This is a genomic window from Stenotrophomonas maltophilia (assembly GCF_047782825.1).
In the GTDB taxonomy this organism is placed as follows: Bacteria; Pseudomonadota; Gammaproteobacteria; order Xanthomonadales; family Xanthomonadaceae; genus Stenotrophomonas.
The window spans coordinates 395484-619908 of record NZ_CP180589.1; the positions used below are offsets into that span (position 1 = coordinate 395484).

General features: G+C 67.1%; 202 protein-coding genes, 7 tRNA genes and 5 pseudogenes (2 of these 214 only partly in view). 118 read left to right on the forward strand and 96 right to left on the reverse strand.

Translation table 11 applies throughout. The features are described from left to right. On the reverse strand, positions 1-345 hold the 5' portion of the coding sequence (locus tag ACM2ZB_RS01810; RefSeq protein ID WP_416057195.1) for a helix-turn-helix domain-containing protein. The gene continues 15 nt to the left of window position 1, outside the view; the window shows 345 of its 360 coding nt (coding positions 1-345); its start codon is at positions 343-345; the stop codon falls past the left edge of the window. A 184-nt stretch (positions 346-529) separates the two neighbouring features. On the opposite strand from ACM2ZB_RS01810, the gene ACM2ZB_RS01815 reads away from it, so the two are divergent. From ACM2ZB_RS01815 to ACM2ZB_RS01825, 3 genes are all read left to right on the forward strand, one after another. Beyond that, positions 530-745 (forward strand): hypothetical protein, encoded by a 216-nt coding sequence (locus ACM2ZB_RS01815; RefSeq protein WP_416057196.1) that lies wholly within the window; start codon positions 530-532, stop codon positions 743-745. 74 nt (positions 746-819) lie between these two features. Next, a complete protein-coding gene (locus ACM2ZB_RS01820) occupies positions 820-1686 on the forward strand; it encodes a hypothetical protein (RefSeq protein ID WP_416057197.1) in 867 nt (288 codons plus the stop codon). A gap of 79 nt (positions 1687-1765) precedes the next feature. Continuing rightward, entirely contained in the window at positions 1766-2221 is a 456-nt protein-coding gene (locus tag ACM2ZB_RS01825; protein ID WP_416057198.1) for a hypothetical protein, read from the forward strand. Between the two features lie 97 nt (positions 2222-2318). Here the strand turns inward: ACM2ZB_RS01825 and ACM2ZB_RS01830 are convergent, their stop codons facing one another. The 8 genes from ACM2ZB_RS01830 to ACM2ZB_RS01865 all read right to left on the reverse strand — a co-directional run bounded on the left by ACM2ZB_RS01830 (position 2319) and on the right by ACM2ZB_RS01865 (position 10143). Beyond that, complete coding sequence (locus ACM2ZB_RS01830) at positions 2319-2696, reverse strand: EF-hand domain-containing protein (RefSeq protein ID WP_416057199.1); 378 nt, start codon at positions 2694-2696, stop codon at positions 2319-2321. Between the two features lie 29 nt (positions 2697-2725). Then, entirely contained in the window at positions 2726-3124 is a 399-nt protein-coding gene (locus ACM2ZB_RS01835) for a hypothetical protein (RefSeq protein WP_416057200.1), read from the reverse strand. 91 nt (positions 3125-3215) lie between these two features. Beyond that, positions 3216-5174, reverse strand: coding sequence for a MacB family efflux pump subunit (locus ACM2ZB_RS01840; protein WP_416058602.1), 1959 nt, complete (start codon positions 5172-5174; stop codon positions 3216-3218). Between the two features lie 11 nt (positions 5175-5185). After that, the gene (locus ACM2ZB_RS01845; RefSeq protein ID WP_416057201.1) at positions 5186-6376 is read right to left on the reverse strand and encodes an efflux RND transporter periplasmic adaptor subunit; all 1191 of its coding nucleotides are present in this window, start codon (positions 6374-6376) and stop codon (positions 5186-5188) included. Positions 6377-6507: 131 nt separating this feature from the next. Then, the gene (locus tag ACM2ZB_RS01850; protein WP_416057202.1) at positions 6508-7272 is read right to left on the reverse strand and encodes a hypothetical protein; all 765 of its coding nucleotides are present in this window, start codon (positions 7270-7272) and stop codon (positions 6508-6510) included. A 119-nt stretch (positions 7273-7391) separates the two neighbouring features. After that, on the reverse strand, positions 7392-8732 hold the full coding sequence (locus tag ACM2ZB_RS01855; RefSeq protein ID WP_416057203.1) for a sensor histidine kinase: 1341 nt from the start codon (positions 8730-8732) through the stop codon (positions 7392-7394). Next, positions 8732-9406, reverse strand: a complete 675-nt coding sequence (locus tag ACM2ZB_RS01860) for a response regulator transcription factor (RefSeq protein WP_313437268.1) — start codon at positions 9404-9406, stop codon at positions 8732-8734. Before ACM2ZB_RS01860 ends, ACM2ZB_RS01855 begins: the two co-directional genes overlap by 1 nt. A gap of 50 nt (positions 9407-9456) precedes the next feature. Continuing rightward, a complete protein-coding gene (locus ACM2ZB_RS01865; protein ID WP_416057204.1) occupies positions 9457-10143 on the reverse strand; it encodes a TetR/AcrR family transcriptional regulator in 687 nt (228 codons plus the stop codon). Positions 10144-10225: 82 nt separating this feature from the next. On the opposite strand from ACM2ZB_RS01865, the gene ACM2ZB_RS01870 reads away from it, so the two are divergent. After that, positions 10226-11752, forward strand: a complete 1527-nt coding sequence (locus tag ACM2ZB_RS01870; RefSeq protein WP_416057205.1) for an FAD-dependent monooxygenase — start codon at positions 10226-10228, stop codon at positions 11750-11752. A 20-nt stretch (positions 11753-11772) separates the two neighbouring features. Here the strand turns inward: ACM2ZB_RS01870 and ACM2ZB_RS01875 are convergent, their stop codons facing one another. Both ACM2ZB_RS01875 and ACM2ZB_RS01880 read right to left on the reverse strand, forming a co-directional pair. Beyond that, a complete protein-coding gene (locus ACM2ZB_RS01875) occupies positions 11773-13476 on the reverse strand; it encodes an ATP-binding protein (RefSeq protein WP_416057206.1) in 1704 nt (567 codons plus the stop codon). Positions 13477-13547: 71 nt separating this feature from the next. Then, positions 13548-14684 carry an ATP-binding protein gene (locus ACM2ZB_RS01880; RefSeq protein ID WP_416057207.1) on the reverse strand — a complete coding sequence of 379 codons (1137 nt, stop codon included), beginning with the start codon at positions 14682-14684 and terminating at the stop codon, positions 13548-13550. A gap of 177 nt (positions 14685-14861) precedes the next feature. Here ACM2ZB_RS01880 and ACM2ZB_RS01885 point away from each other — a divergent pair, with 177 nt between their 5' ends. After that, entirely contained in the window at positions 14862-15278 is a 417-nt protein-coding gene (locus tag ACM2ZB_RS01885; RefSeq protein WP_416057208.1) for a hypothetical protein, read from the forward strand. A 47-nt stretch (positions 15279-15325) separates the two neighbouring features. On the opposite strand, the gene ACM2ZB_RS01890 is transcribed toward ACM2ZB_RS01885, so the two are convergent. The 8 genes from ACM2ZB_RS01890 to ACM2ZB_RS01925 form a co-directional block, all read right to left on the reverse strand. Next, positions 15326-17074: an EAL domain-containing protein gene (locus ACM2ZB_RS01890; protein ID WP_416057209.1), complete on the reverse strand. Its 1749-nt coding sequence runs from the start codon at positions 17072-17074 to the stop codon at positions 15326-15328. A gap of 209 nt (positions 17075-17283) precedes the next feature. Then, the gene (locus ACM2ZB_RS01895; RefSeq protein WP_416057210.1) at positions 17284-19407 is read right to left on the reverse strand and encodes a methyl-accepting chemotaxis protein; all 2124 of its coding nucleotides are present in this window, start codon (positions 19405-19407) and stop codon (positions 17284-17286) included. Positions 19408-19554: 147 nt separating this feature from the next. Then, on the reverse strand, positions 19555-19824 hold the full coding sequence (locus ACM2ZB_RS01900; protein ID WP_313437247.1) for a hypothetical protein: 270 nt from the start codon (positions 19822-19824) through the stop codon (positions 19555-19557). 118 nt (positions 19825-19942) lie between these two features. Further along, positions 19943-20686 (reverse strand): SOS response-associated peptidase, encoded by a 744-nt coding sequence (locus ACM2ZB_RS01905; protein WP_416057211.1) that lies wholly within the window; start codon positions 20684-20686, stop codon positions 19943-19945. A gap of 18 nt (positions 20687-20704) precedes the next feature. Further along, positions 20705-20893, reverse strand: a complete 189-nt coding sequence (locus tag ACM2ZB_RS01910) for a hypothetical protein (RefSeq protein WP_313437241.1) — start codon at positions 20891-20893, stop codon at positions 20705-20707. After that, complete coding sequence (locus ACM2ZB_RS01915) at positions 20890-21138, reverse strand: hypothetical protein (protein WP_416057212.1); 249 nt, start codon at positions 21136-21138, stop codon at positions 20890-20892. Before ACM2ZB_RS01915 ends, ACM2ZB_RS01910 begins: the two co-directional genes overlap by 4 nt. 141 nt (positions 21139-21279) lie before the next feature. Further along, positions 21280-22476, reverse strand: coding sequence for an MFS transporter (locus ACM2ZB_RS01920; protein WP_416057213.1), 1197 nt, complete (start codon positions 22474-22476; stop codon positions 21280-21282). A 78-nt stretch (positions 22477-22554) separates the two neighbouring features. After that, the gene (locus ACM2ZB_RS01925) at positions 22555-23007 is read right to left on the reverse strand and encodes a phosphohydrolase (RefSeq protein WP_416057214.1); all 453 of its coding nucleotides are present in this window, start codon (positions 23005-23007) and stop codon (positions 22555-22557) included. A 123-nt stretch (positions 23008-23130) separates the two neighbouring features. On the opposite strand from ACM2ZB_RS01925, the gene ACM2ZB_RS01930 reads away from it, so the two are divergent. The 20 genes and pseudogenes from ACM2ZB_RS01930 to ACM2ZB_RS02025 all read left to right on the forward strand — a co-directional run bounded on the left by ACM2ZB_RS01930 (position 23131) and on the right by ACM2ZB_RS02025 (position 43065). Beyond that, entirely contained in the window at positions 23131-23388 is a 258-nt protein-coding gene (locus tag ACM2ZB_RS01930; protein WP_416057215.1) for a hypothetical protein, read from the forward strand. 36 nt (positions 23389-23424) lie between these two features. Further along, positions 23425-25104: a type IV secretory system conjugative DNA transfer family protein gene (locus ACM2ZB_RS01935; RefSeq protein WP_416057216.1), complete on the forward strand. Its 1680-nt coding sequence runs from the start codon at positions 23425-23427 to the stop codon at positions 25102-25104. 413 nt (positions 25105-25517) lie between these two features. Further along, a complete protein-coding gene (locus tag ACM2ZB_RS01940) occupies positions 25518-25964 on the forward strand; it encodes a hypothetical protein (RefSeq protein ID WP_416057217.1) in 447 nt (148 codons plus the stop codon). A gap of 89 nt (positions 25965-26053) precedes the next feature. After that, positions 26054-27144: pseudogene (locus tag ACM2ZB_RS01945) on the forward strand (virB8 family protein). Then, positions 27141-27920 carry a TrbG/VirB9 family P-type conjugative transfer protein gene (locus ACM2ZB_RS01950; protein WP_416057218.1) on the forward strand — a complete coding sequence of 260 codons (780 nt, stop codon included), beginning with the start codon at positions 27141-27143 and terminating at the stop codon, positions 27918-27920. Before ACM2ZB_RS01945 ends, ACM2ZB_RS01950 begins: the two are co-directional and overlap by 4 nt. Then, the gene (locus ACM2ZB_RS01955) at positions 27917-29194 is read left to right on the forward strand and encodes a TrbI/VirB10 family protein (protein ID WP_416057219.1); all 1278 of its coding nucleotides are present in this window, start codon (positions 27917-27919) and stop codon (positions 29192-29194) included. Before ACM2ZB_RS01950 ends, ACM2ZB_RS01955 begins: the two co-directional genes overlap by 4 nt. A gap of 13 nt (positions 29195-29207) precedes the next feature. After that, the gene (gene virB11 / locus ACM2ZB_RS01960) at positions 29208-30251 is read left to right on the forward strand and encodes a P-type DNA transfer ATPase VirB11 (protein ID WP_416057220.1); all 1044 of its coding nucleotides are present in this window, start codon (positions 29208-29210) and stop codon (positions 30249-30251) included. A 3-nt stretch (positions 30252-30254) separates the two neighbouring features. Continuing rightward, positions 30255-31226: a transglycosylase SLT domain-containing protein gene (locus ACM2ZB_RS01965; protein ID WP_416057221.1), complete on the forward strand. Its 972-nt coding sequence runs from the start codon at positions 30255-30257 to the stop codon at positions 31224-31226. Positions 31227-31299: 73 nt separating this feature from the next. Further along, positions 31300-31704: a TrbC/VirB2 family protein gene (locus tag ACM2ZB_RS01970; protein WP_416057222.1), complete on the forward strand. Its 405-nt coding sequence runs from the start codon at positions 31300-31302 to the stop codon at positions 31702-31704. Continuing rightward, entirely contained in the window at positions 31697-32005 is a 309-nt protein-coding gene (locus tag ACM2ZB_RS01975; RefSeq protein ID WP_416057223.1) for a type IV secretion system protein VirB3, read from the forward strand. The genes ACM2ZB_RS01970 and ACM2ZB_RS01975 overlap by 8 nt, the downstream gene beginning before the upstream one ends. Before the next feature lie 86 nt (positions 32006-32091). Beyond that, positions 32092-34539: a VirB4 family type IV secretion/conjugal transfer ATPase gene (locus ACM2ZB_RS01980; RefSeq protein WP_416057224.1), complete on the forward strand. Its 2448-nt coding sequence runs from the start codon at positions 32092-32094 to the stop codon at positions 34537-34539. Positions 34540-34564: 25 nt separating this feature from the next. Next, entirely contained in the window at positions 34565-35392 is an 828-nt protein-coding gene (locus ACM2ZB_RS01985) for a hypothetical protein (protein ID WP_416057225.1), read from the forward strand. A 75-nt stretch (positions 35393-35467) separates the two neighbouring features. Continuing rightward, on the forward strand, positions 35468-36607 hold the full coding sequence (locus tag ACM2ZB_RS01990; protein WP_416057226.1) for a type IV secretion system protein: 1140 nt from the start codon (positions 35468-35470) through the stop codon (positions 36605-36607). Between the two features lie 117 nt (positions 36608-36724). Beyond that, positions 36725-37177 carry a DUF4189 domain-containing protein gene (locus tag ACM2ZB_RS01995; RefSeq protein WP_416058603.1) on the forward strand — a complete coding sequence of 151 codons (453 nt, stop codon included), beginning with the start codon at positions 36725-36727 and terminating at the stop codon, positions 37175-37177. Positions 37178-37908: 731 nt separating this feature from the next. Further along, positions 37909-38130 (forward strand): annotated as a pseudogene (locus tag ACM2ZB_RS02000) (DUF4189 domain-containing protein); the annotation flags it as partial. A gap of 446 nt (positions 38131-38576) precedes the next feature. Then, positions 38577-38939 carry a hypothetical protein gene (locus tag ACM2ZB_RS02005; RefSeq protein WP_416057227.1) on the forward strand — a complete coding sequence of 121 codons (363 nt, stop codon included), beginning with the start codon at positions 38577-38579 and terminating at the stop codon, positions 38937-38939. Positions 38940-38965: 26 nt separating this feature from the next. Further along, the gene (locus ACM2ZB_RS02010) at positions 38966-39493 is read left to right on the forward strand and encodes a DUF4189 domain-containing protein (protein WP_416057228.1); all 528 of its coding nucleotides are present in this window, start codon (positions 38966-38968) and stop codon (positions 39491-39493) included. A 659-nt stretch (positions 39494-40152) separates the two neighbouring features. Then, positions 40153-40689, forward strand: a complete 537-nt coding sequence (locus ACM2ZB_RS02015) for a hypothetical protein (RefSeq protein ID WP_313443404.1) — start codon at positions 40153-40155, stop codon at positions 40687-40689. 57 nt (positions 40690-40746) lie between these two features. After that, entirely contained in the window at positions 40747-41760 is a 1014-nt protein-coding gene (locus ACM2ZB_RS02020; RefSeq protein ID WP_416057229.1) for an XVIPCD domain-containing protein, read from the forward strand. A gap of 63 nt (positions 41761-41823) precedes the next feature. After that, positions 41824-43065 carry a hypothetical protein gene (locus tag ACM2ZB_RS02025; RefSeq protein WP_416057230.1) on the forward strand — a complete coding sequence of 414 codons (1242 nt, stop codon included), beginning with the start codon at positions 41824-41826 and terminating at the stop codon, positions 43063-43065. A gap of 67 nt (positions 43066-43132) precedes the next feature. Here ACM2ZB_RS02025 and ACM2ZB_RS02030 read toward each other — a convergent pair whose 3' ends face one another. Together ACM2ZB_RS02030 and ACM2ZB_RS02035 are read right to left on the reverse strand one after the other, a co-directional pair. Next, positions 43133-44446: an XVIPCD domain-containing protein gene (locus ACM2ZB_RS02030; RefSeq protein ID WP_416057231.1), complete on the reverse strand. Its 1314-nt coding sequence runs from the start codon at positions 44444-44446 to the stop codon at positions 43133-43135. Further along, entirely contained in the window at positions 44443-45138 is a 696-nt protein-coding gene (locus ACM2ZB_RS02035) for a hypothetical protein (protein WP_416057232.1), read from the reverse strand. Before ACM2ZB_RS02035 ends, ACM2ZB_RS02030 begins: the two co-directional genes overlap by 4 nt. A gap of 315 nt (positions 45139-45453) precedes the next feature. On the opposite strand from ACM2ZB_RS02035, the gene ACM2ZB_RS02040 reads away from it, so the two are divergent. Next, a complete protein-coding gene (locus ACM2ZB_RS02040) occupies positions 45454-45966 on the forward strand; it encodes a GNAT family N-acetyltransferase (protein WP_416057233.1) in 513 nt (170 codons plus the stop codon). Between the two features lie 23 nt (positions 45967-45989). On the opposite strand, the gene ACM2ZB_RS02045 is transcribed toward ACM2ZB_RS02040, so the two are convergent. Continuing rightward, positions 45990-46427, reverse strand: a complete 438-nt coding sequence (locus ACM2ZB_RS02045) for an acetyltransferase (protein WP_416057234.1) — start codon at positions 46425-46427, stop codon at positions 45990-45992. A gap of 105 nt (positions 46428-46532) precedes the next feature. Next, on the reverse strand, positions 46533-47258 hold the full coding sequence (locus ACM2ZB_RS02050; protein WP_416057235.1) for an OB-fold protein: 726 nt from the start codon (positions 47256-47258) through the stop codon (positions 46533-46535). A gap of 225 nt (positions 47259-47483) precedes the next feature. Between ACM2ZB_RS02050 and tadA the strand changes: the two genes are divergently transcribed. The 4 genes from tadA (at position 47484) to ACM2ZB_RS02070 (ending at position 50944) form a co-directional block, all read left to right on the forward strand. Further along, positions 47484-48008, forward strand: coding sequence for a tRNA adenosine(34) deaminase TadA (gene tadA / locus ACM2ZB_RS02055; RefSeq protein WP_313443365.1), 525 nt, complete (start codon positions 47484-47486; stop codon positions 48006-48008). 75 nt (positions 48009-48083) lie between these two features. Next, complete coding sequence (gene orn, locus ACM2ZB_RS02060) at positions 48084-48656, forward strand: oligoribonuclease (protein ID WP_313443367.1); 573 nt, start codon at positions 48084-48086, stop codon at positions 48654-48656. 114 nt (positions 48657-48770) lie between these two features. Further along, entirely contained in the window at positions 48771-49643 is an 873-nt protein-coding gene (locus ACM2ZB_RS02065; RefSeq protein ID WP_313443369.1) for an EcsC family protein, read from the forward strand. A gap of 185 nt (positions 49644-49828) precedes the next feature. Continuing rightward, the gene (locus ACM2ZB_RS02070; protein ID WP_416057236.1) at positions 49829-50944 is read left to right on the forward strand and encodes an alkene reductase; all 1116 of its coding nucleotides are present in this window, start codon (positions 49829-49831) and stop codon (positions 50942-50944) included. A gap of 124 nt (positions 50945-51068) precedes the next feature. Here the strand turns inward: ACM2ZB_RS02070 and ACM2ZB_RS02075 are convergent, their stop codons facing one another. From ACM2ZB_RS02075 to ppsA, 3 genes are all read right to left on the reverse strand, one after another. Continuing rightward, on the reverse strand, positions 51069-51965 hold the full coding sequence (locus tag ACM2ZB_RS02075) for a mechanosensitive ion channel family protein (protein WP_416057237.1): 897 nt from the start codon (positions 51963-51965) through the stop codon (positions 51069-51071). 115 nt (positions 51966-52080) lie between these two features. Further along, positions 52081-52854 carry a hypothetical protein gene (locus tag ACM2ZB_RS02080; protein ID WP_416057238.1) on the reverse strand — a complete coding sequence of 258 codons (774 nt, stop codon included), beginning with the start codon at positions 52852-52854 and terminating at the stop codon, positions 52081-52083. A gap of 159 nt (positions 52855-53013) precedes the next feature. Further along, the gene (gene ppsA, locus ACM2ZB_RS02085) at positions 53014-55392 is read right to left on the reverse strand and encodes a phosphoenolpyruvate synthase (protein WP_416057239.1); all 2379 of its coding nucleotides are present in this window, start codon (positions 55390-55392) and stop codon (positions 53014-53016) included. A gap of 143 nt (positions 55393-55535) precedes the next feature. Here ppsA and ACM2ZB_RS02090 point away from each other — a divergent pair, with 143 nt between their 5' ends. The 5 genes from ACM2ZB_RS02090 (at position 55536) to ACM2ZB_RS02110 (ending at position 59900) form a co-directional block, all read left to right on the forward strand. Then, complete coding sequence (locus tag ACM2ZB_RS02090) at positions 55536-56357, forward strand: pyruvate, water dikinase regulatory protein (RefSeq protein ID WP_313443377.1); 822 nt, start codon at positions 55536-55538, stop codon at positions 56355-56357. A 200-nt stretch (positions 56358-56557) separates the two neighbouring features. Then, on the forward strand, positions 56558-57070 hold the full coding sequence (locus ACM2ZB_RS02095; RefSeq protein WP_079222302.1) for a DUF1249 domain-containing protein: 513 nt from the start codon (positions 56558-56560) through the stop codon (positions 57068-57070). 40 nt (positions 57071-57110) lie between these two features. Continuing rightward, the gene (locus ACM2ZB_RS02100) at positions 57111-57599 is read left to right on the forward strand and encodes an NUDIX hydrolase (protein ID WP_416057240.1); all 489 of its coding nucleotides are present in this window, start codon (positions 57111-57113) and stop codon (positions 57597-57599) included. Between the two features lie 185 nt (positions 57600-57784). Further along, positions 57785-58414, forward strand: coding sequence for a DUF2239 family protein (locus ACM2ZB_RS02105; RefSeq protein WP_416057241.1), 630 nt, complete (start codon positions 57785-57787; stop codon positions 58412-58414). 118 nt (positions 58415-58532) lie between these two features. Next, positions 58533-59900 carry an MATE family efflux transporter gene (locus ACM2ZB_RS02110; RefSeq protein ID WP_416057242.1) on the forward strand — a complete coding sequence of 456 codons (1368 nt, stop codon included), beginning with the start codon at positions 58533-58535 and terminating at the stop codon, positions 59898-59900. A gap of 62 nt (positions 59901-59962) precedes the next feature. Here ACM2ZB_RS02110 and ACM2ZB_RS02115 read toward each other — a convergent pair whose 3' ends face one another. Further along, complete coding sequence (locus ACM2ZB_RS02115) at positions 59963-60613, reverse strand: class I SAM-dependent methyltransferase (protein WP_416057243.1); 651 nt, start codon at positions 60611-60613, stop codon at positions 59963-59965. Positions 60614-60958: 345 nt separating this feature from the next. Between ACM2ZB_RS02115 and ACM2ZB_RS02120 the strand changes: the two genes are divergently transcribed. The 16 genes from ACM2ZB_RS02120 (at position 60959) to ACM2ZB_RS02195 (ending at position 80058) form a co-directional block, all read left to right on the forward strand. Continuing rightward, positions 60959-61573, forward strand: a complete 615-nt coding sequence (locus tag ACM2ZB_RS02120) for a phosphatidylcholine/phosphatidylserine synthase (protein ID WP_313443387.1) — start codon at positions 60959-60961, stop codon at positions 61571-61573. Positions 61574-61595: 22 nt separating this feature from the next. Then, the gene (phaE, locus tag ACM2ZB_RS02125) at positions 61596-62681 is read left to right on the forward strand and encodes a class III poly(R)-hydroxyalkanoic acid synthase subunit PhaE (protein WP_416057244.1); all 1086 of its coding nucleotides are present in this window, start codon (positions 61596-61598) and stop codon (positions 62679-62681) included. Between the two features lie 6 nt (positions 62682-62687). Next, positions 62688-63755 carry a class III poly(R)-hydroxyalkanoic acid synthase subunit PhaC gene (locus tag ACM2ZB_RS02130; RefSeq protein WP_416057245.1) on the forward strand — a complete coding sequence of 356 codons (1068 nt, stop codon included), beginning with the start codon at positions 62688-62690 and terminating at the stop codon, positions 63753-63755. A 33-nt stretch (positions 63756-63788) separates the two neighbouring features. Continuing rightward, entirely contained in the window at positions 63789-64157 is a 369-nt protein-coding gene (locus ACM2ZB_RS02135) for a YfeK family protein (RefSeq protein WP_416057246.1), read from the forward strand. A gap of 66 nt (positions 64158-64223) precedes the next feature. Then, positions 64224-64427, forward strand: coding sequence for a PspC domain-containing protein (locus ACM2ZB_RS02140; protein WP_313443394.1), 204 nt, complete (start codon positions 64224-64226; stop codon positions 64425-64427). Continuing rightward, complete coding sequence (locus ACM2ZB_RS02145; protein WP_313443396.1) at positions 64424-64876, forward strand: hypothetical protein; 453 nt, start codon at positions 64424-64426, stop codon at positions 64874-64876. The genes ACM2ZB_RS02140 and ACM2ZB_RS02145 overlap by 4 nt, the downstream gene beginning before the upstream one ends. A 686-nt stretch (positions 64877-65562) precedes the next feature. Then, positions 65563-65778 (forward strand): hypothetical protein, encoded by a 216-nt coding sequence (locus ACM2ZB_RS02150; RefSeq protein WP_005417149.1) that lies wholly within the window; start codon positions 65563-65565, stop codon positions 65776-65778. A gap of 188 nt (positions 65779-65966) precedes the next feature. Further along, positions 65967-68354, forward strand: a complete 2388-nt coding sequence (locus tag ACM2ZB_RS02155; RefSeq protein WP_416057247.1) for a Tex family protein — start codon at positions 65967-65969, stop codon at positions 68352-68354. Positions 68355-68560: 206 nt separating this feature from the next. Beyond that, on the forward strand, positions 68561-70744 hold the full coding sequence (locus ACM2ZB_RS02160) for a PAS domain S-box protein (protein WP_416058604.1): 2184 nt from the start codon (positions 68561-68563) through the stop codon (positions 70742-70744). A gap of 95 nt (positions 70745-70839) precedes the next feature. Further along, positions 70840-71523, forward strand: a complete 684-nt coding sequence (locus ACM2ZB_RS02165) for a response regulator transcription factor (protein WP_313443408.1) — start codon at positions 70840-70842, stop codon at positions 71521-71523. Continuing rightward, positions 71501-72880, forward strand: coding sequence for a sensor histidine kinase (locus tag ACM2ZB_RS02170; RefSeq protein ID WP_416057248.1), 1380 nt, complete (start codon positions 71501-71503; stop codon positions 72878-72880). Before ACM2ZB_RS02165 ends, ACM2ZB_RS02170 begins: the two co-directional genes overlap by 23 nt. Before the next feature lie 685 nt (positions 72881-73565). Then, complete coding sequence (locus tag ACM2ZB_RS02175; protein WP_416057249.1) at positions 73566-76784, forward strand: efflux RND transporter permease subunit; 3219 nt, start codon at positions 73566-73568, stop codon at positions 76782-76784. Then, a complete protein-coding gene (locus ACM2ZB_RS02180) occupies positions 76777-77940 on the forward strand; it encodes an efflux RND transporter periplasmic adaptor subunit (protein ID WP_416057250.1) in 1164 nt (387 codons plus the stop codon). Before ACM2ZB_RS02175 ends, ACM2ZB_RS02180 begins: the two co-directional genes overlap by 8 nt. Then, the gene (locus ACM2ZB_RS02185; protein WP_416057251.1) at positions 77927-79321 is read left to right on the forward strand and encodes an efflux transporter outer membrane subunit; all 1395 of its coding nucleotides are present in this window, start codon (positions 77927-77929) and stop codon (positions 79319-79321) included. The genes ACM2ZB_RS02180 and ACM2ZB_RS02185 overlap by 14 nt, the downstream gene beginning before the upstream one ends. A 76-nt stretch (positions 79322-79397) precedes the next feature. Continuing rightward, on the forward strand, positions 79398-79619 hold the full coding sequence (locus ACM2ZB_RS02190; RefSeq protein ID WP_416057252.1) for a hypothetical protein: 222 nt from the start codon (positions 79398-79400) through the stop codon (positions 79617-79619). Positions 79620-79686: 67 nt separating this feature from the next. Next, entirely contained in the window at positions 79687-80058 is a 372-nt protein-coding gene (locus ACM2ZB_RS02195; RefSeq protein ID WP_416057253.1) for a hypothetical protein, read from the forward strand. Positions 80059-80173: 115 nt separating this feature from the next. Here ACM2ZB_RS02195 and ACM2ZB_RS02200 read toward each other — a convergent pair whose 3' ends face one another. Continuing rightward, positions 80174-81262 carry a DUF5694 domain-containing protein gene (locus ACM2ZB_RS02200; protein ID WP_416057254.1) on the reverse strand — a complete coding sequence of 363 codons (1089 nt, stop codon included), beginning with the start codon at positions 81260-81262 and terminating at the stop codon, positions 80174-80176. A gap of 165 nt (positions 81263-81427) precedes the next feature. On the opposite strand from ACM2ZB_RS02200, the gene ACM2ZB_RS02205 reads away from it, so the two are divergent. The 3 genes from ACM2ZB_RS02205 to ACM2ZB_RS02215 all read left to right on the forward strand — a co-directional run bounded on the left by ACM2ZB_RS02205 (position 81428) and on the right by ACM2ZB_RS02215 (position 84241). Beyond that, entirely contained in the window at positions 81428-81703 is a 276-nt protein-coding gene (locus ACM2ZB_RS02205; protein ID WP_416057255.1) for a hypothetical protein, read from the forward strand. 16 nt (positions 81704-81719) lie between these two features. Continuing rightward, positions 81720-82130: a GNAT family N-acetyltransferase gene (locus tag ACM2ZB_RS02210; RefSeq protein WP_416057256.1), complete on the forward strand. Its 411-nt coding sequence runs from the start codon at positions 81720-81722 to the stop codon at positions 82128-82130. A 281-nt stretch (positions 82131-82411) separates the two neighbouring features. Next, the gene (locus ACM2ZB_RS02215; RefSeq protein WP_416057257.1) at positions 82412-84241 is read left to right on the forward strand and encodes a methyl-accepting chemotaxis protein; all 1830 of its coding nucleotides are present in this window, start codon (positions 82412-82414) and stop codon (positions 84239-84241) included. 53 nt (positions 84242-84294) lie between these two features. Here ACM2ZB_RS02215 and ACM2ZB_RS02220 read toward each other — a convergent pair. After that, positions 84295-84380: transfer RNA gene (locus ACM2ZB_RS02220), tRNA-Leu, on the reverse strand. 138 nt (positions 84381-84518) lie between these two features. Between ACM2ZB_RS02220 and ACM2ZB_RS02225 the strand changes: the two genes are divergently transcribed. Continuing rightward, complete coding sequence (locus ACM2ZB_RS02225; RefSeq protein WP_313443468.1) at positions 84519-84899, forward strand: response regulator; 381 nt, start codon at positions 84519-84521, stop codon at positions 84897-84899. Positions 84900-84914: 15 nt separating this feature from the next. Here ACM2ZB_RS02225 and ACM2ZB_RS02230 read toward each other — a convergent pair whose 3' ends face one another. Then, a complete protein-coding gene (locus tag ACM2ZB_RS02230; RefSeq protein ID WP_416057258.1) occupies positions 84915-85871 on the reverse strand; it encodes an SOS response-associated peptidase family protein in 957 nt (318 codons plus the stop codon). 76 nt (positions 85872-85947) lie between these two features. Here ACM2ZB_RS02230 and ACM2ZB_RS02235 point away from each other — a divergent pair, with 76 nt between their 5' ends. Continuing rightward, complete coding sequence (locus ACM2ZB_RS02235) at positions 85948-86364, forward strand: GNAT family N-acetyltransferase (RefSeq protein WP_313443464.1); 417 nt, start codon at positions 85948-85950, stop codon at positions 86362-86364. A 94-nt stretch (positions 86365-86458) separates the two neighbouring features. Here ACM2ZB_RS02235 and ACM2ZB_RS02240 read toward each other — a convergent pair. The 8 genes from ACM2ZB_RS02240 to ACM2ZB_RS02275 all read right to left on the reverse strand — a co-directional run bounded on the left by ACM2ZB_RS02240 (position 86459) and on the right by ACM2ZB_RS02275 (position 90358). Beyond that, positions 86459-86534 (reverse strand) — tRNA-Glu (locus ACM2ZB_RS02240). A gap of 48 nt (positions 86535-86582) precedes the next feature. Then, positions 86583-86658: transfer RNA gene (locus tag ACM2ZB_RS02245), tRNA-Ala, on the reverse strand. Positions 86659-86704: 46 nt separating this feature from the next. Further along, positions 86705-86780: transfer RNA gene (locus tag ACM2ZB_RS02250), tRNA-Glu, on the reverse strand. 49 nt (positions 86781-86829) lie between these two features. Next, positions 86830-86905 (reverse strand) — tRNA-Ala (locus ACM2ZB_RS02255). Between the two features lie 183 nt (positions 86906-87088). After that, positions 87089-87164: transfer RNA gene (locus ACM2ZB_RS02260), tRNA-Glu, on the reverse strand. Positions 87165-87218: 54 nt separating this feature from the next. Next, a tRNA-Ala gene (locus ACM2ZB_RS02265) sits at positions 87219-87294 on the reverse strand. Positions 87295-87383: 89 nt separating this feature from the next. Then, positions 87384-89963 (reverse strand): heavy metal translocating P-type ATPase, encoded by a 2580-nt coding sequence (locus ACM2ZB_RS02270; RefSeq protein ID WP_416057259.1) that lies wholly within the window; start codon positions 89961-89963, stop codon positions 87384-87386. Beyond that, positions 89960-90358 (reverse strand): heavy metal-responsive transcriptional regulator, encoded by a 399-nt coding sequence (locus tag ACM2ZB_RS02275; protein ID WP_313442884.1) that lies wholly within the window; start codon positions 90356-90358, stop codon positions 89960-89962. Before ACM2ZB_RS02275 ends, ACM2ZB_RS02270 begins: the two co-directional genes overlap by 4 nt. 183 nt (positions 90359-90541) lie before the next feature. On the opposite strand from ACM2ZB_RS02275, the gene ACM2ZB_RS02280 reads away from it, so the two are divergent. The 8 genes and pseudogenes from ACM2ZB_RS02280 (at position 90542) to ACM2ZB_RS02315 (ending at position 99624) form a co-directional block, all read left to right on the forward strand. Continuing rightward, complete coding sequence (locus ACM2ZB_RS02280; RefSeq protein ID WP_313442882.1) at positions 90542-91606, forward strand: GlxA family transcriptional regulator; 1065 nt, start codon at positions 90542-90544, stop codon at positions 91604-91606. Between the two features lie 84 nt (positions 91607-91690). After that, complete coding sequence (locus ACM2ZB_RS02285) at positions 91691-92494, forward strand: TlpA family protein disulfide reductase (protein WP_416057260.1); 804 nt, start codon at positions 91691-91693, stop codon at positions 92492-92494. Between the two features lie 30 nt (positions 92495-92524). Further along, the gene (gene dsbG, locus ACM2ZB_RS02290) at positions 92525-93367 is read left to right on the forward strand and encodes a thiol:disulfide interchange protein DsbG (protein WP_416057261.1); all 843 of its coding nucleotides are present in this window, start codon (positions 92525-92527) and stop codon (positions 93365-93367) included. 515 nt (positions 93368-93882) lie between these two features. Continuing rightward, positions 93883-95338: pseudogene (locus tag ACM2ZB_RS02295) on the forward strand (DcaP family trimeric outer membrane transporter). A gap of 78 nt (positions 95339-95416) precedes the next feature. Beyond that, positions 95417-96769 (forward strand): arginine/agmatine antiporter, encoded by a 1353-nt coding sequence (adiC, locus tag ACM2ZB_RS02300; protein WP_313442874.1) that lies wholly within the window; start codon positions 95417-95419, stop codon positions 96767-96769. A gap of 140 nt (positions 96770-96909) precedes the next feature. Then, positions 96910-98505: pseudogene (locus ACM2ZB_RS02305) on the forward strand (Orn/Lys/Arg decarboxylase N-terminal domain-containing protein); the annotation flags it as partial. Positions 98506-98700: 195 nt separating this feature from the next. Next, positions 98701-99078, forward strand: a pseudogene (locus tag ACM2ZB_RS02310) (lysine decarboxylase); the annotation flags it as partial. A gap of 111 nt (positions 99079-99189) precedes the next feature. Next, on the forward strand, positions 99190-99624 hold the full coding sequence (locus ACM2ZB_RS02315; RefSeq protein ID WP_313442869.1) for a RidA family protein: 435 nt from the start codon (positions 99190-99192) through the stop codon (positions 99622-99624). Here the strand turns inward: ACM2ZB_RS02315 and ACM2ZB_RS02320 are convergent. The 4 genes from ACM2ZB_RS02320 to ACM2ZB_RS02335 all read right to left on the reverse strand — a co-directional run bounded on the left by ACM2ZB_RS02320 (position 99612) and on the right by ACM2ZB_RS02335 (position 102297). Further along, entirely contained in the window at positions 99612-100334 is a 723-nt protein-coding gene (locus ACM2ZB_RS02320) for an energy transducer TonB family protein (protein ID WP_416057262.1), read from the reverse strand. The two genes, ACM2ZB_RS02315 and ACM2ZB_RS02320, sit on opposite strands and share 13 nt — an antisense overlap. A gap of 255 nt (positions 100335-100589) precedes the next feature. Beyond that, positions 100590-100814, reverse strand: a complete 225-nt coding sequence (locus tag ACM2ZB_RS02325) for a hypothetical protein (protein ID WP_313442855.1) — start codon at positions 100812-100814, stop codon at positions 100590-100592. Further along, positions 100814-101527: a glutamine amidotransferase gene (locus ACM2ZB_RS02330; RefSeq protein WP_416057263.1), complete on the reverse strand. Its 714-nt coding sequence runs from the start codon at positions 101525-101527 to the stop codon at positions 100814-100816. Before ACM2ZB_RS02330 ends, ACM2ZB_RS02325 begins: the two co-directional genes overlap by 1 nt. Next, positions 101524-102297, reverse strand: coding sequence for a YggS family pyridoxal phosphate-dependent enzyme (locus ACM2ZB_RS02335; RefSeq protein ID WP_313442851.1), 774 nt, complete (start codon positions 102295-102297; stop codon positions 101524-101526). Before ACM2ZB_RS02335 ends, ACM2ZB_RS02330 begins: the two co-directional genes overlap by 4 nt. Before the next feature lie 75 nt (positions 102298-102372). Here ACM2ZB_RS02335 and ptsJ point away from each other — a divergent pair, with 75 nt between their 5' ends. Then, positions 102373-103659, forward strand: a complete 1287-nt coding sequence (ptsJ, locus tag ACM2ZB_RS02340) for a transcriptional regulator PtsJ (RefSeq protein ID WP_416057264.1) — start codon at positions 102373-102375, stop codon at positions 103657-103659. Positions 103660-103803: 144 nt separating this feature from the next. Here the strand turns inward: ptsJ and ACM2ZB_RS02345 are convergent, their stop codons facing one another. The 7 genes from ACM2ZB_RS02345 to ACM2ZB_RS02375 all read right to left on the reverse strand — a co-directional run bounded on the left by ACM2ZB_RS02345 (position 103804) and on the right by ACM2ZB_RS02375 (position 112547). Next, the gene (locus tag ACM2ZB_RS02345) at positions 103804-104310 is read right to left on the reverse strand and encodes a hypothetical protein (protein ID WP_313442847.1); all 507 of its coding nucleotides are present in this window, start codon (positions 104308-104310) and stop codon (positions 103804-103806) included. 81 nt (positions 104311-104391) lie between these two features. Continuing rightward, positions 104392-107502, reverse strand: a complete 3111-nt coding sequence (locus ACM2ZB_RS02350) for an error-prone DNA polymerase (RefSeq protein ID WP_416057265.1) — start codon at positions 107500-107502, stop codon at positions 104392-104394. 4 nt (positions 107503-107506) lie between these two features. Then, on the reverse strand, positions 107507-108916 hold the full coding sequence (locus ACM2ZB_RS02355; protein WP_416057266.1) for a Y-family DNA polymerase: 1410 nt from the start codon (positions 108914-108916) through the stop codon (positions 107507-107509). A 9-nt stretch (positions 108917-108925) separates the two neighbouring features. After that, on the reverse strand, positions 108926-109546 hold the full coding sequence (gene imuA, locus ACM2ZB_RS02360) for a translesion DNA synthesis-associated protein ImuA (protein WP_416057267.1): 621 nt from the start codon (positions 109544-109546) through the stop codon (positions 108926-108928). A 308-nt stretch (positions 109547-109854) separates the two neighbouring features. Further along, the gene (locus ACM2ZB_RS02365) at positions 109855-110862 is read right to left on the reverse strand and encodes a cyclase family protein (protein WP_416057268.1); all 1008 of its coding nucleotides are present in this window, start codon (positions 110860-110862) and stop codon (positions 109855-109857) included. A gap of 36 nt (positions 110863-110898) precedes the next feature. Beyond that, complete coding sequence (locus ACM2ZB_RS02370) at positions 110899-111549, reverse strand: DsbA family oxidoreductase (RefSeq protein WP_416057269.1); 651 nt, start codon at positions 111547-111549, stop codon at positions 110899-110901. Between the two features lie 92 nt (positions 111550-111641). Beyond that, positions 111642-112547 (reverse strand): LysR family transcriptional regulator, encoded by a 906-nt coding sequence (locus ACM2ZB_RS02375; RefSeq protein ID WP_416058605.1) that lies wholly within the window; start codon positions 112545-112547, stop codon positions 111642-111644. A 200-nt stretch (positions 112548-112747) separates the two neighbouring features. Here ACM2ZB_RS02375 and ACM2ZB_RS02380 point away from each other — a divergent pair, with 200 nt between their 5' ends. After that, positions 112748-113638, forward strand: coding sequence for a sterol desaturase family protein (locus ACM2ZB_RS02380; protein WP_416057270.1), 891 nt, complete (start codon positions 112748-112750; stop codon positions 113636-113638). Positions 113639-113647: 9 nt separating this feature from the next. Here the strand turns inward: ACM2ZB_RS02380 and ACM2ZB_RS02385 are convergent, their stop codons facing one another. After that, a complete protein-coding gene (locus tag ACM2ZB_RS02385; RefSeq protein WP_416057271.1) occupies positions 113648-114352 on the reverse strand; it encodes a helix-turn-helix domain-containing protein in 705 nt (234 codons plus the stop codon). Between the two features lie 282 nt (positions 114353-114634). Continuing rightward, positions 114635-115069, reverse strand: coding sequence for a VOC family protein (locus ACM2ZB_RS02390; RefSeq protein ID WP_416057272.1), 435 nt, complete (start codon positions 115067-115069; stop codon positions 114635-114637). Between the two features lie 334 nt (positions 115070-115403). On the opposite strand from ACM2ZB_RS02390, the gene ACM2ZB_RS02395 reads away from it, so the two are divergent. Both ACM2ZB_RS02395 and ACM2ZB_RS02400 read left to right on the forward strand, forming a co-directional pair. Further along, on the forward strand, positions 115404-118199 hold the full coding sequence (locus ACM2ZB_RS02395) for a beta-glucosidase family protein (RefSeq protein ID WP_416057273.1): 2796 nt from the start codon (positions 115404-115406) through the stop codon (positions 118197-118199). Between the two features lie 189 nt (positions 118200-118388). Next, the gene (locus tag ACM2ZB_RS02400; RefSeq protein ID WP_416057274.1) at positions 118389-118778 is read left to right on the forward strand and encodes a hypothetical protein; all 390 of its coding nucleotides are present in this window, start codon (positions 118389-118391) and stop codon (positions 118776-118778) included. A 25-nt stretch (positions 118779-118803) separates the two neighbouring features. Here the strand turns inward: ACM2ZB_RS02400 and ACM2ZB_RS02405 are convergent, their stop codons facing one another. Next, entirely contained in the window at positions 118804-119697 is an 894-nt protein-coding gene (locus ACM2ZB_RS02405; protein WP_416057275.1) for a LysR family transcriptional regulator, read from the reverse strand. Between the two features lie 105 nt (positions 119698-119802). Here ACM2ZB_RS02405 and ACM2ZB_RS02410 point away from each other — a divergent pair, with 105 nt between their 5' ends. The 3 genes from ACM2ZB_RS02410 to ACM2ZB_RS02420 all read left to right on the forward strand — a co-directional run bounded on the left by ACM2ZB_RS02410 (position 119803) and on the right by ACM2ZB_RS02420 (position 123656). Continuing rightward, the gene (locus ACM2ZB_RS02410; protein ID WP_416057276.1) at positions 119803-121161 is read left to right on the forward strand and encodes an MFS transporter; all 1359 of its coding nucleotides are present in this window, start codon (positions 119803-119805) and stop codon (positions 121159-121161) included. Next, on the forward strand, positions 121161-121547 hold the full coding sequence (locus tag ACM2ZB_RS02415; protein WP_416057277.1) for a DUF4440 domain-containing protein: 387 nt from the start codon (positions 121161-121163) through the stop codon (positions 121545-121547). The genes ACM2ZB_RS02410 and ACM2ZB_RS02415 overlap by 1 nt, the downstream gene beginning before the upstream one ends. A 198-nt stretch (positions 121548-121745) precedes the next feature. Further along, complete coding sequence (locus tag ACM2ZB_RS02420) at positions 121746-123656, forward strand: CocE/NonD family hydrolase (protein WP_416057278.1); 1911 nt, start codon at positions 121746-121748, stop codon at positions 123654-123656. Between the two features lie 158 nt (positions 123657-123814). On the opposite strand, the gene ACM2ZB_RS02425 is transcribed toward ACM2ZB_RS02420, so the two are convergent. From ACM2ZB_RS02425 to ACM2ZB_RS02435, 3 genes are all read right to left on the reverse strand, one after another. After that, complete coding sequence (locus tag ACM2ZB_RS02425; RefSeq protein ID WP_416057279.1) at positions 123815-124279, reverse strand: SMI1/KNR4 family protein; 465 nt, start codon at positions 124277-124279, stop codon at positions 123815-123817. 256 nt (positions 124280-124535) lie between these two features. Next, complete coding sequence (locus ACM2ZB_RS02430; RefSeq protein ID WP_416057280.1) at positions 124536-125489, reverse strand: helix-turn-helix transcriptional regulator; 954 nt, start codon at positions 125487-125489, stop codon at positions 124536-124538. Between the two features lie 90 nt (positions 125490-125579). Beyond that, positions 125580-125933, reverse strand: coding sequence for a hypothetical protein (locus ACM2ZB_RS02435; protein WP_416057281.1), 354 nt, complete (start codon positions 125931-125933; stop codon positions 125580-125582). A 105-nt stretch (positions 125934-126038) separates the two neighbouring features. On the opposite strand from ACM2ZB_RS02435, the gene ACM2ZB_RS02440 reads away from it, so the two are divergent. From ACM2ZB_RS02440 to ACM2ZB_RS02470, 7 genes are all read left to right on the forward strand, one after another. Next, the gene (locus ACM2ZB_RS02440) at positions 126039-126797 is read left to right on the forward strand and encodes an SDR family NAD(P)-dependent oxidoreductase (protein WP_416057282.1); all 759 of its coding nucleotides are present in this window, start codon (positions 126039-126041) and stop codon (positions 126795-126797) included. Positions 126798-126920: 123 nt separating this feature from the next. After that, positions 126921-127370, forward strand: coding sequence for an MgtC/SapB family protein (locus tag ACM2ZB_RS02445; protein WP_108765423.1), 450 nt, complete (start codon positions 126921-126923; stop codon positions 127368-127370). A 235-nt stretch (positions 127371-127605) separates the two neighbouring features. Continuing rightward, positions 127606-129264 carry an L-lactate permease gene (lldP, locus tag ACM2ZB_RS02450; RefSeq protein ID WP_416057283.1) on the forward strand — a complete coding sequence of 553 codons (1659 nt, stop codon included), beginning with the start codon at positions 127606-127608 and terminating at the stop codon, positions 129262-129264. A gap of 53 nt (positions 129265-129317) precedes the next feature. Then, complete coding sequence (gene lldR / locus ACM2ZB_RS02455; RefSeq protein WP_416057284.1) at positions 129318-130082, forward strand: transcriptional regulator LldR; 765 nt, start codon at positions 129318-129320, stop codon at positions 130080-130082. Positions 130083-130100: 18 nt separating this feature from the next. Then, positions 130101-131240, forward strand: a complete 1140-nt coding sequence (lldD, locus tag ACM2ZB_RS02460; RefSeq protein WP_416057285.1) for an FMN-dependent L-lactate dehydrogenase LldD — start codon at positions 130101-130103, stop codon at positions 131238-131240. Next, positions 131237-132937: a D-lactate dehydrogenase gene (gene dld, locus ACM2ZB_RS02465; RefSeq protein ID WP_416057286.1), complete on the forward strand. Its 1701-nt coding sequence runs from the start codon at positions 131237-131239 to the stop codon at positions 132935-132937. The genes lldD and dld overlap by 4 nt, the downstream gene beginning before the upstream one ends. A 52-nt stretch (positions 132938-132989) precedes the next feature. Then, positions 132990-133874, forward strand: a complete 885-nt coding sequence (locus ACM2ZB_RS02470) for a hypothetical protein (protein WP_416058606.1) — start codon at positions 132990-132992, stop codon at positions 133872-133874. A gap of 10 nt (positions 133875-133884) precedes the next feature. Here ACM2ZB_RS02470 and ACM2ZB_RS02475 read toward each other — a convergent pair whose 3' ends face one another. Beyond that, complete coding sequence (locus ACM2ZB_RS02475; RefSeq protein ID WP_416057287.1) at positions 133885-134556, reverse strand: M949_RS01915 family surface polysaccharide biosynthesis protein; 672 nt, start codon at positions 134554-134556, stop codon at positions 133885-133887. Positions 134557-134561: 5 nt separating this feature from the next. Beyond that, positions 134562-134858, reverse strand: coding sequence for an I78 family peptidase inhibitor (locus ACM2ZB_RS02480; protein WP_416057288.1), 297 nt, complete (start codon positions 134856-134858; stop codon positions 134562-134564). A gap of 167 nt (positions 134859-135025) precedes the next feature. On the opposite strand from ACM2ZB_RS02480, the gene ACM2ZB_RS02485 reads away from it, so the two are divergent. Both ACM2ZB_RS02485 and ACM2ZB_RS02490 read left to right on the forward strand, forming a co-directional pair. Beyond that, the gene (locus ACM2ZB_RS02485; RefSeq protein ID WP_416057289.1) at positions 135026-135712 is read left to right on the forward strand and encodes a decarboxylase; all 687 of its coding nucleotides are present in this window, start codon (positions 135026-135028) and stop codon (positions 135710-135712) included. 79 nt (positions 135713-135791) lie between these two features. Further along, positions 135792-136571, forward strand: coding sequence for a CDP-diacylglycerol diphosphatase (locus tag ACM2ZB_RS02490; RefSeq protein ID WP_313442796.1), 780 nt, complete (start codon positions 135792-135794; stop codon positions 136569-136571). On the opposite strand, the gene ACM2ZB_RS02495 is transcribed toward ACM2ZB_RS02490, so the two are convergent. Beyond that, positions 136568-137179, reverse strand: coding sequence for a GNAT family N-acetyltransferase (locus tag ACM2ZB_RS02495; protein WP_416057290.1), 612 nt, complete (start codon positions 137177-137179; stop codon positions 136568-136570). The genes ACM2ZB_RS02490 and ACM2ZB_RS02495 overlap by 4 nt on opposite strands. A 215-nt stretch (positions 137180-137394) precedes the next feature. Here ACM2ZB_RS02495 and ACM2ZB_RS02500 point away from each other — a divergent pair, with 215 nt between their 5' ends. Both ACM2ZB_RS02500 and ACM2ZB_RS02505 read left to right on the forward strand, forming a co-directional pair. After that, positions 137395-140121, forward strand: a complete 2727-nt coding sequence (locus ACM2ZB_RS02500) for a TonB-dependent receptor plug domain-containing protein (protein WP_416057291.1) — start codon at positions 137395-137397, stop codon at positions 140119-140121. Positions 140122-140235: 114 nt separating this feature from the next. Beyond that, complete coding sequence (locus ACM2ZB_RS02505) at positions 140236-140907, forward strand: hypothetical protein (protein ID WP_416057292.1); 672 nt, start codon at positions 140236-140238, stop codon at positions 140905-140907. Between the two features lie 28 nt (positions 140908-140935). Here ACM2ZB_RS02505 and ACM2ZB_RS02510 read toward each other — a convergent pair whose 3' ends face one another. After that, complete coding sequence (locus ACM2ZB_RS02510; protein ID WP_313442787.1) at positions 140936-141577, reverse strand: hypothetical protein; 642 nt, start codon at positions 141575-141577, stop codon at positions 140936-140938. Positions 141578-141749: 172 nt separating this feature from the next. Here ACM2ZB_RS02510 and ACM2ZB_RS02515 point away from each other — a divergent pair, with 172 nt between their 5' ends. Beyond that, entirely contained in the window at positions 141750-142910 is a 1161-nt protein-coding gene (locus ACM2ZB_RS02515; protein ID WP_416057293.1) for an amidohydrolase family protein, read from the forward strand. A gap of 766 nt (positions 142911-143676) precedes the next feature. Here the strand turns inward: ACM2ZB_RS02515 and ACM2ZB_RS02520 are convergent. Further along, positions 143677-144558: a LysR substrate-binding domain-containing protein gene (locus ACM2ZB_RS02520; protein ID WP_416057294.1), complete on the reverse strand. Its 882-nt coding sequence runs from the start codon at positions 144556-144558 to the stop codon at positions 143677-143679. Positions 144559-144677: 119 nt separating this feature from the next. Here ACM2ZB_RS02520 and ACM2ZB_RS02525 point away from each other — a divergent pair, with 119 nt between their 5' ends. Both ACM2ZB_RS02525 and ACM2ZB_RS02530 read left to right on the forward strand, forming a co-directional pair. Next, on the forward strand, positions 144678-145379 hold the full coding sequence (locus tag ACM2ZB_RS02525; RefSeq protein WP_416057295.1) for an ankyrin repeat domain-containing protein: 702 nt from the start codon (positions 144678-144680) through the stop codon (positions 145377-145379). Positions 145380-145431: 52 nt separating this feature from the next. Then, positions 145432-146889: an amidohydrolase family protein gene (locus tag ACM2ZB_RS02530; protein WP_416057296.1), complete on the forward strand. Its 1458-nt coding sequence runs from the start codon at positions 145432-145434 to the stop codon at positions 146887-146889. A 56-nt stretch (positions 146890-146945) separates the two neighbouring features. Here the strand turns inward: ACM2ZB_RS02530 and ACM2ZB_RS02535 are convergent, their stop codons facing one another. Beyond that, positions 146946-147875, reverse strand: coding sequence for a LysR family transcriptional regulator (locus ACM2ZB_RS02535; protein ID WP_416057297.1), 930 nt, complete (start codon positions 147873-147875; stop codon positions 146946-146948). 93 nt (positions 147876-147968) lie between these two features. Between ACM2ZB_RS02535 and ACM2ZB_RS02540 the strand changes: the two genes are divergently transcribed. Next, positions 147969-149162: an MFS transporter gene (locus ACM2ZB_RS02540; protein WP_416057298.1), complete on the forward strand. Its 1194-nt coding sequence runs from the start codon at positions 147969-147971 to the stop codon at positions 149160-149162. 714 nt (positions 149163-149876) lie between these two features. On the opposite strand, the gene ACM2ZB_RS02545 is transcribed toward ACM2ZB_RS02540, so the two are convergent. Beyond that, positions 149877-150530 (reverse strand): response regulator transcription factor, encoded by a 654-nt coding sequence (locus ACM2ZB_RS02545; protein ID WP_313435640.1) that lies wholly within the window; start codon positions 150528-150530, stop codon positions 149877-149879. After that, the gene (locus ACM2ZB_RS02550; protein ID WP_416057299.1) at positions 150523-153549 is read right to left on the reverse strand and encodes a triple tyrosine motif-containing protein; all 3027 of its coding nucleotides are present in this window, start codon (positions 153547-153549) and stop codon (positions 150523-150525) included. Before ACM2ZB_RS02550 ends, ACM2ZB_RS02545 begins: the two co-directional genes overlap by 8 nt. Before the next feature lie 99 nt (positions 153550-153648). Between ACM2ZB_RS02550 and ACM2ZB_RS02555 the strand changes: the two genes are divergently transcribed. The 5 genes from ACM2ZB_RS02555 (at position 153649) to ACM2ZB_RS02575 (ending at position 157530) form a co-directional block, all read left to right on the forward strand. Further along, complete coding sequence (locus ACM2ZB_RS02555) at positions 153649-153981, forward strand: hypothetical protein (RefSeq protein WP_416057300.1); 333 nt, start codon at positions 153649-153651, stop codon at positions 153979-153981. 78 nt (positions 153982-154059) lie between these two features. Beyond that, positions 154060-154476: a helix-turn-helix transcriptional regulator gene (locus ACM2ZB_RS02560; protein WP_416057301.1), complete on the forward strand. Its 417-nt coding sequence runs from the start codon at positions 154060-154062 to the stop codon at positions 154474-154476. Continuing rightward, complete coding sequence (locus tag ACM2ZB_RS02565) at positions 154473-155135, forward strand: hydrolase (RefSeq protein WP_416057302.1); 663 nt, start codon at positions 154473-154475, stop codon at positions 155133-155135. Before ACM2ZB_RS02560 ends, ACM2ZB_RS02565 begins: the two co-directional genes overlap by 4 nt. 2 nt (positions 155136-155137) lie before the next feature. Next, complete coding sequence (locus tag ACM2ZB_RS02570; RefSeq protein ID WP_416057303.1) at positions 155138-155563, forward strand: DoxX family protein; 426 nt, start codon at positions 155138-155140, stop codon at positions 155561-155563. 119 nt (positions 155564-155682) lie between these two features. Beyond that, positions 155683-157530, forward strand: a complete 1848-nt coding sequence (locus tag ACM2ZB_RS02575; protein WP_416058607.1) for an amidohydrolase — start codon at positions 155683-155685, stop codon at positions 157528-157530. Between the two features lie 125 nt (positions 157531-157655). Here the strand turns inward: ACM2ZB_RS02575 and ACM2ZB_RS02580 are convergent, their stop codons facing one another. Further along, the gene (locus ACM2ZB_RS02580) at positions 157656-158480 is read right to left on the reverse strand and encodes an alpha/beta fold hydrolase (protein WP_416057304.1); all 825 of its coding nucleotides are present in this window, start codon (positions 158478-158480) and stop codon (positions 157656-157658) included. 189 nt (positions 158481-158669) lie between these two features. Between ACM2ZB_RS02580 and ACM2ZB_RS02585 the strand changes: the two genes are divergently transcribed. Then, complete coding sequence (locus ACM2ZB_RS02585) at positions 158670-159071, forward strand: hypothetical protein (RefSeq protein WP_416057305.1); 402 nt, start codon at positions 158670-158672, stop codon at positions 159069-159071. A gap of 66 nt (positions 159072-159137) precedes the next feature. Here the strand turns inward: ACM2ZB_RS02585 and ACM2ZB_RS02590 are convergent, their stop codons facing one another. The 13 genes from ACM2ZB_RS02590 to ACM2ZB_RS02650 form a co-directional block, all read right to left on the reverse strand. Then, positions 159138-159845, reverse strand: coding sequence for a DUF2968 domain-containing protein (locus ACM2ZB_RS02590; protein WP_313435656.1), 708 nt, complete (start codon positions 159843-159845; stop codon positions 159138-159140). 100 nt (positions 159846-159945) lie between these two features. After that, positions 159946-162093 carry a TadG family pilus assembly protein gene (locus ACM2ZB_RS02595; RefSeq protein ID WP_416057306.1) on the reverse strand — a complete coding sequence of 716 codons (2148 nt, stop codon included), beginning with the start codon at positions 162091-162093 and terminating at the stop codon, positions 159946-159948. A gap of 8 nt (positions 162094-162101) precedes the next feature. Continuing rightward, entirely contained in the window at positions 162102-162581 is a 480-nt protein-coding gene (locus ACM2ZB_RS02600) for a DUF3613 domain-containing protein (protein WP_416057307.1), read from the reverse strand. Beyond that, a complete protein-coding gene (locus tag ACM2ZB_RS02605; RefSeq protein ID WP_416057308.1) occupies positions 162578-163450 on the reverse strand; it encodes a Flp pilus assembly protein TadD in 873 nt (290 codons plus the stop codon). The genes ACM2ZB_RS02600 and ACM2ZB_RS02605 overlap by 4 nt, the downstream gene beginning before the upstream one ends. Before the next feature lie 5 nt (positions 163451-163455). Beyond that, positions 163456-164385, reverse strand: coding sequence for a type II secretion system F family protein (locus ACM2ZB_RS02610; RefSeq protein ID WP_416057309.1), 930 nt, complete (start codon positions 164383-164385; stop codon positions 163456-163458). Between the two features lie 28 nt (positions 164386-164413). After that, positions 164414-165370, reverse strand: a complete 957-nt coding sequence (locus tag ACM2ZB_RS02615; protein ID WP_416057310.1) for a type II secretion system F family protein — start codon at positions 165368-165370, stop codon at positions 164414-164416. A gap of 2 nt (positions 165371-165372) precedes the next feature. Further along, positions 165373-166722, reverse strand: a complete 1350-nt coding sequence (locus ACM2ZB_RS02620; protein ID WP_313435667.1) for a CpaF family protein — start codon at positions 166720-166722, stop codon at positions 165373-165375. After that, positions 166707-167963, reverse strand: a complete 1257-nt coding sequence (locus ACM2ZB_RS02625; RefSeq protein ID WP_313435669.1) for a fimbrial protein — start codon at positions 167961-167963, stop codon at positions 166707-166709. Before ACM2ZB_RS02625 ends, ACM2ZB_RS02620 begins: the two co-directional genes overlap by 16 nt. A 23-nt stretch (positions 167964-167986) precedes the next feature. Then, positions 167987-169345 carry a type II and III secretion system protein family protein gene (locus ACM2ZB_RS02630; RefSeq protein WP_416057311.1) on the reverse strand — a complete coding sequence of 453 codons (1359 nt, stop codon included), beginning with the start codon at positions 169343-169345 and terminating at the stop codon, positions 167987-167989. Between the two features lie 18 nt (positions 169346-169363). Further along, positions 169364-170410: a Flp pilus assembly protein CpaB gene (gene cpaB, locus ACM2ZB_RS02635; RefSeq protein ID WP_416057312.1), complete on the reverse strand. Its 1047-nt coding sequence runs from the start codon at positions 170408-170410 to the stop codon at positions 169364-169366. Positions 170411-170433: 23 nt separating this feature from the next. Further along, on the reverse strand, positions 170434-170907 hold the full coding sequence (locus ACM2ZB_RS02640; RefSeq protein ID WP_313435672.1) for a TadE/TadG family type IV pilus assembly protein: 474 nt from the start codon (positions 170905-170907) through the stop codon (positions 170434-170436). Further along, complete coding sequence (locus ACM2ZB_RS02645) at positions 170904-171449, reverse strand: A24 family peptidase (RefSeq protein WP_416057313.1); 546 nt, start codon at positions 171447-171449, stop codon at positions 170904-170906. The genes ACM2ZB_RS02640 and ACM2ZB_RS02645 overlap by 4 nt, the downstream gene beginning before the upstream one ends. Positions 171450-171551: 102 nt before the next feature. Next, positions 171552-171731 carry a Flp family type IVb pilin gene (locus ACM2ZB_RS02650; protein ID WP_313435676.1) on the reverse strand — a complete coding sequence of 60 codons (180 nt, stop codon included), beginning with the start codon at positions 171729-171731 and terminating at the stop codon, positions 171552-171554. A 684-nt stretch (positions 171732-172415) separates the two neighbouring features. Here ACM2ZB_RS02650 and ACM2ZB_RS02655 point away from each other — a divergent pair. Next, entirely contained in the window at positions 172416-173396 is a 981-nt protein-coding gene (locus ACM2ZB_RS02655; RefSeq protein WP_416057314.1) for a helix-turn-helix domain-containing protein, read from the forward strand. A gap of 168 nt (positions 173397-173564) precedes the next feature. On the opposite strand, the gene ACM2ZB_RS02660 is transcribed toward ACM2ZB_RS02655, so the two are convergent. Then, positions 173565-174916 (reverse strand): IS3 family transposase gene (locus tag ACM2ZB_RS02660; RefSeq protein WP_416056775.1). Its coding sequence is split into 2 segments (ribosomal slippage): positions 173565-174469 and positions 174469-174916, totalling 1353 coding nucleotides; the frame shifts between segments, so codons are not numbered across the junction. Positions 174917-175609: 693 nt separating this feature from the next. Here ACM2ZB_RS02660 and ACM2ZB_RS02665 point away from each other — a divergent pair. The 3 genes from ACM2ZB_RS02665 (at position 175610) to ACM2ZB_RS02675 (ending at position 181509) form a co-directional block, all read left to right on the forward strand. Further along, positions 175610-180187 (forward strand): YadA-like family protein, encoded by a 4578-nt coding sequence (locus ACM2ZB_RS02665; RefSeq protein WP_416057315.1) that lies wholly within the window; start codon positions 175610-175612, stop codon positions 180185-180187. A gap of 73 nt (positions 180188-180260) precedes the next feature. Then, positions 180261-181097, forward strand: a complete 837-nt coding sequence (locus tag ACM2ZB_RS02670; RefSeq protein ID WP_416057316.1) for an OmpA family protein — start codon at positions 180261-180263, stop codon at positions 181095-181097. A gap of 121 nt (positions 181098-181218) precedes the next feature. Next, a complete protein-coding gene (locus tag ACM2ZB_RS02675) occupies positions 181219-181509 on the forward strand; it encodes a DUF6959 family protein (protein ID WP_416057317.1) in 291 nt (96 codons plus the stop codon). A gap of 17 nt (positions 181510-181526) precedes the next feature. Here the strand turns inward: ACM2ZB_RS02675 and ACM2ZB_RS02680 are convergent, their stop codons facing one another. The 3 genes from ACM2ZB_RS02680 to ACM2ZB_RS02690 form a co-directional block, all read right to left on the reverse strand. Continuing rightward, positions 181527-182243, reverse strand: a complete 717-nt coding sequence (locus ACM2ZB_RS02680) for an MgtC/SapB family protein (RefSeq protein WP_416057318.1) — start codon at positions 182241-182243, stop codon at positions 181527-181529. A gap of 56 nt (positions 182244-182299) precedes the next feature. Further along, on the reverse strand, positions 182300-184072 hold the full coding sequence (locus ACM2ZB_RS02685) for a chloride channel protein (protein WP_313435688.1): 1773 nt from the start codon (positions 184070-184072) through the stop codon (positions 182300-182302). A gap of 61 nt (positions 184073-184133) precedes the next feature. Continuing rightward, positions 184134-186209: a TonB-dependent receptor family protein gene (locus ACM2ZB_RS02690; protein WP_416057319.1), complete on the reverse strand. Its 2076-nt coding sequence runs from the start codon at positions 186207-186209 to the stop codon at positions 184134-184136. Positions 186210-186352: 143 nt separating this feature from the next. Here ACM2ZB_RS02690 and ACM2ZB_RS02695 point away from each other — a divergent pair, with 143 nt between their 5' ends. After that, the gene (locus ACM2ZB_RS02695) at positions 186353-187273 is read left to right on the forward strand and encodes a M14 family metallocarboxypeptidase (RefSeq protein ID WP_416057320.1); all 921 of its coding nucleotides are present in this window, start codon (positions 186353-186355) and stop codon (positions 187271-187273) included. A gap of 74 nt (positions 187274-187347) precedes the next feature. Here the strand turns inward: ACM2ZB_RS02695 and ACM2ZB_RS02700 are convergent, their stop codons facing one another. Continuing rightward, complete coding sequence (locus tag ACM2ZB_RS02700) at positions 187348-188199, reverse strand: LysR family transcriptional regulator (protein ID WP_416057321.1); 852 nt, start codon at positions 188197-188199, stop codon at positions 187348-187350. 155 nt (positions 188200-188354) lie between these two features. On the opposite strand from ACM2ZB_RS02700, the gene ACM2ZB_RS02705 reads away from it, so the two are divergent. The 4 genes from ACM2ZB_RS02705 (at position 188355) to betT (ending at position 191592) form a co-directional block, all read left to right on the forward strand. Next, entirely contained in the window at positions 188355-188708 is a 354-nt protein-coding gene (locus ACM2ZB_RS02705; RefSeq protein ID WP_313435696.1) for an SMR family transporter, read from the forward strand. Beyond that, on the forward strand, positions 188708-189028 hold the full coding sequence (locus tag ACM2ZB_RS02710) for a multidrug efflux SMR transporter (protein WP_313435698.1): 321 nt from the start codon (positions 188708-188710) through the stop codon (positions 189026-189028). Before ACM2ZB_RS02705 ends, ACM2ZB_RS02710 begins: the two co-directional genes overlap by 1 nt. 67 nt (positions 189029-189095) lie before the next feature. Then, positions 189096-189476: a VOC family protein gene (locus ACM2ZB_RS02715; protein ID WP_416057322.1), complete on the forward strand. Its 381-nt coding sequence runs from the start codon at positions 189096-189098 to the stop codon at positions 189474-189476. 136 nt (positions 189477-189612) lie between these two features. Continuing rightward, complete coding sequence (betT, locus tag ACM2ZB_RS02720) at positions 189613-191592, forward strand: choline BCCT transporter BetT (protein ID WP_416057323.1); 1980 nt, start codon at positions 189613-189615, stop codon at positions 191590-191592. A gap of 84 nt (positions 191593-191676) precedes the next feature. On the opposite strand, the gene ACM2ZB_RS02725 is transcribed toward betT, so the two are convergent. Both ACM2ZB_RS02725 and ACM2ZB_RS02730 read right to left on the reverse strand, forming a co-directional pair. Continuing rightward, positions 191677-192654 (reverse strand): zinc-binding dehydrogenase, encoded by a 978-nt coding sequence (locus ACM2ZB_RS02725; RefSeq protein WP_416057324.1) that lies wholly within the window; start codon positions 192652-192654, stop codon positions 191677-191679. A gap of 172 nt (positions 192655-192826) precedes the next feature. Next, entirely contained in the window at positions 192827-193084 is a 258-nt protein-coding gene (locus ACM2ZB_RS02730) for a hypothetical protein (RefSeq protein WP_416057325.1), read from the reverse strand. Here ACM2ZB_RS02730 and ACM2ZB_RS02735 point away from each other — a divergent pair. The 4 genes from ACM2ZB_RS02735 to ACM2ZB_RS02750 all read left to right on the forward strand — a co-directional run bounded on the left by ACM2ZB_RS02735 (position 193083) and on the right by ACM2ZB_RS02750 (position 197401). Beyond that, entirely contained in the window at positions 193083-195461 is a 2379-nt protein-coding gene (locus ACM2ZB_RS02735; RefSeq protein WP_416057326.1) for a ribonucleoside-diphosphate reductase subunit alpha, read from the forward strand. The two genes, ACM2ZB_RS02730 and ACM2ZB_RS02735, sit on opposite strands and share 2 nt — an antisense overlap. A 108-nt stretch (positions 195462-195569) precedes the next feature. Next, entirely contained in the window at positions 195570-196610 is a 1041-nt protein-coding gene (locus tag ACM2ZB_RS02740) for a ribonucleotide-diphosphate reductase subunit beta (RefSeq protein WP_313435708.1), read from the forward strand. A gap of 13 nt (positions 196611-196623) precedes the next feature. Continuing rightward, positions 196624-197103 carry a flavodoxin gene (locus ACM2ZB_RS02745; protein WP_313436350.1) on the forward strand — a complete coding sequence of 160 codons (480 nt, stop codon included), beginning with the start codon at positions 196624-196626 and terminating at the stop codon, positions 197101-197103. Then, positions 197075-197401 carry a thioredoxin family protein gene (locus tag ACM2ZB_RS02750; protein WP_416057327.1) on the forward strand — a complete coding sequence of 109 codons (327 nt, stop codon included), beginning with the start codon at positions 197075-197077 and terminating at the stop codon, positions 197399-197401. Before ACM2ZB_RS02745 ends, ACM2ZB_RS02750 begins: the two co-directional genes overlap by 29 nt. A 161-nt stretch (positions 197402-197562) precedes the next feature. Here the strand turns inward: ACM2ZB_RS02750 and ACM2ZB_RS02755 are convergent, their stop codons facing one another. Further along, positions 197563-198894, reverse strand: a complete 1332-nt coding sequence (locus ACM2ZB_RS02755; protein WP_416057328.1) for an Nramp family divalent metal transporter — start codon at positions 198892-198894, stop codon at positions 197563-197565. A 116-nt stretch (positions 198895-199010) separates the two neighbouring features. Between ACM2ZB_RS02755 and mntR the strand changes: the two genes are divergently transcribed. After that, positions 199011-199472 (forward strand): manganese-binding transcriptional regulator MntR, encoded by a 462-nt coding sequence (gene mntR / locus ACM2ZB_RS02760; RefSeq protein WP_313435714.1) that lies wholly within the window; start codon positions 199011-199013, stop codon positions 199470-199472. Between the two features lie 365 nt (positions 199473-199837). Here the strand turns inward: mntR and fabR are convergent, their stop codons facing one another. Then, the gene (gene fabR / locus ACM2ZB_RS02765) at positions 199838-200497 is read right to left on the reverse strand and encodes an HTH-type transcriptional repressor FabR (RefSeq protein ID WP_313435716.1); all 660 of its coding nucleotides are present in this window, start codon (positions 200495-200497) and stop codon (positions 199838-199840) included. Positions 200498-200589: 92 nt separating this feature from the next. On the opposite strand from fabR, the gene ACM2ZB_RS02770 reads away from it, so the two are divergent. Beyond that, complete coding sequence (locus ACM2ZB_RS02770; RefSeq protein WP_416057329.1) at positions 200590-201660, forward strand: ferredoxin reductase; 1071 nt, start codon at positions 200590-200592, stop codon at positions 201658-201660. 12 nt (positions 201661-201672) lie between these two features. Further along, positions 201673-202821 (forward strand): fatty acid desaturase family protein, encoded by a 1149-nt coding sequence (locus tag ACM2ZB_RS02775; RefSeq protein WP_416057330.1) that lies wholly within the window; start codon positions 201673-201675, stop codon positions 202819-202821. Positions 202822-202826: 5 nt separating this feature from the next. Here ACM2ZB_RS02775 and ACM2ZB_RS02780 read toward each other — a convergent pair whose 3' ends face one another. The 5 genes from ACM2ZB_RS02780 to ACM2ZB_RS02800 all read right to left on the reverse strand — a co-directional run bounded on the left by ACM2ZB_RS02780 (position 202827) and on the right by ACM2ZB_RS02800 (position 207199). Next, the gene (locus ACM2ZB_RS02780) at positions 202827-203180 is read right to left on the reverse strand and encodes a tetratricopeptide repeat protein (RefSeq protein WP_416057331.1); all 354 of its coding nucleotides are present in this window, start codon (positions 203178-203180) and stop codon (positions 202827-202829) included. Further along, the gene (locus ACM2ZB_RS02785; RefSeq protein WP_416057332.1) at positions 203177-203755 is read right to left on the reverse strand and encodes a flavin reductase family protein; all 579 of its coding nucleotides are present in this window, start codon (positions 203753-203755) and stop codon (positions 203177-203179) included. Before ACM2ZB_RS02785 ends, ACM2ZB_RS02780 begins: the two co-directional genes overlap by 4 nt. Further along, on the reverse strand, positions 203752-204381 hold the full coding sequence (locus ACM2ZB_RS02790) for a superoxide dismutase (RefSeq protein ID WP_416057333.1): 630 nt from the start codon (positions 204379-204381) through the stop codon (positions 203752-203754). Before ACM2ZB_RS02790 ends, ACM2ZB_RS02785 begins: the two co-directional genes overlap by 4 nt. A gap of 281 nt (positions 204382-204662) precedes the next feature. Beyond that, positions 204663-206186, reverse strand: coding sequence for a thioredoxin family protein (locus ACM2ZB_RS02795; RefSeq protein ID WP_416057334.1), 1524 nt, complete (start codon positions 206184-206186; stop codon positions 204663-204665). A gap of 104 nt (positions 206187-206290) precedes the next feature. Continuing rightward, entirely contained in the window at positions 206291-207199 is a 909-nt protein-coding gene (locus tag ACM2ZB_RS02800; RefSeq protein WP_416057335.1) for a LysR family transcriptional regulator, read from the reverse strand. Positions 207200-207303: 104 nt separating this feature from the next. Here ACM2ZB_RS02800 and ACM2ZB_RS02805 point away from each other — a divergent pair, with 104 nt between their 5' ends. Further along, positions 207304-208065, forward strand: coding sequence for an SDR family NAD(P)-dependent oxidoreductase (locus tag ACM2ZB_RS02805; RefSeq protein WP_416057336.1), 762 nt, complete (start codon positions 207304-207306; stop codon positions 208063-208065). A gap of 15 nt (positions 208066-208080) precedes the next feature. Here ACM2ZB_RS02805 and ACM2ZB_RS02810 read toward each other — a convergent pair whose 3' ends face one another. After that, positions 208081-208533 (reverse strand): GNAT family N-acetyltransferase, encoded by a 453-nt coding sequence (locus ACM2ZB_RS02810; protein ID WP_416057337.1) that lies wholly within the window; start codon positions 208531-208533, stop codon positions 208081-208083. A gap of 55 nt (positions 208534-208588) precedes the next feature. Here ACM2ZB_RS02810 and ACM2ZB_RS02815 point away from each other — a divergent pair, with 55 nt between their 5' ends. The 9 genes from ACM2ZB_RS02815 (at position 208589) to ACM2ZB_RS02855 (ending at position 219661) form a co-directional block, all read left to right on the forward strand. Further along, positions 208589-209530 carry a TIGR03571 family LLM class oxidoreductase gene (locus tag ACM2ZB_RS02815; protein WP_416057338.1) on the forward strand — a complete coding sequence of 314 codons (942 nt, stop codon included), beginning with the start codon at positions 208589-208591 and terminating at the stop codon, positions 209528-209530. Between the two features lie 114 nt (positions 209531-209644). Further along, a complete protein-coding gene (locus ACM2ZB_RS02820; protein ID WP_416058608.1) occupies positions 209645-209956 on the forward strand; it encodes a DUF3817 domain-containing protein in 312 nt (103 codons plus the stop codon). Positions 209957-210079: 123 nt separating this feature from the next. Continuing rightward, entirely contained in the window at positions 210080-211276 is a 1197-nt protein-coding gene (locus ACM2ZB_RS02825; protein WP_416057339.1) for an MFS transporter, read from the forward strand. Then, a complete protein-coding gene (locus ACM2ZB_RS02830; protein ID WP_416057340.1) occupies positions 211273-212478 on the forward strand; it encodes an isochorismate synthase in 1206 nt (401 codons plus the stop codon). The genes ACM2ZB_RS02825 and ACM2ZB_RS02830 overlap by 4 nt, the downstream gene beginning before the upstream one ends. Beyond that, entirely contained in the window at positions 212475-214124 is a 1650-nt protein-coding gene (locus ACM2ZB_RS02835) for a (2,3-dihydroxybenzoyl)adenylate synthase (RefSeq protein ID WP_416057341.1), read from the forward strand. The genes ACM2ZB_RS02830 and ACM2ZB_RS02835 overlap by 4 nt, the downstream gene beginning before the upstream one ends. Then, complete coding sequence (locus tag ACM2ZB_RS02840) at positions 214124-214756, forward strand: isochorismatase family protein (RefSeq protein ID WP_416057342.1); 633 nt, start codon at positions 214124-214126, stop codon at positions 214754-214756. Before ACM2ZB_RS02835 ends, ACM2ZB_RS02840 begins: the two co-directional genes overlap by 1 nt. Further along, on the forward strand, positions 214756-215010 hold the full coding sequence (locus tag ACM2ZB_RS02845; protein ID WP_313435746.1) for a phosphopantetheine-binding protein: 255 nt from the start codon (positions 214756-214758) through the stop codon (positions 215008-215010). Before ACM2ZB_RS02840 ends, ACM2ZB_RS02845 begins: the two co-directional genes overlap by 1 nt. Beyond that, positions 215007-218912, forward strand: coding sequence for an amino acid adenylation domain-containing protein (locus ACM2ZB_RS02850; RefSeq protein ID WP_416057343.1), 3906 nt, complete (start codon positions 215007-215009; stop codon positions 218910-218912). The genes ACM2ZB_RS02845 and ACM2ZB_RS02850 overlap by 4 nt, the downstream gene beginning before the upstream one ends. After that, positions 218903-219661 carry a 2,3-dihydro-2,3-dihydroxybenzoate dehydrogenase gene (locus ACM2ZB_RS02855; protein WP_416057344.1) on the forward strand — a complete coding sequence of 253 codons (759 nt, stop codon included), beginning with the start codon at positions 218903-218905 and terminating at the stop codon, positions 219659-219661. The genes ACM2ZB_RS02850 and ACM2ZB_RS02855 overlap by 10 nt, the downstream gene beginning before the upstream one ends. A 127-nt stretch (positions 219662-219788) precedes the next feature. Here the strand turns inward: ACM2ZB_RS02855 and ACM2ZB_RS02860 are convergent, their stop codons facing one another. The 4 genes from ACM2ZB_RS02860 to ACM2ZB_RS02875 form a co-directional block, all read right to left on the reverse strand. Next, the gene (locus ACM2ZB_RS02860; protein ID WP_416057345.1) at positions 219789-221240 is read right to left on the reverse strand and encodes an esterase-like activity of phytase family protein; all 1452 of its coding nucleotides are present in this window, start codon (positions 221238-221240) and stop codon (positions 219789-219791) included. A gap of 35 nt (positions 221241-221275) precedes the next feature. Beyond that, positions 221276-223594, reverse strand: coding sequence for a TonB-dependent receptor (locus ACM2ZB_RS02865; protein WP_416057346.1), 2319 nt, complete (start codon positions 223592-223594; stop codon positions 221276-221278). 245 nt (positions 223595-223839) lie between these two features. Beyond that, complete coding sequence (locus ACM2ZB_RS02870; protein ID WP_416057347.1) at positions 223840-224220, reverse strand: DUF2894 domain-containing protein; 381 nt, start codon at positions 224218-224220, stop codon at positions 223840-223842. Next, positions 224210-224425: the final stretch of an OmpA family protein gene (locus ACM2ZB_RS02875; protein WP_108769056.1), read on the reverse strand. The gene runs 423 nt beyond the window's last position; 216 of the gene's 639 nt are visible here — the last part of the coding sequence; its start codon lies beyond the right edge, outside the window; its stop codon occupies positions 224210-224212. The genes ACM2ZB_RS02870 and ACM2ZB_RS02875 overlap by 11 nt, the downstream gene beginning before the upstream one ends.

Below are 224425 nucleotides of genomic sequence, written 5' to 3' on the forward strand. Positions count from 1 at the left end.
ATCATCCCGAGCGCTACGGGTATCCGGCGTGGCGCGTTCCTTCAGCTCGGCCGCAAGGCGTCGTTGTTCGGCGCCGGAAAGACGTGACGCGGCCAGGATCACGGTGGCAAGCGTGTCGCTATCGGCCAACAAATACGCCAGCGGAACCCCAAGTTCGGAAGCGAGCTTACCGGCCGTAGTGAAGTCAGGTTCGGACGTGCCCAGTTCGTAACGGGCCACCCGGCTGGACACCACTTCTTCGGAAAGGCCGATGCGTCGGCCCAGTTCGCGCTGCGAAATGCCCACGGCCTCTCTCGCCTCGCGAAGGCGCTGGGTGAACTGCTGGCGGAGAGGAGTGGACGACATTCCTGATCGTGCGCGACCTGCAATGGGCTACAGGATGGCGCTCAGTCCAGAAAGCGTCTGCTACATTATATGTATCACTCTATCGCGAGGCGGATTCGTGAAGCAGCCTTTGCAACGCAAGCGAGCCATTCTTCCTGGCAGGGCGCCGCAGTTGTCCTGCCCAGGGTGCGAATACCGCGGCCCCATGGCCGAAACCAAACGGCCGGTGCCCTGGTACATGACCTGGTGCGCGTTCCTGCTTCTTGTTCTGGTCGTAGCGGGCACCGGCTACGCGCTCTGGGGGGTGTTGGGTGCACTGGCGCTGATAGTCCCGATGGCCGTCGCACGCGTCGTCGCCGAGCCGCCCGCTTGTGGCTATCGCCGCTGCCCGCAATGTGGCGTGGATGTGCAATGGTGGTAGGCGGCGGCGCTGCGCCTGTCGCGTCGCCACGCGTTTGCCTAAAGTGTCGGGGAAAACCCTGCAATGGAATGGCCATGCACGTGATGTCTCCCGGCCGCTGCCTGGCGCTGGCACTTTCTGTCGCACTGAGTGCCAGTGCATGTGCGCAGCCATCGTCTGCCGGACAGGAAAGCAATCCCGCCATGACGGGCGCAGCCCGGACCGGCCGTACCCTCAATGGGCACACCTACACCGACGCGCCGGTGGATGTGAAGCTGGGCCCGACCACCTTCCGTTTTCCGGCCAACTATCTGGACAGCCAGATAGCACCATGGCCGGGTGAAGGCGTAACGCTGGTGATCGAATGGCCGGATATGAAACCGACCGCACCCGGGGCGCGCGCCAACCCCAGAACCAATGATTTCCGCAAGGAGATCTCGGTCAGGGTCAACTACGTTGACAAGGCCCCTATCGAGAGCTTGCTGGAGCGCTATGCGTCCAACGAATCGATAACCGAGGCCGGTTCAGTGGAACGGCAGGACCCGCGGGAACGGCTCGAACTGCGGAAGGCGCTGCCCGAGGTGCTGGGGCTGACGCCCTATGCCATCGACGAGTCGAGAATGGTTGAGTACAGCACGCTCTACCAGGCACGCAGTGGAAGCGAACTTGTTCGCAATCCGGCGTTCGAAGGCGAATGGTATGTCGCGCGGCAGGCAGATGGTCGAATCGCCACGTTCATCAAGTGTGATGCAACGGCGCACTTCGATGACGGCGTTCGCGTGGTGGGCGATAGTGTGATCCATGAGCCGGGCGTACGATCTGCGAACTGCGTGCATTACTTTGTCGATCTGGACAACAAGCTGTCAGTCAGATTGGACTACAAACGGGTGTTTCTGAAGGACTGGAAGCGCATGGAACACGCTGTCAGCAGCGCTCTTGCAAGCGCGCCATCCATTCCGTAACCACAGCCTCACGCCGCCTTTGCAAATCCGCGTGCGGTCATTGCTAAGTTCGCTGGGTATCCACGACAGGAAACCTGCAATGACCCGGATGTCCAGAATTGCTCTGCTTGGCCTCTGCCTTTCCCCAACGCTGGCCTTCGCCCAATCCGACCGCCAGGTGGCAGAGGACATGGTCACCCGCGCGGCCAATGTCTGCCCGGGCCACAGTACCGAACGCACATCGCCTACGGTGAAGAAGGTGCCGGTAGGTGCGCTGCGCGTGATGCTGGACCGCGGTCTGGTGATGTGCCCGGACCGCCGGTTGGATGCGTCTGCGCCGGCGGTGTTCTATGGGCGCGTGGGCGTGTTCGGGTGGAACCCGGAAGTGCCGGCCGCTGCGACGGTGGTGGTGGCGAAGATCGACCAGATGACCCGTAAGGATGAGTATCCGGTGGAAACGCTGGTGTGGGATGCCAAGGGCGCGGCGTTGAGCCAGCAGACCGTACCGGCGTTTGAACCGCGGCCGGGTGCGGCGGTGTTGTACAAGGTGCGCTGAGCGTCGCGCCTCGTTGGTAGATGCCCGCCTTGGCGGGCGTTTTGTTCGTCTGCGTGATGATGGAGCGGTGCCCACCAAGGTGGGCACCTGCCGGGCATTACTTCGCGGGGGCGTCTGCCGTCTGCGCCGCCACCATGGCCTGCTGCATTTCCTTCAGCGACAGATAGCCATCGCCATCGGTGTCCAGGCCCGCGAAGTACTTCGCAATCTCCGGCACCACGGCCGCTTCTTCCTTGCTGATCCTGCCGTCCTTGTTCGCATCCATTTCCTTGAATGCAACGTCGATCGAATCGGCCTGCTTGCTGAAGCGCCCCTGCTGGTACTTGGCATATTCGGCTTTGTCGATGCGGCCGTCACCATTGCTGTCCATGGCGGCGAAGGTGGAATCGATATACGTCTGCTTGGGGTCGCTGCCGGCGGCATTGGCCAGCAGCGGGGCGGCGCAGAGGGCAATCAGTAGGGCGGTCTTTTTCATGCGGTGGTTTCCTTGAAGAGGCGGGCAGGTCAGCGGCAGGGGTAGGTGTAGCCGTCCGAGCCGCGGTAGGTGTCGTTGCGGCGGTCGTAGTTGCCGTAGCGGTTCATGCAGTAGTCGGCGCGTTCGCGGTTCTCACGTTCGCGCTTGGCCGCGGCGGCAATCACGCCGGCCACGACGGCCGCGCCCACCACGCCCACCACTACGCCCTTGGCCTTGGCGTCGTCACGGCGGTCGCGCTCACGTTCGCGCTGCCGTTCGCGTTCGCGCCGTTCCCAGTCATCGCGCTGGCGGTCCTGGTAGCCCTGGTCCCAGCCGGAACGGTAGCCATCACGGTGCTGTGCCTGCGCGTTGCCGGCGTAGGGCATCAGCACCAGCAGTTGTACGGCTGCCGCCAGCAGCAATGCTGTGCGTCCTGTCTTCTGAAACATCGTTCCGCTCCTGTGCGGCTGTGTCGGTAGCGGCAGTACAGCGTGCGGACATTGCGCGAACCTGCAGTGGTGCGCGCAGGCTGGGTTGCGTTCAGCGAACCAGCGCCTCCACCGGATCCAGCTGCGCTGCACGCCGCGCAGGCAGGAAGCCAAAGCCAATGCCGATCAGGCTGCTGCAGGCGAACGCGGCCAGGATCGAGGCGGCCGAGAACACCAGGCTGAACCCCACATCGGCCAGGGCCAGCACCGCGCCCAGCGCCAACGCCACGGCAATGCCCAGGATGCCCCCCAGCAGGCAGACCAGTACCGATTCAATCAGGAACTGCTGCAGGATGTCGCTGCGCCGCGCGCCCACCGCCATGCGCACGCCGATTTCGCGGGTACGCTCGGTTACCGACACCAGCATGATGTTCATCACGCCGATGCCACCCACCACCAACGCGATGGCGGCGATGGAGCTGATCATCATGGTCAGGATGCGGGTGGTCTGCTCGATGGACTGCCGGATCTGCGCGTTGTTGCTCATGTAGAAGTCCTGCCGCCCGTGGCGGCGTTCCAGCAGGCGGCGGATGGATGCCTCGGCCGCCTGCATGCCCACCGAATCGGACACGCGCACGGTGATGCTCGAGACATGACTCTGCCCCAGCATGCGTGCCATGGCCGTGGTGTAGGGCGTCCACACGCGCAGCAGTGACGCGTCGCCCGCTGCGCCGGCATCCTTCTTCACTACGCCCACCACGCGCACCGGCACATTGCCCAGCAGCAGGGTCTGCCCGATGGGGTCTTCGTGCGGGGCGAAGAAACGTGCCTGCGTGTTGGCGTCGATTACCGCCACCTGCTGGTGGCCGGTCACGGCGGGCTGGGCGAAGAAGTGACCTTGCCCCAGCTTCAAGCCGTGCACCCGGAAGTACTGCTCGCTTACGCCCTGGATCTGTACGTTGGCCGAGCGGTTGCCGCGCTGTGCGGTGCCGCTGCTGGCCACGCTGGGCGTGGCGCTGTCCACGAAGGGCTGGCCCGCCAGGGCCACGCTGTCACCGGGGGTCAGGGTTTCCACCTGCGCGGCATGCACATCGCCAAAGCCGGAACCCGGGTAGATCTCGATGGTGTTGGTGCCCAGCGAGGCGATGTTGGACAGGATGGCCTGGCGCGCACCAGTGCCCAGCGCCACCACGGAAACCACCGAGGCGATGCCGATGATGATGCCGAGCATGGTCAGGAAGGTGCGCATGCGGTGCGCGTTCATCGCGCGCAGGGCCATGCGGAACGCTTCGGTGAAACGGTCACGCAGTGCCTGCCAACCGCTGCCTTCGCTGTGGGCCCGCAGCCCGGCCGCTGCGGTGGCTGCTGTCTGTGCAGCCGCGGCGGCCGTGGGGCGGTCATCGACAATGCGGCCATCGCGGATTTCGATGATGCGCTGTGCGTGCTCGGCCACGGCCATGTCATGGGTAACCAGCACCACGGTGTGGCCCTCGGCATGCAGCTCGCCCAGGATCTTCATTACTTCCTTGCCGGAATGGGTATCCAGCGCGCCCGTGGGTTCGTCGGCGAAGATCACCGCGCCGCCGTTCATCAGGGCGCGGGCAATCGATACGCGCTGCTGCTGGCCGCCGGACAGCTCACCGGGCAGGTGCTCCATGCGTTCGCCCAGGCCCAGGCGCTGCAGCAGGGCCTGGGCACGCGCATGCCGCTCGGCCGCCGGTTGCCCGGCATAGATGGCCGGCACTTCCACGTTGCCCAGTGCGCTCAGGTCGGTCAGCAGGTGGTAGCGCTGGAAGATGAAGCCGAAGTGCTCCCGGCGCAGCTCGGCCAGTTCGTCCGGTGACATGCGTGCGGTTTCGCGCCCGGCGATCTGGTAGGTGCCGGCCGAAGGCCGGTCCAGGCAACCGAGGATGTTCATCAGGGTGGATTTGCCCGAACCGGACTGGCCGACGATGGCCACCAGTTCGCCGGCATGGATATCCAGGTCGATGCCATCGAGCACCACCAGGGTCTGCTCGCCAGCGGCGAATTCGCGGCGGATGCCACGTACGCGCAGCAGCGGTTCGTCCATTGCGGCAGCGGTCATGGCTGCGCGGCGGCGCCGCTGGCGGTCGCGTCCCCGGTCTGCGCCAGTACCACCTGTTCGCCTTCCTTCAGGCCGCTGCGCACTTCCACGTTGATCTGGTCGTCCAGCCCGGTGGTGATGCGCCGTGCGACCGGCAGGCCCTGGGCACCGCGCACCTGCACGCTGTAGCTGCCATCGGCGCTGCGTGCGCCCAGTGCGGCCGAGGGAATGGTCAGCACGCCCTTGGCCCGGCCCAGCACGATGCGCACCTGTGCGGTCATGTAGCTGCGCAGGCGGCCATCGGCGTTGTCCACGTCGAACTGGCCGTTGTAGTACATGGCCGTGCGGCTGCCGCCTGCCGATGCGCGCGGGGCGGGGAAGGCGGAGGTGTCTTCATTGGTGATGGATTCCGGCGCCGGCGCGATGTCACGCAGGGTGCTGCTATAGCGGCGGCCGCTGTCGCCCAGGATGGTGAAGAAGGCTTCCTGGCCCAGCGCGGTGTGGACCACGTCGGCCTCGGAAATTTCGGCATAGACGGTCATCACGTCCTGGTTGCCCAGCATCACGATGGTAGGGGCGCTCTGCACGGCGTTGACGGTCTGGCCCTGGCGGGCGACCACGGCCAGCACGGTGCCGTTGGTGGGCGCGGTGATGCGGGTGTAGCCCAGGTTGGTCTGCGCCACGTCCACATCGGTCTGCCGCTGCACCACTTCGCCATCCAGCGCGGCGATCTGTTCGGTGGTGGCATCCACCTTGGCCTTGGCGGCATCGTAGTCGGCGCGGGCGACCAGCTGGCGGGCCACCAGCGCCTGCTGGCGCTGCAGGGTCAGGCGGTACTGGCGCAGGTCGGTGGCCAGGGCATCGCGGTTTGCGCGGGCACTGCGCTGGGCGGCCTGCGCGCTCTGCAGTGCATTGCGCTGGGTGCGCGAATCGATCTCGGCAATCAGGTCGCCGGCCTTCACCTTGTCGCCCAGCTTCACGTGCAGGGTTTCGATGCGGCCCGATACCTGCGCGCCCACGCTTACCAGCTGCGAGGGTTTCAAGGTGCCGGTGGCTTCCACCACCTGTTCAATGTCGCCGCGCTGCACGGGCGCCAGATCCAGTTCGGGCGGTGCGGCGGGCATCAGCCAGAGGGCGGCCAGGGCCAGGGCACACAGCGCGGCGGCGGCGAGCCAAAGACGGCGGCGGTTGCGGGGGGCGGCGCTCACGGGCGCGGCGTCCGTGCGGTACGGAACATCGGGAATTCCTTGCGGGAAAGACGGGGGCGCCTGCGTACGCAGACCGGCAGGCTCCGTCGAGTCTCGATGCGCTGGATTGCGCCAACCTTGCGTGGCGGCGGTCAGCGACCCGCGCTGGCCAGCGCCGCCACGGCCACGGTGGCGCACAGGCTGGCAACCACCAGCAGGGTATGGCGCAGAATGTTGCCGTCGTCCGTGCCGCCACGCATCTGCACTGCCGTGCTGCCCGCCAGGCACAGCGCGGCAAGCAGCACGCTGGCCAGTACCGGCCATGGCAGCGGCAGTGCGTGCAGGACCAGCACCATCAACAGCAGAGCAGCCGCTGCCACCTGCAGCGGCCGGCGCCAGCGGCGCTGGGTCGGCCGCAGGGTGGTGATGATGGCCGCCAGCACCGCCACGGCTGCGGCGCACAGCAGGGTGTTGGCCAGCACACTGGCGCGCAGGGCCAGCGGCAACAGCGCGCTGCAGGCCAGCAGGCCGGGGGCGTGATCATCCAGCGTGTGCCGCCAGCCAGGCGCTGTGTCCGGGCGTGCCAGCAACCACGCCGACTGCGCGTGCAGCAGGCCGTGCACGCTTGCCAGCAGCAGCGCAGCAGAGGCCACGGCGATGCCATCGTGGCTGGCGGCGAACAGCACCAGCGCCAGGCCGGGCAGGGCCATGAACAGCGCGCCGAACAGGCGCGTCAGCACCGCGGGGCGCGCGGGCTCGGGCAGCGTGCGCAGCCAATGCGGCCAGTGCGCCAGGCCACGCAGACCGCGCGATGCGGGGCGTCGGTTCCAGGCCGCAGCGGTGAGCGTGGATGCTGCGGGGGCGGCGTCGGAATGCGGGGTGGCGCTGGGCCGCGGCGGCGGGGCTGCCTGGTGCATGGGGGTCCTGTCAGTACGGAACAACGGCGCGCGCACGCGCCCTGCGCCCGACACTGGCGGACCAACATTGCCGCAACCTTGTCACCGCACGCGGCGGTGCAGGTGCAGACAGGTGGGAGTCACTCTGCCGGCACGTTGGCGCCGGGGTGCATCGGGAATTCAACGCGGATCAATGCGCCGCCGCCGGCCGCATCCAGAATGGTGACGCGGCCGCCGTGGCGGTCCATCACCTGGCGCACCAGGTTCAGGCCCAGGCCGGCACCGGTCTGCCGTGGGCGCAGCCGCTGGAAGGGCTCGAACACGCGTTCGCGCTCTTCCACGGGAATGCCCGGGCCGTCGTCCTCCACTTCCAGGCAGCTGCCCTGCACGCGCACCACCACGTTGCGGCCCCCATGTTCGGCGGCATTCAACACCAGGTTGGAAATCACCCGTTCAATCGCGCCGGCTTCGCCCAACACCGGGTAATGCGTTTCCACCGCCACCGATACCGTGCGCTGGGACTGGATCATCAGCGGCGCCAGGTCGGCCACCACGCGCTTGGCCACGCGTGCCAGGTGCAGGGTTTCCCTGGGGCCGTCATCATCCATGCGGTGCAGGTCCAGCAGCTGCTCGGCCAGGGTGGCCAGGCGCGCCACTTCCAGCCCCAGGCTGTGCGAGGTGGCATCGTCGGCGGCATCCAGCTTCACCCGCAGGATGGCGATGGGCGTGCGCAGTTCGTGCGCGGCGGCGGCGATGAAGCGACGCTGGCGCTCGTGCCCTTCGTCCAGCCGTTCCAGCGCATCGTTCACGGCATTGACCAGCGGCGCGATCTCCACCGGCACGGCGGTGGCGGTCAGGCGGATGCCGCGGCGGCTGGCGGAAATGTTCTTTGCCTCGGCGGCAATGCGCTCCACGCCGGCCAAGGCCCGGCGCACGATGATCGGCGTGAGCACGATGGTCACCAGTGCCAGCAGCAGGAAGATCGGCACGGTGATGATGTGTGCGGCCAAGGCCATCTGCCAGGTGAGCGTATCCACTTCGCCGTGGGCCATTACGGTCAGCTTGCCTGCCGGCCCGGTGTGCTGGCGCACCACCACGGCCAGGCCGTCGCCACGCTCGCGGCCGCGCAGGTCGCCATAGGGAATGCCGTCCAGCAGCCCCACCAGCGATGCGTAGGCCGGCGGAACATGGCCGAAGGTCACATGGCGGCCGTGGTCGTCCTCGGCGATGAACCAGGCACCCGGCGAGGTCTGCAGCGCTTCGGTCAGGTCCGGCGTCTGCTGCACGAACAGGTTGCCGTCGGCATCGCGGTGCACCGCATCGGCAGCCACTTCGGCAAAGGTCTGGATGGTGTAATAGCCGCCGCTGTCGGCGCGCACCAGCACCATCAGCAGGGTGAAAAAGGCCACCAGCAAGGCCAGCAGATGGAAGATGAGCGGCTTGACGATCAGCGGCCATTTCAACGATGTACGCCGCGCCACTATCGGGTCTCCCGCATCAGGTAGCCCACGCCGCGGATGGCATGGATTTCCACGCCGGCATCGGCCTCGGCCAGCTTGCGGCGCAGGCGCGAAACATGCGAATCGAGGGTGTTGGAATGAACGCCGTCGTCGAAGCCGTACACCGCCATTTCGATGGATTCACGCAGCACCGTGCGGCCGGCCCGGCGGGCCAGCGCGGCCAGTACGCGGATCTCGCGACGCGGCAGGTCCAGGCGCGCACCGCCCACGCGGGTTTCACCCGATACCGGGTCGAAGCTCAGGCGGCCGATGGTCACCGTTTCGGCGTTCAGGCCGCTGGGGCGTCGGCCGACTGCGCGGATGCGCGCGAACAGTTCTTCCAGGGCAAAGGGCTTGGCCAGGTAATCGTCGGCGCCTTCATCCAGGCCGGCAACGCGGTCGGGCAGCTGGCCCAGCGCGCTCAGCACGATCACCGGCACGCCGGGGTTGTGTTGGCGCAGCAGGGCGATCAGGGTCAGGCCGTCACCGTCGGGCAGGGTGCGGTCCAGCAGCACCAGGTCGTGCAGCCCGCACAGCGCGGCCTCGCGCGCCATGGCCACGGTGCCGGCCAGGTCCACCACATGCAGTTCGCGCTGCAGCGCCCCCTTCAGGGTGGCAGCCAGTTCGGCTTCGTCTTCGATCAGCAGGATATGCATCGGGTTGCTGCAGGGCGCGGGGCGGATGGCAAAGGCGGTGCCGCACCGTATTACAGGAACATTGCGTGAACATGGCGTGGCCCGCAGCCCTGGCGCGGCAGCGCGGCCGGGTCGGTGTAGGGCGTACCGGCCAGCGCCACCAGCACGGCCGTGCAGCCGCGCACCAGGGTCTGCACCATCGCCTCGCGCGGGTCGCTGCCCTGGTGGTGGCTGCGCAGGCCCTGCTGGTAGGCGGACACCATCATCGCCATCAGCAGCGCGGCCCCCAGCTGGGCGTCGGCATCGTCTGCGGGGCGCCCTGCAGCGGCGGCCATGAGTTCGGCCAGATCGCCGGTCAGCTGGGCCTGCAGGCGCCGTGCATGGGCGACCAGCACCGGGCTGTCGCCCACCGTGGACCAGAACGCGGCGGCACCGGCATGGATGCGCAGCAGCGGGTGGCCGGCCGCCAGCAGTTCGTGCACCAGGGCGTGGAAGGCGGCCAGCGGGGTCAGGCCGGGGCGGGCAGCCATGCCTTCACGCAGCAGCTGGCGGGCTTCCTCGTCGCGGTCGAAGACCAGGTCTTCCTTGCTGGCGAAGTAGTTGAAGACCGTCTTGCGCGACACGCCGGCCGCTTCGGCGATCTCGGACATGGACACAGCCTCGAAACCGCGCTGGATGATCAACCCGGTCGCGACATCGGAAATGGCCTGGCGGGTCTCGGCCTTGCGCTGCTCGCGGCGGCCTGGGGAGGGGCTCATCGGCGGTTCACATCTGGAAACGTACACCGAGTGTAACATTGTGCACTTCAGAGCGCCGGCCCGGTGCTCACCGGGAAATCCAATGCTGTACGACGTCGTCATTGCCGGGGCCGGCCCGGTGGGCCTGTTCCTGGCCGCCGAACTGGCCCAAGGCGAGGCGCAGGTGCTGGTGCTTGAGCAGGCCGCCAACCCCGATTCGCCCTTCAAGTGCCTGCCGTTCGGCCTGCGCGGTTTGAACGCGCCCTCGCTGGCGGCGCTGGACCGTCGCGGCCTGCTGCAGGCGTTTGAGGCCAGGCAGGTGCGCAAGCCCGGAAAGGGCGAGCCACCGCCGCCGGGTACCGCCCACTGGCTGGCGCAGCCACGGGCCCTGGGGGGCCATTTCGCGGGCATTCCCTTCGCGCTGGACCGTGTGGACAGCGATCGCTGGCCGTACCGGCTGCCGACACCGGCAGGCATGCAGATGGCCGTGGACATGCAGGCGCTGGAAACCGTGCTGGCCGACCGCGCGCAGGCGCTGGGGGTACAGATCCTGCGCGGCGTGGCGGTGGAAGCCATCGATCCCGCGCCGGACAAGGTGACCGTGGTGGCCGCAGGCCAGCCGTTCGCCGGCCGTTGGCTGGTGGGCTGCGATGGCGGCCGCAGCGTGGTGCGCAAGCGTGGTGGCTTCACCTTTGCCGGCACCGATGCGGAATTCACCGGGCATTCGCTGCTGGTCAGCCTGCAGGACCCCAACGTGCTCACGCCTGGGCGGCAGTACACCGGGCAGGGCATGTGCAACTTCAACCCGCCGGGCACGGTGGCCCTGGCGGATTTCGATGGCGGTGCCGGCCATCGCCACGCGCTCGACCGCGAGGGCGCGCAGGCGCTGTTGCAACGCGTGTCCGGCCGCGATGCGGTCATCAACGAACTGCATCTGGCCACCACCTGGACCGATGCCGCGCGCCAGGCCACCGCTTACCGCAACGGCCGTGTGCTGCTGGCCGGTGATGCCGCACATGTGCACTCGCCGCTGGGCGGGCAGGGGCTGAACCTGGGGCTGGGCGATGCGATGAACCTGGGCTGGAAGCTGGCGGCGGTGCTGCGCGGCGAAGCAGGCGACGCGCTGCTGGACAGCTACCACGCCGAACGCCACCCGATCGGCGCGAAGGTACTGGAGTGGTCGCGCGCGCAGGTGGCCTTGATGCGCCCCGGCACAGGCGCGCGCGCCTTGGCGGCGGTGATGGCCGATCTGGCCGACACCCCCGATGGGGCCACCTATCTGGCCGAACGGGTCTGGGGACTGTGGCAGCAGCTGGACCTGGGCGGGACCCACCCGCTGGTTGGCCGCAGCGTGCCCGATTTCGTGTCGGCGCAGGGCGAGCGCATGGGCGAACACCTGCGCGAAGGGCGCGGCGTATTCCAGGTATTCACGGCAGCCCCGGGCCTGGCAGACGCGCTGCAGGCCTGGCGGCCGCGCATCCGCTGCATCCAGCAACCGGTGGTGGACGCGCTGGGCCTGGCGGCCGTGCTGGTACGCCCCGACGGGGTGGTGGCGTGGGCGAGTGATCGTGCGGACGATACGGACGGGTTGGCGGCTGCCGCCACGCGCTGGTTCGGGCCGGCGGGGTAACCAGGCGAAATGGACTGTGCTCAGGCGTGTGCGGACGCACTCCAGTCACCCTGGCCTGCTTCGTTGATCACCTGTGCAAGCTGCTTGAGCGAATAGGGTTTGCGGAGCAGGGTAAAGCCGTGGCCCGGATCGCGGGCCAGCAGATCGCTGTAGCCACTGGTCAGGATGATCGGAAGCCAAGGGAAGCGTTGCCGTACGGTCTGTGCCAGTTCCAGCCCGTTGATACCGGGCATCACGACGTCGGTAAACACCACCTGGAATCGTCGCGCGTCCTGCTCAAGCTCCGCCAGCGCCTCGTTGGCATCGCGCGCCAGCACCACGCCGTAGTCCAGCTCGCGCAGCGCGCCCACTGCGAACTGGGCGACATCGATGTTGTCCTCGACCACAAGCACACACAGGCCGCGCCCCTTCACCAGCCCTTCGTGCTGGGGCGGACGCGTTGCGCATTCTCGCGACTGGCTCAGTGGCAGGTACAGAGTAAAGCAGGTGCCTGCACCTGGGCGGCTGTCCACGTCCACCTCACCTTCGGATTGCTTGACGAAGCCGAAAACCTGGCTGAGCCCCAATCCGGTTCCCGCGCCCACGGCCTTGGTGGTGAAAAAGGGTTCAAAGATGCGATCCAGCACCGCTGCGTCAATGCCGGCGCCATTGTCGGTAACGCTGATGGCGGCGAAGTCGCCTTTCAGCGGTGCGGCAAAGCGCACGGAGGGAACCGATGTCACCCGCTGTACCGCGATGGCTACCGTGCCGTGGCCTGCGATGGCATCGCGTGCGTTCACCACGATGTTGATGAGCGCGGTGTCGAGCTGGCTGCGGTCAAGCAGCACCTGCAGAGGTGTGTCGGGCAGCGTGACCGATACCAGGATGCGGGCACCGAGCACCGTGGTGATGATGTCCGACAGCGCACGCATGCTTTCGCACAGATCGAAAACTTCCGGCGACAGGCTCTGCCGGCGCGAGAAGGCAAGCAGCTGCGCCGTCAGCCGCGTGGCCCGTTCGGCGGCTGCACCAATGGACTGCACGTACTTGCGGCCGGGATCGTCGGCGGGAGAAGTATGCAGCAGCATGTCTGCCGAGCCGGTAATGACCTGCAGCAGGTTGTTGAAATCGTGCGCGACGCCTCCGGTCAACTGGCCGATGGCTTCCAGCTTCTGTGCCTGGCGCAGCTGTTCGCGGGCCCGCACCAGCTCCAGGTGGGCTTCCCGTGCCTCCTGGGTGATGGCCGCGACCTGGCGGCTGTGCAGGTTGCGTTCGATCACCCGCTCGGTCTGCTCGCTGACAACGCAGAGCAGGCCGGCCACTGTGCCATTGGCCATTCGCAGGGGGGAATACGAAAATGTCCAGAACGTCTCCTTCATGGCGCCGTCGCGATCCATCATCAGCGGCAGGTTCTTGAAGCTTCGGCTGCTGCCGGCAAAGGCATCGGCAATGGCATGCCGCACGTCTTCCCAGACATCCGACCAGACCGTATCCAGCCGGCTGCCCATTGCCCCGTGCAGCTTGGCCCCCAGCATGGGCAGATAGGCATCGTTGAAGAAGAACGTCATCTCCTCCACGCCCCACGCGATCCACAGTGGCTCCGGCGAATCGAGGATCATCGACAGAACGGTGCGCAATTCGACAGGCGCGCTGGCGGCGGCGGTCGAGCGCGCCCAGTCACAGTCCTGCAGAAGGCGGTAGGCCAGCTGCTCTGGCGAGGAAACCGGAAGGGGAAAGGCGTGCATGGCCACTCAGGGCTGGAAAGTGCAGCAGGGTAGCTGATCGGGCGTGTAGTGGTTCTGCACGCCAGCGCGGTTCAGATCCGCAGGGTGAGCACCGTCCCCTGGCGATCGGAACTGGTGACCGCCAGCGTTCCGCCGTGCGCCTTGGCGATCTGCGAGGCGATGTAGAGACCCAGGCCGAGGCCAGAATCGAGCCGGCGCTCCTGAGGGCGCGAGAATGGCTCGAAAAGCCGATCCAGCTGGGCTGCAGGGATGACCCCCTGGTTGGCGACGCTGATCTGGATGCCATCTCCCTGGCTGCGGCCTTGCACCTGGATCGGTTGACCCGGGGCGCCATGGATGGCGGCGTTGATCACCAGATTGGCCAGCAGCTGGCACAACCGTGCGGCGTCGCATCGGAACGTCCGCGGCAGTTGCAGGTCCACCTCGCAGCTGCGCTGCGGATAGGGGCGCATCGCTTCGCGGCAGGCCATGGCCAGAATCCCAGACAGGTCCGACCAGGATTCCAGCTTCAGGGCAATACCGGTGCCGAGCCGCCCACGTGCGAAATCCAGGGTGACATCAATCAGTTCGGCGATGCGGTCGGAGCTGTCGTTGATATGGCCCAGTACCCTCTGCTGCGACGCGGTAAGTTCACCCATCGACAGCAGATCAACACCGGCGCGTATTGCCTGCACGGGGTTGCGCAGGTCGTGCGCCAGCACCCCGATGAATTCCTCGCGCTGCTTGGCGACCTGCAGCAACTCGGTATTGGAGTGTTCGTACTCGGCCAAGCGCCGGCCGACCGAATCGCCCTGCTGCTTCAACCCATCGATGGTGCGGCTGTCGGCGTCGTGGCTGAGAATGCCGTCGATCTGTGCTGCGACCAGTGCCGAGAGGGCGTTCATGGACTTCACCTGCTGTTCGTCCACGGCCTTTGGCTCGGGATCCAGCGTGCACAGGGTGCCGAAGATGGAGCCGTCGTTGAGCACCAGCGGAACCGAAACATAGCTGCGGAAGCCATACATGTCCGGCACCGGGCTGTGCCGGAACAGCGGGTGGATACGCGCATCGCCAAACCATACCGGGGCACGCGATGCGCGGACGTCCTTGCAGAAAGTACGGTTGATATCCAGGATCATGCCGCTGGAAATCCCAAGGCCTGCACTGTCGATACTCTGGATCGAGCGCCACGAGGTGTCGGTCACCTCGCCCACCAGCGCCACGCGCATGCCGGTCAGTGCACATGCCAGGTCCAGCGATGGCCGGAAATCGATTCGTGTGGGCATGGCAGCTGTTCCAGGCAGCGCGGTGGGCGACAGGAGTATAGCGGCCACAATCGCTGTTTCATCCACCCTTCGCGGCCGCGTGCCGACAATGCACGCCCTTCCTGACCCGCAAGGCTTGCCGTGATCCGCAGTACGCTTCTCCAGACCTTCTTCGCATCCTGCCACGCGGACGCACGCCTGCTGCGGACCCGGTTCGGTGCCAAGGAGATTTTCGTGGGCTGCTGCGCGGCGGGTGTCGAGCAGGGGCGCCCTGTATTCGACAGCGCGGGTGAACAGATGCTGGATGCGCTGCTCGAACGCGCCGAGCAGGTGAAAGTGGTGGTGCTGGGCACTGCACTCGAATGCCCGATACGTTTCCACCAGGAACTGCAGCGGGTGCCCTTCGGCACCGCGTTGTGCTTTGTATTTGCCGATCCCGCGTTGCTGGAACAGGTCCTGCCGCTGCTGCGCCCGGAATACACCGGCGGCGTGCTGGAGCGTTGCGGATCCCTCGAAGGCGTCGGCGTGGCCGAACTGCTGGCCGCCCGCGCCGCGTAGCGCCAGTGCCGCCGGCGCTACGCCGCCGGGGCAGGGCGGCAGACGGGTCAGCTTGGCTGTCGCCGCAGCCGATCAGGCCCGTAGCGTTCACTGAATGCTTCAGCCGTCAGTGGCCGGGCCAGTGCGAACCCTTGGATTTCATCACAGCCCAGCGCCTGCAGAAGGGCGATCTGCTCTGTGGTCTCGGCCCCTTCGGCCACTGCGCTGTACCCCAGGCGCTGGGCCAAGGCGATGATGGATTCCACCTTCAACGCCGCGCGCGGGTCCTGGCACAGCCGGTCGATCACGGTCTTGTCCAGCTTGAGGGTGCTGATGGGCAATTCGGTCAAGTAGCCGAAGTTGCTGTAGCCACTGCCGAAATCATCCACGGCGATACGCAGGCCAGCGGCGGCCATCTGTCGCACCTGCTCCCCGGCAGGTGAGTCCACGCGCAGCCACTGGCTTTCGGTGATCTCCACCTCGACATCCGCACAGGACAGTCCCCTGCGCTCGATGGCGCGTACCAGGCGGAGCGCTGCATCTTCCTGTGCCATGTCCGGGGCTGAGTAGTTGATCGACAGCAACAGGTCGATTCCTGCATGGCGCCAGGCGACCAGCTGGTCCAATGCGTTTTCGACCACCCAGCGGGTAATGCCGGGCATCACCGCCGTGCGCTCGAATACCGGAATGAACTCCGCCGGGCTCACCATTCCCAGTTGCGGATGGTTCCAGCGGATGAGGACCTCGGCGGCGACCGGTTGCAGATCCGTGGCCCGGAACCGCGGCTGGTACACCAGATGGAACTGCTGCTCCTGCAGCGCCTTGTTTGCATCGGCAGCCAACCGGTAACCGCGCTGCGTGCGCGCATCCCGCGTTTCCGAGTACCAGCGGAATGGCGACCGGCTGTTGATGGCCGCATTCAGTCCCACCAGCATGCGACGGATGATCTCGTCGGCATTGTGCTGGCCCAGGGTGACACCGCAGATGCCGGCATGGAAGGAGGGCGCCATCGGCACCTGCGCGGCCATCATGGGGCGGGTCAGTCTTGCCTGCAGTTCGCCAGCCAGATCTTCCACGGCCTTGGACGAGGACAGCTCAACCAGGAAGGCAAACCGTGCCACCCCTACGTGATAGACCTGGGCCATGCCGTCCAGCGCCACCCGCAGGCGCACACCGATACGGCGGATCAGGGTTTCCAGCGGCGCCATGCCCAATACCTGGCCGGCCTCGGTGGACGTGGTCGCGTCGAAGACGTCAATCAGCATTGCATGCAGAAAAGTGTCGGGCGCATGCTCGGCCTGGGCAGCAATATCGAGGGCGAACTGGTGGCGGTCCGGCATTCCACTGACGGGATCGCGGCGCCCGGTGAGGCAACGCAGCTCCAGTTCATTCATTGCAGCATTGGCCAGTGTCTGCAGCTGGCGGCGCTGCGCTTCGGAAAACTGCCTGGGCACGTCATCCATGATGCAGAACGCACCGATGGCCACGCCGTTGCGGGTTACCAGAGGAGTGCCTGCATAGAAGCGCAGCTGGGCCTCCCCCGTTACCAAGGGGTTGCTGGCGTGGCGCGGATGGGCACGCAGGTCGTCGATGACCATCGTTTCGGCAGAACCGATCGCGGATGCGCAGATGGAATCGCGCATTGGCGTCTGTGTGGTCTGCAGGCCCCTTCGCGCAACCAGTCGCTGGCGATCCACCTCAAGCAGGGAAATGAAGGCCACTGGCACGTTGAAGGCGTGCGTGGCCAGTTCGGTGAGGCTGTCCAGGGCCGCACCGGAGACCTCGCCCAAGGCATTGAGCCCGGCCAGGGCGGACATCCGTTCTTGTTCTGGGGAAGGCATCGGTACCAAATCAACGCGTGGGGAGCGGCAAGGCAGAGTGACCTCTGCAGCGCGACTACAATGTCGCGCTGCAGGTGTCGAAGGGAAGGGCAGCTTCAGTGGTCGGCTGAACGCTTCAGGGCCCAAGCATCATGGTAGGGCGGGCCGGATGCGCGCTACGTGATCGCCCCGGCACGTCACGCGTGTCAGGCAGCACGCTTGAGCGCGCGGCCCGCCGTCTGCCCGATGACCCGGAACACGGCCGTTGCCTGGTCCAGATCCTTGGCCTGGTCGGCCATTGCACGTGCAGCGGCGCTGGCTTCTTCCACCAGCGCGGCGTTCTGCTGGGTGGCCTCGTCCATCTGCGCGATGGTCTGGTTCACCTGCTCGATGCCTGCCGCCTGCTCGACGCTGGCCTGGGCGATCTGCTGCACCAGGTGCCCGGTCTGCCCGGCGGCTTCGGTCAGCTGCCCAAGCGCGGCCTCGGTCTGGCGGGCAATGCTGATGCCTGCCTCGACCCGGCCGGTGGATTCGTCGATCAATGTCTTGATCTCCTTGGCCGATGCCGCCGCACGCTGGGCAAGGGTGCGCACCTCGCTGGCGACCACGGCGAAGCCGCGGCCCTGTTCGCCCGCGCGGGCCGCCTCGACCGCTGCATTGAGGGCCAGGATGTTGGTCTGGAATGCGATGCCGTCGATCAGGCTGACCATCTCGCCAATGCGCAGCGAAGAGGCGTTGATCTGTCCCATCACGCGCACCACGTCCTGCACCGCGTGGGCGGTCTGCTGCAGGGCCTGGCCGGCGCTGCGCGAGGCCGTATCGGCGTGCTGCGCAAACTCGGCATTCTGGCGGACGGTGGAGGTCAGTTCTTCCATCGACGCAGCGGTTTCTTCCAGGTTGGCGGCCTGGCTTTCGGTGCGCCGCGAGAGGTCGGCATTGCCTGCGGCAATCTCATCGGACGCGCTGGCGATCGAACCGGAAGCCTGCTGGATGCGGCGGATGATGCCTGCGAGGTTGTCTGCCGTGCGGTTGGTGTCGCGCTGCATGGATGCAAACACGCCCTGGAAGTCGCCGTCGATGCGGCGGGTCAGGTCGCCCTCGGCCATCGCACCCAGCACCTTGGACAACGCGCTGAGGCTGCCGTCAGCCGTGGCCATCAGGCGGTTTAGGTCTTCAATCATGCAGCGGAAATCGTGGCGATAGGCTGCGGCATCACCCCGCGCGCTGAAATCACCGGCCGCGGCGGCCGATGCCAGGCGCTGGATGTCCTGGTTGATGGCGTGCAGGCTCGCCTTGGCGGCGTCCATCGATTCATGCAGGATCGCGCGGCTGCCCGGCAGACGCCGTGCGTCGCGGCTCAGGTCGCCCTGCGCATACTGGTTCAATACTTCGATGGCGTCGACAATGGCGTCCAGGTGTTCAAACACCATGGTGTTCATGCCCTGCGCCAGTTCGCCGTAGACACCGGGGAAATCCACCGGCATGCGGTGGCTGATGTCCTCGGCGGCATGCTTTCCGATCATCAACTGGGTCTGCTGGGAGAAGCGCTGCAGCAGGCCGACCATGCCGTCGGTGGCGCGCAGCATCTGGCCCACTTCGTCAGGACTGTCGTCCTGGTGGCGGATGCTGAGGTCGCCACGGGTGACCGCATTGATCGATGCCTGCACCTGGGCCAACGGCCGGGTCAGGCTGCGCGAGATCATCCATGCCGCCACGATTCCCAGGCCAAGGCTGATGACGCCGAACAGGCTGAGCAGTGCGGTAGTCCTCGCCGCCAACGCCTGCATGTCCCGCGCCGCCTCATCCACCAGTTTCTGCTGCAGGTCGGCGAACTCGGCCAGTGCCGCATTCCACTCCGCAGCGGCGGGGCCGGCGCGGGTCAGCAGCTGGGTGCTGGCGCCATCGAAATCGCCGGCCAGCATGGCAGCATCCAGAACGCGGTTCAGGGCAACGGTCGCCTGCTGCTTTTCCGCAACCTTGCGCCGCATGGTTTCGGCCAAAGGACTGGTTGCAGGGCGTTCGGTGAAATGCGTCCAGATCTGGTCGTAGCGGGACGACATCGCATCCACTTTGGCCATGTCTTCGGCCAGGCCTTGGCCACGCTTGATCAGCATGTCACGGCGCAGAAGCAGCAGTTCCTTGTTGATGATCAGCATGTCGTACAGCTCGCCCATGCGGGTCACGCGCACATTCACCGCGTTGTCGAACTGTTGGCGCTGCTGGTAGTTGCTGTGCAGGGCGATCGCAAGAATGGTGGCGATCAACAGGAGCAGGATGGAAAACCCCGCAGTGAGGCGGGTGCCCACCTTGAAACGGCGCAGCGTGTTCATTTTGTGAAATCCGGTAGTCGTTGTAGGCCCGACTGCCGGGCGTGTCTGCACAGGAGAGAGTCCCGGCAAGCAGTAAAACGATAGCGGCGGCGCAGGCTGAAGCTTTAGCGCCGGCGACAGGATTTTTTTATCGAGGGCGCCTGCAGGTCAGGCGATGCAGAGCAGGAACACGGCTGACAGTGCGAGCATCAGCACGAACACCCGCCGGCTGAGGGCCAGGCAGGCAAGGCCCGCGGCCAACGCCCAGGCGCCCAGCAGGACACAGGCCAGCAACCACAGCCCCATGCCCATCAGCGAGCCGGATACCAGGCCGGACAGCGCCAGTGCCTTGAACAGGCCCACGCCCAGCACGCTGCCCAGCATTCCGGCCTGCAGGGCAACGGCATCATGGCGGGCAGGGGCAGGGCGGTGATGCATGGGCTGCACTGTGCAGCAAGCCACATCCACGCCATGTGTTTTTTACGGTTCAGCGGGAGGGCGACGAAGGGGGCAGAGCCCTTGCCTTTGGCAAAGGATCCGACCCCACACCCGTCGCTCATGCATCGTCGTCCAGCGCATCCCCATCCCAATCAGGCGGCGCGTCGTCAACGTGCAGCACATCGGGGTCGGCCGGTTCGAGCAGGGTGTAGTCATCGCGTCGGGCATCGCGGATTCCCAACCCCACGTAATACGCTTCCAGTGGCGGGGTGCTGGCACGCCGTTTCAGCTGCGCCGGCGTAGCCAGGGCGCCACTGAGCCACGCCGCGGCGGCCGCAGGCTCGAGGAACACCGGGCCATCGGGCGACAGCGGTGCGGGAATGGACGGGTTGGCATCGGTCAGCACCGAGAACGTGTCCCGCTGCTGCCCGTCCTCATGCTGCCAGTGTTCCCACAGACCGGCCGCCAGCAGGGCCAGGCCGTCCTGGCGTTGCACGAACATGGGCCACGGCGGGCGGCGCTGGCGGTCCCATTTAAAGTAACCGGTCATCGGCACCACGCAGCGGCGCTTCTTCCACGCATCGGCGAAGATGCGGCTGCCTGCGGCGCGCTCCAGCCGGGCGGTGACCGTGGTGTAGGGCGTGGTGGGCTGCTTGGACCAGCGTGGCAGCAGGCCCCATTGCATTTCCGCCACCACCGAGCCGTTCGGCGTCTCGTCCGCCCCGGACGCCCAGACCCATGCAGGGCCGTCCTTGCCGATGTTGTAGCGGGCCTCGCCACCAAGCAGCGCTGCCGATACCTCGGCCGGCAGTGCGTCAGGAAAGCTGTCGGTGCTGGCGAAGGCCTGGACGAAACGACGCATGCCTGCGTTCCTGCTGCGTCAGCGCGGCGCGTGCGCCTGCAGTACCTCGCGCCCGCGCGGGGTCAGGTCGATGTCGGCATCCTCGGCCTGCACGGCCAAGCCGGCGTTGACGGCCCAGGTCGCGTCGTCGGCCTTCACCGGCTGTGCATCGGCAATGGCGCGCAGGATCCGGAGCTGCCCGTCGCTGAGGGGCGCGTACGTGCTCATACGCCCAGCACGCCAGGCAGCTGCCACTCGGCCACGCGCGCATTGCTTACCGCCTGGTGGCAGCCGCAGTCATCGCAGCGGAACAGGGTGCCACCGGGAAGATGCAGCAGGTTGCCCTCGGTGGACGATGTCGTGGCATCGCAGTGCTTGCAGGTCACCGTCAGCGAGGTAATGCGTTCGACGCCGCCGGCCATGTTGAAGATGGCCTCGAAAGCACGGATGGCGAAGTGACCGGTGTCCGACATGGGAAAGGGGCTGCCAGGAAGAAGGTGCATTCATCGTCACACTTTCCCCTGTGACGGCACCGTCAGCCCGATGCGGCGGCCAGGTCAAATCCATCAGCGGGCCAGACCCCTTGCCAGCGGCAAGGGGGCCAACCCCGGGGCTCAGGCAGTCTTGCGCCGGCGGTCCACCCACACTGACACGCCCCACAGCAGCAGGCCGCCGATGGCGGTGGCCGCACCGACATAGCCGGTAGTGGCCGGGCTGAAGCCGGCGCTGATGGCCATGCCGCCCAGCCACGGGCCCAGTGCGTTGGCGGTATTGAAGGCGGCGTGGTTGGATGCGGCCGCCAGGGTCTGCGCTTCGCCGGCCACGTCCATCAGGCGGGTCTGCAGCACGGCCGCCAGGGCACCCATGGTGCCCACGGTGATGATCATCGGGCCGATGGTCCACACCGACTGCGCGGCAAGCGGGTACAGCAGCAACATCACGATGGACCACACCAGCACCACGGCAGCGGCCTTGAAGTGGAACTTGTCCACCAGCCAGCCACCGGCAATGTTGCCGATGATGGCGCCGATGCCGAACACGCCCACCGCCAGCGGCATCCACGATTCGGCCACGCCGGTCACCTGCACCAGGGTGGGTGCCAGGTAGGTGAACACACAGAACATGCCGGCGAAGCCGACCGCGCCGATGGCCAGCGCCAGCCACACCTGGGTGGTGTTGAAGGCGCGCAGTTCGCGCATGGGCGAGGTGCGCACCTCGTCCGGGTCGGGCAGCAGGAAGCGGGCGATCATCGCCACCGTGGCGATGGCCAGCACGCTGACCAGGGCGAAGGCGGTACGCCAGCTCAGCTGCTGGCCCAGCCAGGTGGTGAGCGGGTTGCCGATCAGGATCGCAATGGACAGGCCCAGCAGCACGCGCGACATCGCCTGGCCGCGCTGGCCGGCCGGGCTGATTGCCGCGGCCACCAGCATGGCGACACCGAAGTAGGCGCCATGCGGCAGGCCGGCCACGAAGCGGGCGATCAGCATGGTGCCGTAGTTGGGCGCCAGGGCGCTGGCCAGGTTGCCCACGGCATAGAAGCCCATCAGGGCCAGCAGCAGCTTGCGGCGCGGGAACGATGCGCCGACGAAGGCCAGGATCGGGGCGCCGACCACCACGCCGATGGCGTAGGCGCTGATCAGGTGGCCGACCTGGGTTTCGCTGATCGACAGGCCGCGGCTGATCTCCAGCATCAGGCCCATGCTGGCGAATTCACTGGTGCCGATGGCGAAGCCACCCAGCGACAGGGCAAGGATGATCAACGTGCGCTGGCGGGGCGTCAGCCGCGCGGCCAGGGAGGAATTGGGGCTCATGCGGGGGGCGGGCAGGGGCGGGGAAGCCGCCCATTGTACTGCTGCAGCGCAGCAGGCCGCAGCCGTCGCCAGGGTAAATCAGTGTTCGATGGATGGGACCGCTGCGGCCGGCGCCTGGCCCAGCAGGGCCAGTGCGTGCTGGTATTTGGACCGCAGCCGCGCTGCGGTTGCCGCGTCCAGCGCCGCCAGACGGGCCTCATTGGCGTTGTCGGCAATATCGGCCAGCTTCACCTTCAGTGCCAGCGGGTTGGCCGCGATGCGCGCGTAATAGGTGTCTGCATCGGGCGCGGTGTTGCGGCTCAGCAGCAGCACGGCCTCGCGTAGCGGCGCGGGGAAGTCCTCCACCCGGGCGGCGAACCCGGCGCAGTCCTCCACCACGTCATGCAGCCAGGCCACCACTTCGGCATCGGCATCGCCGCTGACGCGCGCGGCCACGCGACCAACATGGCCAATGTAGGGATGCCCAGCCTTGTCGAACTGCCCGGTGTGGGCGTCAGTTGCCAGGGCGCGTGCGCGTGCGATCCAGTCCATTGCCGTCTCCGTGGCGTCAGCGTGTATTGTCCTATGGGTCGCGTGCATGCCGCCACCACGGCAGGGCAGGCATCCTCACCTGTCGCGGGAATGACATGTGAACACCATCACGGAGAATGAGTCATGCAGGAGTACATGCATCAACTGGAGCTGCGCGGTCGCTATCGACTGGTAGCGGTGACCCACGAGCCGGTGTACGCTCCCGGCGATGTGGTCGGTCATGCGGTCATCGCCGATGACGGGGAACGCCTGACCGACCTGATGTCGCTGGCCGAAGCGCGACGGTACCTGGAGGTGCTGGAGCGGGAAGAGGGCATCGAGCCCGGGCTGGAGAATGAAACCAACCTGCGGAAGAGGGCGTCGCAACGGCGCCGCCGCTAGGCAGTCGCGCCCGCGGGCGCATCATGGAGGATTCGGGTGTTGCCCAGTAAGAAGTACCTGCTCATCGCCATCCTGACCGTGGCGGCCCTGCTGCTCGGGTTCGTGCTTTCCGGTTATTTCACGTTGATGCTGCTTGGCCTGGATACCAAGCTGTTCACCTGGAACACCTATTACCAGTACTACAACGCCCTGGGCCAGCCACAGGTCGCCCCGTTCGTGGGCAAGATCAAGTGGGCCGGCTACCTGGGCTTCGGCCTGCCGTTGCTGGCGCTGCTGGTGGTGGGCCTGGTCGTGCTGCTGAAGAAGGACAAGCAGTCGCTGCACGGCGACGCACGCTTTGCCACCAGCGCGGACCTGGCCAAGCACGGCATGTACAAGAAGACCGGCCAGAGCATCGTGGTCGGCAGCCATGGCGGCAAGCTGGTGCGCCTGGACGGCCAGCAGTTCGTGATCCTGGCCGCGCCGACCCGTTCGGGCAAGGGCGTGGGCGTGGTCATCCCGAACCTGCTGGAGTACGGCGAATCACTGGTGGTGCTGGACATCAAGCAGGAAAACTTCGACCTGACCAGCGGCTGGCGTGCCAGCCAGGGCCAGGAGATCTACCTGTTCAATCCCTTCGCCGAAGACCGCCGCACCCACCGCTGGAACCCGCTCAGCTACGTGTCCGACGACCCGGCCTTCCGTGTCTCGGACCTGATGAGCATCGCCGCCATGCTGTACCCCGATGGCGCCGAGGACCAGAAGTTCTGGGTCAGCCAGGCACGCAACGCCTTCATCGCCTTCACCCTGTACCTGTTCGAGAACTGGGATGACGAGCGCGCCAGCGGCTTCCCCGGTGGCCTGGGCACGCCCACGCTGGGTGCGGTGTACCGCCTGTCCTCGGGCGATGGCAGCGACCTGAAGAAGTTCCTCAAGAGCCTGTCCGAACGGCCGTTCCTGAGCAGCAATGCGCGCTCGGCCTTCGCCAACATGCTGTCCCAGGCCGACGAGACCTTTGCGTCGATCCTGGGCACGTTCAAGGAACCGCTGAACCCCTGGATCAACCCGGTGCTGGACAAGGCCACCAGCACCAACGACTTCCTGCTCACCGACGTGCGCAAGAAGAAGATGACGATCTATATCGGCATCCAGCCCAACAAGCTGGCCGAGAGCCGGTTGATCATCAACCTGTTCTTCAGCCAGCTGATCAACCTCAACACCAAGGAACTGCCCAAGTCCAACCCGGACCTGAAGTACCAGTGCCTGCTGCTGATGGACGAGTTCACCTCCATCGGCAAGGTCGACATCATCGCCTCGGCCGTGTCCTACATGGCCGGCTACAACGTGCGCCTGCTGCCGATCATCCAGAGCATGTCCCAGCTGGATGCCACCTATGGCCGCGAGATCTCGCGCACCATCATCACCAACCACGCGCTGCAGATCCTCTACGCGCCGCGTGAGCAGCAGGACGCGAACGACTATTCGGACATGCTGGGTTACACCACCATCCGCAAGAAGAACGTCACCCACGCCCGCGAGAAGACCCACAGCTTCACCGAGGAACGCCGCGCGCTGATGCTGCCGCAGGAGCTGAAGGCGATGGGTCCGGACAAGGAGGTTTTCCTGTACGAAGGCATTCCGCATCCGGTGAAGTGCGACAAGATTCGCTACTACAAAGACAAGTATTTCACGTCGCGTCTACTGCCAAAAGTTGACGCGCCGATGCTGGACGTCTAAGTTTCAAAGCAGAAAGTGTGATGAAAGTCCTGATTCATTAATGTGAAACAGTGCGCTTCGTCAAAAAAACGCCATACGTTGATGCAATTCAGACTTGTCTGACATCGAATTGACGTGTGGTTGTGCGACTCTATGCACGGCTTGGGAATCCTCGTGATTCAGCTTGCTTTCAGAGTGGCCAGGAGTTTCAGCCATTGGAACAGGGATGGTTCCGAACGTTGGTGAGGGTGTGTGAGGGCGGTGGCGTCATGCCGTTTTCCGCAACCTGGTTGGCAGCTTTCGGGCTGCAGGGGAACCGTCGTGGGCGCACTGCTAAGTGTGCTTAACAACGATTCCGGCGTGCGTCATGCAGCGCCGGACGGCCAGGGGACCAACTTCGGGACTGCTTTTTCGTACGTCAAAGTGAAGCCCGTATGAATCAGGCGTTTATCGCAAAAATGTCCATCGCCGCAGTGGCGGCGTTGATGGTGGCCGGTTGTGCCACCAAGCCCGCTCCCGACTTTGGAGGGCGCTGGAAGCCGGTCAACCGTTTCGATACGGCCCCGACCGAGATTCCGCTCTATTCCAGCTACGTGTACCAGGCGTCGCCGATGGATCACACGCTGAAGGCCATGCTCGAGCGCTGGGCCAAGGATTCCGGCCGCACGCTGGATTATCGCCTCAGCTCGGATTTCACCCTGTATGGCGCGGTGTCGGACATCGATACCACCAACGCACAGCAGGCCGTGATCGATGTCACGGCGGCCTATGCGGCACAAGGTGTTTCCGTTTCCATCGTCGGCAATCAGATCGTCGTGCAGAGCGCAGGATCGACGCCGACCGCGTCGGCCCAGGGCCCTGAAGCCAACAGCGGCAGCTGAGCCAACACCGAAATCATCGAACGTGCCGCACCCCGCGCCTGACGCAGGGGCGCCACGCCCATTGATGTTTCAGCAGTACGGAAGAATCCATGTTCCGCAAGAAGGATGCAGGCAACAGCCCGAAGGTCGAGCAGTCGGTCGCCAAGGCGGTCAGCTACGAGATCACCGTGGCCGACATGGCACGCCGCAGCGAGCGCCGCGCCTGGTGGGTCGCCACCGGTTCGTTGCTGATGTCGCTGGCGCTGGCCGGTGGCTACTACTACATGCTGCCGCTGAAGGAGAAGGTGCCGTTCCTGGTGATGGCCGATGCCTATACCGGCAACGCGACGGTCGCCCGGGTGAGCAACAACTTCCGCGGCGAGAACATCACGGCCAACGAGGCGATCAACCGCAGCAACGTCGCCCAGTACGTCATGGCGCGTGAGTCCTACGATTCGGCGGTAATGGGCCTGCGCGACTGGGAACTGGTGTTCGTGATGTCCAGCGATCCGGTCGGCCTGACGATGAAGCAGCGTTATGCGGGCAACAACCCGCAGAACCCCTTCGTGATGTACGGCCGTGACAAGGCCATCCGCGTGAAGATCCTCAGCATCACCCCGCTGGGCCAGGAAGCCAACGGAAGCTTCCGCGGCGCCTCGGTGCGTATCCAGCGCTCGCTTCTGGACAAGCGTTCGGGTGTGTCGAACTACCTCGACAACCAGCTGGTCACGCTTCGCTTCGATTACAACAAGAACCTGGCGCTGACCGAGCAGGATCGCGTGCTGAACCCGCTGGCCTTCCAGGTCACCGAATACCGCGTGGACAATGATTATTCCCGCGGCGTGCCGGTTCCGGATGACAGCGCGATGCAGCAGCAGGCACAGCAGGCGGCGCAGCAGGCGCAGGGTATCTACGGCCCGAACAATCCTGCGGCGGCGACGATGATCGACCCGGCAACCGGCCAGCCGATGGCAGCGCCGGCAAATGGCCAGCCGATGCAGGGCCAGCCGCAGCCGATGCAGGGCCAGCCGATGCAAGGCCAGCCGATGCAAGGCCAGCCTATGCAGGGCCAGCCGATGCAGGCGCAGCCGCAGGCCATGCAGCCACAGACCCAGCCGCAGGCCCAGCCGATGCAGGGTGGGCGATGAACCGAGCACAGAACCAATCCACCGGAAATGCTGATGGAGCAAGCAACCGATGAGTAGTCGAAAAGTCAGGGGGAGCGCATTGGCGCTGCTGTCGTTGCTGTCGCTGGTGTTTTCCACCGCGGCGATGGCGCAGGCAGTGGACCATTACGAGTATGAAAAGGATCGCATCTATCCGGTTCGCACCGGCCTGGGCCTTACCACCCAGATCGAACTGAGCCCGAACGAAAAGATCCTCGACTACAGCACCGGTTTCAGCAATGGCTGGGAGCTGACCCGTCGCGAAAACGTGTTCTACATCAAGCCGAAGAACGTCGACGTTGACACCAACATGATGGTGCGCACCGAGACCCATTCGTACATCTTCGAACTGAAGGTGGTGGCCACCGATTGGCGCCAGCTTGAACAGGCCCGTCGTGCAGGCGTGCAGTACAAGATCGCCTTCACCTACCCGAGCGACACCGAATTCGGCGTGGCCCAGGCTGCGGTGGAAGAAGAGGCGCAGCCGCTGCTGAGCGCCGAGCTGGCCAAGGATCGCCAGTACAACTTCAACTACTCCTATTCGACCAGCCGCGCGAAGAAGATGGGTTGGTTGATTCCGGTCAATGCCTACGACGATGGTCGTTTCACCTACCTGAAGCTGCCGAACTCGCCCGAGTACAAGACCGGCATCTTCCCCGCCGTGTTCGGCCGGGACAAGGAGTACGGTGAGGACTTCGTGGTGAACACCACGGTCGAAGGCAATACGCTGATCGTGCACGGGACCTACCCGTACCTGGTCATCCGCCACGGCGATTACGTCGTCGGTCTGCGAAGGAACGTGAAGAAATGAGCCAGCAGAACACCCCTGGAAACGATCCGAACAGCGGGCAGGGCAACCCCAGCCCGTACGGCGGCGCCCCCGGTGCCGCGCCGGACACTTCGTCCAATCCCTATTTTGGTGCTGGCCCGGGCGAAGCTGCCCCCGACCTGGATGCCGCCGCGCCGCAGCTGCGTTCGGCCGAAGAGCAGCGCCTGAACCGCAAGGCCCTGCTGTTCCTGGGCGGCATCGTGGTGCTGCTGGTCTGCATGGGCATGCTGCTGCTGCGCAAGGGCAGCGAAAGCAAGGATGACGCGCCCAAGCAGCGCGAGATCGCCCGCGCCACCACGCCGCAGCTGCCCAATGCCGTGGCGCCGCCGACACCGACGCCCGACGTGGCACAGCAGGCCCAGCCGATCGACATGCTGCCTGCACTGCCGCCGCCGCCGGCTTCCGGTCAGCGTACGGCGAGCTTCATGCCGGAACGTGAGGAGCGTGAAGCTCCGCGCGGTCCCACCTTGCTGGACCGCCGCATCGGTTCGTCCGGTGGCACCAGTGCAGGTGACATGCAGGGCCAGGGTGCACCCGCAGGTGGCATGAGCGAGTACCAGCGGGCGATGATCTCCAGCCTGCAGGCCCAGAACGGCCAGACCACGCCGGCGCGTGTCCGCCGCGGTCCGGATGTCGATGACATCTCCAGCGCGACGTACATCCACAGCCCGGACGCATTGCTGGTCCGCGGTACCTACCTGCGCTGCGTGCTGGAAACCCGGATCATCACCGATCTGGCCGGCTACACCTCCTGCCTGCTCACCGAGCCGGTCTACTCGATCAACGGCCGCAGCCTGCTGCTGCCGAAGGGCTCGAAGATCTACGGTGCGTACGGCGGCGGCCCGGCGGGCAAGCGCGTGGAAGTCATCTGGGACCGCATCACCACGCCCAATGGCATCGACGTGGCCATGTCCAGCCCGGGTGTCGATGGTCTGGGTGGCGCTGGTCATCCCGGCCAGTACAGCGCGCACTGGGGCAGCCGCATCGCTTCGGCGCTGATGATCAGCCTGATCGCGGACGCCTTCAAGTACGCCGCGGCTGAGCATGGCCCGGAAACCACGACCGTTGCCAACAACGGCATGACCGTGCAGTCGCCGTACGAAAGCTCCACCGCCCGCACCATGGAGCGGCTGGCCAACGATGCGCTCAGCAGCAACCGTCGTCCGCCGACCGTGACCATCAACCAGGGCACCATCGTGAACGTCTACGTTGCCAAGGACGTCGACTTCACCAATGTGCTGAACCCGCGCCGGTAACCGAAGAACGATCATGGACGCCGAAGTGTCACCCATCGCCCTTGTCTCCAGCGATTTCCTGCGCTATCAGTACGAAGTGCTGGGCATCGCCGAGTACATGTCCTCGCCCGAAGTGACGGAAATCTGCATCAACCGTCCGGGCGAGCTGTACCTGGAGACGCGGGCAGGGTGGCAGCGCGTGGATGTGCCGAGCCTGACCTTCGAGCGGGCCCGGCAGTTCTGCACCGCGGTGGTGAACGAGAGCAACACCGGCCAGCGCATCACCGATGCCGATCCGGTCGTGTCGCTCACGTTCCCCACCGGCCAGCGTGCCCAGTTCGTGATTCCGCCAGCATGTGACGCAGGCAAGGTGTCCATCACCATCCGCCTGCCGTCCAAGCACACCAAGTCGCTCACGCAGTACCACGAGGATGGGTTCTTCAACCAGATCCTCGAGCAGGATGGCAGCCTCAGCGAGCAGGACCGCGAGCTGCTGGAACTGCGGCATACCCGCGAATACGCCGAGTTCTTCCGGCGCGCGGTGATGTACCGCAAGAACATCGTCGTGTCCGGCGCGACCGGCAGCGGTAAGACCACCTTCATGAAGGCGCTGGTCAACCACATTCCGGACAACGAGCGCCTGGTCACCATCGAGGATGCCCGCGAGCTGTTCCTGAGCCAGCCCAACGTGGTTCACCTGCTGTATTCCAAGGGCGGCCAGAGCGCGAGCAACGTCACCGCCAAGAGCTGCATGGAAGCCTGCCTGCGCATGAAGCCCGAGCGCATCATCCTGGCCGAGCTTCGCGGCGATGAAGCGTTCTACTTCATCCGCAACTGCGCCTCCGGCCATCCCGGTTCGATCACCAGCTGCCACGCCGGCAGCCCGGAACAGACCTGGGACCAGCTGGCACTGATGGTGAAAGCATCGGCCGAAGGCTCGGGTCTGGAATTCAACGTCATCAAGCGTCTGCTGATGATGACCATCGACATCGTTGTGCATATCAAGGCACATGCCGGTGCGCGCTACATCACCGGCATCGACTTCAACCCTGGGCGCGCCCAGGGGCAGGAGGGCTGAACCATGCTGCCAGGACTGGAAATGATGGCGTGCCCGGAGATGGCCGTCTCCATGGACGTGATGCAGCACGTCATCAACGTCGAATCCTCACGCAACCCCTACGCCATCGGCGTGGTGGGCGGCGCGCTGGTGCGCCAGCCGAAGGCGCTGGATGAAGCGCTGGCCACCGTGCGCATGCTGGAAGAGAAGGGCTACAACTTCTCCATCGGGCTGGCGCAGGTGAACCGCTACAACCTGGGCAAGTACGGCCTGGACTCCTATGAAAAGGCGTTCCAGCAGTGCCCGAACCTGCAGGCTGGTTCGCGCATCCTGGCGGAATGCTACAAGCGCTCGGGCAAGGACTGGGGCAAGTCGTTCAGCTGCTACTACTCGGGCAACTTCGAAACCGGCTTCCGCCATGGGTACGTGCAGAAGATCTACGATTCGATGCGTCGCGGCCAGCAGGTTGCCAGCAATGGTGTGGCACCGATCGATGTCATCAGCCGCGGCGAACGTCGCGTGGTGAAGGTCGAGCACCATCCGCAGACCGTGTCCCCGGCGCAGTCGCGCATCGTGGCCCAGGCTGACGCCCCGGTTTACGTGCCGTCTAACGATCCCGCCCGCGCCTATACCGTCTATCCGTCAACCGGTGCCATGGCCCGCAGCAGCCTGCTCAACCTGGCTGACCAGGCCGTATCGCGCGTGGTGCTGGGTTCGGTGGACCGCATGATGCAGCCCCCGGCGCAGCAGCAGGCGCCCATGCAGAACATGCAGGCCTACCCGCAGCAGATGCCGCAGGCAATGGCGGGGCAGGGGGGGCAGGCCATGCCGCAGCAGCTTCCCGGTGCGCCTTCTGGTGGTGAACAGCCAGTGATGCTGCGCCCTTGGGGCGAACGCAATGCGCCTGCCGCAGCACAGGAAAACATGTACAACGCACCGGCGGCACAGATGCCGGTTCAACAGATTCCCGCAGGGGATGCGGCCTTCGTGTTCTGACGAAGTCGTGGTACGGCCAGTCCCCCGGCTGGTCGATTCAGTTGTGTTAGTCCATCAACAAGGAAAACAATCCATGAAGCGTTCCAATATTGACCTCAACCAGGCCCAGCGCACGCTGAAGACCATGCTGATGGCCGTTGTATTCGTGGGTGCGGTGTTCGCCCCGCAGGTGTTCGCAACCGATTTCGGCGGTACCGACAAGAAGATCTGCGGCTTCTTCGACAACATCAACGGCCTGCTGAACATGGCGTCCATTGCCGTGGTCACCATCGCCGTGGTCTTTGCCGGCTACCAGATCGCCTTCGCCCACAAGCGCATCAGCGACGTGGCCCCGATCCTGATCGGTGGCGTGCTGATCGGCGCCGCTGGCCAGATCGCCCGCATGCTGCTGGGTGAAGGCAGCGACGGCAACTGCTCCAGCAGCGGCACCGGCACCACCTACCTGATCCAGAACGCCATCCAGTACTACAGTGCATAAGAACGTACTGTTTCGTGGCTGCACCCGCCCAGCGATGTTCCTGGGCGTGCCCTACCTGCCGTTCTTCATGGTTGCAGGTGGGTTGCTGCTGCTCAGCGTGTACACGAACTTCTGGTTCCTGCTGACCATTCCTGTCGCGATTTTCATCATGCGACAGATGGCCAAGCGGGACGAGATGATCTTCCGGCTGTTGGGCCTGCGCCTGCTGTTCAAGCTCAGGGTCCGCAACGTGCCGGAACACGATGGCATGTGGGTGTTCAACCCGAACCACTACCGCAGCAAGCCAGCCCCCAGGGATTGAGGGCTGGACTGGCGCTGGCGGGCCCCAATGGCCCGCCGGCGCTGTACCGAACGATCCGTCAGCAGGACCCCTCTGGAAGCCGTCGCATGTTCAACCCTGACACCTCCATCAGCGAATTCATCCCTTTGTCGTCGCATGTGGCACCCAACGTGGTGAAGACCACCGGTGGTGACTTCCTGCTGACCTGGCACCTGGAAGGGCTGCCGTTCGTCGGCCGCGAGGAATGGGAGCTGGAACATCGGCACAACACCTTCAATCGGTTGCTGCAGACCCTGCGCGCGCCGGACTTCGTCAATGTGGCCTTCTGGGTGCATGACATCCGCCGTCGACGCACGCTGAAGGGCAAGAGCCACTACAAGCAGCGCTTCAACCAGGACGTGTCCGACCAGTACATGGGGATGCTGTCCTCGCAGCGCATCATGCAGAACGAGCTCTACCTGACGATGATCTATCGTCCGGTGGTGGCGGGTAAGCGCTTCGTCGAAAAGTCGGCCAACATCGACAAGCTGCGTGCCGAACAGGAACAGGCAGTGGAAAAGCTGCTCGAGCTGGCCGGCAACGTCGAGGCGGTGATCCGCGACTACGCGCCGTACCGCCTGGGCATGTACGAAGCCAAGAACGGGGTGGTGTTCTCCGAAACGCTGGAGCTGTTCGGTTACCTCATCAACCGCATCGACGAGCCGGTCCCGGTGCTGTCGGCGCCGGTGAAGGACTACCTGCCGGTCAGCCGGCACATGTTCTCGGCCAAGACCGGCGATTTCGTCATCAATACCCCCAATGGTGCCAACCACTTCGGCGCCATCCTGAACATCAAGGAGTATGCCGAGGGCACCTACCCGGGCATCCTCAACGGTCTGAAGTACCTGGACTACGAATACGTCATCACCCATTCCTTCAGCCCGATGGGCCGCCAGGACGCGCTGAAGGTGCTGGACCGCACCAAGGGCATGATGATCTCCTCCGGCGACAAGGCCGTCAGCCAGATCGCCGAACTCGACTACGCGATGGACCAGCTGTCTTCGGGCAACTTCGTGCTGGGTGAGTATCACTTCATCATGGCCGTGTACGGTGACAGCCAGGCCAAGCTTTCGCAGAACGTGGCCACCACCCGCGCTGAACTGTCCAACGCCGGTTTCGTGACCACCAAGGAAGATCTTGCCGTCACGTCCTCGTTCTACTCGCAGATGCCTGGCAACTGGCGCTTCCGTACGCGCCTGGCCAACGTCAGCTCGCTGAACTTCCTGGGCCTGTCGCCGCTGCACAACTTTGCCACCGGCAAGCAGCACAACAATCCCTGGGGCGACTGCGTCACCACCCTGCAGACCACCAACGGCCAGCCGTACTACTTCAACTTCCACGCCACCCACCCGTCCGAGAATTCGCTGGGTGAGAAGGCGATCGCCAACACCATGGTGATTGGTAAGTCCGGTACCGGTAAGACCGCGCTGATCAACTTCCTGCTCAGCCAGGTGCAGAAGTACGAGCCGTCGCCGACCATCTTCTTCTTTGACAAGGACCGCGGCGCGGAGATCTTCGTGCGCGCCTGCGGCGGCAACTACCTGGCTCTGGAAAACGGTGCGCCGACCGGGTTCAATCCGTTCCAGTGCGACAACAGCGAATCCAACGTGCAGTTCCTGGCCGATCTGGTCAAGGTGCTGGCCGGCAAGCGCGAGTACAGCGCCCGCGAGGAAGAGGACATCTACCGCGCGGTGGAAAGCATGCTCGATACGCCGATGCACCTGCGCAGCATGACCAACTTCCAGAAGAGCCTGCCCAACATGGGCGACGACGGCCTGTACGCGCGCATGCGCCGGTGGACGTCAGGCAATTCGCTGGGCTGGGTATTCGACAACCCGGTCGATACCGTCGACCTGACCAAGGCCAACATCATCGGCTTTGACTACACCGACATCATCGACAACCCCGAAGTGCGCGTGCCGGTCATCAACTACCTGCTGCACCGCCTGGAGTCGCTGATCGACGGTCGTCCGCTGATCTACGTGATGGACGAATTCTGGAAGATCCTGGACGGCGAGGGTGGCCTGAAGGAATTCGCCAAGAACAAGCAGAAGACCATCCGTAAGCAGAACGGCCTGGGCATCTTCGCCACGCAGAGCCCGGAAGATGCGCTGAAGAGCGATATCTCCGCGGCACTGATCGAGCAGACCGCCACGCTCATCCTGCTGCCGAACCCGAACGCCAGCAAGAGCGACTACATGGAAGGCCTGAAGCTGACCGAGGCCGAGTTCAAGGTGGTCACTGCGCTGGACGAGCGTTCGCGTTGCTTCCTGGTCAAGCAGGGCCATGCGTCCAGCGTCTGCCAGCTCAACCTGCGTGGCATGGACGACATCCTGTCGGTGATCTCTGCGTCCACCGACAACATCGACATCATGCACCGCGTGCTCCAGAGCGCGGCGGTTCGTGCACGGATCACCGTGGACGAGCTGACGCCGGAGCAGTGGCTGGAAGATTTCTACAAGAATCGAAAGGGTTCGGGCAAGGCCAGGGCGGCCGCCGAAACCGATGCGGCCTGACGGCCATAGAACAAGGACGACGACGATGACTTCCATTTCCGTGGAGAACAACATGAACAAGGCGATCAATACACGCAAGACTGGTCGCGGCCCGCGCCGCTCGCGCTTGGCCGCCCTCGTGCTGGGCTGTGCAGCAGTGCTGTCGACCAATCCGGTTTCTGCCAGCGGCTGGCCGGTCTTCGACTTTGCAGGTTTGATGCAGGCCGTCGAAGAATGGGGCCTGATCGACAAGCAGTCGGGTCAGGATCTGGCCGAGTACGCAGAGCAGGCCAAGCGCTGGAATGACACGATGAAGCAGTATCAGCAGGCACTGGTGCGCATCCAGGCGCAGTTGCGTGCAATCGGTTTGCCTGAGGGGCAGCCGCTGGTCAAGGTTGATCCAAAGTACATGGTGGCTGAAACCTGTGGCGGCCAGGGCATGGATTTCTCGCTGTCGGGCCTGCTGAGCACCATCGGCCTGAGCGGCGACCAGGATCTGAAGAAGCGCCAGCAGCAGATCTGCGTGAACATCCGCATGATGGAAAACCGCAAGTACAACGAGTCGATTGATTTCCTGAACGAGACCGTGCCGACCATGGAGCAGGCACTGGCGGACATCTTCAAGGAACGTAACAAGAACAACGACCAGGGCACGGTGCAGGGCGCTGACAGCGAATCGCTGCGCACCGCCAACGACCTGGCGGTTGCCACCCAGAAGTGGGAAGGCCAGATGCGTTCGTACGACGCCTATATCGAGGTTCTGAAGGTCAACCAGAAGCTGATCGGCAAGACCGCCTTGAAGGGTGACCCGGCCACGCGCTTCGTTCGCGACGTTGCCAAGACGGCCATCCTGGCCGGTGCACTGGACCAGTAAGGAAATGTGCTGCTCCGGCTTCCGCCGGGGCAGTCATCGGGTAGGAGCGGGCTGTATGCCCAAGGAATGTGGACAATGATGAGATCGGTCGCCAACTTTGAGTTTTCCGGTGGTCTGCACGAGCTGCTTGGAATCGCCACCCGCGTCGATTCCCTCGGCGACTTCGTGTTTTTCCGTCTGATCCTCAATTTCCTGCGGAAGCGGATCAGCGAGTTCGGCCTGGAGTTGATGGGAAACATGATGGAGTGGGTGCTTGGCATCTCACTCATCCTGATGACGCTGTGGGTGCTGATCCAGGGTTTCCGCATCGTGACCGGCCGAAGCCGCGACTCGATGATGATTCTGGTCACCAACATGGCACGTGCCGCACTGATCGTCAGCGTGGCGTCGACCATGGGCATGTTCGGGACGAACCTGCATTCGTTCCTGACCAAGAACGTGCGTGACGAGATCACGTTCGTGGTGACCGGTTCCCATGACTCGCCGGAAGACCAGATTGACGAGAACCTGGCCTATCTGCAGGTGGCATTGGCCAGTATTGACGCGATCGACGTCATGGCCGATCCCGAGATGATCGAAGAGAAGTCGCGGGCCATGTGGTATGTCGGTCTTGGCACGGCCGGCCCGGCCATTACTGCGGGCTCGATGCTGCTGCTGTATGAGGTTGCCATCGCGCTCTTCATTGGTCTGGGTCCTCTGTTCATCCTTTGCCTGCTGTTCGACCAGACCAAGTCCCTGTTCCAGCGCTGGCTGCTCTATGGCATTGGCACACTGTTCTCGATGGCAGTGCTGGCGGCCATGACCGGCATCGCATTGGATATGGTGCTGCGCGTGTCAAAGGCATTCTGGCTGGAATCCATCGGCGCCAAGCTGATTCTGGGCCCGGCGTTCGAGAACGGCTTGTCCAGCCAGGCGATGCAGCAGGGCGGCATGGGCCTGATCCTGACGACTTTGATCCTGACTGCGCCCCCAATGGCAGCAGTGTTCTTCCAGGGCACGCTGGGTACCTTCATGGCATATTCGCAGATAGGCGGTGGCGCGGCGTCAACGCCGAGCAGTGATGGGCGGCCGCCGGGGAGCCATTCAGCAGCTGCGCCCGCGATGACAGGGAGCAGTAGCCAAGATGCTTCGACCAGAGTAGCAGGGACTAGCATTCCCTCTGCCCCCCCCTCCAATAACGGTCTGACCATTGGTAAGTATGGATCCGCGAGTTGAAGCTCAGCTTTCATGTTGGCCGCCATGTTGACCTTGAGGTAAAGAATGTCCAAGCTTTCTCTGCGGTGCTCAGTTCTTTATGCAGTATTGGGGATGGTGGCTTTGTCGTGCCCAGCAATGGTAAAGGCAGAAGGCGGTTGCCCCCAGGGGCAGTACCCGATAGGCGGTCAAGGTGTTCAGGGCTGCGCGCCAATTCCAAGTAGCAGTGGGGTGGCCGCTCCGGCTCGCCCCAGCGGCAAATGGATAAGAACTTGGGGGGCCATCTCTCTTTCTCCTGATGGCGCTTCTGGTGCAGCCACAGGGAGGTTGAGCAAGTCCGAAGCGGTACGGGACGCTATAGCGGTTTGCGCAAACAGTGGCGGCCGAGCTTGTGCAGCCTCCTTTACCTATAAGCACCAATGCGCGGCAGCGGCTGTACCAGGTGCCGGCGAAGGTGGGACGAGCTTCGCAGGTTCTCCGACAATCGAGCAGTCGAAGAAGATGGTGTTGGAACGGTGTGAAGCTAAAGGTGGGCTCAACTGTCGGGTGGTTTATTCCGAATGCAGCGAACCCATTTATCAGTCTTATTAAGAGTGGGTCAATGACGTATTGCATTTTTGCGAGGTTGGCCGTTGCCGTGTAGGCGGTGGTTTCGTGTTGCCCTGTCGGTGGGAATAGGCTTGCCATAGGAGTGTCTTCGTCAAAGAAGTCGACTTTCTTGTCACAATCAGTGTGCGGCGCTGGCTGGGCCTTCTCTTGAAAATGGCCCTGTGGAAAACGCGGTCACGATGGCATATGGGGCTCCAACCGAAGCTGAGGCTAAAGTAAATGCAGTCAGTAACTGTGTGCCCTGCAATTCCGGAAGGAGTTGTACTGTGCTCTACTCTGCATGCGGCATGTCTGAATTCAAGCCATTTCGCTGATTTTTATCCTGATCTGAGTTCTGCGCCGGCTAGTGGCGATCCTTCATTGGGGGGGGTATCGCCGGGAAAGTGGAAACTTTTGAAGCGAAAAGAATTTTCTGCGTGATCCTCTTCTTGTTCGTATCGACTGAGGCATTTGCCGAAGGGGGATGCCCTCCGGGACAGTATCCTGTAGGCGGTCAGGGCGTGCAGGGGTGTGCCACGATTCCTCAGAGTTGCTCTGCAATTCCCGCTTCGCGGCCTACGGGAAAGTGGGAGGCGCGTTGGGGGGCGATCGCTCGCGACTTCAGCCCGACCCCGGGCGCGCGTTTGGCGATCGGTGTCGCAGAATCACAGTGAACCAAGAGGGACGCGAGTGCGGTCGCGCTTGCCCAGTGCGCTGAAGGCGGCGGCAATGATTGTCGCGTTCTCTTGGCGTACAACAATCAATGCGCGGCCCTCTCTGGTCCTGTTGTGAGTGACTTGGCCGCAAAAGGTGGGATTACGTACACAGCCGGCGCACCGGGAGTCGAAGAGGCAAAGGCGAATTCAATGCGCAGTTGTCAAAGCGCGGCGGGCGGTCAGCGTTGCACGGTTGTTTACTCCGCCTACGGCATGGCTGAGCTCAAGTCCTTCAGGTGATCGTTCCCATCTAATTTCTGCTCGGTTGCTAGTTGCTCTTTGATTTGTTCGTCGTCTTGATGGGGTCTTCCCACTTTTCGGACGGCTGGATGCTGATTTTGAGTGCGCCTGCTCGGACATTGAAGAGAGACAATGCGACGAAGAGAGACAATGCGACTTTCTAGGTCACCAGCAGGATGCTGGTGTAACGCTGCGGTCCGAGTCATTACTGCTGTGACAAGTCCCCGGAATGCCAGATCGACGAGAACCCGGCCTATCTAAGGGTAGCGCTCGCAAGTATTGACGCGAGCGACGTCATCGCCGGCCCCGATGATAGAAGTGAAGTCGCGGGCCATCCTGTATGTCGGTTTGGGCACGGCCGGGCCCGCAGTTACCGCCGGCTCGATGCTGCATCTGTACGAGGTGGCCATTGCCCTCTTCATTGGCCTAGGGCCACCGTTCATCCTTTGCTTGTTGTCGAGCAGACCAAATCCCTGTTCCAATGGTGGCTGTTCTACGGCAGCGGAACGCTATTCTCGATGGCGGTACTGGCGGCCATGACCGGCATCGCATTGGATATGGTGCTGCGCGTGTCAAAGGCATTCTGGCTGGAATCCATTGGCGCCAAGCAGATTCTGGGCCCAGCGTTCGAGAACGACTTGTCCAGCCAGGCGATGCAACAGGGCGGCATGGGTCTGATCTTTACAACCTTGGTCCTGACTGCGCTTGGCGCAAGTGGCAACGCTTCGAATTACACTGTCATGGGAAGGCAAAATCAGGATGCGCCCAGCCAGAGCGCGGGTAGGTATGGGAATGCGAATGTTGGTTAGTATTTTGTAATGCGGAGTTGATTGTCATGAAGTTTTTAACTCTTCTGTTGCTGCTTTCTTGCGCTATTCCTGCCTTCGCTGAAGGCGGCTGTCCGCCGGGGCAATACCCCGTCGGTGGGCAGGGGGTTCAGGGGTGTGCGCCTATTCCGTCGTCGGGGCCTGCTATTCCCACGTCCAGGCCCACGGGGAAATGGGAGACGCGCTGGGGTGCCATTGCGCAGGATGCCGACCCTTTGCCTGGGGGGAGCATGCCTGTCGGTGTCGCAGAATCAGAAAAGTCAAAGCGACACGCCGTCTCGGTCAGTCTCGAGCAGTGTCAGCGGGCTGGGGGGCGGAAGTGCAAGGTGCTATTGGACTACTACAATCAATGCGCCGCACTCGTGGGGACGGTCTACAGCCAGTCACGCCGTGGCATCACCTACACCTTCAGTGCGCCAACCATTGAGCAGGCAAGATCGAAAGCGTTGGAGGGCTGTGAGGCGCGGAGTTCCGGTAGCAGTTGTACGGTGATCTACTCTGCGTGCAGCATGTCTGAGTTCAGGCCGTTCCGTTAACTCGTGGGATCGATGGGGTTGTGCAAGCTAGGGCTTACTTGCATCGCGGCGCACGCATCCAGGGTCTGAACGTGTACGGGCACGTGATCAGCGACGTGAACAATCGTTGTGATATCACCGTGTTCACCGTGGACGGGCACATCCGCGACTACGCCACGCAAGGTGCTGCCTGCACCCAGCACGTTCGCTGATCTGAGCCGTGCCCAAGACAGTGCCCCGTGGGAAAGCGGAATCGCCATGAAGCGAATGTGCGCGTCCAAGACGAGCTGGAAGAGGCTGCCGCAGGACCAGTGTCGGATCGCCAGGGCCGCATGCACGGACGATGCCTTCATCAGGTAGGCCTGCGTTCACGATAGCCGCGCTTTTTTTGTGATCAAGCGCGCTTTTCATATCGTCCCCCCTTCGACGCGGCAAACGTCCTCGCGGTAAGCTCCCTGCGCGTCAGAAATATGACGCGCCGCTGCTACCGACTGCAGGAGCTTTTCCGTCCATGAGGACTCTGTCCGCCCGTTCGACGGGTGACGCTTGCCACTGTCGCCGCCGCGGCACGCCCAGCGCTATGATCCGCCACGGCGGTCGGTGCGGCGTGGCCCGGCCATTCGGCTGTGTCCGCCTGTTGCGTGGATACCGGCAAGACGACATTGAAGGAGTGGGAGGGGATGGAGAACGGGAGTGGCGCGCACATGGACGATGCTCTTGCATTCGTTCCGTCGGGCGCGAACCTGCTGGAAGCCGTCAGGGGCGAGCTCAACGGCGATGGGGTCGAGTACCAGCTGCTGGTGATCGACCAGCCGTTGCCGGAAGGGCTGGTGCCCGGCCAGCACGGGCCGAACCGGGTGCTGCTGTTGCTGCGCGGTGACGGCCGCGGCCGCTGGCAGCTGGCCGCCCGCAACGACAAGCTGGTGCCGTGTTCCACCCGCGGTGGCCTGGCCGGCGACCCTTTTGCGTATGCAATGGTTGAGGAAGACACATTCAGCGTGATCACCAATGGCGGCAGCCGCCAGCGCTGGAGCAGCACCTACACGTTCCGCCATGCCCCTGCGGATCGCGGGTGCTGGGTGGATGCCGTGCGCCGCAAGGTCGTGGACATCGAGACCGAGGCGACCAACATCCGCAACTTCTCGGCTGCGGAACTGGGGCGCGTGCGGTTCGAGGATTTCGACCCGGCCACTGTCGCCGAGGTGTCGCTTCCATGAGCCATGCTTCAACCGGCGGAAAGGAATCCGCGCTGATGACGATCCAGGAGTTGCACCGTGTCGACGGATAGAGAGTCGCAACTGCTGCGGCAGGCGACCGATGCCGGCATTGCGTCCCCCCGTGAACTGGCCAATTTCATGGCGCAGGCGGGGCATGAGTCGCGTGGCCTCAGCCGCCTCAACGAGAGCTTCAACTACACCCGGGCCACGTCGCAGATTCCGGTGGAAGCGGCGTGGCGCAACGGCAATGATGCGCTGGAATCGGCCCGCCAGGAGGCGCTGCGTGGGCGCCCGGATGATCTGGCCGAACTGATGTATGGCGGCCGCCTGGGCAATGATGCGCCCGGCGACGCGCTGAAGTACCACGGGCGTGGCTACCTGCCGCTGACCGGCAAGGAAAACTATGAACGCGCAGGGCAGGCGCTGGACCTGGACCTGGTGAACCATCCGGAACTGGCGGCCCGGCCCGAACACGCCGCCCGTATTGCGGTCTGGCAATGGCAGAACCATGTGCCCGAGCAGGCGCGCGAGAGCGTGCGCGAGGCGACCATTGCCATCAACGGCGCGTTGAACGGCGTGGAAGACCGCCTGCGGCGCTTCGATGCCTGGCAGCAGAAGCTGACCCCGGACGTGATGGATCGGCTGTCACGCGGTGAAGTGGGCGAGCGCGCGATGAACGCGCCCGAGGCGCCGCGCGATCTGTCCGATCCAGCCCATGCAGGCAACCGCCTGTTCACCGATGCGCGCGGGCAACTGCAGCAGCTGGGGCCACGCAGTGGCCTGAACAGCGCGCAGGAAGTGGACAATGCGGCCGGTGCCTTGGCGGTAAGCGCGCAGAAGGCAGGCCTGCAGCAGATCGACCATGTTGTGGCCGGCACCGATGGGCGCATGCTGTTCGCGGTGCAGGGCACGATGGGCGACCCGGCCATGCTGCGTGCATCGGTGGACCGTGCGCAGGCGGCCCAGCAGCCGCTGGAACAGAGCAGCCAGCAGCTGGCCGCTGCACAGGACCGCCAGCAGGACCAAGCGATGAACCAGCAACAGGAACAGAACCGCTCACGCTCGATGTAACCCCGTCGCACGACGAAGGGCGCCAGTGGGCGCCCACATGGACACCTTCAGTAAGGACACGACATGCGAAAGAACCTCCCGCTTTCCCGGCACCCGCGTGCCGCCCGCGCTGCACTGTGGCTGCTGCCCCTGGGCCTGGCGGCTGCGGCTGCCCAGGCACAGGACGTGCCGGCTTCGCCCGAAGCGCCGGTGACGCCGGTGGCCGAAGCGACTGCTGACGCGCCTGCACCCGCCGCAGCACCGCAGGCGGCCAGCGAGGCAGTGGACGCCGCAGCCGCCGTTGCCGAAGCCGCTCCGGCGCCCGCAGCTGCACCCGCCGCCGTGGAGCCCGCGCCGGCACATGCTGAAGCCGCACCTGCACCCGCCGCCCCGGTAGCAGACGTCGCCCCGGCGCCTGTCGCGGCGGCTCCGGTGGAAGCCCCCACAGCCCCGATCAAACCGGCCCTGGCCGTCATCCCGCTGGCCGCTGACCAGGCAGCGGAGCGCCAGCTCGGTGCGCGCTGCCCGGTGGATCTGGCCGGGCGCCTGGCGCCGCAGGGCGACCTGATGATCGGCGCCTGCCAGGGCACGCTGCCGCCGCATCTGGCAGCGCTGTTGGTGGCCCTGCCGGAACAGGATATTCACCTGCCGCGCAGCTGGCGCGAGCGCGAAGTGCGCCAGCGCACCTGGTTCAAGGCGGTGCCCGGCTTCGGCGAGCGGCCCGATTTCATTGCCCGCCTGGGCGACATCTGGGTGCGTTCGTTCGAAGGTGCAGACCCGGCGGTGACCACCTACCTGGTTTCCGCACCGTTCGAGTGCGCCGACCGCGCCCTGCCCAACGACAGCGCCGGCGAGCCGGTGCGCGTGGCGGCCGGCGATTGCGGCCAGGCCTATGTCCGCCAGCGCGTGTACCAGATGGGGACCGATGGCGTGGCGCAGGACATCACCGCCAAGGCCATGCCGGCCGCACCGTCCATCAGCGACGCCGACCGTGCCCGCCAGCGGTCGCATGAGGGCAAGGTCAGCCTGGACCACAGCAAGCTGCAATACGGCCCGGCCATGCGCTGGTTCGTGCAGTACCCCGAATCGGCACAGAAAACCGGGCCGCGTGCGTTCAGTGACTGGAACCGCGAACACCTGGCCTTCGTGGTCTGGAACGGGGAAGGCTTCGAGCTGCGCGAGACGGTGTCGCGGCGCCAGTGGCCGTGCGATCCGGTGGCACCGGGCGACCGCGCCTGCGGTGGCTTCCCCGATTCGGGGGCCGATGCCTACGTGACTGCCGATGGCGCGGCACCGGCCGCGTCAGCCGCCGTGTCCAGCCCCTGATCACGCCGGGCTGAAACGAGGGGAGCCGGCACGGCCGGCTCCCCTGCATCCTGCCTGACGGCGGCGCTCAGGCCTGCAGGGTGCGTGCAGTGTTCTGTGCCTGCTCCAGCTGCGCATCCTGCGCTTGCCCTTGGCGTTGCTGTGCGGCCAGCTGCTCCACGCGCTGGCTGCTCTGCTCCAGCGGCGTGTTCATTGCCAGCGCGGTATCCACCGAAACGCGCAGGTGGCCGGGGTCGCCGCCATGGCCCTGCACGGCGAAGCTGCGCGAGGCATCGCTGCTCATCACCACCTGGTCGATGCGCTGGCCACCGGCGGCATGCATTTCCGCCGCCAGGGTGCCGGCCAGGCGCTGGCTGCCTTCATCGGGGTTGCGGCCCACGCGTGCGTCGTTCTCGTGCACGCCGCGCAGAGCGTCGTTGTACAGCGGATGGCCCACGTGGTCCGGGTTGGCCAGGCTGGCACGGCCTTCCCTGGCGGCATCGCTGCGCTCGGGTTCGCCGGCCTCCAGCGGCCCCCGCGCATGGTCGTACAGGTCACGCAGGTTGCCGGTGATGCCGCGGGCGCCAACGGTGATGCCGCGGCGCAGGCCCTCAACATCATCGCGGTACTCGTTGATCATGTTGGCGTTGCGGCGGGCAAGCTCCTGCGCCTCCGGCCTGTTCAACACCGAGTCGTTGCCGAGGAAGTTGCTCAGTTCGTGCGAGCCCAGCGAGAACGCTGCGGCGCCCACGGCGCTGTCCGGAATGAACATGCGGAAGCGGCTGTTGCTGAAGCCCCAGTTGCCCAGCGTGTCGATTTCCTTCTGGGTGGCATACATGCGCACCTGGCCGAAGTGCTGCGACGCCGAACTGACCGGGTCTGCGGCCATGACGTGGTTGATCAGATTGTCGCCGCCCTCGGGGATGCGGTAGCTCAAGCTGACCGCGCCATAGGCGTTGAAGGTTTCGCCCTTGAGGTTGAAGTGGTGCGCGGAAATCTGCGCCAGCGTGCCGCCCAGCGAGTGGCCGGTGACGGTCACTTCCGGTGCATGGCCGAGATCGCGGCCTTCCTTCTTCGCGTATTCCAATGCGCGCCGGGTCAGTTCCAGGGCGTCGTTGGCCTGCAGGTTGTGCCGGGTCAGCACCATGCCGGCATCGGTAAGCAGGCCGTCGCGCACCAGCTGTTCGGTGCCGCGGTGGGCCACCACGATCTCACCGGTGTCCACGCGCTGGTAGATGGTGCCCTGGTAACCGTTGAGGCGGTTGTTGACGTGTTCCAGCACCTGGTAGGGGTGCTCGTTGATCATCACCGGGCGTTCCTGCCCGGGAGCGTGGCGGCCGACGCGTTCGTCGCGGTAGGCGTCGCGGGCCAGCGCGGCGTAATCCTGGCTGGTGAGTGTCATGGGCGCACCTCGCTGGCGGTGAGCGAGGCGGAAAACAGCTGGTCACGCAGTTCGGCACGGAACCGGGCCGGGTCCTTCTGGCCGGTGGCGCCGTAGTCGGGCAGGTCGGCCACGCGCGGGTAGTCGCCGCGCGGGTAATGGCGGGTCTCGGTCTGGCCTTTCACGAACGGGTCGGCGCCCAGGAAGGACAGGAAGCGGGTTTCGCCGTTGGCACCGGTCGCCTTGAGCATGGCGCCGGCACCGCTGAACACCCAGTTGCAGACGCCGCGCCCGTAGTAATCCTCATCCAGCATGCGGTCCAGGTAGACGGTGCCGCGGTACTCGTTGTCGGCCACCTTGCGCAGGGTCACCGGCTCCTGGCTGGTGATGCGCGCGGCCACGCCGGTTTCCGGTTCGATGAAGCCGCACTGGTCTTCGTTGCTGACGTCGTACTGGGCCACGCCTTCGATGATGGCGAAGTCGCCCGGCGGGTTCTGCAGCCGCAGCACCAGCTCATAGGCTTTGCTGGGCGCGGGGTTGAGCTTGGCCAGGCCGCGCCCACCCTGGGCGACGTCGGCGGCAGCGGGGTCGAGTTCCTGGGTCATGGCGGTCTCCGGGTGGCAGGCGGTCAGCACCAGCAAGGCAAGGCAGGGCAGCAACGTGCGGCGCCCTGCAGGCCTGGGGGCTGAGCAGTGAAGAGCAGTGGGGGGCATCATGCGCCGCTGTCGCGGGCAGACCGCACGTCGAGCGCGGCACGGCACAGCGGCGGTGCCGGCGTTCCCGGGCGGTGGCCATTGTGCTGGGACATCTCGACGGGTCTCCCTTCCTTGGCGACAGGAGCTTTGATTATGGGACGGGCTCGTGACGTTATTCCACCGATTCCGTGCTGATAACGTCGAGATATTGACGATTTTGCCGTGGAAACGTGAAATTGATCATCAATTCACATTCGTGATATCCGTCGCTGTGTGCCTGCAACGCGTGTTGCAGGCATGCTGGCCACCTGTTCCATTGAAGATCCACGCGCCATGACGTTGTCCATCCGCCCCGAGACCGCCGCTGATGTGGCGAGCATCCACGCACTGACGGCTGACGCGTTCGGCAACGCCGAACACAGCAGCCACACCGAGCACTTCATCGTCGATGCCCTGCGCGAGCGCGGTGAACTGGCGGTTTCGCTGGTGGCCGAGCAGGACGGGAAAGTGCTTGGCCATGTGGCGCTGTCGCCGGTGGCGATCGGCGATGGCAGTTCGGGCTGGTTCGGCCTGGGGCCGATCTCGGTCGCGCCGCAGCGGCAAGGGCAGGGCATCGGCAGCTCCCTCATGCAGGCCGCACTGGATGCCCTGCGCGAGCGTGGCGCACGCGGTTGCGTGCTGCTGGGCGAGCCGGGCTACTACGGTCGTTTCGGCTTCCGTGCCGAACCTGGCCTGGTGCTGCCCGGCGTGCCAGCAGAATACTTCCAGGCGCTGTGCCTGCAGCCACCGATGGCGCAGGGCGAGGTGCGTTACTCGCCAGCGTTCGAGGCGGGCCCGCCGGCCTGAGGCATGCCGCGGGCTGCAGCGTATCAGCCGTCGTGGCGCAGATGGATCAGCGGGTACGGCCGGCCTTGGCCGTCCAGTGCCGAGCGTCCGGTTTCCACGAAGCCCATGCGCAGGTAGAAGCCCACCGCCTGCGCGTTCTGTGCGTTGACGTCGGTGGTCAACTGCGGATGCTGCGCCAGTGCGTGTTCGACCAGCTGCCGGCCAATGCCTTGGCCGCGCACGTCCGGGTCGATGAACAGTGCTTCCATGTGCGTGCCATCGATCAGCATGAAACCCTGCGGACGATCCTGCGCGTCGACGGCCAGCAGCAGTGGCGCGTGGGGCAGGAAGCCGGCGACTTCGGCATCGATGGCCTGGCGATCCTCTGCGCTGAGGAAATCGTGGGTGGCATCGACGGCGCGGCGCCAGAGATCGACGACGGCTTCACCATCGGTGGCGCGTGAGAGGCGGAGCGTGTTCATGGGTCTGCTCAAGGTGCTGCGGGAGTATATTCATTGTACCGGTCGGGCGGCAGACAAAAAAAAGGCCCCGCCGGAGCGGGGCCTTGATCCAGCGCGTCGTGCTGCTTACTGCACGCTGCACTTGGCCAGGATCGGGAAACTCAGCATTTCGCCGGCACCGGTGCAGGCCAGGGTGATCTTCTGGCCCTTCTTCAGGCTAGCAGCCACGTCCAGCGGCAGGTCAGTGGCGTGCACCTGGCCGAAGTCGCCGGCGGTAAGTTGCACGATGGGCTTGTTGCTGAAGTCCGAAGCGATCGAATCGATCGTGCCGGACACCACCAGGGCCTTGTCCTTGTACTTGGCGTCAGCGGCGATTTCGTTGTCCTGGTAATCCTGGAACAGCGTGGAGGTGCTGACTTCCAGCGCGTTGGACGCCGGGGGGGCGGCTTCGGCGGCCGCGGTCACTTCGGCGGTGGCGGCGTTGGCAGCCGCTTCCACGTCAGCCTGTGCGGTCTGTGCGGCGTTGTTGGCTTCGGCCATGGCCGCTTCCATCTGCGCACGGTTCTTTTCGCTCAGGCCGCCCACGGCACCGGCGAAGATGGCCAGGCCGATGAAATACACCACCGGCGAGACCACCAGCGAGCCCAGGAGCTGGAACAGGCCCTTCTTGGCGCCGCCCTTGGACATGGCGACGATGGCCAGGATGAAGGCCACCAGGTTCAGCGGCCAACCCAGGAACAGGCCCAGGCCCGGGAACGGAATCAGGAAGCACACCCAAGCGATCGCCAGCGTGATCCATGCGGCTTTTCCGGCAGGACTGGCCTGCACGGTGGTTTCTGCAACTGCGTTCAAAACTACCCCCTGTAGAGATCGAAAGGTGGAATCGCCGCCGGTTGGCGGCACCGCCCGGCCGTGTGACACGACGTTGAGCGTGGGCGGAGCGTGAAGGAACCTTCACGTAACTTCAAGCGGCAACGCAGCGTCTGCCGCCGTTGCAGCCGCCTCCATCGCCGCCGGGCCTTGCGGTGCCTGCGCTAAACTGCGCGGGCGTGAACTGCCTGACGCTTGAGAACGACCATGACCGACGCCCTGGGCGTGCCCGTACACGACACCGACGAACACTGGATGCGCCACGCGTTGGCCTTGGCCGAACGCGCACAGCAGCAGTTCGATGAGATTCCGGTGGGCGCGGTGCTGGTCGGTGCCGATGGCCAGCTGCTGGGCGAAGGCTGGAACCTCAACATCGCCTCGCATGACCCCAGTGCGCATGCCGAAATCGTGGCCATGCGCGAAGGCGGGCGGGCACTGGCCAACCACCGCCTGATCGGCAGTACCCTGTACGTGACCCTGGAGCCGTGCGCGATGTGCGCCATGGCCATCGTGCACGCGCGGGTGGCGCGCCTGGTCTACGGCGCCAGCGACCCCAAGACCGGCGCCTGCGGCAGTGTGTTCAACCTGCTGGGCGATGCCCGCCACAACCACCGGGTGGAGATCCACGGGGGCGTGCTGGCGAAGGAAGCCAGCACGCGCCTGACCAACTACTTCCGGGCCAAGCGCGGCAAGCCGCCGCTGCTGCTGGAAGACCACGCCGGCGAGGGCTGAGCAGCGAAAGGGTATGATGGCCGCCTCTTTCCTTTCCCGGTGGGCCGCGCGCCTGCCCAGCAACGAGGCGACACGATGGTGGAGAACGGCGCGGCCAACGAGCGACTGATCTGGATCGACCTGGAAATGACCGGGTTGGATACCGACAACGATTCGATCATCGAGATCGCCACCGTGGTGACCGATGCCCAGCTCAATGTGCTGGCCGAAGGTCCGGAATTCGCCATCCACCACCCGGTGGAGACGCTGGAAGCGATGGACGAGTGGAACCGCAACCAGCACCGCCGCTCGGGCTTGTGGCAGCGCGTGGTGGACAGCACCACCACCCTGGCCCAGGCCGAGGCGCAGACGGTGAACTTCCTGGCGCAGTGGATCCCGGCCGGGGTGTCGCCCATGAGCGGCAATTCGATCTGCCAGGACCGCCGTTTCCTGCATCGCCAGATGCCGCGCCTGGAAAAGTACTTCCACTACCGCAACCTGGACGTGTCCACGGTGAAGGAACTGGCCAAGCGCTGGGCGCCGGCCGTGGCCGCCGGGGTGGGCAAGAACAGCAACCACACCGCGTTGAGCGATGTGCATGACTCGATTGCCGAACTGCGCCACTACCGCCAGTTCATGGGCGCGCTGTCGGGCCTGCCGACCCCCTGATCGGTAGTGCCGGCCGCTGGCCGGCAACTGCTGGGTTTTCGCAAACGGTACCCGGTTGCCGGCCAGCGGCCGGCACTACCCTCCGTTCAACTCCATGGCGCTACTATCGGCGCCATGAACGAGCCCATCCTGCTGCCTCGCGATATCGCCCACGATGCCCGTGACTGGGCCGACCTGCAGCGCGCGGTCGCCCTGCTGGAAGCACCGACGCTGACCGCGCGCATGGCCAACCTGGTCGGTACGCCGCTGGAGTTCGCGGTGAAGGCGCTGCCCAAGGCGGTATCCGGGCGCATCCATGGCGCCGTGCAGGCGGCGCTGTCCAAATCGGCGCAGGCCGCGCTGTGGAGCATGGGCAACACGCCGGGCAAATCGGCGTCCACGCGCTGGCACAAGGTGGCGGCAGCGACGTCCGGTGCGGTGGGTGGGGCGTTCGGCTTCGCTGCGCTGTTCATCGAACTGCCGGTGTCGACCACCATCATGATGCGCGCGGTGGCCGACGTGGCCCGCAGCGAAGGCTTCGACCTGTCCGAGTTCAGCACCCGCCAGGCTTGCCTGGAAGTGTTCGCGCTGGGCGGCAATTCGCCCCGTGATGACGCCAGCGAGACCGGCTACTACCTGGCCCGCGGTTTCACCACCGATGTGATGCGCCACCTGTCGGCCGAACTGGCCGGGCGCGTGGTGACCGGCCGCGACCTGACCCTGGGCGTGGCGCCGAAGGAAGCCGGGAAGCTGCTGGCCAAGCTGGTGGAAAAGGTGGCCGCGCGCTTCGGCGTGGTGGTTACCGAGAAGTTCGCCGCGCAGGCGGTGCCGATCGTCGGCGCGGCGGCGGGTGCCACGCTCAACACGATGTTCACCGATTACTACCAGGACATGGCGCGCGGGCACTTCATCGTGCGCCGGCTGGAACTGAAGTACGGCGAGGACGTGGTGCACGCCTGCTACGACCGCGTGGCGCATGGCGCGTTGAAGATCGAGCCGACGCTGTAACCGGGGTCAGAGCCCTTTGCTGCGCAAAGGGATCTGACCCCGACCGCGCACAGGGTCGGATCCCTTTGCGCAGCAAAGGGCTCTGACCCTTGCCTGCACGGCACAACTGTTTTGCCCATCCGCGCCTGTTGCGGGCCACCGCCCATCCCCATCCTTGCGGTCAGTCCCCCGCAAGAGAATGCGCCATGTTGTTCACCCCCCACCGCCTGGGCCCGCTGTCCCTGCCCAACCGCATCGTGATGCCGCCGATGACCCGCTCGCGTGCGGCCGCCGGCAACGTCGCCACCGCGCAGATGGCCACGTACTACGCCCAGCGCGCCGGTGCCGGCCTGATCGTCAGCGAAGGCACGCAGATCAGCCCACAGGGGCAGGGCTATGCCTGGACCCCGGGCATCCACAGCGAGGAACAGGTGCAGGGCTGGCGGCAAGTGACCGATGCGGTGCATGCCGCCGGTGGCCGCATCTACGCGCAGCTGTGGCACGTCGGTCGCGTCTCCCATGTCGCCCTGCAGCCCGATGGCGCGGCGCCGGTCTCGTCTTCGGCGCTGCTGGCCGAGGGCGTGAAGGTGTTCGTCGACCCGACCGGCGCCGGCCCCGAGGCGGGCGTGGGCGAGATGATCCAGCACTCGATGCCGCGCGCGCTGGCCGAGAGCGAGATTCCCGGCATCATCGCCGACTACGCGCAGGCCACCCGCAATGCGTTGGCCGCAGGCTTTGATGGCGTGGAGCTGCACGGCGCCAATGGCTACCTGATCAACCAGTTCATCGATTCGCAGGCCAACCAGCGCACCGATGGCTACGGTGGCGCGCTGCAGAACCGCCTGCGCTTCCTGCGCGAGGTGGTGCAGGCGGTGGTGGCCGTGGCCGGCGGCGAGCGCGTGGGCGTGCGCCTGGCGCCGCTGACCACCCTGCAGGGTGCGGTGGACGATACGCCGCAGGCGACCTACCTGGCCGCGGCGCACCTGCTGGGCGCGCTGGGCGTTGGCTATCTGCACATCGCTGAAGCCGACTGGGAGGATGCGCCGTTGATGCCGGTGGCGTTCAAGCAGGCGCTGCGCATGGTCTACCCAGGCACGCTGATCTATGCCGGCAAGTACACCGCCGAGCGTGCAGAGCAGGCACTGGCGGAAGGCTGGGCGGACCTGATCGGTTTCGGCAGGCCGTTCATCGCCAATCCCGACCTGCCGGAGCGGCTGCGGGTAGGCGCGGAATTGAATGCGCCGGATCGCGCGACGTATTTCGGTGGCAGTGCCGCCGGGTTCATCGATTACCCGGCGTTGGAAGAGGCCGTGGAGGCCTGATACCGATCGGTGGATGCCGGCCAGCGGCCGGCACTACCAGTGCGTGGCATGTGGTGGGTGCCGACCGTTGGTCGGCACGCTGTGTCGGGTAGTGCCGGCCGCTGGCCGGCATTGCCGTGCCGGATCAGGGCTTGTCCCGCACCAGCGCCTCGGCCTCGACCACGCCGCCATCCTTGCCATGCAGGTACAGGTGCATGTCCTGCTGCGGGTAGGGCAGGTTGATGCCGGCCTTGTCGTAGCCCAGCTTGATCTGTTCCAGCAGGGTGACCTTGGTGCCGAACTGGTCGGCCGACTTCGTGAAGCAGCGGATGCCCAGCTTGATGGCGTGGTCCCCCAGTTCGTACACCACCACATCCGGTTCGGGCGAGGGCAGCACGCGGCTGTCGGCCTTCATCAGCGCGATGGCGGTTTCGCGGGCCAGCTGGATGTCATCCTCGTAGCCGATGCCGATCACCAGCTCGACACGGCGGGTCGGTTCGGCGGTGAGGTTGATGATGGGCGCAGCGGTAATCAGCGTGTTGGGAATGGTGGTGTGCTGGTTGTCGGCGCCGGTGATGACGGTCTGGAAGATGCGCACTTCGCGCACGGTGCCGGTCTGCCCGGCCACGGTGACCACATCGCCCACGCGGAACGGACGCAGGGTCACCAGCATCACGCCCGAGGCAATGTTGGACAGCGAATCCTTCAGCGCCAGGCCGACGGCCAGGCCGGCGGTGCCGAGCACGGCCAGCAGCGGGGTGATCTGTACGCCCAGCGTGCCGATGGCCAGCACCACCACGATCACCAGCGAGGCGGCGTAGACCACGTTGCGCAGGAAGCTGCCCAGCATCGGGTCCATGCCCATGCGCGAAGTGGCACGCGGCAGCGCGTTGGACAGGCGCCGTGCCACCCACATGCCCACCAGCAGGACGACGATGGCGGCCAGCAGCGGCACGCCATAGGTTTCCAGCAGCCGCTCCCAGTTGAGTGAATGGAACCAGGGCGTGGCGGCAGGGGCGGGTGGGGCAGCGACGGCGATCATGCGGACTCCTTTGCAGCGATGGTCATGGCGTGTGCGAACGCCAGAAACACACACGCCCCGCAGAGGCGGGGCGTGCATGCAGCTGCAGTATGGGCGGACGCCAATGAAAGCGACGTCAGCCCCCTTCGATCAGCACGCCTGTTCCCTTGAGCAGAAAGCGTAGTTCTTGAATCAGATACGGTTCAACCGTGCTGAGCCAGAGGCGGCCAGGTACCAGTTCGTCCAGCGTACAACCCGGGGTGCCCTGAAGCAGTGCGGCCAGTGTCTTGCCGGGGGCGACGGACGCACCCAGCTGCGCCGGATTCAGCAGGCTGAGCGGGAAGATGTTGCGCGCCTTGCGCAGGCGTATTTCTGGCGGTGTGTCATACCAGACCTGGTTTCGGTGTTCTTCATCCTGCGGCTGCGTGCCATCGGAATAGCCAGAGATGTAGGCCTCTGGGCTGCGCTCGAAGGGTGGGTGGGTGAGGTAGCCGAAATCCCAGTCATGCAGGTGGGTCAGCTCGACCAGAAGCTGCCGGAGCGGGCGCGATTCAAAAGGAAAGCGAACGTCCTTGGAAAACAGGCACAGTTCGGTTCCAAGCTCAGGACAAGAGGCGAAGTCCACCGATGCCGTCAGATCGAAGGCGGGCGAGTCACTTCCTTGGGGTACAGCGTCAACACTGAGGAGAGTCAAGTCGTTGAAATCACTGCCCAGAAGTCGTCGATGCGCTGCATTGCCCAGCTTCGCCATCTTGCCGCTGTGGCCTTTGCCCGAAGCTGCGAAGTAGGTCGGCTGTATTCCACGTGCTTCGAGCGTCGAGATTGAAAAGTCGTGAAAGCGCTTGAACGTCAGTGACCCTGCAGGCGGGTCGGAATGATTGAACAGTCCCAGCGCGAAGGGGATGGTCATGGTGAGAGTGCAGGTTGGAAGTGATTTCAGCCTTCCAGTGTGCGCAGTTCAATTCAAGGCAGCTACGGGAATAGTTGCAAATGTCTTACTGGCCCATCTGTGACCCCAAACGCAGAAACCCCGCCGAGGCGGGGTTTCTGTTTACAGCATGCGGCTGGATCAGCCGTTCGTCTTCAGCTTGGCCAGGCGCAGCCAGGTGTCGACCACGGTATCGGGGTTCAGCGACAGCGACTCGATCCCTTCCTGCATCAGCCACTCGGCCAGATCCGGGTGGTCGGACGGGCCCTGGCCACAGATGCCGACGTACTTGCCCTTGGCGCGTGCGGCCTTGATGGCCATCGACAGCAGCTTCTTCACCGCCGGATTACGTTCGTCGAACAGGTGCGCGACGATGGAGGAATCGCGGTCCAGGCCCAGGCTGAGCTGGGTCAGGTCGTTGGAGCCGATCGAGAAGCCGTCGAAGATTTCCAGGAACTCATCGGCGAGCAGTGCGTTGGACGGCACCTCGCACATCATGATGATCTTCAGGCCGTTCTCGCCCTGCTTCAGGCCATTCTGTTCCAGCACCTCGACGACCTTGCGGCCTTCTTCCAGCGTGCGCACGAACGGAATCATGACCCACAGGTTGTCCAGGCCCATCTGGTTGCGCACGCGCAGCACGGCCTTGCATTCCAGAGCGAAGGCGGCCGAGAAGCTCGGATCGACGTAACGGCTGGCGCCGCGGAAGCCGATCATCGGGTTCTCTTCGTGCGGCTCGTAGTTGCTGCCGCCGATCAGGTTGGCGTATTCGTTGGACTTGAAGTCCGACAGGCGCACGATCACCGGGTTCGGCGCGACCGAGGCGGTGAGGGTGGCGATGCCCTCGGCCAGACGGTCCACGTAGAAGCTGACCGGATCGCCGTAACCGGCAATCTTCTCGTCGATCTTCTTCTTCGTCGCCGCATCCTGGCGGTCGTATTCCAGCAGCGCGTTGGGGTGGATGCCGATGTGGCTGGCGATGATCATTTCCAGGCGGGCCAGGCCGATGCCCGCGTTCGGCAGCTGGCCGAAGTCGAAGGCACGTTCCGGGTTGGCCACGTTCATCATGATCTTCAGCGGTGCCGGCGGCATGTTGCCCAGATCGGTGGTGGTGCGCTCGAAACCGAGCTTGCCTTCGTAGATGAAGCCGGTATCGCCTTCAGCGCAGCTGACGGTGACCTGCTGGCCATCTTCGATGACCTTGGTGGCGTTGCCCGAACCGACCACGGCCGGCACGCCCAGCTCGCGCGCGATGATCGCGGCGTGGCAGGTGCGGCCACCACGGTTGGTGACGATGGCCGAGGCGCGCTTCATCACCGGTTCCCAATCGGGGTCGGTCATGTCGGCGATCAGCACGTCGCCCGGCTGCACGCGGTTCATGTCTTCCAGCGTCTTCACCACGCGGGCGGTGCCCGAGCCGATCTTGGCGCCGACGGCGCGGCCTTCGGCCAGCACGTTGCCGCCCTTTTCAGTCAGCGCAAAGCGCTCGATCTGGGTGGCGTGGCTGCGCGACTTCACCGTTTCCGGGCGCGCCTGCACGATGAACAGCTTGCCGCTGACACCGTCCTTGGCCCACTCGATATCCATCGGGCGGCCGTAGTGCTTTTCGATGACCAGCGCCTGCTTGGACAGTTCCTGCACGTCCTCGTCGCTGATGGAGAAGGTGCTGCGCAGTTCGGCCGGGGTGTCCTCGATCTTCACGCGCTCGCCGGGGACATCCGAATACACCATGCGGATCGCCTTGCTGCCGAGCGAGCGGCGCAGGATCGCCGGCTTGCCGGCCTGCAGGGTAGGCTTGTAGACGTAGTACTCGTCCGGATTGACAGCGCCCTGCACGACCATTTCGCCCAGGCCGAAGGACGAGGTGACGAACACCACGTCACGGAAGCCCGATTCGGTATCCAGGGTGAACAGCACGCCGGAAGAACCCACGCCCGAACGCACCATCAGCTGCACGCCGGCCGACAGGAACACGTCTTCGTGCTTGAAGCCGTGGTGCACGCGGTAGGCGATGGCGCGGTCGTTGTACAGCGAGGCGAACACTTCCTTGACCTTGTGCACGACATCGTCGGCACCGGTGACGTTGAGGAAGGTTTCCTGCTGGCCGGCGAAGGACGCATCGGGCAGGTCTTCGGCGGTGGCCGACGAGCGCACCGCAACGGCCACGTCGCCGCCGCCGTTTTCAGCGCTGAGCTTGGCGTAGGCGCTGCGGATGTCCTGGTCCAGCTGCGGCTGCAGCGGCGCATCGATTACCCAGGTGCGGATTTCCTTGCCGGCAACGGTCAGTGCATTGACGTCTTCGACGTCCAGCGTGGCCAGCTTGTCGAAGATGCGCTTGGACAGGTCGTTGTGCGCGATGAAGTCCTTGAAGGCTTCAGCGGTCGTGGCGTAACCGCCGGGGACGGAGACCCCCAGGCCGGCCAGGTTGCCGATCATCTCGCCCAGCGACGAATTCTTGCCGCCTACGCGGGCCAGATCGCCCAGACGCAGTTCGTGCAACCACAGGATGTTCTCGTTCAAGCGCGATGCTCCGTTTGGCCATCGCCCGAGGCGGGCTGAATGGCCGCGTCCGTAGGAAGAAGCCGATATGATGCCGGTCGCAGTACCGTCGGCACAAGCTTGTGCTGCAACCATTTTCAGCTTCAGAGGGGTGAAAACCGCGTATGTCGACCATCCGTCCGGTGTTCTACGTTTCCGATGGAACCGGTATCACCGCTGAAACCATTGGGCATAGCCTGCTCACGCAGTTCACCGGGTTCAGCTTCATCACCGACCGCATGTCGTTCATCGACGACCCCGAAAAAGCCCGGGAAGCGTGTGCCCGGATCCAGGCGGCGGGCGAGCGCTACCAGGTCCGGCCCATCGTGGTGAACTCCTGCGTGGACCAGAGCCTGAGCCTGATCCTGGGGGAGAGCGGGGCGCTGATGCTGGATGTGTTCGCCCCGTTCATCGAGCCGCTGGAGCGCGAGCTGTCCAGCCCGCGCCTGGCCCGGGTCGGCCAGGCCCACGGCATGGTGGACTTCGACACCTACCACCGCCGCATCAACGCGATGAACTTCGCCCTGACCCACGACGATGGCATCGCGGTGAACTACGACGATGCCGACGTGATCCTGGTGGCGGTATCGCGGGCCGGCAAGACGCCTACCTGCATCTACCTGGCCCTGCACTACGGGGTGCGCGCGGCCAACTACCCGCTGACCGATGAAGATCTGGAAAGCGACCGCCTGCCGCCGCGGCTGCGCAATTACCGCCGGAAGCTGTTCGGCCTGACCATCGACCCGGACCGCCTGCAGCAGATCCGCCAGGAGCGCCGCCCGAACTCGCGCTACGCCAACCTGGATACCTGCAAGCGCGAGGTGGCCGCAGCCGAGGTGATGTTCCAGATGGAGCGGATTCCGACCCTGAGCACCACCCACACCTCGATCGAGGAGATTTCCAGCAAGGTGCTGGGCACGCTGGGGCTGCAGCGCGAAATGTATTGAGGCGGCTGGGCGACCTACCCCCCCTGTAGAGCCGAGCCCACGCTCGGCTGGGCCACCGGGCTCTGGCCGGAGAGCAGCCGAGCGTGGGCTCGGCTCTACAGGCATGAGCGCCGTCGGCGGGTTGGCGGCGGTTGAACGCCCCCCCTTTGGCCGGGCAGATCCAGCCCCCACGTTGTATGGCCAACGTGTAGGATCGACCCATGGCCCAAGCCTCGCCCCGCACCGAACGCATCCCCCGCCTGAGCCGGCTCAGCTGGCTGATGGGGCTCTATGCGGAAAACTACCGGCACCTGGTGCGCCTGTTCGCCCCCGCCGAGCTGACCGCCGGCAGCTACGTGTCCTCGGTCGGTGACGGCCTGGATGTGCGCCTGGACGTGATCGAGTGCCACCGCTACACGGTGGAACTGCGCCTGACCTACGACCTGGCCGATCCGGTGACCGGCGAGCCGGACCCGTCGGCCTATGTGCGCCTGTACCGTGACGCCCGCCAGGCCGAGACCACCCACTGCTACGTGGGCCGACGCTGGCAGGACACCATGGGCCTGTACCCGCCGCCGGCGGAGCTGATCAGCCACCGCATGCGGATGAACACCTTCCTGGGCAAGTGGCTGGAATACCTGGCCGAGCGCGGCCATGGCGTGGCCACCCTGCGCCGCGACCCCGAAGGCAGCGCCGCGCTGCCGGCCGAACGCCGCCTGTCGCTGGTGCGCTGATCGGCCATAATCCGGGGCTGACCTGCTGCCGGATCCGTCCATGCCATATACCCCGATCGTCGCCACCCTGGGCTATGTGCTGTCGCCCGATCGTCGCCAGGTGCTGATGATCCACCGCAATACCCGCCCCGGCGACCACCATCTGGGCAAGTACAACGGCCTGGGCGGCAAGGTCGAACCCACGGAGGACGTGGCCGCCGGCATGCGCCGCGAGATCGCCGAGGAGGCGGGCATCGACTGCACCGCCATGCGCCTGCGCGGCACCATCAGCTGGCCGGGTTTCGGCAAGCACGGCGAGGACTGGTTCGGTTTCGTGTTCGTCATCGACAGCTTCGAGGGCAGCCCGCATGGCGGCAACCACGAGGGCACGCTGGAATGGGTGGACGTGGACAAGCTGGATACGCTGCCGATGTGGGAAGGCGACCGCAACTTCCTGCCGCTGGTGTTCGATGAGGACCCGCGGCCGTTCCACGGGGTGATGCCGTACCGGGATGGGCGCATGCAGAGTTGGGCGTTCAGTCGGCTCTGAGGTCATTCGGGTAGCGCCGGCCGCTGGCCGGCTGCCCAATGCTGCGATATTGCCGGCCAGCGGCCGGCACTACCGGCTGCGGCTGGGCGGGTTCGGCGCGTGCTTCGGGATATTAATGCCCGGGTGATATTGACGTTTCAATATTACCCGGGCAATATTCGCGCATCGTCCCGGATGCCACCGTCATGCCTGCGCAGGAACTTGCCCTTTTCAGCTGTTTTGATGGTCATCGCCTGGTTGTTTCCGGTACTCCGGCAATGGCCGCGCTGGCGCTCAAGCAGCTGCGCGCCGACAACGCTGTCGGGCCGCTGCTGGTGTTCGACAACGCCACCGGTCGTACCCATGATTTCGACACGCGTGGCAGCGACGCGCAGTTGCTGGCGCGCGTGGCCAAGGCGTTTCCGGTCGCGCCCGCTGTCGGGCCGGAGCCGCCTGCCGAAGCGTTGCCCGCCGCACCGCGCGGACGCGGTCGGCCCAAGCTGGGCGTGGTGGCGCGCGAGGTGACCCTGTTGTCACGCCATTGGGCGTGGCTGGCAGAGCAGCCGGGTGGGGCATCGGTGGTGCTGCGGCGGCTGGTCGAAACGGCCAGCCGCGAGGGTGCGGACAAGGATCGCCGGCGCCGCGACAGCGAGCGTGCCTACCACTTCCTGCAGACCATCGCAGGTGACCTGCCGGGGTTCGAGGAGGTCATCCGTGTGCTGTTCGCGCATGACCGTGACCGATTCCTCGCAGCGCTGCAGGCCTGGCCGGAGGACGTGCGCCGGCACGCGCTGTGGCTGGCCTTCGATGACAGCGCCGAACGCACCAACAGCTGACCTTCCATCGCGGCGCTGAGCCGCCGCTTCATCTGACCGCGGGCCGCAGCCCGCTCTGACTGTGCGTGCTTTGCTGGCGGAAACGCCGGGCAGGGCAGCGCCTTGCCCAAGGAATGCCATGACCATCGCTGCACAACCCATCGCCGCAGCCACCCCGCCACTGTGGAGGACCTACCTGGCCCTGCTGGTGCCCATGCTGCTGACCAATGCGCTGCAGCTGGCGGCCGGTACGCTGGACAACATCTACCTGGGGCACCTGCTGGGAACGCGGGCAGTGGCGGCTGCCGCTGCCTTCTTTCCGGTCTTCTTCCTGCTGCTGGCTCTGGTGATGGGCCTGGCAACGGGTGCCATGGTGCTGGTCGGTAACGCCTGGGGGGCGGGTCAGCCGCAGCAGGCACGTGCCGTGGCTGGCAGCGCCATCGCCCTGGTCCTGCTGCTGTCGGTGCTGGTGCTCTGCGTGGGCAGCACGTTCGCGCCGCAGCTGCTGGCGGCCTTGGGCACACCAGTGGCGATCCTCGGCGAGGCTACTGTGTATGCGCGCGTGCTGCTAATGGGCGCGCCGGTGTTCTTCCTGTTGTGGCTGGCCACGGCGATCAGCCGCGCGGTGGGCGATGCAAAGACGCCGCTGCATGCCCTGCTGCTGGCAACCGTGCTGGGACTGCTGTGCACGCCGCTGCTGATCCTGGGCTGGGGCGGACTGCCGCGACTGGGCGCTGCCAGTGCAGCGGTGTCGGCGGTATTTGCCTCCGCCGTGGCGCTGGGCTGGTTGCTGTGGCGCTGGCGACGCCTGCGGCATCCACTGGCGCCGGGCCGCGCGCTGCTGGGGGCGATCCGTTTCGACGGGCAGCTTGTCCGTCGCATCCTGCGGATCGGTGTGCCGGCGTCGCTGCAGATGTTCAGTCTGGCGGTGGCGGAAATCGCGCTGCTGGGATGGATCAACCCGCACGGTTACCAGGCCACTGCGGCCTATGGCGCGGTCAACCAGTTGATGAGCTGGGTGCAGCTGCCGGCGATGTCGCTGGGCATCACCGCCACCATCCTGGCGGCTCATGCATCAGGGGCCGGGCGCACGGCCCGGCTGCCGTCCATCGCCCGCGTCGGTGTGTGGCTGGCGCTGGTGCTGCTGGCTGCGGTCGTGCTGCTTGTCGTGCTGCTGGCGCCGTGGCTGGTCGGCCTGATCCTGGCTGCAGCCGAGGTGCAGGCACTGGCCACGCTGCAACTGCGGACGGTGGTGTGGGGCGTGCTGGCAATGGCGCCGATGGCGGTGCTGGTGGGGGTGATGCGCGGCAGTGGAACGGTCCTGTTGCCCGCCTTGCTGGGAATGGCGGCGGTACTGCTGCTCGAGCTTCCGCTGGCGATGTGGCTGCAGTCAACGCAGGGCTTGCCGGGGCTGTGGCTGGCCTGGCCGCTGGGATTGCTGGCGATGCTGGTGATGCAGGTGGCGTGTTTCAGCCGCTGGCGGCGACGGTTGCAGGCGGCTGCCTGAGCGCTGCTGCCGATGTTGCCGGCCAGCGGCCGGCACTACCGGGTGCGGCCCGGCGGGGGCGGTCAGCGCAGGTGTGCCAGCAGCAGGTGGAAGTGCTTGTCGCGGGCCTGGCCATCATTGCCGATAGCCGTTTCCCGGTGGCTGCGCCAGGCCGAAACGCTGAAGCCGGACACCCGCAGGGCCAGTTCCACCGCATCCAGTTCGTGCAGCTGGAAATCCCCGGCGAACGGCAGGCTGCGCATGAAGGTGGCATCGCCGAAGGCCAGGCACAGGCGGCCGCCCCGGCGCAGCACCCGCGCCAGCTCGTCCAGCACCGGGGCCAGGTTCGGCCAGAAATACAGGGTATTGACTGCAAGGGCGGCGTCCGTTGACGCATCTGCCACCGGCAGTGCATGGGCATCGCCATGGCGCATCGCGGCGCGGTCGGCCAGGCCGGTACCGGCCAGCCGCTGGTTGCCGGCGTCCACCATGGCAGTGGACAGCTCGATTCCCAGGTAATGGCTGCCGGCGGCCTGCAGCAGCAGGGGCGCGAAGGCCGCGTTGCCGGGGCCGATCTCCAGCACCTGCTCGCCCGCAGTGACCGCCAGCAGGCTGATCGCGGCCTGGTTCAAGGCGCCGTTGCTGCGGTTCATCGATTCGCCCACGGCCAGCGCGGCCTCGCCATGGGGGTGCCGCAACTGTGCGGCCAGGGTGCGTGCATCCAGCATCGGCAACGTCCATGGAAGGAAAATCGGACGTGGCGTCGGCGGGTCCGCCGGTGACCATAGCGCCGGGTGGGTGTCTTGGGAAGTAGGGAAACCCCGCGCCTGGGTGATCAGCAAATGGCCAGCGTCGCAGTCCTTGAGACCAGGTTGTCCACAGGGGGTGTGGATTACGCGTGGGCAACTTTGTGGATAAGCGCCGACAGGCTCCACCCCCCTAGGCTGTCAAGATGGGTGGCGAAAAATTCACCGCTGGTGATGACGGGTGAGAGGCGGGTGAAGATCGGCCGCTGCCCGCGCTGTCGCCAGCGGCGGCGGTCGCGGTACCCTGTCTGCCTTGATGCCCCGTGAGAGTCCATGAAACGTCATTTCTCGATGCTGCGCGAGTTCCAGCTGGCGGACTGGTTCACCCTGGCCAACGCCTTCTGCGGCACCGGCGCGGTGTTCGCGGCCATGCGCTTCCTGCAGGACGGGGAGCGCGGCTACCTGCTGTTCGGCATGTCGCTGATCCCGTTGGCGTTCATCTTCGATGCGCTGGACGGCCGTATCGCCCGCTGGCGCAAGTCCAGCTCCACCCTGGGCCGCGAGTTGGATTCGCTGTCCGATGTGATCTCCTTCGGTGTCGCCCCGGCGGCGCTGGCCTATGCCTGCGGCATGCAGGGCGGCTGGGACTGGCTGGTGCTGAGCTATTTCGTCTGCTGCGGCGTCAGCCGCCTGGCCCGTTACAACGTGACGGCCGAGGCGATGTCCGGCGAAGAGGGCAAGGTGAAGTACTTCGAAGGCACCCCCATTCCCACCAGCCTGGCGCTGGTGATCGTGCTGGCCATCGCGGCCGGCACCGATGCGATCGGCCAGGACATCTGGTTCGGCCAGTGGCAGATCGGCCCGTGGCAGCTGCACCCGATGGTGCTGCTGTTCGCCCTGTCCGGTTCGCTGATGATCAGCAAGACCCTGCGCATCCCCAAGCCATGATCCACAGCAGCGGAGGCCCGCGATGACCAGCTCGGCCCACGACGCCGGCAGCAGCGATTTCGAAGCCCTGGCCCGCCAGTACTTCGGTGCCTGGGGCGATGCCCTGCGCCACGCGACCGCGCCGGGCGCACCGGCCGGTGATGGCCCGGCCAGTTGGCAACGCCTGTTCGACGGGTGGGGCCAGCTGCTGCCCGAAGCGGGGCAGGGCGCACCGGAAGACGCGGTCCGCCGCTTCCGCGAACAGGCGGGCAGCTGGTACGGCACCATGCAGGAAGTGGCCTCGCGCTTCGCCGGCCGCGACGCCAGCAGCGCCGACGTGGCCCAGGCCTGGCGCGAAGCCGTGAAGGGGCAGGGCGATGGCATGCTGCAGTGGATGCTGCAGGGCGCACGCGGCAGTACCCAGGCCGGTGCATCGGTACCCGAATTCGCCGCCTGGCTGCAGCAGTGGCAGCTGCAGGCCGGTCCGTGGCTGCAGAGCCCGGCCTTCGGCCCCGGCCGCGAGCACCAGGCCCGTTGGCAGTCGCTGCTGCGCGCGCAGGAGGAGTACCAGCAGCATTCGCGCGCCTATGTGGAGCAGATCAAGCAGGCGCTGGAAGAGGCCTTCGACCTGTTCGAGCAGCGCCTGGCCCAGCACGAGCAACCGGGCAGCCAGCTGACCAGTGCGCGGGCGATGTTCGACCTGTGGATTGAAGTGGCCGAGGAGGCCTACGCCAAGGTCGCCATGTCCGAACCCTTCCAGCAGGTCTATGCCTCGCTGGGCAACGCACAGATGCGCCTGCGCGCGGGCCTGCAACGCGAGGTGGAACAGATGAGCGAACGCATCGGCCTGCCGACGCGCACCGAGATGGACGCTGCGCACCGCCGCATTGCCGAGCTGGAGCGCAGCCTGCGCCGCCTGCAGGCCCAGGTGGCGGTGCTGGCTGGCACCGATGCGGTTGACCCGGTGGCGCAGCCTGCGCCGGCCCGGGTGAAGCCGGTCGCGCGCAAGGCCGCGAAGAAGGCGACATCGGCGAAGAAGGTCCCGACGGCCAAGCCTGCAGCAAAGAAAGCCGCAGAAAAGAAGGCACCGGCGAAGTCCGCCGCGCGCCGCAGTGCAGCGCGGAAGTAACGACCGATGAAAGGACCGCTGGGCTTCAACGCCGATGACCTGATGCAGGAAACCCTGGCCATGCAGCGCAAGCTGATGGAGGGCCTGAAGCTGCTGCCGCAGGTGGAGGACGTTGATTACGGTGCCACCGCCCGCGAGGAAGTCTGGCGCGACGGCAAGGTGGTGCTGTACCGCTTCGTGGGCGAGCAGGCCCCGACCCGGCGCACGCCGCTGCTGATCGTGTATGCGCTGGTCAACCGCCCGTACATGGTCGATCTGCAGGCCGACCGCTCGCTGGTGCAGAAGCTGCTGGCACTGGGCCAGGACGTGTACGTGCTGGACTGGGGCTACCCGGACCGCTCCGAGCGCTTCCAGACCCTGGAGGACTACCTGCTGCGCTACATCGACGGCGCAGTGGATGCACTGCGCGCACGCAGCGGTGGCGCGGTGGACCTGCTGGGCATCTGCCAGGGCGGCGTGTTCGCCCTGTGCTATGCGGCGCTGCGCCGGCAGAAGCTGGGCAAGCTGATCACCATGGTCACCCCGGTCGATTTCCAGACCGCCGACAACATGCTCTCGCACTGGGCGCGGCAGGTGGATGTGGATCTGCTGGTGGACACGCTGGGCAACATCCCGGCCGATCTGATGAATGCCAGCTACCTGATGCTCAAGCCGTTCCGCCTGAACGTGCAGAAGTACGTGGGCCTGCTCGACATTCTCGATGACAAGGCAGCGCTGGAGGATTTCCTGCGGATGGAAAAGTGGATCTTCGATTCGCCGGACCTGGCGGGCGAGGCGTTCCGTGAGTTCATCAAGCAGTTCTACCAGGGCAACGGGCTGGTCAATGGCACGGTGCGGATCGGCGAGGAGGCGGTGGATCTGTCGCAAGTGACCCTGCCGGTGCTGAACATCTACGCCGAGCAGGACCATCTGGTGCCGCCGGATGCCTCGCGCGCGATGCGTGGGCGACTGGGTACGCAGGACTACACCGAGTCCAGTTTCCGTGGCGGGCACATCGGAATCTACGTGTCCGGCCGCGCACAGCGCGAAGTCCCGGCGACGATCGACGGCTGGCTGAAGGCACGCGACCTGTAGAGTCGAGCCATGCTCGACTGCCCTGGGAAAACAATGACGTACCGCATTCCGTTGATCCTCGCCGCACTGCTGGCGGCGCCGTTTGCCCACGCCGCCCCCGGCCCCCAGGCGCAGCGCGAAATCGCGCAGTTGATTGCCAGCCTGGACGGTTCGCAGTGCCGGTTCCAGCGTAACGGCAGCTGGCATGACGTCGCCGAGGCGCGTGCGCACCTGCAGCGCAAGTACGACTACCTGCTGAAGAAGGACAAGGTCGACAGCGCCGAGCAGTTCATCGAACGCGCCGCCAGCCAGAGCAGCATGAGCGGCAAGGCCTACCGCATCCAGTGCCCGGGGCAGCCTGAACAGACAGCGGCGGCCTGGTTCGGCGCCCGCCTGCAGGCCCTGCGCCAACGCACGCCGTAGACATGGCCGGGGTGTAGAGTCGAGCCACGCTCGACTGCTCTTTCTGGTTCCCGAGGAGACGCCGCCATGAACACCACGCCCAGGACGCTGTCGCGCTCGTTGAACGACCGCATGATTGCAGGCGTGATGGGCGGCATCGCCCATCGCTTCGGCTGGAGTCCGACTCTGCTGCGGGTGATCTATGTGCTGGTTTCACTGGCCTCGGCGGCCTTCCCCGGCATTCTGGTCTACCTGATCCTGTGGCTGCTGATTCCCAACGAGGCCGATTGAACACCGCCTCCCGGCCCTGGCCGCTCTGGCTGCGCGCGCTGCAGGTGCTGGGCGCGGCCTGGACCCTGCCCAATACCCTGATCGGGCTGCTGGGCGGGCTGGTCGGCCTGCTGGGCGGCGCGAAGCTGCGCTGGAGCGGCCGCGACTGTGCTGTCGTTTTCGACCACTGGCCCTGGGGGCCGGGCGGTGCGATCACGCTGGGCAATGTGATCCTGCACACCGGTCACGATCTGGGCATGTCCTGCCGCACGTATGCGCACCAGGCGGGCTGGGGCGTGGAGCCGTTGATCCGGCTGGATGACCATGAGCGTGCGCATGTGTACCAGTATCTGGTGCTGGGGCCGCTGTACCTGCCGGTGTATCTGCTGTGTGGTGGGGTGAGTGCGCGGAATCCGTTCGAGCGGGCGGCGGATCATTACGCCCGGTTCGGGCGTGGCTGGTGGCCGTAGTTTCCAGCCAACGGCGCAGCCCCTCGTGGCTGGGACCGGTAGAGTCGACTGCCAGTCGACTGGCATTGCGAGTTGGGCCGGGCGGGGTGGGTTCGCGGGACACGCCGTGAACCCATCCTTGGGGCTCGTAGGCGCCATCCATGGCGCCTGCGGTCCCGCGCCGCCACCCCGCCCGACCCCTGACGGTTTCCGTGTGCGTCCAGCCACGGAAAAGAAAAAGAACAGCAGAAGCGGGGCGCGCGCCGCGCTTGCCCGTGTAGAGCCGAGCCCGCGCTCGGCTTGCCGTTGTCCCCGCGAAAGGCAGCCGAGCATGGGCTCGGCTCTACAAAGAGCGGCCGGCCAGGCTGCTTTGCTTTTGATCTTCTTTTTCTTGCCGCGGACAAGCCCCCATGGATGGGTTCACGGCGTCCCCGCACTGCCTACCTACCCGGCCAGCCCCACGGAATCGGCTTTCGGCGGCCACCCACGAGGGGCTGCGCGGTTGGCTGAAAACCCCCGTTTGTTAGCCGAAGGTTAAAGATCTGTAAGCGTTCTGCAGTGATCCAGCAGTCATCTGCATGCAACCGATCGTCATTAGCCTTCGTGACGTTCCAGTCAGCTTGGTCGCGGTAAGCTCTACCCCGATGAGCTCGCAAGTACCGCTCATCGTGTGCAGTACGCAGTAGCAATTTGGAGGAAGACATCACATGGCAATTGTTCTTTATGTCGGTGGTAGCAAGGATGGCGAGAAGGGCGTGGTGCCCTACGGCTTCAGCAAATCCCGCGCCGACACCGCGCTGGGGCCGGAGTTCTACACCGAGCGGTTCATGGAACTGCAGGGTGTCGGCAAGGTCCGGTTGATGGCCCTGGAAGGCATGCGTGACGACATCGTCATGCAGCGCGCCGCCCGCCACTACCGTTGACCCCGTAGCACGCGGCAGGGCGCGCCCACCATCGCGCGCCCGCGCCGGCATCCCAGCCCCCCTCGCCAGGATGCCGGCGTCCAGACCGGTCCCGCACGCTGAACCCCGCCGCCTGTCAACGCCTTGTCCGGCTCGGCCGTGGGTTGCAAGAATGGGGTCTTCCCGTAACGCGGCACAGACCTGAAGCAATGCACGACGCCAAGAATGCCCAGAGCGCGCTCGCCCAGCAGATCGCCCAGACCATCGCCGAGGAAATCGGTGCCCAGTCCGCCCAGGTGCGCGCCGCCGTCGGCCTGCTCGACGAGGGCGCCAGCGTTCCGTTCATCGCCCGCTACCGCAAGGAAGTGACCGGTGGCCTGGACGATACCCAGCTGCGCAACCTGGAAACCCGCCTGACCTACCTGCGCGAGCTGGAAGACCGCCGCGCCGCGGTGCTGGCCAGCATCGGCGAGCAGGGCAAGCTGAGCGACGAACTGCGCAACGACATCCTCGCCGCCGATACCAAGAGCCGGCTGGAAGATCTGTACCTGCCCTACAAGCCCAAGCGCCGCACCCGCGCGCAGATTGCACGCGAAGCGGGGCTGGAACCGCTGGCCGATGGCCTGCTGGGCGACCCCACCCAGGACCCGCAGGTGTTCGCCGCCACCTTCGTCGACACCGACAAGGGCGTGGCCGATACCAAGGCCGCGCTGGAAGGCGCGCGCGCGATCCTGATGGAACGCTGGGGCGAAGATGCCGCGCTGGTGGGCGAGCTGCGCACCTGGCTGGGCGACAACGGCGTGATCCGTGCCCGCGTGGCCGAGGGCAAGGAAAACGAAGGCGCCAAGTACCGCGACTATTTCGAGCACGCCGAAGCGCTGGCAAAGATTCCTTCGCACCGCCTGCTGGCGCTGTTCCGTGCGCGTCGCGAGGAAATCCTGTTCCTGGAGCTGGACCCGGGCAGCGATGCCGAGGCCGGCCACCAGTACGCCGAGGGACGCGTGGCACGCAAGGCCGGCATTGCCGACCAGGGCCGCGCCGCCGACCGCTGGCTGCTGGACGCCTGCCGCCTGACCTGGCGCGCCAAGCTGCACACGCACCTGCTGCTGGACCTGTTCAACCAGGCACGCGAGAAGGCCGAGGCCGAGGCCATCGCGGTGTTCGGCGACAACCTGAAGGACCTGCTGCTGGCAGCGCCGGCCGGGCCGAAGACCGTGCTCGGCCTGGACCCGGGCATCCGCACCGGCTGCAAGATCGCCGTGGTCGATGCCACCGGCAAGCTGGTCGCCACCGACACCATCTACCCGCACGAGCCGCGCCGGCAGTGGGATCAGTCGCTGCAGACGATCAAGCAGCTGTGCGCCAAGCACAACGTGGAACTGATCGCGATCGGCAACGGTACCGCCAGCCGTGAGACCGACAAGCTGGCCGGCGAGGCGATCAAGGCCGCCGGCAACCCGAAGCTGCAGAAGGTGGTGGTGAGCGAAGCCGGTGCGTCGGTGTACTCGGCGTCGGAATTCGCGGCCAAGGAATTCCCTGGCTTGGACGTGTCGCTGCGTGGCGCGGTGTCGATTGCCCGCCGCCTGCAGGACCCGCTGGCCGAACTGGTGAAGATCGAACCCAAGGCAATTGGTGTCGGCCAGTACCAGCACGACGTGGACCAGTACCGCCTGGCGCGGGCGCTGGACGCGCGCGTGGAGGACTGCGTGAACGCGGTGGGCGTGTACGTGAACACCGCTTCGGCCGCGCTGCTGTCGCGCGTGTCCGGCCTGTCGTCCACGGTGGCCGAGAACATCGTGCGCCACCGCGATGACAACGGCCCGTTCAAGCGCCGCAAGGACCTGCTGAAGGTCACGCGCCTGGGCGAAAAGACCTTCGAACAGTGCGCCGGCTTCCTGCGCATCGCCGATGGCGACCAGCCGCTGGATGCCTCGGCCGTGCACCCGGAAGCCTATCCGGTGGTCGAGCGCATCGTTGCCAGCACCGCGCGCCCGATCAAGGCGTTGATCGGCGATGGCAGCTTCCTGCGCGGATTGAAGGCCGAGCAGTTCACCGATGACACCTTCGGTGTGCCGACCGTGCGCGACATCCTGAAGGAACTGGAAAAGCCGGGCCGCGACCCGCGCCCGGAGTTCAAGGCCGCGCGCTTCGCCGAAGGCGTGGAGGACATCAAGGACCTGCGCGAAGGCATGGTGCTGGAAGGGGTGGTCAGCAACGTGGCCGCCTTCGGTGCCTTCGTCGATATCGGCGTGCACCAGGACGGGCTGATCCATATCTCGGCGCTGTCGGACACCTACGTGAAGGACCCGCGCGATGTGGTCAAGGCCGGTGACATCGTCAAGGTGAAGGTGTTGGAGGTGGACGTGCCGCGCAAGCGCATCGCCCTGACCCGGCGCCTGGACGATACCCCCGGGCAGGCGACCAGCCGGCCGGGCCAGCGTGAGGAGCGCGGGCAGGGCCAGGGGCCGCGCCGCGATGCTGGCGGCCAGAACCGTGGGCAGAACCGTGGGCAGGGCCATGGCGGCCGCCCGGCGCAGTCGTCGCCGCCAGCCAACAACGCCTTGGCCGACGCCTTCGCCCGCGCCAAGCGCAGCTGAGCGCCGCCCCCGCCCGAGCCCGGCCGGGGTGGGGGGACTTGTCGAGCTTCCCCGGCAGTGCGCACACTTGCGCCCAAGGGGGGCCGTCGGGCCACCCCGTTGTCGCCGGGGAGGGCCATGACGCCGTTCGTTCCCGCCATCGTCCATGAAGGCCGCAGCCCCGTGCTGCGGTCCGTGCGCGTGTGCGCGCTTGGCGTGGGGGCCTGATGGGCGGGCCGGGCAACAACGAAAACGCTGCGCTGGAGCGTCGCCTGCAGGAGCTGGCCGAAGACCGGCGGCGGCTGGCGATGATCATCGATGGCACCGCCGCCGGCACCTGGGAATGGAACGTGCAGACCGGGCAGATGCGGGTCAACGCGCGCTGGGCGGAAATTGTCGGTTACCGCCTGGACGAGCTGGAGCCGGTGTGCCAGAAGACCTTCATCACCCTGGTGCACCCCGATGACCTGGCGCGTTCCGATGCAGCGCTGGATGCGCACTTCGAAGGGCGCACCGACCACTACATGTGCCTGCTGCGCATGCGCCACAAGAACGGGCAATGGATCTGGATCCATGACCGTGGGCGGGTGTTCGAATGGGACGGGCAGGGCAAGCCGCTGTGGATGGCCGGCGCCCATGCCGATGTGACCGAACTGCAGCAGGCCCGCCAGGATGCGGCGGAAATGCGCCAGCGGCTGCAGGCGCTGGTCGATGCGTCCGACGAGGTGGCGGTGATGGCCACCGATCCGGAGGGCACGATCACCCTGTTCAACACCGGCGCCGAACGCCTGCTGGGGTACAGCGCCGAAGACGTGGTGGGCCGCGCGGACCCGGGCATCTTCCACGACCCGGACGAGATGTCGGCCTATCTGGCACCGCTGGCCGATGCCGAGGGCGTGCGCCCGACCCGCTTCAAGGCGCTGACCGCGCAGGCGCAGGGGCAGACCTTCTCGCGGCAATGGACCTTCCTGCGCAAGGACGGGCAGCGCCGGCAGGTGCGTCTGTCGATCAGCCCGATGGACGGGACCGACGGCCAGCGCATCGGCTACGTCGGCATGGCCATCGACATCACCGAGATCCAGCAGGCCCGTGCCGAGGCGCGGCTGGCCGCGGAGAAGTTCGCCGGCGCCTTCACGTCGGCAGCGCTGGGCATGGCCCTGGTATCACTGGAGGGGCGCTGGCTGGACGTGAACGATGCGCTGTGCCGGATCCTGGGCTACCCGCGCGAAGAACTGCTGCAGGTCGATTTCCAGCGGCTGACCTATCCGGCGGACCTGCAGAACGACTTGGCCCTGGTGCAGGACCTGCTGGCCGGCCGATGCAGCTACTACCATCTGGAAAAGCGTTACCTGGACCGCGATGGCAACATCATCTGGGCACGCCTGTCGGTATCGCTGGTGCGCAACGAGCGCGGCGACCCTTTGCATTTCGTGTCGCAGATCCAGGACATCACCGCCCAGCGCAGCAGCGAGCAGCGCCTGTTCGAAAGCGAGCAGCGCAGCCGCATCACCCTGGACGCGGTGGCCGACCTGGTGATGAGCGTGACCCTGGAAGGGCGTATCGAATACGCCAATGCCGCCGCCGTGCGCATGCTGGCCGGCGATGGCGCGCTGACCCTGGCCGGCCACAACGTGCAGGACGTGCTGGCGCTGACCACCGAATACGCACCGGGGTCGGTGCTGGATGTATCGGTGCTGCTCGACCCGGACAGCAATGCCGTGGATCTGCATGCCGATCTGCTGATGCGGATGGGGGCGGCCACGGTGCCGGTGGACCTGACCCGCGCCTGGCTGCGCGACGACGAGGGACAGGTGCGCGGTGCAGTCTGGGTGCTGCGTGACGATACGCAGCAGCGCGCACGCCAGCGCGAAGCACGGCATCTTGCCGAGATCGACCCGCTGACCGAGCTGGGCAACCGCCGCGGCTTCGAGGTGCACCTGCAGCAGGCGATCACCCGCGTCGAGCGGACCGGGCAGGCCGCCTCGCTGATGTTCATCGACCTGGACCGCTTCAAGCCGGTCAACGACACCTGGGGCCATCTGGCCGGCGATGCCGTGCTGTGGGCCGTGGCCAGCGTGCTGCGCCACGGGGTGCGTGATTCGGACGTGGTGTCGCGGCTGGGCGGCGACGAGTTCGCGGTGATCCTGCCCGGCTGTGGGCCGCGCCGCGCGGCGCGCATCGGCCGTGAGCTGCTGCAGACCCTGGCGGCGCTGTCCATTCCGTGGGACAAGGACCGCCTGCGGATCGGTGCCAGCATCGGCATCGCGCCGCTGGCCACCGGCATGACCGTGGACGAAGCGGTAGCCGCCGCCGACGCCCAGTGCTACCGGGCCAAGGCCCTGGGCCGCAACAACGTGCAGGTGCAGGGCGAACTGGGTGAACTGCCCAGCGAGGACGGCGAGCCGGCCTGAACCGGCCCGTACCGGGGACCCGCATGAAGGATGTTTCATTTGCCCGCACCGGCCGATTTGGCGAGCATGGGCGAGTCTTGACTTCACCGCTGCCCATGTCGCGCGTACTGACCATCGAGGACGATGCCATCACCGCCCAGGAAATCGTGGCGGAGCTGGGCAACCATGGCCTGCAGGTGGACTGGGTGGCCGACGGCCGCGAGGGCCTGGTGCGTGCCGCCAGCGGCGACTACGACGCGATCACTCTGGACCGCATGCTGCCCGGCCTGGATGGCCTTGCCATCGTCACCACCCTGCGTCGGATCGGCGTGCAGACCCCGGTGCTGATGCTCAGCGCGCTGTCGGACGTGGACGAGCGCGTGCGCGGCCTGCGTGCCGGTGGTGATGACTACCTGACCAAGCCGTTCGCCTCGGACGAGATGGCCGCACGGGTGGAAGTGCTGCTGCGGCGCCGCCAGCAGCCGGCCAGCCATGACACTGTGCTGCGCGTGGGCGACCTGCAGCTGGACCTGCTGGCCCGCACCGCCCATCGCGGCGGCCGCAGCCTGAGCCTGCTGCCCACCGAGTTCAAGCTGCTGGAATACCTGATGCGCAATGCCGGGCAGGTACTGACCCGGATGATGCTGTTCGAGGAAGTGTGGGGTTACCACTTCGACCCCGGCACCAACCTGATCGATGTCCACATCGGCCGCCTGCGGCGCAAGCTGGACCATCCCGATACTCCTTCGCTGATCCGCACCGTGCGCGGCAGTGGCTATGTCCTCAGCGAAACTGTCTGACGGCTGGCGTTCGTCCAGCAGCCGCCTGCTGGGCCTGTACAGCCTGCTGTTCGTGGCCTGGTCGTGCGTGCTGCTGGGCGTGCTGTACTGGCGGGTGTCGCTGTACCTGGACGAGCTGGCGCAGTCGGCGGTGCTGCAGCGGGCGCATCTGTTCGAGCATTTCAGCGGTGACGCACTGGCCGAAGCGCTGCGCGAGAACCGGCGTTACGACCTGCATGGCATCGACGCCTACGGGCTGTTCACCCCGCACGGCGAGCCGCTGGCCGGGGTGTTGAAGACGCTGCCGAAGCAGCTGCCCATCGACGGCAGCGCGCACCCCGTGTCCGGCCTGCCGATCACCGACGTCAACGCGCAGGGCAAGCGCGGTTTTGGTCTGGCGATGCCGACCCGCGATGGTCGCATCCTGGTGCTGGTGCGCTACAGCGGGCCATTGAACGAGGTCAATCATCTGATCCTGGACGCGCTGCTGTGGGGCGTGTCGCTCACCCTGGTGCCTGGCCTGCTGGGCTGGCACCTGCTGCGGCGGCGGCCCCTGCGCCGCATCCAGGCCATCGAGCAGGCCACCGCGCAGATCGTGGCTGGCAACCTGGGCCAGCGCCTGCCGCTGTCCAACCGCCGCGACGAACTGGACATGCTGGCGGCCATCGTCAACGCGATGCTGGACCGCATCGAGCAGTTGATGACCGAAGTCAAAGGCGTGTGCGACAACATCGCCCACGACCTGCGCACGCCACTGACCCGGCTGCGCGCGCAGCTGTACCGCATGCGCCAGCAGGTGGGTGATGGCGAGCCGCAGGCACTGGCGCTGGAGCAGGTGCTGGATGAGACCGATACCCTGATGGCGCGTTTCCGCGCGCTGCTGCGCATTTCCGAGCTGGAGGACCACCAGCGCCGGTCCGGGTTCGTGGCGCTGGCGCCGGATGCCCTGCTGCAGGAGATCCATGCCTTCTACGCACCGCTGGCCGAGGAGAAGGGCCAGTGGCTGGCGCTGGAACTGGCCGCAGACCTGCCGGTGGTGGTGGGTGATCGCGGGCTGTTGTTCGAAGCGATCGGCAACCTGCTGGACAACGCGATCCGCTTTGCCCCCGAGGGCGGGCGCGTACTGCTGGCCGCGCGGGTGCAGGACGGCGCGACGTGCATCGCGGTGGAGGATTCCGGCCCCGGCATTCCCGAGGCGGAGCGCAGCCTGGTGTTCCAGCGCTTCCATCGTGCCGAGGCGAGCGAGGGCGGTGGTTTTGGCCTGGGGTTGTCGATCGTGGCGGCGATTGCCGGCCTGCACGGCTTCCGGGTGACGGCGGGGGAGTCGCGGCTGGGCGGCGCAGGTTTCAGCCTGCTGTGCAGGCCGCAGGTGCTGTAGAGGTGTTGTTTTTTGCAGGGCTTGCAGCCCTGCACCCGCAGGATCAACGTCCACGTCAACGTCCACGTCAAGAGCCTGCATTCCGTGGGATGGCGGGGTGGGTCCGGTTGCGGGGGACGCTGCAAGTACGTCCCTGTAAGCTCGGTCGCGCCATCCATGCCGCTCACACCCCCTCAACCGGACCCACCCCGCCTTCGACAGACTGCCGCGATCTGTCAGGACGGCACGGGGTCGGATCCCGTTGCTGCGCAACGGGCTCCGACCCCAGATTCAATATTCAATTCGATTTCTGACAGAAAAATCGTGCCGACCAAGGTCGACACCTACCAAGAGCAATAGCAACGGACGTAGGTACCAACCGCCGCGGAGATCTGTCAGGGGTGGGGCGGTGTGGGTGGGCAGGACCGCAGGCGCCATGGATGGCGCCTACGAGCCCCCAGGGATGGGTTTACGGCGTGTCCTGCCCACCCACACCGCCCCGCCCAACCAGCAGAAACCCAGAGCCGCCTTTGACGTTGACGTTGACGTTGACGTGGCTTCGGCAGGTGCAGGGCGCAGCCCTGCCGATCCACCACCCCTTCATGAAATATGTTTCATCTGCGGCACAGCTTTGTTTTAACTGCCAGCGCCGATACTTGCCGGCCTGCGCTGCCCACGGTGGGCATCCGCACTGCTGGAGAGCTGCATGCTCGGCTTGGTCAGGACCGCGCTCAACAAGCCTTACACCTTCGTGGTGATGACCATTTTCATCTGCATCGTCGGCCCGCTCAGCGCCCTGCGTACGCCCACCGACGTGTTCCCCGACATCGGCATCCCGGTCATCGCCGTGGTCTGGCAGTACACCGGCCTCTCGCCCGATGCCATGTCCGGCCGCGTGATCTCACCCTACGAGCGTGCGCTCAGTACCACCGTCAACGACATCGAACACATCGAATCGCAGTCGCTGGCCGGCATGGGCGTGGTCAAGGTGTTCTTCCAGCCCGGCGTGGACATCCGTACCGCCAACGCGCAGATCACCGCCATCTCGCAGACCATCGTCAAGCAGATGCCGGCCGGCATGACCCCGCCGCTCATCCTCAACTACAGCGCCTCCACCGTGCCGGTGCTGCAGATGGCGTTCTCCAGCCCGACCCTGGGCGAATCCCAGATCCGCGATCTGGCGCAGAACACCGTGCGCCCGCCGCTCACCTCCATCCCCGGCCTGGCCATTCCCGCGCCGTACGGCGGCAAGCAGCGGCAGATCACCCTCGACCTCGACCCGCAGGCGCTGGCCGCCAAGGGCCTGTCCGCGCAGGATGTGGGCAATGCGCTGGCGGCGCAGAACCAGATCACCCCGGTGGGTACAGCCAAGCTTGGCAGCAACGAATTCACCGTGCTGCTCAACAACAGCCCCAGCGAGATCGAGGCGCTCAACGACCTGCCGATCCGCACCGTCAACGGCGCGATCGTCACCATCGGCCAGGTCGCCCACGTGCGCGATGGCTCGCCGCCGCAGACCAACATCGTGCGCGTCAATGGTGGTCACTCCGTGCTGATGGCCGCGTTGAAGAACGGCGATGCTTCCACGCTCACCCTGGTCAGCCGCATCCGCAGCATGCTGCCGCAGATCGGCGAGACCCTGCCGCCGTCGCTGAAGATCTCGCTGCTGGGTGATGCCTCCACCTTCGTGCGTGAATCGATCAGCAGCGTCGCCCGCGAGGGCATCATCGCCGCGCTGCTGACCAGTGTGATGATCCTGGTGTTCCTGGGCAGCTGGCGCTCGACGGTGATCATTGCTGCGTCCATTCCGCTGGCGGTGTTGTCGGCCATCGCGCTGCTGTCGGCGGCCGGGCAGACGCTCAACGTGATGACCCTGGGCGGTCTGGCGCTTGCGGTGGGCATCCTGGTGGACGATGCGACGGTGACCATCGAGAACGTCAACTGGCACCTGGAACAGGGCAAGGGTGTGCGCGAGGCCATCCTTGACGGCGCTGCGCAGATCGTCGGCCCGGCGTTCGTGTCGCTGCTGTGCATCTGCATCGTGTTCGTGCCGATGTTCCTGCTCGATGGCATCGCCGGTTACCTGTTCCGGCCGATGGCGCTGGCGGTGATCTTCGCCATGGGCAGCTCGTTCGTGCTGTCGCGCACCCTGGTGCCGACCATGGCGCTGTACCTGCTGCGCCCGCACCGCGTCGAACACGGCGTGGGCCATCACCCGGAAGACGCCTTCCTCAACCACCACGAGGGCGACCACCCGCAACACCGCCGCGCGCGGCTGGCGGCCACCCTGGTGCGCTGGCAGCAGCGTTTTGAAGCCGGGTTCTCGGCCGTGCGTGACCGCTACCACGCACTGCTGGGCCTGGCCCTGGCCGACCGCCGCCGCTTCCTGATCGGCTTCATGGCCTGCGTCGTGGTGTCCTTCGCCCTGCTGCCGACCTTGGGCCAGGACTTCTTCCCGGCCACCGAAGCCAGTGCGTTGTCGCTGCACGTGCGCCTGCCGCTGGGCACGCGCATCGAGGAAACCGCCGCGGCGTTCGACCGCATCGAAGCGCGCATCCGCCAGGAAATCCCACCCAGCGAGATCGACGCCATCGTCGACAACCTGGGCCTGCCGATGACCGGCATCAACATGGCCTACAGCGCCAGCGGCACCATCGGCCCGCAGGACGGTGACATCCAGGTATCGCTGAAACCCAGGCACGGCGATGCGGCCGAGTACGAACGGCGCCTGCGCGAAGTGCTGCCGGCTGCGTTCCCAGGTACCAGCTTCGCTTTCCTGCCGGCCGATACCAGCAGCCAGATTCTCAACTTCGGTTCGCCGGCGCCCATGGACGTGCGTATTGCCGGGCCGAACGCCGCCGGCAACCGCGTCTACGCGCAGGAACTGATCCGCCGCCTGCGCCACGTGCCGGGACTGGTCGACCTGCGCCTGCAGCAGCCCGATGGCTACCCGACGCTGAAGGTGGATGTGGACCGCCTGCGTGCCAATGGCCTGGGCATCACCGAACGCGACGTCACCAACAGCATGGTCGCTTCGCTGGCCGGCAGTGGCCAGGTGGCCCCGACGTTCTGGCTCAGCCCGAAGAACGGCATTTCCTACAGCGTGGTCGCGGCCACCCCGCAGTACCGGATGGACAGCCTGGCTGCCCTGCATGCCTTGCCGGTGACCGGCAGCAGCGGCGTGCCGCAGATCCTGGGGGGCCTGGCCGATATCCAGCGTGGTTCCAGTTCGGCCGTGGTGACCCACTACAACGTGCAGCCCACCCTGGATGTCTACGCCAGTGTGCAGGGCCGCGATCTGGGCGCCGTGGCGGCCGATGTGCAGAAGGTCATCGATGGCATGGCCAGCCAGCGCCCGCGCGGCACCGAGGTCGGCCTGCATGGCCAGATCGATGCGCTGCATGTGGCCTTCACCGGCCTGGGCTACGGCCTGCTGGCGGCGATCGTGCTGATCTACCTGCTGATCGTCATCAACTTCCAGTCGTGGACCGATCCGTTCGTCATCATCACCGCGCTGCCGGCCGGCCTGGCGGGTGTGGTGTGGATGCTGTTCCTCACCCACACCTCGTTGTCGGTGCCTGCACTGACCGGTGCCATCCTGTGCATGGGCGTGGCCACGGCCAACTCCATCCTGGTGGTCAGCTTCTGCCGTGAGCGCCTGGCCGAGCACGGCGATGCCGCCAAGGCCGCGCTGGAAGCCGGATTCACCCGCTTCCGCCCGGTCTGCATGACCGCGCTGGCAATGATCCTGGGCATGCTGCCGACCGCACTGTCCACCGAACAGAACGCGCCGCTGGGGCGCGCGGTGATCGGTGGCCTGCTGCTGGCAACCTGCGCCACCCTGCTGTTCGTGCCGGTGGTGTTCGCCCTGGTCCACTCGCGTAAACCCCGCACCGCCCCCGCCGGAGAGCCCCTGCATGTCTGATGCTTCGCTGCCGCAGCGTTCGCTGCGCCGCCCCCTCATCCTGGGTGCCGCCATCGCGGTGGCGCTGGTTGCCGCCGGTCTGGCCCTGCGCGCACAGCAGGCACACGCCGTGGTCGAATGGACCGAACGGCAGGCGGTGCCGGCCGTACAGGTGGTCACCGCTGGTGCGCAGGGCGCGGAGGGCACGATGACCCTGCCGGCGCACCTGACCGCGTGGACCGAAGCGCCCATCCATGCGCGCGTGGGCGGCTACCTGAAGTCCTGGAGCGCGGATATCGGCCAGTCGGTGAAGGCCGGCCAGGTGCTGGCGGTGATCGACAGCCCGGAACTGGACCAGCAGATTGCCCAGGCCCATGCCCATCTGCTGCAGGCGCAGGCCGATGCCGCGCTGGCCAAGGTCAGTGCCGAGCGCTGGCAGGGCATGCTGGGCAGCCACTCGGTATCGCGCCAGGAAGCCGATGAGAAGCAGGCCAATGCGGTGGCCGCGCAGGCCAGCGTGGAAGCGGCACAGGCCGACTACGCGCGACTGCAGGAGCTGGGTCGCTACCGCACGCTGCGTGCGCCCTTCGATGGCACGGTCACCTCACGGCAGACCGACGTGGGCCAGCTGATCCGCGCCGATGACAGTGGCCGCGAACTGTTCAACATCGCCGATACCCGGCGTTTGCGCCTGATGGTGCCGGTGCCGCAGAACAGTGCCGGCAGCATCCGCGCGGGCCTGCAGGCCACGCTGCAGGTGCCGGGCCAGTCCGGTCGCCATTTCACCGCCACGCTGCAGGGCGATTCGAGTGCCATCGACCGCAGTTCGGGCACCTTGCTGGCCCAGTTCGTGGTCGACAACGCCGATGGCGCGCTGCTGCCTGGCAGCTATGCCGAAGTGACCCTGCCCCTGCAGGGTGTAGGGGACGGGGTGAGCGTGCCCGCCGAAGTGCTGATCTTCCGCGCCAAAGGCACCCAGGTAGCCGTGGTCGACGCCAAGGACACCGTGCACCTGCGCGACATCCACATCGTCAGTGACCTGGGCAGCACGCTGCGGGTCGATCGCGGTCTGAAGGCCGGCGACCGGGTCATTCCGAATCCGCCCGATGCGCTGCGCGAAGGTGACAAGGTGCGCGTGGTGGCCGGTGAGCAGGAGCCTGCCCGTGCGCGCGGTTGAGCGCCGCCTGGCACTGGTGCTCGGCGCGCTGCTGCTGGGCGGTTGTTCGCTGGCACCGACCTACCAGGTGCCCGCCGTGACGATGCCGGCCGGCTATGAAGGCAGTGCCGCGACGGCGGCTGCCACACCGCTGCCGACCGCCTGGTGGAAGGCCTTCCAGGACCCGCAGCTGGACCGCCTGCAGCAGCAGTTGGCCGATGCCAGCCCGACCCTGGCACTGGCCGTGGCCCATTACGATGCCGCACGCGCCGCCGCGGGTGAAGTGGCGTCGGCGCGTGCGCCGCAGGTGGGCCTCAGCGCCGGGCCGATGCGCCAGCGCCAGTCCGATGACAAGCCACTGCGCAGCGCCACCCAGCCGGCCGTCTATGACAGCAACAGCGCGACGTTCTCGCTGTCCTTCGATCTGGACCTGTGGGGACGGCTGCGCAATGCGGCCGCGGCCGCAGGTGCACGTGCCGACGCGAGTGGCGATGATCTGGCTGCCGCCCGTCTGAGCCTGTCGCAGCAGCTGGCGGGGCTGTACCTGCAGCTGCGCGGTGCCGAGGCGCAGCAGGCAATCCTGCAGGACAGCATCGAGGATTACCGGCAGGCGCTGGCACTGACCGAAGACCGCTTCCGCGGCGAGATCGCCTCGGAACTGGATGTGGCGCGTGCCCGCCACCAGCTGGCCAGTGCACAGGCAGACCTGGACGCCCTGGATGGACGCCACGCGCTGCTGCGGCATGCCATTGCCGAGCTGGTGGGCGCGCCTGCCAGCGGCTTTGCGCTGGACCCCGGCGCGCTGCCGGCGTTGCCAGAGGTACCGGCCGACCTGCCCAGCAACCTGTTGCAGCGGCGGCCGGATATCGCCGCAGCCGAACGCCGGGTGTTCGCCGCCAATGCGGGCATCGGCGTGGCCCGTGCCGCGTGGTTCCCGCAGCTCAGCCTGACCGGCCTGCTCGGTGGGCAGACGTCCGGCAGCGCCGCCGTGCTGGACGCCGGCAATCGCTACTGGGCGCTGGGCCCGCTTGCAGCGTTGCCGGTGTTCGACGGTGGCCGCCGCAAGGCCGCCAAGGCGCAGGCCGATGCCGAATTCGATGCGGCATCGGCGCAGTACCGCGCGGCGGTGCTGGCGGCGATCCGCCAGGTCGAGGACCAGCTGACCCTGCTGCGCCAGCTTGAAGCGCAGCGCGGCCATGAAGACGACGCGGTGCAGGCGGCGCGGCGCGCCGAGCAGATCGCCCACGACCGCTATGCCGGCGGCGCGGTGAGCTACCTGGACGTGGTGAGCGCGCAGACCGATGCACGCCAGGCGCAGCTGGGCCTGCAGGACATCCAGAGCCGGCAGCTGCAGGCCAGCGCCGCATTGATGGCGGCCCTGGGTGGCGGCTGGGCGCCCTGACGGCGGCCACGGTCTCAATCTGTGAGAGGGCAGGGCGGAACAATCGCCCCATCGCCACCTCCGCAGGGGATCCACCATGAACCGCTGGAAGAGAAACGTCGCCGGGGCCTATGCCCCGGCCTGCATCGGCTGGCTGCTGGCCCTGGCCGGTGGCCTGCGCCTGGAACAGCTGCGCATCGATCCGCTGGCACAGTCACTGGTCCCCGTGCTGCAATGGGGCGTGGCCGCTGCACTGCTGGCTACCCTGGGCTGCATCGTCGCCGCCAGTACCGCGCTCTGGCGCACCGGCCGCCCGTAGCGTCGAGCTTGCTCGACTGCTCCTCAACACCGCCGTCGAGCAGGCTCGACGCTCCGAAAGGTCATCAATGTTTGCCTGGGACGAAACCGCCTTCATTGAACTCTTCGGCACGATGCCCGAAGTGGATGCATCCGGCGGCATCGATGTACAGGTCGTGCATGCACAAGGTTCCCTGAAACTGCACCTGGGGTTCAACGTGCTCACCGGCGACGTGCAGGTGCGGCTGTTCGCACACGGGCAGGGTGAGCCGGTGTTCGAGGCGTGGATCGGCGAAAGCCCGGGCGCACGCGTCGTGCGCAATGCGGGGGCTGAATTCGTGGAGATCGGTGGCACCGGTGCGTGGCCGCACGTGCGCGGTTACGACATGCTGCAGCCGTTGGCACATGGGCTGCGCCTGTTTGTCGCGCCGGCGCTGATGGTGAAGGCCTTCGGTCCGTAGAGTCGAGCTTGCTCAGTCGAGCATGGCTCGACTCTACGGAATGCCCAGTCGAGCATGGCTCGACTCTACGGAATGCCCAGTCGAGCAAGCTCGACTCTACAGATTGCAGGCCGGGTCAGCGCAGGACGGGCTCCACATCCACCAGGCGGACGTCATGCATCTGGTCCAGGTAGGCCTCGTAGTACCACTTGTGCGATGCGCCGACGATGGCCAGCATGCGCGTGCCCGGGTGCTGGCCCAGCACATCGCGGATGTTGGCGACCATGCGCAGGTTGCGCGTTTCCCAGTAGCCCACGTAGTTGCGGCCAAAACCTTCCGGCGACGGTTCGATGAGGGCGGCGCCGAAATCGCTGTCGTAGACGCTCTGTGCGGTCTGCGGGGAGTTCTCGTGGCGATAGAGCGCAAGCACTCCACCTGGTTCGGTCACCTTGGCATCGAAGGGGGCGGAGGCGGCCCGGCGGGCTTTGCTGGCGGGGTTGTCCCAGGCGCCCCGGATCGCTTTGGCATAAGCCTTCTTCTGGTCCTGGGGGGTTTCCGAATCGGCCGTGTGGTCATCCACCGACCACAGGCGCTCCAGCCCCAGCCGTGCGGCCAGTTCGGCGGCCACCAGGTTCACCTCGTCCTTGCGCTGCACGCGCGCGTCCAGGTACTCGACCAGTGCCGGGGTCAGGCTGTCAGCGGCGCGTCGTTCGCTGCTGGGCAGGCGAAGCCACTGCACGATGGCCGAACCGCGTTCACCTGCGGCCAGGAACACCGCAGCCAGCCGGCGTCGCTGTGCCGGTGTGGCGTCCTTCGGCCACGTCGCCAGCATCCGGTCCATTTCCGCATAGGCACTGGGCACATCCAGCCCGGTCGCTGCCTGTGCCGGTGCGGTATCGACGCAGTAGGTGGTCACGCTATCGGCATAGCGGGTCGGGTTGCGGCGCATGAAGTCGCACTGCAGTCCGGATACGTTCTCCACCGCGATGGCCGTGGGCTGCCACGCCAGCAGCCGCGCCAGCAGCGGTTCCAGCATTGCCGGCTGGAACGCGTCGGGCAGGGTGGAAAGATGCGGGCTGCCCAGTACCAGCACGTCATTGATGCGGCCAGCGGGCGGCCCCTTGTGTTCGCCAGGGTGGAAGGCGGGGCGATACGGCGCATCGGCGGCGCCGGCGGCGGCACTGAACAGGCTCAACAACAGAACACAGGTACGACGTTTGAACATGGGCTTCTCCCTGCAATGGATGCATCCGTGATGAGGGCGATGCTGCATGCAGGGCCGCGCGATGTAATCCCCCGTTGGTCATGGCAACCTTCTGGCCGCTGGGTGCATCGCAGGTAAGCGAGGGATGGGCCACAATGGTCCTTGCAACAAGGATCGACCCACCACATGGACACAGCCATTTTCATTGCGACGATCGCCGCGCTGCTGGGCACGATCATCGGTTTCATCGGCCCTGCGGGCTGGCGCTGGCAGCTGCTGCGGCTATCGCCGGCGCTGCTGCTGCCGGTGGCCCTGCATGTCCTGCAGAGCACGCCGTGGATCTTCGGTGGTGGCGGGAACTGGGTGACGGCAGCGGTGTTCCTCTGGGTGGGCAGCGTCGGCTACCTGCCAGCGGTGCTGGCCGTGGGCGGGCTGCGCTGGATGATCCAGCGCCGGCAGTGAACACCGGGAGACTGCAATGCTGGTAAGGATCGGAAGCCTGGATGAGGCGCTGCAGGTATTGCAGGGCGTGGATGAGCTGGGCCAGGGGCGCACCCACGCCACCTATTCGGCCCGCCTGGCCGGCCGCCGCCACCTGGTGCTGGTGGCCGAGCAGGGCGGCGAACTGGTCGGCTTCAAAGTGGGCTACGCGCTGGACCGGCGGCGCTTCTACAGTTGGGTGGGCGGTATCCATCCCGCCCATCGCCGGCAGGGCATCGCCCAGGCCCTGCTGGACACCCAGCAGCGCTGGGCATCGGCCCAGGGCTATGGCTGCATCGAGGTGAAGACCTCGCAGGCCTTCCCGCAGATGGTGGCCCTGCTCGAACGCAACAGTTACCAGCGCCTGGGCGAGGTGGAAGGCAAGCTGCTGTACCGCCGGGCCCTGTGAAGGCTGCCGGGCCGTTGAAACAACCCTAAAGCCCAGGCCCTGGGCGCCGATATCCTGACTGGATCCCGCTCCTGTCCCCTCGCGCAGGACCCAAGGCTGCCCCCGATGGGCGGCCCGCGCTGTGTGTATCGCCGAACGCTTCCGCAGTTCGCAGTGCCCAGCACCACGCGCCACACGATCGAGGACGCTGCCCCCGCGCGTCCGCAAGTCCAGGCAATTGATGGCCCCGCCGGGCGCCCCGCCCGCCGGATTGCACCTTATTGGACTCCGAGGACCACACGATGCTGATGCCAGGCTTCACGGCGGGTGAACAGACTCCGGCCGAACCGATTTCCCGTTGGTCTCCGTGGCGCTTGTTGCTGGGCGCGCTGGGATCGCAACGCAGTGCCGACACGCCGGCATCCGAACAGGTCCGCCGCCAGGACGAACTGGCCGCACAGGTGGCAGCACTGCACCGCGTGCAGGCGGTGATCGAGTTCGCCCTGGATGGCACCATCCTGCAGGCCAACGACAACTTCCTGCAGGCGGTGGGCTACCGGCTGGATGAGATCCAGGGCCAGCACCATTCGCTGTTCGTCGACCCCGATCACGCGCGCAGCGCGGACTATCGTGACTTCTGGGCGCGGCTGGCGCGTGGCGAGTTCGACGCCGGGCAGTACCAGCGCTTCGGCAAGGGCGGGCGTGAAATCTGGATCCAGGCCTCCTACAACCCGGTACTGGACCGTCAGGGGCGCCCCTACAAAGTGGTCAAGTTCGCTACCGACATCACCGCCCAGAAGCAGCAGGCGGCCGATTCGGCCGGGCAGCTGGCCGCCATCGACAAATCGCAGGCAGTGATCGAGTTCAGCCTGGATGGTCGCATCCTGTCGGCCAATGCCAACTTCCTGGCCACCACCGGCTACACGCTGGACGAAGTGCGTGGCCAGCACCACTCGCTGTTCGTCGAATCCGACTACCGCGCCAGCACCGAGTACCGGCAGTTCTGGGAAAAGCTTGGACGCGGCGAGTACGACGCCGGGCAGTACCGGCGCCTGGGCAAGGGCGGCCGCGAAGTGTGGATCCAAGCGTCCTACAACCCGATCCTGGACATGAACGGCCGCCCCTTCAAGGTGGTCAAGTACGCGACCGACATCACCGCCCAAGTGCATGAAAACCAGGCCACCCAGCGTGCCGTGGCGCAGACCCGCGAAGTGGTGGCGGCGGCCAAGCTAGGCGACCTGACCCACAGCATCGCCCTGGCCGACAAGAGCGGCCCCATCGCCGAACTGTGCGAGGGCGTGAACGCGCTGGTCGAAGCGATGGCCAGCATCATCGGCCAGATCAAGTTCGCCGCCGACACCATCGCGGTGGGCGCCACGGAGATCGCCCAAGGCAACAGCGATCTGTCCCAGCGCACCGAACAGCAGGCCGCATCGCTGGAGGAAACCGCGGTGTCGATGAAGGGCCTGGCCGATACCGTGCAGCGCACCGCGACCAACGCGCGCCAGGCCAGCCAGCTGGCCGGCGGCGCCGCCGATGTCGCGGCCCGCGGCGGCAGCGTGGTGCATGAAGTCGTGTCGACCATGGCCGTCATCAATGCGTCCTCGCGGCGCATCGTGGACATCATCGGGGTGATCGACGGCATCGCCTTCCAGACCAACATCCTGGCCTTGAACGCGGCCGTGGAAGCGGCACGTGCCGGCGAACACGGGCGCGGCTTCGCGGTGGTCGCCACGGAGATCCGTGAACTGTCGCAGCGTTCGGCCAGTGCGGCCAAGGAGATCAAGCAGCTGATCGACGCATCGGTGGCCAATGTCGGTGCCGGCACCACGCAGGTGGAAAGTGCTGGGCGGACCATGGACGAGATCGTGCGCGACGTGCGCAGGGTCAGCGACCTGATGACCGAGATCAGCACTGCGGCCCAGCAGCAGAGCGACGACATCCAGCAGATGAACCACGCGGTGGACCTGATCGACCAGGGCACGCAGCAGAATGCGGCACTGGTGGAGGAGGCCTCGGCGGCCGCACGCAGCATGGAGGAACAATCCGCGCAGCTGCTGCAGACCGTGGCCGGGTTCCGGGTGGATGGCGGGCAGGGTAGGGCGGCGCCGCAGCTGCGGGCCGTGTACTAGCGCGCCGGGCGGAAACGCAAAAGGCCAGGTCGATGACCTGGCCTTTGATGCGATGGTGCCGGTGAAAGGACTCGAACCTTCATGGGGTTACCCCCGGCTGATTTTGAGTCAGCTGCGTATACCATTCCGCCACACCGGCAGCAGCGGGCTAGTGTAACCGAGCCCGCCGGAGGTTCATAGAGGTGCCGTAGAACGGGCCAGAAACCCCTTGCTTTGTCGGTATTGGCTGGGTGATGGCTATACTGGGCTGGCTTAACAGGTGCGGGAGCGAGGGCGCATGACGGCGTTGCAGGATCTGCGGGTACTGGTGGTCGAGAACGACGAGATGAGCGCGGCCCTGCTGCAGATGCAGCTGGTGCAGGCGGGTGCGCGGGTGGTCGGTCTGGCTGCTACGGTTGCCGAAGCCCTGTGCCTGCTGGCCGAGACCTCGCCGGACGTTGCCCTGCTGGATTACCGGCTGGCCCGCAACGAGACCAGCGAACCGGTGGCCGCAGCCCTGGCGGCGCGTGGCGTGCCTTTCGTGCTGGCCACCGGCATGACCGCCGAACAGGTGCCGGCGGCGATGCGCGGCGGCGTGCTGCTGGTCAAGCCCTACCTGTCGGTGGATCTGTCCAGGGCGCTGGTACGCGCGGTCGACTGCTCCAACGCGCAGGCCTGATCTCGGGCTGCCGGCTCAGGCCGCCTCTTCGAATACATAACGCAGGTCCTCGCGGTCATCGAGGATCGCGTACTGCGTGGCCAGCTGGTCCGGATCGGGGTTGAGCCAGGCATCCAGGTGTTCCGTGCGGATCGGTACCACGCCGCGGTCGTGGCCGGCAGCGGCAACATCGGCCGGCGGTGCATCGGTGATCGTCGCGAACGACAGCAGCCGGCCTTCGGGGCCTTCCCATTCGGCCCAGAGGCAGGCCAGCAGCAGGTCCCTGGGTGGATCGGGTCGGAATTCCAGCACCACGTCCTGTTCCTTTTCTTCGGCCCCCAGGCTGCGCCCGGCGATGGCGTGGCGCGGCACGTGTTCGTAGAAGGCACGCACCACCACCACGCCATGGCGCAGGCCGAAGGCGCCGCGCCAATAACCTTCCAGGCTGTCGCGGCGCGCGTTGTAGGTGCCCGGGTACAGCACGTCGTTGCGTGCAGGCTTGTCCGGCAGGCGGCACTGGTAGCGCATCGGCTTGATGACCCGCTTGCCGTTTTCGCTGACCATTACCGGCGCATACGTGCCGGGGAAGATGCGGTTGTCGCGCGGCAGCAGCTGCGCGCGGTGCAGATCCTCCAGGCGTGCCTGCGCGCGCTCGATGCGGTTGCCGGCCACGCGCAGGTCGTTGCGCGCTTTCTGCGTGGGGCGGGTGGCCAGGGTTGCATTGGCGATATCGCGGCGCTCGGCCTGTTTCACCAGTTCTGCTTCCAGCGCCCGCTGTTCTTCGGCATGCCACTGCTGGATCTTCGCCACGATGTCGCGGCCCTGTTCGGTGCGTGCGCCGGCAAAGCCATCGTCCATGGCCTTGGGTGTCTTCGGCCGCTTCTTGCCGGGGTCGTGTGCGTACAGCTCGGCGAATTCTTCCAGCGACAGGACGGCGCCGTACTCACGGACGAGCTTGGCGTAGTCGGCGCGGATCAGGGCGGAATAGCACATGGGGAATCTGCTGGTGGTATTCGCAGCGGCTGCGACGGGGTTGCGGCAGGATAGCCCGAGTCCAGGGAGATACCGCATGAACGATTCGATCACGCCGCAGTTCCGCGATGCCGTACCCACCGTCGAGGATTACTGCCAGCTGCGTGCGCTGGCCGGGCTGAGCGCGAAGTCCCGCGAGGCAGCCGAGCGGGCGTTGCCGAACACCCTGTTCGGGGTCTGTGCTTACCAGGGCAGCGAACTGGTGGCGATGGGGCGCATCGTTGGCGATGGCGGCTGCCACCTGCAGGTCTGCGATATCGCGGTACTGCCCCGGCTGCAGGGGCGGGGGCTGGGCAAGGAAGTGATGCGTCGGCTGGATGCATGGATGCAGGCGAACCTGCCGCCGTCGGCGTATGTCAGCCTGCTGGCCGATGGCGAGGCGCACCGCCTGTATGCGCAGTTCGGCTTTGCGCCGACCGCGCCCGCATCGATCGGGATGTATCGGCGGTTCTGAGTCCGTGGCATCAGGCATTCATCCACGCATGGCGTGGATCTACTGGAATGACAGGCAAAGAAAAACCCCGGCCGAGGCCGGGGTCTTCAAGAATTGGCGTCCCCACGGGGATTCGAACCCCGGTCGCCACCGTGAAAGGGTGATGTCCTAGGCCTCTAGACGATGGGGACGCACGAAAACTTCAAGTTGTAGATCCTTCGACGGCCTAATGTCGAAAGTGGTGGAGCCAAGCGGGATCGAACCGCTGACCTCCTGCATGCCATGCAGGCGCTCTCCCAGCTGAGCTATGGCCCCATGAAACTCCGGATTGTCCTGCCGGGAGCAGGGTCCGTTTTGAAACTGGCGTCCCCACGGGGATTCGAACCCCGGTCGCCACCGTGAAAGGGTGATGTCCTAGGCCTCTAGACGATGGGGACGCACGAAAAACTTCAAGTTGTAGAACCTTCGACGGCCTAATGTCGAAAGTGGTGGAGCCAAGCGGGATCGAACCGCTGACCTCCTGCATGCCATGCAGGCGCTCTCCCAGCTGAGCTATGGCCCCGTGTTACCGAGCCGCCTATCTTACCAACGTATTCACCTTTGTGGAAGCTTTTTTTTCGCTTTCTTCGTTGTGATTCACCAGGGCCACAAGGGCAGGGGAACCACAACGCCACAACCTGAACGCCGGTGGGCGGTGAACAAAAAAGACCCGGTTATCGGCCGGGTCCTCGTTGTTCGTGATGAGTGGCGTCCCCACGGGGATTCGAACCCCGGTCGCCACCGTGAAAGGGTGATGTCCTAGGCCTCTAGACGATGGGGACGCAGATCTCATCAATGTTCTTTAGCGACCTTTCGACGGCCTAATGCCGAAAGATTGGTGGAGCCAAGCGGGATCGAACCGCTGACCTCCTGCATGCCATGCAGGCGCTCTCCCAGCTGAGCTATGGCCCCACGTCGCTGAGGAGCGAAATAATAGCTGTGCCCCCGGGGGTTGGCAAGCGTTTGTTGCACTTTTCTTCACGTCCGTTGCGAAGCCGATGTCAGCTGCCCGGCAGGCGCTGCGCGCGCAGGCGCAACGCGTTGCTGATCACCGATACCGAGCTCAGGCTCATCGCCACTGCCGCCAGCATCGGCGACAGGGTGATGCCCCACGGCACCAGTACACCGGCAGCGACTGGAATGCCCAGGCCGTTGTAGAGGAAGGCGAAGCCGAGGTTCTGCCGCATGTTGCGCACGGCTGCACGCGACAACTGGCGCGCGCGCAGGATGCCGCGCAGATCGCCCTTCACCAGGGTGACCTGCGCGCTGGACATGGCCACGTCGGTGCCGGTGCCCATGGCGATGCCCACGTTGGCACTGGCCAGCGCCGGCGCATCGTTGATGCCATCGCCCGCCATCGCCACGATGCGCCCCTGTGCCTGCAGCTGCTGCACCAGCGTGGCCTTGTCGGCAGGACGGGTTTCGCCATGCACTTCATCCAGGCCCAGCGTGGATGCCACTGCCTGTGCCGTCAGCAGCCCATCGCCGGTGGCCATGATGATGCGCAGGCCGTCGCGATGCAGTGCGGCGATCGCTTCAGCGGTGGTCGACTTGATCGGGTCGGCCACCGACAGCAGGCCGGCCAGTTGCCCGCCCACGGCCAGGTACATCACGCTGGCGCCGCGCCGGCGCAGCGCATCGGCCTGTTCCTGCAGCGCGGCGACCGACACCGATTGCTCGGCCATCAATGCAGTGTTGCCCAACCACATCGTGCGGCCGTCCACCTGGCCGCGTACGCCCAGGCCGGTGATCGAATCGAAATCATCGGCTGCCAGCAGCGGCAGGCCGCGCGTGCGGGCTTCGGCCACGATGGCTTCAGCCAGCGGATGTTCGCTGCCCTGGTCCAGGCTGGCGGCCCATTGCAGCACCTGCGTGCTGTCGAATCCCGTGGCCGCGTGCACGGCGTCGAAGGCGGGGCGGCCTTCAGTGAGCGTGCCGGTCTTGTCGACCACCAGCGTGTCGACCTTGCCCAGTGCTTCGATCGCTTCGGCATCGCGGAACAGCACGCCGTGCTGCGCGGCGCGGCCGGTGGCGACCATGATCGACATGGGCGTGGCCAGCCCCAGCGCACATGGGCAGGCGATGATCAGCACCGCCACGGCGCTGAGCACACCATGCGTCCATGACGGCTCGGGCCCGAACAGGCCCCAGCCCAACAGCGCCAGTGCGGCCACCGCCAGCACCGCCAGCACGAACCAGTACGCCACCTTGTCGGCCATGCGCTGCATCGGCGCGCGCGAGCGCTGCGCCTGCGCGACCAGCTGCACGATCTGCGCCAGCATGCTGTCATCGCCCACGCGCTCGGCTTCGATCACCAGCGCGCCGGAACCGTTCAGGGTCGCGCCGATCACGCTGTCGCCCGCCTGCTTGGTCACCGGCACCGGCTCGCCGGTCAGCATCGATTCGTCCAGCGTGGAGCGGCCTTCCAGCACGCGGCCGTCCACCGGTACTTTTTCGCCGGGGCGGACGCGCAGGCGATCGCCGGCCTTCACCAGGGCCAGTTCCACGTCATGCTCGCTGCCATCGGCATCGATCCGCCGCGCGGTCTTCGGTGCCAGGCCCAGCAGCGCCTTGATCGCCGCCGAGGTCTTGGCCCGTGCGCGCAGTTCCATCAGCTGGCCCAGCAGGGTGAGCGAAATGATCACCGCCGCCGCTTCGAAGTAGACGCCCACGTGGCCGTGCTGCTGGAAGGAGGGCGGGAACAGGCCCGGTGCCACCGTGGCCACCACGCTGTAGCCATAGGCGGCGATGACGCCGGTGCCGATCAGCGTCCACATGTTCGGGCTGCGGTTGCGGATCGACTGTGCCCAGCGTTCAAGGAACGGCCAGCCGGCCCACAGCACCACCGGGGTGGCCAGCGCGCCTTCGATCCAGACCCGCAGCGTGGGCGACAGCGCGTGCAGCAGCGGCGTCATCGCCAGCATGGCCAGCGCCATGGTCGCGATGCTCAGCGGCAGCGACACCCAGAAGCGGCGGCGGAAATCGGTCAGCTCCGGATTCTCGCCCTCGTCCAGGCTGGGCATCATCGGCTCCAGCGCCATGCCGCAGATCGGGCAGGTGCCGGGGCCTTCCTGCACGATTTCCGGATCCATCGGGCAGGTGTAGAGCGTGCCGGCCGGGACCTCCGGCGCCACGTAGGACGACGGATCCAGATAGCGCTGTGGATCGGCGATGAACTTCTGCCGGCAACCGCCGCTGCAGAAGTGGTAGTCCTGGCCCTGGTGATGGGCATGGTGCGCCGTGGTGGCGGGGTCCACGTCCATGCCGCAGACCAGGTCCTTCACTGTCGCGGCACCGGCGCTGGCCGGCGTGTGCCCCCCGCAGCAGCCGCTGGCCTTCTTCGGCGCGCTTTCAACGGGCCTGCTGCCGTCGAAGGCGGCGGGATCAGCCAGGAAGCGCTCGCGGCAGCGTGCCGAGCAGAAGTGCCACTCGCGGCCAGCGTGTGTGGCGTGATGCGCTGTGCTGGCCGGGTCCACCTGCATGCCGCAGACCGGGTCCTTCACGGTGGCGGTCTTCTTCGCGCCGCCGCAGCAGCCACCGGCGGTGGGGGGCGTGCCGTGCTGGGAATGTCCGTTGTTCATGCGTTGTCCTCGGTCAGCGCGGCCAGGATCGGGCACTGTTCCAGTGCGCCATGGCCGGGGCAGGCGTCCACCAGCTGCGACAGCGCGGCGTGCATGCGCTGCAGCTCGGCCATGCGCTGTTCGATATCGGCCAGGCGTGCCTGCGCGGTACCGCGCACGCTGCCCATGTCCTGCTGGTGGCGATCACTCAGCGCCAGCAGTTCGGCAATTTCTTCCAGGCTGAAGCCCAGCGCCTTGGCGCGGCGGATGAAGCGCAGGCGGCGCAGGTCCTGTTCGCCGAAGATGCGGTAGCCCCCGGCCGAACGCGCCGCGGTGGGCAGCAGCTGCTGGCGCTCGTAGTAGCGGACGGTGTCGATCGGCACCCCGGCCTGGCGGGCCAGCTGTCCAATGTTCATGGCGCACTCCTGGAAGGTGGATGGCCATTGTCAACCCTGGAGTCTGGTCAAGAGTCAAGGGTTTGTGCCTGCCCCCCATTCAGGACACTTTGCAACTTTCTTCATAGCCGTCCTGTGGGACCACTTCCTAACCTTCGCCTTGACCGGCCGTTCGGCGGCCTGGATGAATGGAGGAAACAGGCTGTGGACGGACTCAGGAACGAAGGTTTCGTTGAAGTTGCCGTGGTCGAATACCCCGGGGGAGACCCCTCGGCGGCATCAGTACTGGCAGAGATGGCCCATGTGGCCAACCGCCTTGCACAACAGCAGCGGCGCAACTGCGCCCGGGTGGTGGTCACCCGCTGGATCGTGCCTTCCAGCAATACCGGTGTGCACCGTATCGCCGGTGCCGAGATGCTGGATGCCGCCATTCCGGCGGTGATCGCCCTGCCGGTCCAGGTCAGCCCGGGCATCGCGGTGCGGGCCGAGGACGTGCTGCTGGACTGGTTGCGGGCGCATTACGATGGCGGCAGCCTGCTGGCTGCGGCCGCCGATGGGGTGGGGGTGCTGGCGCGTGCCGGCCTGCTGGCCGGGCGCACCGTGTCCGGCCCCGATCTGCGGCGCCATCCCGGCCTGCAGGTGCAGTCCGCCAGCTGGGCACCCAGCGAGCGCGCCCTGGTGGACGATGGCGACCTGCTGACCGTTGCCGGCCCACAGGCATGGCGCTACCTGGGCCTGCGGCTGCTGTACCGCCTGCACGGGCAGGGCGTGGCCAGCGCAGTGGCCCAGCAACTGGGCATTTCCGTGCCGGTGGCCATCCAGCAGGACCTGGAACGCTTCAGCGCCAACTTCGCCCATGGCGATCGCGACGTGCTCAAGGCCCAGCGCTGGCTGCATACCACGGCAGCACGCGGGGCCACGTTGCCGGCCATCTGCGATATCTCCGGGCTGGAGCCGCGCACCCTGCAGCGCCGTTTCCTGAAGGCGACGGGCCTGCGCCCCATCGAGTACTGCCAGCGCCTGCGGGTGGCCAAGGCGCAGACGCTGCTGCAGCAGGGCGCCAGCATCGACGAAGTGGCCTGGGGTGTGGGTTATGCGGACCAGAGCGCGTTCCGCCGTCTGTTCCTGCGCATTGTGGGGATGACCCCCGCCAACTACCGGCGTCATGTCAGCAACGCACGCCGCGAGCGGCCCCCGCTGCCAGCGACGGGGCACCTGCGCAGTCTGCCCACGCCCAGTGAGCCGCAGGCACGGCGCGATGCAGCCTGATCGCGCTCGCTGGAGGGTCGTGCTTGCATCGTGGGCACGACACTTTGACCATGCAGGGCTCTGGAACGTGGTGCGGGTGACGTAATGCCAAGTGTGGGACCGGTGCCGATGCCGGTGGTGCTGATACTGATCAGTCTGTTGCTGGCGATGGGCCTGGCCCGGGTATGGCCCTCCGGCCAGCCCGTGCCGCCACGGCCTTCTGGCGCAGGGCGGGTGCTGGACATGCTGTTGATTGGGCTGCTCTGCGGCAGGCTGTCCTTCATCGTCGCCAATTTCGCGCTCTATCGTGACGCGCCCTGGAGCATGCTGCAGATCGCCGATGGCGGTTACCACGTCGTGGTGGTGTTCGCGGCGGCCCTGGCCTGGGGCCTCTGGAGCCTGCGCCAGCATCGATCACTGCGGGTGCCCGTGTTGTGCAGCGCGCTGGCCGGTGCACTGCTGTGGTCGGGCGGGGCCCTCATGCTGGCCCGCTGGCAGGCCAACGCCCTGCCGGTGCCTGCGGTGCAGGTGGTGGATCTGCAGGGCAGGGTGCTGGACCTGCAGCAGTTCCGTGGCAAGCCGCTGGTGCTGAACCTCTGGGCCAGCTGGTGCGGGCCGTGCCGCCGGGAGATGCCGGTGCTGGCCCACGCCCAGCAGGCGCATGCCGATGTCCAGTTCGTCTTTCTCAACCAGGGCGAAAGCCTGGACGAGGTCCAGTCCTTTCTTGCCGCTGAACGCCTGAGCCTGCGCGATGTCCTGCTGGACGAGCCCTCCGCCGCGTCGACCACGCTGGGCGTGCGTGCCTATCCCTCGACCCTGTTCTTCGATGCTCAGGGGCGCCTGCAGGATCTGCATCTGGGTGAACTGACCCAGGCCGGTCTTGAACACAAACTGCGCAGGCTGCGGTAGCCTGCGCGGGCATTTATTTCTGGAGTTCCCATGCTGTCGATTTCCCTGCGTACCGCACCGGCGTTGCTGGTACTGCCGTTGATGCTGGCCCTGACCGCCTGCAGCCAGGCGCAGACGCCGCCGGGCAAAGCCCCCGCCAATGCCGCCGCAACCGCGCCGGCCGCGGTCAGCAAGGGTGAACGGCCCGCTGTCCTGAAGGGCATCGAGAAGCATGGCTTCGAAGTGGTGGCCGAGTTCGAGGCACCGGGTGGCCTGCGTGGTTTCGCTGGCGTGGTGGGTGGGCAGCAGCCGGCGGCGGCCTATGTAACCGCAGATGGCAAGCATGTGCTGGTCGGCAGCCTGTTCGATGCCGAAGGCAACGATGTGTCCGCACAGGCCGTGGAAAAGCTTGCTGCCGTGCCGATGTCGGCCAAGATGTGGAGCAAGCTGGAAGGCAGCGCCTGGGTCCGTGACGGCAAGGCCGACGCGCCGCGCGTGGTCTATACCTTCAGCGATGCCAACTGCCCGTACTGCCACAAGTTCTGGGATGCCGCACGGCCGTGGGTCGATGCCGGCAAGGTGCAGCTGCGCCACATCATGGTGGGCGTGATCCGCGAGGACAGCCCGGCCAAGGCTGCGGCCATCCTGGCTGCACGTGATCCCAGCGCCGCGCTGCTGGAAAACGAACACCAGTTCGATCGCGGTGGCATCAAGCCGCTGCCGAACATCAGCCGCGAAATTGCCGGAAAGCTCGATGCCAACCAGGTGCTGATGATCGAGATGGGCTTCCAGGGCACGCCGGGCATCCTGTTCCAGGATGCCGATGGCATCGTGCAGCGCCTTTCAGGCCTGCCGCAGGGCGAAGACCTGCAGAAGGTACTGGGCCCGCGTTGATCGCGAACCGCTACCGTGGATGAAGGCCGCAGGCCCGCATGGCAACATGCGGGCCTGTTGCGTTCTGCGGCCACGGCGCCCGGAAATGCCTGCGCACGGGGCCGCACACCGTCACGTATGAATAGTGACTGACATCAAGCATTGCGACTTGATCGCAATCAAGGCCAAAAACGACAGCCGAACTAGCCTTGACGCATGGAATACAGCGTCACCGTGCGATGGATGCCGCCCCGCGACCGCACCTGGAACAGAGGTGCGACCCGAGTCATTCACGACACTCTCACCCAGCGGTTGCTACCCAGACCCCTGTGGTCGCCACCCCTTTGGCAGCGCAGCCGCAGTCGGGTCAACGGCAGCAAGGGCAGGGCGATGTCATCGTCCTGTTGCCTGCAACGCGCAGGCTGCCGACAGGCACCGACGCAGTATCCGCAATCCAGCAACGGCAGGTCGCTGTCGGGATGGCGCACGCGCACATGCCGGCAGTGCTACGCGATTGTTCGCCCAAGGAGGATGCAATGCGCTTGGCGGTTCTGAGTCTGGCTTGTCTGGCTGCGCTGGCGGCAACGCCCGCGCAGGCCGAGGATGACGCGCAGGCGCTGCGGCGTGAGATCAATGCCATGCAGCAGACGCTGCAGGGGCTGCAGCAGCGGCTGGACCGGCTGGAGCAGCACCAGACAGGCGCTGATGCGGCTGCCGTGACAGCACCGGCGGCGTCTGCCGCCCCGCGAGTTCCGGCGCCGCCGGCCACATCGCCCACGTCCATGGTCGCCTCGGTGCTGCACCCTACGCAGGTGCCCGGGGTCGCGCCGCCCGTGTTGCCGCAGCGCGATTCGGTGGCCGATCCGTCCACCGCTGCATCACGACCGGACAGCGCCGCCGGCCCCACCGATCCCGACCTGAAGGGCTTCTTCGCCATTCCCGGGACCGACACGGTCATCCGCATCGGTGGTTACGCCAAACTCGACGCCATCGCCGATTCGCGCGCGGCGGGTGACGAGGACCAGTTCATTCCCTCGTCGATGCCGGTGGGTGGCAGTCACCGCGATGTCTCCAACTTCAACATCCACGCCAAGCAGACGCGTTTCAGTTTCGAGGCGCGGCGGCCGACCACGCACGGCAACCTGCGCTTCTACCTGGAAAACGACTTCTTCGGCAGCAGCGACGGCTATCAGTTCCGGCTGCGCCATGCCTACGGCCAGCTGGGCAACACCTATGCAGGCTACGGTTATTCCAGCTTCATGGATCCGGACAGCCTGCCCGACACGCTGGACTTCGCCGGCCCGGGGGGGCGCTGGCTACCTGCTGGTGGCCGGGATCCACCACAGCTTCGCGGTGGGCAAGGGCACTGCGCTCACCCTTGCCGCCGAGGACCCGGATACCGAACTGGCCGGGGCCAGCGATGCGATGGCGGCGGTGAACCGCCTGCCCGATGTCAGCATCACCGCGCGCATGGAGCGCGACTGGGGGCATCTGCAGCTGGGGGCGGTAGCGCGCAGCCTGGCCTATGACGGTGCCGACGCGCGTGACCGGCGCATGGGCGGCGGCCTGCAGCTGAGTGGTTCTGCGGCGGTGGGCGAACGTGATCTGCTGCTGTTCGGCGTGCTGGGTGGCCGTGGGCTGAGCCGTTACACCGCCGATCTCACTGGCTCCGGCCTGGACGCGGTGGTCGGTGCCGATGGGCGGCTGGATGCGCTGGACCTGCACGGTGGTTTTGTCGGCTACACACACTATTGGTCCGAGCTGTGGCGCTCGAACCTGATCGTCGGCCAGTTGACCCTGGAGCGGAATGGCGCACTGGCGGCCGATGCCTTCCGCGAAAGCCGCTACGGCGTGTTCAACCTGATCTGGAGCCCGGCGCCCTCCTGGACGATGGGCATGGAGCTGCTGTACGGGCGCCTGGAACAGCAGAGCGGCGCACGCGGCGACACGGTCCGGCTGCAGGGCAGCCTGCAATACAACTTCATCAAGTAGGCGCCAGCGGCGTTACGCCAGCGCAGCGTGTCCCCATGCCCGGCGCCGCCGGGTCAATGCCCGCTTCAGGAGAGTGTCATGGCAGAAGCAAAGAAAATCGGGGTGGTTGGAGCCACCTTCCTCGTCGCCGGCAACATGATGGGTTCCGGTGTGTTCCTGTTGCCATCCAGCCTGGCCAAGATCGGCACCGCGTCGATCTGGGGCTGGCTGATCACCACGGCCGGCGCGCTGCTGCTGGCCTTCGTGTTCGCCAAGCTGGGCAAGCTGGCGCCCAAGGCGGGCGGCCCCTATGCCTACGCCCGCGACTGGTTCGGCCCATACATGGGCTTCCAGACCAACACCATCTACTGGTTCGCCAACTGGATCGGCAACGTTGCCATTCCCATCGCCGCAGTGGGCTATTTCAGCTATTTCTTCCCGATCCTGTCGGAGCCGCTGGTGCGCTGCATCGCGGTGCTCATCCTGGTGTGGGCGCTGAGTTTCGCCAACATGATCGGCCCGGCCTTCGTCAGCCGGGTACAGACGGTCACCACCAGTTTCGCCCTGGTGCCGATCCTGGGCATCGCCATCTTCGGCTGGTTCTTCTTCGATGCCGATATCTTCAAGGGCGCCTACAACGTGTCGGGTGAATCGAACTTCGGTGCGATCTCCAGCGCGGCGGCGCTCACCCTGTGGGCCTTCATCGGCGTGGAATCGGCATCGGTGACGGCAGGCGTGGTGGAGAACCCGGAAAAGAACGTGGCCCGCGCCACCCTGGCCGGCGTGTTCCTGGCCGCCATCGCCTACATCGCCAGTTCGTCGGTGATCATGGGCATGGTGCCCAACGGCGAGCTGCAGACGTCCGATGCGCCGTTCGCACTGGCGGCGGCCAAGGCCGTGGGTGGCTGGGGCGGCGCGGTGGTCAGCCTGTGTGCCTTCGTCGGTGCCGCCGGTTCGCTGGGTGGCTGGATCCTGCTGACCGCACAAAGCGCAAAGGCGGCGTCGGACGACGGCCTGTTCCCCAGCATCTTCAGCAAGACCAACAAGGACGATGTGCCGGTGAAGGGCGTGCTGATCGTGGCCGTGCTGATGACCCTGGCGGTGCTGGTCACCTCCACGTCGGAAACGGCTTCGGCGCAGTTCGATGTGATCACCTCGGCGGCAGTGGTGCTGACCCTGCTGCCCTACATCTACTCCTGCGTGGCCTGTTACTTCGTGGTTGAGCGCTCGCACACGCTGGTGCACACCGGTGCGTTCTGGACCCTGACCAGCCTGACGGTCGTGTACTGCCTGTGGGCCATCTACGGCTCGTCGGGAAGCATCGTGCAGTACGCCTTCCTGTTCGTGCTGTTCATCACCGTGTTCTATCCCTTCTTCAGCGAGGAGCGCCGCCAGCAGCGGCAGCGCGCCCGCGAGGCATCGGCCATCACCGCCGGCGCCCAGCGTTCCTGAGTTCGACAAGGAGAATCAACGTGTACTTCAAGTCCCTGGATTACCCGGTCATCGTCATCGACAACGACTACGAGTCTCCGCGCATCGGTGGCATCCTGATCCGCGCGCTGGTGGAAGAACTGCGTGGCAGTGACCAGCGCGTGCTGTGCGGCCTGAACCTGGAGGATGCGCGCGCCGGTGCGCGCACCTATGTGGCCGCGTCCGCGGTGCTGATCTCCATCGATGGCAGCGAAGAGGTGGATGGCGAGTTCCAGCGGCTGACCGCCTTCCTGCGCGAACAGAGCGCGCGCCGTGCCAACCTGCCGGTGTTCCTGTACGGCGAGCGCCGCACCATCGAGAAGGTGCCAAGCAAGCTGCTCAAGCACATCCACGGCTTCATCTTCCTGTTCGAGGACACCAAGAGCTTCATCGCACGGCAGGTCATGCGCGCGGCCGAAGACTACATGAAGAACCTGCTGCCGCCGTTCTTCAAGGCGCTCATCCACCACGCGGCCGAATCGAACTATTCCTGGCATACGCCGGGCCATGCCGGCGGCGTGGCGTTCACCAAATCGCCGGTGGGGCGTGCCTTCCACCAGTTCTATGGTGAGAATACGCTGCGCAGCGACCTGTCGATCTCGGTGCCGGAGCTGGGCTCGCTGCTGGACCATACCGGCCCGATCAAGGATGCAGAGGAGGAAGCCGCGCGCAACTTCGGTGCCGACCACACCTTCTTCGTCACCAACGGTACCTCCACCGCCAACAAGATCGTCTGGCATGGCACGGTAGCCCGCGGCGATGTGGTGTTCGTCGACCGCAACTGCCACAAGTCGCTGCTGCATTCGCTGATCATGACCGGTGCGGTGCCGGTGTACTTCACCCCCAGTCGCAACGCCCACGGCATCATCGGCCCGATCAGCCTGGACCAGTTCACCCCCGAATCACTGCAGCAGCGCATCGCCGCCAATCCCCTGGCCAGCAAGGCCTACACCGCCGGCTCCAAGCCGCGCATCGCGGTGGTCACCAATTCCACCTACGATGGCCTGTGCTACAACGCCGAGAAAATCGCCGACGAGATCGGCAGTGCGGTCGACTTCCTGCACTTCGATGAAGCCTGGTATGCCTACGCGGCGTTCCATCCGTTCTACGAGAACCACTACGGCATGGCCAAGGGCAAGCCGCGCGAGCAGGATGCGATCATCTTCACCACGCATTCGACCCACAAGCTGCTGGCTGCCTTCTCGCAGGCGTCGATGATCCACGTGCGCAACTCGGCACAACGCAACCTGGATGCCGAGCGCTTCAACGAATCGTTCATGATGCACACCTCCACCAGTCCGCATTACGGCGTGATCGCTGCCTGCGACGTGGCCTCGAAGATGATGGAGGGCGATGCCGGCCGTTCGCTGGTGCAGGAAATGCACGACGAGGCGATCGCCTTCCGTCGCGCGATGCTGCATGTGCGCGATGATCTGGGCCGGAACGACTGGTGGTTCAGCGTGTGGCAGCCGACCCAGGTCGAGCGCAGCCTGGACAAGGGCGATACGCCGGCGCCGCTGGTGGCCCGGCGCGAGGAGTGGTATCTGCAGCCGGACGCGCACTGGCACGGGTTCGAGAACCTGGTGGACGACTATGTGCTGATCGACCCGATCAAGGTGACCCTGCTGACCCCGGGGCTGTCGATGGACGGCAGCATGGGCCGGCTGGGCATCCCGGCGGCGGTGCTGAGCAAGTTCCTGTGGGGCCGCGGCATCACCGTGGAGAAGACCAACCTGTACTCGGTGCTGTTCCTGTTCTCGATGGGCATCACCAAGGGCAAGTGGAGCACCTTGGTGACCGAGCTGATGGCCTTCAAGGAACTGTATGACCGCAACGCGCCGCTGAGCCAGGCACTGCCGACGCTGGCCGCTGACTACCCGGTGGCCTATGCCGGCTGGGGCCTGCGTGACCTGTGCGACGCGCTGCACGCATTCAACCAGGAATTCGCGGTGGCCAAGGTGATGCGTGAGATGTACGTGGACCCGCCGACCCCGGTGATGACCCCGGCCGATGCCTACAACCATCTGGTGAAGGGCGAGATCGAGCGGGTCGACATCGAACAGCTCAGTGGCCGTATTGCCGCGACCATGCTGGTGCCATACCCGCCGGGCATCCCGACGATCATGCCGGGCGAACGCTTCGGTGCCAGCGATGAACCGATCATCCAGTCGCTGCGCATCGCCCGCGAACAGAACGCGCGCTTCCCCGGTTTCGAGTCGGATGTGCATGGGTTGATCATCGAACACGGCGAGGACGGCGTCAGCTACCGGGTGGAGGTGCTGAAGGCCTGACCTTCCGGGCTGTGCGGCCGGGCCCTGTCCGGCCGCCACGGAGCGATGATGCTTGACCTCAACTTGAGTTGAGGTCGCAGACTGCGGCGCATTCCCCACGAGGCTTGCGCGATGAACCTGTTGACCACCCCCGGCCCCAGCCATGGCCTGTTGGACGTGTTCGATGTTCCCGGGTTGTACGACCCCAGCCCCAACGGTTATTCGCACGTAGCGGTGGTGAGGCTTCCCGCGCGCGTGATCCATATCGCCGGGCAGGGCGGGGAGAACGAGGACGGCCAGCTGTCGCCCAGCTTCGAGGTGCAGGTCGGGCAGGCGCTGGACAACCTGCAGACCGCATTGCGTTCAGCGCAGGCCAGCCTGGCCGACGTGGCGCGTATGCGCATCCTGGTGGTCGATCATGACGAGGACCGCCTGGGCATCATCGCCCGCCAGGTGCGGCAGCGCTGGGCGAACCGGCCGGGTCCGACCTGCACGCTGATTCCGGTGCCGCGGCTGGCCCTGGACGGCATGTTGTTCGAGATCGAGGCCGAGGCCTACACCGCTTGATGCAGGAAGTACTCCACCGGCACGACGCGTTCCAGCGGGGCCTTCAGTTCGTCGGGCGGAGCCGGTAGCGGCTGGGCGCGGCGGAAGGTCTGCAGGGCGGCTTCATCCAGCAGCGGTTGGCCGCTGGACTGTTCCAGCCGCAGCAGCAGCAGACGGCCGCTGCGGTCGACGCTCACCCGCACCCACGCGGTGCCTTCCTGGCGCCGTGCGCGTGCGGCGGCGGGGTAATAGCGGTAACGCTGCAGACGCGCCATCAACCGTGCTTCCCACTGGTCGCTGGCGGCGCCGGCCTGGGTCTGCGCAGGTGGGGCGTCTGGAGTGGGCGGCGCGGCCGCGATCGATGCCGAGGCAGGTGGGGCGTCGATCGCGGCCGCAGGCGGAGCGATCAACAGGGGTTGCCGGCCGTTGCCTGCAGCTTCACTGGCGGCCTGTTCGCCTTCGCGCGCTGCGGTCGGCGTGGGCGGCGGTGTTGCAGGGGCGGGCCGTGCTGCGCTGGCCTGCTGCGCCGGGCGGGGCGTATCGGCGTGGCGCTCTTCAACGGGGCGCGGCGGCGTGGCCGGCGCCAGCAGGCGCAGGCTGATGCGGATGTCCTGTTCGGGTGGCGGCAGTGGCGGCGTGGGTGACACCCAGTGCACCAGCAGCAACAGCGGCAACAGATGCAGACCCACGCTGATGGCGATGGCCTGCCAGTGACGGCTGCGCTCGCTCATCACGGGGCACCGCGATCAAGTCGTGGATCAGGCTGGGGGCGTTGCTGCGGGCAAGAGTGCGGCCGGTCATGGGCGGCGCACCGATGCGCGGCAACCGTCGTTTCGACAGGCGTGGACACAGGGCGGGCGGCGGTCTGGAAGGGGAACGGCCCGCGGCGGCAAGGGCAGCGGCTGCACCTTACAGCAAAAGAGAATCATTTGCATAAACGGCGACCGGCCCAGGTGTGCGGCCGCGGCTCACCTGATGCCGGCGCTTCAGAGCGGCCTGTACTGGATCTGCGCCGCCAGCACGCGCAGGCCGTCGGCGCCACTGGACAGGATGCGTTCCTCGCCCACGCCCTGCAGGCGCTGCAGCTGGAAGCCGTCTTCGGTGGGCAGGCGCGCGGCGAGGGCGTCCAGGTGCTGCAGGGCAGCGGGGCCTTCGCAGTCGAACTGGCCCCAGTACTGGCCGTGGCGATGGATGGTCAAACGGTAGTGCATCAGGGGTTCTCCGGCAGCTGCTTCAGCCAGTGCTCGAACATGGCCGTGGCTGCAACGGCCAGAGGGGCGCCATAGCGGCGGGCCTGTGCGCGCAGGTCGTTGGGATCGATGCCGGCCTGGTGCAGTTCCAGGGTATGGCCGATCAGCCAGCGTTCGAACTGGCGGGCATCCAGTTCCGGGTGGCATTGCAGCGCCAGCGCGTGATGGCCGATGGCGAAGGCCTGGTGGCGGCAAGCCGGGGTGCTGGCCAGCCGCTGCGCACCGGCCGGCAGCTCGAAGGCTTCGCCATGCCAGTGCAGAACCGGAATGCCCTGCAGCGCCTGCAGCGGTGAACGCTGGCCATCGTCGGTCAGCAGCAGCGGCGCGAAGCCGATCTCCTTGCCGCCACTGGCAGCAACCGTGGCGCCCAGGCCACGCGCCATCAACTGCGCGCCCAGGCAGATGCCCAGCGTCGGCCGCTGCTGCTGCAGGCGGCGCTGCAGCAGGGCGATGCTGTCGGCCAGGAATGGATGGACCGCAGTGTCATTGACGCTGATCGGGCCGCCGAGCACCACCAGCAGATCGGCGGCTTCTGCCGGGTCCAGCGCATCGACGCCGGCCTGCAGCACGTGCAGGGTCCAGCCCTGCGCCAGCAGCAGCGGCTGCAGCGTGCCGAGGTCTTCGAAGGCGACGTGCTGCAGGACGACCGCGAGCTTGCCGGTAGCGTTCGTCATGCGGGTTCCCCGGCGCTGGGCCAGTAGAAGCTGTCCGGCGTGGCCCGTGCGCCGAAAATCGCCTGGCCGACACGGACCACGGTGGCGCCTTCTTCGATGGCGACTTCGAAATCACCCGACATGCCCATCGACAGCTGCGACAGGTCGATACCCGCCGGTGCGGTGCGCTGCAACTGGTCGCGCAGGTCGCGCAGGCGCACGAAGCAGGCGCGCACGCGTTCCACCTCGGGGGTGAAGATGGCCAGGGTCATCAGCCCACGGACGCGCAGGCGGTCAAAGCCGGGCAACTGCTGCACGAAGGCATCGACGGCGTCGGGTTCCAGCCCGTACTTGCTGGGCTCGGCCGAGGTATTGACCTGCACGAACACATCCAGCACGCGGTCTTCCAGCTGCAGCCGTTGCTGCAGGGCCTCGGCCACGCGCAGGCTGTCCAGGGCCTGGAATTCACTGGCGAAGCGGGCCACGTAGCGTGCCTTGTTGGTCTGCAGGTGGCCGATGACCGACCAGTGCACGCCCAGGTCGGCCATCGCTTCGGCCTTGCGCTGGGCCTCCTGCACCTTGTTTTCGCCCAGTTCGTGGCAACCGGCAGCCACAGCCATGCGGATGCGTGCCTCGTCGACGGTCTTGCTGACCGGCAGCAGGCGCACGCTGGCCGGGTCGCGGCCAGCGCGGGTGCAGGCATCGGCGATGCGCTGGCGCACCGTGGCCAGGTTGGCGGCGATCTGTTCGACGGACTGGGCGACGGGCCAGTCGGCGGCGGCAAGGGGCATGGGGGACCTCCAGTGCGGGGTGGCCAGGGTGGGATACACTGGCACAGGACGATCAATATTTTGGCATAGGACAAAATGAAAATCACCGGGCGCAGTGCCGAAGCGATCTTCGACAGCATCCGCGAGGGCATCGGCAGTGGCCGCCTGGCGGCGGGCAGCCTGCTGCCGCCGGTACGCGATCTGGCTGAACAGCTGGGGGTCAACCGCAATACCGTGGCGGCGGCCTACAAGCGGCTGGACGCGGCTGGCCTGGCCAGTACGGCTGGCCGCCGCGGCACCGTGGTGCGTGGACTGGCGCCGGCCATGGCCCGCGAGGGCAGTGCGCCGGGCCTGGCCCTGCATGACCTGGCCGGGGGCAATCCGGACCCCCGCCTGCTGCCGGCCCTGCGCCTGCAGGCGGCGCCCCCGCGGCTGTACGGGGCCGACACGGTGGGCGCGCGCATGCAGCGGCTGGCGCGCGCATCGCTGGACCCGCATTGCCCGGCCGGCTATGCGCTGGAGCTGACCCATGGCGCGGTCGACGGCATCGAGCGCCTGCTGGCAGCGTGGCTGCTTCCGGGCGACCGGATCGCGGTGGAAGATCCGTGCTTCCTGGGCAGCCTGAACGTGCTGGCCGCCGGTGGGCATGCGGTGCTGCCGGTAGCGGTGGATGCGCATGGCATGCAGGTGGAGGCATTGCGGCAGGCGCTGGATGCCGGTGCACGGGCGGTGCTGCTGACCCCGCGCGCGCACAACCCCACGGGCGCCAGCCTGGATGGCAAACGGGCGCGGGCGCTGCGGCAGCTGCTGGCCGGCTACCCGCAGGTAGCGGTGTTGATCGATGACCACTACGCGCTGCTTTCGCAGCAGGCCTATCACTCGGTGTTACCGGAGGATGGCCGACGCTGGGCGTTGCTGCGTTCGCTGTCGAAGGCATTGGGACCGGATCTGCGCGTGGCATGGCTGGGGTGCGATGCGGATACGGCAGCGCGCCTGCGATTGCGTCTGGCGGCCGGTACCGGCTGGGTCAGCCATCTGCTGCAGGATGCGGCCAGCAGTGTTCTGGAATCGGCGCCGCAGCGGGCGAAGATCGCGGTGGCTGGCGAGCGCTACCAGCAGCGGTTGCAGACGTTGCAGGCGCTGCTGCGTGCGCGGGGCGTGCAGACGGCGCTGCCGATGGAGGGCTTGAATCTCTGGTTGCCGTTGCCGGCGGACAGCCGTGCGCAGGTGCTGGCATTGGCATCGCGCGGGTGGCATGTGCGCGCCGGTGAAGTATTCGCGGTGGCCGCGCCGGGGCATGGCCTGCGGATCACCTGCGCGGCGCTGGGGCCGGCGCAGCTGCAGCAGCTGGCTGATGATCTGGCCGCGGTGTGTGGGTTGTAGAGTCGAGGTTGCTCGACTGCTTCGTATGGGTTGTAGAGTCGAGCCATGCTCGACTGGCTTCTGCCAACAGAAGTCGAGCATGGCTAGACTCTACAGAGAGCGAAGAAGCGGAAGTCGAGCATGGCTCGACTCTACAGAAGCAGGTCAGGGCGCGGCGTTGGCGCCTGGGCGTACGTAGTAGGTCTGGCCGGTGTCGTCCAGGAACATCAGTTCCGGTTTGCCCTGCCATGAGGTGAGCATGGCGCCGGTGTTGTTCTGGTGCTTGACCATCAGGCTGGCACCGCGGTCGGGGTTGGCGACCACCTTGAACACTTCGGTCCTGCCGCTGGCATCGTCCAGGGTCAGCAGCGCTTCGCCGCCGCGGTCGGTGGTGCCGTAGCCGCCGCGTTCGGAACCATCCGGCCCCAGCAGGATCATGCCCGACAGTGCCGCTGCGCGTGGCCCTTGCACCTGGCCTTTGCTGAGGGGATCGGGTACCGGCGCGCCGAGGATTACCCGGGCCTGGCCGTTCTCATCGTGGATGACCAGGCCGCGGGCTTCGATCACTCGTTGCGGTGACTGGCTGTGATGCAGGTTCCAGGCGGTCCAGCCGGAAACGATCAGGGCGAGGGTGGATACCCCCAGTGTGGTCAGCAGCAGCGCACGTGCCATCGTGTGTTCCTTCCTTGGAAGGTTGTGACAATAGCGGATGCGGGACGCGATTGGATACCGGCGCGCTCGCCGTCCACTGCATCAGTGGAAATCGCGGCTGTGGCTGCGCAGCCCCTGCAGCAGTTCATCCAGGCAGTGCATGCGCTGCACGATGACATGCTGCACGCCATCGACGCGTTCCAGGCGGCCATCGATCTGCATCAGCTGGGTATCGACCAGCACGCGGTGCTGGCGGTCGGCCAGGTGCCGCCAGACCACCGCGTTGACCATGCCGGTCTCGTCTTCCAGGGTCAGGAAGGTGACCCCGCTGGCGGTCTGCGGGCGCTGGCGCATGCGAACCAGGCCGGCGATGCGCACGCGGCGGCCATGGCCGTGACCGGCCAGCTGTGCTGCATCCAGGCAGCCACGGCTGCGCAGCTGCGTGCGCAGGAAGGACATCGGGTGGCGGCCGAGGGTGGTGCCGGTGCTGCGGTAATCGGCCTGCATGTCTTCCCATGCACTGGGCAGCGGCAGGGGCACGCGTGCTTCGGTGGTGGCACGGGCCTGGTCGAACAGGGGCAGGCGGTTTTCCACGCCGGAAATATCCCAGCGTGCACGATGGCGATGGCCACTGAGCCCACGCAGTGCACCGGCATCGGCCAGCAGGCCCTGCTGGCGCCGGTCCAGCGCGGTGCGTTGGCAGAGGTCGCCGACATCATCAAAGGGGCGCCGTGCACGCTCGCCCATGATGGTCTGTGCCGCCGTTTCACTGCAGCCATCAACCAGGCGCAGGCCAAGCCGGATGGCCGCGGCACCCTTGCTGAAATCCAGGGTGCAGTTCCAGTCGCTGTGGCGCACGTCCACCGGCAGCACGGTAATGCCATGCCGGCGTGCGTCCTGCAGCAGCTGGTCGGGGGTGTAGAAGCCCAGCGGCTGGCTGTTGATCAGGCTGGCGGTGAACGCGGCCGGGTGATGGCACTTCAGCCAGCAGCTGGCATAGGTGAGCAGGGCGAAGCTGGCGGCATGGCTTTCCGGGAAGCCATAGTCACCGAAGCCCTTGATCTGCTCGAACAGGTGTTCGCCGTATTCGCGGCTGAAGCCGTTCCTCAGCATGCCGGCCAGCAGCTTTTCGCGATGCGGTTCCAGCCCGCCGCGGCGCTTCCAGGCCGCCATCGAACGACGCAGGGCATCGGCCTCGCCGGCGGTGTAGTTGGCGGCATCCACGGCCAGCTGCATCACCTGTTCCTGGAACAGGGGCACGCCCAGGGTGCGTGCAAACACCCGCTCCAGCTGCGGCGGGTAGAGCGGGTTTGCCGGGTCGTTCAAGGCCTCGGGGCCCTGCTCGCGCAGGATCCGCCGGCGTTCCAGGTAGGGGTGCACCATGTCGCCCTGGATCGGGCCGGGGCGCACGATCGCCACTTCGATCACCAGATCGTAGAAGTTGCGTGGTTGCATGCGCGGCAGCATGGCCATCTGGGCGCGCGATTCGATCTGGAACACACCGATGGTGTCGGCGGCACTGATCATGTCGTAGGTGGGGGTGTCATCGTCAGGGATGGCATCCATGCGCCCTTCGTGCAGACCGTGCTGCTGCAGCATGGCCAGGCATTTGCGGATGGCGGTGAGCATGCCCAGCGCCAGGCAGTCGACCTTCATCAGGCCGGTGGCATCCAGGTCGTCCTTGTCCCATTGGATGACGGTGCGCCCGGCCATGGCCGCGTTCTCCACCGGCACCAGGGTCGACAGCGGGTGCTCGGAAATCACGAAACCGCCCGGATGCTGCGACAGGTGGCGGGGGAAATCGATCAGTTCGGCCGTCAGTGACAGCAGCCTGCGCATCAGCGGTGTTTCCGGATCGAAACCGCGCTCGCGCAGGGTGTCCGGCAGCGGGACGTGGCCGCCCCAGTGATCCATTGCCGCACCCAGTTCGTTCACCTGGTCCATCGGCAGGCCCAGCGCACGGGCCACATCGCGGATCGCGCTGCGGCCGCGGTAGCTGATCGCCACGGCGGTCAGTGCGGCACGCTCGCGGCCATAGCGGTTGAACACGTACTGCAGCACTTCCTCGCGGCGTTCGTGTTCGAAATCGATGTCGATGTCCGGTGGCTCATCGCGTTCTTCGGAAATGAAGCGTTCGAACAGCAGGTTGCTGCGCGCCGGGTCGATCTCGGTGACGCCCAGCACGAAGCACACCGCCGAATTGGCCGCCGAACCACGCCCCTGGCAGAGGATGTCCTGGCTGCGGGCGAAACGCACGATGTCCTGCACGGTGAGGAAGTACGAGGCGTAATTCTTCTGCTTGATCAACGCCAGTTCGTGCTCGATCTGCCTGCGCTGCGCCGGCTGGATGCCGTCCTTCCAGCGCCAGGGGATACCGCGCTCGACCAGCACGCGCAGCCAGCTGTCCGGGTCGTGGCCTTCGGGTACCAGTTCGCGCGGGTAGGTGTACTGCAGCTGGCCCAGGGTGAAATGACAACGTTCGGCGATGCGCACGCTCTCGGCCAGCAGCGCGGGGGGATACAGCTGGGCCAGGGAGGTGCGCGGGCGCAGGTGGCGTTCGCCGTTGGGAAACAGGCACCAGCCGGCTTCGGCCACGCTGCAGCGGTGGCGGATGGCGGTCAGTGTGTCCTGCAGGGCGCGGCGTCGGCGCACGTGCATGTGCACATCGCCGCTGGCCACCAGGGGCAGCTGGTGGCGTTCACCGAACGCCTGCAGCTGCTGCAGGCGGCGCACATCATCGTGTTCGTGGTGCAGTTCCACCGCCAGCCACAGTTGGTCGTTGAAGGCACTGCGCAGCAGCGGCAGGTGGCCGGCATCGGGCTGGCGGTCCAGCCACAGGCACAGCAGGCCCTCGGCCAGACCGTGCAGATCCTCGCGCAGGCAGCGGTATTCGCCCTTGCCCGCGCGCCGCCGGCAGGTGGTGATCAGTTGGCACAGGCTGGCATAGGCATCCTGGTCGGTGCACAGCAGGACGATCTTCGGTCCGTCCTCGATCTGCAATTCGGTACCGATGACCAGGGCGATGCCATGTGTCTTCGCCGCCTGCCAGGCGCGCACGATGCCGGCCAGTGAGCACTCATCGGTGATCGCCAGCGCACGGTAGCCTTGGCCGGCGGCGCGCGCGAACAGTTCGTCGGCGGTGGATGCGCCACGCTGGAAACTGAAGGCCGACAGGCAGTGCAGTTCGGCGTAACCGGGCAGTTCGCTGTGCATGGCTTCAGCCGAACCAACCGTGCAGCATCCACGGTGCATGCGGGTCGTTGCGGGGGCGGAAGGCCCAGCCGCGCTGGCCGTTCGCGGTTTCCACCACGTAGTAGTCGCGGCGTGCATCGGCCTGGTCCCACCAGCCCGATTCGATCCGCTCCGGCCCGGCGACGACGCGCAGGCGCGGGTCGCGCAGGGGGTGCGGCGTGTCCAGCAGCCAGCCAGGACGCAGCGGCCAGTACGCGGGTGGCTTGGCGGGCGGCTGGGTGCCGCTGGCACGCTCGGGGCGATGGTCGGCCTGTACCGCAAGCGGCTGCACCGCGTCGTCGCCCAGCCGTGCGCGCAGGCGCTCGCGCAGCTGGGTCCATGGCATCGCCTGTGCCGGGCGGGTATCGAACAGGTCGCGCGCGGCCGGCACGAACGGTGGCAGGTGCTCGGCCTGCAGGCGCAGCGCCCGGCTGCCGGCGGGCAGGGCGAAGGCTTCCATGCGGTTGCGGGCGATCTCGAACAGCAGCGCGGCATCGCGCTCGGGTGCCAGCAGGCCGATGGTCAGCACGCTGGCCGGCAGCAGGTCGTGTTCGAAGTACAGATCGAAGCGCTGCACGCCACCATCGCGCGAACACAGGAAGGCGGCCAGATCCAGCAGCAGGCGCCGCAGCGGGAACAGCAGGGCCTGGCTGGATTCGATCTCGTATTCGAACTCGATGCGTGCATTGAAGCGGTCGGGTGGCTGGTAGTAGCGCAGCGGTGCGGTGGGCAGGCCACGCAGTGCATCCAGCTGCTGCAGCACGTCGGGTGCGAAGCGCCGGGCCAGGCTGTCGCGCGGCAGGTCGAGCACCGCACCCAGGGTGCGCAGGCCGGAACGGGCCAGCACGGTGACCGCCTCGGCGGGCAGGCCGCAGCGCGGCAAGGGCAGCTGTGCCAGCACGGCCGGCAGCTGCTGTGCATCGATGCCCAGGCCGTCGTGCACGTTGGCCAGCACGCGCGCGGCATGCGGGTTGGGTGCGGCGACCAGGCGGTGGCGGAAACCAAGTTCGTGCAGTTCGCTGCGCAACCGCTGCTCGATCTTCAGCCAATCACCGAACAGGGCGCGGCTGGCGCCGATTTCCATGACCAGCGCATGCGGGAAATCGAGGCTGACCTGCGAACTGTAGGCATAGGCCCAGCTGGCCAGCAGCTGCCGGGTGTGCTGTTCGGCGGCGGGGTCGTAGTCGTGCAGCTGCAGGTCCTGCACCAGTACCTGGGCGGCCGACAGCAGCATGCCCGGGCGCAGGCCGGCCGCCCGCGCGGCGGGGCTGATCGCGCGCAGCACGCGGCGCTGCGCCGGCCCCTGCAGCAGCACCAGCGGCCGCTGTGGGTCGGGCTGCACGCGCAGCACGCTGTCCAGCGCCAGCTGCGGCAACAACAGGCAGGCCCAGTGCATGGCGCGGCCTCAGTGGGCGATGGCCAGCGGCAGCGGCTGCGCCGGTGGCAGGCCGCCGCGGCACTTCAGCACCCGCACCTGGCCGTGGTCGAGCTGCAGGCGCAGGCTGGCCGGGGAGGGATTGCGCGCGGCACGCACATCGCGGAACACGAAGCCCAGGCACTGCCCGCTGTCGGCGGCCACCTGCAGGCGGCGCAGCGAACGGTCATCGGCCTGCTGCGGCTGTGGCCAGCACAGCACGGCCGCACAGGCCGCCGAGCGCAGGCACTGTTCGGCCGCCCACAGGGCCTGCTTCGGCGCGGCCTGGATGATCTGCAGCTGGGCCAGGTCCAGCCCGGCTGCGGCCCAGGCCGGGGCATGCGGCCGGTAGGGCGGGGCGACCAGCACGATGGGCCGGTCGCGCTGGCTCAGCCGGGCCAGTGCCGGCCAGACCAGGGCCAGTTCGCCCACGCCGGGGGCCGCCTGCAGTACCTCGCACAGGCCGCTGGCGGGCCAGCCGCCGCCGGGCAGACGGGCATCCAGGGCCGGGTGGCCGCTGGCCAGATGGTCGCTGGCCGGCCCATGGCGCGCCGGGCCGCGCCATAGCTGGCGGCCATCCAGCAGGCGGTCGAGGGCGACGACGGCCCCCATCAGCCGGTCCTCCAGAGGAGGCACAGGGCGGGCTGAATGCGACAGAAGTGGACGGAAACGGCGGACATGGAGCGAGTATCGACAGGCCGGTATCAAGGGCTGAGACCGGACATGCTACTCGTCTTGTGAGTAGAATTACTAATGAAATTGGAGGGGCGGATTTCAGGTTGCTGAAGGGGTAAGGCATCCACGCATGGCGTGGATCTACTGGACAGAGCCCCGACAAATCCATGCCGCAGTTCGGTAGATCCACGCCATGCGTGGATGGGAGAACGGTGCCGACCAAGGTCGGCGCCCACAGGCCCCGGTTACGGGTGGACCGGCAGTGCAACCGGTCGCAGTGGTGCGGCATCGCCACCGCGGATCTTCAGCGGGCCGCCAATGAAGGCAAATTCGTAGACCCGGTCGCGGGCCAGTTCGTCCAGCGCCACCAGCTCGATGATCGGTGCGCCCTGCTGGGCCAGCAGATAGGTGTGCAGCGGCACGTAGTCGTCGGACACCTCCGAGGGGAAGGTCTCGAAGCTGAGATTGTCGGCACCGACGATCATCGCGCCGCTGTCCTCAACCAGGAAGCGCGCCGCGTCCAGGCCCATGCCCGGCGGGTTGGCCATGTAGGCCTTCGGCTGTTCGAACAGGCGCATGCGGCCGGTGCGGATCAGTACCACGTCACCCTGCTGCAGCGTCACGTGCTGGCGTGCCAGCGCATCCTTCAGGTCCTGGCGGGTGACGCGGTAGCTGTCCGGCAGCATGTCCATGCCCTTGGCGCCGGCCACGTCGATCAGCACGCCACGGGCGATCAGCGGCGGGAACTTCTCGATGCCGGTGACATTCCAGCCGCGGTCGCCCAGGTACTTGTCGGCCTCGAAGCCGTTCCAGATCTTCCCGTGGATGCCGAAGTGGTTCAGTGCATCGATGTGGGTGCCGGTGTGGCTGTACATCGAGAATGCAGTGCCGGTGTAGCTGCGGGTGAGGTTCATGGCTTCGCCTACGCCCATGGGGTCGTCCACCACCGTGCCGCGCGGGGTGTGGGTCATCCAGAACTGGTAGTGCGGGTCGCCGGCATCCTGCCAGCTGGGCATGCCGACGTAGTATTCGGTGGCCAGGTCATAGGCCTTGCCGCCGCTGACCCGCGACAGGATCGCCGCGCGCGAGGCCTCGGTGATCAGGTTGAGGCGGCCGATCTCGTCCTTCGGCCCCCAGGGGCTGGTGCCGACCTGCTGGCCGGAGGGAACGCGTTCGTGCGCGCACACGGGGGTGGAAGCGGCGGTGCCGGCCAGCAGCAGGGCCAGCGCGGCAGCCAGGGGACGTGGGGTCATGGGGGAATCTCCTTGCAGGGTGGGGGAGGGTGCGGCTCAGGCCGCGACCAGGGGCGCCAGGGCCTGGCGCAGGTGTGGCAGCGGCAGGGTCTGCAGGCGCAGGCCGTTGCCGCCGATCACGGTGGGAATGGAGCGGATGTCCAGTGCCGCGGCTTCGGCACGATCGGCCTGCACGCGCTGGCGTACTACGTCGCTGCGCATGTGGTCAGCGAAGGCGCCACGCGGATGGCCCAGCGATTCGGCGATATCCAGCAGTACTTCGGCATCGCCGATGTTGCGGTGCTGGTGCAGGTGCGCCCACTGCACGGCATCGAACATCGCACCATGGGCGTCGTTGCCGCCGAGCATGCCGGCGGCCTGGCAGGCCAGCGCACCGAGCCAGCCGGAGGGATACTCGAAGTCCTGTGCGCGCATGCCTTCGATATCGATGCGCGCGGTATCTTCATGCGCAGCGCAGTCGGCCCAGTGGCGCAGGATGATCGCCTTGGCGCGCTGCATCGAGCCAAACACCTCGATCATCCGTGTGCGCGAATCCTGCAGCACGAAGCTGCGGTGACGCACCTGGATGCCGAGTTCGGCGGAGACCTGCTGCAGGCGTGGGGCCAGCACGAAGCACCAGCCGCAGACCACGTCGTGGAAGAAATCGACCACCGGCGCGGCGGTGGCGAGGGAAGGAACGGAAGACATCTGCCTGCCATCGGTGAGAGGGGAGGCGGCAGAGTAGGCAGCGCGGCAGGGCTGAAACAGCACGCCGCGGGCAGCTCAGTTTTCGCTGGCGGTTACGAATCCAAGCCAGCGCAACCGGGCAGCTCGGCGTGCAGGAAATCGATGAAGGCGCGCACCTTGGGCTGCAGGTGGCGCGAGGTGGGATAGACCGCATGCACGAAGCGCGGCGGATAGCGATGGTCGGGCAACACCTGCTGCAGTTCGCCACGGGCCAGCGCCGGTGCCGCCAGGAACGAAGGCAGCGCGCCGATGCCCATGCCGGCCACCAGCAGGTCGCGCAGCAGCAGGCTGTTGTTGACGGTCACGCGCGCCGGCAGGGTGATCGTCACCTGCCCATCCGGGCCGAGCAACGGCCAGCTGCCTGGCGGATCGGACAGGCTGTAGGCCAGCACGCTGTGTGCCTGCAGCTCATCCACCGTCTGCGGTGCAGGGTGCTGCTGCAGGTAGGATGGGGCTGCGCACAGCACCTGTTGCAGCGAGGCCAGGCGGCGGGCCACCAGCCGCGAGTCATCCAGTTCGGCGCGCAGCCGCAGTGACACATCGAAACCTTCGCCGACGGCGTCGAGCAGGCGGTCTTCCATCACCAGGTCCAGCGACAGCTTCGGGTGCTGCTGCAGGAAGCGCGGCAGCAACGGCGACAGCGTGCTCAGCGCGAACGACTGCGGTGCGTTCACCCGCAGTCGCCCGGCCACCTCGCCACGTTGTTCGGCAATGCCGCGTTCCAGTGCGTCCAGCTCGTCCAGCAGGCGGCAGCATTCGCGGTAGTAGGCATGGCCGGTCTCGGTCAGGCTCATGCGCCGCGTGGTCCGTTGCAGCAGGACCACGCCCAGGTGTGCTTCCAGTGTGCGCAGCTGCTTGCTCAGGCCGGCAGGCGACATGCCCAGGTCTTCGGCAGCGCGGGCCAGCCCGCCGCGTTCGACGATGCGGCGGAAGGCGCGCATCAGGTTGAAGGAATCCATGCCGGCCCCGGGCGCGATGAAGGCGCCATTGTAGATCCACATCACGCGTCAGGTAGTAGATCCACGCCGTGCGTGGATGTGGGACACGCGGCGCCGACCACGGTCGGCGTCTACCAGGTGCGCGCGGGTTGCGCGGTTTGTTCAAGCCAGCAACCCACCAGCCGCGCCACCCTGCAGGCCCCTCACTTCCCGGGTTTCCCATGAAGCACTGGTTGCTCCGCCTGTATGCCCCGTTGTTCCTGCTTGGCTTCGTTGCTGCTGCCATCGCCTGGGTCGGCCACTTCCAGGGAGACCCGCTGTGGCTGCTGGCCTTGCTGGCCGTCGCCATTGCGGTTTCCTTCGCCGCCGAGCGCATCTGGCCCTACGACCGCACGTTCAACCACGATCACGGCGACCGCCTGTGTGACACCCTGCATGCGCTGGTCAACGAAGGCCTGAACCTGCTGTCGATCGCGGCCGTGCCGCTGCTGGCGGCGATCATTCCGTGGCAGGCGTGGCCGGTGCAGTGGCCGTTCGCGCTGCAGGTGCTGGTCGCCATCGTGGCTGCCGATTTCGGCATCACCCTGGTGCACTACGCCAGCCACCGCATCGGCTGGTTGTGGCGGTTGCATGCGGTGCACCACAGCGTGACCCGCATGTACGGCTTCAACGGTCTGATGAAGCACCCGCTGCACCAGGCTGCCGAAGCGGTGGGTGGGGTGCTGCCGTTGCTGCTGCTGGGCCTGCCGTTGCCGGTGGCGGCGGTGCTGGCCTTCGCCATCGCCATCCAGCTGCTGCTGCAGCACTCCAACGTGGACATGCGTCCCGGCGTGCTGGGCCGGGTGATGGCCTGGGCGCCACTGCACCGTTTCCACCACATGCGCTACGGCACGGCGGGCGACGTCAACTTCGGATTGTTCCTGACGGTCTGGGACCACCTGCTGGGCACGGCCTTTGCTGCACCGGGCTACCGGCTGGGCACACGCGACCTGGGCATCGGCAGCCAGCCTGACTATCCGCGCTGCTATGCCGGGCAGCTGCTGGCGCCGTTCCGGGAGCTGCCGCATGGGCCGGTGCCCGGGTTGCCTGAAGGCCTGCGCCGCCGCCGTTGAAGGGGCGTTTCAGCGTGCGCGCAGCTGCAGCCCCTGCAGTTGAGCCGCCCCGATGCCGAACATGCGGCGCAGGCTGCGCGACAGATGGGCCAGATCGGCGAAGCCGGCGGTGTGCGCGCTGGCGGTCAGGGTGTGCCCGTGCAGATGATGCGCCAGAGCGATGCGCAACCGCTGCCACAGCACCCAGCCACGCAGGGTCACTGCCAGGTCGGACTGGAAGCGCCGGTGCAGCTGGCTGGTGGACAGATGTGCGGCGCCGGCGATATCGGCGGCGGGCACCGGGCCGGGCAGGTGCTGGGTGATGCGTTCCAGCGCCATCTGCACGCGGCGGTCCAGCGCCTGCGCACGGCTCAGCTGCGGCAGCCGTTCCCGCAGGGCGGTGATGTCGGTGGGCAGCGTGGGCAGCTGCTGCTGGATCTGCTCGAGATCAGCGTGGGTCGGTTCCAGGAACAGCGTGCAGCCGTCCTGTGGCGCCGAAACGATGGCGTGCGGTACGAAGGAGGGCAGCCACAGGCGCTGGCCGTGCCGTGCCACGCCGTCGATTTCCACCTGCCAAGGTGCGCCATCGCTGATCAGCAGCTGGTGGGCATAGTGCGCGTGCGTGCCGCTGTCACCGGCGTGGCCCTGCAGCAGGGCCGTGTGTGCATCCAGCAGCAGCGTGCCGGTCCAGGGCAGGGCGGGGTGGGGCATGGCGCAATTGTAGATCCATGCCATGCGTGGATGGATCTCCACCGGAATCGAATATCGCGTGTTGATTTGAAAAGCATCCACGCATGGCGTGGACCTACTGGCCACCAGCGAGCTGTCGAAGGCGGGGCACTGTGGGTGTGCGGGGTGTAAGCCGCATGGATGCGGCGACCAAGGCTACATGGACGTACTTGCGCCGTCCCCGCAGACCCACAGTGCCCCGGCATCCCACGGAATGCAGGCTTTTGACGTGGACGTTGACGTTGATGTTGACGTCAGCGGGTGCCGGGCGGCAGCCCGGCCGTCCCCTCACCGGCCATGCGGGTCCGGGCGATGGTGCACGTACTCCACCACCGTGCCATCGGGATGCACCGCATTGAATGCCGCACCGGTGGGCACGACCTGCAGCGGGAAGATGATCTCGGCCCCGGCCGCCACCAACCGGTCGTGATAGGGCCGCACATCATCGACCAGCAGGGTGCCGGTGGTGGAGGTGAACGGCGCCAGCGCATCGTCGCTGCCTTCGATCAGCAGGAACGCACCCACCATGGCCAGGCGCAGGCCGGCATCGGGAAACGGAAAGCCGGCGTCGGCCACCACGCCCTGCAGCTGTTCGTAGAACGCCACGCTGCGCTCCAGTTCGCCGGGGGCGACGAACACGCGGATCAGCACGCGTGGGCTGCGCTGGCTGGAAGTATCACAGCGGTCGCGCCAGAGTTGGTCGAAGGTGCGGTGTACGTTCATGGGCTCGGTCCATCGCCGGGGATTCCCATTATCGGCATGCGCCCGCGGCCCACTGATGACCGCCGGTGATGGCCTGATAACCAGGCTGCGGCCGCCGCCTGTGACTTAGGTCCTGTTGACAGCCATCAACGCCCTCGCACAATCTTAACAAGATGGGTCGCATTGCGGCCCGGGCAGGCAGGTTGTCACGCCGGGAGGAGGGTCCCGCGCGCAGACCGGTCCGTCCTTCGGCCTGCGGTGCGTTGCCTGGCAACGCCCGCGCGGCATGAACGCTGCACCCTTCGGCGGCACTTTCCCTGGACCGATTGCCTTGGCAACGGAATTACGCCCGCCGATGAAAACGTTTACAAAGCCGCTCGCCCTGTCCCTGGCCCTGTCTGCCGCACTGGCCACCCCGGCCTGGGCCGACCCCGCCGCGTTCACCGTGCTGACCCTGGAACAGGCGCCGGCGCCGGATGCCATGCCCGCTCTGGCCGCCCAGTTGAAGACCCTGCAGGTGGACGCGGTGAGCGTGCGCCAGGTGCAGCGTGGCATCGGCCAGGTCGATCCGCTGCAGCTGCTGGCCGATGGCCTGGGCTACGAATACCGCTTCATCGCTGCCGGCAAGGACGATGGCCAGACCCAGCAGGGCCAGGCCGTGCTGACCCGTCTGCCGATCGCCGCCGAATCCGGTCCCGACCAGCCGGGCCTGAACTACCTGCGCCTGGATGATGGCCGCCACAGCGTGGCCGTCTATACCGATGCGGGGGCGGGTGGCACGCAGTTGCCGGCCCTGGTCTCGCGTTCGCGCCTGGGTGCGCCGGCCGTGCTGCTGGGTGCAGTGGCGGCCGATTCGGCCAAGGCCGCCGGCTTCGACCCCGCCCGCGTGGCGCTGGAAGCCGATGCCAGCTATTTCAGCGATGGCTTCCAGGCGGCCAGCAGCGCGCCGTTCAAGATCGACGGCAGCACCCTGCGCGCCACCCTGCTGACCCTGGCCTATGTGGCCGACAAGGGCGGCGAACGGCCGTGGATGGACACCACCCTCAACGCCGATGCGCGCGCTGCGCTGCTGCTGAAGGCGATGACCGAAGACGAGAAATTCCAGATGCTGCACAGCTACTTCGGGCTGGGCAAGGATGGTGGACCGCTGCCGGAAGGCGCGGTGGGTTCGGCCGGTTTCGTGCCGGCGGTGCCGCGCTTGGGCATTCCGGCGCAGCAGTCGGCCGATGCTGGCGTGGGCGTGACCAATCCCGGTGGCATCCGTCCGGGCGACTTCGCCACGGCCATGCCGTCAGGCCCGTCCACCGCGTCCAGCTGGAACCGTGAAGTGGCCTTCGCCGGCGGCGCCACCATGGGCCGCGAGGCGTGGCAGCAGCGCTTCAACATCCTGCTGTCGGGCAGCGTCAACCTGCAGCGCGACCCGCGCAACGGCCGCAACTTCGAATACGCCGGTGAAGACCCCCTGCTGGCCGGTTCGATGGTTGGCGCGTTGATCCAGGGCGTGCAGAGCCAGCACGTGATCTCCTCGATGAAGCACTTCGCGCTGAACGACATGGAGACCCGCCGCAACTTCCACGACGTGCGCATCGGCGAACAGGCCATGCACGAGTCGGACCTGCTGGCCTTCGAGATCGCGCTGGAAGCCGGCCGCCCGGGCGTGGCGATGTGCTCGTACAACAAGATCAACGGCACCTACGGCTGCGAGAACGGCTACCTGATGAACCAGGTGCTGAAGCAGGAGTGGAAGTTCCCCGGTTTCGTGATGTCCGACTGGGGCGGCGTGCACAGTGGTTCGAAGGCGGCGCTGGCCGGCCTGGACCAGCAGTCGGCCGGTGAAGTGTTCGATGCGGCGGTGTTCTTCGACGAGCCGCTGCGCCTGGCCGTGCACGGCGGCGTGGTGCCGCAGGCGCGCCTGAACGACATGGTCGCGCGCATCCTGCGCACGATGTTCCTGCACGGCAACTTCGACAATCCGCCGCAGCACCAGAAGGTCGATGCCGAAGCCGGTTTCGCCGTTGCCCAGCGCACGGTGGAAGAGGGCAGCGTGCTGCTGCGCAATGAAGGCAACCTGCTGCCGTTGGCCGACAGCGTGAAGCGCATCGTCATCATCGGCGGCCACGCCGACAAGGGCGTGATCGGTGGCGGCGGTTCGTCGATGGTGGGCGTGACCGCCAAGGGCACCAACGCGGTGCCGGGCGTGATGCCCACCACCTGGCCGGGCCCGGTGATCTTCCACCCGTCCTCGCCGCTGGAATCGCTGCGTGCGGCGCGCCCGGATGCGACCATCGAGTATGTGGACGGCACCAATGCGGCCGCCGCGGCCAAGGCGGCGGCGCAGGCCGACGTGGCCATCGTGTTCGCCACCCAGTGGGCGGCCGAATCGGTGGATCTGCCGGACATGCAGTTGCCCGACAACCAGGACGCGCTGATTTCGGCGGTCGCCAAGGCCAACCCGAAGACCGTGCTGGTGCTGGAAACCAACGGCCCGGTGCGTACCCCGTGGCTGGCGCAGGTGCCGGCGATGCTGCAGGCCTGGTACCCGGGCATCCGCGGTGGCGAAGGCATCGCCGCGCTGCTGACCGGCCAGGCCAACCCGTCCGGCCGCCTGCCGGTGACCTGGGTGTCGGACGAATCGCAGCTGCCGCGCCCGCACATCGACGGCCTCGGCTTCAAGCCGGCCAAGCCGTTCGGCGATGTGTTCGATTTCGATATCGAAGGCGCCAACGTCGGCTACAAGTGGATGGCGGCCAAGGGCCTGACCCCGACCTTCGCCTTCGGCCACGGCCTGTCCTACACCTCGTTCGCCTATGAAAACCTGAAGGTCAGCGTGGAAGGTTCGCGTCTGGTTGCCAGCGTCGACATCCGCAACACCGGCAAGCGTGCCGGTGCCGACGTCGCCCAGCTGTACCTGAAGCTGCCGGCCGGCAGCACCACGCCGATCCGCCTGATCGGCTACGACAAGGTCGAGCTGCAGCCGGGTGAGCAGCGCCGCATCCGCATCGAAGCCGAGCCGAAGACCCTGGCCCACTACGATGCGCAGGCCCGCCAGTGGAAGATCGACGGTGGTACCTATCAGGTGCAGCTGTCGCGCAATGCGGCCGAGCCGCTGCAGAGCGTGGATGTGCAGTTGGTGGAGCAGGTGCTGCGCTGATACGGCGGGTTGTTGATGCTTGAAGACACGGCCCCGCAAGGGGCCGTGTTTGTTTACGGGGTGCCGCTGCGCTCGCCGGGAAGGAGCCATTCAGGCACGCGAGGGTCCTTGAGCAGGTTGTCGTTTCTGGCGCTGGAGGATCCTTTCCTGTCAGCCAATACTGGCTGGTTTCCATAGAGTGAGCCGGAAATGACCATCAGCGCATCGAAATTCAAACAGTTGTGCGAAGTCGAGTCGGATACTTCGTTCGCTTGGCAGCGGGCCGACGATCAGACGTGGCGCGAGATCCTTTCCACCTACCCTGATCTGGCGCGCTGTGTCGCCGGGAACAAGACGATTCCCGAACCCATCATCGAACAGCTGGCCGCCAGCGATGACGTGGACGTTCGCTGGACAATCGCGTGCAAGCGCCGGCTGAGTGGTGTGCTTATGTCTCGCTTGGCACAGGATTCCGATGCAACTGTCCGGCATCGTATCGCCTGTAATCCAAAAGTGCCCAAAGGGATTCTGGAGCTGCTCTCTGTCGACCCAGATGAGATGGTGGCGGCGTCAGCCCGGAGACGGCTCCAGCGAGCCTGATGCGAAGGCTTGCAGATCTGCCTCCTCAGCCAAACCACCCGCGAAGGAAATCGATCAGCTGCCGCACCTTGGGCGACGGCTGCGTGCTGTGCGGGTACACCGCGTACACGCTCTGCTGCGGGAAGCGATGGTGGCGCAGCACCGGCCGCAGGCGGTCGTGGGCGAGGTCGTCCTCGATCAGCCAGCGCGGCAGTACCGTGACGCCGGCGCCGGATACGGCGAATGCGCGAAGGCTGCTGGCACCATCCACGCGCACCACCGCATTGCCGGGGTTGGTGGCGAACAGGGCATCGCTGCCGTCCGGTGCGACCACCGGTACATCGGCCAGGCGCGGATAGCCGAGGCGGGGCAGGGTGCCCAGCTGCACTGGATCATCTACACCCTCCGCTGACTCCAGACGCGCCAGCAATGCCGGAGCGGCGACTGCGCACAACGGGTGCCGCTCCAGTTCAGTGGCGTGCAGCTGCGAATCGGGCAGGCGGCCGAGGCGGATGGCCAGGTCGAAGCGTTCGGGAATCAGATCGGCCGGTGCCGGCGACGTCGACAGGTGCAGTACCAGCGCCGGATGCTGGGTGCGGAAGGCTTCCAGTGCTGGAATCAGCCGCAGCTGCGCGTATTCCGGAGTGGTGGTCAGGCGCAGTACGCCCTGCAGCTGATGCTGGTCGCGGCGTGCGGCATCGATCGCCGCCTGTGCGGCGTCCAGCGCCTGCACGCAGTGCTGCAGGAACTGTTCGCCGGCCTCGGTCAGCGCCAGGTGGCGGGTACTGCGCAACAGCAGGGTCACGCCCAGCTCCTGCTCCAGCCGCTTCAGGTTGAAGCTGACCACCGCACGGCTCAGGCCAAGGCGCTCGGCGGCGGCGGTCAGGCTGCCGGCCTCGACCACGGCACGGAAGATATCGAAGCGATCGAGGCTGACCATGGTGGATCATTGTCAAAGAAGATTTGACAGTGTTGCTGCTGTCGTCGTGTTTTTTCAACAGGAGCGCACGGGCATGCTGGCCGCTTCCCCGCTGGAGCACCGCCGATGCCGTCCCCCCGCCTGCGCCATGAGGCGATCTTCCTGCTGGTGTTCGCCCTGGACCTGGTCAACATGTTCATCGCCACGGTGGCCTACCCGGCACTGGCGGCCGAGCTGCACGCTGACATCGGTACCCTGGCCTGGGTCGGCACGGCCTACATGCTGGGCCTGAGCGTGGTGATCCCGCTGGCACCGTGGCTGGCCGCGCGCTGTGGCGAGCGGCGCCTGCTGCTGGGGGCCCTGCTGGTGTTCGCGGTGGCGGCGGCGTTGGCGGGTGCCGCGCCGGGCATCGGTTGGCTGCTGGGCTGGCGGCTGCTGCAGGGTCTTGCAGGCGGTCTGCTGATACCGGTCGCGCAGGCTGCAGCGTACCGGCAATGCACCCCGGAGCAGCGCGGCGCGCTGACCCGCCGCATCCTGCTGGTGGCCCTGCTGGTACCGGCGCTGGCGCCAGCGTTGGGTGGGCTGCTGGTGCAGTGGCTGTCCTGGCGGGGTGTGCTGTGGGCCAGCCTGCCCTTGGCACTGGCGGCGATGGCTCTGGTGCTGGCCTGGATGCCGATCGATGGTGAACGCCCTGCACCCCGCTTGCAGACCTATGCGCTGGCCACGGCGATGAGCGCGCTGGGCGTGCTGCTGCTGGCGCTGACCTGGTTGGGTGAGCCCGGCCACCGGATTGCCGGTGCGATGCTGTTGCTGCTGGCGCTGGTGCTGGCGACCGCCCATCTGCGGCATGCGCGGTGGCAGGCACAGCCGCTGCTGCGCTGGTCGCTGCTGTCCCATCGGGGGCTGCGGCTGGCGATGCTGGTCTACCTGGCCGTGCCTGGCGTGTTCATCGGCAGCCAGTTGGCCAGCACGCTGCAACTGCACCAGGCCGGATACAGTGCCGCGCGCATCGGCGCGCTGATGTTGCCATGGGCATTGGCCTCGGCCGTGGCGATCACCGGCAGCCGGTGGCTGCTCGCCCGCTTCGGTCCTGCGGCAGTACTGCGCGGCGGGATGCTGCTGCAGGCCAGTGGTCTGCTGCTGATGGCGCTGCTGCCGCAGCCTTCGTTCGCGCCGGCGGCGCTGCTGTTCGCGCTGATGGGGGCCGGCGGCAGCCTGTGCAGCAGCACGGCGCAGACGCTGGCCTTCAATGGCGTGGAGGGCGAGGCGTTGGGTGATGCCAGCGCGCTGTGGAATCTCAACCGGCAGCTCAGCTTCTGTCTTGGCACCGCCGCCATCGCGCTGCTGCTGGCGCTGGCCATGCAATGGCTGCCGGCGCGGGCCACCGGCGTGGCGCTGGGCCTGGCCGCTTTCCTTACCCTGCTGCCGATGGTGCTGTTGCACCGCTCGCAGCCACTCACCCGTCCGCAACCGGAGAATGCCTGATGCAACACACTGCCGAACATGAAATCCATCATCTGCACGACAAACTGCAGGCCTGGTTCCGCGCCGAGGTTGGCAGCGAGGCGCTGGACGATCTGATGGCGCACTTCTGTACGGACTTCAGCATGGTTGGCATTGCCGGGCGGCGCTTGGACCGGCAGGCCGTGCAGGCGCTGTTCGTGGGCGGGCATGGGGCACGTCCAGGGCTGCGCATTGCCATCGACGCCGTTCAGGTGATCGAGGCGCCGTCACCGCTGGCGGTGCTGCGCTATCGCGAAGGGCATGCGGTGGCTGAGGGGGCGGTGGCGTGGCGGGAATCCCTGGCAGTGCTGCGGCAGGAGCAGGGGCGCTGGCGCTGGTTGGCGCTGCATGAGGTGGCAAGCACCTGACTTTGTAGAGCCGAGCCCACGCTCGGCTGCTTCTGGGGCGGCCCGCGGTGGTCTCAGCCGAGCGTGGGCTCGGCTCTACAACGGCTGGCACATGTGCCATCAGTCCTGCCCCCAAAGAGCGCAGAACGCAAAGCCTGCACACACTTCACCCGCCGGGGCAGGAGTACGCTTGGGACTTTCCTGCCCGAGGGGTCGTCCATGCATGTGCGTGCCGTAGCAGTTGCCATCGCCCTGAGCCTGTCCAGCACCGTGCTGGCCGCCGACACCCCGCCGATGACCCCGGACATCAGCGGCAAGCCTTTCATTGCGCCCGATGTCGGCCGCGATTACGACAAGCGCGTGGTGATGGTGCCGATGCGCGACGGTACCAGGCTGTACACGGTGATCGTGGTGCCCAAGGGCGCGCACAATGCCCCGATCCTGCTGACCCGCACGCCCTACGATGCTGCCGGCCGTGCCAGCCGCAGCGATTCGCCGCGCATGCGCGACCTGCTGCCGCAGGGGGATGAAGTCTTCGTCGATGGCGGCTATATCCGCGTGTTCCAGGACATCCGGGGCAAGTACGGTTCGGAAGGCGATTATGTGATGACCCGGCCGCTGCGCGGGCCGTTGAACAACACCAAGGTCGACCACTCCACCGATGCATGGGACACCATCGACTGGTTGGTGAAACACGTGCCGGAAAGCAACGGCAAGGTCGGCATGCTGGGCTCGTCGTACGAAGGCTTCACCGTGGTGATGGCCTTGACCGACCCGCATCCGGCGCTGAAGGTGGCCGCCCCGCAGAGCCCGATGGTCGATGGCTGGATGGGCGACGACTGGCTCAACTACGGGGCCTTCCGCCAGGTCAATTTCAACTACTTCGCAATGCAGACCGAGAAGCGCGGCAAGGGCACGCCGCTGCCCAGCCTGGGCTACGACGACTACAGCACCTTCCTGCACATCGGTTCGGCCGGTGACTACGCACGCTTCACCGGCGTGGACCAGCTGACCTGGTGGAAGAAGCTGGTGCAGCACCCGGCCTACGATGGCTTCTGGCAGGGCCAGGCGCTGGATGCGGTGATGGCGAAGACCCCGCTGAAGGTGCCGACCATGTGGCTGCAGGGCCTGTGGGACCAGGAAGACATGTGGGGCGCCAACCATGCCTACCAGGCGATGGAAGGCCGCGACACCGGCAATACCCACAATTACCTGGTGATGGGCCCGTGGCGGCACAGCCAGGTGAACTACACCGGTGACACGCTGGGTGCGCTGAAGTTCGACGGCGATACCGCACTGCAGTTCCGCCGCGACGTGCTCAAGCCGTTCTTCGACCAGTACCTGGTGGACGGCGCGCCCAAGGCCGATACGCCGCCGGTGCTGATCTACAACACCGGTGAGAACCATTGGGACCGCCTGCAGGGCTGGCCGCGCAGCTGCCAGAAGGACTGCACCGTAGCGAGCAAGCCGCTGTACCTGCGTGCCGGTGGCAAGCTGGCCTTCCAGGCGCCGGCAGCGGGCGAGGGTGACTTCGAGGAATACGTGTCCGACCCGGCCAAGCCGGTGCCGTTCGTGCCGCGTCCGGTGCGCTTCGGCGACCGTGACATGTGGACCACGTGGCTGGTGAAGGACCAGCGTTTTGTCGATGGTCGTCCGGATGTGCTGACCTTCATCACCGAACCGCTGGCCGAGCCGCTGCGGATCGGCGGCGCGCCCGTGGTGCATCTGCAGGCGTCCACCAGTGGCACCGACAGCGACTGGGTGGTGAAGCTGATCGACGTTTACCCGGACCAGGAAGCGTCGACGCCGGAAATGGGTGGCTATGAGCTGCCGGTGTCGCTGGCGATCTTCCGTGGGCGCTATCGGGAGAGTTTCAGCGATCCGAAGCCGCTGGCGGCCAACCAGGTGCTGCCGTACCGCTTTGATCTGCCCAATGCCAACCATGTGTTCCAGAAGGGGCACCGGGTGATGGTGCAGGTGCAGTCCAGCCTGTTCCCGCTGTATGACCGCAACCCGCAGACCTACGTGCCGAACATCTACCTGGCCAAGCCGGGCGATTACCAGAAGGCCACGCAGCGGGTGTGGCACAGCGCCGCGCAGGCGAGCTACGTCGACCTGCCGGTGTACTGAGGCGGGAAATGGCGCGGTAGTGCTGGCCGCTGGCCGGCAACGCGGAGCGGTAGCGCCGGGCCATGCCCGGCGGATGGGGTAGTGCCGGCCGCTGGCCGGCATGCCATGCGAGAACGTGTCGACCAAGGTCGACACCTACCAGGGTGGAACCGTGCAGGTCAGGGCTGAAGGCTATCGCTCGTCAGCAGCCCGTTGTCGAGTCGCTGGAACAGGTCGCCAACGGATTCCGCAACGGGCTTGCCCTGGCTGATATCCAGGTTGCCCAGATCGAATGATGTCACCTGTCCGTGGCGGGGTACACGAAGATCAAGCGCGATCAGCGTCGATCCTCCATCTGTCCCGATGCCCATGAATGCGTCACCAAGGTAACGACGGATCAGGTAATGATCGTTGAGCGTGATGATGCTGGCGACTGGCCATAAGTCGAGGTAGGCAAAAGGGAACACGCAGCGGCCGCCATCTGACCAACGCAGAAACTGCAGGAATTCTTCGGGAATCGTTTCCTTGGGCCAGTGCTCCTGGAGCTTGCCCAGGTCGTCCGCATGTGCGCCCACTTCCTGCAGCCATCGACTCTGCATGGCACGAATAAGGTCGGGTAGGTTGGCTCGATCCCGGTGGTCCATGTGGATTCCCTTCAATCAGTCGTATCACTGTGGCGTTGCGTGTCGCAAGCGGCAAGGGGGACGCGCGACAGATCCCGACGGCTATGATCGCTGTCAACGGCGGGCGAGGCCAGAGCGTGTCGACCAGGTAGACACCCACCAAGGCGGGGGTCGAGCGATGTCGGTAGCGTCGGACCATGCCCGGCGGTAGTGCCGGCCGCTGGCCGGCATGCCATGCGAGAACGTGTCGACCAGGGCCGACACCTGCCAGAGCACGTCAGCCTACCTTCGAGGGACCGGTGCGCCAGCGGCTGGGAACCAGACCGAAGCGCTTGCGGAAGGCGGCGGCGAAGTTGCTGGGATGACGGTAGCCGGTGGCGTCCGCCGCCTGTTCAACGCTCCAGCCGTGTTCGCGCAGGCCGCGTTCGGCGTGGTGCATGCGTTGTTCGTGCAGGTAGTCGAACACCGAGCACCCGTATTGCTGCACGAAGTGGCGGCGCAGCGAGCTGGGACTCATGCAGGCCAGCTGGGCCAGTTCCACCAGGCTGTGGGCGTGGCTGGGATCGTCGTGCAGGAAAGCCCGCACACGTTCCAGTCGGGCCAGCTGGCCGGCGCGCAGCAGGCGCGTGCTGTCGGCGTGCAGGTCATCGGCCTGCAGGCCGGTGGACAGCAGCTGCAGGGCAATGCCTTCACGCCACAGCGCATCCAGGTCGTTCTGCCAGGGGCTGTCGAACAGCTGTGCGAGGCTTGGCAGCATCGTGTGCGGAATCGCCCAATGCCTGCATTCCATGTGTGAACCCACCGCCCGCTGCAATTGCGGTTGCTGCAGCAGGTCCGGGTCCAGATCGGCTGGCACCATCAGGCTGATGCCCCGCAGGCGCGTATTGCCCGGATGGACGCCGACCATTGCCACATGGTCGCGGTGGCTGGTGGTCACTGCGGTGCCTGCGCGCAGGCTGAAGTCACTGCGGTTGGGAACCTGCACCTCGACCTGGCCCTGCAGCATCACGCGGATGACCAGGCCGGGCCGTTCGTGCGCGGTGGCGGTATAGGCGATGCGGTTGTGCACATCCGATGCAAGCAGGCTCATGCCCCCGCGCAGGGTCTGTTCGTGCAGGTCGCCGTGACCGGCCCACTGTTCGTCGCGCAGCTGACTTGGATCGGCACGGTAGTCATAGCCGTGGCGCTGGCCAAAACGGCGGTAGTCGGCAAAGGTGAAATATCGGGACATCGCTCGGCGCTCAACCATGGGAGATGGGTGCGGCGACCGGTGGCCCGCACGTTCCATCGTGCACCTGCAGCGCGGATCGGTCCTGCGCTTTCAGAGGAAGAAATAGATCCCTGTCATTTTCTCCAATGCCAGCCCGAATGCGATATCCAGCGGGTCAATCGATTGACATTTACGGCCAAGTTGAAGGCCATGCAGCAATGCGCGTGCGTACTGTAACTGCTCGGGATGGGTGATCGATTCGTCTTCGTAGAGGTCCAGGTGCAGGCCGAACCGGGTATTGAGGGTGGTGAGGAAGCCGCTGTCGAACAGAAGATCGATCGTGCTATCGCTGAGCATTACCTCATACAGGTCGCCAGGCAGGCAGGAGTCGGTATCCAACCGCCGTTCGGCATCGGCAGAAAGCGGAACGCAGGCTGTACGCATGGAGGTTTCTGCGGCGGGCATGCGCACAAGTATCACGCATGCAGCGCTTTCGTCACGAAGAAGGGCGTAGTGTCGGCGGTGTCGGACGAATCTGTCCGAGTCGAACCCAACAGATGGAGACCAAAGATGATTGATTACCGGCTTAATGGAAAAACGGCGATCGTGACCGGTGGTGTATCCGGTATCGGCTTGGCCGTGGCCGAACTGCTGGCCGCGTCCGGCGCCAGCATTTCGGTGTGGGATCTGAAGCAGGACGCCGTGGATGCCACCGTGCAGGCGCTGAAGGCCACGGGCGTGCAGGCGATCGGCATCGCCCTGGACGTGACCGATGAGGCCGCGGTGGAAGCCGCCGTGCAGCGCACAGTGAAGGAGCTGGGTGGCATTGACGTAGCGGTGAACAACGCCGGCATCGGTGGCCCGGCCGCGAGCAGCGGCGATTACCCGGTGGATGGCTGGAAGCGGGTGGTCGATGTGAACCTGACCAGTGTGTTCCTGTGCCAGCGTGCGCAGATCCAGGCGATGCGTTCGGCGGGCAAGGGCGGCAGCATCATCAACATGGCCTCGATCCTGGGCCAGGTGGGCTACGCCGGTTCCACCGCCTATGTCGCGGCCAAGCACGGTGTGGTCGGCCTGACCCAGACCGCAGCCTGGGAACATGCACCCGATGGCATCCGCATCAATGCGGTCGGCCCGGGCTTCATCGCCACGCCGCTGCTGGACAAGATGGATGCGAAGGTGCGCGCGACGCTGGAAGGGCGCCATGCGCTCAAGCGCCTGGGCACGCCGGAGGAAGTGGCTGCGCTGGTGGCCTGGCTGGCCAGCGATGATGCTTCGTTCGCGACCGGCACCTATTACGCGATCGACGGCGGCTACTTGGCGCAGTGATGCGCTGAAGGCAGGGACACCGGGCCTGTGCCCGGTGTTGCCGGGTGAACCGGCCGTGGGGCCGTCTTCACCGTGGTCCCACGCACCCCGCGCGACGCTCCGGGAAACTTCCGGAGCCTGCCGATGGAACTTACCCAGGATGTATCGATCCTGCTGCGCGTGGCCGCAGCGATGCTGTTCGGTGGCGTGCTGGGCGTCGAACGCGAGATGGGTAAACACGCGGCGGGCCTGCGCACCCATATGTTGATCGCCGGGGCGGCGGCGCTGATCGTCGGCCTGGGGGATTCGGTGGCCGAACATTTCCAGCAGGAGCGCTACCGCGACCTGCTGCAGGTTGATCCCGTGCGCCTGATCGAGGCGGTGGTGGCCTGCGTCGGCTTCGTTGCCGCCGGCACCATCCTGCGCGGCAACCGCGAGGACCAGGTCAGTGGGCTGACCACGGCCAGTTCACTGGTGATGGCTGCCGCCATCGGTATTGCCGTGGGCATTGGCAAGTATGTGATCGCCATCGGCGTGAGCGTGCTGTGCGTACTGGTGCTGGCGGTGATACGGCGGGTGGAGAAGAAACTCTGAGGGGAGTGGGTGGGCGGGGTCGGTGCCCCTTCGGGGGGCCGACTCCGGGCCCAGCTCAATAATGGTCGTACCAATAATTCATTCTAGCCCTATGGTCTAATAGGCTCTTCGCACAATCGGCGGTTCAATCTGCGTCCAGTGGCTCCATGCGCTCATTAGTGGTACGACCAATAATGATGGGGCCCACGACCACCCACCCCTGCGGTGGTGAACCCGCCCCCAGTCGAGAGCCTCCATGCAGCCCTGGCAACACCTGTACGACCCCGCCGGCAACCTGTGGTTGTCCAGCCTGATCGCGCTGCTGCCGATCGCGTTCTTTTTCATCGCCCTGGCCGTGCTGCGCATGAAGGGCTGGCTGGCCGGCACGATCACCGTGGCCATCGCGCTGGGTGTTGCGCTGCTGTTCTACCGCATGCCCCTGGCGCAGGCGCTGGGCGCGGCGGGCTATGGCTTCGTCTACGGTCTGTGGCCGATCGCCTGGATCATCATCGGCGCGGTGTTCCTCTACAAGGTCTCGGTCAAGACCGGGCAGTTCGACATCATCCGCGCCTCGATCCTGTCGGTCACCGAGGACCAGCGCCTGCAGATGCTGATGGTCGGCTTCGCCTTCGGTGCCTTCCTGGAAGGCGCGGCCGGCTTCGGCGCGCCGGTGGCGATCACCGCCGCGCTGCTGGTCGGGCTGGGCTTCAAGCCACTGTATGCGGCGGGCCTGTGCCTGATCGTCAACACCGCGCCGGTGGCCTTCGGGGCGATGGGCATTCCGATCATCGTGGCCGGGCAGGTGACCGGCCTGGATGCATTCGAGATCGGCCAGATGGCCGGCCGCCAGCTGCCGTTCCTCACCCTCATCGTGCTGTTCTGGATCATGGCGATCATGGATGGCTGGCGCGGCATCCGGGAAACCTGGCCGGCAGTGCTGGTGGCCGGTGGCTCGTTCGCCATTGCCCAGTACCTGACCTCCAACTTCATCGGGCCGGAACTGCCGGACATCACCGCGTCGCTGGCGTCGCTGGTGTGCCTGACCCTGTTCCTGCGCCGCTGGAAGCCGGTGCGCATCTTCCGTTTCGATACCGAAACCAGCGCCGAGGCCGCCGCGCAGGCACTGGAAGCCCCGCGCTACCGCCTGGGCCAGATCGCCAAGGCGTGGTCGCCGTTCCTGATCCTCACCGCCATGGTCACCCTGTGGAGCATCAAGCCGTTCAAGGCGCTGTTCGCCACCGGCGGTGCGCTGGAAGGCTGGGTGCTGAAGCTTCCGGTGCCCGGTCTGGACCAGATGGTGCAGAAGATGCCGCCGATCGTGCCGGCCCCGCTGAGCTACGAAGCGGTCTACAAGTTCGACTGGTTCTCCGCCACCGGCACCTCGATCATCCTCGCCGCGGTCATCGCCATCATCGCCCTGCGCATGCCGGCCAAGGCCGCCGTGCGGACCTTCGGCGAAACAGTGCGCGAGCTGCGCGTGCCGATCTATTCCATCGGCATGGTGCTGGCCTTCGCCTTCATTGCCAACTACTCGGGGCTGTCGGCCACGCTGGCGCTGGCCCTGGCCCACACCGGCAAAGCGTTCCCGTTCTTCTCGCCGTTCCTGGGCTGGCTGGGCGTGTTCCTGACCGGCTCGGATACCTCCTCCAACGCGCTGTTCTCGGCGCTGCAGGCGACCACGGCGCAGCAGATCGGCGTGTCCGACGTGCTGCTGGTGGCGGCCAACACCACCGGCGGGGTGACCGGCAAGATGATTTCGCCGCAGTCCATCGCCATCGCCTGCGCGGCAGTGGGCCTGGCCGGCAAGGAATCGGACCTGTTCCGGTTCACGGTCAAGCACAGCCTGGTGTTCACCGCGATGGTCGGCCTGATCACCTTGGCCCAGGCCTACTGGCTGACCTGGATGATTCCCTGAGCCATGCCGCGCGGCCTGACCCTCTGTTACGCGCTTCGGGCCACAATGGCGCCATGAGCACGCAACGTATTTCGGACAAGGTGGCCGCGCAGCTGCGCGGCCTGGTGCAGGAACAGCGGCTGCAGCCGGGTGACCGGCTGCCGGCCGAACGCGCCCTGGCGGTGCAGCTGGGGGTCTCGCGCACCGCCCTGCGCGAGGCCATCGCGCAATTGGCAAGCCAGGGCCTGCTGACCGCCCGCGTGGGTGGCGGCACCTATGTGGCCGAACCTGCGGCGCGCGCGCGGCAGGCACTGGATGAGCCACTGGCGCCGTACCTGCCGCTGTTCCAGGGCGACCCGGAGTATCGCTTCGACGTGCTGGAGATCCGCCACGCACTGGAAGGCGCCACCGCCTGGCACGCCGCACTGCGTGCCACCGATGAGGACCGTGCACGCATCGCCCAGGCCTTCCAGACCATGATGGATGCACACGGCAAGGATGACCCGGCCGGCGAGGCCGAAGCCGATGCGGCGTTCCATCTTTCCATTGCCGAGGCATCGCACAACCTGGTGCTGCTGCAGGTGATGCGCGGCCTGTTCGAGCTGCTGCAGACCAACATCTCGCAGAGCCGCGAAAAGCTCTACACCTCGGCGAAGACCTTTTCGCCGCTGTCCGACCAGCACCGCGAAATGATGGATGCAGTGCTGGCCGGTGATCCCGAACGTGCGCGTGGCGCCGCACATGCCCACCTTGAGTTCGTGCACACCACCCTGCGCACGCTCGATGACAACGAAGCCCGGCGTGCACGGGCGTCGCGTCTACCTTCCCCGCATGGCTGATTACTCCCGGTTGACCCCATGATCATTTCCGCCTCCACCGATTACCGCGCCGCAGCCGAGCGCCGGCTGCCGCCGTTCCTGTTCCACTACATCGATGGCGGCGCGTATGCCGAGCACACGCTGAAGCGCAACGTTTCCGACCTGTCCGACATCGCGCTGCGCCAGCGCATCCTGCGCAACATGTCCGACCTGAGCCTGGAAACCGAGTTGTTCGGCGAGATGCTGGCGATGCCGGTGGCGCTGGCTCCGGTGGGCCTGACCGGCATGTATGCCCGCCGTGGCGAAGTGCAGGCGGCGCGTGCGGCCGACAGCCGTGGCATTCCGTTCACCCTGTCCACGGTGTCGGTCTGCCCGATCGAGGAAGTGGCGCCGGCCATCCAGCGGCCGATGTGGTTCCAGCTGTACGTGCTGCGTGACCGCGGCTTCATGCGCAACGTGCTGGAGCGCGCGCAGGCGGCCGGCGTGACCACCCTGGTGTTCACCGTGGACATGCCGGTGCCGGGCGCACGCTACCGCGATGCACACTCGGGCATGAGCGGCCCGAATGCCGCGCTGCGCCGCATCGGCCAGGCCATCACCCACCCGCACTGGGCGTGGGATGTGGGCCTGCTCGGTCGCCCGCATGACCTGGGCAACATTTCCGCTTACCGGGGCAACCCGACCGGGCTGGCGGACTACATCGGCTGGCTCGGCAGCAATTTCGATCCGTCCATTTCCTGGAAGGACCTGGAGTGGATCCGCGAATTCTGGAAGGGCCCGATGGTGATCAAGGGCATCCTCGATCCGGACGACGCACGGGATGCGGTGAAGTTCGGTGCCGACGGCATCGTGGTGTCCAACCACGGCGGCCGACAGCTCGATGGCGTGCTGTCCACCGCGCGCGCACTGCCGGCCATTGCCGATGCAGTGCAGGGCGACCTGAAGATCCTGGCCGATTCGGGCATCCGCAACGGCCTGGACGTGGTGCGCATGCTGGCCCTCGGTGCCGACACCGTGCTGCTGGGCCGTGCCTTCGTGTATGCCCTGGCCGCACAGGGTGAGGCAGGCGTGGCCAACCTGCTGGACCTGATCGCCAAGGAGATGCGCGTGGCGATGACCCTGACCGGCGCGCGCCGCATTGCCGATATCGGCCGCGACTCGCTGGCCAGCCTGCCATGAGCGGCCCCCAGACCGTGCTGGCGCAGCTGCGTGGTGCCGTTGGCAACCGCCACGTGCTGACTGGCGACAAGGCCACCCGCCGTTTCCGCCGTGGTTACCGCTTCGGCGATGGCCCCGTGCTGGCGGTGGTGCGCCCCGGCACGCTGCTGGAACTGTGGCGGGTGCTGCAGGCGGCAGTGCAGGGTGGGGCGGCCATCATCCTGCAGGCCGCCAATACCGGCCTGACCGGCGGCTCCACCCCGGATGGCGATGACTACGGGCGCCCGATCGTGCTGGTCAGCACGCTGCGCCTGACCGGCATCCAGCTGCTGGACGAAGGCCGGCAGGTGCTGTGCCTGCCGGGGGCGACGCTGGATCGTCTGGAGCAGACCCTGGCACCGCTGGGCCGCGAGCCGCATTCGGTGATCGGTTCATCCTGCATCGGCGCCTCGGTGCTGGGCGGTGTCTGCAACAACTCCGGTGGCGCACTGGTGCGCCGGGGCCCGGCCTATACCGAACTGGCTCTGTACGCGCAGGTGGATGCGCAGGGCCAACTGCAGCTGGTCAACCACCTGGGCATCGCTCTGGGCGACACCCCCGAACAGATCCTGCAGCGCCTGCAGGCCGGCGACTACCGCGCAGCCGATGTAGGCGATGGCGGCGGTCGCGCCGCGTCCGATCCGCGGTATGCCGAGGACGTGCGGCGGGTGGATGCCGATACGCCGGCACGCTTCAATGCCGATCCCAGCCGCCATTACGAGGCCGCCGGTTCGGCCGGCAAGCTGGCCGTATTCGCGGTGCGCCTGGATACCTTCGAAAAGGAGCCCGCCGAGGTCTTCTATGTCGGCAGCAACCGCACCGCCACGCTGACCGCGATCCGCCGCCAGCTGCTGACCGGGTTCGAGCGCCTGCCGATTGCCGGGGAGTACATCCACCGTGATGCCTATGACATCGGCGAACGCTACGGCAAGGACACCTTCCTGCTGATCGACCGCCTTGGCACCGCCCGTGTGCCGGCCGCGTTCGCGCTGAAGAGCCGGGTCGATGGCTGGTTCGAGCGGTGGGGCCTGCGTGGGGTGACCGACCGGATGATGCAGGCGTTGACCGGCCTGCTGCCCTCGCACCTGCCCGCACGCATGGGCGAGTTCCGCCAGCGCTACGAGCACCACCTGCTGTTGAAGGTCTCCGCGCAGGATGCCGCCATCACCGAAACCTGGCTGCGCGAGTGTTTTGCCAATCACGAAGGCGGTTTCTTCCGCTGCACGCCCGAAGAAGGGCGCAAGGCTTTCCTGCACCGCTTCGCCGTGGCCGGTGCCGCGGTGCGCTACCGCGAAGTGCACCGTGACCAGGTGCAGGACATCGTGGCGCTGGACATTGCCCTGCGCCGCGATGACGCCGACTGGTTCGAGCAGCTGCCGGCCGACATCGACCAGCGCCTGCTGCACAAGCTGTACTACGGGCACTTCCTCTGCCATGTGTTCCATCAGGATTACATCGCGCGCAAGGGTGAAGATCCGACGGCGATCGAGCATGCGATGTGGGCACTGCTGGACCAGCGCGGCGCCGAGTACCCGGCCGAGCACAATGTCGGCCATCTGTATCCGGCCAAGCCGGCACTGGCGGGTTTCTACCGGCAGCTGGACCCGAGCAACACCTTCAACCCCGGCATCGGCCAGACCTCGAAGGTAGCCGGCTGGGGTGGCTGCGATTGCGGGTGAGGGTCGCTATCATCGGTGTTCCGCAGGGACGCGACGGAGCGCCACCGACATGATGCAGAATACGATCACCCCCGCCACACTGGGCGCGCTGCTGCTGGCCACGCCCTTGTGGGCGCTGGCACAGGCGTCGGTGCTGCCGCAGCAGCGGGACGCCGCAGGCAATGTCATGGAGCCATTGGGCCAGGTGCTGCGCAAAGATGAGAACGGGCAGCAGCGCCTGTTCCACTGCACCGCCGATCGCGACTGGTGCCTCAGTGTCGAGCCATCGCCGGGCGAGGGCGACTGGGCACGGGCGTTCGAGGTGATCGAGAAGCGGCCCGGCCCGGACGAGCCTTCCTCCTACCGGGCGGTGATGAATGTGCCGGAAGACGGCGAACTGTCGCTGTGGCCGTGGATCATCCGTCTGGCCCCCGGCGTGGGCACCGACCCGGCAGTGGCTGATCCGCAGCAGCGCGCCCGGCAGAGCGTGCTGGTCGGTGGCATCGTCGCTACGCGCACCAGCTACTCCGGCGGTGGCGCCAGTGCGTCCGTCCTGCAGCTGGCACGTGTGCGCCACCTGGACGAGGGTATCCAGGTCGACACCAACCTGCTGACCGTGCCGTGGGAAGGCAACGCGATGATCCGCGCCTGTTTCAGCGAACAGGACATGAAGCAGCGCAGTGGCGCCTGCCATGACAACTATGCGTTCTCTGCGAAGCTGGGCCTGGATACGGCGGCAGCGGGCATGCCCGCGCTGCGCTACCAGACCGTGGCCACGCGTTTCCCCGCCGGCGTATCGCGGCAGGAGGATTCACTGGCCAAGGGCCCGCTGAAGAAGAAGGACCTGCGCACCGAGCAGGACCCGGCCTGCACCTTTGCGCGCACCTTCCGCATCGCGTCCGGCAGCTATCTGCCGGACCAGCCGTTGCCCGACTGCAGCGGCTATACCGAACCCTGAGCCACGCGCATCACCCCTCGGTGGGTGCGCGCAGCAGGTGCTGCCAGACGGTATCCAGCTGGGCGCGCACCTGCACCGGGGCCGCAGCCACGTTGGCGCTGTCGCGGCGTTGCCCGCCTTCCGGCGCCTGGCCCGGAACATCCAGCAGCGACTCGCCGTCGGCCTGGTAGGCCTGGCCGCCCTGCAGCACGATCAGCTGCAGGCCATGCGGATCGACGCCACCACCGCAGAAGGCGTGGCTGGCAATGGTGAAGGCAGCACGTCCATCGCCAAGCAGGTCGTCGGCGGTCGTCTGGCCGAGGAAGTAGCCTGCATCCAGATCAAGGCCGGGGCAGTCGGTTACTGCGGACTGCTGCCATGCCTGCGCCCACGCGGCATCGGGATTGTCGCGCCGGAACAGCGTGGCCTGCAGGGTGATGCGATCCACATCCTCGCCGTCGTCATCGACGGTCGTACCCTGCTCGCGGGTCAGCAGCAGCAAGGATTCGCCGTCGATGTCACGCACGTGCAGCTGCTTCTGCAGGCTGTCACCGGGCAGGTGGGCAAAGGCCAGGTCGGCCAAGGCGGGCAGGTGGCGAAGCCCGGTGACCGGCCCGTCCGCCACCGCGGGTGCAGGCGCCGGCGGGGCCGGCGAACAGGCGGCCAGCGCGGCCACCGTGCACAGCAGCAGCCAGCGCCGCATGGCCGTCACTCGCAGCGTGCGGCGGTGATGATGTTGTCCTTGTCCACGAACACGCGCAGGCGGTCCGGGCGGATGTCCTTGGTGGTGATGGTGTTCGGGCCGATCGGGTTGACCAGGCCGGCACCGCTTTCGCTGGACAGGCGGCGCATGTTCGCCTCGTTGGCCGGCTGGCCCACGGCCCAGCCCAGCTGGCTGGCATCGCAGTGGCCGCTGCCCTTGACCTGCGGGCCGGGCGTGCTGACACAGGCCGACAGCAGCAGGGCCGCAGCCGGAAGCAACAGGGACAGTCGGATGGCGGTCATGCGGGCGCTCCATGTCGGGACAATGGCGGCACCATAGCACTGTCCGCTGCATGCCCGGCAGCGGTACGGTCATTGCTGGCACTGCGTGGGCGATGCATAGTGAAGGGACGTGCGGCGTGGTGCCGGCGGGCAGGCCGGGCCATTCCGGCGCAGGTGCTGGGCAGGGTATGAAGGCAGGTGTTGCACGGGTGCAGGGCAGGCTGGCCATCGCGGCGCTGCTGCTGTCATGGCTGGGCGTGGCGACCGCTTCGGCGGCGACGGTGACCCCGGTCACGGCCGACGGCCCCGCCGCAACGCCCGTGCCGGGCGAGGATGCCGTGTTCGGTGCCTGGCGCAACCTGCAGACCGAAGCCGGTTACGTGCCGGCCCAGCGCAACCTGGCCTTCGGCCTGCTGCCCCAGGCAGCCACCCGCGGTGACCGCTTCGCCGTGCTCGACCGCGAAGGTCGGCGCACCGTGTGCTGCCTGCAGGTCGCCAGCCCGTCGCTGGGCGTGGCCGCGCTGCGCGAGCAGTACCACCTGTCGCAGGCCGGGGTGGATGACCTGAGCAATGGCCGCAGCCCGGCCCGGCCCTATGTGCCCCATGTATATGCCATGCAGCGGGTGGACGAGCTGGCCGACTACGGGTTCACCGATGTGGCCGGGGCCTACAGCGATCTGGGTGGGCTGTTGTTGCCCGAAGGCGCAGCGCTGGAAGCCGAGGGCGCTGGCCTGCGCCTGGGCGACACGCACTACCGGCTGCAGTTCCAGCGGTTGCCGCATGCCGATGATGATGGTGCGCTGGACCGCTACACCCTGCAGGCACCGTCGCATGCCGCGCCGAAGGTCGTGGAAGTGCCGTTCGGCACGTACTGACCGGCGCCCCGGCGGGCGGGCACGACCCTACAATGGCGGGCGGCGCTGTCTGTCGCGCCTGTCCATGTGAGTTGCTGCCGTGTCCTTGCGCCCCCTGCTGTTGCTGTCCCTGACCACCCTGGCTGCCTGCGCCAGTGCGCCGCCTCCGCCGCCGGCCCATTCCGATGCACTCTGGCGCCTGATCGAGCGCGACTGCCAGGGCGCGCAAGGCCCGCGCGGCGCCTGCCTGCAGGTGCAGGCCGAGGCGGACCGCCGCGATGTGCTGGTCAAGGATTCGCATGGCGACTACCAGTTCCTGCTGATGCCGCTGGACAAGGTGAGCGGCATTGAAAGCCAGGCCTTGTACCGCCGTGGCGTACCCAATTACTTCGCTGCGGCGTGGCAGGCGCGCACGCACACCCAGCAGGCCCTGGCGCAGCCGCTGCCACGCGAGGTGGCCAGCCTTGCGTTGAATTCGCCGCACGGGCGTTCGCAGCACCAGCTGCACATCCATGTCGATTGCCTGCGCGCCGATGTGGTGCAGGCACTGGCCGACCACGATGCGGCGCTGGGCACCCGCTGGGCACCGCTGCCCGTGCCGTTGCGCGGGCATCAGTACCAGGCGCGCCTGCTGCCCGGCGCGGAACTGACCGCCAATCCGCTGAACCTGCTGGCCTACGACCTCAGCGGGCCGGCCGACGTGGGCAACTGGAGCCTGCTGGTGGCCGGCCACCGTGACGTGCAGGGCGGGCCGGGCTTCATCCTGCTGGCAACCCGGCTTGACCCTGCCACCGGCAATGACGCCAGTTCGGAAGAGCTGCAGGACCATGCCTGCAGCGTGCTGACCGGTGCCGGTTCCGCGCTGGAGCGCGTGCGCTAGGCCGGCAGGCGCTGCCGGCGGCGCCAGACCGGTGCCGTCAGGGCGTACATGTGGCGGTCCTCCCAGCCGTGCATGCCGGGATGATGATCGCGCAGCAGCCCTTCGTTCTGGAAGCCGAGCGCCTGCAGGGGCTTAGCCAGGCCTGCCTCGTCGCGTGGTGGCAGCATCATGTACACCCGCTGCAGGCCGACCTGTTCGAACAGGAACGGGCACAGCGCCTGCAGTGTGTGGCCGAAACGTTCCGGGTCGTGCCAGTGCACAGGGCAGAAGGGCTGCAGTTCAGCGCTGCGGCGCAGGGTGGACTGCAGGCGCACGCCGATCTGGTCGAGCAGTTCGTGGCTGCTGTGGTCGAACACGCCCAGCAGCAGCTGGTCGTTGTCCTGCTGCAGGCGTGAGCGCTGGATGCCGATGAACACCTGCACGTCCGCATCGGGGCCGCAGTCGACGGCGCAGCCGCGATGGCGCTGTTCGCACAGCCTGCGCCAGGCCGGCAGGTCGTTGCGGTGCAGGCTGCGCAAAGTGATGGAGCCGTGGGCCAGATGCAGCAGGTGGCGGCGCAGCACCGGGTGCAGGGTCGGGTAGGGGTTGGGAATGGAGTCGATGCACATGCGGGGAACGATCCGGGCTGCGCGCCCGATTTCCCATGAAAAAAGTTGTAATTGCGTCGGCGCTGGGGCGCAGGGTCTGAGTCGGTTCAGGCATAAGGCCATCAGGGCTGGTCATTTCCGCTGAAACCATCCGTTCAGGACACTGTGCGTACGGGACGCGAAGCGCGCAGCTGCCGCCGCGCTCCCGCACCACCCACCCATCTCCCAGGAAGCCCATGTCCGCCTCCCCCCAGGCGCTGCGCCCGCGTCCGCTGGCGTTCGCCTTGTCGTCCCTGATGCTGGCCTCGCTGCCGGCCTTCGCGCAGGAAAGCGCACCCACCACGCTGCAGGAAGTGAAGGTCACCGGTTCGCGTATTCCCCGTGCCAGTGTCGAAGGGCCGTCGCCGGTCACCGTCATCAGCCGCGAACAGATCGATGCGCAGGGCTACCGCAATGCCTTCGATGCCCTCAGCGCGCTGACCGAGAACACCGGCAACGTGCAGGGCGAGGATTTCGGCAATACCTTCACGCCAGCCGCCAACACCATCAACCTGCGCGGCCTGGGCCCCAACCGCACCCTGGTGCTGGTCAACGGCCGCCGCCAGTCGGATTACCCGCTGGCCTACGAAGGCTCGGTGAACGTGGTCAACCTGGCCAACATCCCCAGCGCGCTGATCGAACGCATCGAAGTGCTGGCCGGCGGGGCCTCGGCGGTGTACGGCTCCGATGCCATCGCCGGCGTGGTCAACATCATTCTCAAGGAACGCTACGAAGGCGTGGACATCAACGTGCGCGCCGGCGGGACAGAGCAGGGCGGCGGTGACAACCAGCGCGTGCAGATCGTTGGCGGCGGTGCCGGTGAGCGCTGGGAAGGCGTGTTCGGCTTCGAACTGGGAATCCGCAAGGCCATCCATGCGCGCCAGCGCGACTTCATGGATTCGCTGGATGACGACCCGCGTGGCATCGACCCGCTGGCCACCGCCGTGGCCTATCGGCGCAATGCCGGCAGCGGTCGCTACATCGACCCGGGCGTGGACGGCTGCGATGCGGCGTCGGGCATCTATGGCGGCAGCGTGTTCCGCGCCAACAACCCGCGGCTGGGCAACTACTGCGGCAGCAACGAAGCGGCGGCCAGCTACTGGACCGTGCAGACCGAGAAGCGCAACCTGGATGGCTACGGCCTGCTGACCTTCCACCTGGACGAACACACCGACCTGTTCGCCGATCTGGCCGTGGGCAGCGCGAAGATCTACAACAACACCCGCGCACCGACCTGGACCTCGTCGCGCAACTATTTCTACAACCAGAACACCGGCGCGCTGGAAAGCTGGTACCGGCGCTTCGCACCGGAGGAAGTGGGCGGCCTGCAGCGCAACGCCAATCGCTTCCTGGAACAGTCGTGGTCGTTCAATGTCGGCGCCCGCGGGCAGATCGGCGACAGCGGTTGGGACTATGAAGCGGTCTACAGCCGCTCGCGCTACGAAAACCGCACGCAGCGACCGGTGCTGTTGGCTGGCATCAACGAATACCTGCTGGGGCCGCAGCTGGGCCTGCGCGATGGCGTTGAGGTGTACGCACCTGACCCCTCGCGTCTGTACCAGCCGCTGTCGGCGGACGAATACGCCGGTCTGTCCGGCTACCAGGAGAGCCGCAACGCTGCGTGGCTGCAGACCTTCAGTGCCAGCGTGAACGGGCGCCTGTTCGCATTGCCTGGCGGTGATGCCGCACTGGCGGCGGTGGTGGAAGCGGGCAGCCAGGGCTACCGCAACAGCCCCGACCCGCGTCTGGGCACCGGTGAGTTCTGGAACACCAGTGCCGGCGTCGGTGCCGGCGGCGAACGTGACCGCTACGCGCTGGGCGTGGAACTGCAGCTGCCGTTGCTGCAATCGCTGACCACCACCCTGGCCGGTCGCTACGACCAGTACCGGGCGGGCGGCGAGCACATCGGCAAGGCCACCTGGAGCTTCGGCGTGGAATTCCGCCCGGTCGACAGCCTGCTGGTGCGCGCCAGCGCGGCCACCAGCTTCCGCGCACCGGACATGAATTATGTGTTCGCCACTGAAACCCGTGGCTACAACCCCGGCATGACCGACTACTGGCGTTGCCGCAGTGCCGGCCAGGCCTACGACGACTGCGATTTCAGCGGCCTTTCGATCGACTACACCAACCGTGCCAATGCGCAGCTGCAGCCGGAAACCGCCAAGTCCTACGGCTTCGGCGTGGTCTGGTCGCCGATCGCCAGCCTGGATTTCAGTGCCGACTACTACGATATCCGCATCGACAACGAAGTGACCAACCTCGATACCAGCCGCATCCTGCGCGATGAGGCGGACTGCCGGCTGGGCAGCACGCTGGGCGGAGAAGCGCGCGACATCGCATCGCCGCTGTGCCAGGACGCGCTGGCCCGCGTGGTCCGCAACCCGTCCAACGCCGCCGTGCAGCCCGACCAGGTCACCCGCGTGCTGATCAATCCGATCAACGCCGCGTCCGAATCGGTGCGCGGCCTGGACCTGAAAGGCAACTGGCGCTTCGATGCCGGCCGCTTCGGTCGCTTCACCACGCGCCTGGCCTACACCCTGGTGCTGGAGCACGAGTACAAGCAGTTCGCCGATGACGAGGTGCGTGACATCCGCAATTCGCTCGATGACTGGCAGTGGCGCAGCAAGGCCAATGGCAGCATCACCTGGAACCAGGGGGACTGGACCGCCACCCTCTACGGCAACCGCTACGGTTCGCTGCCCAAGAGCGATGGCAGCGGCCGCATTGCACCGTACATGACCTACAACGCCAGCGTGTTCCGCCAGTTCGGCGAAAACCTGTCGTTGGGCGTGATCGTCAACAACCTGCGCAACAGCCGCCCACCTGCGGACCGCAACGGCGGTGGATGGCCGTTCTATCCGGTAGGCAACTACGATCCCTACGGTCGCCAGTTCTGGGTGGAACTGGATTACCGGTTCCGCTGAAGACCCCGCTGCAAACGAAAGGCCCGGCATTGCCGGGCTTTTCTTTGTGCGGCGCACATGTACCGCGCCGCGCAAGCTGGCATGCTGCAGTCATTCCATGGAAGGACGATCGACATGAAGGCAGGACAGCTGTGTGTGGTGGGATTGTTGCTGGTGGCCGCAGGCTGCAGCCGCACCGATTCCGCCGCGCCGCCCGCCAGCGCGGAGGATGGCACCACGCCGGCGGTTGCAGCACCGGCAGCCTCCGCCGCGCCGCTGCGCGACACGCCCGGCCCGGGTTCACAGGCGCCGGGGCAGGCGGCGGCCAACGCCGTCGGTGCCGCCTCGCCGGCCCTGGCGGCCAACAGCGCCGTGCCCACCACCCGCGGCTTCCTGGACGGTGAGCGCGCGCTGATGAACGACGGCGCGATGTCCGACGAGAGTGCCGGCCAGGTCATCGCGTCCAGCGAGGCCTATGCACAGGCGCTGCAGCAGTTCGAGCACGATGCCGCGCGCAATCCCGATGCACAGGACCTGACGGCGTTGTACCGCGCTGCGGCCACGCGCACGCTGGGGCCGGACATGGTGCTGGACTCGTTCGCGTGCGGCTACAGCCTGTGCATGGGGGAGATCCACAGCCGCAACGCCGATGGTTTCGGCAACTGGATCAAGGCATTCGGCGAGGACAGCGCGGCGCCGCAGTACGCCTTCATGAGTGGCGAGTTCGTACAGGCCAAGGGCGGACAATCGATCGGCCGTTTCGTGTTTTCCACCGACCCGGCGGCCAACGGCATCAACACCCGGTAGCGCCAGGTGCGGCCGATGCAGGCGACGCCTACGGCAGCGCCTGCACGCTGTACGACTCGATCACGTAGCTGAAAGGCTGCTGCTGGCGGTCGCGCAGCAGGGCGCGCACTTCCAGGATCACGCCATGGTCGCCTTCACCGCGCGGCGGCCAGAAGGTCTGGTCGGCCAGGGTCTGGCGCTGGAAGCCCAGCGGGCCCACCACACGGCCGAACGGCTCGTCGGTGCTGTCCAGCACCTGGTTCATCGCCGGGCTGAGGTGGTCGGGCAGGTACCAGTTGTCCGCTTCGGACAGCACGCGGCTGCCACAGGCCAGCTGCACGCGGCGGTAGCGCAGCGGCGTACCCGCAGTGACGCCCAGCGCCTGCAGCACATCGGCCGGGGCCGGCTTGTCCTGGCCATGCACACGCACTGCGCGCACGCGGGCCTGCGCGGCCAGGCCATGTTCGGCGCACCAGCTTTCCAGGGTGCCGGTGGCGCTCGGTCCCGACAGCACGCGCTGGTGCAGCAACTCCACCAGTGCCGACGGCGCGATGCGCTGCTGGCCCGGCGGCGTCTGCAGGGGCGTGGTGGCACCCGCATCGGTGGCGGACAGGCTGGCGATCGGGGCGGCGGCCAACAGGGATGCGGCCTGCCAGCGGCGGAGACGATCGTGGCGGTCGGACGGGCCCATGCGGCATCACAGCGGAAACAGGTGCCTATGTTACCTGTTCAGGCGTGTCGGGGGCGTGCGGGGCGGTGGGCCGTTCATCGCCCTGGTGAATACGAGGCATCCAGATATTTCGTTGGCCGATGGGCATCCTGCGGCGCAGGATGGGGCCCTGTTGGTTTTCCGGGAGTCTTGCATGACCCTGCAGTTCGTCCATGGCGGCGTCGATCGTGACGGTATCCCGCTGCACTTCCACATCCGCGATGGCCGCATCGAGGGCCTCAACGCCGCGACCGGCCCGGCCGAAGGCGCGCAATCGGTCGATCTGCAGGGCTTCAGCGTGCTGCCCGGGCTGGTCGATGGCCACATCCATCTGGACAAGAGCTTCGTCGGCGACCGCTGGCATCCACACCAGCCGGTGGCCACCCTGCGCGAGCGCCTGGCGGTGGAGAAGGCCGCGGTGGCTGCGGCCGCACCAATGGTCGACCGCGCCGAAGCGCTGATCCGCCAGTGCAGTGGCTTTGGCACGGTGGCGATGCGCTGCCATGTGGACATTGACGGCAGCACCGGCCTGCGCCATCTGCAGGCCGTGCGCGAAGCCGCGCAGCGCTGTGCCGACATCATGCAGATCCAGCTGGTAGCGTTCCCGCAGGCCGGGGTGATGTCGTGCCCGGGCAGCGCGGCGGTGCTGGAAGAGGCCCTCGCGGCCGGCGTGGAGGTGTTGGGTGGGATCGACCCGACCACTCTGGATGGTGATGCCGAAGGCCAGCTGGCCCTGTTGTTCGGCCTGGCCGAACGCTACGGCGTGCGCCTGGACATCCACCTGCACGAACCCGGCGAAACCGGCCTGGCCCAGCTGCTGCGCATTGCCGCGCGCACGCGTGCCGCAGGCCTGCAGGGCAGGGTAGCGGTCAGCCATGCGTACTCGCTGGGCGACGTGCCCCTGGCCCGCGCGCTGCAGGTGGGTGAAGCGCTGGCCACGGCGGGTGTGGCGATCATGAGCAATGCCCCGGGCGACCACCCGTTCCCGCCGCTGCGCGCGCTGCACGATGCGGGGGTGCGGGTGTTCGCGGGCAACGACAACATCCGCGATTGCTGGTGGCCGTATGGCAATGGTGATCTGCTGCAGCGGGCGATGCTGCTGGGGTACCGGTCCGGTTTCTACACGGATGCGGACCTGAAGCTGGCGCTGGAGATGGTGACCACGCATGCGGCGGCGGTGCTGGGGTTGCCGGAGTATGGGATTGGCGAGGGGTTGCCGGCGACGTTCGTGGCGGTGCGGGCGGATCACGGCGCGGCGGCGGTGGCGGGTGTGCCGGGCGAACGGCGTGTGGTTGTCCAGGGGCGGTGGGTCTAGTCGGCAGGGCTTGCAGCCCTGCACCTGCCGAATCAACGTCAACTTCAAAAGCGGCGCTGGTTTTCTTTGTGTTGGGCGGGGCGGTGTGGGTGGGCAGGACACGCCGTAAACCCATCCTTGGGGGCTCGTAGGCGCCTTGCTCGTGTGCGCTGTCCTGCGCACACGGCAAGACCGGGGTTGGGCATCCTGCCCAACCCGCCCGAGGCATGCCTCGAGCCCATGGCGCCTGCGGTCCTGCCCACCCACACCGCCCCACCCCCGACAGATCTCCGCGGCGGTTGGTAACGCCCTTTGCTGCTATTGGTAGGTGTCGACCTTGGTCGACACGATTTTTCCATCAGATATCGAAATTCAATTGAGGTCGGAGCCCGTTGCGCAGCAACGGGATCCGACCCCGTGCTGTGACAGATCGCGGCAGCCTGTCGAAGGCGGGGTGGGTCCGGTTGAGGGGGTGTGAGCGGCATGGGCCCGAGGCATGCCTCGGGCGGGTTGGGCAGGATGCCCAACCCAGGTCTTGCCGTGTGCGCAGGACAGCGCACACGAGCAAGCCGCGACCAAGCCCCCATGGGTGAGGGCGTTTTGCTTGCGAAGCACTGCTTCGCAATCGCCCGAACGCACAGCCGCCGGCGGCTGGGCCGGACCCCGGAGGGGGGTTTACGGCGTCCCCCTCAACCGGACCCACCCCGCCATCCCACGGAATGCCCGCCTTTGACGTTGACGTTGACGTTGACGTTGCTTCGGCAGGCGCAGGGCGCAGCCCTGCCGGCTACTCCCGCTCCCGCTGCACTTGCCGCCAGAGTTCTGCCGCCAGCGCTCGTACGGCATCATCGGCATCCGGCCGGTGCAGCAACCCCAGTTCGTAGTTGTCGATCACCGGCAGATCCCGCTCCCCGTCGATGATGCGATGCTCGCGGGTCACCGCGCGGCGCGGCAGCAGGCTGATCCCGATGCCGTCGGCCACCGCGCCCTGGATCCCGCTCAACGACGAACTGGTGAACGCGATCCGCCAGCGCAGGCCCAGTGCTTCCACCGCGTGGATCATCTCGTCGCGGTACAGCCCGCGTGGTGGGAAGGTCACCAGCGGCAGTGGATCGTGCTGCAGGCTGCTGCTGCGCAGGCTGTCGATCCAGTGCATCGGCTCGCGACGGCAATGCACGGCCTGGCGCGTGTTGCGGCGCTGCTTGACCAGCACCAGGTCCAGCTCGCCATGGTCGAAACCATGGGCAAGGTCGCGGCTGAGGCCGCTGCTGATTTCCAGCTTCACCTGCGGATGGCGACGGCTGAAGGCGGCCAGCATGCGCGTGGTCTGGGCGTTGACGAAATCCTCGGGCACGCCGATGCGCACCGCTGTTTCCACGGTTGCGCCGGCCAAGGCCTGGGCCATTTCCTCGTTCAGGTCGAGCATGCGCCGCGCGTAGCCCAGCAGGGTGTGGCCTGCATCGGTGGGGTGCACATCGCGGTGGCCGCGTTCGAGCAGACGATGCCCGGCCAGTTCCTCCAGCCGGCGTATCTTCTGGCTGACGGTGGACTGGGTCGAATGCAGGCGCGTTGCGGCGGTGGTGAAGCTGCCGCAGTCGGCCACCATCACCAGGGCGCGCAGCAGGTCCAGTTCGAACAGGGTCCTATTCGATTTGGCACTGTCTTGCATTTGAACATTTCACTTCTGGATGCACGTGGCGACTTCTACCATGCAGGGCAGGGGGCGGCAAGCACGGCGCCCGGTCGCAACGGCATGGCCCACAGGCCGGCCGCACAGGAGAGACCCAGATGCGAATCCATCGCCGCCGTCACTGGCCCGCCCCGATGGGGCGCCTGTTGCTGCTGTGCCTGCTGGCGATGGTGATGCCGGCCTGCACGCCCGGCGCGGCCAGCACCACCGATGAACGTCTGCGCGATGCCGCTGCCCGTGGCGATGCGACGGCGGTGCGGCAGGCGCTGGACGATGGCGCCGACCTGGATGGCCGCGATGGCAACGGGCGCACGGCGCTGCTGCTGGCGACCCATGGCAACAACGTGGATGCGGCGCGTGAGCTGATCGAAGCCGGTGCCGACGTCAACGCCAAGGATGCGATGCAGGACAGTGCCTATCTGTATGCCGGCGCGCGCGGGCTGGATGAGATCCTGGCGCTGACGCTGTCCCATGGCGCGGACCTGCGCAGCACCAACCGTTACGGCGGCACCGCACTGATACCGGCCGCCGAACGCGGCCACGTGGCCACCGTGCGTACGTTGCTGCGCGCGGGCGTGGCGGTAGACCATGTCAACCGCCTGCACTGGACCGCGCTGCTGGAGGCGATCCTGCTGGGCGATGGTGGCCCGCGCCACGTGCAGATCGTGCAGCTGCTGCTGGATGCCGGGGCAAGCCCCGAACTGGCCGATGGCGATGGCGTGACGCCGTTGGCGCATGCCCGCCAGCGTGGCTTCATCGAAATCGAAACCCTGCTGCGCCGCGCCGGTGCGCGCCGCTGAATTCCCATCCCTTCCACATCGCACGCTGGTCGTGCCCATCAGGATGCTGTCCATGTTCCCGTCCCGTCCGTTGTCCCTTGCGATCCTCCTTGCCGTTGCGCCGCTGTCGGCGTCCGCGGCCGAACGTGCGGACCTGCTGATCCGCAATGCCACCGTGGTCGATGTCGAACACGCGCGCAGCCTGCCGGGGCAGAGCGTGGTGATCCGGGGTGATGACATCGTCGCGGTGGGGCCGGACGCGCAGCTGCGCAGCCAGTGGAGCGCCAGCCGCCAGATCGACGCGCAGGGCAAGTACCTCATTCCCGGCCTGTGGGACATGCATGTGCACTTCGGTGGTGGCCCGGCCCTGATCGAAGAGAACAAGGCGCTGCTGCCGCTGTACATCGCCCACGGCATCACCACCGTGCGTGACTGCTCGGGTGACCTGCCCGAACAGGTCCTGCAGTGGCGTGGCGAGATCGCCAATGGCAGCCTGTTCGGGCCGCGCCTGCTCAGCTCCGGTGCGAAGATCGAAGGCATCAAGCCGGTGTGGAAGGGCACCATCGAAGTTGGCAGCGAGGCGGACGTGGACAAGGCGATCACCCGCCTGCAGCACGACAAGGTCGACTTCGTGAAGATCACCGACAGCACGCTGACGCCGGAGCTGTTCCTGTATTCGGCCAGTGCCGCGCGCAAGGCCGGTTTCAAGGCATCGGGCCACATTCCGATGGCGCTGACGGTGGAACAGGCCGTCGATGCCGGCCTGGCCTCGATCGAACACCTGGACTATGCCTTCAAGGCCGGCAGCAAGGACGAAGCACAGATTGCCGCGGATTTCGGCGCTGGCCGCATTGATCGCGCTGAAGCCAACCGCCGTCTGGATGCCAGTTTCGACCACGACACCGCGATGCATGCCTACCGTGATTTCGCCAAGCGCGGTGTGTTCGTGACGCCGACGCTCAATGGTGGGCGCATCCTCGATTTCCTCGACCAGGACAACCACGCCAACGATCCCTACCTGGCCTATATCGGCCCGGGCCTGCGCGCGACCTACCAATGGCGCGTGGATCGTGCGGCCAAGGCCACCCCGTCGCAGATCGAAGCGCGCCATGCGCAGTACCACCAGGTGGCGTCGGTGCTGCCGCTGCTGCAGGAAGCCGGGGTGACGATCATCGCCGGCACCGATGCGGGCTTCCTCAATTCGTACAACTTCCCCGGCATTGCCCTGCACCAGGAACTGCAGCTGTTCGTGAAGGAAGGCCTGAGCGCGCCGCAGGCGCTGTCGGCGGCCACCCGTTCCGGCCCGGCCTGGTTCGGCCAGATGGACCGCTACGGTGGCGTGGCCACGGGCAAGGCGGCAGACCTGGTGCTGTTGACCGCCAACCCGCTGCAGGACATCGCGGCAACGGAGAAGATCGACAGCGTGATCCTGCGCGGCACCGTGTATGACCGCGCGGCGCTGGACAAGATGCTGGCCGATACCAAGGCCAAGGTGGCCGCGTGGAATGCCGAGGCGGCGAAGGCGAAGTGATTGCTGGTGGGGTCAGCGCCCTTTCCGATGGAAAGGGATCTGACCCTTGAGAGGTTTCAACGCAGCGCTGGCCGCATGCCATGCAGTTGCGGCAGTGCGGCCTTCATTGCATCGATGAAGGCACGCAGGCGCAATGGCTGCTGGCGCGCCGCCGGAAACACCAGATGCACCGGCAGCGGCGGTGCCTGCCACTCGGGCAACAGCTGCACCAGGCGCCCGGCGGCAAGATCGTCGGCCACCAGCCAGGCCGATACCACCGCCGCGCCCAGTCCGGCCACGGCAGCGCGCTGCACCACGAACAGGTTGTCGCTGAGCAGGCGCGGGTTGATCGACAGCGTATGCGCATGCCCCTGCGCGTCGTGCAGCAGCAGGCGTTCGCGGTAGTAGGTGGCCAGCGCGATCCATGGCAGTGCCTGCGCCTGTTCCGGGCTGCGTACCGCTGCTGGATCGGCCAGCCCGGGTGCAGCCACCACGATGCGCGGCACCTCGGCCAAGGGCAGGGCGACCATGCGCGGCTCGTCGACGGGACCGACGCGCACCGCGCAGTCGATGCCTTCGGCGATGAAGTCCGGTCGATGATCCTCCAGGATCCATTCCAGGCTCAGCTGCGGGTGCCGGGTCAGGAAGTCGAGCATGGGCGGCAGCAGCTGGGCCTGGCCGAACGCGTGCGGCACCATCACCCGCAGGCGCCCGCGCAGCACCTGCGCCTCACCATGCAGTTCGGCCTGCAGCGCTTCCCATTCGTCGATCACCCGCTGCGCGTGGCGCTGGCAGCGCTGGCCGTCCTCGGTCAGCTGCAGGCCGTGGGTGGATCGCTGCAGCAGGCGCAGGCCGAGCTGGCGCTCCAGGGCCTGCAGGCGGCGGCTGACCGTGGGTTGGGTGGTGCCCAGCTGCGTGGCCGCCGCCGACAGGCTGCCGGCATCGACAATGCGCAGGAACGTGCGCAGCAGGTCCAGGCGATCAGCACCGGCGGGGAGATCGTTCATGCGTTTGGCGTATGAAAAGTATGTGTTGCAGCCTACTACAGGCGCATGGCGAATAAGCGCAGTCTATGCGCCATTCCTCCCCCGGAGCTCCCCATGTCCAGCCCCTCTGTTTCCGTGACCGTCCCGTCCACCGCCGCGCCTTCCGCCCCGCTGGTGCTGGCGATGGCGGCCGGCGCCGGCTTCTCGGTGGCATCCCTCTACTACAGCCAGCCGATGCTGGGACTGATCGCACAGGACCTGGGCGCCAGCGACCGTGGCGTTGGCCTGGTGCCGACCCTGACCCAGCTGGGTTACGCGATGGGCATCCTGTTGCTGGCCCCGCTGGGTGACCGCTTCGACCGGCGCCACCTGATCCTGCTGAAGTCGGTGCTGCTGTCACTGGCCCTGGCCGCCGCGGCCATGGCAGGCCAGTTGCCGGGCCTGTTGATGGCCAGCCTGCTGGTGGGCCTGATGGCCACGCTGGCCCAGGACATCGTCCCCGCCGCCGCAGTACTGGCCCCGGACGCACAGCGCGGGCAGATCGTGGGCCGGGTGATGACCGGCCTGCTGCTGGGCATCCTGCTGTCGCGGGTGGTCAGCGGCGTGGTGGCCGAAGCCTGGGGCTGGCGCACGCAGTTCGTGCTGGCGGCGGTATCGGTGGCAGCGATGGGCGCGGTGATGGCCAAGGCGCTGCCGCGCTTCGCAGCGACCAGCACATTGCGCTATCCGGCGCTGCTGGCCTCGCTGCTGCACCTGTGGCGCGAGCAGCCGCAGCTGCGCCGCGCCGTGGCCAGCCAGTCGCTGCTGGCGGTGGGATTCAGTGCGTTCTGGTCGACGCTGGCGCTGATGCTGCATGCCCGGCTGGGCCTGGGCAGCGCAGCCGCGGGGGCGTTCGGCATTGCCGGTGCAGCCGGCGCGCTGGCAGCGCCGTTCGCGGGTCGCTTTGCCGACCGTCTGGGCAGCCACGCAGTCGCTCGCCTGGCGATTGCCGTGGCGCTGGTGGGCTTTGGCCTGCTGCTGGCCGACAGCTGGTTGCCGACCGCCGCGCTGCTGCCGTTGCTGGTGGTGAGTGCGTTGCTGTTCGATTTCGGTTTCCAGTCGGCGCTGGTGGCGCACCAGACCCTGGTCTACGGCCTGGTGCCGCCGGCCCGCAGCCGTCTCAATGCGTTGCTGTTCACGGGCATGTTCATCGGGATGGCGGCGGGTGGTGCGTTGGGCAGCCTGGCGCTGGCGCAGTGGGGGTGGCATGGCGTGGCGTGGCTGGCGGTGGGGTGTGCTGGCGGCAGCCTGCTCCTGCGTTTGAAGTAAGGGTGGTTCGGCAGGGCTTGCAGCGCTGCACCTGCAGAAGCCGAATCAACGTCAAATGCAAGAGCGGCATTCCGTGGGATGGCGGGGCACTGTGGGTTTGCGGGGACGCCGTAAACCCCCAGTCCGGCCCAGCCGCTGGCGGCTGTGCGTTCGGGCGCTTGCGAAGCGGTGCTTCGCAAGCAAAGCGCCCTCACCCATGGGGGCTTGGTCGCGGCTTGCTCGTGTGCGCTGTCCTGCGCACACGGCAAGACCTGGGTTGGGCATCCTGCCCAACCTGCCCGAGGCATGCCTCGGGCCCATGCCGCTCACACCCCCTCAACCGGACCCACCCCGCCTTCGACAGATTGCCGCGATCTGCCGGAGCACGGGGTCGGTTCCCGTTGCTGCGCAACGGGCTCCGACCTCAATTGAATTTCGATATCTGATGGAAAAATCGTGTCGACCAAGGTCGACACCTACCAAGAGCAACAGCCGGCGTTACCAACCGCCGCGGAGATCTGTCGGGGGTGGGGCGGTGTGGGTGGGCAGGACCGCAGGCGCCATGGATGGCGCCTACGAGCCCCCAAGGACGGGTTTACGGCGTGTCCTGCCCACCCACACCGCCCCGCCCAACACACAGAAAACCAGCGCCGCTCTGGCTTTGGACGTTGACGTTGACGTTGACGTTGATTCGGCAGGTGCAGGGCTGCAAGCCCTGCAGACACCCCCCAACCCTTAATCGTGACCGGAGTCGTCCAGGCTGATGATCCCCCGCCGCAATGCCTGCGTCACCGCATGCGTGCGATCCCCCACCCCCAGCTTGTCCATCAGACTCTTCATGTGTGCCTTCACCGTCTGCTCGGAAATCTGCATCCGCTCGCCAATGCGCTTGTTCGACAACCCACCCGCCACATGCCGCAGTACTTCCGTCTCGCGTGGTGACAACCGGTCTTCCACCACATGCGCCGCAATGCTCGCCGCCACCGCCGGCGGAATCGCGGCGCGACGGCCGCCCGCCACCGTGCGGATCGTGTCCACCAGCTCGTGGCGCAGCATGTCCTTCAGCAGATACGCGCTGGCGCCGGCCTGCAGCGCTCGCACCGCGCGTACGTCGCCGCGGTAGGTGGTCAGCACGATGATCCGCGCGCGTGGGTCCAGGGCGCGGATGCGGATGATCGCTTCCACACCGTCCAGGCGCGGCATCTGCAGATCCATCAGCACCACGTCCGGTTGCAGCTGCTGATAGCGGTCGATGGCTTCCTCGCCGTCGGCGGCTTCGCCAAGCAGGCGCAGGTCCGGTTGTGCGCCCAGCAGGGCGGCCAGGCCGTCGCGCAGCAAAGGGTGGTCGTCAACCACCAGAACGCCGATGGGGGTAGGGGACTCAGTCATGGTTCGGGGTACTCCAGGGCCAGCGCCAACGTGACGGCCGGCGGTGATACAGGCGCCGTGCGGGCACCGACAGCGCGACTTCGGTGCCCAGGCCGGGGCGGGTCCACAGCTGCAGTTCGGCACCCAGCCGCTGCGTGCGTTCGCGCATGCCCTGCAGGCCCCAATGGCCGTGGCCGGCATCGTCATCGGCAATGCCTACGCCGTCATCGCGGACATGCAGCAGGAAGCAGCGGGCGCCGTAGGACAGTTCCACTTCGATCGCGCTGGCATGGGCGTGGCGCAGGGCATTGCGGATCGCTTCGCGGCCGATCAGGAACACTTCCTCGGCCGCGTCGGGCTGCAGGGGGGGCGGCGTACCTTCCACCGTCAGCCGCAGGGGGTTGGTGCCCTGGCCGGCGTATTCGGCGTGCACATCGGCCAGCGCGGTGGCCAGGTCTCGCCCGGCAAACGGTCCGTCACGCAGTGCATTGACCCGCTCGCGCCCCTCGGCCAGGTTCTGTTCGGCCAACTGCATGGCCGATTCAAGCTGTGTGCGTACCGTGTCCGGGGTCTGTGCTGCCTGGCTGATCGCATGCAGGCGCAGGATCAGGCCCTGGCTGCCCTGCAGCAGGGTGTCGTGCAGGTCGCGGGCGATGCGTTCGCGCTCGCCGTGGCGCTCCTGCAGGCGGGCGCGGAACAGGGCGGCCAGCTGTCCGCTGCGGATGCGCACGGCCATCACCAGGGCGGCCAGCACCAGCGCTGCGCAGAGCAGCTTGAACCAGACCGTCTGCAAGAAGGTGGGCGCGATGCGGAAGCTGCGGCTGGCCGCGGCGGTGCTCCAGATGCCGTCTTCATTGGCCGCTTCCACGTCGAAGCGGTAATGACCGGGGGCCAGGTTGGTGTAATAGGCGCGGGTGCTGCTGCCGGCGTCCTGCCAGCCGTCATCCACGCCGGACAGCCGGTAGCGGTAGCGGTTGCGTTCCGGCCTTGCCAGTGACATTGCCACGAAATCGATCTGCAGCTGGGTGGTGCCGGCCGGCAGGCGCAGGCCATCGACCAGCGGCGTCTGCGTGGCGCCGTACAGCACATCACCGATGCGCACGCCCGGGGCCTGGGTATTGATCTGCGCGGCGGCGGTGTCCAGCCATGCCAGGCCCTGGTTGGTGGCCAGCCATAGCAGGCCATCGGCAGCCAGCACCGCGGTGGGCATCGGCCCGCTCTGCAGGGCGATGCCGGGCATGCCGTCCACCGCATCGAACAGGCGCGGCACCACCGGCTGCCCGCTGCGCACGGCGCTGCGCAGGGTTTCGGTATCCATGCGGACCAGCCCGCGGCTGCCATTGAGCCAGAGCCGCCCATGGGCATCGGCAACGATGCCGGTGATGCCTTCCAGTATGCCGGCCATGTCGGTGCGCACCGGCACGAAGTGGCCGTGGCCGATGCGCGCGGCCAGTCCGGCTTCACCGGCCACCAGCAGCAGATCCAGGTGCTGCAGCAGGGCGGTCACCGGACCGACGGCCAACCCTTGCCGTGCATCGAAGGTCTGGACGCTGCGCGCATCCATGCGCCGCAGGCGGCCATCGGGGTAGCCCAGCAACAGCGCGCCATCAGCGGCCTGCGCCAGTGTTGAACAGGCCTGTTCGGGCAGCCGCGCTTCGCTGCGCCATTGCCCTTGGCGGTAATGCAGCACGCCGCGTTCGCCGGTGCAGACCCACGCTTCATCATCGTTGGGGAACAGCATCGCCTGCAGCGGCTGGCCGCTGAACGCCGCTGGCAAGGGAATCAACGTGGTCTGGCCGGCCACCGTGCGCGCAAGGTTCACCCAGTCGAACTGCCAGAGGGGCGTACGGGTGTGCCGGGCCGCGTCCTTCAGCTGCGCGGCGCTGCCGCCCAGCAGCGGGCGGCGCAGGTCGTAGGCTTTCATGTCCTGGCCGTAGCCGTAGACGCGCCCGTCGCTGGCACGTACCAGCGAACGGTAGGGGTCGCTGGGGCCGGCAATCAGCGTCTGCACGCTGCGTGCGCGGAAGCGGTTCAGGCCAAGGTTCGTGCCGACCCAGACATTGCCCTCGCGGTCGACCATGACGGGCACCGCCGAGGTTGCGGTCAGTCCATCGGGGGTATCGAAGCGCTCCATGCGCGTGGCCTGCTCACCGTCGAAGCTGACCCGCGCGACGCCACCGTGCGGGCTCATGGTGGCCCACAGCGCGCCATCGGCAGTGAACTGCAGGCGGGCGGCGACGAGGTCCGGCAACCGGCGGGCTTCGCGTTCGGCGGCGGACAGCAGGCCGTGGGCGTTGGCCAGCGGCGAGGTGCCGCGGTCGCGGTCTGCCAACCAGATTTCGCCACGCGGGCTCTCGGCCAGTGAAGCCATCTGCGAAACGGCGATGCCGGTGTCTTCGAAAGTGCTGGCACCGGCCGGCTGGCGCCAGACCTTCAGATCAGCCAGCACCCAGAAGGTGCCGTGGCTGTCGTGCAGCAGCCACTGCACGCGGCGCTCGGGCAGGCCGGACGCGGTCGGCGGTGGGCGCCAACGCTGCCCATCGAACCGGCGCAGGCCGCCGTTGATCGCCGCCCACAGGTAGCCGTGCTGATCGCGGCTGAAGTGCGGCACCACACCCACCGGGACACCCGCATCGCGGCCGAAGCTGCGCAGGGCCGTAGGTGACAGGTGGCTGATGCCCGCCTGGAAGTAACCGATCCACAGGCTGCCGTCTGCGTCCGGCGCCAGCGCGACCATGTTGGTGGAGGGGAAGCTGCTGCCGGCCGGTGCGGCCTGGCGTTCGAAACGGCGCCCGTCGAAGCGGTACAGCCCCGATCCGGTAGCCAGCCACAGCATGCCCTGTGCGTCCTGTGCGATATCCCAGATGTCTCCAGGCGCGCCCTGGCCCACGCGCCAGGCGGTGTGCTGGTAGCCGGGCAGGCCGTTGCCTGCGGCCGGGTGCTGTGCCGCCAACGCGGGCAGGGCAAGCAGCAGCAGGCACGACAGCAGCGCCGGCAGGCGACGCAGGAAGGGGAAGGGGCGGCCACGCATGGGCTGCATTCTGGCAGGTGCGGGGCAGGCCAGGGTGACCCGAACGGGGTAGGCGGGGGAAGGCATGCCTGCGCTATCACCCCGGCAATGGAGCGGTGGAGGCCGAGGATGCAGCGTCTGTTCGTGATGTTTCCCGATCGTGTGCCCGGCCTGGGGCTGCTGTGGTTGCGGCTGTGCCTGGCCGCCGCGCTGTGCACGCCGGGTGCCTGGGCCGGTGTGGTGATGGCGGTCTGCGCGTTGGCGGTGGGCCTGCTGCTGCTGGGCTGGTTGACCCCGTTGTCGGCCGTACTCGCCTGTGTGGGATTGTGGCTGCAGGGCGCGCCGCTGCCCCTGTTGCTGCTGCCCTTGGCGCTGCTCCTGCTGGGTCCGGGTGCCTATTCGCTGGATGCGCGCCAGTTCGGCCGGCGCCTGCTGGGCCGGCGGCCTCCCCCGAACGGGTGAGTGGCGGCCTCGACCGACGGGGGTAGGGCGCGTGCGGCCACCAACGCACCATGGGGCACCTCGTCGCGGTGCCCTGTCATGGCCGAAGTTCCAGCGCCCATCGCCACCGCCGTTGGCCTGGCGCCGCACCAGGCCGCCGCCCTGCAACGCGCGCTCTGCTACATCGATGCGCACCTGTCGCAGCCCCTGCGGGTGACCGAACTGGCCGAAGTGGCCTGCGTGAGCCGTTTCCATCTGGTGCGGCTGTTCCGCACCGGCACCGGTGCCAGCCCGCTGCGCTATCTGCGTCGCCGCCGCATCGAGCGTGCGCGGCAACTGCTTCCGGCCAGCGACCAGCCGATGTCCCGTCTTGCCCAGCACCTGGGCTTCTTCGACCAGAGCCACTTTGTCCGCAGTTTCCGTGCCGAGACCGGCTGCAGCCCCGGCCAGTACCTGGCCGGCGCCGCCGCCCTGCACGTTCCTCCCCGTCATCCCTCTACCGGAACCCCGCCATGACCACTGCTACTGCTACCGCTACGCCTGCCAAGGGCCTGCTTTCCCCCACCGACCACGCCCTGGTGCTGATCGACTTCCAGTCGCAGATGGCGTTTGCCACCCACACCATCGATATCTCCGCGCTGCGCAACAACGTGTCGCTCATCAGCAAGGGTGCCAAGGGCTTCAACGTGCCGGTGGTGCTGACCACCGTGGCTGAGAAGTCCTTTTCCGGCCCGATGTTCCCGGAACTGCCGCAGATCTTCCCCGGCCAGGCCGTGTTCGATCGCACCTCGATGAACACCTGGGAAGACCAGCCGGTGATCGATGAGATCAACCGCATCGGCAAGCAGCGCCTGGTACTGGCGGGCCTGTGGACCAGCGTGTGCATCGTCGGCCCGGCCCTGTCGGCGCTGGAGCAGGGCTTCGAGGTGTATGTGATTACCGATGCCTGCGGCGATGTGAGCGAAGAGGCGCACGAGCGCGCGATCACCCGCATGGTGCAGGCCGGCGCCAAGCCGATCACCAGCGTGCAGTACCTGCTGGAGCTGCAGCGCGACTGGGCCCGCGGCGAAACCTATGGCCTGACCACCGGTATCGCCCGCGACCACGCCGGCGGCTACGGCATCGGCATCCAGTACGCCAAGACCATGTTCGGTGCGCAGGAAGGCGGCCACTGAGCATGGGCGATGGGCACGGCCTGGATCTGGCCCTGCTGATCCTGCGCGTGGCAGCGGGTGGTTTCCTGTTGCCACACGCGCTGGGCAAGCTGTTCGGCTGGTTTGGCGGCCCCGGGCTGGCCGGCTTCGCCGGTGAACTGCGCGGCTTCGGGCTGCCGGCGGTGGCACCGCTGCCGCTGCTGCTGGCCGTGCTGCAGGTGTTGTCCGGGCTGGCCGTGCTGCTGGGCTGGCAGACCCGCCTGGCCGCACTGGTGGCCGCTGCGTTCATCGCCTTCACCGCGCTGCTGGCCCTGCCCAAGGGCTGGTTCTGGATGCGCGGCGGCAGCGAATACCCGCTGATGTGGACGCTGGTGCTGCTGGCGGTCGCACTGGCCGGGCCGGGTGCATGGGCGCTCGACGGCCTGGCGCTTGCCGGAGGCGGTGCATGAGTTCCTCCCCCCTCGACCACGGCCGACGCAACGTCGTGCCGGCCAGCGACGCCGTGATGGCGTCGCGCAGGGCCGGTGGCGACGCCGCGGCCATCGATTCCACTCCGAAGGAGCGTCGCATGAGTACGCTGGTCATCCGAAACGCGCGCATCACCACCCTCGACCCGCAGCAACCGCATGCGCAGGCGCTGGCCGTACAGAACGGTCGCATTGCCGCCGTCGGCAGCGATGAGCAGATCATGCGCGTGTGGGGCAATGAAGCCACCATTCTCGACGCGCAGGGCCGGCGCCTGGTGCCCGGCCTCAACGACAGCCACACCCACCTGATCCGTGGCGGCTTGAACTACAACCTGGAACTGCGCTGGGACGGCCTGCGTTCGCTGGCCGATGCGATGGCCATGTTGAAGGCGCAGGTGGACCGCACGCCGGCGCCGCAGTGGGTGCGCGTAGTCGGTGGCTTCACCGCAACCCAGTTCACCGAGAAGCGCCTGCCCACCCTGCAGGAGCTCAATGACATCGCGCCGGACACGCCGGTGTTCCTGCTGCATCTGTACGACCGTGCACTGCTCAACCGCGCGGCGCTGCGTGCCTGCGGCTACAGCAAGGACACGCCGGATCCGCCGGGTGGGCAGATCGTGCGTGATTCGCTGGGCAACCCCACCGGCCTGCTGCTGGCCAAGCCCAATGCGCTGATCCTGTACGCCACGCTGGCCAAGGGCCCGCGCCTGCCGATCGAATACCAGGCCAATTCCACCCGCCACTTCATGCGCGAGTTGAACCGGCTGGGGATCACCTCGGTGATCGATGCCGGTGGTGGTTTCCAGAACTATCCCGAGGATTACCAGGTCATCGAGCAGCTGCACCGCGATGACCAGCTGACGGTGCGCATTGCCTACAACCTGTTCACCCAGAACAAGGGCAAGGAGGTCAGTGATTTCCGCGGCTGGAGCGAGATCCTGCAGCCGCGCCAGGGCGATGACCTGCTGCGCCACAACGGTGCTGGCGAGATGCTGGTGTTTTCCGCTGCGGATTTCGAATTGTTCAACGAACCGCGCCCGGAACTGCCGCCGGAGCTGGAGCCGGAACTGCACGACGTGGTGAAGCTGCTGGTCGAGAAGCGCTGGCCGTTCCGCATCCACGCTACCTACGACGAAAGCATCACCCGCATCCTGGATGTATACGAGCAGGTGAACCGCGAGGTGCCGTTCGATGGCCTGCACTGGTTCATCGACCACGCCGAGACCATCACCCCGCGCAACATCGAGCGCATCCGGGCACTGGGCGGTGGTATTGCCGTGCAGCACCGCATGGCCTACCAGGGCGAGGCCTTTGTCGAGCGCTACGGCGTGCAGGCTGCGCGGCATACGCCGCCGGTCAAGCGCATGCTGTCCGAGGGCGTGCCGGTGGGCGCCGGTACCGATGCCACGCGCGTGGCCAGCTACAACCCGTGGGTGGCGCTGTCGTGGCTGGTGACCGGGCGTACCGTGGGTGGCCTGGCGCTGTATGGCGATGAGAACCTGCTGGAACGCGAGCAGGCGCTGCGCCTGTGGACCCAGGGCAGTGCGTGGTTCTCGGGTGATGAAGACACCAAGGGCACGCTGAAGGAAGGCCAGCTGGCCGACTTCATCCTGCTCTCATCGGATTTCTTCCGCGTTGATGATGCGCAGATTGCCGACATCACCAGCCTGTTGACCGTGGTCGGTGGCCGCATCGTGCACGCCGACGGTGATTACGCGGGCCTGGCACCGCAGCTGCCGCCTGCGATGCCGGACTGGTCGCCGGTGAACAGGTTTGGTGGCTACCACGTAGGCGGCACCGCCACCGGCCTGGCCGCCGCGCACCACCATCACCATGGCGTGGCCTGTGGCACGCACGGCGCCCATGGGCATGCCGCACATCACGCGGCGCCGACCGACGACCTGACCGCTTTCTGGGGCGCGATGGGCTGTTCGTGCTTCGCGTTCTGAGCCGGATCCCGGTTAGAGCCGGCCGCTGGCCGGCTGTGCGGGTTCGTGCCGGGTAGGCTGGGCTGCCGGCCAGCGGCCGGCACTACCGGAGGAGCGGCGGCGCTTTGCGGCGCCGCCGCCGCACGTCATTTGCGTGCGAACGCCAGCAGGTCGGCGTTGAACTGGTCTGCATGGGTGATGGTCAGGCCGTGCGGGGCACCGGCGTACACCTTCAGCTCGGCATCCTTGATGATTTGCGAAGACAGCTTGGCCGATGCATCGAACGGTACGATCTGGTCGTCATCGCCATGCACGACCAGGGCCGGCACGTCGATCTTCTTCAGGTCTTCGGTGTAGTCCACTTCCGAGAACTCGTGCACGCAGTCGTACTGGCCCTTGACGCCGCCCAGCATGCCCTGCAGCCAGAACGAATCACGCATGCCCTGGGTGACGCTGTTGCCATCGCGGTTGGCGCCGAAGAACGGGGTGGTGAGGTCCTTGAAGAACTGCGAGCGGTCACCGCCGGTACCCTTGCGGATGCCGTCGAAGACTTCCAGCGGGGTGCCGGCCGGGTTGGCTTCGGTCTTCAGCATCAGCGGCGGCACGGCGCCGACCAGCACCACCTTGGCCACGCGCTTGCTGCCATGGCGGCCGATGTAATGGGCCACTTCGCCGCCACCGGTGGAATGGCCGACCAGGATCGCGTCCTTCAGGTCCAGTGCTTCGATCACAGCTGCCAGGTCGTCGGCGTAGGTGTCCATGTTGTTGCCGTCCCAGGTCTGGCTGGAGCGGCCGTGGCTGCGGCGGTCGTGGGCGATCACGCGGTAGCCGTTCTGGCCCATGAACAGCATCTGCGGGTCCCACGCATCCGACGACAGCGGCCAGCCATGGGCGAACACGATCGGCTGGCCGGTGCCCCAGTCCTTGTAGAAGATGCGGGCACCGTCTTTTGCGGTAACGAAGTTGCTCATTGCAGGTTCCTTTGGCGGTAGGGGAAAAATACCGGCGTTGTCACTGCCGGCGCAGCGGCAGTACAGCGCAGCATCGGCGCCCCGGCTTGCACGCCTGTGTCGGATCGATGGCAGGCGCTGACGCACTTCGCTCTGGCGGCGCGGGCCCGGACCTGCTCAGGATGCGCTGAGCGTGCGGGAGGCCAGGGCATGAAGACGCCGATGTGCTGGATGATCCTGGGCTGGGCGTTGGCCGCAACGGCCCAGGCCCAGACCCATGTCTACAAGTGCGTGGATGGGCCGCATCCGGTCTACCAGCAGACGCCCTGCCAAGGCCGCGCGGAATGGCGCTGGGATGTGCCGGCCGAGGCGTCCGATGCGCGCGCCGGCAGCGCGCCCGCAAGCGGCCGCAAGGCTGAGCAGCGGGAGAGCGTGCGACCGGCGCGGGGCAGGGGTTCAGCGGCGCAGGCGGCACTGATCACCCTGGCGCGTGATCCGGCCGGCTGCGAGCGCGCGCGCAGCCAGCACGCCAAGGTACTGGCCCGGCCGACGCGGCTGGACTATCTGCAGCGACGGCAGCTGGACGATGCCGTGCGCGCGGCCTGCCAGTAGCGGAAGACGAGCGCAGAAACAGAAACGGCACCCGAAGGTGCCGTCTGCGTGCAGGTTGCGGGTGGCTCAGCGGCCGTCGCTGCCGGCGGCCGGTGCGCTGGACGACGCATCAGGCTTGGGCAGGCTCAGTTCCGGGTTGCCCTGTTCGGCCTGCAGGATCTGGATGCGGCGCTGCAGCGAGTCGAGCTGGCTGTTGGTGCTCTGCACATCGCTGCTCAGGCTGACGGCCTGCTGCTGCGCCTGCTGCAGTGCCGCGCTGACCTGTGCCGACTGCGCCTGCTGCTGTTCCATTTCCTGCTGCAGGGTGCGCAGGCGTTCCTCGTTGTAGGCCACCAGGCGTTCGGTATAACGCTTGCCGGCTTCCAGGCGGGTGGTGTCGATGTAGACCTGCGCCAGCTGCTCGGACTGTTGCGCGAAGGTGCGGTAGACACGCTCGGCGTTGTCCACGGCATCGGTCTTGATCACGCGCCAGAAGTTCTTCTCCTGGAACAGCGCGACGTAGTAGGTCAGGGTGCTGGCATTGAACAGCAGGCTGGCGCCGTAATTGCCGTTGTACGTGGTGCGCAGTTCGGTCAGCTGGTGCGCATCCATCAACTGCTTGAGTTCGTCCACCGTGTTGCGGACCACCGGCGCGCTGCGGGCCGGTTCGGCCGCGGCTTCGCGATCGCCACGGGCGGCCAGTGCCGGCGGTGCCACCAGGATCATGGCCATGGCCAGCAGTGCCGCGCCGCGCGGATACCGGGCGAAGACGGTGCCCCCTGAAATTTCTCGCATGTCTAGACCATCCACGAACGTAGTGTGGTTGAGATGAACGTAGTTCCCCGCAGCGAGTCTAGCATGGGCGACGCGGAGGCCAAGCGGGCCGCGCAAGGGCTCAGAACACCAGCTGCGCGGCATCGCACTGGATCGATTGCACGCTGACATCGGTGCGGCCCAGTTCCAGGCCGAGCAGGTCGGCCAGGGTGGTGGTCAGCAGCGTGCCGACGCTGTTGAGCACTGGCTTGAGTGCAGCCAGCACCGGCTGCAGCACCGTGCACAACAGGCCGGTGCACGCAACCGCATTGCCCGGCGTTGTCACGCCACCGCCGGCCGCGCCATCCAGGAAGCCTGCCGGTGCGGTCTGGATGTAGGAAGCCAGGTTGTTGCGCACGCAGTCGTTGTAGGCCAGGTTGCCCAGCAGGCTGTCGCAGCGGTTGATCAGCAGGCCGCCGAGCACGGCACCCAGCGCGCCGTCCAGCAGGCCCAGCCCCTGGCCGGTGACGGCGGTACGGAAGCCGGTCCAGACCGATCCATTTTCCCAGCAGGTGGTCAGGCCCAGCAGGCACGGCTTGGGCACGCCGTTGGGCACGGTCCAGTTGCCCAGCGGCGCAAGGTTCTGTGCCGGGTTGCCATCGCGCAGCAGGGGGATGACCTGGTCCACGTTGTAGCGCCCGCCGCTGGGGAATGCCGCGGCCAGGTAGCGGTCGGCCAGGGCCTTGGCGGTGTCGCCGGCGTTCATGCCCTGCTTGGGCGAACTGAGCATGCCCGACAGCACGCGCAGCAGTTCGTTGACCAGATCCGAGACCGCCGTTCCCAGCGCCAGCGGATTGATCCGGGTCGAGGCGGTCTGGCCGGCGGCCACGGTCAGGCTCTGCCGGTCGGCCAGCGCCGGCAGCGTGATCCTGTCGTTGATCAAGGGCTGGCCGAGCAGGGTCAGCAGCTGCGCGTTCTGCAGGCTGGCATCGCAGACGTTGCTTCTGGAAAAGCGGTCGGCCGGGTTGACGGTGCCGACGCAGGCGCGCAGTACCGACGAATCGACCTGGATGGTGGCCGTGGGCGGCGTCGCGCCGCACTGGATGGCGGTCAGCGTGCCCATCGCATTGGTCACGTCCACATGCAGTGGTAGCCGCAGGCGGGTGCCCAGCATCGACAGCAGTGCACCCACGGCGGGAACGCGGTTGCTGTCCACGTCCACCATCAATCGCACCTGGGCGTTGTAGGCGCGCGCACCGATGCCGCCGATTGCGATCGAAGGCGGCTCGATCACCCCCGCCTGCACCTCGATGCCGAGCAGGTTCAGGCCGGGCACCTGTATGCCGTTGCCATCATTGGCGATGGAGATCGCAGCGTTGACCAGGTCCAATACGTTGATCCGGGTTTCCAGCGCGCTGCCGATGGTGCCATTGGGCGAGATCACTTCAGCGAACAGTCCGCCCCCGCCGTTCTGGCTGCCCAGCAGGATGTTGAGCTGGTTGATGTCCAGGCGGGTACCGACCAGATTGGACAGGGCCTGCAGCTGTGCACCCACTGTGGTGTTGCGGCCGACCACGGTGGCGGTGGCATTCACCAGCTGTGCCAGCGACACGCGGTTGACCGACAGCAGCCGGTTGAAGTCAGCCACGCTGAGGTCGGCAGTGACCGGAATGCCCAGAGCCGCGAGCAGGCCCGAAGGCGTGACCGTGGCCTGGGCCAGGCCGTCGTAGGACAGCACCGTGGCGTTGTTCACATCCAGCCCGACCAGGCGCAGGGTCGACATCAAGGGCGAATTGCCATTGGTGCGCAGCAGCTGCGAGCCGACGGCAAACACGGCCGTCGGTTCGCTGCGCATGGCTACCGCCTGCACCCGGATGGTGGGCAGCGTGCGGTTCTGGCTGAAGAAGGGCAGCACGCCGCGCTCGGCCACCACGCGCACCGCGTTGCGCGGGTTGCCGGCGTCAACCGCGTTGGTGAAGTGATCGGGTGTGGCGCGCGTCGCGTTCCAGTTGCCGCAGCTGATCACCAGCGTGCCGGGGAAAGCGTTCTGGGTGGTGGCGTTCTGCCGTGCGGCTGCATTGTCGGCATTGTCCGGGCGGCACATGTCCAGGCGCTGCGCACCGGCCAGCGCCGCCAGGTCGGCCACTTTCTGCGCATCGCGCTGGGCCCAGAACAGAAAGCCGATCTCCACCAGGCCGAGCATCGCCACCAGCCCGATCATGACCAGCATCATGGTCACCGACATGCCGCCGCGTGCGCGGCCGAAGCGGATGGGGCGAGGTCGGTTCATGGCACGCCTCAGCGGTTGGAACGGGACGATCCGTTGGTCTTGCCGACGTCGGTTTCGAAGAAGTCCGGAATCTCGTGCTGGAAACTCTTCATGTAGCGGGTGTAGCTGGCACTGGCCTGGTCACCCAGGATCGGCAGCCGGGGACCGGCCTGCTGGCCGGATGCCTGCAGGCGGAACAGTGCGCGGGTGGTGGTACCGACCTCGCCACGCGCAGGGCGGGCGAAGGGGACAGGTTCGGCTGCCGCTTCGGCTGGCGTGGCAGCAGGCGCTGCCGCCTCCGTAGCGCGGGTCAGATCCACGGTGGGTAGTGACGCGCTCTGGCTGGCGGCTGGCCGCGCTGCTGGCTGTGCGGCAGGCTGTGCGGCAGGCATGCCACCCAGCATCTGCCCGGTCAGCGGCTGCTGGGCGGTCTGCGCGTGTGTGCTGGCCATCAGCACGGTGCAGGCCAGCAGCGGCATCCAGCGGCGATACAGCGGCGTGGCGGTCATGGCGTGCTCCCGGTGGCGTGGTCGGAGGTGCTGAAGCGTTCCAGCATCGAAGGCGGCAGTCGTGCCGGGTCGCGCGCGTCGCGTGCCTCACGGCGGGGCTCGGCGGCCAGCTGCGGGCGCGGCGTTGGCGGCGCATTGCGTTCGGCGGTTGCTGCAGGCGAGGCGGCCGGCACGCTGGCCTGCCGTAGCTGCACGCGCGCGCGGATCTGCTGCGCCTGCTGTTCGATGCTGCGGCGCGTGTCCGCACCGAGGTTGGCCTGCTGCGCCAGCCGTTCGGCGGTGGCGGCATCGCCGCGAAGGACGGCCCACAGCGCGAGGTTGGCGGTGGCCTTGGCGTTGCCCGGTGACAGTTCCAGTGCCTTGGCCAGCGGTTCGCGCGCCTGTTCGTAGCGGCCCGCACGCAGGCGCGCATAGCCCAGGTCGCCCAGGTAGTCGGTGTTCAGCGGCTGCAGCTGGGTGGCCCTGGCCAGTGCCTGTTCGCTGGCCTCGTCCTGGTCGCGCCCGGCGGCGATAAGGCCCAGGCCATGCGCCGCCGCTGCCGCCTGGGCGCCGCTGTCCAGCCCGCGGTACAGCGCGATGGCGGCATCGATCTGCCCGGTCTGGCGCAGTGCGTCGGCCTGCAGCAGGCGCAGGGCAGGGGAATCGCCATAGCGCTGGCGGAACGCATCGACGTGGGCCAGCGATGCGTACCACGCGCCCTGCTGCTGCATGCGCTCGATCAGTTCCAGATACGCGTTGCGGCTGTCCTGCGGGGCCGGCGTGGGTTCGGCCAGGCTGGGCGCACGCAGGTACTTCGGCGTGGACGACGCACAGCCGGTGGCCGCGGCGGCGAAGGCAAGCAACAGGCAGGTGGAACGCAGTCCAGGCATCGCAGTCATCCCATGTTCGCCAGGGTCCTGGCCAGCGCCACCAGCGCCGGTCCAGCCAGTACCAGCATCAGCGCTGGCAGCAGGGTCAGCATCATCACCACGGTCATCTTCACCGACAGCTTGCCGACCTTCTCTTTCAGTGAATTCCGCCGCTGCTCGCGCAGGCGCAGGCTGAACTGGCGCAGCGGCTCCTGCACCGCACCGCCATGCGCGTGCACCTGCAGGATCAGCTGCACCAGGCTGGACAGGTCATCATCGCCGTACACATCACTGAGCCGGCGCAGCGACTGCGCGCGCGTGCGGCCGTGGGTGTAGGCCACGTTGGCCTCGTGGATCTCGCCGCCCAGCACCGGCAGCGCTTCGCGCAACTTGTCGCCCAGCGTCTGCAGGCTCTGGTCCATGCTGAAGCCCACGCCCTGCAGCAGGCGCAGCAGATCGATCAGCAGCGGCAGCTCGTTGTTCACCGCGCGGCGGCGGCGCTTCACCCAGGCCGAGAGCATGAACTTGGGCAGCAGCAAGCCTGCGGCCAATGCGCCGATCATCACCATCAACCGCGATACGCCGCTGGCATCGCTGAAGGCGAGTGCGGCCAGCAGCACCAACAGGGCCAGCAGCAGGCGCAGGCCCAGATAGATGGCGGTGCCGCGGCGGGTGTTCCAGCCGGCCAGGTCCAGCAGCAGGCGATCCTCACTGGCCAGCAGCGCGGCCTCCAGGCGGCCGCCCCCCAGGGCGCGGCCGAAGCGCTCCAGCCAACCCAGTGAATCCCTGCGTGCCGTCTCTTCGGCGGCACCCGGTTCGCGTGGCTGCAGCGCGGTCTTCAGGGTGGCTGCGCTGCGGTCCTCGCGGTGGCTGCGTACCCAGCCGCCCAGGCCGAGCAGGGCCACCCCGGCCGCCAGCACCAGCAATGCAGCCACGAACCAGACGCTGGCGTTCAACGGCGGTCTCCCAGGCAGGCCGGTGCGTTCATAGCGAGCGCGCCAGGCGATAGAGCAGGAAGCCTCCGACCAGCTCCAGGCCCAGCGCCATCAGCAGGATCTTGTGGCCCAGCGGATCGTGCAGCACCGGCTGGAAGAAATCCGGGCTGGCGATGGCCATCAGCACCACGCTGGCCGGTGGCAGCAGGCCCAGCACCCAGGCCGACATGCGGGTTTCGGACGTGGTGGCCGCCAACTCCTGCTGCGCCTGTTCCAGGTCGCGCATGAAATCACCCATGCGCTGCAGGATCTGGTCGGCGCGGCCACCGATGCGCACGCTCACGCCCATCACCACGGCCAGTACGCCCAGCACCTCCATGCGGTAGGGCTGGCCGGCCAGATTCAGGGCGCGGTCCAGGTCCATGCCGCTGCGGGCATAGCGCATGGTGGTATCGAGCAGCCCGCGCAGGGGCGCGGAGGTCTGCATCGAGGCGACCTGGAAGGCGGCCTGCAGGCTGTTGCCGAGGGCGGTGAGGCGCACCAGGTTGTCGAGGAAATCCGGCAGCTGGTGCAGCAACCGCGCCTTCAGCCGGGCCGTGCGCCGGGCCAGCCACAGGCCTGCAGCCAGCAGGTACAGCAGCAGGGTGAGCGGAAACATCCAGGCTGTGCCCAGACGCAGGACCGCCAGTGCCGACAGCGCCAGCCCCGGTACCACGACCAGCAGCGGCACCTTCCAGCCGACGGGCAGGCCGGCGCGTTGCAGCAGCGCATCCCAGGGCAGGCTGCGGCGGCCGGCGGTGGACGGCGGCGCCGCCGCGTTGACAGGCGTCCGGTTGCCATCGCTGGCGGCCAGCGGCGTGGCGCTGCCACGGGCCAGCTGCTGTTCGGCATGCTGCAGCGACGCCTGCCGCTGTTCGCGGCTGCTGGCCGAGCCCCACAGCCAGACGGCCAGCGCCAGCAGCACCGAAATGAGGCTCAGCACACCGAGCAGCAGGCCGGTGCCCATGCTCAGAGATCCCCGTACAGCGATTCGCGCAGCAGCTGCCGGAACGGCTCCAGCTTGTGCGAATGCGGGTGGAAGCCCAGGCCGATCCAGCGATCGATCTCCTTGCCGTTGCCATCGGACTGCACTTCGTGACGGAACATTTCCTGGGTGGTGATCAGGTTGTCGCTGACCCCGGTGATCTCGGTGATGGACACAAGCACACGGCGGCCACTGCCCAGGCGCGAGATCTGCACGATGAAATCGATGGCGCTGGCGATCTGCCGGCGCAGGCTGTCCTCACTGCCTTGGAAGCCGGCGAAGCCGGCCAGCATCTCGATGCGGTACAGGCAGTCACGTGGGGAATTGGCATGGATGGTGGCCATCGAACCGTCGTGGCCGGTGTTCATCGCCTGCAGCATTTCCAGAACTTCGGCGCCACGCACTTCGCCCACCACGATGCGGTCCGGGCGCATGCGCAGGCTGTTGCGCACCAGGTCGCGGATGCTGACCGCGCCATGGCCCTCGGCACCGCCGATGCGGCTTTCCAGGCGCACCACATGCGGGTGGTTGAGGGACAGTTCGGCGGTGTCTTCCACGGTGATCACCCGCTCGTTGGCCGGCACGTAGCTGGCCAGCGCGTTGAGCAGCGAGGTCTTGCCCGAGCTGGTGCCACCGGAGACCAGGATGTTGCAGCGGCCCAGCACCATCGCCTTCAGCAGCGCCTGCATGGGGGCATCGAAGGTGCCCTTGGCCAGCAGTTCGTCCGGGGTGAACGGGTCCTTGCGGAACTTGCGGATGGAGACCATGGGGCCATCCACCGCCAGCGGCGAGATGATCGCGTTGAGGCGGCCGCCGTTGGGCAGGCGCGCATCGACCATCGGGTTGGAATCGTCCAGGCGCCGGCCGAGCGGGGCGAGGATGCGGCGCAGGATGCGCAGCAGGTGGGTGTCATCGGTGAAGCGCTGGGTGGCGCGCTTGAGCTGGCCGCCCTGCGAAACGTGCACGTCCTTGAACCCGTTGATGAGGATGTCCTCGATGGTCGGGTCGTGCAGCAGGTCGTCCAGCGGCCCGAATCCGGTCAGTTCCTTGACCAGGCCTTCGGCCACCACCTGCATTTCTTCTTCATTGATGGGAATGCGCCATTCCTGGATGAAGCTGACGGTCTGCACCTGCACCCAGCGGGCGATGGTGTCCGGCGCCCAGGAATCGATGTCGATGCGCTCGTCTTCGATGCTGTTGAGCAGGTGCTCATGCGCGGCCGACAGCACCTTCTGGTACTGCTCGGTCTGTGCGAACGGCAGGTTGGCCGGCGCGCTGTCGGGCACGACGCTGCGGGCCACCAGGTGCGGGAACGGGGTCACTTTGTCTTCCATTGCGGTCCACCCAGGGCAAGGGCAAGTCTTTCCCGCAGGCCATGGGCCTGGACCGGACAGGCAGCCGGATCCAGGCGCTGGACGAGTGGGGCGAGGGCACGCAGGTACGGGTCACGCGGGGCGTCCTGCAGCAGCAGGTGGCCGTGGCTGGCGGCGGCACGCACGCGGGGGCGCTCGGGCAGCGTGGCCAGCAGCGGCAGTTCGAAACGGCGTGCGATCTGCTCCGGGCTCATGCCGCTGCTGTCGTCATGGCGGTTGATCACCAGCTGCAGGCGCTTCTCGCGTTCGCGCTGGCCGGACAGATGCTTGAGTGCATGGTCGAGCGATACCAGGGTGGCAATGGATGCATCGGCCACCAGCCAGATCTCGTCGGCCTGGTCCAGCAGCAACGGCGGCAGCTGCCGCAGCGGGCAGCCACCGGCATCGCAGAGCACGCTGGAAAACACGCCGCGCAGGCGCTGCAGCAGGGCCGATGGGTCGGACGGCGGCAGGGCATCGCTGCCGCTGGCGCGGTCCAGCAGCACCAGGCCGCTGGCGTGCCGCGCCATGGCCGTGCGTGCCAGGGTGGCATCGATGCGGCTGGCATTGCGCAGCGCGTCTTCGTAGTGGAAGCGGCTGTCCAGGTTGAGGTAGAGCGCCAGATCACCGGCGGGTTGGGCCACTTCCAGCAGCAGGCCGTCCTGCGGGTTGCTTTCGCCCTGGGCCAGCAGGTGGGTCTGCTGTGCCAGCACCGACAGGTGTGCGGCCAGGGTGCTGGTGCCGACGCCGGCACGGACGCCCAACAGCACGATCAGGCGTGCCTTGTGCGCCTGCTGTACGTTGGCCGCCGGGCGCGGTGACAGCGCTCGGCGCAGGGCGGCTTCGATGCCGGTGTTGTCGCTGTCCAGGTCCAGCACATCGCGCAGGCCGGCACGCAGGGCCATCACCACGCCTTCCACCTGGCCGGCAGCGGTGGCGCCCACGGCAACCAGGGTCAGCTCGGGCTGGGTCTGCTGCAGCTGCTGGGCCAGCACCGTGGACGCGGCCGCATGCTCGGGGCGGAAGTCCAGCAGCACCAGGTTCTGCTGGCCACGCTGCAGGTCCTGCGCCGATGTCGGTTCGCCGCAGTCCTGCCAGTGCAGGACCGTGGACGGTGGCAGTTTGGCCGCCAGCCGTGGCAGCAGTTCGCGGTCCATGCCGTACAGGACCAGGTTCATCGGTGGTCCTTGTGGATGCAGGGGCTGGGCGGTTGCGTAGGGCATGGTCGTGGCATCGCAGGCAGGGGTCAGCGCGAGAACCCGGGCACAGGGTCCTGGCTGATCGGGCCCAGCAGCCACGCACCCCACTCGGGCATGTGCGGCTTGGCTTCGCGGTCGCCGGGCAGGGGAAGCTCGGTATTGCGCGCCAGCGGCTGCACCAGCCGTGGGGTGACGATGATCACCAGCTCCTTGTCCTGGCGCTTGTAGTCGAAGTTGCGGAAGAACGAGCCGATGATCGGCAGGTCGCCCAGCAGCGGAATCTTGTTCACCGTCGAAGCCACCGTTGAACTGACCAGGCCGCCGATGACGAAGCTCTCGCCGTCGCCCAGCTCGACCGTGGTATCCGCGCGGCGGGTGGTGATGGAGGGAATCTGCACGCCGTTCAGGGCGATGGCATTGGTGTAGTCCAGGTCGCTGGCTTCGGGGGCAACCTTCAGTGCGATGCGGTTGGGTGCCAGCACCGTGGGTGTCACCGTCAGGCCGATGCCGAACGGTTTGTAGGTCACCGTGGTGGTGCCCAGGCCCTGCGGTTCCAGGATAGGCAGTTCGCCACCGGCCAGGAAACTGGCGCTCTGGCCCGACAGCGCGACCAGGGTCGGCTCGGCCAGCACCCGCGCCATGCCGTTGGCCTGCAGCAGGTCCACATCGGCATTCCACAGGCCCTTGGTCGAACCGAACACCAGGCGGAAGGCCGAGGAAATGGGCGACTCGTTTTCGTTGCTCGACTCGCCTTCCTTCATGCCCGGCAGGATGCCGGTATTGCCGGGCAGGATGCCGCCGGGGCGGGCGAAACCGTAGGCGAAGCCACCGTTGCGGTTCTGGAAGCTGATGCCGATCTGCTTCAGGGCGGTCTTGTTGAATTCGACCACCTTCACTTCCACCTGCACCACGCCACCGCTGCTGATGGTGGAGGCGTCGGCCAGCTGGCCGTCCTTGCCCAGCGCCATCGCAGCGGTCTTCTGTTCCTGCATATGGGCCAGCACGCTGTCGCTGCTTCCCTGCAGCAGGCCCTGCTGGTCCTGCTGGGTGAACACCAGGCCGCTGCCGCCCGCGTCGGCGGCCCCCTGCACCGCGCTCTGCACGCGCACCTGCACGCGCTGCGGTTCACCCTGCTTGCGGTGCCACAGCAGCAGGGTGGTCGTGCCCGGGGCCTTGCCCACCAGCAGTGCCTGGCGCTGCCCGCGCAGCATCACGATGTCGGCTACGCCGGGGTCGGCGATGGCGACCCGTTCCAGGTCGGCCGGCAGGCTCCACGGACGCTGCTCACGGGTCTGCAGCACCAGATCGTCGGCGGCCACGCTCGTCGCCGGTGCCAGCAGCACCAGCAGCAGGGCCAGCCAATGCTGGCGGACAGTAGGGCGTGGGCTCGGGCGACGTTCGGTCATGGACGCTCTCGTTTCGTGTCAAAGGGAGCCGCGGGGCGCGGCGCTGTCGCCGCGGATGATCTCGATGCCGGACGACGCGCGCGGTGCACTGCGGCGTGCGCTGGGTGCACGTGCCGGTGCATCGGCGCCGGCGCGTTGCGAGGCGTTGCCGCGGCCTGCGAGCGCTTCGCCATCGATGCCGGCGTAGGCGTTGTTTTCCGGCCGCTGCAGCGCCTGTTGCTGCTCGCCATCAAGGCCGCGCAGCGGATCAAGCACGCCGCGTGCCTGCGGGAACAGCGCGACATCGGGCAGGCCAGTGTCGGCCGGGTTGCGCAGGGCCAGGAACAGCTTGCCCTGCTGCGCGCCCAGCAGCAGGCGGTTGGCTTCGGCAACCGGCACGGCCAGCACTGCGCTGCGCGCGGGCTGGGTGGCATCGCCGCCGTTGCTGCTGGCGTGGTTGGACGAACCGGTGATGTCCGCCGCGCGCGGGTCGTTGCGCGGCGCCTCAGCGCTTCCGTTGGCGGGAGCGGTGGTGGCAACCGCGATGTCCTGCTGGCCGTAGCTGAGGACACGCAGGCGCGACAGCAGCAGGCGGGTCTGTGCCACCTCCGGCTGCCCGTTGTAGGTGCCGGGTGCGCTGCGCAGGTTCAGGAAGACATCGACGAAGTCGCCCGGCAGGATGCGGTTGCCGGCAGCGACCAGTTCGTCCACCGGCACGGCCAGTGCACGTTCGCCGGGGCGCAGCTGCAGCGAGAAGCCCTGCGCCAGCAAGGCATCGTTGATGGCGGTGCCTTCGGCGATGTCCTGGGTGGGCACGCGGCCCACCACGCTGGTCAGATCGGTTGCGGCACCGCTGGAGGCGCCGGTGCGCTGTGCCAGGCGCACGCCGTTGGCGCTGATCGGTTCGCCCGCGGGCAGCCGTGCCACGGCCTCGACCACGCTGTGGGTCTGCGCGTCGGCCTGCACCGTCGGCGCGCTGGCAGTGCTGTCCAGTGCAGGCTTGCGGCCGATCACCACCGCAACCAGGGCCAACAGCACGGCCAGGGCGATCAGGGCGATGGCGGCGACGCGGGTCAACTTGAGCATGGATCCGTCTCCTGTACCGGTCGTCAGTTGCTGCCGAGGTCGAGCTGGGCGACCGCGGTACTGCGGATGGGGGCCCGCATCACCCAGCCATACAGCGTGGCGGTGCCAGGCAGGAAGGGGCGGGCGGCGTAGTCGTAGCTGACCGTGACGGTGATGCACTGCGCCGTGGCCATGCCGGCGCAGGGCGCCGCCGGCGCGACCACGATCGGGCCACTGCCACCGGCAGTGCAGTCCGGGTTCTGTCCGGAAAACTGCAGCAGCCACTGCATGGATCTGCGCGCGGCCAGGCAAGCGGCGGTGCGCCGGTCATTGGGGGACGCATGGCGCAGCGACGCGCGTGCGCCTTCCGCCGAAGCCATTGCCAGCGTCTGCTGCGCGGCCATGATCATCACCCCGGAGAAGGTGAACAGCAGCAGGGGCAGCAGCCCCAGCATCAGCATCAGCGCGTATTCGACGGTGATCACGCCGCGCTGGCGGCGAGCGGTGTTGCGTTTCATGCGCCACCTCCGTAGGTGGTGACCAGAATCCAGCCGATGGCCGCCAGACCCAGATAAGCGGCATAGGGAATGCCCTGGCGCCCCTGGCGCGCGGCCTGCAGACCGCGCGACGCCGGGTGTGCATGCCAGTGCGCGCTGGCGCGGCTGACCTGCATCTGCAGGCGCATCGGCAGGTGCGTGCCCCATTGCCGCGAGGCCAGCACCAGCACCGCATGCGCGCCTGCCGCCAGGCTGGCCACGATCCACACCGGCAGCAGCGCCTGCCAGCCCAGCAGCAGGCCCAGCACGGCGAAGAACTTGACGTCGCCGGCGCCCATCCAGCGCACCATGTAGAACGGCAGCAGGGCGACCAGGCCGATCACCGCGCCCAGCAGATGGGCCGCCCAGGGCAGCCGTGGCGTGCTGAACTGGCCGGCGACCAGCAGGGGCACGGCGAGCGCGCACGCCGCCAGCAGCCAGGTGTTGGGCACCCGACGCGCGAACAGATCGCTGATCGCGATTCGCAGGCACACTCCGATGGCCAGCAAGCCCAGCAGCGTCATCGCACGCTTCCCCCGTCGTCCTTCATTGGACCTGTTGCAGCAACCTTCCGCCGGCAGCCAGCGCCATGGCCGCTCTCGCGGCCAGCGCTGGTGCCGCCCCGATCAGGTGGTGGCCTGGGCGGCGATGGTCTGCAGGCGGGTGAACAGCGTGGTGAAGAAGGTGGTGAGCTGGTCGCGTGCGACCACGATCAGGATGCCGGCGATCACTGCGGCCAGCAGGCCGTATTCCAGCGCGGTCACGCCGTCTTCTTCTTTCAGGAACTTGCGGATGGATGCGTTCATGACGGTTGTCTCCCTCTACCTGTCAGTCATGGCAGGATTGCTGCTTGGGCCGGGCTCCCGCTTCCCTCGGGACGGTCCGTAGGCCCCCGCCATCCTGGCAAGGGAGGCGCGGCGGGTGCTCCGCCGCACTCGAACGGGGTGATCGTTCCCGGGGTGGGTCGCTGCCGCGCGCCGGCAACTACACGGCGCCGGGCCATGGGTCGAACCGATCTTTCGCAGGCAGGCGCTCATGTTTCCCCTTGGGCGCGGCCCGATGCGCGGGCCGGATCACCGTGATATCGACTTTGCCTGAATGGCGGTCCGCTGCAACCGGAACCTATATGCAAATTCGGCAGATTCGAGAAAACCCTGAAAGTTTCAGGCCGTTTCTGTGACCAATATCCTTTCGCCGGCAAAACGATTCACCGACGTGGAGAGCGCGTGATCGGGTTAATCGCGCATGCGAGAACCGTGCCGCACTCCGTCGCATTTTCTTCACGACGGCAACGGGTTCATCATGAAAAATGCTTCACATTCACCTGCGCCTATTATCGGGCATACTCACGACGGAGCAATTTATATTCATGGATGGCGCCGTAGTCCGGCGGTGGCCATCGCGGCAAGGGACAATGCTCTTTGAAGCGGTGACGCCCAGTCAGGCAGTGGGGGCGGAAGCGCGGCGGGCCAACGGGGGACGACACTGTCATGGTCGATGGTGCGGTAGGCGACAACGGCGACGACGGTCTCAGGTCAATCGACCTGGCGACGTTGAGCGGAGTACTCCGGGTGTGCGACGTGGAACTGTTGCTGCTGGATGGCAACGGTCCGCGTGCGGCGTTCGCTTCGCGGGTACACGAAGAGGCCCTGTTCTGCAGCATCACCTGCGGGTTCCATTGCCGTGGCCGCTTCATGCTGCCGCCCGACTGGGCGATGCTGGGCTATATCCACGCGACCGACGACGCATTGAGCTGGTGCCATGGCGTACCGCTCACCCCCGGCATGGCGCTGACCGTGCTGCCGGAAGGCATCAGTGAATTCACCCTCAGCCCCGGCACGCGCATGACGTTGATGCTGGTGCCGGTGGCGCGCGTGCAGCGCAAGTTGACCGAATTGAGCCTGCGCAGCACGCCACCGGCTGGTCAGGCGTTGTCGCTTTTCACCCTTGGGCAGGATGTCGCACCCTTGGCGCAGCACTACCAGGCACTGGACTGGCAGCTGGGGCAGGGCAGTGGCCTGCAGGCCGAGGAAACCGAGCATCTGCTGCACGAGCATGTGCAGGCGCTGCTGGCGGCGGGCGCCGCTGACCGCCCGACCTGCAGCCGCGCGCGCCGCACGCATTACCTGATCGCGCAGCGGGCGGAGAATTTCATGCGCCTCAACCTGCGGCGCAACATCTACATGAATGAGATCTGTGATGCCGCCGGCGTGAGCGAGCGCGGCCTGCGTTATGCCTTCGAGGACCTGTTCGGGACATCGCCGAACCGTTATCTGTCGATGCTGCGCCTGTGCGCGGCCTGCCGCAGCCTGTCGATGGCCGACGCCAGCCGGCGGTCGGTGAAGGCGATTGCCTTGAGTTGCGGGTTGTGGGATCTGTCGCGGTTCGCGGACAACTACCGGAAGGTGTTCGGGGAGTTGCCGCGGGATACGTTGATGCGCGCGCCGGCGCAGTTGGGGCAGCCGGCGTAGGGTATTTTCGGCAGGGCTGCGCCCTGCACCCGCCGATGCAACGTCAACGTCAAGATCAACGTCAAAAGCGGCTCTGGTTTTCTGTTTGCTGGGCGGGGCGGTGTGGGCTTGCAGGACACGCCGTAAACCCATCCTTGAAGTGACCCCCAAAAGTTGGACAGTTGGGGATCAGGCGGCCAGCGCGGCCTGTTCCCGGTACTTTACCGGGCTCAGACCCTTTAGTTTCAGTCGGATACGGTCTTCGTTGTAGTACCGGATGTATTCCACCAGCCCGGCTTCCAAACTTTCGATGCTGTCAAAGGTGTTCAGGTAGAAGAATTCCGACTTCAGCGTCCCGAAGAAGCTCTCCATGGCCGCGTTGTCCAGGCAGTTGCCACGCCGGGACATACTCTGTTTCAGCGAGTGCGTTGCGAGCTTGTGGCGGTAGTTTTCGTGCTGGTAATGCCAGCCTTGGTCCGAGTGAATCATCGGTCGATCTGCGGGCGAAAGCTTCTTGATCGCTTGATCCAGCATCTCACCCACCAGGTCGAATACTGGTCGACGCTTCATCTTGTAAGTCACGATTTCGCCGTTGTAGAGGTCCATGATCGGCGAAAGATAGAGCTTCATGCCCTGCACCTTGAACTCGGTTACATCGGTCACCCACTTACGATTGGGCATCTCAGCCTCAAACTGGCGGCCCAGGTCGTTGGGAACCACGACATTGGCCGCTCCCTTGAACGCGCGATAGCGCTTGATGCGTACCCGCGACTGCAGGCCCAGCTCGGCCATCAGCCGCTGTACCCGCTTGTGGTTGATGGCCTGGCCCTGATTGGCCAGCTCCAGTGTTATGCGACGGTAGCCGTAGCGCCCTTGGTTCTCGTCGTAGATCGCGCGGATGCGCTCACGCAGCTCCGCCTCGCCCTCATCGGGATGGGCCAAGGCGTTGATCTGGTAATAGAACGTGCTGCGAGAGAGCTCGGCCGCCTCGAGCAACAGCGGCAGTGCGTAGATCTGCCTCAATCCTTGGACGGCTTGCGCTTTGCATCTCGCGCCGCCTGCTCTTCCCGGATCAAGGCATCGAGTTTTTTTAGGTAAGCGGTCTCCGCACGCAGGTAGGCCACTTCCTTGAGGAGCTCATCGCGGCTCATGTCCTCGGCAGGCTTGGACGAGCGGGTCTTTTTCATCGGCTTTTGAGGCGGTAATGGTGGCGGTGCCAACGCTTGGGCACCCCCCTTAGCATACAGCCGCCGCCACAGCCCCACTGCGCCGGCATCGCCAATCTGGAAGTAAGTGGTGGCCTCACGCGCGGACATTCCGTCCTGGCTCATCTTCTCCAGGACCGCAAGTTTGAACTGGAGATCGTAGGACCGCGGTTTGCGGTCAAACCCCGGTCGGCCATGCAGCCGGTAGGTCGCTGCCCACCGCCTCACCGTGGAGAACTCCAGGCCATGACGGCGGGCAACAGCCTTGACCGATGTGGAGGTGTTGCAGGCCTCTTTAGCCACCTGCAATTTGAAACGAACCTCATATCTGTTCATGTAACCCTCTGGGTTGGATCAGGTGTCCAACTCCAGGGGGTCACTTCACCTTGGGGGCTCGTAGGCGCCATCCATGGCGCCTGCGGTCCTGCAAGCCCACACCGCCCCACTCCCGACAGATTCCGATGACGATTGGATTTGCTCTTCTGGAATGGCGAACCTTCTGGTTTCAATCATTATTTCGATCTAAATTATTTCTGGTTATCTGGTGCTTCGAATTTTGATTCGATCTAAATCGAATCTGCTGGAACAGGGGTCGGAGCCCGTTGCGCAGCAACGGGCTCCGACCCCGTGCCGTTCTGACAGATCGCGGCAGTCTGTCGAAGGCGGGGTGGGTCCGGTTGAGGGGGTGTGAGCGGCATGGATGCCGCGACCAAGCGCCCATGGACGGGTTTACGGCGTCCCCCTCAACCGGACCCACCCCGCCATCCCACGGAAAGCCCGCTTCTGTCGTTGACGTTGACGTTGACGCTGCCCTGGCTCCGGCGGGCGCCGGGTGCAACCCGGCCGATAAACCCCCTTCTGCCGGTTTTGCGCATTCGGGTGCCGAATCCGGCCGTGGATTTGCCGGAATGCGCGATTGCCGTGCCGGAATGAAGTGCGCGCCCCGCGTTGGAAAGCGCGAAATGTCAGTCACCTGCCTAACGGCACGTCCACTGACTTTCAAGTTGTACGCCTACGGGGGAAATGCTCATGAACCGCATCTACCGGCGTGTATGGAATCGCCAGCTCAATGCTCTGGTCGTGGCCTCGGAACTGGCCACCGGTGATAGTGGCGGTGGCGCGGTGCGCGATCTGCGTGCTGTCCTGTTGACGCCCACCGCCCTGGCCGTGGCGCTGTTGTGCGTGCTGGCCAGCGGGCCAGCGTCGGCCCTTGAATCCAACCAGTCACTGCGCGACCTGCAGGCGCTGGCTGCCAAGTACACGCAGCCGATGCCGGTCAAGGTCGATGCCGAAGTGGCGCTGGCCGCGGCGGCGCGGCAGGGCCAGGCCAATCCGGCCATCAATGCCGATGCGCGCGTCGGCCTGCAGCTGAGCACCACCGCGCTGCCGATCGTGCGCAACGTGCTGCCGGCAACGGTGAAGGTCAGCCTGGGCGCGGGCAACGTGCCGCAGCCGGTCGCTGCGCCGGGCCTGGCGGCCGATGTGCGCGCGTCGGTGGGGCTGGGCGACCACACCGCAGTCGATGCGGCGCTCGCCGCGCAGGTGGCGCCGCAGGCGCAGGCACCGCTCGCGCTGGGTACGACGGCTGCGGCCACGGCCAAGGTCGGCGTCGCCGGTACGCCGGTGGCCCACGTGGACGCCAAAGCGGATGTCGGTGCTGCGGTCAGCAGCACGCCGGCGTCGTCGCTGTCCGGGCTGAAGGCCGCTGTGGATGGCCAGGTGGATTCAAAGCTGGTGCTGGCCGGGCATGCGGTGGAGGGGCAGGGCCAGGTAGGGGCGACGGCGGCGGTGAGCCTGCCGGCCAAGGAGGAACTGCCGGGTGAGACCCAGGACCCTGCCATCACCGCCGCCTTCGATAGCAGCGCGGCCGGCAAGGTGCGCGTGCAGGCGCCCGGTGGCCAGGACGTGGTGGCCGATCGCAACCTGAAGCTGGCCGGCACGGCGGCGGTGGGTGCGCAGACCTCGTCGCTGGGGCTGGGCGGTCTGCTCAATGGCGTCGGCACCGCGCTGAACGGCGTGGGCGGGGCCGTGGGCAGTCTGCTCAACGGCGATCTGAACGGCACCGTGGGCAATCTCGGCGGGGCGGTGGGCGGGCTGCTGGGGGACACGCTGGGGGGCCTTGGCCTGACCCAGCCCTCGCCGATTCCGGCCAACAGCCCGAAGGCGCCGGCGGCGGTCGATCCCAATGCTGGCCTGATGATCGGCACCGGTGGCCTGGTCGGCGGCGTCGGCTCGCTGATCGCGCAGACCACCAATGGCCTGTTCGGCGGCGATGGCTATCTGTCCAACGGCAACCTGCGGGTCAGCACCGCCAACGTCATGCAGACCTATTCGGCGGTGAACGTGCTCGGTCTGCCGGTGGTCAACGCTACGCCGGTCGGGGGCGCGCTCAATGGCCTGGGCGGGGCGGTCACCGGGGGCAATTCGCACCTGACCCTGATCGGTGGCGTCACCTCCGACAGCTATATCTACAACATCAACAACGGCAACCCCGGTGGCCTGCTGGGCCTGCTGCTGCCGAAGAATTCGCCGGAATGGGCGGCCAAGTGCCTGGATATCGCCCTGGCCGACATCTCGTGCTGGGCGGTCAATGCCGCGCAGGATTACCAGGTGCTGATGGGGGATGGCGCCTACGCCAACGGTTCCAAGGAAGTGGTGATCGGCGCCAATGCCCGCCACGAACTGCCGCAGGTCGATGCGAACGTGGCCTTCCCGGGCGCGGGTACGAACGACCCGACCAATCCCACCGGCGTGCCGACGGCCGACTATGCCGCGCGCATGGGCCATTCGGTCATCGTCGGCGACAGCGCCGTGGGCACCGCTAACGGCCAGACCCTGCTCGGCGCCGAGGCCACGTCCAACCAGGCCAACTCGGTGGCCCTGGGCTTCCGCTCTTCGGCCACGCGCGGCGCGCAGGCCAGCTACAGCGCCTACGGCCTGACCACCGCGCAGCTGTCTGCCGGTGAAGTGTCGGTGGGCAGCGCCGGCGGTGGCGAACGCCAGATCACCAATCTGGCCGCCGGCAGTGCCAATACCGATGCGGTCAACGTTGGCCAGTTGAAGGGAGCGATCAGCCAGATCACCGCAATCGGTGACGCGGCGGTCACCTACGACCTGGATCCTGCAGGCGATCCGGACTACCGCCGGGTCACCCTGGGCGGTGGCACCGGCACCACCACTGTGGCCAATCTGGCGGCGGGCGCGATCAATGCGGGCAGCACCGAGGCGGTCAACGGCAGCCAGCTGTTCGCCAGCAACGACGCCATCGCGCGCTTCTTCGGCGGCCGTGCCGCCTTCGATCCGGCCACCAGCACTTTCACCGCGCCGCTGTTCGAGATCAGCACCATCTCCACCGGCGGTGCCATCGCGCAGGGCCTGTATGAAAACGCCACCGATGCCTTCGACGCCGTCGATGGTTCGCTGGTCAACCTCAACACGCAGATCAACGACATCCGCAATGGCGGCACCAGGTACCTGCGAGTGAATTCCACCGGCACCGAGGCGCTGGCCACCGGGGCGGACTCGATCGCCGTGGGCACCAACGCACAGGCCACTGCCGCCAACAGCATCGCCGTCGGCGCCGGCAGCCTGGCCGACCGGGCCAACAGCGTGTCGATCGGTGCCGCCGGTGCCGAGCGCCAGGTTACCCATCTGGCTGCCGGTACCGCCGCCACCGATGCGGTGAACCTGGGCCAGCTGCAGGCTTCTGAAGAGGGCGCCCTGCGCTACGACGTCAATGGCGATGGCAGCGTCAACTACGCCAGCGCAACGCTGGGCCAGAGCGGTACTGCCACCACCCTGCGCAACCTCGGGCCGGGCCAGGTCAACGCGGCCAGCAGCGAAGCGATCAACGGTGCACAGCTGTTTGCCGCCAACCAGACCCTGGCCACCCACCTGGGCGGCGGTGCGGCGGTGGATGCGGCCGGTGTGGTCAGTGCGCCCACCTACACCCTCAACAACGTGGCCGCCAACGGCACCGTCAGCCAGGGCAGCTACAACGATGTGGGCAGCGCGTTCGATGCGGTCAGCACCTCGCTGGCCAACGTGGCCGAGCAGACCGATGACCTGGATGCGCGCGCAGTGAAGTACGACGTGGATGGGAGTGGCAACGTCATGGATTCGATCACCCTCAGCGGTACCGGCGGCGCACCGGTGAAGATCAGCAACCTGGCCGCCGGCAGCGTGCTGGCCGGCAGCAGCGACGCCATCAACGGCGCCCAGCTGTTCGCCACCCACGCCACCATCGCCAGCTACTTCGGCGGCAGCACGGTCTACAACGGCGCCACCTCGCTGTGGACCGCACCGTCCTTCAGCATCTCCAGCATCGCCACCGATGGCAGCATCACCCTCAACGACTACAGCAACGTCACCGCGGCGTTCTCGGCAGTGGATGGCTCGCTGCGCACCCTCAACCAGCGCATCACCAGTGGCGGCAGCAGCCCCTACCTGGCGGTCAATTCCACCGCCGGGGCGGCCACCGCCAGTGGCACCGAAGCGGTGGCGGTGGGGCCACAGGCCAGCGCCGCCGGTGCGGCCAGCGTGGCGGTCGGCAACGGCGCCAGCGCCAGTGCCGACAACAGCGTCGCCCTGGGCAGCGGCTCGGTGGCCAGCGTGGGGGCGCAGAGCGGCTACACCGCCGCCTACGGCCAGGCCGGCGCGAGCAGTTCGGCCGGCGAGGTGTCGGTCGGCAGCACCGGTGCCGAACGCAAAATCACCCATGTGGCCGATGGCTCCGATGACCACGACGCCACCAACGTCGGCCAGTTGAACAACGGCGTGAATTACGCCATCGACCAGTCCAAGGCCTACACCGACCAGAAGATCCAGAACATCAACAACGTGGCCGGCAGCTTCCGCGCCAACAACAGCAACAACCTGGCCGACCCGGCGGCGACCGGCGCCAATTCCGCCGCCGGTGGTGCGGGCTCGACCGCTGCCGGGGCCAACTCCACCGCCCTGGGCAACGGGTCGCAGGCGCAGGCCGACAACTCGGTGGCGCTGGGCGCCGGCTCGGTCGCCAACCGCGCCAACACTGTGTCCGTTGGCGCCAGTGGTGCCGAACGCCAGGTGGTCAACGTGGCCGACGGTTCCGAAGCCACCGATGCGGTGAACGTGCGCCAGCTGCAGGCATCACAGCAGGGCAACATCCGCTACGACACCACCACCAACGGTGGCACCAACTACAACAGCGTGACCCTGGGCAGCACCTCCAGCGGGCCGACCACCGTGCGCAATGTCGCCGCCGGTACCGCCGGCACCGATGCGGTCAACGTCGACCAGCTGAAGTCCGGCATGGCGCAGACGCTGGACTGGTCCAAGGCCTACACCGACGAACGCATGGGCGGCTTCGAGCGCGACCTGCGCAAGACCGACAACCGCGCTTCGGCCGGTATCGCCTCGGCCATGGCCACCGCGGCGCTGCCGCAGCCCAGCGAAGCGGGCCGCAGCATGGCCTCGATCGCTGCAGGCAGCTACAACGGCGAATCCGGCGTGGCCCTGGGCATTTCCGGTGTGTCCGAAGGCGGCCGCTGGATCTACAAGTTCAGCGGCTCCACCAACAGCCGCGGCGAAGCCGGCGTGGCCGTCGGTGCCGGTATCCAGTGGTGATCTGCACGGCCGGGCGGCCCGTGCCGCCCGGCAGCCTGGCCGCAGCGGTGGCCACGTCCATAGGGGGAACGACATGAACCTGCAACGCATCGCCCGCGCCGGCCGCATGGCCGCCGCGCTGGGCCTGATCCTGGGGAGCGGCCTGCTCGTGGCCTGCCGCAGCCATGCGCCCGTGGCCGATGGCCCGGCCGACGCCACCGCTGTCGCCTTCCCCGATGCGTCCAAGGCATCGCTGAAGGAAGGCATCTACCCGGACATCGCCGATCTGCGCCGCTTCGCGCCGGGCATGAGCAAGCGCCAGCTGTACACGCTGCTGGGCACGCCGCACTTCAATGAAGGCATGTGGGGCGTGCGCGAGTGGAACTACCTGTTCAACTTCCGCACGGCACAGGGCGCGGAATACTTCACCTGCCAGTTCCAGGTACGTTTTGACAGCAAGGGCATCGCCCAGGGCGGCTACTGGAAGCCGGCCTCGTGCGCCGCCGTGCTGGATCCGCCGCGGCCACCGTCGCCGCCCGCGCCGGCACCGCTGCCGGAGCAGCCGCTGCGGCTGTCGGCCGATGCATTGTTCGGTTTCGACAGCGCCGTGCTCAGCGCCGAAGGGCAGCAGGCCGTGCAGGGCGTGCTGGCGCAGGTGCGCGAGGCCAGCCAGATGCAGTCGATCCAGGTGGTGGGCTACACCGACCGCATCGGCGGTGCCGGCTACAACCAGCAGCTGTCGCAGCGCCGCGCCGAAGCGGTGCGCCAGGCGCTGGTGCAGGGCGGTGTACCGGCGGCCAGCATCAGCGCCGAAGGGCGCGGTGCGGCCGAGCCGCTGGTGCAGTGCGAGCAGCGCAACCGCCGTGAACTGATCGCCTGCCTGGCGCCGAACCGCCGCGTACAGATCGCTGGCGTGGCCCACCCACGCTGACCTTCCGCTGCCGGGAAGCCCCGGCGTCCCCGAGTTCCTCCTGGTCGGCCGGTCAGGCGTGGCAACGTCTCCCCCGTCCTCCACGCCTGCCGGCAGACCAGGTTCTTCAACGGTGCACGCGATGAATGCCCAATTCCTGCCCCTGTCCATGAAGACGGAAACCACACTCAGCGTGTACGGCCAGCTTGGCAACCATTCGGTGGTGCGCATTCCCGGCCGGCGCCTGCCCGGATTGATCCTGCAGGCCGATACGGTGGCCGGCTTCCTTACCCACCTGCAGGAAGCGCAGGCCTGCCTGCGCAGCGGCCGCGCGCAGCGTGCCGATGCCGAGATGGACATGCTGATCGACACGCTGCAGCAGTGGTACGCCCTGATCGAGTCGCGCCTGGCCGACGCCGGCGAGGCGCTGTAGCGCCCGGGCATGATCTGCTAATCGCGGGTGCTGACTTCCCAGGTGGCGTGCACCACGCCCGGTACCTGCTCCATGCGGGCCAGCACCACGTCCAGTTCCTCGGCACTGACCGCCGTGCTGACCAGCACCGCGATCACATCGGTGGGGGCATCGGCATGCTCCACCAGCTGCACGTCGCCCACCGGGTACTGCGCCGCCTCCAGCGCATCGACCAGCCGCTCGCGCACCCGCGGCACGGCCTCGGCATCCACGCTCAGGCGCACTTCGTAGGTTGCTTCGGTGGCGGATTCGTTGATCGGGATCCGGTTGATCGCGTTCACCAGGGGGCGCAGCAGGGTATTGCCGGCGATCACCAGCAGGGCCAGCAGCACGCCCTCGGCCAGCATGTCCGCGCCGGTGCAGCTGCCCACTGCCGCCGAACACCACAAGGTGGCGGCGGTGTTCAGGCCGCGCACGTTCATGCCTTCCTTCATGATCACGCCGGCGCCCAGGAAACCGACGCCGGACACCACATAGGAAATCACCCGCACCGCCTCGGCGCTGCCGGCGATGCGCATGCCCAGGTCGACGAAGGCGGCCGCGCCCACGGCCACCAGCACATTGGTGCGCAGGCCGGCGGTACGCTGCCGGTACTGCCGTTCGGCGCCGATCAGCGTACCCAGTACGAAGGCGGCCAGCAGGCTGACCACGGTGTCGGCGAAGGGCCCGGCCTGGAAGGTTTCAATGAAGCGCATGGCCGGAGTCTACCCCGCCCGGGTGACAGTAGATCCACGCCATGCGTGGATGACCCTCAATCGCTGTCCTCGACGCGCTCACCCATCAGTTCGCGCTGGCGCTTGTCCAGTTCCTCGGCGTAGCGCTTGCGCACGAAAGCCTCGGACACCACCCCCAGCACCTGGCCATCGCTGGCGACCACGGCCAGCTCATCGGCCTGGGTCTGGTCGAAGCGCTGCATCACGCTCACCACGTTCGCGTTGGCCGCCAGGGCCACGTCACGGTTTTCGGCGAAGTCGCCGACCAGGGCCTCCGGCTTCACGCCATCGCCGAACAGGCGCGGGATCTGCACGATGCCGGCGTAATGGCCTTCACTGTCGACCAGGATCACCCGGCTGCCCGAGCCCAGCGGGAAGCGCTGGCGGAAGCTGGCGGCGTCCAGGTCAGCCGGCGCGGTGGCCACGCCCTTGCGCATCATCCGCCCGGCGTTGAGGTTCTGCACCCAGCCCACGTCGCGGGCGCTCTTGATGGTTTCGCCGCGCAGGTGCATGCGCCAGGTCGAGAACGAATAACCGAACCACTGCCGCACCAGCGTGCTGGAGACCAGCACCGCGCTCATCACCACGCTGGTCAGCAGGAAGTCGTGGGTGCCTTCCAGCACCAGCATGGCCATCGTCATCGGCGCACCGACCACGGCCGCGGCCAACGCTGCCATGCCGGCCAGCGCGGCCGAGGTGGCATCGATCACCGGCACGCCGGTGGCCATCGCCAGCAGGCCGGCGAACAGCGCGCCCACCAGGGTGCCCATGAACAGCGAGGCGAAGAACAGGCCGCCACGGAAGCCGAAGCCCAGCGAGATACCCGAGGCCAGGCACTTCAGGGTCAGCAGCCCGCCGATCCAGATCAGCGGCAGGTGGGTGGTCAGGTCCAGATGCAGGGCGCCGTGGCCGGAGGACAGCACCTGCGGGCTGGCCATCGCCAGTGGAATCAGCAGCAGGCCGCCCACCACCGGGCGCCCCCACAGCGGTAGCGGGCTGCGCTTCACCGTACCTTCGATGGAGGCGATCAGTCGCATCACCGCGATGCCGACCATGGCGCAGCAACAGCCCAGCAGGCCATAGATGGCATAGTCGGCGGCGCGCACATCGATGGTGGACGCGGCCGGCAGCAGGTAGGCCTCGATGCCGGCCTGGTCGGCCACGAAGGCGCCGGCCAATGCGGCCACGGCCACCGGGGCCAGCGCGGCCGGGGTATAGGCGCCGATCACGATCTCGAAGGCGTAGAACGCCCCTGCCAGTGGCGCACCGAAGGCAGCGGCGATGGCGCCGGCCGAGCCGGCCCCGACCAGGATGCGCACGTCATTGCGGCGCAGGCGCATCACCCGGCCCAGTTGCGAACCACTGCCGGCGCCCATCTGCGTGTATGACGCCTCCAGGCCCACCGATGCGCCGCAGCCGTTGGACAACAGGGTCTGGGTCAACACGATCAGGTTGTCGCGCATCGACATGCGGCCGCCGTGCAGGGCATTGGCTTCCACGGCATCGAGCAGGGGGCGCTTGAGGCGGGTGGCAGCCAGCGCGACCAGACCGACCAGCAGGCCGCCCAGCGGCAGCACCAGCAGGGCGGTCCAAGGCAGGGAGGGCAGGGAGCTGAGCCGCATGCCTTCGTCCAGCCCATACAGCGCACTCTGCAGCCAGCGCGCGATGCCGGCCTGCAGCAGGGTCAGGCCACCGGCGATCAGGCCGACCACCAGCGCCAGCGCGATGAACCACAGGTCACTGCCACGCAGGCGCAGCCGCAGGCCCTGGAAGGCCAGATGCAGGCGCGATGGCGAAACGTGGGAGGACATGGTGGCGGCATGATACGCCGCCACCGTGATCGCTGCCCTCACCGCATCGGGCGGGTGGCCCTCAGAAGCGGTAGCGGCCTTGCACGTAGAAGGTACGCGGCGCGGCCACCATGCGCCCGGCATTGCCATCGACATTGCGGGTGTACCAGCGCTTGTCGGCCAGGTTGTTCACGCCCACCGCGATCTCGCTGTCACCCAGCCCCGGCACCTGCCAGGCCACCTGCGCGTTCCACAGGCGAACACCCGGAACCCGGCCCACGCGCGCATCGGCGCTCTCGGCCCAGGTGTTGGCCGCATCGGCGTACTGGCCGCTCTGGTGCGTGCTGGATACGTTGAAGGTCCAGCCGGCAATGCCATAGCGGGCACCGATGCTGTCGGTATCACGCGAATAGAACGGCACGTCCAGGCCACGGTTGTCGCCGGACTGCTGGATCGCCTTGGTCCAGGTGTAGTTGGCATACAGTTCCAGGCCGGCCAGTGCGCTGTCCTCGGCGAAGCGGTATTCCAGCGCGCTTTCCACGCCCTTGTGGTCGGTGGCGCCGATGTTCTGGAAGGTGGGCGGGGTGATGCCCGGCACCTGCAGGATCTGGTTGTCGAAGCGCATCTTGAACACGGTCACTTCCGCACGCAACGCGCCATCCTGCCAGCGCGCGCCCAGTTCGGTGGTCTTGGCCACTTCCGGGTTCAGCGGATTGCTGGCGGTCTGCGAGTTCAGCTGGATGTTCTGCACCGGCCCGAACGAGGTGGTGTAGTTGCCGAACACGGTCAGCTGCGGGGTCAGCAGGTAGGCGATGTTGATCGACGGCAGCGCCTTGTCGTTACGGCTGCTGAAGGCGGCCGCGCCACCGGCCTGGCGGCGGTCCATGTCGATCCATTCCATGCGCACGCCTGGGGTGATGCGCCACTGGCCCACGGCAATGCGGTCATCGATGTAGAACGAATGGGCATCGGTGGCGTTGTCGAAGCGGGTGATGGCACTTTCCACGCCGGTACGGCGCAGCACCGTGTAGCTGCGGTCGTTGCCGCGCTCGCGCAGGAAACGGTAGCCTGCGGTGATGTCATGCACGGTGCTGCCCCAGTGCAGGCGCTGGGTGTAGCGCGGCTCGATGCCCAGCACGCGGTAATCGCGCGGCTGCACGGTCAGCTGGGTGTTGGCGGCGTTGATCAGCGAGCTGGCGCGGTTGCTTTCGTTGTAATACGCCAGCACTTCGAACTCGCTGTCGGCCGACAGGGTATTGGTGTAGCCCAGGTCGATGCCGGTGCGGTGGCCCTTCCAGAAATCGGTGGGGCGGGTGTTCTGGAACGGGTCGGCGTCGTACCGGGCGCGGGTCAGGCCGCCCGGCGTGAGCGAGCGCACATCGTAGTAGGACAGCTTGGCGCGCAGCGTCTGCTGGTCGTCGATGGCATAGGCGAACTTCAGGGCCAGATCGTCGAAGCGGTCATCGCTGCCCTGGCGCCAGCCGCGGCCGTCCTGGCCGGAATACAGCAGGGCCATGCCCAGGCCGTTGTCGGCGGTGCCGCCAATGAAGGCGTTGTACTGGGTGCTGTCGCCGCCGCCGTGGTCGTAGGCGGTGTAGCGCACGCCGGCCTCGCCGTGCAGGCCGGCCTCGGTGGGAATGGAGCGGGTACTGAAGTTGATGATGCCGCCCACGTTCTGCGGCCCGTAACGCACCGCGCCACCGCCGCGCACCACGTCGATCGATTCGATGTTGGACAGGCTGGTGGGGGCGAACGAAAGCTGCGGCTGGCCATACGGCGCCACCGCCAGCGGCACGCCGTCCAGCAGCACGGTGGAACGCGGCGAATAGCGGCCGGTCAGGCCACGCACACCGATGTTGAGCGACACCGAGCTGCCGGCGGTGCCGGAGTTGTCGGTGACCTGCACGCCCGGAATGCGGCGCATGGCATCGCCGATGCTGGCCGCGCCGCTGGCGTCGATGCGCTGGCGGTCCACCACGGTGCGTGCGCCGGCGAAGCTCTTCACGCTGTCGTGCAGGCCGGTGCCCAGCCAGCTGCCGGAGACCTGGATGCTGTCCAGGGTGGTGGCGCTGTCCTGCGCGAAGGCGGTGGCGGACAGGCACAGGGTGAGGGCGGCGGCCAAGGGCAGGCGGGCCGGGAGCAGGATTCGGAAGGGCATGGAGGCGGGCGCGGAAGGGTCGTAAATGAGAATTATTGCTGATTCCATTCGCCAATGGAATGCACCTTTGGAGGGTTGCGGATGAACAGCGCAGGAGGGCGGTGCTAGAGTGGGCAATTGCTTCCTGACTGCCGAGATCCGCCATGTCCACTGCTGCCTTCTACCCCGTCGGAACCCCTGGCCAGCCGTGGGGCACGGCGGAACGGGAGCAGTGGCGCGGCCGCCAGCAGCGCCTGCGCCGCTATGACCAGGAAGTGCTGCCGCGCATCGAGGCGCTGGCCGATCGCTTCGACAAGGTGGCCTACGGCCAGCTGGACTATGCCGGCGAGACCTACACCCTGTTCGCGCTGCGCAGCCGTGACTGGAATCCGGCCCTGCCGGCCGCGCTGGTGACCGGCGGCGTGCACGGCTATGAGACCAGCGGCGTGATGGGCGCGCTTGATTTCCTGGAAACGCACGCGGCCGACTACGTCGGCAAGGCCAACCTGCTGGTGGCACCGTGCGTGAACCCCTGGGGCTTCGAGCGCATCAACCGCTGGAACTTCGATGCCATCGACCCGAACCGCAACTTCCGCGCCGATGGCCCGGCCCGCGAGTCGACGGCCGTGATCGAGCTGATCGCCCCGTACAAGGGCCAGTTCGTGCTGCACATCGACCTGCACGAGACCACCGACAGTGACGAGAGCGAGTTCCGCCCGGCGCTGGCCGCGCGCGATGGCAAGCCGTTCGAACCGGGCCTGATTCCCGATGGCTTCTACCTGGTGGATGACAGCGAGAACCCGCAGCCGGCCTTCCAGCAGGCGGTGATCGCCGCAGTGGAGCAGGTGACCCACATCGCCCCGGCCGACGACAAGGGCGAGATCATCGGTTCGCCGGTGGTGGCCCATGGCGTGATCGAGTACCCGCTGGTGAAGCTGGCGCTGTGCGCGGGCATTACCGGCGCGAAGTACACCACCACCACCGAGGTCTACCCGGACAGCCCGCGGGCGACGCCGGAGCAGTGCAACGATGCGCAGGTGGCGGCGGTGCGTTCGGCGCTGGATTACGCGCTGGCAAACCGTTGATCGGGTGAAATCCGCGCATCCACGCATGGCGTGGATCTACTGATCGGTAGTGCCGGCCAGCGGCCGGCACTACCTCATCCAAGTGCTTCGGCCCACCACAACGCGGCCGGTCCCGGCGGTGCATCGCGGCGCCAGACCAGGTCGCTGTGGATACGCCGCGGCCATCCAGGCAGGGCCAATTCGACCAGCCGCCCACGGTCGTAGCGCTGCACCAGCGCCTTGGGCAGTTCGGCCCAGCCAACGCCGTCCTCGGCCATCTCCATCACCATCAGGTAGTCCGACGCGGTCCAGGCGGGGCCGGCGGGCGCAGGTTCGTGGTCGGCCTGTGCGCTCAGCCGCACCTGCCGGTAGCGTGCCCGCTGCGCAGCAGCGCGGGCGCCGGCCTGGGCCAGGGGGTGGGTGGCGGCCACGTACACCGACAGTTCGCTGTAATGGGCCAGCGGCTGTGCGACGAGGGCATCGGGATAGCTGCCCTGGCGCGGCAGCAGGCCCAGGGCGGCTCGTCCGTTGCCGACCAGCTCGAGCACGTCATGGCCTTCGGCATCCAGCCATTCCAGTTCCACGTCGGCGAAAGCATCGGCGAAGCGCTGCAGCAGCCGTTGCTCCGGATCGAGCTGGTACACATCGGAAAACACCAGCGTCAGGCGCGGTTCCACCGGTGCGGCCAGGCGCATGCTCAGCTGCTGCAGGCGCGTATCGGCGGCCAGGATGTCCTGGGCGTGGCCCAGCACCTGGCGCCCGGCCTCGGTCAGTTGCGGATAGCGCCCGCTGCGGTCGAACAGGGCCACGCCCAGGTCGGCCTCCAGGTGGGCAATGGCGGTGCTGACCGTCGACTGGGTCTTGCGCAGGCGCCGTGCCGCGGCCGAGAACGAGCCGAGTGCGGCCGCCTCGACAAAGGCCTGCAGGGATTCGGGAGAGTAGGGCATTGATCCATCGCTCCTGTCGATGGAATCCATCTTTGGGCCAACGCAAAAGACGATGATACTGCAGCCGTGCCCACACCCCCGCAGCCGCTGCGGCGGCCATCCACGCAGCGCGTGGATCTGTCTTCCGGCCCCGGCACGGCCACAAGGAGTTCCCCATGTCCCGTACTGTTCCCGCCCGCGGCGCGCTGGTCGCCTGGGCCTGCCTGACCGTGGCGATCGTCGCCGAAGTGGTCGGCACCTCGTTCATGGCCCATGCCGCCCGCGAAGGCGGTTGGGCGGGCTATCTGGTGATGGCCGGCGCGCTGGCGCTGTCCTATTACTTCCTGGCGCTGTCGGTGCGCCGCATCGCGGTGGGCGTGGCCTATGCCGTCTGGGAAGGGCTGGGCCTGACCCTGCTGACCGTGGTCGGTGTGTGGGTGTTCGGCGAACACCTGTCGCTGCAGCAGATGGCTGGCCTGGTGTTGGCGGTGGTTGGCATCGTCTGCGTAACCCTGGGGGAGGCGCACTGATGAACCTCATGGCTCTGTGTTTCGTGATCCTCTCGGCGCTGATCGACGTGGCGGCCAACATGATGGTCGCCAGGTCCGATGGCTTCCGTCGCCCGGCGTGGGGCATCGGCGCGATCGTGCTGGTGTGGCTGGCGTTCGCGCTGCTTGGCCAGGCCGTGCGCCACATCGATCTGGCCACCGCGTACGCCCTGTGGGGCGCGATCGGCGTGATCGGTACCGCCCTCTGCGGGCGCCTGCTGTTCGGCCACCGCCTGCGACCCATCGGCTGGGTCGGCATCGCCGTGGTGACCGGCGCCGTGCTGCTGCTCAGCACCGCCTGAGCGGCGGCGATTGCAGACCGCGCAGCGCTGGCCGACACTGCGGTTTTCCCGCAACGGAGTGCCCGCCATGTTCAGCCACGTCACCGTCGGTTCCAACGATCTTGCGGCCTCGCGCCGCTTCTACGACGCGCTGTTCGCGGCCATGGGCGGCCGCCCGGGCATGACCGACGAAGACGGCAAGCTGGTCTACATCAAGGATGGCCGCATGTTCATCGTCACCCCGCCCATCGATGGCCAGCCGGCCTGCCACGCCAACGGCGGCACGATTGGCTTTGCCCTGGAAAACCCGCAGGTGGTGCATGCCTGGCAGGAGGCTGGCATGGCCCACGGCGGCAGCGCCATCGAAGACCCCGCCGGCGTGCGCTACAAGGCGGGGCGCCAGCTGTACCTGGCCTACCTGCGCGACCCCGACGGCAACAAGCTGTGCGCCGTGCACGTGATGGGCTGAGGTTCGCGGCGCGCGCGTGATAGCACGCCCGGGCTGTCCCCGGGCTGTCATCGCACGGCGGCACTTCATCCTGCGTCCACTGCCATTCACCCAGAATCGGTCGGCTAATCCCTGATCGACCCGGAGATGGCTGCCCATGGAAGCACTGGAGCCACAACACCCCCCGGTGCGCACCCTGCGGCCTGTCTTCGCCTTCGCGGCGATCATCGTCGTTGCCTTCGCACTGTTCGTCAGCCTGTTCCCGCTGGGCGCCGGCCGCCTGCTGGTCAAGGCGCAGGACTGGGCCGCGCTCAACGTGGGCTGGTACTACCTGCTGGCCATGACCCTGTACCTGGTGTTCGTGGTGGGCGTGGCCCTGTCCAAGTACGGTGGCATCAAGCTGGGGGCCGACCATGACGAGCCGGAATTCAGCTATCTGTCGTGGGCCGGCATGCTGTTTGCCGCCGGCATCAGCATCACCCTGTTCTTCTTCTGCGTGTCCGAACCGCTTACCCACTACCTGCAGCCGCCGCAGGGCGATGCGGCTGCGGGCGAAGCTGGCGCGCGCCAGGCCATGCAGCTGCTGTTCCTGCACTGGGGCCTGCATGGCTGGGGTGTGTTCGCGCTGGCGGCCATGGCGATGGCCTACTTCGCCTACCGTCACAACCTGCCGCTGGCCCTGCGCTCGGCGTTGTACCCGCTCATCGGCAAGCGCATCAACGGGCCCATCGGCTATACGGTGGATGCGCTGGGCATCGTCGCCACCGTGTTCGGCATCGGTGCGGACATGGGCTTCGGCGTGCTGCACCTCAACGCCGGCCTGACCCACCTGTTCAACGTGCCGCACTCCAACCTGGTGCAGATCATCCTGGTGGCCAGCATGATGGGCGCGGCGGTGGCCGTGGCCGTGTCGGGCGTGGAGAAGGGCGTGCGCTGGATGGCCAACATCAACATGCTGCTGGCCATCGCGCTGGTGCTGTTCATGCTGTTCGCCGGGCCCACCCAGTACCTGTTCAGTACCCTCATGCAGAACCTGGGTGACTACCTGGGCAGCGTGGTCGGCAAGAGCTTCGATGTGTACGCCTATGGCGGCCGCCCCGAATGGCTGGGGGGCTGGACGGTGTTCTACTGGGCATGGTGGATCGGCTGGGCGCCGTTCGTGGGCCTGTTCATCGCGCGCATCTCGCGTGGCCGCACCATCCGCGAATTCGTGTTCGGCGTGCTGCTGATCCCGCTCGGCTTCACCCTGGCGTGGCTGTCGATCTTCGGCAACAGCGCGCTGGACCAGGTGCTGCACCATGGCCAGCAGCAGTTGGCACAGCTGGCGGTGGATGACCCGCCCACGGTGCTGTACGAGCTGCTGGATGGCTATCCGTGGAGCAAGGCCGTGATCGCCGTGACCGTGATGGTCAGCTTCATCTTCTTCGTTACGTCGGCGGATTCGGGGGCGGTGGTGCTGTCCACGCTGTCCTCGCATGGCGGCGCGCCCGAGGATGATGGTCCGCGTTGGCTGCGGGTGTTCTGGGGCACGGTGATCGCGGTGTTGACCGCGGGCCTGTTGCTGGCCGGCAGCATCGATGCCTTGAAGTCGGCCGTGGTGCTGGCCTCCCTTCCGTTCTCGGCGGTGCTGCTGCTGATGATGTGGGGGCTGACCCGCGCCTTCAGCGATGAATCGCATCGCGAACGCGCGCAGCAGTTCCGGCCGTCACCGTTGATCGGAGATGACCGCCATCATCAAGGCTGGCGCCAGCGCCTGAGCCAGGCCATGCACTTCCCGGTGCGCGACCAGGTCTACCGCTTCATGGATGACACGGTGAAGCCGGCGATGGAAGCAGTGGCCGAACAGCTGCGCGGGCAGGGCTGGGATGTGCAGACACGCTTCGAGGCCGGTGACATGGAACTGTCGGTCAACCACGGCGAGCAACAGGATTTCCTGTACCGGGTGATCCTCAGTGGCTACCTGACCCCGTCCTTCGCCGCCCAGCAGCTGCGCAACCAGCGCTACTACCGTGCCGAAGTGCATCTGTTCGAAGGCAGCCAGGATTACGATCTGGTGGGCTACAGCCGCAAGCAGATCATCAACGACATCATCAGCCAGTACGAACGGCACCTGCAGTTCCTGCACCTGAGCCGGTGATGCACGATGGTTTCGGTGGGTGCGGACCGTTGGTCCGCACCTGCCTGTAGAGCCGAGCCCACGCTCGGCTCTACCCTCTGGCAATCAGGCCCGCAGCAGTACCTTGCCGCCACGCCCGGACTGCGCGCTGGCAGCCGCCGCAGACGCGATATCCTCCAGCGCGAAAATGCCGTCCACCGGCAAGGTCAGTTCGCCGCCGGCCGCACGCGTCAGCAGCTCGCCAACAAGCCTGCGCTTGTCTTCCACCGCCATCGCCTGGCTGACCTTGCTGCCCCAGAAGCCCTTCACCGTGGCTTCCTTGTAGATCAGGCCGCCGGCAGGAATGCGCATTGCTTCACCGCTCATCACGCCGAAGGAGACCAGGGTGCCGTGCAGGCCCAGCAGGTCGACCAGATCGGCGCTGGCTTCGCCGCCAATGGAGTCTACTGCCGCCGCAGCCTGCGCTTCGCCGGTGGCTTCGCGGACGCGGTCCTTCCAGCCGTCCCGCGAAGTATCGAACACGTGGTCGATGCCCAGCGCCTGCAGCTGCGCGACCGCCTTGGCATTGCGCACCAGGTTGGCCACGTGCACACCGCGGGCGCGTGCCAGCATCGCCAGTGATTTGCCCACCGCACCATTGGCGGTGTTCTGCACGATCCACTGGCCTGCCTCCACCTTCAGGAACTCAAGCAGCATCAGCGCGCTCAGCGGCATGGCGATCAGCTGTGCGGCCATTTCGTCGGGGATCGCCTCCGGCATCGGAATCACCATGCGTGCCGGGGCGATGAAGGCCTCGGCCCAGGTGCCGTGCACCGAGGCAGCGGCAACCCGCTGGCCGATCTGCAGGCCGTCGACGCCTTCGCCCAGCGCGTCGACCACACCCAGCGCTTCGCTGCCGCCAATCGCCGGCAGGGTCGGCTTGTAGCCATACAGCCCGCGCACGGTCAGCAGGTCGTGGTTGTGGATCGAGGCCAGCGTGGTGCGGATGCGTACCTCGCCGGGGCCCGGCTCGGGCAGGGCGGCATCGCCCACGGCAAGGACGGCGGCGGGATCGCCGAAGGCGGAGTAGAGGGCAGCGCGCATGGAAGCATCCATGAAGTAGAGGTAGAACCGAACTGGGGACGGACGCGCGCGCAACAAGGCGCCGGGCGTGCAACACGGCATCCTGCGACGGATCGTCGCGGAATGTCACGATCACCGCATCTTGTGTTGACGATCTTCCTTATCCACATTATGTTGTGGCCGTCACTCCCGGTCAGCCGCCGCCGCCGGACATGCAGCAAACGTCCCGCGGCCCGCCCCTGAAGGCTTGCCGTGTCGACGCGGCCGCCATCGTGCGGACACGGATCGCCCCCACGGCCTGGATACCGGCCGCAGGCGCAGGCGTCATGCCGACGATCTGTTGTTCCCGCGCTTTGGCTTCCCACCCGACCGCCATGTGTGCCGGTATCGCGCGCAAGGCTGCCATGGCATCGACGCCACCGTGCGTGCGAGCCTGGAGACGCACCACCATGACCGACACCCCCTACCGCGCGGCCGATCTGGCCGGCGCCGGCGACGCTTTGCGCACCGGTGGCGAGACCGTGCCCACCTGGATCACCAAGGAGGCCGGCAACCGTCGCCTGCCGTTCGATGCAGCGCGCCTGCAGCACAGCATCGACGGCATCCATGCCGAGTTCCCGCAGCTGGACGTGGGCGATTACCGCCGTGTCGTGCAGGCGATGGTCGAACGCAAGCCCAGCATCAGCGCCGATGACCTGGTGGACCTGCTGATCCGCGAAGCCGAATCGCGGGTGGATCTGGTGGCGCCGGAGTGGGAACAGTTCGCCGCGCGCCTGTACCTGCGCCGCCTGTACAAACGCGCCAGCCGCAACCGCTTCTACGATGTCAGCCTGAAATACGGTTCGTACGTGGGCCTGCAGGAAAGCCTGGCCGACCGCGGTGTCTACAGCAACGACATCCTGCGCTGCTATTCGAAGGAAGAGCTGCAGCAGGCCGGGCAGATGATCGACCCGGATCGGGATCGGCTGTTCGCCTACAACGGCCTGTACCTGCTGGCTACGCGCTACCTGGCCAGTGATCGCAGCCGCGAGGTCTACGAGCTGCCGCAGGAACGCTGGCTGACCATCGCCCTGTACCTGATGCAGGAGGAAGGCGGACCTGGTGAGAGTGGCCGCGTACGCCGCATGCAGCTGGTGGGCGAGGCCTATTGGGCGCTGTCCAACCTGTACATGACAGTGGCCACGCCCACGCTGGCCAACGCCGGCAAGGTGGGCGGGCAGCTGTCCAGCTGCTTCATCGACACGGTGGATGACAGCCTGCAGGGCATCTATGACTCCAACACCGATATCGCCCGCGTATCCAAGCACGGGGGTGGCGTCGGCGCCTACCTGGGCTACGTGCGCAGCAGCGGCGCGCCCATCCGCGGCGTGCCCAATTCCTCCGGCGGTGTCGTGCCGTGGATCAAGCAGCTCAACAACACCGCCGTGTCGGTCGACCAGCTCGGCCAGCGCAAGGGCGCGGTGGCCGTGTACCTGGACATCTGGCACCGCGATATTGAAGCCTTCCTCGATCTGCGCCTGAACAACGGCGACCAGCGCCTGCGCGCGCATGATGTGTTCACCGCCGTCTGCGTGCCGGACCTGTTCATGGAAGCGGTGGAGCGCCGTGCCGACTGGTACCTGTTCGACCCGCACGAGGTGAAGCAGGCCAAGGGCTGGTACCTGCAGGACTTCTACGATGAAACGCGGGGCGCTGGCAGTTTCCGCGACCGCTATGCCGAACTGGTGGCCGATGAACGCATCAGCCGCCGCACGGTGAAGGCGATCGACCTGTTCAAACGCATCATGGTCAGCCAGCTGGAAACCGGCAACCCGTTCCTGTTCTACCGCGACGAGGTGAACCGGAAGAATCCGAACAAGCATGCGGGCATGGTCTATTCCAGCAACCTGTGCACCGAGATCCTGCAGAACATGAGCCCGACGCGGATGATCCAGGAGATCGTCAGCGGCGACCAGATCGTCACCACCCGCCGCGCTGGTGATTTCGTGGTCTGCAATCTGTCCTCGATCAACCTGGGGCGGGCGATCACCGCGCCGGACGATCTGCTGGCCAGCGATGTACTGGAACGCCTGATTCCCATCCAGGTGCGCATGCTGGACAACGTGATCGACCTCAACGCCTTGCCGGTGCCGCAGGCCACCATCACCAACCGCAAGTACCGCGCCATCGGCCTGGGCACCTTCGGCTGGCACCACCTGCTGGCGCAGCGCGGCATCCTGTGGGAATCGCCGGAGGCCGAAGCCCTGTCGGACACGCTGTTCGAGCGGATCAACTACCTGACCATCCAGGCCAGCCTGCAGCTGGCGCGCGAGAAGGGCAGCTACCCGATGTTCGCCGGCAGCGACTGGCACAGTGGCAAGTACTTCCGCGACCGCCGCTACGAAAGCCCGGCCTGGGAAGGCCTGGCCCGTGATGTGGCACGCGACGGCCTGCGCAATGGCTGGCTGCTGGCGGTGGCGCCGAACATGAGCACCGCGCAGATTGCCGGCTCCACCGCGTCGATCGACCCGATCTACAGCGCGTTCTACTACGAGGAAAAGAAGGACTTCCGTCGTCCGGTGGCCGCACCTGGGTTGTCGCTGGAAACGTGGCCGTACTACGAGAAGGGTGCCTACAAGGTCGACCAGTTCGCCAGCGTGCGGCAGAACGCCCGCCGCCAGCGCCACGTCGACCAGGCCATCAGCTTCAACCTGTACGTGCCCAGCACCATCCGTGCCAGCACCCTGCTGGAGCTGCACCTGAGCGCCTGGCGCGAAGGCCTGAAGACCACCTACTACGTGCGCTCCAACGACATCGACATCAGCGAATGTGAGTGGTGCTCCAGCTGATCGCTGCGAATCCTGTAGAGCCGAGCCCACGCTCGGCTCAAGCGCAACGCAGCCGAGCATGGGCTCGGCTCTACAAATGCAACGCATGCAATCTGAAGGCAGAAAACCATGGCAACCCCTCTCGACCGCATCAAGATCCTTGAACCGCGCCACCCCAACCGCAGCACCGGCATCATCAACGGCCGAACCAGCGGCATCCTGAACTGGAACGACATTCCGTACCCGTCCTTCTACCGGGCCTACAAGGAGCTGTCGACCAACTTCTGGATTCCCGACGAAGTGGACATGAAGCTGGACGCGCGCCAGTACGGCGAACTGTCCGGGCGCGAGAAGAACGCCTACGACTCGATCATCGGCCTGCTGGCCACCCTGGATTCGCCGCAGACGCGTTTCATCTACAACGTGGCCGAGTACATCACCGATCCGGCCGCGCATGCCAACGCCGCGATCATCGGCCAGCAGGAAGTGATCCACAACGAGAGCTACAGCTATGTGCTGGCCTCGATCACCGATCTGCCCAACCAGAACCGGGTGTTCGAACTGGCCCGCACCCATCCGACCATCATCAAGCGCAACGCACCCATCATGGGCGCGTATGACGATTTCATGCGCGAGAAGACCGCCGAGACGCTGCTGCGCTCGCTGATCCAGTCCTCGATCCTGGAAGGCATCAACTTCTATTCGGGCTTTGCGTACTTCTACAACCTGGTGCGGCAGAACCGCATGACCGGTACCGGCAAGATCATCAGCTTCATCAACCGCGATGAGCTGGCCCACACCAAGTTCATCAGCGAAGTGATCCGCGCCATCGTCGGCGAGAACCCGGAACTGCAGACCAATGAACTGACCGCGTATGTGCACGGCGCCTTCGAGCATGCCATCGAGCTGGAAACCCAGTGGTCGTCGGAAGTGCTGGATGGCATCGACGGCATCGATGTGGACGAGATGGTGCGCTACGTGAAGTACCGCGCCAACAAGATGGCCGGCATGCTCGGCATCGAACGCCTATACAGCGATACGACCGACAACGTGATGCCGTGGATCAAGGCCTACGCCGACAACTTCACGGAGACCAAGACCGACTTCTTCGAGATGCGCAATGCAAGTTACAAGAAGACCAACGTCGACAACGGCTTCGACGATCTCTGAACCCGGCGCAGCGCTGCGCATCCTGGTGGTGGTGGCTTCGCTGAGCGGAAACACACGCGAGCTGGGCCGCCACGTGCAGGCGCGCTGCCTGGCCGCCGGCCATGTCGTGTACTGGCAGGAGGCCGATGACCTGCGCCAGGCGCCATCGCTGGCGGCCGATGAGGCCGACCTGGTGCTGCTGGGCTGCTGGACCGACAACGCCGGCCGCACACCATCGGAAATGAAGGCCTGGGTGGCCGGCATTGCCGAACGTGGCGAGCGGCCGCGGCAGGTGGCGGTGTTCGGCACGGGCGAGACGCAGTGGGGGCAGGAGTACTACTGCGGCGCGGTGCACCGGCTGGTCCGCTACTTCCGCAGCGACTATCCAGCGCTGGAGATCGAACAGATGCCGCATGGCGAACGCCATGCCGCTGCCATCGACGCCTGGACCGACGCGGTCCTGGCCCATTACCGGAGCAACACCGATGCAGATCATCGACGCCACCACGCCTGAGCAGTTCCAGCAGCTGCTGGCCGAGCATCCGCGCGTGCTCGTGGACTTCCACAAGGAGCAGTGCCCGGGCTGCCGCATGCTGGAGATGTCGCTGCACCGGGTGGCCAACAGCGTGGCGGGGCAGGGGACGACCCTGCTGCGCGTACAGCTGGAAGTGCTGGGCGAGGCGTTCTTCCGCGAACTGGGCCTGCGGCAGACCCCGACTTTGTCCCTGTTCCGTGATGGCGACGAACGCCAGCGCCTGGCCGGGTTCCAGTCGCCGCAGCAGATTGAAGCCGCGATCGCGATGCATCTGTAGTCCGCGATCCCGGCATTTGTGGAGTCGAGCCATGCTCGACTGCTCTTCGCGTGATCCTGATTCCTGTAGAGCCGAGCCCATGCTCGGCTGCCTTTCGCGCGGTGCGCGATGCAAGGCATCCACGCATGGCGTGGATCTACTGGGCGTTCTGTCCTTTCGCGTTACGCGCCGGCGAACGTATCCACCAGCAGCTTCACGTTCAGGGCCACGATCACCACGGCGATCACCCAGGCAATGCTGCCCAGCCAGCGCGGCGCCACCAGCGCGCCCATCGTGGCCTTGTCGGTCACGATACGCACCAGCGGGATGATCGCGAACGGCAGCTGCATCGACAGCACCACCTGGCTCAGCACCAGCAGCTTCACCGCGCCCTGGTCGCCGAACAGCAGGATGACCACCACCACGGGAATGATCGCCAGCGCGCGGGTGATCAGCCGCCGCAGCCACGGCGGCAGCCGCAGATGCAGGAAGCCTTCCATCACGATCTGCCCGGCCAGGGTGGCGGTCACCGTGGAATTCAGGCCGGACGCGAGCAGCGCCACGGCGAACAGGGTCGAGGCCAGGCCCACGCCCAGCATCGGTGCCAGCAGCTGATGCGCCTGCTCGATGTCTTCCACATCAAATCGGCCATTGGCATGGAACACCGCTGCAGCCAGGATCAGGATGCTGGCGTTGATGAAAAGCGCCAGCGTCAATGCGATGGTGCTGTCGGTCACCGCCCAGCGCAGGGCGCTGCGGCGGCCTTCGTCGGTGCGCGGATACGCGCGGGTCTGCACGATGGACGAATGCAGGTACAGGTTATGCGGCATGACCGTGGCACCGATGATGCCGATGGCGATGTACAGCGCGTGCGGATCGGTGACCACCTGGGTGCGGGGGATGAAGCCACCCAGCACCTCCATCACCGGTGGCGCGGCCAGTGCGATCTGCACCAGGAAGCAGCCGAAGATGATCATCAGCAGGGCGATGACGAAGGCTTCCAGTGCGCGGAAGCCGCGGTTCATCAGCAGCAGCACCAGCAGGGTATCCAGCGCGGTGATCACCGCGCCCCACAGCAGTGGCAGATCGAACAGCAGCTTCAATGCGATGGCGGTGCCGATCACTTCGGCCAGGTCGCAGGCGATGATCGCCGCTTCGCACAGCGCCCACAGCGCAAGATTCACCGGTTTGGGATAGCGCGCGCGGCAGGCCTGCGCCAGGTCCATGCCGGTGGCGATGCCCAGCCGCGCCGACAGCGCCTGCAGGATCACCGCCATCAGGTTGGAAATCAGGATGACCGACAGCAGCAGGTAGCCGAAGCGCGATCCGCCGGCCAGATCGGTGGCCCAGTTGCCCGGGTCCATGTAGCCGACCGACACCATGTAGCCCGGGCCGAGGAAGGCCAACAGGCGGAACCACCAGTGGCCTTTTTCCGGTACCGCCACCGAGGCGTTGAGCGCGCCGAGGCTGGCTGCGGGGGCGGCCGGGGAGTCGGTGGGCGCGACGGTGTTCATGGGCGCAATATAGCCACTGCTATATCCATTAGCAATGTGAAACAATCGTCTTTGCAGCGTCACTGGTCCAGAATTCAGGTTCAAACCCGGAATACATCGGCAGGACAGGCACACGCGTGGGCAAGACAGGCGCTTCGACATCGGCAAAGAGCACCCCCTTGATCGAGGCCGAGCGCCAGGTCGAGAGCTTCCGGCAGGTGCGCGAGGCGCACCGCATGGAGCTGGTCGAGGACTACGTGGAGCTGATTTCAGACCTGCTGGCCGACGGCGGCGAGGCGCGCCAGGTCGATATCGCCACGCGCCTGGGCGTGGCCCAGCCGACGGTGGCGAAGATGCTGCGGCGCCTGGCGCGTGATGGCTGGGTGGTGCAGCGGCCGTACCGGGGCGTGTTCCTGACACCGGAAGGCGAGGCGCTGGCCCATGCCAGCCGCGAGCGGCACCAGACGGTGGAGCGTTTCCTGCTGGCGCTGGGGGTCGATCCGGATACGGCGCGGCGCGATGCCGAGGGGATCGAGCATCATGTAAGTGAGCAGACACTGGCGCTGTTCGAGGCGTTTGTGCGGAAGGCCGAGGGCTGAGGTGTGTGGCAGGGCTTGCAGCCCTGCACCCGCCGAAGCCACTTCAACTTCAAGAGCTGGCATTCCGTGGGATGGCGAGGTGGGTCCGGTTGAGGGGACGCCGTACCCCCCTCCGGGGTCCGAAGCAGTTCCTCGCAAGCAAAACCCACCCCGCCTTCGACAGTGTTCTGCGATCTGTCGGAACGGCGTCCCGCTCTGGTGGGTGTCGACCTTGGTCGACGCAGTAGATCCACGCCATGCGTGGATGAATTCATTCGATATCTGACGGATTTCATCCACGAATGGCGTGGATCTACTGGCCGCCGGCCGACCGGTCGGCATGGGGTCAGAGCCGTTTCCGGTGGAAACGGATCCGACCCCGGCGTTTACCTGCCGCGGCGGAAGGCTGCGGGGGTGCGGGCGCCGACGATGATCATGCGGATCATCGTGGAAATCTGCTCGACCAGTTCCGGGTCTTTCTCCGGCGGCAGGTCCATTGCGGTGGCGCCCATGGCGAACACCAGGCGGGTGATGGCGGTGGCCACCAGTTCCGGCTTGTAGAGCTTGGCGCCGTCCAGTGCCGCCAGGCGCACCAGATCGTGCTGCAGCTCTTCTTCGAAGTAGTGCAGTTCGCGTTCGACCGCGTGCTTGAAATCGTCCGAGCCCACCGCGCCTTCGCGCAGCAGCACGTGCAGCAGCTTGTCGTCGGCGCGCAGCTGTTCCATGAACGTTTCCACCGATACGCGTACCACGCTGGTGGCGGTGGAGGTGGCGCGCTGGCGGGCTTCGCCGATGATCGTACGCAGCGAGCGGCCGGCGACGTCGATCAGGGCCACGGCCAGTTCGTCCATGTCGCGGAACTGCCGGTAGAAGCTGTTCGGGGCAATGCCCGCTTCGCGCGCGACTTCGCGCAGGCTCAGCGTGGACAGGCTGCGGTGCGGGCCGATCAGTTTCAGGGCGGCGGCCAACAGATCCTCGCGGCTCACCGTACGGCGGGCCGGGCTGTTGGCATCTTCGGGCGGCGACAAGGCGGTGGCGGCGGCCATGGGACTTCCGAGGGGACGAGGCTGAATCATACCCAATCCAGTTCAATATACACATGTATACACAGGTGTATGTGCGGCCGTATAGTGCGCCCATGAGCGCTGTGATCCGTCCGTCCCTGTTTTCCCCGTACCGCTGGCTGTCGCCGTCGCTGTTCGATTTCTGGGCGGGCCAGCTGAATCCGTTGTGGACCCTGCGCGAGCCGTTGGCGCGCCTGGTCCGGCGCGAGCCGGCCGGGGAGGGCGCCGCCACCCTGGTCCTGCGCTGCAACCGGCACTGGGCCGGCATGCGCGCCGGCCAGCACATCACCCTGGGGGTGGAGCTTGAGGGGCGCGTATTTCGCCGCAGCTACAGCCCGACCGCGCTGGGTTCCCGCGAACTGGCCATTACCGTCAAGGCGGTGGAGGGCGGTGCGATCAGCCAGCATCTGGTCCACCACGCCAAGCCCGGCGATCTGTTCCGCCTGGATGCGGCCTTCGGCGATTTCCACATGCCGGCTGCCGCGCCGGTGCTGCTGCTGGCCGCCGGCAGTGGCATCACGCCCATGCGCAGCCTGCTCCGCGACGCCTGCCGCCGGCCGTTGGCTGCGCCGGTGGACCTGTTCTACTGGGAACGCAACGCCGCCGCCTTCCAGTTCCGCGATGAACTGCAGGCGCTGGCGGCGGCCACCCCGAACCTGCGCGTGCACCTGCTGACCACCCGCGAGGGCGAGGTGCCGGCTGCGCGCATCGATACCCATTCGCTGGCCGTGGCTGGCGACGATACCCCGCTGGCGCAGCGCCACGTGCTGGCCTGTGGCCCGGATGGCTTCGTCGCCGCCGCGCGACAGCGCCTGGTGCACCAGGTCGCCGGCTTCCAGGCCGAGGCCTTCACCCCGCCGGCACCGCTCAGCGATGCCGACAGCGCCGGTGAGATCGCCCTGACCCTGGCCCGCAGCGGCCGCCAGCTGAAGGTGCCGCGCGGCCGCTCGCTGCTGGAAAGCCTGGAAGCGCAGGGCATCAAGCCCAAGCACGGCTGCCGCATGGGCATCTGCAACAGCTGCACCTGCGATCGCGTCAGTGGCGGCACCCGCCACCTGCGCACCGGTGAACTGCAGTCCGAAACGGCACAGCCGGTGCGGATCTGCGTGAGCGCACCGACCACCGACCTGACTTTGGATCTCTGAGGACCTGCTGCCATGACCCGCGCTTCCGACCGTGCCCTGAGCCCTGCCGAGATGAACGCCTTCGGTGCCGAGCTCGACGCGATCCGTGACCGTATCCTGGGCAGCCTCGGCGCGTCCGATACCCGCTACATCCGCCGCGTGGCCGCCGCCGTGCGCTGGTCCGGTGTGCTGGGCCGCGGTCTGCTGTTCCTGGGCGCGTTCTCGCCGCTGTTCTGGGCGCCGCTGCTGTGGCCGGCCTGCGTCGCCGGCACCCTGTTGCTGGCGCTGGCCAAGATCCTGGAAAACATGGAGCTTGGCCACAACGTCATGCACGGCCAGTACGACTGGACCGGTGACCCCAAGCTCAACGGCAATACCTACGAGTGGGACATCGTTGCCACCGGAGACAACTGGCGCAAGACCCACAATTTCCGCCACCACACCTACACCAACGTGCGCGGCATGGACGATGACATCGGCTACGGCCTGCTGCGCATCTTCCCGGAACAGCGCTGGTCGCCGTTCTACCTGATGCAGCCGATCATCGCGCCGATCTTCGCGCTGCTGTTCCAGTGGGGCGTGGCTGCGCAGGATCTGCGCCTGGGCCGCTGGTTCAAGGGGCGCATCAGCAGCCGTGCGATGTGGCTGCAGACCCGCCCGGTGGCACGCAAGATGCTGCGCCAGGTGCTGAAGGACTACGTGTTCTTCCCGCTGCTGGCCGGCCCGTTCTTCCTGCCGGTGATGCTGGGCAACCTGGTTGCCAACGGCATGCGCAACGTCTGGACCTACGTGATCATCTTCTGCGGGCATTTCACTGCCGAGTCGGAAACCTTCCCCAAGGAATGCCTGCGCAATGAATCGCGCGGCCACTGGTACCTGCGCCAGCTGCGCGGCTCGTCCAACATCAGCGGTGGCTTCATCATCAACGTGCTGTCGGGCAACCTCAGCCACCAGATCGAACACCACTTCTACCCGGACCTGCCGGCCAACCGCTATGCGGCCATTGCCAAGGAAGTGAAGGACATCTGCCGCCGCTACGGCCAGCACTACAACAACGGCTCGCTGCCGCGCCAGTTCGCGCAGGTGGTCTGGCGCATCCTGCGCCACGCGTTCCCGAGCAAGCCGCGCCGCCTGCCGATGCCGGACATCATGCCGGCACCGGCCCCCGCCAGCGCGGGCTGAGCCTTTCAGCTGGCCTTGGCCAGCACTGCCGGCGGATCGCCGTCCTTCGGGGCGCGGTCCAGCCGGCGCAGGAACACCTGCATTTCCCTGCGCGCCTGCTGGTCGCCCTTGCTGCCGGCCACGCTGAGCCCGCGCTGCCACGCCTCGCGCACCGCCTGCGGCTGGCCGCCCGCCAGCCAGGCCTTGCCCAGCAGCTTCCACGCCGCCGAGTACTGCGGATCCAGCGCTACGCAGCGCGCAAGGTGCGTGGCCGCATGCACGGGGTGACCCGCGTCCAGCCAGCCTTTGCCCAGGCCGAAGCGCAGCAGTGCGCTGTCCTTGCCCGCGGCGAGCATCGCCTCCAGTGCCTGGATGTTCATGGCTGTACCTCGTAAAGGGTTTCGACCGGCCCGGGCAGGAAGCGGCCGCGGTGGAACAGCAGCGGGGCGCCGCCGGATTCGCGCACAGCGATGATGCGCCCGGCCAGCAGCAGGTGGTCGCCCACCGGCCACTGCGCGTGGCGGCTGCAGGTCAGGTGCGCGACGGCACCGGCAATGCCGGGCGGCGTGTCGTCGTCGGTCTCCAGCAATGTCACGCCTTCGAAACGCTCGCGCACCCTGGGGTCGGCAAACCGGCGCGCGAGGGCCTCCTGTCCAGTGCCGAGCACGCTGATGGTGAAGCGGGTGGCACGCTGGAAGGTGCGCAGGCTCTGCGCATGCAGGGCCAGGTTCCACAGCACCAGCGGTGGTTGCAGTGACACTGGTACGAAGGAATTGATGGTCAAGCCCTGTGGCCGTCCCTGCGCATCACGCGCACACACGATGGCCACTCCGGTGGGGTAGTGACCCAGCAACCGGCGCAGCGCACGCGGCGGCAGGGTCACCGACGGTGCCGGGGGCGGGGCAGGGAAGATCCCTGCCCACGGCCCGGCGTAGGCGGCGCCGTCGTCGCTCATCCGCCGCGCGCCTCGCGGTAGCGACGGCCGACCTCGGCCCAGTTGATGATGTTGAAGAACGCGCCGATGTAGTCCGGGCGGCGGTTCTGGTAGTGCAGGTAGTACGCGTGTTCCCAGACATCCAGCGCCAGGATGGGCGTGTTGCCGGATAGGCCGGCCGCGGCACCCATCAGCGGGCTGTCCTGGTTGGCACTGCTTTCCACCTGCAGGTTGCCCTCGCGATCGGTGGTGAGCCAGGCCCAGCCGCTACCGAAGCGCGACTGCGCGGCCTTGCTGAAGGCATCCTTGAAGGCGGCGAAGCCGCCGAGATCGCGGTCGATGGCGGCGGACAGTGCTGTGTCAGGCGTGCCGCCGTCGGCACTGAGCACGGTCCAGAACAGGCTGTGGTTGGCATGGCCACCACCGTTGTTGCGGACCGCGCCACGGATGGATTCGGGCAGGGCGTCCAGATCGGCGATCAGGGTTTCCACTGGGGTGTCGCCGATGCCTGCCTGTTCGAGCGCGGCGTTGAGGTTGTTGACGTAGGTCTGGTGATGCTTGCCGTGGTGGATTTCCATGGTGCGCGCATCGAAGTGCGGTTCCAGGGCGTCGTAGGCGTAGGGGAGGGTGGGAAGCGAGTACGGCATTGCGACAGTCTCCGTGGGGATGGCCAGCGGTGTGGCCGAGGGAGCACTGTTATCGCACCTCAACTTTGGTTGAGGTCAAGGGTGTTTGTATGGAAAGCGTGCGCTGACGGCGCTTCTGGGTTTCCGTGATTGCGCCGAGGCGGATTCAAAGGCAGAAGCAAAAGCAGAGTGGCGTGGTAGTGCCGGCCGCTGGCCGGCAACTCAGCCATCCTGGATTGCCGGCCAGCGGCCGGCACTACCAACGGCTACGCTCGCCGGGCATGGCCCGGCGCTACCGGAGATCAGCTCAACCAGTTCCGGCACGCGCTGTCGACCTGGTCTCCACAGACCTGCTGCATCCGCTGCTGCAACCGCGCCAGCGTCTCCGCCCCCTGGTGCTTGCCACCCCAGGCCTTCAACTGCACCGCCAGCCGTTCGAAGCGCTGCCGCGTGCGCTGGTGGTATCCCGAGGGCTGGGCCTGCAGTTCGGCAATCAGGGCGTCGGTGGCCTGTTCGATGCGCGGGGCATCGTCCGGTGCCAGGCGCAGCAGGCCCTCGACATACAGCACGCCCCATTGCACGCGCGTGGCCGGGCCCTGTGCGCCGTCGTAAGCGCGCTTCAGCCATTCCAGCGCACCGGCGGTGTCGCCGCGCTTTTCGGCCAGTTCGGCCAGCTCGGGCATGTAGTAGTACGGCTGCTCACTGCGCTTCAGTTCGGCCAGCAGCAGTGCCTCGGCGCCGGCATCATCGCCCACTTCGCGAAGCGCGTAGACCGCGCTGCTGATCGTGGCCTGCCGTGCATGCGCATCCGTAGCCGCCGCATCGGCGGCGGCCACGCGCTGCTTCACCCGCTGTACCAACGCGGCAGGCAGTACGCCTTCAGGGCGCTGCTGGCGGGCCAGCGAGACTTCGGTCAGCGCGCGCGACAGCGCGTCATCGGCGCGGTTGCCGCGCTCTGCATCGGCGCGCTCCAGTGCGACCAGCAACTGCTGGCCCAGTGCGCTGCTGCTGGCCGGTCCGGCGCTGGCCTGTTTGACAAAGCCGGCACCGGCATAGCCCAGCAGCTCGCGGTTGCGCCGCACCTCGGTGGGCTGTGCCAGGACCGCCTGCAGCAGCTCCCGTACCTGGGTGGGTGCGGCGTTGGGTTTTTCGGCCGTGGCCAGCGCCAACAGGCCGAAGCGGCGCTGCAGGGCGGCATCCGGCGCAGCCTTCGACAACTGCTGCAGCACGTCGTCGGTGCGGCGCTGGCCGGCCAGGCGGTTGGCATCCACTTCCCAGCCGTAGTCGCCCAGCACCTGCCAGTCTTCGGCGCCCAGCCTGGCGGGCGTGGCCAGTGCGGTTGCCAGCGTTTCGGCCACGGCGCTGCGGCGGCTGGCGGCCACGGTCAGGGCGCGGGTCAGTTCGGCGGCATCGTTGCCGCCGGCCACGCGGGTGATCTCGTTGCGCTGCGGGTCCAGCACGATCAGGGTGGGATAACCGCGCACGCCGAAGCGTTCGCCCCACGCCTGTGCGCCTTCCTCGTCACCATCCAGGTACACCGGTACGAACTTGCCGGTGAGGGCGATGAAGGCAGGATCCTTGAACAGGCCAGCCTTGAGCTGGTTGCACGGCGGGCACCACACCGCGCCCCAGTACAGCAGCACCGGCTTGCCGCTCTCGGCGGCTTCGGTGAAGGCATCATCCACGTCGCCCTGGCGCCAGGCGATGGCCGGGGCGGGCGCGGCCTCGGCCGCCTTGGCCGTGGCGACCGGCGCCTGCGCAGGAGAACAGGCGCTCAGCGCGGTGGCCAGCAGCAACAGGGAAAAGGCAGCGCGCATGGGCAGCATCTCGGGAAAGCAGGGTGAACCTGCATTGTAGGAACGCCGGTGGCGGGTATTGATGCAGTTTGCTTATGAGCTGGATGCGCCGCGGTATATGCGGGCCATGGGCCTCAGTCTGCGCGCAGCATCTCCGCCGCCAGCAGCCCGGCCAGCCAGGTCATGAACACTTCAACCCGGCGTGGCAGGTGGCGGCGCTGGGCATAGACCAGATTCACCGGCATCGGTTCGGCCACGCAGTCGGGAAGCACCTGCCGCAGGCGGCCGCTGCGCAGCGCTTCGCGTGCACCCACCTCCGGTACCTGGATGATGCCCAGCCCGGCCAGTGCGGCCGCGCTGTAGCCATCGGCGCTGTTGACCGTCAACGCGCCGCGCATCGGCCAGGCGCGGTAGCGCTGGCCGTCGAAGTACTCGAAGCCGGGCGAGCGCTGGCCGAGGGTGCCCACGTAATGCACCAGCGCGTGCTGGTCCAGGTCGGCCAGCACGCGGGGTGTGCCATGGGCGGCCAGGTAGTCGGGGCTGGCCACGTTCACGATATGCAGGTGGCCGAGCGGGCGCGCGATCAGGCTGCTGTCGTCCAGGGTGCCCACGCGCAGCACGCAGTCGAAGCCTTCGCGCACCACGTCCACGCGGCGGTCGGTGGCGCTCAGCTCCACTTCCAGTCCCGGGTGCAGGGCCAGGAAGGCCGGCAACTGCGGAATCACCACATTGCGCGCCATGCCGCCCGGCATGTCGACCCGCAGGCGCCCGCTCAGTTCGCTGGTCTGGCGCCGGAACAGGTTCTGCAGCTCATCCATGTCGTCCAGCAGGTCGTGGGCACGCTGCTGCAGCTGCGCCCCGTCGGCGGTCAGGTGCACGCGGCGGGTGGTCCGGTGCAGCAGCTGGGTACCCAGATCGGCCTCGAGCCGCGCGATCGCCTGCGACACGCTGGCCTTGGGCAGGCCCAGGCTGTCAGCTGCGCGGGTGAAAGAGCCCAGTTCGGTCACGCGCAGGAAGACGCGCAGGGTGTCGAGGCGGTCCATGGATTGTTTGCTGGCGTTGAACAGTCAAATCAGGATCGCGCGATTTATGTGCGCAGGCAATCCCAATAGTCTGGCCACACTTTCTCCTTTCCAGGTGACCTGTCATGACCTCTTCTTCCCGCGTCGTCCTTATCACCGGTGGCAGCCGCGGCCTCGGCCGCAATGCGGCGCTGGCCCTGGCTGCCGACGGCGCCGATATCGTGATCACCTACCGTGCGCAGGCCGCGGCCGCCGCCGAGGTGGTGCAGCAGGTCGAGGCGCTGGGCCGCCGGGCGCTGGCGTTGCCGCTGGACGTGGCCGACAGTGCCGCATTCCCGGCCTTCGCCGCGCAGCTGCGCGATGCGCTGCAGGCCTGGGGTGCAACGTCGCTGCAGGGCCTGCTGAACAATGCCGGCGAAGGCCTGTACGCGCCGATTGCCGACACCACCGAGGCGCAGTTCGACCATGCCGTGGCCGTGCACCTGAAGGGGCCGTACTTCCTTACCCAGGCCCTTCTGCCGCTGATAGCCGACGGTGGCCGCATCCTCAACGTGTCCAGCGGCCTGGCCCGCTTCTCGCTGCCGGGCAGTTCGGCCTACGCCATGATGAAGGGCGGCATCGAGGTGTTCACCCGCTACCTGGCCAAGGAACTGGGTTCGCGCGGCATCAGTGCCAACACGCTGGCACCGGGCGCCATCGAGACCGATTTCGGCGGTGGCCGTGTGCGTGACGATGCGCAGATGAACGCCATGGTGTCGTCGATCACTGCGCTGGGCCGCGCTGGCCTGCCTGACGACATCGGTCCGGTGGTGGTGGCGCTGCTGTCGCCGTCCACCGGCTGGGTCAATGGCCAGCGGGTGGAAGCGTCCGGCGGCATGTTCGTCTGATCGCCCGCTGCGCGGTCACCTTGGTGGGGTGAAGGTGAGTGGCTGATAGACCAGGCCGTTGAACTCACCCACCTCGCCATCCAGTACGAAGCCGTAGCGCTGGTAGGTGGCCACGGCATTCAACGAGGCGCGCACGCTCATTGCCGGTGCGCGCAGCCATGGCAGCACCGCCTGGAACAGGGCATGGCCGAGGCCCTGGCCCTGGCAGGCGGGATCGACGAACAGCATGGCCAGGTGGCGGCCTTCCTTCAGCTCGATCACACCGACGATGTTGCCGTCCTGCTCGGCGACCAGGATGTGGTTGTCGCCCTGCAGGCGCTCGGTGAACGCGCTGGCCGCCGCCACGCTGCCGAAAGTCGCTACACCCTGTGCGCTGAGCGAGGGTGCGACCGCATCGTTGAACGCGGCCATGCAGATCGCGCTGATGCGGGTGGCGTCGCGGGCGAGGGCGGGGCGGATCCTGTGCATGCAGTGTTCTTCCTGTGGTGGGGCTGTGCTGTCCACCCCACGCTAAGCTGACGGCATGAGTGATTTCAATGCCGCCCATGCCCGCGTGTTTCCCGGCCGTGGCCTGACCCTGGGCCTGATGACCCCGCTGGCCGCACACGGCCTGGCCGATATCGCAAGCGCGCAGCGCATCGCGCGCCTGGCCGACGAGCTCGGTTTCGCTGCGCTGTGGACCCGCGATGTGCCGCTGATGGTGCCGCAGGGTCCGGATGCCACGGCCAGCGCACTGGATGATCCCTTCCTGTGGCTGGGCATGCTGGCCGCCACCACCGAGCACATCGCCATCGGCAGCGCCGCCATCGTGCTGCCGCTGCGACATCCGCTGCAGGTGGCCAAATCCGCGCTCAGCCTGGACCGGATCAGTGGCGGGCGCCTCGTGCTGGGACTGGGCTCGGGTGACCGGCCCGAAGAGTTCGCGGCCTTCGGCGAAGACCTGGAGGGCAGGGCGGCCACGTTCCGCGAGCGCTGGGCGCTGCTGCGTGCGGCGCTGTCGCCGGATGAGACCGCGCGGGCGCGCGTACGTGATGCCACCGGTGGGTTCGACGTGCTGCCGGCACCCCACGCGCGCATCCCGATGCTGGTGGTGGGCACGGCGCGGCAGAGCCTGCAGTGGATCGCCCGCGAAGCGGAAGGGTGGGCCACCTACCATCGCGAAGAAGCCGCGCAGGAAGGTCGCATCGGCCTGTGGCAGCAGGCGCTGGCACAGCGCGGCGGCGCAACCAAGCCGTTCGTGCAGTCGATGCTGCTGGATCTGCAGGCCGATCCATCCGCACCAGCCGAAGCGCTTGTTCTGGGCCTGAAGGTTGGCCGCAACGGCCTGCTGGCCTATCTGCAGCGCGTGCACGGGCAGGGCGTCGCGCACGTGATGTTCAACCTGGTCGACAACGGCCGGCCGGTGGACGCGGTGCTGCGCGAGATTGCATCGGTCGGTGCCCAGCTGGGTGGGCACGGTTCCTGATGTGGCATCCGCAAACAGCAGTCGAGCATGGCTCGACTCTACAGAGCGCGTGCATCTGCGTATCATTCGCGTTTGATCCTGCCGCCGGAGCCGCGCGTGACCCAACGTAACCCCATGCACCCCACCGGGCGGTTGTTCGCCGTCGTCGCCTTCATCGAGGCGCTGACCTGGGCCGGCCTGCTCATCGGCATGTGGCTGAAGTACGGTCCGGCGGCCAATGTCGCGGTGGTGAAGGTGTTCGGGCCGCTGCACGGCGTGGCCTTCATGGTCTACGTGGCGGTCACGCTGTTTGCCGCCGTCCGCCTGCGCTGGCCGTGGTGGGCCAGTGCGCTGGCCTTGCTGGCAGCCATTCCGCCGCTGGTCACCCTGCCGCTGGAGTGGTGGTTCCGCCGCCGCGGCCTGCTGGAACTGCGCGCCCCGCGTTGAGACATCGCGTTACCTGCCCATTCAAGAGAATGGGTATCAAATGCAAATAAGAGCCGTTATCATTTGAAAATGCCATCGCCCTTGTCCAAGGGCCGGCTCCTTTCCTGATATGGCTGGTGTTCCATGCATGCTCGTCCCGTCGTCGCCGGCCTGCCGGCGCTGGTGCTCGCCGCCCTGATCGGCACCATGGCGATGATGTCCTTCGTGGCGGTCATCGGCCCGGTGGTGCGATTGCTGGGCCTGTCCGAATGGCACGCCGGGCTGTCGGTCACCGCGGCCGGTGTGTTGTGGATGCTGGCGGCGCGGCCCTGGGGCCTGCTCAGCGACCGCATTGGCCGCAAGCGTGTGCTGCTGTTGGCCATGAGCGCCTACACCCTGGTCTACATCGGCCTGGCCGTCTTCATCGATGTCGCCTTGCAGGTGGTGCCGCCGGTGCTGTTGTCGGTGCTGGTGCTGGTTGGTGCGCGCGGCCTGATCGGCCTGTTCTACGCCGCGGTGCCGCCCACTGCCGCCGCGCTGATTGCCGACCAGGCGCCCGCCGGCCAGCGCGCACAGTTCCTGGCGCGGTTGGGCAGTGCCAATGCGCTGGGCATGGTGCTGGGGCCTGCGGCCGCCGGTTGGCTGGCGTACCGCAACCTGCCGCTGGCGCTGTATGTAGCGGCGCTGCTGCCGCTGCTGGCGCTGGCGCTGATCGCCTGGCGCCTGCCGGCCACGCCGCCGGTGGCCGCGACGCAGCCGCGCGCACGGGTGCCGATGGCGCGGCTGGACCCGCGGCTGCGGCTGCCGCAGCTGGCGGCGTTCCTGGCCATGGTGTCGGTCACCATCGCCCAGGTCACCGTGGGCTTCTTCGCCATTGACCGCTTCGCGCTCGATGCTGCCGCTGGCGCACGCATGGCCGGTATCGCACTGACCGCAGTCGGCGTCGGCCTGATCCTGGCGCAGGTGCTGGTGATGAAACTTGAAGTGCATCCGCGCCGCTGGATCATGCTGGGTGCGTTGATCTCCGGCCTGGGCTTCGCTTCGGTCGCGGCTGTGCAGCAGCCGTGGCAGCTGCCCGCGGCCTACGCGCTGGCCGCGTTCGGCATGGGCTTCGTGTTCCCCTCGTTCCAGGCGCTGGCCGCCGATGCGGTGCAAGCGCACGAACAGGGCGCCGCTGCCGGTACCGTTGCCGCCGCCCAGGGCCTGGGCATGGTGGTGGGGCCGATGCTGGGCACGCTGTTGTACCGCGGTGGCGCCAGCCTGCCGTACCTGCTGGTGGGCGCACTGCTGTTGCTGCTGTGCGGACTGGCCACCGCGCACCGGACCAAGGAGACCCCATGAACGATTTCCTGATGCAGGGGGCGAGGCCGGAGGCTGCGCTTTGCACTGCTGGCAGCAGTGACGAGCCCACCGTGTTCCTGTTGCAGCAGGCCGACCAGCATGTGCACGCACGTGGCTGCCGCGCCAGCCTGCCGACCGGCGCGCTGGCGACCCTGGCCGAGCGCGTCGCGGCCTTCTTCGGACAGCAGCGGGGCGGCCCCGGCCTGCTGGTCGGCGCGGTGCCGTTCGAGCCACGCGCCGATGATGCGCTGTACCAGCCCGAGCGCGTGCTGCCGGCGATGCGCGTGCAACCGCAGGCGCCCCCGGCGCTGCGCGGCGCGCTGCACACCGAACCCACCGCCGAGGTCTACGCAGCGGCGGTGGCCACGGCCGTGCAGGCCCTGCGTGGCACGGATGCAGGGCTGCAGAAGGTGGTGCTGGCCCGCAGCCTGGTTGCGCACACCGAAACCCCCCTCGCACCGGATGTGCTGCTGGCACGCTTGAGCGCCGACCCGTCGGTGGCGACCTATGCGGTGCCGCTGCCGGTGGAGCCGGGGCAGGCGCCGGCCTGGCTGGTGGGCGCCACGCCGGAACTGTTGCTGCGCAAGCGCGGTGCACAGGTGCTGTCGCATCCCCTGGCCGGCTCGGCCCGGCGCAGCGCCGATCCCGGCGAAGACCAGCGTGCCGCGCAGGCGCTGCTGGCGTCGCGCAAGGATTATGATGAACACCGCCACGTGGTCGACGCCATCGTGGCGGGGCTGGCGCCGTGGTGCAGCCATGTTGAAGCGCAGGCGCAGCCGGTGCTGCACGCCACCGCCAGCATGTGGCACCTGGGCACGCGCATCCACGCCACGTTGAAGGACGCCTCCACCCCGGCCGCCGCGTTGCTGGCCGAGCTGCATCCCACGCCTGCGGTCTGCGGCACGCCACGACAGGCGGCACTGCAGCGCATCCGTGAACTGGAGCCGGTGCCGCGCGGCTTCTATGCCGGTGCAGTGGGCTGGTTGGATGCACAGGGCGATGGTGACTGGTACGTGGCAATCCGCTGTGCGCGGCTGCAGGGCACCCAGCTGCGCCTGTTCGCGGGCGCCGGCATCGTTGCCGATTCGCAGCCGCAGGCCGAAGTGGCCGAAACCGCCGCGAAGTTCGCGGCCCTGTTGAATGCGCTGGCCGTGCAGGAACCCAGCACCGCGACTGGATCCGCACAGGGAGTTTCAGCATGAACACCGCAGACACCGCCCGCTTGCCGCTGCAGCAGGCCTGGCCTGCTGACCGGGTCGCGCGCTATCGCGCTGCAGGCCATTGGCGCGGGGAAACGTTCCCGGGCTTCCTGCGCGAACGCGCCGAGCAGTTCGCCGACGACATCGCCGTGGTTGCCGGCGATGTGCGCCTGAGCTACGCGCAGCTGTGGCACGAGGCTGGCCGTATCGGTGCCGGCCTGCTGCAGCATGGCCTGCAGCCCGGCGATCGCGTGCTGGTGCAGCTGGGCAACACCGCCAGCTTCATCACCACGGTCTGCGGCCTGTTCCGCGCCGGGCTGGTGCCGGTGTATGCACTTCCCGCACATCGCATCACCGAGCTGGCGCACTTCGCGCGCAAGGCCGAAGCCAGTGCGTACATCACCGCCGACGTGCACGAGGGCCATGACCATCGCCGCCTGGCGCGCGAGCTGCAGGACGCGGTGCCGGCCATCGCCCATGTGGTGATCGATGGCGACGCGGCCGAATTCAGCGCGCTGGATGGCCTGCAGGGCGACCGCAGCCAGCTGCCGGCGGATCCGGACCCGCAGTCGGTGGCGTTCCTGCAGATTTCCGGTGGCAGCACCGGGCTGTCCAAGCTGATCCCGCGTACCCACGACGATTACATCTATTCGTTCCGCGCCAGCAACGCGATCTGCGGCATCGACCGCGACAGCGTGTACCTGGTCGCCCTGCCGGCGGCGCACAACTTCCCGATGAGCTCGCCGGGCTTCTTCGGCGCGCTGTATGCCGGTGCCCGCGTGGTGCTCAGCCCCGGGCCGGGGCCGGATGCCGCGTTCCCGCTCATCGCCCGCGAGCAGGTGACCTGCTGCGGCCTGGTGCCGCCGCTGGCATTGCTGTGGGCGCAGGCCGCAGCAACCAGCAAGCACGATCTGTCCAGCCTGCAGGTGCTGCAGGTGGGCGGTGCCAAGCTGGTGCCGGAGGCTGCACGCCGGGTGATCGAAGGCCTGGGCTGCACCCTGCAGCAGGTGTTCGGCATGGCCGAGGGCCTGGTCAACTACACGCGCCTGGACGACCCGGAAGACCTGATCGTGGCCTGCCAGGGGCGGCCGATCAGCCCGGATGACGAGGTGCGCGTGGTCGATGACCACGACCAGGCCGTGGCCGAGGGCGAGGTGGGGCATCTGCTGACCCGTGGCCCGTACACCATCGGCGCCTACCACAATGATGCCGCCGCCAATGCGCGCTCGTTCACCGATGATGGCTTCTACCGGACCGGGGACCGTGTGCAGCAGCTGCCGGGTGGCTACCTGGTGGTGCAGGGGCGGGCCGGCGACCATATCAACAGGGCCGGCGAGAAGATCTCCGCCGAGGAGATCGAAGATCATCTGCTGGCCCACCCTGGCGTATTCGACGCCGCCGTGGTTTCCATTCCCGATGAATACCTGGGCGAACGCAGCTGCGCCTTCGTCATCCAGCAGGGCGAGGCCATCAAGGCGCCTGCACTGAAGGCCTGGATGCGCGGGCGTGGGCTGGCCGCGTTCAAAGTGCCCGACCAGGTCGTGTTCGTCGACAGCTTCGATACCACTGCGGTCGGCAAGATCAGCCGCCGCGAACTGCGTGCGCAACTGCGCGCGCGTCATCTGCAACAGACAGGAGGAACGCGCTGATGGCGCTGCCCCGTATCACCCCCTATGCCTTGCCGGTTGCCGCCGAACTGCCGGCACCGCGTGGCCCATGGCGTCCTCAGCGCGAACGTGTCGCCCTGCTGGTGCATGACATGCAGCGCTATTTCCTGGGCGCCTTCGACGCCGGCGCCGAGCCGCTGCGCCCGGCCGTGGACAACATCGTGCGGTTGCTGGCGCATTGCCGCGCCCATGGCATTCCGGTGTTCTACACTGCCCAGCAGGGCGGCCAGGACCGCCGCGACCGTGGCCTGCAGGCCGATCTGTGGGGCCCGGGCATGCGCCGCAGCGCCGACCACGAGCCGATCATCGACGCACTGGCGCCGCAGCCGGGCGAGCACGTGCTGGTCAAGCACCGCTACAGCGCCTTCCAGCGCAGCAACCTGGAAACCCTGATGCGCGTGCGCGGCCGTGACCAGCTGCTGGTGACCGGCGTGTACGCGCACATCGGCTGCACCGCCACCGCCGTCGAGGCATTCCAGCGCGACATCGAAGCTTTCATTGCCGCCGATGCGGTGGCCGACTTCTCGCGTGTCGACCACGACCAGGCCCTGCAATGGATCGCACGCACCTGCGGCGTGCCGATGACCACCGACCAGCTGCTGGAGGTGCTGTGATGGACAGTCGTGAAGCCTTGGACCTGGAGCGCATGCGTGCCGATGTGGCGCGGGTGCTCGACTGCGCGCCCACCGACATCGGTGATGATGACAATCTGATCGATCTGGACCTGGATTCGATGCGCATGCTCGGCCTGGTCCTGGCCTGGGGCAACACCGGCCTGCCGCTGGAGTTCTCGCAGCTGGCCGAGCACAGCACGCTGCGCCAGTGGTGGGCAGTGGTACAGAAGCTGCAGGCTGCGCAGCAGGCATGAGCAACGGGGCGCTGGCCACGCCGGTGGCGCTGACCGAGGCCCAGGCCGGGCTGTGGTTTGCCCAGCGCCTGGCGGCGGACAATCCTTCCTTCAATACCGCCCACGCGGTGTGGATCGAAGGGCCCTTGGACGTGGCCGCGTTCACGGCCGCTGCCAACCATGTGGCGGCCGAAGCAGAAGCCTTTGCGCTGCGCTTCGGCGAAGGTGAGGATGGCCAGCCTCTGCAGTGGCACGACCCGGCCCATGTGCCGCTGCTGGCGCTGCGTGATGTTTCCGCTGAAGCCGACCCCGCCGCGGCGGCGCGCGTGGCGATGCAGGGCGATCGGCTCAGTGCCGTTGATCCTGCGCGCGACCGCATCAGCCAGCAGGTGCTGTTCGATCTGGGTGGCCAGCGCTGGGCCTGGTACCTGCGCGTGCACCACCTGGCCGCCGATGGCTACGGCATGGCGTTGTTCAGTGATCGCGTCTGTGCGCTGTACGCCGGCCGTGGCGGTGACGTCCTGCCGCCCCTGGCCGGGGTGCTGGCCGACGATGCGGCCTACCGTGCCGATCCACGCCGCGAGCAGGCTGGGCAATGGTGGCGCCAGCAGTTGCAGGGCGCTCCTGCCGGCACCGGCCTGGCGGGCGTTGCCGCGGCCAGCGATGACGCGCTGCGCTGGGTGCAGCCGCTGGATGCGGCATTCCGCAAGCAGCTGTTGCAGACCTCGATGCGCTGGCTGCAACCCTGGCCCGATGTTCTGGCCGCATTGGCCGCCGAATACCTTCGGCGGATGAGCGCCGCCGACGAAGTGGTGCTGGGCGTGCCGTTCATGGGCCGCCTCGGCAACGCCTCCGCGCGGGTGCCGGCGATGGTGATGAACGTGTTGCCGCTGCGGGTGGCGGCGGGCGAGGGTACGGTAGAGGCGATCGCGCGCGGCATCGGGCGACAACTGAGCCAGGGCCGCAAGCATGGCCGCTACCGGGGCGAGCAGCTGCGTCGCGATCTGGGCCTGGTGGGGGCGCAGCAGCGCCTGCACGGGCCGTTGGTGAACGTGCAGCCGTTCTACAAGCCGCTGGCATTGCCTGGCGTGCAGGCCACCCTCGAGGTGCTGTGTACCGGGCCGGTGGATGATCTGACCCTGGGCTTCCGCGGCGATGGCCAGGCCCTGCTGGACCTGGAGATCGAAGCCAATCCCGCGCTCTACAGTGCTGACGATGTGCAGGCGCATGCACAGCGGCTGCTGCATTTCGTATCGGCAGCACTGCAGGCCGAGGACATCAACGAGGTACCGCTGGCGACGCCATCCGAAGCACAGCAGGTGCTGCATGCCTTCAATGCCACCGCGCATGGGCTGCCCGAAACCACCCTGGTCGAGCTGCTGCAGCAGGGTATGGATCGTAACCCGCAGGCCACCGCACTGGTGTTCGGCGGGGAGGCGCTGGACCATGCCAGCCTGGAAGCGCGCAGTTTCGCACTGGCCGCCCAGCTGCGCACGATGGGCGTGGGCCCCGGCCGGGTGGTTGCGGTCGCGCTGCCGCGCTCGATCGAGCTGGTCATCGCCCTGGTGGCCGTGCTGCGTGCCGGTGCGGCCTACCTGCCGTTGGATGCTGCCCATCCTGATGAGCGCCTTGCGCGCATCCTGGCGTCTGCACAGCCGGTGTGCGTGCTGGCCGAGGGAGTGCTGGCCGAGGATGCGATGCAGTCGCGGCTGGCGGACGTTGCGGTGCTGCCACCCGCGCAATGGAACGCGCTGAGCTTCGCTGCGCCCTGGGCCGATCCCGCGCCGGACGACGCCGCGTACGTCATCTACACCTCCGGTTCAACGGGTGAACCCAAGGGCGTGCTGATCGAGCACCGCGCCATCGTCAACCGGCTGCTGTGGATGCGCGAGCACTATGGCTTCGCCGCCGATGACCGCGTACTGCAGAAGACCCCGGCCACCTTCGATGTGTCGGTCTGGGAATTCTTCCTGCCCCTGCTGTGTGGTGCCACCCTGGTGGTGGCCGGCCCGGATGCACATCGCGATCCGGCCGAGCTGGCGCGGCTGATCCGCGCGCACGGCATTACCACCGCGCATTTCGTGCCTTCCATGCTCGATGCATTCCTGGCCGCGCCGGGATCGGAAGGCCTGCAGCTGCGCCGGGTGTTCACCAGTGGCGAAGCACTGGATGCATCCCTGCGCGACCGCTTCCATGGCCGTGTGCACGCCGAGCTGCACAACCTGTACGGCCCGACCGAAGCGGCCGTGGATGTCAGCTGGTGGCCCGCCACCGCCGCAGACCGGTCGCGGCCGGTGCCGATCGGTTTCCCGGTATGGAACACGCGGTTGTACGTACTGGACGCACGCCTGCGGCCCCAGCCGGTGGGCGTGGCCGGCGATCTCTACCTGGGCGGCGTGCAGCTGGCGCGCGGCTATCTGGGTCGCGATGACCTGACCGCCGAGCGCTTCCTGCCCGATCCCTTCGTGCCGGGCGAGCGCATCTACCGCACGGGCGATATCGCGCGTTGGCGCGCGGACGGTGCTGTCGACTATCTGGGGCGCAGCGACCATCAGGTCAAACTGCGGGGCCTGCGCATTGAACTGGGCGAAATCGAAGCTGCCCTGCTTGAGCTGCCCGGCATGACGCGGGTGCAAGTGCTGCTGCGCCACGACGTGCCCGGCGATGCGCGGCTGGTGGCCTACGTTCCATCGGCGCTGGCCGATGCCGCCGCGCTGCGCAGCCATCTGGCCACGCGCGTGCCGGATTACATGGTGCCGTCGGCCTTCGTCGGGGTAGAGCACTGGCCGGTGACCGCCAACGGCAAGCTGGACCGCACTGCCTTGCCGAAGCCGCCGCTGCACGCTGTGGTAGGACGGGCGGCGCGCACGCCGCTGGAACAGGAGCTGGCGCAGCTGTTTGCCCAGGCCCTGGGCCGCAGCGGCGCAGTAGCGGTCGACGCGGACTTCTTCAGCCTGGGCGGAGACTCGCTGTCGGCGGTGCACCTGCTGCTGGCGATCGAGCGGCGCTGGCGCTGCGACCTCGGCCTGGGTGCGCTGTTCGCGCAGCCGACGGTCGCTGCGCTGGCGGAGCGTATCGCCGAACCCCCGGCATCGGCTGACCATGCATTGGGGCCGGTCATTGCACTGGCCACGCCCGAAGGCAGCGACGCTTCGCCGTTGTTCGTGGTGCACCCGGCCGGCGGCATCGCCTGGAACTACCGCCTGTTGGCGCGTGCGCTGCAGCCGTCGCGGGCGGTCTACGGCCTGCAGTCGACCGCGCTGGACGTCACCCAGCCGATGCCCAGCAGCATCGAGGTGATGGCCAACGATTACGTACGCCGGCTGGTGTCCCTGCAGCCGCGGGGGGCGGTCCATCTGCTGGGCTGGTCGGTGGGCGGCATCCTGGCGCAGGCGATGGCCGTGCGCCTGCATGAAATCGGCCGTGAAGTGGGTGAGCTGGTGCTGCTGGACGCCTACCCCAGCGAATGCTGGCGTGCCGAACCCGAGCCGGACCCCATCGCGGCGCTGCGGGCGTTGCTGGCGATTGCCGGCCACGACCCGGATGCGCATCCGGAGCTGGACAGCCGTGAGCGCATCCTGGCTTTCCTGCGCCGTGGTGGCAGCGCACTGGGCAGCCTGCCGGATGCCGTGCTGGACGGCGTGGTGCGCGCGGTGACCGGCACCAACCGGCTGATCCGCGAGCATCACCATCGGCCGTTCGATGGAACGCTGGTGCATGTCCGCGCCGGCCGCGACCACCAGGCCCGTCCGCAGCTGCAGTCAGCACTGTGGATGGCCCATGCGCGCAAGGTGCAGGCACTGGAACTGCCCTTCCTGCACGCCGAACTGACCGGGCGTGATGCGGTGGCGCAGTTGGCGCCGTGGTTGTCGACACGGCTGCAACAATGGGACGAACAACAGGAGATTGCCGCATGCAGTTGAGTGGATTCGAGGGGCGTGTGGCACTGGTCACGGGTGGCGCGGGGGGCATAGGCGCTGCGCTGGTGCGTCTGTTGGCCGAGGCGGGCTGTACCGTGGTGGCGACTGATCGCGATGCGCCCGCGGTTGATGATGCGCGGGTAAGGGCGTTTGCCCTGGACGTGACTGACAGCGTTGCCGTGGATGCACTGGTGGAGCGTGTGGAGTCCAGCATCGGGCCGATTGCCTTGGCTGCCAGCGTGGCCGGTGTGCTGCACGTAGGCGACGTGGCTGGGACCGGCGATGACGACTGGCGCCGCGTGTTCGCGGTCAATGCCGATGGCGTGTTCCACGTCGGCCGCGCCTTGGCGCGGGTGATGTCACCGCGGCGGCAGGGCGCCATCGTCACCGTCAGTTCCAACGCCGCAGGTGTGCCCCGGCATGGCATGGCTGCCTACGCGGCATCGAAGGCCGCGGCCACCATGTTCACCCGCTGCCTGGGGCTGGAGCTGGCCCCGCTCGGCATCCGCTGCAACATCGTGGCCCCGGGTTCCACCCTGACCCCGATGCAGACGGGGATGTGGGACGACGAACAGGGCGCCGACAAGGTGATCGCCGGCAGCCTGGGTACCTACAAGGCCGGCATTCCCCTGCGCAAGCTGGCCACCCCGGAAGACATCGCCCATTCGGTGATGTTCCTGCTGTCCGAACAGGCCGGGCACGTGGCGATGAGTGACCTCTACGTCGACGGCGGCGCCACCCTTCGCGGCTGACCTGCTGTGGATCCGATGCCTCGAACGGTCGCGATGTTGTAGAGCCGAGCCTACGCTCGGCTGCCTTTGCGTGCCACCGTTGCTGCCGAGCATGGGCTCGGCTCTACAATGGATGCCCGGCGATGTTTTACGGCAGGGTCAGGCGGTAGACCAGCACGCGGTTGTCGTTGTCGTATGGGCTGTCGCAGGTTTCGCCCTGCATGCGGCAATGGCGGGCGATGAAGTCGTTGTCGTTGCCGATCAGCAACAGGACATCCTTCGGGTGCTGCGGATCCAGGGCGGGCAGCACATCCATCGCTTCCCACTTTTCCGACATCAGCCCGTCATGCGGGCCGCGCTGCGTGTCCAGGTCCAGCCCAGCCCGTGCCAGCTGCTTGCGGTCCAGCAGGTTCAGCAGTTCATCGCTGCGTGCGGGCGTGATGCCTTCCTTCAGCATCGTGCTGGCCGGGTCGGCCAGCACCGATGCCGTTCCGGTTTCATACGCGGTGCCGGCCAGATTGTTGGCGCCGTCCACATCCACCAGCAGCACCGATTTGTAGACGATGGGGTCGTCCCCGTCCTTGCCCAGTCCATTGCCATCGCGGGCCAGCAGCAGGAAGCGATTCGCATCCAGCGCCCGCAACTCGCTCTGTGCAGCGGTGCGGTCCAGCTTGCGCTTGCCGTCATGCGCATAGGCCGGCAGGGTCATCACGTAATGGCCGATCGGCTGCTGCGGCGTGGGCGAGGTCGCCACGTCATAGACCAGCACGCGCGTATTGACCCGCCCGGCGGGATTGCCCTGCGCACTATCCTGCAGCGTAGCGCTCTGCAGGGCGACGAACAGGCGCGTGCCGTCCGGTGACAGGCCCATGCCTTCCACGCCCTGGTTGTTGCGGCGCCCGGTCTGTGGCGGCGCCAGCGAACCGAACGCGGGTTTGCCGTCGCGCCGTGGCTGGATCGCCAGCGGCGGTACGATCACGCCCTGCAGGCGACCCTGCGCGTCGAAGTAGTAGACGTTGGCGGTGTACTCATCGCCGATGTAGAAATGCCCGTCGGCCGTGAACTGCAACGACTCGGCATCCAGCGCCACCTTTCCCGCACCCACGCCGCTGGCGGGTGCGGGCAGCACCACGCCACGCTGGGTCACGGTGTGCTCGCCGGGGTCGGCACCGGTGAACGGCCGCCCGTTGAAGTCCTTCAGCACCAGCCCCTTGTCCGGCACCATCGTCAACGTGCCCAGCGTGCCGTTGGGCATGTCGATGCGCATCTGCATGCGCTCCACGCGGCCGGCGTAGTCGTAGAACAGGCCGGCCTCCGGATCGTTGCGGCCGCGGTCGGGCAGGGTCCACAGCACGCCTTCATAACCTGTGGCGGTGCGCCGCCAGGTGCCGGGCTGCACCGCCAACGACGAGAACGAGCCCAGCGTATCGCCGAGGAAATCCACCGTGCCCGCCGGCAGCCACCCGGCCGCGACCAGGCCTTGGTCGACGTAGGTGCGGCCACCCAGCTGCAGGGTGCGCGGTGGCGCGCCGCTGGCCTCGTGCGGAGCGGAGTACCCGCTGGCGGACAACGCGGCCAGCAACAGGGCGGTGGCGAACATCGGTGGACTCCTCGTGGTCTGTCAGCGCGCTTCGATCAGAAGCGCACGTCGATGGTGCCAAACACCTGGCGCGGGGCCGATGCATGGAACACGTACAGCTTGCCGGCCGGGTCGCTGGCGGCGAACACGCTCGAATCCAGGTTGCTGGCGTAGCGCTTGTCGGTCAGGTTGGTCACGTTCACCGACAGGCGCACGCCCTTGGCGAAGCCGACCTGGCCGAAATCGTAGCCGCCGGCCATGTCGAAGACGGTGAAGCCGCCGAAGCCCTGGTCGTTGGTGTAGGTGTAGAAGCGCTCGCCGGTGTACTTGCCGCGCAGGCTGGCGAACCAGCCGTTGTCGCGCCAGGTGATCTCGGTGGCCAGCAGCTGCTTGGGCGTATCGGTCTGGATCTTGCCCTTGATCTGCTGCTCGACGCCGGCCTGCACGTAGTTGGAGGCGTAGGTCGAACGGTTCAGCGAGGCCGAGGTGTACCAGCTGAAGTGTTCGTTCGGGGTCCACAGCACGGTCAGTTCCGCACCGCGGCTGTCGACACCACCGACGTTGTAGAAGCGGTTGCCGCAGGTCGGGCCCACCGGCTGCCGCGAATCGCAGGGGTTGTACTGCAGCAGGCGGTTGTCGAAGCGCACATCGTAGGCGGCGATCGAGGCCTGCAGCGTATCGGTGACGAAGCGGTAGCCGGCTTCCAGCGAGCGCGATTCTTCCGGCTTCAGGTTGCCCTGCGCATTCCAGGTGGCCTGGCTGACCGCCTGCGGGCCCAGCTTGAAGCCGCCCTGGAACATGGCGATGTTCTCGGCGTAGCTGGCGAATACCTCGTGATGGTCGGCCAGACGGAAGTTGGCGCCGACGCTGGGCAGGAAATTCTTGCTGGCCTTCAGCGAACCGGTGGCGAACTGGTTGTTCGACGTCGGCGAGATCGGGGTCTTCGCATCACCCGGCAGGGCCTGCGCATCAGACGTGGCGTGCGGGCTCTTGGCGCCGAACTCCAGGGTCAGGCGGTCATCCAGCAGGCGCCAGGTGTCCTTCAGGAAGAACTGGTGGGTCTTCCAGCGGGTGCGCTGGGCAAATACGCCGGTATCGGCCTGAGTGGTGTTCATGCCGCTCATGTCACGCGGGCCGTCCACCGCGGTCTGGTAGCGCTCGGCGCTGCTGGTGTTGCGCTCGTACCAGACGCCACCCTCGATGCGGTGCGCACCCAGGTCCCAATCGAACGACAGCGTGCCGCCATCGCGGTCGATGGTGTAGATGGTGTTGCGGAAGATGATCGGGATTTCCTGGGCGGTGCCCTTGTGCGAGTAGGCACCACTGTTCCAGTTGTGGCCTTCGCCGCGGTCATCATGGTGGTAGGCCAGGGCGCGCAGGCTGAAGCCATCGGCCACGAAGAAATCGCCCGCCAGGTAGTACAGGTTGTCATCGCGCAGGATCTGGCCGGCAGTGAACGCGCCGTCGGCATCCTTGTCCGGGCCGCTGCTGTCGCATTTGCGGGCATTGAAGCTGGCGGTGTTGCAGTAGGCCTTGGCCACGGCCTTGTTCCAGTCCGGTGCGTAGCCGCCCCAGTCCCAGTCCAGGCCGCGCGCCATCTGGTCCTTGGACAGGTAGAAGTAGTCGGCCTGGCTGGTGCGCGAGGTATCGACGAAGCCGGTGATCTGGCCGCGGCCGAAGTTCCACACGCCCTTGGCGTTGAACTGCCGGGTGGTCGATCTGTTGTAGGAGGTCTGGTCGTTCCACAGGTCCGACACGGCATTCATGCCCGACACGTAGCCGGAAAAACCGTTGTACTCGCCGCTGTCCACGCGCACGAAGGTGCGGCGGTTGGCATCGCTGCCGAAGGTCTGCACCACGCGGCCACCCAGCGCCTGCGCCGGGCGGTCGGAGGTGTAGGAGATCGTGCCGCCCAGGTTGCTGGTGGACGGCGTGCCCAGACTGCCGATGCCCACCGCCAGCTCGGCGCCGGCCATGTTCTCGCTGATCAGCGCACGGTTGATGGTCAGGCCGTTGTAGTTGTTGTACGCACCATCGCCCAGCGGCACGCCGTCCAGCGTGTAGCCCAGGCGGGTGGCGTTGAAGCCGCGCAGGCTCAGGGTCATCGACTGTTCGTTGGTGCCGAGTGCATCGGCCGACTGCGCGTTCACACCGGGCAGCAGGTTCAGGGTCTTCTGCAGGCTGGTACCCGGTGGCAGGATGTCCAGGTTCTCGCGGGTGATGCGCTGCACCTGGCGCGCTTCGCCGCTGCCGATCACCGAAACCGCATCCAGTTCGGTGGCGTTGGGGGTGCTGGAGGTCGGGGCAGCATCCTGCGCCCAGGCCGCGGGAGCAAGCGCGATGGACAGCGCAGCGGCCAACAAAGTCTTCGTCATGTTACGGACACTCAGGCAGGCACGAGCCACCGCGTCGGCGCGGAGCTCATGGAGTTTGGGAGGGGAGACAACCGATGCGACCGGCAGCGCTGCAGGCGCCACGTAGCCAACGTGAAAATGGTGCGCCACATAGATGACTGTCTGGTGACACTGTCATCTGCGGGTGAATGATGAGCTGTAGAGCCGAGCCCATGCTCGGCTGCATTTGGGTGGAGCCGAGCATGGGCTCGGCTCTACAGGGGAACTCAGCCCGCGGCGCGCGGCTTGCGCGTGCGCTTCGGCTTTGCCGCATCCGCAGCGCTGGCGGCACCATCCTGCAGCGCCTGCAGCCAGGACAGGGTGTCGATGTAATCGATGAAGTGGCGCAGATAGCCAGGGCTGGTGGCCTGCATCGTGTCCAGCATGCGCTGCACCAGCACGGCCGAATTCAGCGGGCCACCGTCGGCCGGGGCTTCGGCGCGCAGCGAGCGGCGCACCTGCAGTTCACTGCGCAGCTCCGACCATTCGCGCTGCACCTGCTGCAGCATCGGCACCTGCGGGTAGTGCGGCAGGCTGCGCGAACCGGCATCCAGGTCGCGCACCAGCGCCCGCAGGCCGTCCAGCGGCGGTTGCGGCTTACTTGCCATCAGCGGCCTTGGGCTTGGGAATCGGCGCGATCTCCACGCGACGGTTGCGCGCGCGGCCGGCTTCATCGGCATTGGAACTGACCGGCTGTTCACTGCCGAAGGCCGCGGCAAACACGGCGTCGGCCGGCACACCATCGGCGATCAGCGTGCGGGTCACGGTCAGCGATCGCTGCGCGGACAGTTCCCAGTTATCGGCAAAACGGCG

Bases quoted from the DNA above. Each gene is read 5' to 3' on its own strand.
- ACM2ZB_RS01815 (WP_416057196.1), top strand. From the start codon at position 530: ATGGCCGAAACCAAACGGCCGGTGCCCTGGTACATGACCTGGTGCGCG.
- ACM2ZB_RS01820 (WP_416057197.1), top strand. From the start codon at position 820: ATGCACGTGATGTCTCCCGGCCGCTGCCTGGCGCTGGCACTTTCTGTC.
- ACM2ZB_RS01825 (WP_416057198.1), top strand. From the start codon at position 1,766: ATGACCCGGATGTCCAGAATTGCTCTGCTTGGCCTCTGCCTTTCCCCA.
- ACM2ZB_RS01830 (WP_416057199.1), bottom strand. From the start codon at position 2,696: ATGAAAAAGACCGCCCTACTGATTGCCCTCTGCGCCGCCCCGCTGCTG.
- ACM2ZB_RS01835 (WP_416057200.1), bottom strand. From the start codon at position 3,124: ATGTTTCAGAAGACAGGACGCACAGCATTGCTGCTGGCGGCAGCCGTA.
- ACM2ZB_RS01840 (WP_416058602.1), bottom strand. From the start codon at position 5,174: ATGGACGAACCGCTGCTGCGCGTACGTGGCATCCGCCGCGAATTCGCC.
- ACM2ZB_RS01850 (WP_416057202.1), bottom strand. From the start codon at position 7,272: ATGCACCAGGCAGCCCCGCCGCCGCGGCCCAGCGCCACCCCGCATTCC.
- ACM2ZB_RS01860 (WP_313437268.1), bottom strand. From the start codon at position 9,406: ATGCATATCCTGCTGATCGAAGACGAAGCCGAACTGGCTGCCACCCTG.
- ACM2ZB_RS01865 (WP_416057204.1), bottom strand. From the start codon at position 10,143: ATGAGCCCCTCCCCAGGCCGCCGCGAGCAGCGCAAGGCCGAGACCCGC.
- ACM2ZB_RS01870 (WP_416057205.1), top strand. From the start codon at position 10,226: ATGCTGTACGACGTCGTCATTGCCGGGGCCGGCCCGGTGGGCCTGTTC.
- ACM2ZB_RS01875 (WP_416057206.1), bottom strand. From the start codon at position 13,476: ATGCACGCCTTTCCCCTTCCGGTTTCCTCGCCAGAGCAGCTGGCCTAC.
- ACM2ZB_RS01880 (WP_416057207.1), bottom strand. From the start codon at position 14,684: ATGCGCGTGGCGCTGGTGGGCGAGGTGACCGACACCTCGTGGCGCTCG.
- ACM2ZB_RS01890 (WP_416057209.1), bottom strand. From the start codon at position 17,074: ATGTCCGCCCTGGCCGGGCTCAATGCCTTGGGCGAGGTCTCCGGTGCG.
- ACM2ZB_RS01895 (WP_416057210.1), bottom strand. From the start codon at position 19,407: ATGAACACGCTGCGCCGTTTCAAGGTGGGCACCCGCCTCACTGCGGGG.
- ACM2ZB_RS01900 (WP_313437247.1), bottom strand. From the start codon at position 19,824: ATGCATCACCGCCCTGCCCCTGCCCGCCATGATGCCGTTGCCCTGCAG.
- ACM2ZB_RS01905 (WP_416057211.1), bottom strand. From the start codon at position 20,686: ATGCGTCGTTTCGTCCAGGCCTTCGCCAGCACCGACAGCTTTCCTGAC.
- ACM2ZB_RS01910 (WP_313437241.1), bottom strand. From the start codon at position 20,893: ATGAGCACGTACGCGCCCCTCAGCGACGGGCAGCTCCGGATCCTGCGC.
- ACM2ZB_RS01915 (WP_416057212.1), bottom strand. From the start codon at position 21,138: ATGTCGGACACCGGTCACTTCGCCATCCGTGCTTTCGAGGCCATCTTC.
- ACM2ZB_RS01920 (WP_416057213.1), bottom strand. From the start codon at position 22,476: ATGAGCCCCAATTCCTCCCTGGCCGCGCGGCTGACGCCCCGCCAGCGC.
- ACM2ZB_RS01925 (WP_416057214.1), bottom strand. From the start codon at position 23,007: ATGGACTGGATCGCACGCGCACGCGCCCTGGCAACTGACGCCCACACC.
- ACM2ZB_RS01930 (WP_416057215.1), top strand. From the start codon at position 23,131: ATGCAGGAGTACATGCATCAACTGGAGCTGCGCGGTCGCTATCGACTG.
- ACM2ZB_RS01940 (WP_416057217.1), top strand. From the start codon at position 25,518: ATGAATCAGGCGTTTATCGCAAAAATGTCCATCGCCGCAGTGGCGGCG.
- ACM2ZB_RS01950 (WP_416057218.1), top strand. From the start codon at position 27,141: ATGAGTAGTCGAAAAGTCAGGGGGAGCGCATTGGCGCTGCTGTCGTTG.
- ACM2ZB_RS01955 (WP_416057219.1), top strand. From the start codon at position 27,917: ATGAGCCAGCAGAACACCCCTGGAAACGATCCGAACAGCGGGCAGGGC.
- virB11 (WP_416057220.1), top strand. From the start codon at position 29,208: ATGGACGCCGAAGTGTCACCCATCGCCCTTGTCTCCAGCGATTTCCTG.
- ACM2ZB_RS01965 (WP_416057221.1), top strand. From the start codon at position 30,255: ATGCTGCCAGGACTGGAAATGATGGCGTGCCCGGAGATGGCCGTCTCC.
- ACM2ZB_RS01970 (WP_416057222.1), top strand. From the start codon at position 31,300: ATGAAGCGTTCCAATATTGACCTCAACCAGGCCCAGCGCACGCTGAAG.
- ACM2ZB_RS01980 (WP_416057224.1), top strand. From the start codon at position 32,092: ATGTTCAACCCTGACACCTCCATCAGCGAATTCATCCCTTTGTCGTCG.
- ACM2ZB_RS01985 (WP_416057225.1), top strand. From the start codon at position 34,565: ATGACTTCCATTTCCGTGGAGAACAACATGAACAAGGCGATCAATACA.
- ACM2ZB_RS01990 (WP_416057226.1), top strand. From the start codon at position 35,468: ATGATGAGATCGGTCGCCAACTTTGAGTTTTCCGGTGGTCTGCACGAG.
- ACM2ZB_RS01995 (WP_416058603.1), top strand. From the start codon at position 36,725: ATGGTAAAGGCAGAAGGCGGTTGCCCCCAGGGGCAGTACCCGATAGGC.
- ACM2ZB_RS02010 (WP_416057228.1), top strand. From the start codon at position 38,966: ATGAAGTTTTTAACTCTTCTGTTGCTGCTTTCTTGCGCTATTCCTGCC.
- ACM2ZB_RS02015 (WP_313443404.1), top strand. From the start codon at position 40,153: ATGGAGAACGGGAGTGGCGCGCACATGGACGATGCTCTTGCATTCGTT.
- ACM2ZB_RS02025 (WP_416057230.1), top strand. From the start codon at position 41,824: ATGCGAAAGAACCTCCCGCTTTCCCGGCACCCGCGTGCCGCCCGCGCT.
- ACM2ZB_RS02030 (WP_416057231.1), bottom strand. From the start codon at position 44,446: ATGACACTCACCAGCCAGGATTACGCCGCGCTGGCCCGCGACGCCTAC.
- ACM2ZB_RS02035 (WP_416057232.1), bottom strand. From the start codon at position 45,138: ATGCCCCCCACTGCTCTTCACTGCTCAGCCCCCAGGCCTGCAGGGCGC.
- ACM2ZB_RS02040 (WP_416057233.1), top strand. From the start codon at position 45,454: ATGACGTTGTCCATCCGCCCCGAGACCGCCGCTGATGTGGCGAGCATC.
- ACM2ZB_RS02045 (WP_416057234.1), bottom strand. From the start codon at position 46,427: ATGAACACGCTCCGCCTCTCACGCGCCACCGATGGTGAAGCCGTCGTC.
- tadA (WP_313443365.1), top strand. From the start codon at position 47,484: ATGACCGACGCCCTGGGCGTGCCCGTACACGACACCGACGAACACTGG.
- orn (WP_313443367.1), top strand. From the start codon at position 48,084: ATGGTGGAGAACGGCGCGGCCAACGAGCGACTGATCTGGATCGACCTG.
- ACM2ZB_RS02065 (WP_313443369.1), top strand. From the start codon at position 48,771: ATGAACGAGCCCATCCTGCTGCCTCGCGATATCGCCCACGATGCCCGT.
- ACM2ZB_RS02070 (WP_416057236.1), top strand. From the start codon at position 49,829: ATGTTGTTCACCCCCCACCGCCTGGGCCCGCTGTCCCTGCCCAACCGC.
- ACM2ZB_RS02075 (WP_416057237.1), bottom strand. From the start codon at position 51,965: ATGATCGCCGTCGCTGCCCCACCCGCCCCTGCCGCCACGCCCTGGTTC.
- ACM2ZB_RS02080 (WP_416057238.1), bottom strand. From the start codon at position 52,854: ATGACCATCCCCTTCGCGCTGGGACTGTTCAATCATTCCGACCCGCCT.
- ACM2ZB_RS02090 (WP_313443377.1), top strand. From the start codon at position 55,536: ATGTCGACCATCCGTCCGGTGTTCTACGTTTCCGATGGAACCGGTATC.
- ACM2ZB_RS02095 (WP_079222302.1), top strand. From the start codon at position 56,558: ATGGCCCAAGCCTCGCCCCGCACCGAACGCATCCCCCGCCTGAGCCGG.
- ACM2ZB_RS02100 (WP_416057240.1), top strand. From the start codon at position 57,111: ATGCCATATACCCCGATCGTCGCCACCCTGGGCTATGTGCTGTCGCCC.
- ACM2ZB_RS02105 (WP_416057241.1), top strand. From the start codon at position 57,785: ATGCCTGCGCAGGAACTTGCCCTTTTCAGCTGTTTTGATGGTCATCGC.
- ACM2ZB_RS02110 (WP_416057242.1), top strand. From the start codon at position 58,533: ATGACCATCGCTGCACAACCCATCGCCGCAGCCACCCCGCCACTGTGG.
- ACM2ZB_RS02120 (WP_313443387.1), top strand. From the start codon at position 60,959: ATGAAACGTCATTTCTCGATGCTGCGCGAGTTCCAGCTGGCGGACTGG.
- phaE (WP_416057244.1), top strand. From the start codon at position 61,596: ATGACCAGCTCGGCCCACGACGCCGGCAGCAGCGATTTCGAAGCCCTG.
- ACM2ZB_RS02130 (WP_416057245.1), top strand. From the start codon at position 62,688: ATGAAAGGACCGCTGGGCTTCAACGCCGATGACCTGATGCAGGAAACC.
- ACM2ZB_RS02135 (WP_416057246.1), top strand. From the start codon at position 63,789: ATGACGTACCGCATTCCGTTGATCCTCGCCGCACTGCTGGCGGCGCCG.
- ACM2ZB_RS02140 (WP_313443394.1), top strand. From the start codon at position 64,224: ATGAACACCACGCCCAGGACGCTGTCGCGCTCGTTGAACGACCGCATG.
- ACM2ZB_RS02150 (WP_005417149.1), top strand. From the start codon at position 65,563: ATGGCAATTGTTCTTTATGTCGGTGGTAGCAAGGATGGCGAGAAGGGC.
- ACM2ZB_RS02155 (WP_416057247.1), top strand. From the start codon at position 65,967: ATGCACGACGCCAAGAATGCCCAGAGCGCGCTCGCCCAGCAGATCGCC.
- ACM2ZB_RS02160 (WP_416058604.1), top strand. From the start codon at position 68,561: ATGGGCGGGCCGGGCAACAACGAAAACGCTGCGCTGGAGCGTCGCCTG.
- ACM2ZB_RS02165 (WP_313443408.1), top strand. From the start codon at position 70,840: ATGTCGCGCGTACTGACCATCGAGGACGATGCCATCACCGCCCAGGAA.
- ACM2ZB_RS02170 (WP_416057248.1), top strand. From the start codon at position 71,501: ATGTCCTCAGCGAAACTGTCTGACGGCTGGCGTTCGTCCAGCAGCCGC.
- ACM2ZB_RS02175 (WP_416057249.1), top strand. From the start codon at position 73,566: ATGCTCGGCTTGGTCAGGACCGCGCTCAACAAGCCTTACACCTTCGTG.
- ACM2ZB_RS02180 (WP_416057250.1), top strand. From the start codon at position 76,777: ATGTCTGATGCTTCGCTGCCGCAGCGTTCGCTGCGCCGCCCCCTCATC.
- ACM2ZB_RS02190 (WP_416057252.1), top strand. From the start codon at position 79,398: ATGAACCGCTGGAAGAGAAACGTCGCCGGGGCCTATGCCCCGGCCTGC.
- ACM2ZB_RS02195 (WP_416057253.1), top strand. From the start codon at position 79,687: ATGTTTGCCTGGGACGAAACCGCCTTCATTGAACTCTTCGGCACGATG.
- ACM2ZB_RS02200 (WP_416057254.1), bottom strand. From the start codon at position 81,262: ATGTTCAAACGTCGTACCTGTGTTCTGTTGTTGAGCCTGTTCAGTGCC.
- ACM2ZB_RS02205 (WP_416057255.1), top strand. From the start codon at position 81,428: ATGGACACAGCCATTTTCATTGCGACGATCGCCGCGCTGCTGGGCACG.
- ACM2ZB_RS02210 (WP_416057256.1), top strand. From the start codon at position 81,720: ATGCTGGTAAGGATCGGAAGCCTGGATGAGGCGCTGCAGGTATTGCAG.
- ACM2ZB_RS02215 (WP_416057257.1), top strand. From the start codon at position 82,412: ATGCTGATGCCAGGCTTCACGGCGGGTGAACAGACTCCGGCCGAACCG.
- ACM2ZB_RS02225 (WP_313443468.1), top strand. From the start codon at position 84,519: ATGACGGCGTTGCAGGATCTGCGGGTACTGGTGGTCGAGAACGACGAG.
- ACM2ZB_RS02230 (WP_416057258.1), bottom strand. From the start codon at position 85,871: ATGTGCTATTCCGCCCTGATCCGCGCCGACTACGCCAAGCTCGTCCGT.
- ACM2ZB_RS02235 (WP_313443464.1), top strand. From the start codon at position 85,948: ATGAACGATTCGATCACGCCGCAGTTCCGCGATGCCGTACCCACCGTC.
- ACM2ZB_RS02270 (WP_416057259.1), bottom strand. From the start codon at position 89,963: ATGAACAACGGACATTCCCAGCACGGCACGCCCCCCACCGCCGGTGGC.
- ACM2ZB_RS02275 (WP_313442884.1), bottom strand. From the start codon at position 90,358: ATGAACATTGGACAGCTGGCCCGCCAGGCCGGGGTGCCGATCGACACC.
- ACM2ZB_RS02285 (WP_416057260.1), top strand. From the start codon at position 91,691: ATGCCAAGTGTGGGACCGGTGCCGATGCCGGTGGTGCTGATACTGATC.
- dsbG (WP_416057261.1), top strand. From the start codon at position 92,525: ATGCTGTCGATTTCCCTGCGTACCGCACCGGCGTTGCTGGTACTGCCG.
- adiC (WP_313442874.1), top strand. From the start codon at position 95,417: ATGGCAGAAGCAAAGAAAATCGGGGTGGTTGGAGCCACCTTCCTCGTC.
- ACM2ZB_RS02315 (WP_313442869.1), top strand. From the start codon at position 99,190: ATGAACCTGTTGACCACCCCCGGCCCCAGCCATGGCCTGTTGGACGTG.
- ACM2ZB_RS02320 (WP_416057262.1), bottom strand. From the start codon at position 100,334: ATGAGCGAGCGCAGCCGTCACTGGCAGGCCATCGCCATCAGCGTGGGT.
- ACM2ZB_RS02325 (WP_313442855.1), bottom strand. From the start codon at position 100,814: ATGCACTACCGTTTGACCATCCATCGCCACGGCCAGTACTGGGGCCAG.
- ACM2ZB_RS02330 (WP_416057263.1), bottom strand. From the start codon at position 101,527: ATGACGAACGCTACCGGCAAGCTCGCGGTCGTCCTGCAGCACGTCGCC.
- ACM2ZB_RS02335 (WP_313442851.1), bottom strand. From the start codon at position 102,297: ATGCCCCTTGCCGCCGCCGACTGGCCCGTCGCCCAGTCCGTCGAACAG.
- ptsJ (WP_416057264.1), top strand. From the start codon at position 102,373: ATGAAAATCACCGGGCGCAGTGCCGAAGCGATCTTCGACAGCATCCGC.
- ACM2ZB_RS02345 (WP_313442847.1), bottom strand. From the start codon at position 104,310: ATGGCACGTGCGCTGCTGCTGACCACACTGGGGGTATCCACCCTCGCC.
- ACM2ZB_RS02350 (WP_416057265.1), bottom strand. From the start codon at position 107,502: ATGCACAGCGAACTGCCCGGTTACGCCGAACTGCACTGCCTGTCGGCC.
- ACM2ZB_RS02355 (WP_416057266.1), bottom strand. From the start codon at position 108,916: ATGCACTGGGCCTGCCTGTTGTTGCCGCAGCTGGCGCTGGACAGCGTG.
- imuA (WP_416057267.1), bottom strand. From the start codon at position 109,546: ATGGGGGCCGTCGTCGCCCTCGACCGCCTGCTGGATGGCCGCCAGCTA.
- ACM2ZB_RS02365 (WP_416057268.1), bottom strand. From the start codon at position 110,862: ATGACCCCACGTCCCCTGGCTGCCGCGCTGGCCCTGCTGCTGGCCGGC.
- ACM2ZB_RS02370 (WP_416057269.1), bottom strand. From the start codon at position 111,549: ATGTCTTCCGTTCCTTCCCTCGCCACCGCCGCGCCGGTGGTCGATTTC.
- ACM2ZB_RS02375 (WP_416058605.1), bottom strand. From the start codon at position 112,547: ATGGATTCCTTCAACCTGATGCGCGCCTTCCGCCGCATCGTCGAACGC.
- ACM2ZB_RS02380 (WP_416057270.1), top strand. From the start codon at position 112,748: ATGAAGCACTGGTTGCTCCGCCTGTATGCCCCGTTGTTCCTGCTTGGC.
- ACM2ZB_RS02385 (WP_416057271.1), bottom strand. From the start codon at position 114,352: ATGGCATGGATCTACAATTGCGCCATGCCCCACCCCGCCCTGCCCTGG.
- ACM2ZB_RS02390 (WP_416057272.1), bottom strand. From the start codon at position 115,069: ATGAACGTACACCGCACCTTCGACCAACTCTGGCGCGACCGCTGTGAT.
- ACM2ZB_RS02395 (WP_416057273.1), top strand. From the start codon at position 115,404: ATGAAAACGTTTACAAAGCCGCTCGCCCTGTCCCTGGCCCTGTCTGCC.
- ACM2ZB_RS02400 (WP_416057274.1), top strand. From the start codon at position 118,389: ATGACCATCAGCGCATCGAAATTCAAACAGTTGTGCGAAGTCGAGTCG.
- ACM2ZB_RS02405 (WP_416057275.1), bottom strand. From the start codon at position 119,697: ATGGTCAGCCTCGATCGCTTCGATATCTTCCGTGCCGTGGTCGAGGCC.
- ACM2ZB_RS02410 (WP_416057276.1), top strand. From the start codon at position 119,803: ATGCCGTCCCCCCGCCTGCGCCATGAGGCGATCTTCCTGCTGGTGTTC.
- ACM2ZB_RS02415 (WP_416057277.1), top strand. From the start codon at position 121,161: ATGCAACACACTGCCGAACATGAAATCCATCATCTGCACGACAAACTG.
- ACM2ZB_RS02420 (WP_416057278.1), top strand. From the start codon at position 121,746: ATGCATGTGCGTGCCGTAGCAGTTGCCATCGCCCTGAGCCTGTCCAGC.
- ACM2ZB_RS02425 (WP_416057279.1), bottom strand. From the start codon at position 124,279: ATGGACCACCGGGATCGAGCCAACCTACCCGACCTTATTCGTGCCATG.
- ACM2ZB_RS02430 (WP_416057280.1), bottom strand. From the start codon at position 125,489: ATGTCCCGATATTTCACCTTTGCCGACTACCGCCGTTTTGGCCAGCGC.
- ACM2ZB_RS02435 (WP_416057281.1), bottom strand. From the start codon at position 125,933: ATGCCCGCCGCAGAAACCTCCATGCGTACAGCCTGCGTTCCGCTTTCT.
- ACM2ZB_RS02440 (WP_416057282.1), top strand. From the start codon at position 126,039: ATGATTGATTACCGGCTTAATGGAAAAACGGCGATCGTGACCGGTGGT.
- ACM2ZB_RS02445 (WP_108765423.1), top strand. From the start codon at position 126,921: ATGGAACTTACCCAGGATGTATCGATCCTGCTGCGCGTGGCCGCAGCG.
- lldP (WP_416057283.1), top strand. From the start codon at position 127,606: ATGCAGCCCTGGCAACACCTGTACGACCCCGCCGGCAACCTGTGGTTG.
- lldR (WP_416057284.1), top strand. From the start codon at position 129,318: ATGAGCACGCAACGTATTTCGGACAAGGTGGCCGCGCAGCTGCGCGGC.
- lldD (WP_416057285.1), top strand. From the start codon at position 130,101: ATGATCATTTCCGCCTCCACCGATTACCGCGCCGCAGCCGAGCGCCGG.
- dld (WP_416057286.1), top strand. From the start codon at position 131,237: ATGAGCGGCCCCCAGACCGTGCTGGCGCAGCTGCGTGGTGCCGTTGGC.
- ACM2ZB_RS02470 (WP_416058606.1), top strand. From the start codon at position 132,990: ATGCAGAATACGATCACCCCCGCCACACTGGGCGCGCTGCTGCTGGCC.
- ACM2ZB_RS02475 (WP_416057287.1), bottom strand. From the start codon at position 134,556: ATGCGGCGCTGGCTGCTGCTGTGCACGGTGGCCGCGCTGGCCGCCTGT.
- ACM2ZB_RS02480 (WP_416057288.1), bottom strand. From the start codon at position 134,858: ATGACCGCCATCCGACTGTCCCTGTTGCTTCCGGCTGCGGCCCTGCTG.
- ACM2ZB_RS02485 (WP_416057289.1), top strand. From the start codon at position 135,026: ATGAAGGCAGGTGTTGCACGGGTGCAGGGCAGGCTGGCCATCGCGGCG.
- ACM2ZB_RS02495 (WP_416057290.1), bottom strand. From the start codon at position 137,179: ATGTGCATCGACTCCATTCCCAACCCCTACCCGACCCTGCACCCGGTG.
- ACM2ZB_RS02500 (WP_416057291.1), top strand. From the start codon at position 137,395: ATGTCCGCCTCCCCCCAGGCGCTGCGCCCGCGTCCGCTGGCGTTCGCC.
- ACM2ZB_RS02505 (WP_416057292.1), top strand. From the start codon at position 140,236: ATGAAGGCAGGACAGCTGTGTGTGGTGGGATTGTTGCTGGTGGCCGCA.
- ACM2ZB_RS02510 (WP_313442787.1), bottom strand. From the start codon at position 141,577: ATGGGCCCGTCCGACCGCCACGATCGTCTCCGCCGCTGGCAGGCCGCA.
- ACM2ZB_RS02515 (WP_416057293.1), top strand. From the start codon at position 141,750: ATGACCCTGCAGTTCGTCCATGGCGGCGTCGATCGTGACGGTATCCCG.
- ACM2ZB_RS02520 (WP_416057294.1), bottom strand. From the start codon at position 144,558: ATGCAAGACAGTGCCAAATCGAATAGGACCCTGTTCGAACTGGACCTG.
- ACM2ZB_RS02525 (WP_416057295.1), top strand. From the start codon at position 144,678: ATGCGAATCCATCGCCGCCGTCACTGGCCCGCCCCGATGGGGCGCCTG.
- ACM2ZB_RS02530 (WP_416057296.1), top strand. From the start codon at position 145,432: ATGTTCCCGTCCCGTCCGTTGTCCCTTGCGATCCTCCTTGCCGTTGCG.
- ACM2ZB_RS02535 (WP_416057297.1), bottom strand. From the start codon at position 147,875: ATGAACGATCTCCCCGCCGGTGCTGATCGCCTGGACCTGCTGCGCACG.
- ACM2ZB_RS02540 (WP_416057298.1), top strand. From the start codon at position 147,969: ATGTCCAGCCCCTCTGTTTCCGTGACCGTCCCGTCCACCGCCGCGCCT.
- ACM2ZB_RS02545 (WP_313435640.1), bottom strand. From the start codon at position 150,530: ATGACTGAGTCCCCTACCCCCATCGGCGTTCTGGTGGTTGACGACCAC.
- ACM2ZB_RS02550 (WP_416057299.1), bottom strand. From the start codon at position 153,549: ATGCAGCCCATGCGTGGCCGCCCCTTCCCCTTCCTGCGTCGCCTGCCG.
- ACM2ZB_RS02555 (WP_416057300.1), top strand. From the start codon at position 153,649: ATGCAGCGTCTGTTCGTGATGTTTCCCGATCGTGTGCCCGGCCTGGGG.
- ACM2ZB_RS02560 (WP_416057301.1), top strand. From the start codon at position 154,060: ATGGCCGAAGTTCCAGCGCCCATCGCCACCGCCGTTGGCCTGGCGCCG.
- ACM2ZB_RS02565 (WP_416057302.1), top strand. From the start codon at position 154,473: ATGACCACTGCTACTGCTACCGCTACGCCTGCCAAGGGCCTGCTTTCC.
- ACM2ZB_RS02570 (WP_416057303.1), top strand. From the start codon at position 155,138: ATGGGCGATGGGCACGGCCTGGATCTGGCCCTGCTGATCCTGCGCGTG.
- ACM2ZB_RS02575 (WP_416058607.1), top strand. From the start codon at position 155,683: ATGAGTACGCTGGTCATCCGAAACGCGCGCATCACCACCCTCGACCCG.
- ACM2ZB_RS02580 (WP_416057304.1), bottom strand. From the start codon at position 158,480: ATGAGCAACTTCGTTACCGCAAAAGACGGTGCCCGCATCTTCTACAAG.
- ACM2ZB_RS02585 (WP_416057305.1), top strand. From the start codon at position 158,670: ATGAAGACGCCGATGTGCTGGATGATCCTGGGCTGGGCGTTGGCCGCA.
- ACM2ZB_RS02590 (WP_313435656.1), bottom strand. From the start codon at position 159,845: ATGCGAGAAATTTCAGGGGGCACCGTCTTCGCCCGGTATCCGCGCGGC.
- ACM2ZB_RS02595 (WP_416057306.1), bottom strand. From the start codon at position 162,093: ATGAACCGACCTCGCCCCATCCGCTTCGGCCGCGCACGCGGCGGCATG.
- ACM2ZB_RS02600 (WP_416057307.1), bottom strand. From the start codon at position 162,581: ATGACCGCCACGCCGCTGTATCGCCGCTGGATGCCGCTGCTGGCCTGC.
- ACM2ZB_RS02605 (WP_416057308.1), bottom strand. From the start codon at position 163,450: ATGCCTGGACTGCGTTCCACCTGCCTGTTGCTTGCCTTCGCCGCCGCG.
- ACM2ZB_RS02615 (WP_416057310.1), bottom strand. From the start codon at position 165,370: ATGGGCACCGGCCTGCTGCTCGGTGTGCTGAGCCTCATTTCGGTGCTG.
- ACM2ZB_RS02620 (WP_313435667.1), bottom strand. From the start codon at position 166,722: ATGGAAGACAAAGTGACCCCGTTCCCGCACCTGGTGGCCCGCAGCGTC.
- ACM2ZB_RS02625 (WP_313435669.1), bottom strand. From the start codon at position 167,963: ATGCCCTACGCAACCGCCCAGCCCCTGCATCCACAAGGACCACCGATG.
- ACM2ZB_RS02630 (WP_416057311.1), bottom strand. From the start codon at position 169,345: ATGACCGAACGTCGCCCGAGCCCACGCCCTACTGTCCGCCAGCATTGG.
- cpaB (WP_416057312.1), bottom strand. From the start codon at position 170,410: ATGCTCAAGTTGACCCGCGTCGCCGCCATCGCCCTGATCGCCCTGGCC.
- ACM2ZB_RS02640 (WP_313435672.1), bottom strand. From the start codon at position 170,907: ATGAAACGCAACACCGCTCGCCGCCAGCGCGGCGTGATCACCGTCGAA.
- ACM2ZB_RS02645 (WP_416057313.1), bottom strand. From the start codon at position 171,449: ATGACGCTGCTGGGCTTGCTGGCCATCGGAGTGTGCCTGCGAATCGCG.
- ACM2ZB_RS02650 (WP_313435676.1), bottom strand. From the start codon at position 171,731: ATGAACGCATCCATCCGCAAGTTCCTGAAAGAAGAAGACGGCGTGACC.
- ACM2ZB_RS02655 (WP_416057314.1), top strand. From the start codon at position 172,416: ATGGTCGATGGTGCGGTAGGCGACAACGGCGACGACGGTCTCAGGTCA.
- ACM2ZB_RS02665 (WP_416057315.1), top strand. From the start codon at position 175,610: ATGAACCGCATCTACCGGCGTGTATGGAATCGCCAGCTCAATGCTCTG.
- ACM2ZB_RS02670 (WP_416057316.1), top strand. From the start codon at position 180,261: ATGAACCTGCAACGCATCGCCCGCGCCGGCCGCATGGCCGCCGCGCTG.
- ACM2ZB_RS02675 (WP_416057317.1), top strand. From the start codon at position 181,219: ATGAATGCCCAATTCCTGCCCCTGTCCATGAAGACGGAAACCACACTC.
- ACM2ZB_RS02680 (WP_416057318.1), bottom strand. From the start codon at position 182,243: ATGCGCTTCATTGAAACCTTCCAGGCCGGGCCCTTCGCCGACACCGTG.
- ACM2ZB_RS02685 (WP_313435688.1), bottom strand. From the start codon at position 184,072: ATGTCCTCCCACGTTTCGCCATCGCGCCTGCATCTGGCCTTCCAGGGC.
- ACM2ZB_RS02690 (WP_416057319.1), bottom strand. From the start codon at position 186,209: ATGCCCTTCCGAATCCTGCTCCCGGCCCGCCTGCCCTTGGCCGCCGCC.
- ACM2ZB_RS02695 (WP_416057320.1), top strand. From the start codon at position 186,353: ATGTCCACTGCTGCCTTCTACCCCGTCGGAACCCCTGGCCAGCCGTGG.
- ACM2ZB_RS02700 (WP_416057321.1), bottom strand. From the start codon at position 188,199: ATGCCCTACTCTCCCGAATCCCTGCAGGCCTTTGTCGAGGCGGCCGCA.
- ACM2ZB_RS02705 (WP_313435696.1), top strand. From the start codon at position 188,355: ATGTCCCGTACTGTTCCCGCCCGCGGCGCGCTGGTCGCCTGGGCCTGC.
- ACM2ZB_RS02710 (WP_313435698.1), top strand. From the start codon at position 188,708: ATGAACCTCATGGCTCTGTGTTTCGTGATCCTCTCGGCGCTGATCGAC.
- ACM2ZB_RS02715 (WP_416057322.1), top strand. From the start codon at position 189,096: ATGTTCAGCCACGTCACCGTCGGTTCCAACGATCTTGCGGCCTCGCGC.
- betT (WP_416057323.1), top strand. From the start codon at position 189,613: ATGGAAGCACTGGAGCCACAACACCCCCCGGTGCGCACCCTGCGGCCT.
- ACM2ZB_RS02725 (WP_416057324.1), bottom strand. From the start codon at position 192,654: ATGCGCGCTGCCCTCTACTCCGCCTTCGGCGATCCCGCCGCCGTCCTT.
- ACM2ZB_RS02735 (WP_416057326.1), top strand. From the start codon at position 193,083: ATGACCGACACCCCCTACCGCGCGGCCGATCTGGCCGGCGCCGGCGAC.
- ACM2ZB_RS02730 (WP_416057325.1), bottom strand. From the start codon at position 193,084: ATGGTGGTGCGTCTCCAGGCTCGCACGCACGGTGGCGTCGATGCCATG.
- ACM2ZB_RS02740 (WP_313435708.1), top strand. From the start codon at position 195,570: ATGGCAACCCCTCTCGACCGCATCAAGATCCTTGAACCGCGCCACCCC.
- ACM2ZB_RS02750 (WP_416057327.1), top strand. From the start codon at position 197,075: ATGCAGATCATCGACGCCACCACGCCTGAGCAGTTCCAGCAGCTGCTG.
- ACM2ZB_RS02755 (WP_416057328.1), bottom strand. From the start codon at position 198,894: ATGAACACCGTCGCGCCCACCGACTCCCCGGCCGCCCCCGCAGCCAGC.
- fabR (WP_313435716.1), bottom strand. From the start codon at position 200,497: ATGGCCGCCGCCACCGCCTTGTCGCCGCCCGAAGATGCCAACAGCCCG.
- ACM2ZB_RS02770 (WP_416057329.1), top strand. From the start codon at position 200,590: ATGAGCGCTGTGATCCGTCCGTCCCTGTTTTCCCCGTACCGCTGGCTG.
- ACM2ZB_RS02775 (WP_416057330.1), top strand. From the start codon at position 201,673: ATGACCCGCGCTTCCGACCGTGCCCTGAGCCCTGCCGAGATGAACGCC.
- ACM2ZB_RS02780 (WP_416057331.1), bottom strand. From the start codon at position 203,180: ATGAACATCCAGGCACTGGAGGCGATGCTCGCCGCGGGCAAGGACAGC.
- ACM2ZB_RS02785 (WP_416057332.1), bottom strand. From the start codon at position 203,755: ATGAGCGACGACGGCGCCGCCTACGCCGGGCCGTGGGCAGGGATCTTC.
- ACM2ZB_RS02790 (WP_416057333.1), bottom strand. From the start codon at position 204,381: ATGCCGTACTCGCTTCCCACCCTCCCCTACGCCTACGACGCCCTGGAA.
- ACM2ZB_RS02795 (WP_416057334.1), bottom strand. From the start codon at position 206,186: ATGCTGCCCATGCGCGCTGCCTTTTCCCTGTTGCTGCTGGCCACCGCG.
- ACM2ZB_RS02800 (WP_416057335.1), bottom strand. From the start codon at position 207,199: ATGGACCGCCTCGACACCCTGCGCGTCTTCCTGCGCGTGACCGAACTG.
- ACM2ZB_RS02805 (WP_416057336.1), top strand. From the start codon at position 207,304: ATGACCTCTTCTTCCCGCGTCGTCCTTATCACCGGTGGCAGCCGCGGC.
- ACM2ZB_RS02810 (WP_416057337.1), bottom strand. From the start codon at position 208,533: ATGCACAGGATCCGCCCCGCCCTCGCCCGCGACGCCACCCGCATCAGC.
- ACM2ZB_RS02815 (WP_416057338.1), top strand. From the start codon at position 208,589: ATGAGTGATTTCAATGCCGCCCATGCCCGCGTGTTTCCCGGCCGTGGC.
- ACM2ZB_RS02820 (WP_416058608.1), top strand. From the start codon at position 209,645: ATGCACCCCACCGGGCGGTTGTTCGCCGTCGTCGCCTTCATCGAGGCG.
- ACM2ZB_RS02825 (WP_416057339.1), top strand. From the start codon at position 210,080: ATGCATGCTCGTCCCGTCGTCGCCGGCCTGCCGGCGCTGGTGCTCGCC.
- ACM2ZB_RS02830 (WP_416057340.1), top strand. From the start codon at position 211,273: ATGAACGATTTCCTGATGCAGGGGGCGAGGCCGGAGGCTGCGCTTTGC.
- ACM2ZB_RS02835 (WP_416057341.1), top strand. From the start codon at position 212,475: ATGAACACCGCAGACACCGCCCGCTTGCCGCTGCAGCAGGCCTGGCCT.
- ACM2ZB_RS02840 (WP_416057342.1), top strand. From the start codon at position 214,124: ATGGCGCTGCCCCGTATCACCCCCTATGCCTTGCCGGTTGCCGCCGAA.
- ACM2ZB_RS02845 (WP_313435746.1), top strand. From the start codon at position 214,756: ATGGACAGTCGTGAAGCCTTGGACCTGGAGCGCATGCGTGCCGATGTG.
- ACM2ZB_RS02850 (WP_416057343.1), top strand. From the start codon at position 215,007: ATGAGCAACGGGGCGCTGGCCACGCCGGTGGCGCTGACCGAGGCCCAG.
- ACM2ZB_RS02855 (WP_416057344.1), top strand. From the start codon at position 218,903: ATGCAGTTGAGTGGATTCGAGGGGCGTGTGGCACTGGTCACGGGTGGC.
- ACM2ZB_RS02860 (WP_416057345.1), bottom strand. From the start codon at position 221,240: ATGTTCGCCACCGCCCTGTTGCTGGCCGCGTTGTCCGCCAGCGGGTAC.
- ACM2ZB_RS02865 (WP_416057346.1), bottom strand. From the start codon at position 223,594: ATGACGAAGACTTTGTTGGCCGCTGCGCTGTCCATCGCGCTTGCTCCC.
- ACM2ZB_RS02870 (WP_416057347.1), bottom strand. From the start codon at position 224,220: ATGGCAAGTAAGCCGCAACCGCCGCTGGACGGCCTGCGGGCGCTGGTG.